Source organism: Pseudomonas sp. NPDC089734, from assembly GCF_044748865.1.
In the GTDB taxonomy this organism is placed as follows: Bacteria; Pseudomonadota; Gammaproteobacteria; order Pseudomonadales; family Pseudomonadaceae; genus Aquipseudomonas.
In genome coordinates this window covers 1-194,345 of the sequence record NZ_JBIVGV010000009.1, presented here as the reverse complement: position 1 = coordinate 194,345, position 194,345 = coordinate 1, and the positions used below count along the sequence as shown (strand labels likewise).

The window sequence follows — 194,345 nt, the reverse complement described above, 5'->3', positions numbered from 1 at the left end:
AGTGCCGAGACCAGAGGCTGTCTGGCAATCGCAAAGTGGTAAGTGCCTGCAGGTCGTGCCCCCGGGCCCCACGAAACCTGCAGGAAGTGCGTGATCAAGGTTTCGATGTGCTGCAGGGTGCGCTCTTTCGGCGGCGGCGTGGTCAGCGGGTGATCCGCCTTGTACGGGCCTTCCGGCATGTTGCGCATGCACTGGTCGATGATCCTGATGCTCTGACGCATTTCTTCGACGCGGACCATGCAGCGGTCGTAGGCATCGCCATTGGACGCCAGCGGGACCTCGAACTCGAAGTTCTCGTAGCCGGAGTAAGGGCGGGCCTTGCGCAGGTCGAAATCACAGCCGGTGGAACGCAGGCCTGCACCGGTGACACCCCATTCCAGGGCCTCTTTGGTGTTATAGGCGGCAACACCGATGGTACGGCCCTTGAGAATGCTGTTCTGCAGGGCGGCCTTGGTGTACTCGTCCAGACGCTTGGGCAGCCAGTCGACGAATTCCTTGACCAGTTTTTCCCAGCCGCGTGGCAGGTCGTGAGCGACACCGCCGATGCGATACCAGGCCGGGTGCAGGCGGAAACCGGTGATGGCTTCGATGACCTTGTAGGCGCGCTGACGGTCGGTGAAGGTGAAGAACACCGGAGTCATGGCGCCCACGTCCTGGATGTAGGTTCCCAGGAACAGCAGGTGACTGGTGATCCGGAAGAACTCGGCCATCATGATGCGGATGGTGTCGACCTTTTCCGGCACCTTGATGCCTGCCAGCTTCTCGACCGAGAGCACGTAGGGCAGGTTGTTCATCACACCGCCCAGGTAATCGATACGGTCGGTGTACGGAATGAAGCTGTGCCAGGACTGACGCTCGGCCATCTTCTCTGCACCACGGTGGTGGTAGCCGATGTCCGGAACGCAGTCGACGATCTCTTCGCCGTCCAGTTGCAGAATGATGCGGAACGCACCGTGAGCGGAAGGGTGGTTCGGGCCGAGGTTGAGGAACATGTAGTCCTCGTTCGGGCCGGAACGCTTCATGCCCCAGTCTTCCGGACGGAAGCGTGCGGCTTCCTCTTCCAGTTGCTGCTTGGCCAGGTTCAGGCTGTACGGGTCGAACTCGGTGGCACGGGCAGGGAAGTCCTTGCGCAGCGGGTGACCTTCCCAGGTCGGCGGCATCATGATGCGGCTCAGGTGCGGGTGGCCCGGGAAATCGATCCCGAACATGTCCCAGACTTCGCGCTCGTACCAGCTGGCGTTAGGCCAGATGCCGGTGACGCTTGGCAGGCTCAAGTCGCTTTCGGACAGGGCGACCTTGATCATCACGTCGCTGTTACGTTCTACCGACAGCAGGTGGTAGAACACGGTGAAGTCAGCGTCGGGCAGGCCGCGACGGTGAGTGCGCAGGCGCTCGTCGACACCGTGCAGGTCGTACAGCATCGAGTAGGGCCTGGCTACCTGGCGCAGAAACTTCAGCACCTCGACCAGGTGGGCGCGGGCGACCCACAGCACCGGCATGCCGGTACGGGTCGGCTGGGCCGTGAAGGCTTCGGCGCCAAAGCGGTTGTTCAATTCAACGACGACGTCTTGGTCGTCAGCCTTGTAAGGCGGGATGTACAGAGCGGTGTCTGCAGTCATAGGTCTCAATCACTTCGGTCAACGTACAGAATCAACCCGGGTCTTGTCTTTTTTATAAGAAGAGCGGGATGGATCAGACTTCGTCGGGGCTGCGCAGGTTGGTGACCTGAATACGCTGTTCGCGGCGCTGTTCCTTTTGCGACGGCATTTCGGCGCGGTATACGCCTTGATCGCCGACGACCCAGGAAAGAGGGCGACGCTCCTGGCCAATGGATTCCTGCAACAGCATCAAGCCTTGCAGAAAAGCCTCGGGACGGGGCGGGCAGCCAGGCACATACACATCCACAGGAAGGAACTTGTCCACGCCCTGAACCACTGAATAGATGTCGTACATGCCACCGGAGTTGGCGCACGAGCCCATGGAGATGACCCATTTAGGCTCAAGCATTTGCTCGTAGAGACGCTGGATGATCGGTGCCATCTTGACGAAGCAAGTACCGGCAACAACCATGAAGTCTGCCTGACGCGGTGATGCCCGGATGACTTCGGCACCGAAACGGGCGATATCGTGGGGCGCCGTGAAGGCAGTGGTCATTTCCACATAGCAGCACGAAAGGCCGAAGTTATACGGCCACAGGGAGTTTTTACGTCCCCAGTTGACCGCATTGCTCAGCACGTCTTCGAGCTTGCCCATGTAGATGTTTTTGTGGACCTGATCCTCTAGAGGATCGGAAACGGTCTCCCGTTTGCCGATTGGATACTGCTCGTTAGGAGCATCCGGGTCGATCCTGGTGAGATTGTATTGCATTGCCAAAGCCTCATTGTTTTAGCTTCGCCTGCCGGTTACGACGACCTTCAGGAGCCCAATCCAGCGCTCCAACCCGCCATAGGTAGACAAGACCTGCCAACAGAATTGCTATGAAAACGAGAGCTTCGACGAATCCGGTCCAGCCGCTTTCGCGGACGGACACAGACCAGGCAAAGAGAAAGAGGGCTTCAATGTCAAAGATCACGAAGAGCATCGCGACCAGATAGAATTTTGCAGAGAGTCGCAGGCGGGCGCTGCCTGTAGGCAACATGCCGGACTCGAAAGGTTCGTTCTTGCTGCGGCCCCAGGCCTTGCTTCCGAGAAGGCTGGAAACGCCGAGCATGAAGGCGCAAAGACCGACAACACCCAGAAGGAAAATGGCGAAGCCCCAGTTGTGGGCAATCAAACCTGTCGATTCGGGCATGCTGGCAGTCCTTAATAGAGAGCAAAGGTCTCTGTGCTTGATAAAGAGTGAGTCCGTGACGATATGTCGCAGCTGGAGCATCGGGGTGATTTTATGTGCAAATACTTGGCAAGTAAATTTTCTACATCAAAATTATTTAATGAATTAATCGCTTCGAGTGTCTGGATACGGCTACGAGGCTTGCAGCGTGGGCCTTGCCGAGTTTTTTATTAATTATTTTCTAAATAGGGAAAAGCAATAAAAGGTAATTTGAATGATAATTAATATCATTTGAATGAGCGGTCGGTAGTTGATCGGGCCATGAGGTGTTCCTGTTCTGCTTACTTAAGACATTACAGTTGTATCACCTGGAACCGTATCAAAGGTTGTCCCGGATCAATGCGCGGGGCACGAACATGAAAAAACAAGCCGCCCGTTGGGGCGGCTTGTTCGTTGGAGCGACCTCATGGAGGATCAGTGGAACTGTTCTTCTTCCGTGGAACCGGTCAATGCGGTTACCGATGACACTCCGCCCTGGATCACGGTGGTCATGTCGTCGAAATACCCGGTGCCCACTTCCTGCTGATGAGCCACGAAGGTGTAGCCCTTGGCTGCATCGGCGAACTCCTGTTCCTGAAGCTTCACGTAGGCGGTCATGTCGTTGCGGGCGTAGTCGTGGGCCAGGTTGAACATGCCGTGCCACATGTTGTGAATGCCGGCCAGGGTAATGAACTGATGTTTGTAGCCCATCGCCGATAGCTCGCGCTGGAATTTGGCGATGGTGGCGTCGTCCAGGTTCTTCTTCCAGTTGAAGGAAGGCGAGCAGTTGTACGACAGCAACTGGTCCGGGTATTCCTTCTTGATGGCTTCGGCGAAACGACGGGCTTCGTCCAGATCCGGTTTTGCCGTTTCACACCAGATCAGGTCTGCATAAGGGGCGTAGGCCAGCCCTCGGGAAATGGCCTGGTCCAGACCTGCGCGTACCTTGTAGAAGCCTTCGGGGGTACGGGTGCCTGTTACGAAGGGTTTGTCGTAAGGGTCGCAATCCGAGGTCAGCAGATCGGCGGCGTTGGCGTCGGTACGCGCCAGGATGATGGTCGGCACGCCCGCGACATCCGCTGCCAGACGAGCCGCTACCAGTTTCTGGACCGCTTCCTGAGTCGGAACCAGAACCTTGCCGCCCATATGGCCGCATTTCTTCACGGACGCCAGCTGATCCTCGAAGTGGACCCCCGCAGCGCCGGCCTCGATCATGTTTTTCATCAGCTCATAGGCGTTGAGGACGCCCCCGAAACCTGCCTCGGCATCGGCCACGATCGGTGCGAAATAGTCGATATAGCCTTCATCGCCCGGGTTCTTGCCGGCTTTCCACTGGATCTGGTCGGCGCGACGGAATGAATTGTTGATGCGTTTGACCACGGTCGGCACAGAGTCCACCGGGTACAGCGACTGATCGGGGTACATGGATTCGGCGGAGTTATTGTCGGCGGCCACCTGCCAGCCCGAGAGGTAGATCGCCTGAATGCCAGCCTTCACCTGTTGGACTGCCTGGCCGCCGGTCAGCGCGCCCATGCAGTTGACGAAGTCCTTGTCCGGTCGGAAAGACGGCCTGGCACCTTGCGTGACCAGATTCCACAGCTTTTCGGCGCCCATTCTTGCGAAAGTGTGTTCGGGTTGAACCGAGCCACGCAGGCGGACGACATCAGCAGCAGAATAGGTTCGGGTCACGTTTTTCCAGCGCGGATTTTCAGCCCAGTCTTTCTCGAGAGCCGCTATTTGTTGTTCGCGTGTCAGTGCCATGGAGATAAACCTCATTGTCAGGTTTTGGTTGGAAGATCCTGCTCCGCCAAAACGCCCCGTTTATCGAAGGCACGGTAGATGGCTGCTCGCTGTTCAGAGGTTGAAGGTCTGGCGTGTTGCGACGGGTGAGCGAGGTGCTCGAGAGGGGAAGGCGAGGTTGTGCGGCTCGAGTGAGCAATCCGGCTCGTGGATGCCTTCTTGCCTTGCCCGAAAAGCCTTGCCGATCAACCGCTAACGCTTCCGTCCCTCGGGACAACTTCGTTCCAGTCGTAACCTCGTCAAAATGCCTTGTGGGCAATGTCGACAGGAATCGGCTCAGGCTCAGAGCAGCGATCCTGAGGCTTTTTCAAGGCCTCTGATTAGCGGGAGCGAAGCAATCATGCCTCGCTCGTTTTTACCCGTCAAACGTTTTGTAGTGCTTTTTTGTGTTCACTACATCTTTGGTCTAATGCGACTGCATGGTCACTAAAAGGCCCGTGGGTGCTGGCCCGGACACTGCTGCCGGTTACTCGAGGCTGTCGACCTTGACACGTAGAACCATGTCGTCACGACCCTGGGTGGAATAGCGTTGCGCTATACCACGCTGATCTGCCACGGATTGATCGCTGGAGCCGGCCAGTGTGATCCATTCGCCCAGGCGTCCGCTGACCTGGCTGTCGGTGCTCTGGACCTTGATGGCGTCGGGACGTTCCTGACTGGTTCTGTCGCGATTGGTGCTGATGTTCAGGTGGACGGTGTCGCCGGTGACGCTGGCCGTGACATAGAAGCCCTGTGTGACGTTCCGGTATTCGGTATTGCTTTGTGGGTAGCCGTACGCGTCTGTGCGGGTGGTGGTCAGGGGAATGCTCTGTCCTACCTGAATGAGTGCTGGCGTGCCTTCGCTGGTCTGAACCTGTTGAACGCCGCCGTCACGGCTGGAGGTACCGTAACTGATGATTCGTGCCCCATTGCCGCCATTGACGGACCTAGAAGCGTTGTCGCTGGTATCGACGCTGATGAGCAATCGCTTGGGAGCGGTGTCGAGTTGAGAGATCAGGGCGCGAAGTTCTTCGATCTTGCGCGACTCTGCATTGACGATCAGTTGATTGCCGTAGGCGCTGACGGTGCCGTCCGTCCCCAGGAAGGATTTGGCGACGGGCAGGAGATCTGCGCTGGTGCGGTGGTTGAGCGGGACGATTTCGGTCGCGGCCAGCGTGCAGGTGCTGAATGCGATAAGCAGTGAGGCAAGCAAAGGGCGTAAAAACATGTCCGGTCTCCGCGATGGGCGCGTAAAACGTGAGTGTGCCACTTTGTCGGTCATCTGTAAGGCAAGTTGAGCTGACAGATAGCAAAACGCCCCGACATTCTCCGTTCCAGCATAGACAGCCTGGAAGGGAATGCGGGGCGTCATGTTATGTAGTGCGTGTGTAACACATCCTACATCTCAGGCTGTATCAGGCTTGTCGTACCATGTCGACATGCGGCAGGCCGGCCTCCAGAAACTCATCGCTGACCACGGTAAAGCCAAAGCGTTGATAGAACTCGACGGCCTGTACCTGTGCACTGAGCTTCTGCTGCTTGAGGTTCTGTGCTTCGGCTTCTGCAATCACGGCCGTCAGCAGCATTTCCCCGGCTTTCAGGCCGCGCCAGTCCTTGAGGACTGACAGACGGCCGATTTCACCGTCTGCCAGCAGGCGGGCTGTGCCCACTGCATAGTCGCCTTCCCGTGCCAGAAAATGCACGGCATCGGCATCTTCGGAATCCCATTCCAGTTCGGGGGGAACCGATTGCTCGGCAATGAACACGGCTTCGCGAACGCGTCGGATGTCGGCGTTGTCTTTCTGCCAGTCCGCGACAGATACAGTGATTTTATTCATCGGCAAATCCCAGGCTTCCTTGTTTTACGAGTTCGCAAATCAGATTGCGTCCCTCTTCATCGGCCAACCATTGGCCGAGGTTGTCGCTGTGTAACGAATCGGCTGCGCAAACCAGCTTGAGCAGTTCGCGCAGATGCCCTGGCAAGAGGCGGCTCTGGCCGCTGGCAAACAGTAGCAGATCGTCATCCACTTCGGACCAGGCCAGGCGGGCACTTGGGTTGCGGATGAGAATCGCACCTTGCTCCAGGCTGTCGAGCAGGTCTTCTTCTTCCAGCTCGGGGCCGACGACCAGTTCCGGGTAACGAGGCTCGGTCATGAACTGGCCAAACCAGGTCAGCAACAGGCGCTCGTCACCCATGTGCTCTGCCAGAAGGGCCTTGAGGCGATCAAGGGCATCTTTCTGGATCTGGTGCGGATCGCTGGCCGGCTGTACGTCGGCGTCGGTGTAGCGCTCTTCATCGGGAATGAACTGGCCGAGGAAGTCGGTGAAGTGGGTCAGCACTTCGGCGGCGCTAGGGGCGCGGAAACCGACCGAGTAGGTCAGGCAGTCATCCACCGCCACGCCGCAGTGAGCGAGGCGGGGAGGCAGGTACAGCATGTCGCCCGGTTCCAGGGTCCATTCTTCGGTCATCTGGAAGTCCGAAAGAATGCGCAGGTCTGCATGTGGGAGCAGCGGGCTTTCCGAGTCGCACATCTGGCCGATCTGCCAGTGGCGCTTGCCGTGTCCTTGCAGCAGGAAGACATCGTAGTTGTCGTAGTGTGGCCCGACGCTACCGCCGGGGGCTGCGTAGCTGATCATGACGTCGTCGATGCGCCAGCTTGGCAGAAAACGGAAGTTTTCCAGCAGTTCGCCGACTTCCGGGACAAACTGATCCACAGCCTGAACCAGCAGGGTCCACTCACGCTCTGGCAGTGTGCTGAATTCATCCTCGGCAAACGGACCGCGGCGCAGTTCCCATGGGCGTTCGCCTTTTTCGATGATCAGCCGGGATTCGACTTCTTCTTCCAGGGCCAGGCCTGCCAGTTCGTCCGGATCGATCGGGCTTTCAAAGCCCGGCATTGCCTGACGGATCAGCAGGGGCTTTTTCTGCCAGTAATCGCGCAGGAAAACACGTGCGCTCATGCCGCCCAGAAGTTGAAGAGGAATATCAGGATTCATGTGTAAGCCCTTGAAATGAAAACGCCCGGCACAGCCGGGCGTGTGCAAAGTTTTTGACGGATCAGATGCGCTTGGCTTGTGCCACGGCATTACCGATGTAATTGGCAGGCGTGAGCTTTTTCAGCTCGGCCTTGGCCTCGGCCGGCATCTCCAGACCGTCGATGAAAGTTTGCAGTGCTTCAGGGCTGATGCCCTTGCCGCGCGTCAGCTCTTTCAGTTTTTCGTACGGATTCTCGATGTTGTAGCGGCGCATTACGGTCTGGATCGGCTCGGCCAGGACTTCCCAGCACGCGTCCAGATCGGCAGCGATGCGCTGTTCGTTCAGCTCGAGCTTGCCGATGCCCTTGAGGCTGGCTTCATAGGCGATGACGCTGTGTGCAAAACCTACGCCCAGGTTGCGCAATACGGTGGAGTCGGTCAGGTCGCGCTGCCAGCGGGAAATCGGCAGTTTGCTTGCCAGATGCTGGAACAGGGCGTTGGCGATACCCAGGTTGCCTTCGGAGTTCTCGAAGTCGATCGGGTTGACCTTGTGCGGCATGGTCGACGAGCCGATTTCGCCCGCGATGGTGCGCTGCTTGAAGTAGCCCAGGGAGATGTAGCCCCAGATATCGCGATCGAAGTCGATCAGGATGGTGTTGAAGCGGGCGATGGCGTCGAACAGCTCGGCGATGTAGTCGTGCGGTTCGATCTGGGTGGTGTACGGGTTGAAGCCCAGACCCAGTTCGTCTTCGATGAAGGCGCGTGCGTTGGCTTCCCAGTCGATGTCTGCGTAGGCCGACAGGTGAGCATTGTAGTTGCCTACGGCACCGTTGATCTTGCCCAGCAGAGGGACGGCCGCGACCTGGGCGATCTGACGCTCCAGGCGGTAGACGACGTTGGCCAGTTCCTTGCCCAGCGTGGTCGGGGAGGCTGGCTGGCCGTGTGTGCGCGACAGCATCGGCACATCGGCGAAGCGCTGGGCCAGTTCACGGATGGCGTCGGCGATCTGGCGCATCAGCGGCAGCACTACGTTGTCACGGCCTTCGCGCAGCATCAGGGCGTGGGACAGGTTGTTGATGTCTTCGCTGGTGCAGGCAAAGTGGATGAACTCACTGACCTTTTCCAGCTCGGGCAGCTTGGCAGCCTGTTCCTTGAGCAGGTATTCCACGGCCTTGACGTCGTGGTTGGTGGTGCGTTCGATTTCTTTGACGCGCTCGGCGTGTTCCACGGAGAAATCTTCAGCCAGTGCATTGAGGATGGCATTGGCCTGCGCGGAAAACGGCGGGACTTCGGTGACTTGCGGATGAGCTGCCAGGCGCTGGAGCCAGCGGACTTCAACCATCACGCGAAAGCGGATCAGGCCGTACTCGCTGAAAATAGGGCGCAGGGCCTGGGTTTTGCCGGCGTAGCGGCCATCAACAGGGGAAACCGCAGTGAGCGAAGAGAGCTGCATGGGGTGGTCTCGAACAGTCGGGCAACGAAAAGGGGCGCATATCATACATGAAATTTCAGTTCGACTGGGTCCGACTGACCAGTGTCGATAGCGCCTTGCCAAGTGGTTAAAGGGGCTGATGCGTGACGGATCAGCCGTGCATCAACGGATAGAGTTCTTTCAATAACTTGCGACGGCTGAAGACCAGTTGCCAGCGATGGCCGCCAACTTGTCGCCACAGGCGTGCCGAGCGAATGCCGGCCAGCAGCAGGGCGCGAATCTTCGAGGCGTTGTTGGGTTGTTGCAGGTTACGCATGTCGCCATGCACCTGGATGCGCTGGCGCAGGGTGCTCAGGGTGTCCTGATACAGCGCGCCGGTGGCGGCGATCACGTTTTCGTGAGCGATACCAAAATGTTCCACCTGGGACTGGATCTGCGGCAGTCGCTTGCCGATCACTTCCAGCATGTCTTCGCGTTTGGCCAGTTGCCTCTCGAGGCCGAGCATCGACAGGGCGTAGCGCAGTGGCTCGCGCTGCAGGGTCGCAGGATCGCGCTCCAGAGCGCTGGCCATGGCACGATAGCCTTCGCGCAGGTTCAGGTCGTCACCCCCGAACACGTCCAGCGTGTCCTTGGGGTCCAGTACCAGCAGGCTGCCGAGCATGCAGCTCAATCCGGCTTCGCTGATCTGTCCGGTCTTGGCGATCCTGTCGACCAGTACGGCGGCCTGGAATACGCCGCCCAGCGCGATCAGTTGCTCCTGAGTGGGGGTCATCAACGCTTGTCCTTGCTTTTCCAGGGCTCGGCAACTTCGATCACGCCGCCTCCCAGGCAGATTTCGCCGTCATAGAACACCACGGACTGACCGGGTGTCACGGCACGTTGTGGTTCGTCGAACAGGGCGCGATAGCCCTCTGCGGTCTTTTCCAGCGTGCACTGCTGGTCGCCCTGGCGATAGCGCACCTTGGCCGTCAGTTTTTTCGGGCTGCTCAGGTCTATCGGATTGACCCAGTAGATCTGCGAAGTGATCAGTGCCTGGGAGAACAGCCAGGGATGATCGTTGCCCTGGCCGACGATCAGTTCGTTGTGTTCCAGGTCCTTGACCAGGACATACCACGGGTCGTCGCTCGCATCTTTCAGGCCGCCGATGCCCAGGCCCTGTCGCTGGCCGATGGTGTGGTACATCAGGCCGTTGTGGCGGCCGATGACTTCGCCTTCGGTGGTCTTGATCTCGCCGGGCTGGGCAGGCAGGTATTGGCGCAGGAAATCCGTGAAGCGACGCTCACCGATAAAGCAGATGCCGGTGGAGTCTTTCTTCTTGGCGGTCGCGAGGCCGTGTTTTTCCGCGATGGCGCGTACTTCGGGCTTTTCCAGCTCGCCAACCGGAAACAGCGTCCGGGCGATCTGCTCGCCGCCGACGGCGTGCAGGAAATAGCTCTGGTCCTTGTTCGGGTCCAGGCCCTTGAGCAGTTCGGTGCGACCGTCGATGTCGCGACGGCGCACATAATGGCCGGTGGCGATCAGGTCGGCACCCAGCATCAACGCGTAGTCTAGGAAGGCCTTGAACTTGATTTCCCGGTTGCACAGGATGTCCGGGTTGGGCGTACGGCCGGCCTTGTATTCTTCCAGGAAGTGTTCAAAGACGTTGTCCCAGTACTCGGCGGCGAAGTTGGCGGTGTGCAGCTTGATGCCGATCTTGTCGCACACGGCCTGGGCGTCTGCCAGGTCTTCGCGGGCGGTGCAGTATTCCGTTCCGTCGTCTTCTTCCCAGTTCTTCATGAACAAGCCTTCCACCTGATAGCCCTGCTCCAGGAGCAGGACAGCGGAAACGGAAGAGTCCACGCCGCCGGACATGCCGACTATGACGCGCTTGTTTTCTGGGTTGCAGTGGGCTGGATCACGCATGGGAATTCAATGGGTGGCCTTGAAAAGGACGCGATTCTAACAGGCTGAAGGCGTCGAGTCTCACGCCTTGTCGCGTAGCAGGGCGAGACTGAAGTGTTCGGCATTCAGATAATCGTCGACACAGCGCAGAACCAGCTCGCTGCGCCAGCGGTTCTGTTGGGTCATGAGTTCGTCGCGGGTCAGCCAGACCGGACCGACGATGCCGTCATCCAGTTGATAATCCGGGTGATGGCGAAGCGCTTTGGCGGCAAAGCAGATGCGCTGGTAGGTCACGCCGTTGCTGGGCGCGGTGTACAGATAAATGCCGATCACGCTGGTCAGTTCGACGTCCCAGCCGGTTTCTTCCAGGGTTTCGCGCACGGCGGCGCGTTGCAGGCTTTCGTTCGGGTCCAGGTGGCCGGCAGGCTGGTTGAGAACCGCTTGCCCGCCCTTGAGTTCTTCGACGAACAGGAAGCGGCCCTGATCTTCGACGATCGTGGCGACGGTAACGTGAGCGTGCCATTCCATAGGTTTGAGACTCGGTTGGTTGAGAAGACAAGAGTATTACAGGGGGTTACGGCTTTCTGTATGCCCTGAATGCACAAGCCCCGGTGCGTGGCCGGGGCTTGTGCAGGGTCGACGCAGTCAGACGTCTCGCCGGTGCCTCTTACAACGCAGCGATGGCTGCGTTCAAGGTTGCGCTTGGGCGCATGGCCTTGCTGGTCAGTTCAGGGTTGGCGAAGTAGTAACCGCCGATTTCCACTGGCTTGCCTTGAACGGCATTGAGCTCGGCAACGATCTTTTCTTCGTTGTCGGTCAGTGTCTTGGCCAGTGGGCTGAACTGCGCCTTGAGGGCGGCATCGTCGTTCTGGGCAGCCAGAGCCTGTGCCCAGAACAGGGTCAGGTAGAAGTGGCTGCCACGGTTGTCGATGCTGCCGACCTTGCGCGAAGGCGACTTGTTGCGATCCAGGAACTCACCGGTAGCCTGGTCCAGAGTCTTGGACAGAACCAGCGCTTTCGGGTTGTTGTAGGCGTTGCCCAGGTGTTCCAGAGAAGCGGCCAGGGCCAGGAACTCGCCCAGGGAATCCCAGCGCAGGAAGTTCTCTTCGACGAACTGCTGAACGTGCTTCGGAGCCGAGCCGCCAGCACCGGTTTCAAACAAACCACCGCCATTCATCAGCGGAACGATGGACAGCATCTTGGCGCTGGTGCCCAGTTCCATGATCGGGAACAGGTCGGTCAGGTAATCGCGCAGTACGTTACCGGTCACCGAAATGGTGTCCTTGCCGGCGCGGGTGCGTTGCAGGGTCAGCTTCATGGCTTCGACCGGCGACAGGATCTGGATGTCCAGGCCCGAGGTGTCGTGGTCGCGCAGGTACTTCTGGACTTTCTCGATCATGACGCTGTCGTGGGCGCGGGCCGGGTCCAGCCAGAAAATGGCAGGGGTGTTGCTGGCGCGCGAACGATTGACGGCCAGTTTGACCCAGTCCTGGATCGGTGCGTCCTTGGCCTGGCACATGCGCCAGATATCGCCGGCTTCGACGTTCTGTTCCATCAGCAGCTTGCCCTGGCTGTCGGTCACACGGACCACGCCATCGGCCTTGATGTGGAACGTCTTGTCGTGAGAACCGTACTCTTCGGCTTTCTGTGCCATCAGGCCGACGTTCGGAACGCTGCCCATGGTAGTCGGGTCGAAGGCGCCGTTCTTCTTGCAGTCTTCGATGACAGCCTGATAGATGGTGGCGTAGCAGCGATCCGGGATCACGGCCTTGGCGTCGTGCAGTTGACCGTCGGTGCCCCACATCTTGCCGGAGTCACGGATCATGGCAGGCATCGAGGCGTCGACGATGACGTCGCTCGGTACGTGCAGGTTGGTGATGCCCTTGTCGGAGTTGACCATCGCCAGTTGTGGGCGAGTAGCGTAGACCGCTTGAATGTCGGCCTTGATCTCGGCCTGTTTGTCAGCGGGCAGGGAGCCGATGCGGTCGTACAGGTCGCCGATGCCGTTGTTCAGGCTGAAGCCGATTTCCTTGAGGACGTCTGCGTGCTTGGTCAGTGCATCCTTGTAGAACTCGTCGACGATCTGACCGAACATGATCGGGTCGGAGATCTTCATCATGGTGGCTTTCAGGTGCACCGAAAACAGAACGCCTTGTTTCTTGGCGTCTTCGATTTCGGCGGAGATGAAGCTGCGCAGGGCCTTTTTGCTCATGACCGAGCAATCGATGATTTCACCGGCCTTGACGCTGGTCTTTTCCTTGAGAACGGTTGCGGTACCGTCCTTGGCGATCAGTTCGATCTTGACGCTGTTGTCGGCTTCGACCAGTGCAGCCTTTTCGCTACCGTAGAAGTCGCCGCCGCTCATGTGAGCAACGTGAGCCTTGGAGTCAGCGGTCCAGGCACCCATTTTATGCGGATGCTTGCGAGCGTAGTTCTTGACCGACAGAGGGGCGCGGCGGTCGGAGTTGCCTTCACGCAGAACCGGGTTCACGGCACTGCCTTTGACCTTGTCGTAGCGTGCACGGGTTTCTTTTTCGGCGTCGGTGGACGGTGCTTCCGGGTAGTCGGGGATCTTGAAGCCCTGATCCTGCAGCTCTTTGATGGTCGCCTTCAGTTGAGGGACGGAAGCGCTGATGTTCGGCAGCTTGATGATGTTGGCTTCTGGCGTGGTGGCCAGTTTGCCCAGCTCGGCGAGATGATCCGGTACTTGCTGATCTGCACCAAGCGATTCCGGGAAGCTGGACAGAACACGCCCCGCCAGGGAGATATCACGCGTTTCGACGTCAATATCGGAGGAGGCTGTGAAAGCTTCGATGATTGGCAGGAGCGAGTAGGTGGCGAGGGCCGGAGCTTCGTCGGTGAAGGTGTAGATGATCTTCGAGCGGTTGGACATTGGTATTAACTCTCTGTTTTGCTGAGCATGCACAAAATCTCGATGCGCGCAGGGTATGCACTCTTGGCCACATTCAGTGCTGTCATGGGCCGGGGTCGAGGTTCATTCGCGGTGATGGTAGGTGCATCAGTCGAGCGTCAAGCTGTCGGGGGCGTAGCTTCCCAACGCATATATAAGGGCTGAAAGTCTCATTCCAGACAGGTCGGCCTTAATGACTCTGCGGTCACGTCGCGAGTATATCAAACCATTGGCGCCAAGCATTAATGCTATGCGTGCTATCGAATCATGAATATTCGCCCTTGGTCGAACGCAAAGGCTCAAGGTCGAGCCTTTCGCGGTGTTGAGCGCTGATGGGGCGGGGCGTGAATTTGATCGGTGCGCACGCTGAGCCATTAAAGGAGGGGGGAGGCGACCAGAGTGGTGGCCTATTGCTTCAAATTATTGAGGAGGGTGCACACTGCATTCATCGCCGAATAAAGGCAATGTCTTGATCGTGTGTCTGCCAGGCCAGTCGCCAGCTCAGTTGCCTGAGCTGACTGTTGTTACGGCTTTTATGGCTGGCGTTTGTGGTGGTCTGCCTCAGGCTGGCACATTAGTGGACTTTTGTGTTGCACTTGAAGTGTCCGTGGCGGCTGGGGTCGCCGTCGAGATATTCACCGCATGCAGTCCCTTGGGGCCTTGAATGATCTCGAAGTGAACCGGTTGGCCTGCCTTGAGCGTTTTGTAGCCGTCCATCTGTATGGCCGAATAATGGGCGAACAGGTCTTCATCCCGGCCATCGGCAAGGATAAATCCATAGCCTTTTGCATTATTGAACCACTTGACTTTACCACTGAGCATAGCCATATCCCTCTGCAAAGGACTCCGTCTGGAGTATCATCCACCTCAATCCGCCTGACCTGAAAAAATTTTGGTTGACTGCGCGGACCCTTTTTACCCAATGTGGGTTCTATTGTTTGTAACACCGTTTAGCTGATAGTCAAGGTCATGCGGCGGTCTATGTGAAAACCGATCCGGCCACGGCCGGGTTCGTTCAATTCGCCCTTTACACGAACGTTTCTTTCCATGCATGCAATCAGCAAGATTCGACTAACATTCAATCAGGATGGTCCACAGTCACACGAGGACGACTCGGCTGGCATTGCGTTGCAGGACGCCAAGCCAGCCCTGCAGGCGCCACCCATGTACAAGGTGGTTTTGTTTAACGATGATTACACCCCAATGGATTTTGTCGTTGAAGTTCTTGAGGTGTTTTTCAACCTGAATCGTGAGCTGGCCACCAAGGTCATGCTGGCCGTCCATACAGAGGGGCGGGCAGTATGTGGATTGTTTACCCGCGATATCGCCGAGACCAAGGCAATGCAGGTCAATCAATACGCCCGGGAGAGTCAGCATCCACTACTCTGTGAGATCGAGAAGGACGGTTAAACGCCGGCCACTTGGGTATGAGGTGAAGCTATGTTAAACCGTGAGCTCGAAGTCACCCTCAATCTTGCCTTCAAGGAAGCGCGTTCAAAGCGTCATGAGTTCATGACGGTCGAACACCTCCTGCTGGCTCTATTGGATAATGAGGCTGCAGCCACTGTCTTGCGTGCCTGCGGCGCAAACCTCGATAAACTCAAGCATGATCTGCAGGAGTTCATCGACTCCACAACTCCATTGATCCCCGTCCATGACGAGGATCGCGAAACCCAGCCGACGCTCGGGTTCCAGCGCGTGTTGCAACGTGCAGTCTTCCATGTACAGAGCTCCGGCAAACGTGAAGTGACCGGTGCCAATGTGCTGGTTGCGATTTTCAGTGAGCAGGAAAGCCAGGCCGTCTTCCTGCTCAAGCAGCAGAGCGTGGCCCGGATTGATGTCGTCAATTACATTGCCCATGGTATTTCCAAGGTCCAGGGGCACGGCGAACACTCTTCTGAAGGTGAGCAGGATATGCAGGACGACGAGGGTGGTGAGGCTTCTTCCTCAGGCAATCCTCTGGATGCCTATGCCAGTAACCTGAATGAACTGGCACGTCAGGGGCGTATCGATCCGCTGGTCGGTCGAGAGCTGGAAGTGGAGCGTGTCGCACAGATTCTTGCCCGTCGTCGCAAGAACAACCCTCTGCTGGTCGGTGAGGCGGGTGTCGGCAAGACGGCAATTGCCGAAGGCCTGGCCAAACGTATCGTCGATAACCAGGTGCCGGACCTGCTGGCCAGCAGCGTCGTCTACTCCCTCGACCTGGGCGCCTTGCTGGCCGGTACCAAATACCGGGGTGATTTCGAGAAGCGCTTCAAGGCGCTGCTCAATGAATTGCGCAAACGCCCTCATGCGATCCTGTTCATCGATGAAATTCATACCATCATCGGTGCAGGGGCTGCTTCCGGTGGGGTGATGGACGCCTCCAACCTGCTCAAGCCACTGTTGTCTTCCGGTGATATTCGTTGCATCGGTTCCACGACCTTCCAGGAGTTTCGCGGAATTTTCGAGAAGGATCGCGCTCTGGCGCGTCGCTTCCAGAAAGTCGACGTCTCCGAGCCGTCGGTCGAAGACACGATCGGTATTCTCAGAGGTCTCAAGGGGCGCTTCGAGCTGCATCACAGCATCGAGTACAGTGATGAGGCCTTGCGTGCCGCTGCCGAACTGGCATCGCGCTATATCAATGATCGGCATATGCCGGACAAGGCGATTGATGTCATCGACGAGGCCGGAGCTTTCCAACGCCTGCAGCCGGTAGAGCAGCGCGTCAAGCGTATCGATGTGCCTCAGGTCGAGGATATCGTCGCGAAAATTGCGCGTATTCCGCCAAAACATGTCAACAGCTCCGATAAAGAGCTGCTGCGTAATCTGGAGCGCGATCTCAAACTCACGGTTTTCGGTCAGGATGCGGCCATCGACTCGTTGTCCACGGCCATCAAGCTGTCCCGTGCAGGCTTGAAGTCGCCTGACAAGCCTGTCGGTTCGTTCCTGTTTGCAGGCCCGACCGGGGTCGGCAAGACGGAGGCGGCTCGTCAATTGGCCAAGGCTCTGGGTGTCGAATTGATTCGCTTCGACATGTCTGAGTACATGGAGCGTCACACCGTTTCGCGTCTGATCGGTGCGCCTCCGGGCTATGTCGGTTTCGACCAGGGTGGCCTTCTGACTGAAGCCATTACCCGTCAGCCACATTGCGTATTGCTGCTCGATGAGATCGAGAAGGCGCATCCGGAAGTCTTCAACCTGCTTCTGCAGGTCATGGACCACGGTACGCTCACCGACAACAACGGGCGCAAGGCTGACTTCCGTAATGTCATCGTCATCATGACGACGAACGCGGGTGCCGAGTCGGCGGCCAGGGCTTCGATCGGGTTCACGCTTCAGGATCATTCGTCCGATGCGATGGAAGTGATCAAGAAGAGCTTCACGCCGGAGTTCCGCAACCGCCTGGACACCATCATCCAGTTCGGTCGCCTCAGCCACGAAGTCATCAAGAGCGTGGTGGACAAGTTCCTTATCGAGCTTCAGGCGCAGCTGGAAGACAAGCGTGTACTGCTTGAGGTGTCCGACGCGGCCAGAAGCTGGCTGGCGCAGGGTGGTTATGATGCGGCAATGGGGGCGCGTCCGATGGCTCGACTCATTCAGGACAAGATCAAGCGTCCGTTGGCGGAAGAGATCCTGTTCGGTGAGTTGTCCGAGCATGGTGGCGTGGTGCATGTCGATATCAAGGATGGTGAGATCACCTTTGATTTCGAGACCACGGCCGAAATGGCTTGAGGGTAATGTTGCCCGGCACTCGGTAACGGGTGTCGGGCAGATAAACAAAAACGCCCGGCATCTGCCGGGCGTTTTTGTCAGTACTCGCTTAACGGGCGCGGTAGGTGATGCGCCCTTTGCTCAGGTCATAAGGCGTCAGTTCGACGCGGACCTTGTCACCGGTAAGAATACGGATGTAGTTCTTGCGCATCTTGCCGGAGATATGCGCGGTTACGACGTGCCCGTTTTCCAACTCCACACGAAACATGGTGTTGGGCAGGGTGTCGACGACAGTGCCTTCCATTTCGAAGCTGTCTTCTTTCGACATGCAGTAAAGCCCTCGGTATACAAATGAGTGGCCCGGTGCAAGTGGCGCCAGGCAAAAGCGGCGTGCATTGTGCCCGAAAACACCCGTTCAAGCCAAGGACTTCAGTACAGAGTGACCCATCTTTGATTGGTCAGCAGCTCGATGGGTCGATATTGGGTCTTGTAATTCATCTTTTTGCAGTTCTTGATCCAGTATCCGAGGTAGACGGCATGAAGCTGGAGGCGGGCGGCTTCTGCAATCTGCCACAAGATGGCATAGCGCCCCAGGCTGCGTCGTTCCTCGTCGGGTTCATAGAAGGTGTACACGGCGGAAAGTCCGTTGGGCAGCAGATCGGTAACGGCAACCGCCAGCAGTCGCTGGTTTTCCCGGAACTCATAAAATCGCGCAAAAGGCAGGTCACGGACCAGAAAAGTGGAGAACTGGTCGCGACTGGGTGGAAACATGTCACCGTCGGCATGTCGCTGCTCGATGTAGCGCTGATAGAGGTCGAAATACTCTTCGGTGAAGACCGGTTTCGTGCTGCGGACCTGGATATCGGCGTTGCGTTTGAGGATGCGCTTTTGCTGTCTGTCCGGTATGAACAGGTTGACCGGGATGCGTGCCGGTACGCAGGCGCTGCAATTCTGGCAGTGAGGGCGATAAAGATGGTCGCCGCTGCGTCGAAAGCCCATGTCGGACAGGTCTGCATACACCTGAACATCCATGGGTTGGCTGGGGTCCAGAAACAGAGTGGTGGCCTGCTCTTCGGGCAGGTAGCTGCAGGTGTGGGGTTGAGTGGCATAAAACTTAAGCCGCGCCAGCTCTGTCATGATCGCCCCCGTTATCGGAATCTTTAGATAAGAGTGTATGCCAGCCTGTCAAACTCGCCTAGGCAACCAGTCGGCGTTATTTGGCTGGTCCAGATGCCGTTGCAAGTAGTCGGCAAAGCTCTGGCGCGGGATTGAGCGGGCACCGAAGCTATGGAGGTGTCGGGTAGGCATCTGGCAATCGATCAATACAAAGCCCCAGGCATTCAAGCGCTCTACCAGCGTGGCGAAGCCGACTTTCGAGGCGTTGTCGGCACGGCTGAACATGGACTCGCCAAAGAACAGCTGACCCATGGCCAGGCCATAGAGCCCGCCCACCAGCGTGTCCTGTTCCCACACTTCGACACTGTGTGCGTGTCCGCGCCGATGCAGTTCCCTGTAGGCGTCCTGCATCGAACGAGTGATCCAGGTTTCGTTGGCGTAACTGCGGGGTTCGGCGCAGGCCTGGATGACCGCTGCGAAATCCTGGTCGAAGGTTACGCGGTAGCGGCCCTGGCGCATGAGCTTGCTCAGGCTGCGTGAGATATGAATCTCGTTGGGCGCCAGTACCGTCCGAGGGTCGGGCGACCACCAGAGGATAGGCTGACCGTCCTGAAACCACGGAAAGCAGCCATGCCGATAGGCCTGGATCAGTCTGTCGGCGGACAGGTCTCCACCGGCAGCCAGCAGCCCGTTGGGTTCGCGCAGGGCTTTGTCCAGTGGCGGGAAAACAAGGCTGTTGCGTTGTAACCAGGTCAGCATGGCGTCAGGGCTTCGTGAGAGGGGAGGGGAGTGTGGGGCTCGGCGTGCAACTCTATAGCGTGAATGCGGTCACAAACGATCGCCATTATGGTGTGTAGTACTGGGTTTCGATAGTACAGCCCATAGGTGGCAGTCCGAGTGCCTTCAATGTTCTGTCCGATCGATAGAATCACGTCATAAGTCTTTGTCACAAAAGAGAATGCATGCTCAAATTGAACAACGGTGGCAAGGTTGGCGTTCATATCCGGTCTGAAGGCCCCGAGCGACAGCTTAAAGCGTCTGCTAAAAGCAGGTCTGGTAAGGTTTTCCTACAGACCTTGGGAGCGACAAAGCCGTACAATGCCGATTTTGCACGTTATTATTCAAGTCATATGTCCAGCGGGTGTTTCAAGGCCCGTTTGTGTCCGGAACAGGCCGATATCATTAGAGCAGCCGTTCATAGTCAATCAACGAGATGTTCGCGCTTGAGCGCAGGAAATAAAGCGTTTTGAAAAAGTCCACCCCAGCACCCAGCGCTGTTCCGCTCTGGCGGCAGCAACTGCATTATCGGCTCAAGGAAGGTGCTCTGATCGCCTTTGGTGCCTTGTGCCTGTATCTGATGATGGCATTGTTGACCTACGATCAGAACGATCCGGGCTGGAGTCATACCAGCAGTTCCGCACAGGTCCAGAATGCTGCAGGCCGTGCCGGTGCCTTCTGCGCCGATATCCTGTTCATGGTCCTGGGCTACTTTGCCTACATCTTTCCGCTGTTGCTGGCCATCAAGGCCTGGCAGGTCTTCAGCCAGCGTCATGACCCATGGCAATGGAGTGGCTGGCTGTTCTCCTGGCGGCTGATCGGTCTTGTATTCCTGGTGCTGGCTGGCGCTGCCCTGGCGCACATTCATTTCCATTTCTCTGCCGGCTTTCCGGGGTCGGCGGGAGGGGTGTTGGGCGAGGTGCTGGGCGATCTGGCCAAGAGAGCGCTCAATATCCAGGGCAGCACACTGCTCTTCATTGCCCTGTTCCTGTTTGGCCTGACGGTGTTTACCGACCTGTCGTGGTTCAAGGTCATGGATGTGACGGGCAAGATCACCCTTGATCTGTTCGAGCTTATCCAGAGCGCCCTCAATCGCTGGTGGATCGCGCGCACCGAGCGCAAGCAGATGGTTGCGCAGTTGCGCGAAGTCGACATGCGCGTCGATGAAGTGGTGGCCCCTGTCGTGAGCGAACGTCGCGAACAGGTCAAGGCCAGGGAGCGCATTATCGAGCGCGAGGAGTCCCTGACCAGACACATGGCCGAGCGCGAAAAACATGTGCCTGCGGTCATTGCGCCCGCTCCGGCCAAGGCGCCCGAGACGAGCAAGCGTGTGCAGAAAGAGAAGCAGGTGCCGCTGTTTGTCGACAGTGCGATTGAAGGCACCTTGCCCCCGATTTCGATTCTCGATCCTGCGGAAAAGAAACAGCTCAACTATTCGCCTGAATCCCTGGCGGCCGTGGGCCATTTGCTGGAAATCAAGCTCAAGGAGTTCGGTGTCGAGGTTTCGGTTGATTCGATTCATCCGGGGCCGGTCATTACCCGCTATGAAATCCAGCCTGCTGCCGGTGTGAAGGTCAGTCGCATTGCCAACCTCGCCAAGGACCTTGCCCGCTCCCTGGCCGTGACCAGCGTCCGGGTGGTCGAGGTGATTCCCGGCAAGACGACCGTGGGTATCGAGATTCCCAACGAAGACCGGCAGATCGTGCGGTTTTCCGAGGTCCTGTCTTCGCCCGAATACGATAACGCCAAGTCGCCGGTCACGCTGGCGCTGGGGCATGACATCGGCGGGCGTCCGGTCATTACCGACCTGGCGAAAATGCCTCACCTGCTGGTTGCCGGTACCACCGGTTCCGGTAAGTCCGTGGGCGTGAACGCCATGATCCTGTCGATCCTGTTCAAGTCGGGCCCGGAAGACGCCAAACTGATCATGATCGACCCGAAAATGCTTGAGCTGTCGATCTACGAAGGCATTCCGCACCTGCTTTGCCCGGTCGTGACCGACATGAAGGATGCCGCCAACGCCCTGCGCTGGAGCGTTGCCGAGATGGAGCGTCGCTACAAGCTGATGGCGGCCATGGGGGTTCGTAACCTTGCCGGTTTCAACCGCAAGATCAAGGACGCGGAAGAAGAGGGCAACCCGATCTCCGACCCGATGTATCGTCGTGAAAGCATTCATGACGAAGCGCCGTTGCTGACCACGCTGCCGACCATCGTTGTGGTCGTCGACGAGTTCGCCGACATGATGATGATCGTCGGCAAGAAGGTGGAAGAGCTCATTGCCCGTATCGCCCAGAAGGCGCGGGCAGCCGGCATTCACCTGATTCTGGCGACCCAGCGCCCTTCGGTGGACGTCATCACGGGGCTTATCAAGGCCAACATTCCGACCCGCATGGCGTTCCAGGTCTCGAGCAAGATCGACTCGCGGACCATCATCGATCAGGGCGGTGCCGAACAGTTGCTGGGGCATGGTGACATGCTGTACATGCCGCCCGGCACCAGCCTGCCGATTCGGGTGCACGGTGCGTTCGTTTCCGACGAGGAAGTCCACCGTGTCGTGGAAGCCTGGAAAATGCGTGGCACGCCGAACTACAACGACGATATTCTGGCGGGCGTTGAAGAGGCCGGCAGCGGTTTCGATGGCGGTGGTGGCGAAGGCGGTGAAGACAGTGAAAGCGATGCCTTGTACGACGAAGCCGTCAAGTTCGTTCTCGAAAGCCGTCGTGCATCGATTTCAGCGGTACAGCGCAAGCTCAAGATCGGCTACAACCGTGCAGCCCGAATGATCGAAGCGATGGAAATGGCGGGCGTGGTCACGGCCATGAACACCAATGGTTCGCGTGAAGTCATTGCGCCAGGCCCGATGCGCGACTGATGTACAACCCCAACAGTGCCCGTGGCGTGTGATGCACGCTATCGGCGCTTCATGAATTCAATGAGGAATCCCATGCGTCTTATCCGCATGTTGTTGGCAACTGCACTGACGTTCTCTGTGATCCCGGCCCATGCTGACAGCAAGGACGTGGCACGACTGACCCAGTTGCTGGAAAAATCCCAGACCATGACTGCCCGTTTCTCTCAGCTGACGCTGGACGGCAGTGGTACGCAATTGCAGGAAACCTCTGGTGAGATGGCCTTGCAGCGTCCGGGGCTGTTCAACTGGCACACGGATGCACCGCAAGAGCAGTTGATGGTCTCCGATGGCAAGAAGGTTTCGCTCTGGGACCCGGATCTGCAACAGGTCACGATCAAGACCCTGGACCAGCGCCTGACCCAGACTCCGGCCTTGCTGCTGTCCGGCGATGTCTCGAAGATCAGTGAAAGCTTTGATATCACCGCCAAGGAGGCCGGTGGCGTGATCGACTTCGTGCTCAAGCCCAAGACCAGGGATACCTTGTTCGACAACCTGCGCCTGTCCTTCCGTAACGGCATCATCAACGACATGCAGTTGATCGACAGCGTGGGGCAGCGCACCAATATCCTGTTTACCGGCGTCAAGGCGAACGAGCCGATTGCGGCCAGCAAGTTCAAGTTCGAGATTCCGAAAGGCGCCGATGTCATTCAAGAGTAAAAAGGCTTAACCCCGGACCATGGATCTGTTTAGTCGCGAACCGATAGCTCAGCCACTGGCTGCACGTTTGCGTGCGACCAATCTGGACGAGTACGTCGGTCAGGAGCACCTGCTCGCTCACGGCAAGCCCCTGCGTGAGGCGCTGGAGCAGGGGGCTCTGCATTCCATGATCTTCTGGGGGCCGCCCGGAGTGGGCAAGACCACCCTGGCCAGATTGCTGGCCAAGGTGTCGGACGCGCACTTTGAAACGGTTTCGGCCGTTCTGGCCGGGGTCAAGGAGATTCGTCAGGCCGTCGAAGTGGCGAAGCAGCAGGCTGGCCAGTACGGACGCCGCACGATCCTGTTTGTCGACGAGGTCCATCGCTTCAACAAGTCGCAGCAGGATGCCTTTCTGCCTTATGTCGAAGACGGCACGCTGATCTTCATTGGCGCCACGACGGAAAACCCTTCGTTCGAGTTGAACAACGCCTTGCTTTCTCGGGCGCGGGTCTATGTGCTCAAGAGCCTCGATGAAGCGGCGTTGCGCAGGCTGGTGCAGCGGGCGCTGACTGAAGAGCGCGGCCTGGGAACGCGTCACCTGAGCCTGAGCGATGAAAGCTTTGGCATTCTGATGGCTGCTGCCGATGGTGACGGTCGCCGCATGCTCAACCTGCTGGAGAACGCCTCCGATCTTGCTGAGGATGGCTCGCAGATCAGTGTCGATCTGTTGCAAAGCCTGCTGGGCGACAGCCGCCGTCGCTTCGACAAGGGGGGCGAGGCGTTCTACGACCAGATATCCGCCTTGCACAAGTCCATTCGCGGCTCCAATCCGGATGCGGCACTCTACTGGTTCGCCCGCATGATCGACGGTGGCTGCGATCCGCTGTATCTGGCACGTCGCGTGGTCCGCATGGCCAGCGAGGACATCGGCAATGCCGATCCGCGCGCCTTGCCGCTGTGCATGTCCGCCTGGGATGTGCAGGAGCGTCTGGGCAGTCCGGAAGGCGAGCTGGCGGTGGCACAGGCCATCGTCTATCTGGCCTGTGCACCCAAGAGCAATGCGGTGTACATGGGGTTCAAGGCTGCCATGCGCGAAGCCGCCGAGCACGGTTCGCTCGAAGTCCCGCTGCATTTGCGCAATGCGCCGACCAAACTGATGAAGCAACTGGGTTATGGCGAGGAGTACCGCTATGCCCACGATGAACCCGATGCCTATGCAGCGGGCGAAGACTACTTTCCTGAAGAGCTGGAACCGCGTCAGTATTACCAGCCAGTGCCGCGTGGCCTGGAGCTTAAAATCGGTGAAAAGCTCAAACATCTGGCGGCGCTCGATGCCGCAAGCCCTCTTCAACGGAGAAAGTAGTGATTCAAACGATTCTTGCGGTGTCCGTTGCCGGTATCGCTGGTACATTATTGCGCTTTGCGGCTGGAACCTGGGTAAGCGCTAACTGGCCGAAGCATTTTTATACGGCAACACTGGCGGTCAACCTTGTCGGGTGCCTGATCATTGGTGTGCTTTATGGCCTGTTTCTGATTCGCCCGGAAGTGCCCATCGAAGTTCGTGCCGGCTTGATTGTCGGCTTTGTAGGCGGTCTGACGACCTTTTCATCCTTTTCACTGGATACGCTGCGCTTGCTGGAAAGCGGGCAGGTACCGCTGGCCCTGGGCTATGCCGGTATCAGCGTGTTCGGCGGGCTGCTCGCAACCTGGGTTGGCCTGTCCCTGACCAGACTTTGATAGACGAGAGAACGATATGCTCGATTCCAAACTGTTACGTACTCAACTTCAGGACGTAGCGGATCGCCTGGCTTCCCGTGGTTTCACACTGGATGTCGCGCGCATCGAATCGCTGGAAAACCAGCGCAAGACGGTCCAGACCCGCACCGAACAGTTGCAGGCCGAGCGTAATGCCCGTTCCAAATCCATTGGTCAGGCCAAGCAGCGTGGCGAAGACATCGCGCCGTTGATGGCGGATATCGACCGCATGGCCGAAGAACTCAGCAACGGCAAGAAAGAACTGGACGGTATCCAGTCCGAACTGGACGCCATGCTGCTGAGCATGCCGAACCTGCCGGATGCATCGGTGCCGGTCGGTGCCGACGAAGAAGAAAACGTCGAAGTCCGTACCTGGGGTACACCTGCTGCCTTCGATTTCGCCGTTCAGGACCACGTTGCCCTGGGCGAGAAATTCGGCTGGCTGGACTTCGAGACGGCTGCCAAGCTGTCCGGTGCCCGCTTTGCCTTGCTGCGCGGTCCTATCGCCCGTCTGCATCGTGCTCTGGCGCAGTTCATGATCAACCTGCACATCAACGAGCACGGCTATGAAGAGGCCTACACGCCTTATCTGGTCCAGGCTCCGGCCTTGCAGGGCACTGGCCAGTTGCCGAAGTTCGAGGAAGACCTGTTCAAGATCGCCCGTGAAGGCGAAGCCGATCTGTACCTGATCCCGACGGCTGAAGTGTCGCTGACCAATATCGTTTCCGGCGAGATTCTCGACCCGAAACAACTGCCTTTGAAGTTCGTTGCCCATACGCCATGCTTCCGCAGCGAAGCCGGTGCATCGGGGCGTGACACCCGCGGCATGATTCGTCAGCACCAGTTCGACAAGGTCGAGATGGTGCAGATCGTGGCACCCGATCAGTCCATGGAAGCCCTCGAAGGCCTGACCGCCAACGCCGAACGTGTTCTGCAGTTGCTGGAGCTGCCTTATCGCGTGCTGGCACTGTGTACAGGCGACATGGGCTTCAGTGCGGTCAAGACCTACGATCTGGAAGTCTGGATTCCGAGCCAGGGCAAGTACCGCGAGATTTCCTCGTGCTCCAACTGCGGTGATTTCCAGGCGCGTCGCATGCAGGCCCGCTGGCGCAACCCGGAAACCGGCAAGCCGGAACTGGTCCATACCCTCAACGGTTCGGGCCTGGCGGTTGGCCGGACGCTGGTGGCGGTGCTCGAGAACTATCAGCAGGCTGACGGTTCGATCCGCGTGCCTGAAGTCCTCAAGCCTTACATGGGCGGTATCGAGGTCATCGGCTAAATGGAATTCCTGCCGCTGTTCCACAATCTGCGTGGCAGCCGGGTACTGGTCGTCGGTGGCGGCGAGATTGCCTTGCGCAAATCCCGCCTGCTGGCCGAAGCCGGTGCGCTGCTGCGGGTGGTTGCGCCCGACATCGAAGTACAGTTGCGCGAGTTGGTCGAGCGCAGCGGTGGCGAACTGATTCTGCGTGGTTACAGCGAAGGCGATCTGGACGGCTGCGTGCTGATCATTGCCGCCACTGACGATGAGCCGCTCAATGCCAGGGTTTCCCGTGATGCGCGGCAACGCTGCGTTCCCGTCAATGTGGTGGATGCGCCGGCCTTGTGCAGTGTCATCTTTCCGGCCATCGTTGACCGTTCGCCTCTGGTGATTGCGGTTTCCAGTGGCGGGGACGCGCCAGTGCTGGCGCGTCTGATCCGGGCGAAGCTGGAAACCTGGATACCTTCCACCTACGGTCAGCTGGCCGGGCTGGCGGCGCGCTTTCGCAATCAGGTCAAGTCGCTGTTTCCTGATGTGCAGCAGCGCCGGGCGTTCTGGGAAGATGTTTTCCAGGGGCCGATTGCCGATCGACAACTGGCCGGGCAGGGTGGTGAGGCCGAGCGCCTGCTGCTTGCCAAGATTGCAGGCGAAGCGCCTCCGGCGACGGGCGAGGTGTATCTGGTGGGTGCGGGGCCGGGAGATCCGGATCTGCTGACCTTCCGGGCCTTGCGTCTGATGCAGCAGGCGGATGTCGTGCTCTACGACCGTCTTGTCGCGCCGGCCATTCTCGATCTTTGCCGTCGTGATGCCGAGCGGGTCTATGTCGGCAAGCGTCGGGCCGATCACGCATTGCCTCAGGAGCAGATCAACCAGCAACTGGTTGATCTGGCCAGGCAGGGCAAGCGCGTCGTGCGTCTGAAGGGAGGGGATCCTTTCATTTTCGGTCGGGGTGGCGAGGAGATCGAAGAGCTGGCTGCCCATGGCATCCCGTTTCAGGTCGTGCCTGGCATTACCGCTGCCAGTGGTTGTGCGGCTTATGCCGGGATTCCGTTGACCCATCGCGACTACGCCCAATCGGTGCGCTTCATCACCGGGCACTTGAAGGACGGTACAACCAACCTGCCATGGCATGATCTGGTCGCGCCTGCACAGACGCTGGTGTTTTACATGGGGCTGGTCGGTCTTCCGGTCATCTGTGAAGAGTTGATCAGGCATGGCCGGTCGGCGGACACGCCTGCGGCCTTGATCCAGCAAGGGACGACGTCGAGTCAGCGTGTATTCACGGGGACTCTGGCAGACCTGCCGCAACTGGTGGCCGAGCATGAGGTGCATGCTCCGACACTGGTCATCGTCGGTGAGGTGGTCCAGTTGCGTGAGAAGCTGGCCTGGTTCGAAGGTGCTCAGTCCGGCGTTTGAGTCTGTTCGGGATAGCCCGCGTGCGGGCTATCCACTCCCTCTGCTTCAAACTCCCTGATTGCGCCATATTCCCTTGCCAGGCAAGCGTTCCCGATCATGGCTGGCCTCGAAGTTCAGGGCCGGGCCTTTCGGGATGATGCCTGTCGGGTTGATGGTGCGATGACTGGCGTAGTAATGGCCTTTGATATGTTCCAGGCTCACCGTTTCGGCAATCCCCGGCCATTGGTACAGTTCCTGTAGCCAGTTGCTCAGGTTCGGGTAGTCGGCGATGCGCCGCAGGTTGCACTTGAAGTGGCTGTAATAGACCGCATCGAAACGCACGAGGGTGGTGAAAAGCCGGATATCCGCTTCCGTCAGGTATTCGCCCGCCAGATAGCGATGTTCCCCCAGCAGTTGTTCCAACACATCCAGCTCGGCAAACAAGGCATCGAATGCTTCCTCGTACGCGCCTTGAGAGGTGGCAAAGCCTGCGCGGTAGACACCGTTGTTGACGGTGGGATAAACCTGTTCGTTGAGTTGATCGATCCTTGATTGCAGAGCGTCTGGGTACAGGTTCAGGCGATTGTCTGTCAGCCCGTCGAATGCCGAATTGAACATGCGGATGATTTCCGCCGATTCGTTGCTGACAATACGCTGCTGCTGTTTGTCCCAGAGCACCGGGACTGTCACGCGCCCGGTGTAGGACGCGTCATCGGCGGTGTAGCGTTGATGGAGAAATTGCAGATTATCGAGGCGGTCACCGGTCGAGCCTTTCTGTGGATCGAAGGTCCAGCCGTTTTCCAGCATCAGCCAGCTGACCACTGATACGTCGATCAGGCTTTCCAGGCCTTTAAGCTTGCGCAGGATCAGCGTTCGGTGAGCCCAGGGGCAGGCCAGCGAGACGTACAGATGGTAACGGCCTGCCTGGGCTGCAAAGCCGCCTTCGCCGGACGGGCCAGAGCTGCCATCGGCTGTCACCCAATGGCGTCTCTGGGCGTTTTCGCGCTGGAAGGCGCCATCCTTGCTGCTTTCGTACCACTGGTCATGCCAGCGTCCTTCGATGAGAAGGCCCATGTCTGACTCCAATCTGTAAATGATTTGGAGTCAGTCTAATCGAGTCAATTTGACAGAAAAGCGCAAATAATGGCCTTCCATGATCGATAAAATCGATTGATCAAAGAGCCTTGTCCCTGCGATCCCAGAATTGTCGGGCTTGCTCGAAAGCTTCTTCACGCGGAATACCCAGGCCGCGCAGTGCCAGGGCTATGGTCGATAGCAGGGCCAGTTGCGGATAGCTGTCTTCCACGTCGCCACGCCACAGGGCCACCAGCTGTTGCGGGTCCAGCGTGGCAGGTTTGACATGGCGTCTGGGTGAAAGGGCGGGCCATTCCTCATCCCAGGCCTGTCCGTTGCAGGTGCCATACAAGTGGCTGATGGTATCCGGGTTGATCTCGATCTCACCGCCGTCGCCTTTGATGACAATCGCATTGTCCCCCAGCAGGGTACTGGCCTCGCGGTGCACGCTCTGGTAGCCGGGATGGAAGATGCTCTGCAGGCCGCAGCGGGCATTCAAGGGGTTCAGGACCCGGGCCAGAGAGTGAATCGGTGAGCGCAGGCCGAGGGTGTTACGCAGGTCGATCATGCGTTGCAACTGGGGTGCCCAGTCGCTCAACGGGATGAATGCCAGATGCTGTTGCTCGAGAGCGCTTTCGACCGCCTGCCAGTTGCGGCAGAGCGGAATATTCAGCAGTTCGAGCAATTGTTCAGTGTAGAGCCGCCCGGCGGTATGTGCGCCACCGCCATGCAGCAGAACCTTGATGCCATTTTGTGCCAGGCACTTGGCAGCCAGCAGATACCAGGGCAGATGGCGCTTCTTGCCCGCGTATGTCGGCCAGTCGATATCGACCGCTATCGGTGGCGCTGTCAGGCGTTCGCGTACGGCTTCAGTGAAGCCCGCCAGCTCTTCCGGGCTTTCTTCCTTGTGGCGCAGCAGCATCAGGAACGCGCCGAGTTGTGTGTCTTCCACCTTTTCATCGAGGAGCATGCCCATGGCCACGCGGGCTTCTTCGCGAGTCAGGTTGCGGGCGCCTCGTTTGCCCTTGCCCAGAATGCGGACGAATTCGGCAAAGGGGTGTTCGGCGGGTGTTTCCGTGACGAGAGGGGCGTAATCGTTCATATGCAGTTGGTCGGCTTTGGCAGGCCCGCCAGCTTGGCGGCGAGTTTGGCGGGAGTGCCATTGAACAGGCGATTGAGGTACATGCTGTTGCCTTTCTCCGGCCCCAACTTGAGTGCGGTGTACTTGATCAGCGGGCGAGTGGCGGGCGAGAGCTGGAACTGGGCATAAAAATCGCGCAGCAGTTCCAGGATCTCCACGTGTTCGGGGCTCAGCACAATACCTTCTTCGCCAGACAACGCATGGGCGACTTCCAGCGACCAGTCGTTCAGGTCCTGGAGAAAGCCATCCTTGTCCAGCGCAATGGTGCGTTCGGCAACGTTCAACTCTTTCATAGCCAGGTATTGACCCTGTCGAAACGGAGCGACAACTCCACGAAGCCGGCATAGTCGACGCACGCGACTCCATGCGGAACCTGCAGGTTGCGGGCTTTTATATCCTCATCCAGAGCGAACACCTGTTTTTCGAGGATCCTGGTGGCGGGCGGAATCAAGGCGTAGGTGGCATCGCCGCAGAGCAGGACACCATCGGATGGCCCCATCAGGCTCAGGCAGCTATCCAGGCGTGTGTCGGCGAAAGGAGAGTGGGACAGAACATGCAAGGTAGCCATCAGATCGTTATAACCTGGTCGTAACGGTCCATGAGTGCCGACAGTTCGGACTTCTCGGACAGGTGATTGATGTCGGCATCCAGTGCGTCCTGCGACATGCCGCGTTCCTTCAGGCTTTGCCCGCAGACATGCAGGTCTTCGACGCCGAATATCGACAGGGCTTTCAGGTTGGCGGTGAGGTCTTTCTGTTGCAGGGCCGAGGCATTTTGCTGTGGCAGCAATTGAAACACGCCATCGTCCATGAACAGCAGGCCCACCGGCAGATCGTACGCACCACCGGCCAGCACGATATCCAGTGCTTCACGGGCACCGGGGCCTGACCAGGGGGCCTGGCGGCTGACGATCAAGAGTGACCTGGCCATATCAAGGCCCTCCAAAGCAGATCACCCGATCTGCTGTTTGTACGGCTTCGTGCAGTTGCCCCAGGCCGGACAGTTCCCACGGCTCAAGGATATTGGCGGCCGGACGCTGATAGCGCTCGGCTTCTTCTGCATTCAGCACGCCACGGCGCAGGGCGGCGGCTATGCATATCACGCCGTCAAGCTGATGTTCTGTGATGAAGTCTCGCCATTGTTGCGGCAAGTCCTGTTCATCCTGTGGGGTCACGACATTGGCTGAAGCACTGTGAACGCCATCCTGATAGAAAAACAGGCGCACGATCTCATGACCGCCAGCCAGCACGGCCTGAGCAAAAAGCAGGGCGCGTCGGGAAGAGGGCGCATGGGGCGCGGAAAAAAGGGATATGGCGAATTTCATTGTCGGCTCTGTCAGCGGATCATGCGCAATGATAAAGAATTCATGGACGCTGGACAGCAAAAAGCCCGCGATGGCGGGCTTTTTGTTGAGTCTGCAGTGCGATCAGTCGTCGCGGCTCATGATGCCGAAGATCTGCAACAGGCTGACGAACAGGTTGTAGATCGATACATACAGGCTGACCGTTGCCATGATGTAGTTGCGTTCGCCGCCGTGGATGATGGCGCTGGTCTGGAACAGGATGCAGACCGACGAGAACAGCACGAAGCCAGCGCTGATCGCCAGTTGCAGACCGCTGATCTCGAAGAACAGGCTGGCCAGCACGGCACCCATCAGGACGAAGAAGCCGGCGGTGATGAAACCACCCAGGAAGCTCATGTCCTTGCGGGTCATCAGTACATAGGCCGACAGACCACCGAATACCAGAGCGGTCATCGCGAATGCGGAACTGACGACTTCAGCGCCGCCCGACATGCCCAGGTAGCGGTTCAGGATCGGGCCCAGCAGAAAACCCATGAAGCCGGTGAGGGCGAATGTCGAAACCAGACCCCAGACCGAGTCACGCAGCTTGTTGGTGAGGAAGAACAGCCCGTAGAAGCCGATCAGCACCACGAAAATGTTGGGGTAGCCGACCCGCATCTGCTGGGCGATGAATGCCATGACGCCACTGAAAGCGAGGGTCAGGGCGAGAAGACCATAGGTGTTGCGCAGGACACGACTAACCTCTAGCTGGTCGGCCTGCATGCCGGTTTTAAGGGCGTAATCCTGTTCGCGCATGGCGAAACTCCTTCCTGTTGAAACGTTGAGTTGCAAAGATCATAACAGAGGCGCTGCTACGGGCCACCCAGAGAGTTTGACAGCGTGTTTCATTCCGGTATTATGGCGCCCGCAACGCAAGTGGAGGTATGGCCGAGTGGTTTAAGGCAGCAGTCTTGAAAACTGCCGACTGTAACAGGTCCTAGAGTTCGAATCTCTATGCCTCCGCCATATTCAAGACGCTAAAGCCCTGACTTGTCAGGGCTTTTTCGTTTCTGCGATCCAGTGATTGCACCGCTGTGTAGGAGCGAATTCATTCGCGAAAGGCCCTGACAGAGCCCCTCTTGTTCAGCCACTGACCGTCCGGTTCAGCCCTTCAAGGCAAATACCGCTTCACCTTTGCGTTCAGTAACGCAATCAGCGCCGGCTCCATATACTCGAAATCATCGGGAATGCCGAGGCAGACAATGCGCTTGTCCGCCAGGACGGAGCTGAACCGTGATGTGAGCTTTTTGCGGTGTGCAGGCTCCATGACAAGCACCAGGTCAGCCCAGTCGAGCATTTCCATATCCACGGGAAGATCGGCATCGTGGCCAACGCCAGCGGATGCTGTATTCACACCAGGCCAGTCGGCAAACAGTTGTTCTGCAGTCGGGCTGCGCAGTCGGTTCTTGCCGCAGATAAAAAGTAGATTCATGGATGAAAGGCTCTTGTGCCTGTCCTTCAGCGTTTCGCAATGACGTTCAATTGCGCATGAGTATTTTCTGGGAATCCTGACAATAACGGAACGGTTTTATCCAGGATAAGTTGTTTATACAAGTGCTGACATTTATGTAGCCATTGCCTGTTTCTCCCCCCGTTCATCGGCATGAAAGTGTTTTGCAAGGCTTCTTTTCCAAGGCCTGTGATAAACCTTTCCTGATGATCGTTCTGACATTATTTATCTATATAAATAGAGGACTGAAGGATTTTCTTTAGAGGGGGCGTGGTGGCTGTTTCATACCATTGTACTGAATCTTTTCAACGAAAACGCCGACAGATCCACATCACTTTTCCCATGTACGCAGCGCTGGGCGAGTGCCAGTCCAAGCCCGGCTGAATGTTTGAAACCGTGCCCGGAGCAGGCGGACACCACCGTGACGTTTTTCAGCCGTGGGTGATCGTCGATGATGAAGTGATAATCCGGTGTCACGGTATAAGCGCACACTGAGGACTTGACGACTCTGGGCGTCAGGCCGGCGATCTTGCCGTTGACCTGGGTCTGGAACATGTCCTGTTCTTCCTCGGTGCTGATCGTCCGGTTCAATGTCTCGGGCCGCGAGGCTTCGATGTACTGCTCCGTGGCGATCTTCATGCTGCCTTCTCCGGCCAGCGGAGGAAAACCGTAATTGATGTCCACGTCCCCCGGTCCGTGAGTCAGGATGAAGCTGGGTGACAGGGGCGCAAAGCTTGCGTTGTCTTGCAGCCCGAACCAGAACAGTTTTTGTCGACAGACCCTCAGAAGGCCCTCGAAAGGTGCTCCGAGCAGTTCGGACGACCACATGCCCGCGCTGACAATGACCTTGTCGGCAATGATCGAGCCTTTATCGGTCGTGATGTGCACACCCTGGCCACGGGGCTGCAATCGAGTGACGGTTTCGTCTGTCAGAATGCCTGCGCCATGTTCTCTGGCCAGCCTGAGCTGTACGTCAATGCAGCGTTCCGGACGGACATAGCCGCCGTCCGGCTCGAAATAGCCGATGGCCGTGTCCAGGACTGGCGAGAACTGCGGGAATCGCTGGCGTATGGCGTGAGCCGACAAGACTTCATGGTCTATGCCATAGGCACGGGCCAGTTCAATGGTCTTGTGCGTGAAGTCTTCGGGATCCAGTGGGTCATAGTCGGGGTGAGAGCTCATCACCAGCACGCCGCATTGTTCAAACAGCGACTCGCCAGACAAGGCTTCGAGTTCTCGCCATATCCTGTGTGAGTTGCGCACCAGTGGCAGGTATTGCGGACCTTCACCGACGGAAAGGCGGGTGATGCGTGTGTCACCGTGACTGGAGCCTTGGGTATGGGGCGGGTGATGGCGATCTACACCGATGACGTCGACCCCGGCTTTGGCCAATTGATACAGGGTGGCTGAACCCATTGCTCCCAGACCGAGAACCGCTACTTCACATCGTTGTTCCATCGACAGATCGCCTCGAAAAAGCGCTTATTTCAGGGGGCGGCTGGAGGAGACGCAACAGCCGGGAAGGCATAAGCATATAGCCATGAGTCATGACGGGCTCGAAGGCCTGCGCGTTGTCGGGAATATCAAGGAGCGGGTTCGCCCCAAGGTTAATTTTTGACTTGCGTTCGAGAGGGTTTTTCAGTTCCAAAAATGACGAAAAGTTTTCCACGGAAATCGTGGGTATGTCTGTGGGTAACTTTCTGAAAGCCACGTCCTGCGTGGCTTTTGCTTGTGTGGTTAATTTATGAGCAGTGGCTGATTGGCGTCTGTCCGCAGACCTTGCGGGCCCTGAAAAGTCATCCTGAATGGGTGATCGCGAGCACAAAATCCGCTTTTTATTTCAGGTTTTCACCGTGCTTCTTGAGCGGGTGAGCCGACTGGCCAGAAGATCGAGGGCCGAGCAGATGATGAAATACACCAGCGCAACGAAGAGGAATATTTCGGAGGGATAGACCATGACCCGGTTACTGACTTGCGTGGCCACGAACGAAAGCTCTCCTACACCGATCACGTAGGCCAGCGACGTATCCTTTATCAGGGAGATCCATTGATTGAGGAACGAAGGCAGCATGATCGGCAGGGCCTGGGGCAGAATGATCAGGCGCAGTACCTGCCATGGGCCCATGCCCAATGCCTTGGCCGCTGCCCATTGGCCCGGAGACAGGCTGATGATGCCCGAGTGGACGGATTGTGCCAGATAGGCCCCACCAATCAGCGAGAGTGCGCAGACCACGGTGAACAGGGCCGGTACATCGACATGGAACAGGATAGGCAGCAGGAAATAGGTCCAGAAGATCAACATCACCACGGGAATGGCGCGAAAGAAGCCCAGCACACCCAGCAGTACCCAGCGCGTCCGGCCTCGTACCAGAACCAGAGCCACCCCCAGTATCAGGCCCAGTACGGCGGCCAGAACACCGGACAACAGGCTGAGGATCAAGGTCAGGGCGGCGCCGCCCAGTGGTCCGTCGGGGTAGGCACCGATCATCAGGTAAGTGAAATTGTCGCTGATGACTGAAAAGTCCATGGTCAGGCCGCTCCCTGGCGATAGCGCTTGCTGTGCTGGATCATCTGGCCGATGGTTTCGATCAGCACGATGCTGACGATGTACAGCAGGGTGGCGATGCCAAAGGCCTGGAACGCCTTGAAGGTTTCGGTTTCGACCTGACGCGAGGCGTAGGACAGTTCGGCAAGCCCGATGGCCATGGTCAGCGATGAGTTTTTCAGCACATTCATGTATTGCCCCAGCAGGGGGCCCAGTGCAGTGCGCACGGCCTGAGGCAGCACGACATGACACCAGACCTGAGCCGGACGCAATCCCAGTGCCTGACCTGCAATGCGTTGTTGTGTCCGCACCGAGGCGACGCCGGCACGAAACTCTTCGGCGATGAATGCACTGCTATAGAGCGTCAGTCCCCAGAAACCGGCAACGAACTCGAACGACGGCCACTCGATGGAGAGGCCTGCCAGGCTCGTTTCGTGCGGCATGTTCAGCCAGACGACCCAATCTTCCGGCAGCAGGGCACTGACCCCGAAGTACCAGAAGAACAGCTGCACCAGCAAAGGCGTATTGCGAAACAGGGCCAGATAACCGCGTGCGGGCCATGAACAGAAGGGGGAAGAGGAGAGGCGGGCCAGACATATCAGAAAGCCCAGCCCCGTCGCGATCAGGCACACCAGAATCGACAGGTGCAGCGTGAGCAGGAATCCATCGAACAGCCAATGCAGGTATTGCGGGCCCAGCAGTTCACCGAACATCAAGTGCAGCATCCATTCTGAAGTGAAAATGCCCGCCGGGTTGTCCGCAGCGGGCCATTGAAAACGGGATCACCGGGCGAGCATCAGCTCTTGTCGCCGATCTTGAACAGACGGGCCAGAGGGGTGGGCGTGGAGGGACCAAACCAGGCGTCATAGATCTTCTGGGCCTGGCCTTTGGATTCAAGCTCGATCAGCGTCTGGTTGACGAACTCGGTCAATGCGGTTTCCCCTTTCGGAATACCGACACCGATCAGGTCGTTGGAGATGGTGAAGGGCGGCACCTCGTACTTGTCCTTGTCCGGCACGTTGGCCAGCAGGCCGATCAGTTTCGGGCCGTCCTGAGTGATGGCCTGCACGTTACCGTTGCGCAGTGCGGTAAAGGCAAAGGGGGTATCATCGTAGGCAATGACTTTTGCGCCAGGGAATTTTTCACGCAACACGCCTTCGTTGACCGTGCCCTTGTCGACACCGACCCGCCATTTGTTCAGGTCATCCGGACTCTTGAGCGTGCCTTTCTTGACAATGAACTGCTGGCCCGAGGAAAAATAGGGAGTGCTGAAGTTCACCTGCCCGGCTCGTTCCGGGGTGATGGTGAAGTTCGCCAGGACCAGATCGACCTTGTTGGCCACCAGCAAAGGCACCCGGTTTGCCGGATTGGTGGGCTGCAATTGCAGCTTCACGCCAAGCTTGTCTGCGATGGCCTTGGCATAATCGACATCCAGCCCTTCGATTTGCTTGCTTTTTGCATCTACAAAACCGAAGGGTGGGTTGCTGTCGAAGGCCGCCACTCTTAATACACCTGATTTCTTGATGTCTTCCAGACGGTCTGCCTGAGCCAGTCCTGAAAGAACGGCGAGGGTCAATGCGGTAATGGCAGTCAATTTTTTCATGATTTCTCAACACTTTATGGATGATTCTGGAGTGAGTCTTGCAGCTTGCAGAGAAGGATGAAAAGAATATAAAGTAATTCTTTAATTCTTTTTTGGTATAAGTGGGCTTAAAGTTACGACTTTATGACCGAACCGGCACATAAAAATGCTTTTCGGCAGTTGTTAGCGCGGCCCAAGACAGGTTATGAAATACGGTGACTAAGTGATGGGAAATAATACGGTCGTTTAATCCCGTGTTCGGAAAACCGAATAAGAGTGCACTGTTTCCTTCATAAAAGGCTGGTTTCTTACAGGCATGGAAAAGTTCAGGAGGTGGCATCGAGGCAATGATGCTTTCGTCTTGCTTTACATGTTGCTTGTCATGTCGCCGTCGCGACAGAGAAATTAATGGATGTAATAGAAAATCAAAACGGGATAATTGTTCGGCGTTAATTTAAAGTACACCGTTTCACGGTGTCGTCGGGCGCCGACAGCGTGCGGATAGCCGTATCCGAGGTATTCCTGATATTCAGCGGAAGTGTTTATCATCGCAAGGGGATTGGATGAATGAGGGCTCTATGAATAATGACTCTTCACAGATGGAGCATGAGGTCCTCGATATCTTTGGCACATTGCAGTCTTTTATCCGCAAGGCAGCTCCGCTCAGCGTCGATATGGTGCTGGAGGGTGAGACAGGTACTGGCAAGGACACACTAGCCCGACGAATTCACCAATTGTCCGGGCGTGAAGGGCCTCTGGTTGCACTCAACTGTGCTGCCGTGCCGGAGCAACTGGCCGAAAGTGAGCTTTTCGGCGTGATGGCGGGCGCTTATACCGGCGCATCCAAGTCGCGAGCCGGCTATATCGAGGCCTCTCACAACGGGACGCTGTACCTGGATGAGATCGACAGCATGCCGCTGCTGCTGCAGGCCAAGTTGCTGCGCGTTCTGGAAATGCGTGGAATAGAGCGCCTGGGGTCGACGCGTTTCGTCGCCTTGAACCTGCGTGTCATCGTGGCGACACAGACGCCTCTGGAAAAGCTGGTCGAAGAGGGCAAGTTTCGCCGGGACCTGTTCTTTCGCCTCAATGTCATCAAGATTCAGCTGCCGACCCTGCGTTCGCGCCTTGACCATCTCCCCCTGCTTTTCGAGCGTTTCGTCATGGAGACGGCCCGCAAGCATCACCAGCCCGTTCCATCCAGGGATCCCCAGATTCTCAACCGTCTGCTCAGTCACCGCTGGCCCGGCAATATCCGGGAGCTCAAGTGTGCGGCCGAGCGCTTTGTCCTGGGCATGTCGCCCCTGGGCTGTGACGACGATCCGCATACGGAGCGCAGCGCTCATCTCAAGAGCTACCTGCGCCAGTTCGAGAAGGCGCTCATCCAGGACTGCCTGTCACGTCACCCCAAATGCATCGAGTCAGTGATCAGCGAACTGGGCATTCCCCGACGTACTCTTTACCACCGCATGAAAAGTCTCAGTATCAACTCTCCGGAGCCGTAAACTTATTTCTCACCTCTTTCATGACTCGTCATGGAACCGCTTCTGAGAATCGACCACTCAATGATCGAACACTACTTCAGTGTTCAAACATTCTCGATGATCAGGAGTAATAACTATGGCTGGTACTGCTTCCCTCGGCGCTTCGATGTCTGCAATGACCATGATGGACCAAACCGCTGCTGCGACCACAATGATGAACGCCGAAGCCCAATCGAACAAGATGCAAACAGATACCATTAACGGTATCGCCAGCGCCTACCAGGATTCTGCCACCAAGGCGCAGAACGCTGCTCAGCAAACCGGTAAGGCGATCAACTACTAAGTGGTTGTCGTGCCCTCCTGGTTCACCCAGGAGGGCTTCAACCTGTTCGGTTTTCAAGGAGTGGATTTATGTTTTCTTCTTCGATAAGCGTTCCGCAGAGCAGCACTTTCCAGAGTACTTTCGCCAGTACTCAGATGACGAGCATGCAGTCCGATTCCAACGGTACTGCCGGCAAGATCGCTTCGTTGCTCGGCGACACCATGTTTGAAAAATCCGGAAGCGGCGCCAACATTCGCGACACGGATAATCCTTTGCTCGGCATGGTTGCCGACTATATGGATCGCAACCCTGACCAGTTCGGGAAACCGGACGATGCCAATGGCAAGGTCAATGGCTGGCGTGATGAGTTGTCGGAAGACAAATACCTGAACAGCGATGAGAAAGAGGCTTTCACCAAAGGCCTGGAAGGTCTCATCAATGAATTCCTGAGCGGTGGCTCCAAGGGGCAGAACGTAACGGGGAACTCAGGTTTCGGTACCGGCAACACCGGTTTCGGCACAGGCAACAACACCGGCACCCGCTCTTCCTCGGGCTGTGGCGGTTCCAACGCTGCCAGCAACAGCTCTTCCGGTGGTGGTCTGCAAGAGCTGCTGGCCGCCTTGCTCGGCAGCCTGGGGGAGGAAAAGCTCGACAACCTGCTGACCCCCAACACCAGCCCGAACGCCAAGAGCGGTCAGATGAGCTTCAACTTCGAGGATAAAGACGTTCTCAAGGAGATCTCACGCTTCATGGACATGCATCCGGAAGAGTTCGGAAAACCGGACGGCAAGTCGAAGGACTGGATGGGCGAGCTGTCCGAGGGCGATAACGTCATGTCCAAGGCCGAAAGCGAGCAGTTCCAGAAAGCCATCAACATGATCAAGGGCGAAATCAAGGACAGTGCTCAAGGCAACTCGCTGGGCGGTCTGTTTCCCAATGCGGAGCAGAATTTCCAGAACGGCGGCGCTGGCAACACCTTGAAGACCGACGCCAGCATTGCGGCAGGCAATGTGCTGTCCGTTCTCGTGCAGCAAAGCGTCACCGACTACCGCGGTTGATCTGTAAACCTTCGTCTTGGCAGGAGAGAGCAAACATGGCTGTTACACGCGTATCAACTCATCACGCTGGTCTATTCGATACAGAGGTAACGTCGCCAGGGCCGACTCCTGTCGAGGCGGACATTGCCTGGTTCAATGCCGCCATGCGCTCGGCAGATCCCAAGCCTGCCAGTGACTCGCAGATGCTGGTATCGCCCATCTCCAAGGCATCGACGGCTTATCAGAAAGAGTCTGAAAAGGTCGATCGCGAATTGCAGCGTGCCGCCAGGTCGACCGACCCGAAAATGGCCCTGGATGCCAACCGTTCACTGTCATCGTTCTACCTGGAAAGCCTGTTGAGTGCCAAGCTGGTGAGCAAGGCCGCCCAGAGCGTGGAAAAACTGACCAGTCTGCAATAAGGCCCTGACTATGCACCCCAAGGCAATCAGGCTGGCCATCCTTATGCTTGTGGCGTTATTGATGGCCGGTTGCGGCGACCGCATGGAGCTGCATCGCGATCTGACCGAGCAGGACGCCAACGAAGTGTTGGCTGAGCTGGCGGGTAAAAACATTGATGCGCAAAAGCGCCTGGACAAGGGGGGCGTTGCAGTCCTGGTGTCTACCCAGGATATTTCCCGTGCCGTCAAGGTGCTGGAGGCCGTGGGCCTGCCGCGTCGTTCACGCTCCACGCTGGGGGAAGTCTTCCGCAAGGAAGGGGTCATTTCCTCTCCGCTCGAAGAGCGTGCGCGTTACATCTATGCGTTATCGCAGGAGCTGGAACAGACCCTGTCGCAGATCGATGGCGTGGTGGTTGCCCGGGTGCATGTGGTGCTGCCTGAACGGATTGCGCCGGGAGAGCCGGTGCAGCCGGCTTCGGCGGCGGTGTTCATCAAATACCGTAACGATCTGGAGCCCGACAGTGTGCTGCCCCGCATACGCCGGATGGTTGCCAGCAGCATTCCCGGCATGGCCAATGCGGACGAGAAAAAACTGGCGGTGGTGTTTGTTCCTGCGCAGGACTACCAGGAGTCTGTGCCGCTGGTCAGTTTCGGGCCTTTCACGATGACGCGCGAACGCCTGGAGTTCTTGCAGTGGATAGCGGTGCTTTGCACCTTCGGCATCGTTCTGCTGCTGGCCGGGCTCTGGGTGCTGAATCCGCAATGGCGACAACGCTTCAAACCTCGGCCGACAACGGCTGTGGCGGAGCCGCCGAAATGAACGTGAGTGAACAGCAGGCGCTGGTCTGGGTGTGTTGGTGGACACAGGGCTGGCGTCAGGCCCACGACAGCTGGCGGTTGCCCGATTCGACCGGTATCAGCGAGTCGACCCTGAACCTGTTGGGGCAGGTCGATGATGCGCTGGTCGATCGCTGCCTTGGCATGACCTCGACACTTCCTCCGGCTCCCGATGCACTGTTGTTGCCCTTGCTGGAGTTGAGCCAGGAGCAATGGGCACTGGCGCTCGAACTGTGCGTAAGTATCTGTGCCGGTAGCCGGCGACCACGGCCCGATACCTTGAACGAGTCAGCCTGGCTCTGGTGTCGACGGTTGGGCAGGGCCTTGCAGCCCGGGTCCTGGCTGCCGGTTGACTGGGATGCCCGACAGCCTCGGGTTGCCGGGTTGAGCCTGTTGAAAGCATGGGTCGGTGACCGGCTCTGGCAACGACTGCGGGTCAAGTTCGCTCGCGATGCAGTGGATCAGGCCGAAAACCTGTCATGCGATGACATACCCCAGGCCAGATTGTGTGCCCTGTGGCAGGCCGTGGGCGGGTACGTTTTGAACACTAGCATTGAAGGAAGCCCATATGCTGACGAGTCGCAGCCTGACCCTGACCAATAACAGGCCCACGGTCAACGAGCCGCTTTTACGACGCGAAGTGCTGGAGCACTGCCGGCTTGCCGATGAGCTGCTGGACGATGCCCGGGCCCGTGCCGATGAAATCCTGGCCAGCGCCCATGCCGAGGCTCAGGCCTTGCGCGAAAGCTGTGAGCAAGAGACCCGTGCCCAGGTCTGGGAGCAAGCTCAGTCACTGCTCGATGATCTGCGTCAGCAACGGGAACAGTCATTGGCAAGTATCGTCGAGGTTGCGCAGGAACTGGTGGGTCAGGCCCTGCAGGTGGTGCTGGATGAGTTGCCGGACGAGCAGCGAATCGGCGCGGTCCTGCGGCAGTTGACGTCGGCCAGTCCCAACCAGGAAACGGCGTCGATCTATTGCCACCCCGATCAGATCCCCACGCTTGCCCAGAGCCTCGAGGCGCACGGGCAACAGGGATGGGCAGTGCGAGGCGATCCGAACATGGACCCTGATGCAATCAGCCTGCGCACCGAACATGGAGATTTCAGTTTGAGCTGGAGTGCCTTGCAGCAGCATATCTGGCCTTGAACTGATGGTTCTGGAACCAAAACCCTGGGCTTTCCACTCAGTCATGAATTCCCGAACCAGGAGTGTCACCATGCTTTCTTCCGATGCACTAAGACGCCGTCTCGACAACAACTTTGAAAACGCTCAAAAGGATCTGGATTCGGCGGCATTGAGTCTGGACGCCTTTTCCCCTGATGACTGGCATGCCTTCAACTCGGCCATCCGGCAGTCTTCGACCGCCAGTTGGGCCGTGAACCAGGAGGTGGTGGTCAAGCACAACCTGGCCAAGGCAATCATCAATGAAATCCGTTGATCTGATTGCTGCTGTCGAGCGTTGGCTCGACAGCAGCGATGCCGTCTTGCTACTGCAGGTCGATCAGCAGCCGTTGAGCATCAAGCGCAGTGCCGGAGGGTTGACCTATATCGCCCCTCTGAGCATGGCGTGGCGGGGCGGCGATGCGGGTCTGGAAGCGGCATTGCGCCTTTCCGGGCCCAGCATCAGGCGCTTTCGCGCCGCGCTGGCACTCGACCCCGATACGAATCACCTTTGCCTTGTGCAGCATCAGCCGTTTCAAAGCACGGCCGTCGTCATCCATGCCATCGAAGCGCTGGTCAACCAGCGCGATGTCTGGGAGTCGATGCTTGAACCCGTGGCTGTATCGCCTCCAAGGCATTTCGTTCGTCCTTTAGCACTGGGAGGCTCTTATGTTTAAGCAATGCCTGAAACGACTGTGCTGTTTTGCGCTGCTGTGCCTGCAGGCAGAGGTGGCCATGGCTGCAGTCCCTGAAGAGTGGCGCCAGTCTGCCTATGCCTACGAGGCGGCTCAGACGCCCTTGACGACTGTGCTGAAGGATTTTGCCAGCTCCTATGGCGTAGGGCTGGAGATGAATGGCGTCGGTGGTGTGGTCGATGCAAAGATTCGGGCCGGCAATGCCCAGGAATTCCTGGATCGCATGGCCCTGGAACATCAATTTCAGTGGTTCCTGTACAACGGCAAGTTGTACGTGAGCCCGCAGTCGGGGCAGGTATCGCAACGGCTGGAAGTCTCGTCCGATGCCGCTCCCGACCTGAAGCAGGCGCTGACGGATATCGGCCTGCTGGACAAGCGTTTTGGCTGGGGTGAACTGCCCGATGAAGGCGTGGTGCTGGTCAGTGGTCCTGCTCGTTATGTTGAGCTGATTCGCGGGTTCAGCAAGGAAAAGGCCAAGCCCGAAGAAAAGCAGCAGGTCATGATGTTCTCGTTGCGTTATGCCGCGGTGGCCGATCGCGAGATCCACTATCGCGAACAAAGCATCACCATTCCCGGTGTCGCGACACTGCTCGATGGCCTGCTCGAAAGCAAGCAGCACCTGCCGCCGTCCCCCCAGGACCCGATGGCCAATATTCAAGCCATGCAGGGTATGGCCGATATCGGTCGTAACAAGATCATCAACCTGGCCACTGACCGGACAGCTTCGCGTGACAAGGCAAAGCCCACTAAAACGTCGAGCAATCGCCGGGTGGTTGCCGATGTGCGCAATAACGCTGTGCTGATCTACGACAACCCGGACAAACGCGAGATTTATCAGCAACTGGTTCAGCAGCTGGATCAACCGAGCAATCTGGTGGAAATCGACGCAATCATTCTGGACATCGATCGCAATCAATTGAGCAACCTGGAATCTCGCTGGTCGGCTCGGGCCGGTTCGGTGAACTTTGGCAGTTCGTTGCTGACCGGCGGCTCGGCCACTCTGTCCATCAATGATTTCGACCGCTTCTTCGCTGACATTCAGGCGCTGGAAGGGCAGGGTGTGGCGTCGGTGATTGCCAGACCTTCGGTGCTGACCCTGGAAAACCAGCCCGCTGTCATCGACTTCAGCCGTACGGCCTATATCACGGCCACCGGTGAGCGAGTCGCCAACGTTCAATCGGTCACGGCAGGTACCAGCCTGCAGGTGATCCCCAGAACCATCTCCGGTGCACAACCCAGCCGTTTTCAGTTGATCGTCGATATCGAGGACGGCCAGCTCGACCGCTCTCGCGACAGCGATACGCCCGATGTGAAGCGTGGTACGGTCAGCACGCAGGCCGTGATCAGTGAAAACCGCTCGCTGGTCATCGGCGGGTTCCATGTGGACGAGACAGGCCAGCGCCAGGATAAGGTGCCCGTGCTGGGGGACATACCGCTGCTGGGGTCGCTCTTTACATCCCGGCGTCAGGAGGTGTCGCGACGCGAGCGCCTGTTCATCCTGACGCCACGGCTGATTGGCGACCAGATCGATCCTGCACGCTACATCGCGACCGAAAACCGTCCGCAACTGGACAAGGCGCTTGCCCAGAGTGGATCTCCCAATAGTCGGGAACGCAAGAAAATGGCCATCTCCAAAGCCTTTGCCGACCTGGTCAAGGGGCGCATTCCGGTTGATGTCAAAGAGTCATCATCTGGTGCGTCTCTGAAGGACCTGTGTAGAGTGGACAGCACTTTCTCGATCGATCCTTCCCGGGGTCAATGGTTTGGCGGGGACGGGTTCGATATTTCGGTGGGCGTCGTCCGTAACAACAGTTCCAGGGTCCAGGATTTCCCACTGGCATCCTGCTCGGGAGGTCGTACACTTGCTGTAACAATGTTGCCCATTGCGCGTCTGCAACCGGGTCAGTCAACTGAAGTCTTTGTGGCAACAAGGCCGGTTGCGACTACAGCGACACCGGCCAGCCCTGCCAGAGTATCAATACTGCCCCCTTGAAACAGATGTTGCAGAAAAGGGTTGCAGGTCGGCGATGCCTGTTTGTTAAACCCATTACCACCGTACTTTCAGGGCCGAATTCAGTACAGTCCATTTGTAGGGAGAATCCGAAATGAAGTTGGTACATGCCTGTGCCTTGTTTATGGTTACTCTATTGTTGAGTGCTTGTGCGACAATGCAAACATCTTGTTTTGCCAGTGATTGTCAGCAAGTTGACGCCAATAGTTCAAACCTTAAAGTTTGGTGGACACCTGAATTGCGTAACGACGCAACTGAATACACTACGGTACATTTGAATGACTGAAACGATTCTGCGTAGTACCGACCAGCGAGACTTTTTCGTCAGTATCGGCGAGCAGCGGCCGAGTACGTGGCAGTGGGCTCCAGGGATCGATTTCGTGTATCGCAGGGATAGCGTGGGCTGGGGGCTGGCGCTGATGATCGAGCGCAAGGCCCAGCGGCCCAATCTGTTTTCCGATACCCTCAAGCGGCGTTTCGAGAATGTCGAGTCATATGATGGTTATTATATTTGCCTCGACAATCAGCAACGCTTCGTCGTCTGGCATGAACTGGATCTTGATTACCGGCGGGAAGACACGTTGCAGGGCCTGCTCAGTGAGTTCCTGACACTGGCCGGGTTTAAACACTAATTTCAGAATATTTATTCCAGCGGGAACCGCTCGCCATTAATTTTCCACTCACTTGTCGCTGCGGCTCCATTTGCACAACGACAAACTTGAGGAAAATTTAATGGCGAACTCTCATCGTGACGTGCAACGTTTTATTGCGCGTTTAAGTGAAACACTCGGTACATCTCTAACCCTCCAAAATGGCGTCTGCGCGTTGTATGACAGCCAGAATCGTCAGGCTGCCGTTATCGAAGTGGCCAGGCACAGTGAAAACGTGGTTATTCATTGCCGTCTGGGACAAGTGCGCAAGAGTTCGGAAAACTTGCAGCGCTTGCTCAACATCAACTTCGACGTTGCCAGCCTTCGTGGCTGCTGGCTGGCCCTGGACCAGCAAGAGCTGCGCCTCTGCACCCAGCATGAACTGGCTCATCTCGATGAGGGGCGTTTCTGCGACCTGGTCAATGGTTTCATGACCCAGGTGCAGCAGACCCGTACCACCGTTCAACCCTTGCTCAATTGATTCGTTGCCTGGGAACCGCTTGTCGGTTGTTGCCACACAACGATGAGTGCCATCACGAGAGAGAACTTGTTGGTGGCACCACCGGCCACGACGGTGCTGCTTGTCGTACTCCGGACACACTCAATGATGGAGCGAGGTAGAAAATGTCTGATATCGCGGGTATTTCGGGTTTTTCCCAAAACGGTCTTTCCGGCCTGTCAGGGCTTTCCGGGCAATCGAGCCTGGGGCTTGGCGCCTCTGCTACTGGTGCCGGGCAAGGCGGTCAGTCCAGCCTTGAACAGCTGGCAAGCATGCTGGCCGATATGTTGCTCAGCTCGGGTTCCGGCTCCGGTTCCGGTGCTGGACAGGCGGCGGGGGGTGGTGCTGGCAAGTCGGGTGACGCGGGGCAAAGCAGCATCGACGAGCTGTTGCAATCCCTCAAAGGCAATGGCCAGAAGGACGGAAGTGGCACCAAGGACGCCGGAGCGACCGGCGAGGACTCCTCCAAGGAACTGCTGACCCAGGTCCTGATGGCCCTGTTTGAAAAAATTCTGGGTGGTTCGGACTCCTCGTCGGGCACTGGCGAAGGCGGCGGTACCGGCACTGGCTCGGGTTCGGGTTCGGGAGGCGGTTCTCCTGTCAGCGGCGCAGGCAATGGCGGTGGCGGTACCGGTGGTACTCAAGGCGCCGGTGGCGGCACGGGTCTCGATTCGTTGGGTGGCGGCCAGGGCCTGGGCGGTACTCAGGGTGCTGGTGGCACCGGTAGTGGCTCCAGCGTCGAAGACCTGGTCAATACCCTGATGAAAAGCCTGGGCGGCGGTTCGCTGGATAACTCCATCCAGCCGACCTCCGATGGCGGTGGCCAGGTTTCCCAGGACGAAAAGCTCAAGGAACTGCTGGAATTGATTGCCCAGTTCATGGACAGCCATCCGGACACCTTCAATCAACCGTCTGACACGTCCAGCAAAGGCGGAAGCGGTGGTGGCAGCGGCGGCGGTGGCGGTGGCACTCCATCGATTGGTGGCGGTGGTGGTGGCGGTACTCCGTCCATTGGTGGTGAGGGTGGTGGCGGCGGTGGGGGTACTCCATCTATCGGCGGTGGTACCCCATCGATCGGTGGCGGCGGTGGTGGCGGTACCCCATCGATTGGTGGCGGCGGTGGTGGCGGTACTCCATCGATCGGTGGTGAAGGTGGCGGTACTACTCCATCCATTGGTGGTACTACTCCGACCACGACACCTGGAACCGGCAGCCCGGTGAGCACCGGTGCCGCACCATCCGCTTTCCCGGTCGCTTCGAGCAACCCAACGGTAGTCAATGAAACCATCAAGGTGGGTCCGGGCGAAGTGTTTGATGGCGAAAACCAGACCTTTACTGCTGGCCCTAGCCTGGGCGATGGCGGACAGGGTGAAGGCCAGAAGCCAATCTTCGAGCTGGCTGAAGGCGCAACCCTGAAGAACGTAGTCTTCGGTGACAACGCGGCCGATGGCGTGCACGTGCGTGCTGGCAACAGTGACGCTGTCAACGTCGATAACGTGCACTGGACCAACGTCGGTGAAGACGCGCTGACCGTGAAGGGTGAGGGTGGTGCCGATGTCACCAACCTGAACATCACCAACAGCTCGGCCCAGGGTGCCAATGACAAGATCTTCCAGCTCAATGCCGACGCCAACGTGAAGGTTGACGGCTTCAAGGCCAATGACTTCGGCACCTTCATGCGCACCAACGGTGGGCAGCAAGGTAACTGGAACCTGGACCTGAAGAACATCGACGCTGAAAACGGCAAGTTCTCCTTCGTCAAGAGCGACAGCGAAAACCTGAACCTGACCACCGGCGGCATCAACCTGAAGAACGTAGAGCACCCTTACGACAAGCTGACCTCTACGACCAAGCACACGGAGGTCTGATATGACCGTTACGCAACAACAGGAAACACCGGAGGAGACCTCCTGGGCTTCTCTGGTGCGCAAGGGCGGGTACCTGACGCCTGCTCAGCGTCAGGCGTTTGAAAATGCGATCGCTCTGGTCAACGAGCGTTTGCAGGCGACTCTCGATAAGCCGGGCAACCGGGTCAATGGGCAGTTCAGTCTGAACAACTACATTGACAGTCTGGAGTCGGAGTTCAAGCGTGATGCCGGTTCCGACGAGCTGCGCGGCGATGCTTCGCTGACGGCTTTCTGGATCGTGCGGTTGCTGGCGGATCGTCTGCTTGAAGCAGCGGGTGCCAGGCCTGTCCTGCATTGATCGTGCAGATGGCGGGAAACAAAACGGGCTCTTGAAGAGCCCGTTTTTTATTGGGCGGCGTTTAAACGGCAGGGCCGGATTTACCTGTAGGACCGGATTTATCCGGGAAAGCGGTGTATCAGGCCACATCCCGGCCAAGGCCTTTCGCGAGTGAGCGGAGCGCCGCTCGATTCTCGTTCATCAAGCAAAACGCAACATCATGATTTACATCCCTTCTGTGGAAGCGAATTCATTCGTGAGAGGCCTGCGAAGTTGAAGAACATCTATCGCCTTCAATGACGTCTCGCGAATAAATTCGCTCCTGCCTTATTGGTTTATTTCCCCACCCGACAGCCATAAAAAATCCCACAGCCGTTACACGCGCCGTGGGATGAGGTGCCGCTGTGGTGGTGATCAATGCTTCATGAACTTCTCTTTCTCGAACTCCATGTAGACGATGGTGCGTGGAACCGGAGTGGCGTTGACGGCAAAGTGGTCCAGCGAACCGTCGAAGATCGCGCCTGTGCCGGGTTTCTGGTGGTAGAACTCGCCTGCCACGTTCAGGTAGGAGTAGTTGGCTTCATTGGCCGCGCTGAGGGTGATGTGCATCTGTAGCAGCCCTTCGCCTGTCAGTTCGGGGTGACGATGCAGGCTCAGGAAGCTATGAGGTGCCATGCGGGCCAGGGCCACGACTTTGATGCCTTTGAGCGGTTTGAACAGCTCAAGGGTACGGGGCATCGTTGCCTGGGCAGGGCCGATGGGGGTGTCCTTGAACAGCAATGCATATTGCGTCCAGTTCCGGTTGCCACCTTCGGCACCCCATCCCTTGAGCCAGCCGTAGTCGCCGCCCTGTTGCAGGTATTCGGTCAGTTCGTCATGGACTTGTTGATGCTGTTTGTTGGTACGGTCGATATCGAGCAGTGGCGCATCCAGAGCGGCGACCTCCTGCTGGATCACCGAGCAGTTGGTGACCAGGTTGGCCAGTTCCGGAAAATCTTCGAGTGCGTAAAAGGCGGTAGCCATCTTCAAGGTTCCTTTGAGTCAGTACGTCATAGAGCAAGTGAAGGCTCGCGGTGTAACCCTTCCTGCGCCGCGAGCCTGTTTTACATCAGTGAACAACGGGTGAAGCGTGCTTAGCTCTTGAGCTCCAGCCCGCTCTTTTTCAGGTCCTGCGCTATGGTCTTGTGTGCGTCCGACGGTCTGGAAATCTCACCGTTGACGAAGTAGGCCTTGGGTTTGTCCTGATCCTCGCCATAAGAGAAGTTCACCTTGGCCAGCGTCTTGTTCACGGCCATGGAGGCTGAACTGCTACCGCTGACCAGCGGAGTAGGGGTCGTGAAACCGTCACTCTGCGAGGCGCTCTTGAAGATCGAAATGGCCAGGACCCGCATGTTGTCGCGGTTACTGAGCAGCTCGAACATCTCTTTCTGGGTGAGGGTGCCATCACGGCTACCGGCATCGACCCTGTCGAAGACATGATCCTTGGGTTCCAGACGAACCCGTGCCAGGGTGCCGTCCGTAGCCTGGAACTGTTTGAGCAGTGACTTGAGAGCCGGGTCCTGATCGATCAGCTTGGCGATGTTTTCTGCGTTGCTGGTCTGATGGTCGCCGTAGATCACACTCATGATCTTGGAGGTGAGGTTCTGCGAGTCCAGACGTGCCAGGTTGGTGTAGTTGCTTTCAAAGCGACCGTTGTCCAGCACGCTGTGCTTGTTGACCGAAGCCTCCTGCTGGGCAGTGGAGCGTTTCAGCGATCGCAGCGCAGCGTATTGGTCGTCGTTCTCCGGCGTCTTGCTGGCGAAGAAATCATTGAGCCCTTTGAGGTGAATCTGGATCTTCTCCTTGGCGCTGGCATCCTTGTATTCGGGCTGGGTATGATCCGCCAGTCGGGTCAGTTCTGCCTTCGTGGCCTTGTCCTTGAAGGCATCGCCCAGCGAAGTGGCAAGCTTGGTCACGTTGGCCGTGGTCAGCGGTGCCGCTTCCTTGAACTGGAACTTGATCCGCTTGGTGGTCTTGTCATCGAGAGACACGGTTCCCGTGATCCCGTTGGTACTGGTAATCGCCTGGGAACCAGGTGCCGAACTCGGCGTCGGGTTGGTGTGACCGCCGACAATCTGGGCGCGGGCGAAAGCACCGACGTTGACGTTGTTGAGGCCACGAACCCGGTTCTGGGATTGTTCATCCATGCGGCTGGTGTCGTTTTCCTGACTCAGCTTCTGCCATGTGAAGTTGGCCAGGTTGACGTTGGCCGTGAAGCCTGCGCCGAATCGTGCGGCGGCTGTCAGTGGCTTGCTGTCACGGTCTGACATGCCCAGCTGGACACGAAACTCGGTGTTGAACCCCGCCGTCAGATCCACATTGACCCGCTTCATCTCATGGGCCTTGTGGTTCGCACCTTCCTTGAGAACATCCAGTGCGGTCATCTTGCCTGTGAACAGGTTGTCGACGAACTTGTCGATCTTTTCATCCGGCACGGTAAACGCTACCCCGGTACGTTCGGTATAGGTACCGGCGGCCGTTGCATCGCCACCAATCCGGAAGGCCAGAGCGCCACGTTTTTCATTGCCCAGATCGAGCGTGGTGAGTTTCGAGAAGGTGCCCGCGTCCGTGATATCCGGCAGGACATCCTTGCCGGCCCCCACGCTCCCGCTGAGCAGGTTGGCGTGCTCACGAAGCAGGTAGACCTCAACACCCTTGTCGCCACGTTCGGCAGCGAAAGCATAATTGCGTGTGTTGTTGTACTGCGCACTAGGCCATGGGCCCGGTACTTTGTTGGCAAGACTGATGAACGGTGTGCTGAGCGTCATGCCGTAGCTGCGCGAAAGGCTGATTTCGTCGTCCGGGAACTCCAGTTGCTTCAGGGCGTTCTTGAACTTGTCAGCCAGTTCTGCCTGGTCCTTGCTGTTGGTGGCCGCGCGCATGTTGACGCTGGTGGCGTGACCTGGCTTGTGGAAGCCATTGAGGAAGGCCTTGATCCCGTCGTAGGACTTTTCCAGTTGGTAATGTTCGGTAAAACCCATGTCCGAAACCTGTTTGATCGGGTTCTCGCCATAGGTCTTGTCACGCAGCTGGGTCAACTCGTTCTTGATGGCCTTTATCTGGGCGTCTTTACCGGGGCCGGCAGGGAGCTTTTCTGCCTTGTCCAGCAGTTTCCCGACATCATTCATGGTCCCGATATCCAGTGCCAGGCGTGCCTTGGTCAAGGCATGCTCGTCTGCACCGTGTCGGCGTGTATCCGCAGGTGTATCCGAATCCAGATGCCTCAGTTTCAGGCCCATGCCCTGCAGGGACTTGAGCAATGCACCGGTCGGGTTATCGGGGGAAGGGGATACCTTGTCCAGTGCGCCCTGTGTCAGAGCCATCAGGTCGTGCTTGGCTTCCTTGCGGTTGGCAGGCGGCAAAGACTCTGACTTGCTGGCTTTCTCTTTTGCCTTGGCCGTAGGTTCGCCATGAAGGTTCAGCAGGCCGGATTTTTCACCCAGGGTCATGACGGCCTTGCGGCTGTGGTTTTCCAGCTCTTCACGGAACGATTCCAGGCTTTCCGTCAGCTCCTTGCCTTCGTCCCCAAGATCCAGCTTGGCGATGCGGCTTTTCAGGTCGTTGCCGGGTGCCGGTGCCTTGCCGGGTGATTCACGGATTTCCTTCAGATCATGGAACAGCGGAGCCTGTGCCTTGTAGACGTCTGCAAGGCCATCCCGACCATTGATCTTGTGATCGAAGTAGTTCACCAGGTTCTTGGCTGGTCGCACTTCCAGGCCAGGCTGGAAAACGTGAGCCCCGATGAACTCCGATGTGCTGGATTTATGGCTCTGTTCCATACCGCTGCGGCCCAGCATGTTGGAGGTGACACGCAAGGTGCCGACTCCGGGAATGCTCTGGGTGATCATGCCGCCGTCGAGCCGCTCGAACATTTTGTTCAATTCGTTGTGGTCGGCAGGGCGATGGTCGATGGTTTGCCACTTCTTGTCTTTCAACTGGTAAGTGCCGTGACCATTCGGGTCGTTTTTCAGGGTCACGGCAAGCGTGTTATCCACCTCTGTATGCAGACTGGCTATCTCGCCCATGCGGAAGGGGATTTTCTGCCATTTGGGCTCGCCGTCGGTCTTGGGCTCAGAGGCTGTGGAGCTTGAAGGTTTGCCCTCTGTGGCAGCAGATGTCGATGGCTTGTTCTCTGCGGTTGCGGAGGTCGAAGGTTTGTTCTCTGCTGCAGTGGACGTCGACGGTTTGCTTTCTGCGGTCGTCGAGGTCGAAGGCTGGGCCTGTGCAGGTTCGGAGTCCGTGGGCTTGCTCTGCCAGTCTTCCTTGAGCATGAAGAACAGCTCGCCATTGCTGGTCGCGGCATGCACACCGTTGGCATCCAGGGTCAGATGGGCAACAGTGCCCTCCAGACCATGGCGGGTCATCTCGGTCGGGTCACCTTCCTTGTGGTGAGCGGTCATGCGGCCCGTGTCGTCAACGGCAACGAACTGCTTGTCGTTGAACATGGCGAAGTCTTTGATCACGCGACCTTCCAGGCCCCCGATGGCATCGCCCAGCTCGACCTTGGTGGAGCGTGGCGTGTCTTTCAGGTTGTGGGTGTCATTGAACGCATTCTTGCCGTAGTCGGGGGTCACTTTCAGTTCGTGAACCTGGCCGTCCTTGAGCACATACGCATTGCCATCGATGCCGCGCTTCAGGGCGTCGATGCCTTTGATGCCACTGTCTTTCCAGTCCTGGGTGGTTGAGTTCCAGGTCTGGATACTGCCATCCACGAGCCCGACACGACCGTTGCGATGCAGGTCGAGAGTGTTTTCCGGGGTAGGTGCGCTCTTGACGGGCAGGCCCTTGGTGTTTTCGAGAACCTTCACATCCGTGAGGTTCCAGCCGCTCTGGAGTTTCGAGGTCTTCTCGTCCAGTCCATGGGAGTGAACGTGTCCGGCACTGTCCTTGATCAAAGCATGCAGTTTCCCGTCATCGCCACTCATGAAGCCAGTAACCTGCTGGCGTCCACCCAGCTTGCCTTCTTCTGGCTGGTAGTTCTTTTCCGGCGAGAGTTTCAGAACGCCTGTTGCGGTCTTCAGGTCATCGCGCGAGGCGCTGTACAGCTTGCCTTCGGTATCGGAGACGAACAGGCGATCCTTGGTCAGGCCGATGCTCTTGGCTTCGGATTTGCCATCGTTGAGGTCGAGGGTGATATGCAACTCCGGTACTTCACCCATCTTGCCCAACTGGAGGGTCTGTGTGTCCTTGCCGGCGAGCATGGCCACGGTCCCGTCGGATGCGACCGAATGAGACGACAGATCCTTGAGCGTCATTTCGGTCTTTTTCTCGCTGGACAGGTTGATCAGCGAGTCGCCACTGCGGGCATAGAGCTTGCCGTCACCTTCCGTCGAGAGGCTGCTGAACTTCTTGTCGCCCGTATCGGGAAGGGGGGCCCACTTGAGCGTGGCAGGGTGGAACTGATAAAGCTTTTCATCATGCAGGCGCAGGTTCTGGCCATCGGTGTCCTGATGGGCTCCGCTCAAGTGCGCGATATGCGCCTTGTCCGGTAATGCCTGAGTGACGGTGGACAACATACCCGCGACGTTCATCGAGTTGCCCTGACGCTGCAGTTCGAGCTTGCCGGGCTTGCTGTCCGATGGCACATCCAGCGATTTACTGCTGCGCAGCAAGACGAAGGCGGTGTCGGTCTGCTTCATCTTCAGCAGGTGGCCCTTGGGTTCAAGCAAGACCTGCTCGTTACCCTTGCCGGTGCTTTGATGAGCCAGGTAGGTCTTGTCCGATTTCCCCACGGTGTTCTGGAGCAGGCTGTTCAAGGCCGGTGGGTTGAAGTTCTCGAAACTGGCCTTGCCCTTTTTGTCCAGGCTGACGGTGTTGGGTGTCGTGTTGGGTCTGACGACACGTTCAATGTTGCCGTCCAGGCCGACAAAGCGACCCCCCGGCAAATTCTTGGCCTCTCCCAGTTTAGGGGCTTCGGGCTTGGCCTGGTCCATGATGGACGGCCCCTTGCCATCGATGCCGGTGAATCTGTCGTTCGGTTTTCGGCTGCTTCTCGCGGCGTTTTTCAGTGCATCCGCATCATCCTTGGAAATCTTCGGCGAGTCGGCCTGCTTGATCTCATGACGGGATGAAGGACCGGCTTCGCTCTGGATCTCCGGGCTCTTGGTGCGTTCACTGGACTGGCTGCGCGAACCTTCCGCCTTTCTGGATTTCGAGGACTCGCCCTGAGTTTCACCCATCAGGGAACGTTCCAGCTTGCTGGTGCGCAAAGGCCAGCCCAGGCCTTCTGCTTTCGGAGCAACCGGATCATTCTGGGCGCGGGGAGTGGCCTCGGACCTGGTGTCTTCGGATTTCTTTGCTTTCGAGGATTCTGCCTTGGTGTCTCCCGTCAGGGATCGACCCATTCTATCTGCGCCTCGCGCACGCGAGCCTGCGCCCCGGACATGTTGTGCCGCAGCCTTGGCAGCCAGATCGTCGGGATCCTGAGCAGTTATTTCAGATGTTCCGCTACTCTGCACACCGATTTTGGGGGTGGCTTGCAGGTCCTGCGTCACCGGGCCGATTTTGGTCGGTGATTGCTGGCCAGTCTTGCTCAACGATGTGGCAGGGCGTTGGGTGGGTTGTTCCGGGCGCTGCTCAAGGCCTTGCGGGTTGTGGCCTGAGGAACTCGCCCCATGGATCTGGCTTGCACCAGGGTTGTTACTGATCGGAAGCATGGACATTCTCCGTGTCATGGGGTGGCCAGGACAGCCTCATGATGGATGTCCTGGCCGTAAAGGAAGGATTCCTTTGCCCTGAGTGGAAATGCGCCATGGATTGGTTCCAGTCCAGATGTCCGGAAACCTAATAATGCGGCATCTCGATCACCTCGCCCTTGGCCTGCTCATCCAGCTCACGCAACAGGCGATAGACCTGAGCCACGGCCTGCAAGGTGGCACGGGGAATGAACTGGCCGACGTTTTCGCGGTACAGGGTCCGGGCCAGCCAGACGAAACGCACCACCGGTACACCGGCGTTTCTGGCGCGTTCGATCAGCTCCCGGGCTTCAGCGTCATGCCCCTTGCAGACGATACGCGGCAAAGGGGTCTGGTCGGGGCGATAGAACAGTGCCACGGCAAAGTGTGTCGGGTTGACCAGCAGCATATCGGCATCTTCTACGGGGGCCTTGGCAGGGGCCGCAGAACCCGGTTGCTGGGAGATCTCCCGGGCCAGCGACTTGCGATGGGATTTCATGTGCGGATCGCCTTCGGACTCCTTGTATTCCTTGCGTATGTCTTCATGGCTCATGCGCTGGCCCTTGATGAAGAAGTACTTTTGCAGGGCAAAGTCGATGGCCGCCAGCACCAGCAGAAGCCCGAGACAGATGCGCGAGAGGCGCTTGAACAACTCGACCAGCGCCTGCCAGTAACTGTCCAGGTCCGTCTGGGCAAGGCCGATCAGATCGCCCAGTGCCGGAGGCAGGACCCAGTACAGCACGAGGGTGATCATCACGGCCTTGCACAGGCTGTTGAACAGGTTGAACAGCTGGCGCGAGGAAAACATCTGCTTGAACTGGTTGATCGGGTTCAGGCGCTCGAAGTCCAGTTTGAGGGCTTCTGTGGCGAACAGCGGGCCGAACTGCACCCAGCCGCCGACCAGACGCATGGCCGCAGCGATGCCCAGCACCGGAAGCATGAACAGCAGCAACTCCAGACCCGCCTTGGTCATGACTTCGCCCAGAGCGGCAGAAAAGGGGCGGTCCAGCTCCATCATGGGCAGTGCGATCAACTCCTTGAGACGTTCCATGCCGGAATCGACCAGCCCCAGAATCAACTCGATCAGGGCCGCGAAAATGAACAGCTTGGGAACGTCCTGGCTTTGCCCGACCTGACCTTTCTTGCGCGCTTCGTCGAGCTTTTTCTGCGTGGGTTCTTCTGTTTTTTCGCTCATGGTCCGGTTTCCGGCAAAGGGCGGTCAGGGGATCTGCAACATCAGCGGCAGCAGGTGTTTCAAATCTTTCAGCTCGGCCAGGCGCCCTTCGCCGAGCCAGGACAGCATCGGCATGTACAGCACCAGAAAGCCCAGGCCCACCAGGCTCTTGGCGGGCATCGCCAGGGTCGACACCTGAAGTTGCGGGCTGTACAGGCTGAGAATCGCCATGCCGAACTCGATCAACAGCAACAGCCCGACCAGCGGCGCGGCATACAGCACCATGAAGCGGAACGTACTGGCGACCAGCTTGAGGTAGACCTCGAACCCTTCGGGGCCGGTGACCGGAACCCACTGGGTGGCGGGCCAGACCAGATAGCTGTCCCACATGATCTGGGTCAGGCTGGCGTAGCCGCCGCTCAGGATCATCAGCAGGATCAGTACCTGCTTGAGCATGTGCCCAAGCTCCGAAGTGTTGTCTCCCAGTGCCGGGTTGATCTGGCCACCCACCAGCGCACCGCGCTGGTTATCGAACAGGCAGCCGATGGACTCGAACAGCCAGAAGGGCATGGCCAGGAGCAACCCCAGCAGCAGGCCGATCAGGCTTTCCTTGAGCATCAGGGCCACCAGGTTCAGCCAGTCGATGGTCTGGCCGGTAATGGCTGCACGAATGCTGGGCATGGGAAACAGGGCCAGGGACAGGACAATGGCGTGACGCAGCATCCCTTTGAGTTCGGTGAACGCAAAAGCCGGAATCAGGAACAGGCACGGGTACAGACGTGCCATGCCCACGGTCAAGGCAATGATCGACTCGCTGATGTCCTTGAACGTGAGCTCGAACATTTCACGCCCTCGTCTGGCCGATCATGCTGAAGGCCAGATAGGCCAGCTGCATGAGTTCGATACCGATCCAGCGCCCGGTCAGTGCCAGGGCAAGGCCCACGGCGACCAGCTTGATGGCAAATGGCAGGGTCTGATCCTGCAATTGCATCACGGCCTGCAGCAGCGAAGTGATGACGCCGACGATCACGGCCACGATCAGCGCCGGCGCGGACAGCACTACCACCAGCAGCATGGCCTGTTTGAAGAGCGTCAGGGTTTCCATAAAGCCTCGGCAGATCACATGTAGCTGTAGAAGAGACCATCGAGCAGGCGGGTCCAGCCATCGACCAGCACGAACAGGAGGATTTTCAGCGGCAGCGAAATGGTCATCGGTGCCACCATCTGCATGCCCAGGGCCAGCAGGATGTTCGAGACGATCAGGTCGATGACGATGAACGGGATGTAGATCAGAAAGCCGATCTGGAAACCGGCCTGCAGCTCGGACAGCACGAAGGCCGGCACGACCAGCAGCAGGTCATCGCGATTGGCCTTGGACGACATTTCCTTTGGCCACATGCGCTGGGTGTTTTCCAGCAGGTGGGTCTGGATGTCCGGGTCGAGGTTACGGGTCATGAACTGGCGTAGCGGCTCGATCACATGCTGCCCGGCACTTTCCATGGCGGCAAAGTTCTCCAGATGCTCGGGCAGTTTCTTGACCCGCTGGCCCATTTCATTGAACACCGGGGCCATGATGAACAGCGTGGCCGCCAGGGCTATGCCATACAGCGCCATGTTCGGCGGCGCCTGCTGGACGCCGATGGCGTTGCGGGTGATCAGCAGTACCATGGCGATCTTCAGGAAGGCCGTACAGATGATCATCAGCAACGGCACCAGCGACAGGGCCCCCAGAAACAGGGCCAGCGTCAGCGGGTTGGCATCCTGAAGATTCACCGCAGCGCTTCCATGCGGGTGATTTGCAGGCCCAGGCGGCCTTCCACATCGACCAGTTCGCCATGCGCCAGGGTGCGTTCGCCATGGAACAGCATGGCATGGCCGGGCGTGCAGCCGTTGAAGGTCAGGACGGAACCGACCGCCAGTGAACGCAACTGACCCAGGCTCAGGGACAGATTGCCCGCACGCAGCGTCAGGGCCAGGGACAGATCGTTGAACCGTTCCAGATCGTCGCTTCTGGAGGCCTGGCTGTCGGAGAGTTCGTCATGCTCCTGGATATCCTCGAGCATGAGGGGGTTATCGCTGTCGGACGCCGAAAAATGATCGATAGTGGCATTCATGGTGTCTTGCTCCAGTTCGGTAAGGGTGAAGCACAAGGCATGGGCAGACTCTTGAGCCAGGCTCAGGCGGCAAGAGCCCAGTTGCAGAATTCCGCGGCCATCCGGGGTAAACAGGGGGTGATCGGGCAGCAGCACATCGCCGGGGCGCAGACCTGACAATTGCCGGTAGGTCAGGGTCAGATGACCCAGCAGCAGCGGGATGTTGATCGGCCAGCGAACGTCATGGGCAACAGGCTCCCGCTGCCATGGGCCCCGGTCCAGAAGGTCGAGCAGGGTGGCGGAGGGCGCGCGCAGTCGCGAGCAGACCCGCAGGCCGTTGATGCGGGCTTCCAGCAGGCAGTCCAGCCCCGGTTCCTGAGGGCCTTCCAATGGATGAAGGGTGCCGAACAGGTGTTGCAGCTCAGGGCTCAGGTAATGGTTGTAAAGCTGCCAGTACCAGTGATGGTCTTCGCTGCCATCCGCTGGCTGCAACAGGGCCGGGCAACTGGACAACAAGCCCAGCAAGGCTTCGGTATTGGTCAGTTGCAAGGGCCCCGACGCACATTCCAGATGACTTTCATCGACGCTCTGCCCGGCAGTAGGCGCCAGGCGCAGATCGAGTTGCCCTTGCTGACGATTCAGTTGAAAGGGCAGGCGCAGGCCGGTGCCGATCCGTTGCCGGATCGATGCTTCGGTGGTTTTGATAGGCCTGAGGGCAAGTGCCTGTGCATTCATGTCAATGACCTGCCTGATCGAGGGTGAGGCGAATACGACGTCCCAGCCGCTGGCTGAGCCATTCACGGCTGGCTTCGCGGTTTTCCCGGCAACGCTGCAACGCGGCATCGCGGGCAAAACGCAGGGCGATATCCAGACCGTCGTTGCGAGGGATGACCTGTACCGTCACCTTGCCCAGTTCCGGCAGCTCGAAGATGGCCTCCATCGGTTCCTGATCGTTGCTGGCCAGGTGCTCTTCGATGGGGTTGAGCAACGAGTCCCAGAGGGTTGCGACCTGTGCCGGAGGCTGATAAACGTGACCGCCCTGTTTTTCGCCGTCGCGCCAGCTGTCGGCAAGCCCTTGGGGTTGCTCGGCACCGATCCAGAAGACGTTGTCGTTCGAGGTCGTCATCATCTGCTCGAAGAGTTCGCCTTCCTCCAGGGTTTCATGAGGGACGTGCTCGCCACGTTCATGCTTTACGGGCAGGGTGGTGACCTCGCTGTTCGTGTTGCGAGGCTTTGGCGTTTCCTGCGGCCGAGGCGGCGCAGGTTTGTGCAAGGCCGGTCTGGTGTTCATGAGGCCTCCCGGGCGAGATCGATCAGGTAGTCGAGTTTTTCAACTTCACGCTGACGTCTGCGCAGTTCCTTGTGGCTGTCTTCCGTCCACATCTTCTGCTGGCGATGCTCATGCTGCAGGTCGCTCAGGTGTTTTTCGCTGCGCTCGATATGCCGGATCGCCTGACGCTCCTGAGCCAGCCAGTCGTTCATTTCGCTCAAGGGCAGGGGACGGTTGGCGTGCCGTTCGCGTTGCTCGATGCGTGACTGCCGATAGGCCTTGTGCAAGGAGTCGAGGTCCTCGGTCATTTTGTGCAGACGGGTCTGCAAGTCGTTGAGCACCTGGTTCTGACGGCGCCATGCCTGTTCGGCCAGGGTCAGACGGTGACGGCGGATCGGGGCCAGAATGTCGAGGGTCTGGCCAAGGCTGTTCATTTGCGGATCGTTGGCTGAATCCTGCAGGTCAATATCATCGTGGGACATCAGCAGTTACCTGTATGAGGTGGTCCAGGGTGTCGTCCAGCGACACCGGGTCTCGTAGCGATTGCTGCAGAAAATCCATGACCTGATCGCGCGATTGCACAGCGAAATCGGTCAACGGATCGTTCCCCTGTTGGTACTCGCCCAGCTTGATCAACATTTCCACTTGCTGGTACGCGGACAACAGTCTGCGTATCTGTGTGGCACCCTTGACCTGTTCGGTTCCCACCACATTGGTCATCGTGCGGCTCAGGCTGGTGAGAATGTCCACGGCCGGGTAGTGGCCGCGCTCGGCCAGGCGGCGCGACAGCACGATGTGCCCGTCCAGCAGCGAGCGAACTTCGTCGGCCACCGGGTCGTTCATCGAGTCCTGTTCGATCAGTACCGAATACAGCGCCGTGATGGCTCCTGTGTGAGTGCGACCGGCACGCTCGACCAGGCGTGGCAGCAGGCTGTAGACCGAAGGCGGCAAGCCGCCGCGACCGGCCGGCTCGCCACTGGCCAGGCCGATTTCCCGCTGGGCACGGGCAAAACGGGTCAGCGAGTCGATGATCAAGAGCGTCGATTTGCCCTGTTGTCGAAAGCCCTCGGCGATGGTGGTGGCAGTGAAGGCCGCACGGGCGCGCTCCATGCTGCTGCGGTCCGAGGTGGAGCAGACCAGCACAGTGCGGGCACGCAGTTCTTCGTCCAGTTCGTGGTCGAGGAACTCACGCAGTTCGCGTCCGCGTTCACCGATCAGGCCGAACACAATGGCCTCGCAGGGCGTGTTTCGTGCCATTTCTGCGAGCAGGGTTGTCTTGCCGCAACCGGCACCGGCGAACAGGCCGACCCGCTGGCCTTCGCCCAGGGTCAACAGCCCGTCGATGGCCCGCAACCCGGTGGACAGCGGGGCCTCGATCCGGGGACGTTCGGTGGCCGGCGGGGCATCGCGGATGACCGGCTGGGCACCGACCGCGCCGGACAGCGCAAAGGCCGACGCGCCGTCCCCGCTCAGCGAGCGGCCGAACCCGTCGAGCACCGAGCCCAGCAGGTAATCGCCCACCACCAGGCTATGGGGCTGGAACAGAGGCCTGACCGGTGCGCCGATGGCGATACCGTCCAGCGGCCCCAGCGCCGCCAGCAAGGTGTGCTGGCGATCGAAGCCCACGATTTCGGCCATGACTTCACTGCCATCGGCCCGACGGATTTCGCACAGGTCACCGATACGGGCCTTGGGCATATGGCTGTGCAGAAGGATGCCGCTGACACCGGCGATACGCCCCATGACTTCCACCGGCGCGCAGCGTGACAGTCGCTCGCTGTGGTCCCGACGCCAGGTGTCCAGACGAGCCATGGCCGATTCGATCACCAGCTCACCTCCACGCGGCGTTCACCCTCGAACACCACTTTGTGTTCGTTGATGTCCACGAAGCGGACGCCATCGACTTCATCGCCCAGGAACAGGCGTCGGCCATCGCTGGTCAGGACACTGGCCAGGCGCGTATTGCTGATCTGGATGATGGTGAACGGCAGCTCGGCCGTGGCGGCAGGCAAGGCATTGAGCACCTGCAACGGGCTCTTGTACTGACGCTCGAAGTGCAGAAGCATGCGTGAAGTGGATTGCAACAGATCGTCTTCGTCGAACGGGCCGTGCAGGTAGATCTTGCCGTCTTCCTCGGCCAGGGTGATGCGTTTTTGCAGCTCGCGCTCCTCAAGCATCTTGCCCAGCACTTTCTTCACTTCGGTCGCATCCTTGAGCACGATGCGGGAGGGCTTTATCGGTGCGGGTGGCGCAGGTTCCTCTCGATTGACCAGCCAGAACAGGGCGCCCAGAAACACCACCAGCGAACCGGCCAGCAGGAGTGGCCCGAGCAGGGAGCGTGGAGCCGGCTTGAGTGTCGCCACCGGTATTTCACGCTCGGCGACCAGCGCCGCGGGCTCCGATTCCGCCATCGCCTCAGGATCAGGCTCGGCCGTGGCCTGGGGGTGTTCCTCGTCTTCTTCCGGGGGCCATTCGGTGTTGGCACTGATCACCGAAAGCCAGACACCGTTGAGGGCGAAAGGCGTTCCCGGCTCAAGCTGGGTGATGCCTTCGATCTTATGGCCTTCACTGTCGGTGACCGGGCCTTCGCTGCTGGCCAGTGACCAGGTGCTGTCCACCAGGCGCAACATGCAGTGGCTGTCCTTGATGCCGGGGTCGTACAGCGCAAGGTCTGCACCGCTGGATGAGCCAATGCTCCACTGATCGCCGTTCAAGGGCAGTGCCGCACCCCGATGCAGGCCGGTCAGTACCCGTAATTCGTAGTTTTTCTTGGTTTCCATGGGAACTCCATCAGGCCATCAGGGCTTGTGCTTCATCCAGATCGATACGACCCAGCACCTTCACTTGCACCGTGGATAACAGCTCGGCGAAAGACAGTACGGGGACATGGTTGAATTCATCTGCCAGCAGACTGTGTAGCGGGCTGCGCAAATCCTGAGCAACCAGCAGCACGGCCTTGGGACTCGAGGGCGGGTTCGATTGCAGGGCGAAGGCTTCACGCAACTGTTCCAGCAATGCACTGCCCAGTTCGGGCTCAAGGGCAAAGTAGGATTCGTTCTGGGTCTGACGCAGAGAGTCGCGCAGCAATACTTCGGTTTCCGGCGTCACCAGCCAGGTGTTCAGCGTGTTTTCTTCGCTGTGCTGATGGCATATCTGCGCCTTGAGGGCGATGCGTACATAGTCGGTCAGCGCATTGAGGTCACGTTCGTGCTGACCTTGTTCGATCAGGGTTTCGGCAATCGGCCTGACCGAACGCAGCGATACCAGTTCGGCGGAAAGACGTTGCAGCACGGCGGCAAAGCGCGCCAGCGGCAGGGTGCGTTGCAGCTCCTGAGCCAGTTCCGGTTGATCGGATTCCAGCCAGCTGAGGATTGCCTTGCTTTCCTGAAGACCGATGAATTGCGGGCCGGTGGCCTGGAAGGCGCGACTCATGCGCTCCAGGATCAGGTCATAAGGCGTCACACCGACAATGTCCTCGTCCTGAAACAGCGGATCGTTCGCATCGACCCAGATCCACCGGGCTTCGTCACGCTCGGCCCGTCCGCGCTCGCCCGGCTGATCTTCCTCGACGTCACGTATATCGACGGCCACGTGAGTCAGGGAAATGGTGGCGCGAATGAGCGGCACTTCATAAACGCAGAAGCGCATTTCGTCGATGTCGCAATGCTCCACGAACTCGATATCGAAAGAGGGAAGCGTGAGGCCGAAGTTGTGGACCAGAGTGTTGCGGCGCTGGCGAATACCCTGAATCAGATGGTCGAGTTCACGCACGCCCTGATGGCTGGGATGAAACTGCAGCAGATAGGCTCGAGCCGGGTTGAAGCGCCGGATATCTTCCCGGCCATTGAGTTCAGGTGCGCCATTGCGGGCGGCACCGATCTGGTCCTGATAAAGCTGTTTCTGGCGGATGCGCCACAGCTGGATCAGGCCACTGAACAGGCAGAGCAGGCTAATGCACACGAACACTATGGTCGGCATGCCCGGAATCAGGCCGAACCCCAGCATGCCGATGGAGGAGAACACCCAGGCTTTTGGCTGGCTGGTGAGCTGTTCGGCGATTTCGTGACCGATGTTGGCGTCGGCGGTCTGGCTGTCCGGCGCTACGCGGGTGATGATCATGCCCGCGGTCAGCGAGATCAGCAGGGCAGGGATCTGAGCGATCAGGCCGTCACCGATGGTCAGGACCGAATACAGGTGCATGGCATCACCGGCTTCCATGCCGTTCTGCAACACGCCGATGGAGAAACCGCCGATCAGGTTGATGAACACGATCACCAGGCCCGCGATGGCATCCCCCTTCACGAACTTCATCGCACCGTCCATCGCACCGAACAACTGGCTTTCCTTGGACAACTGCTCGCGGCGATGACGGGCTTCGCGAACGTTGATCAGGTTGGCTCGCAGGTCGCTGTCGATGGACATCTGCTTGCCGGGCATCGCATCCAGGGTAAAACGTGCGGCCACTTCCGCGACCCGCTCCGACCCTTTGGTGATGACCAGAAAGTTGACGATGGTCAGGATCAGGAAGATCACCAGACCCACCGCCAGGTTGCCGCCCACCACGAAACTGCCGAAGGCTTCGACGATATGCCCCGCGTCCTGTTGCAACAGAATCAGGCGGGTGGTGGCAATCGACAGGGCCAGACGAAACATGGTGGTCAGCAGCAGGACTGCCGGGAAGGTCGAGAATGCCAGTGGCCGGGGCAAGTACATCGCCAGCACGATCAGCAGGGAAGAAATACAGATGTTCAGGGCGATCAGCACGTCCACCAGAGCGGTGGGCAAGGGCAGGATCATCATGAACACGATCGCCATGACCATGATCGCGCCGACGATTTCCGTACGCCCCATGACGGCCAGCGCCAGGCGATTGAGTGCATGGATGATGCGGATCATTGGAGGGCTCTCCCCACATCGTCCAGACCCATGGCCTTGCGTTCCTGACGGGACAGTTCATCCATCAGGCCCTGCAAGAGGCGCAGGCCGTTCTGGCGGGTTTTCAGGTCCTTCCACAACGGCAGGGGCAGGCCTTGCAACAGCGGGTACAGGCCGTTGAAGAACAGCGGTTGCAGGTTGGGCGTTCGACCGATGGTTTCCTCGGCCAGCAGGGTCAGGTCACGGGCGAAGAAGCCGTTGCCGCAGAAACGCAGTATCCGTTTGCTCATGCCCAGTGCCGTCATGCTGCTGCCAGGGGATTTCTTGGCCAGGCGTTCCAGCAGGGCCAGGCAGGTCTTGAGCAGGTTGTTCAACTGGCCGCTGGCTCCCAGGCCGCGCAACATGGAGCGCAGCACGCCGCCCGGCAATGAGGGGGCGAGGGCGGCGATGTCATCGGCCAGTGCCCGTTGCAGGGTTCTCAGGCCCCGGGCGAACTGGTCTTCGTTGAAGCGTTCAAGCAAGGCTTCCAGCAGGCTGGCCAAAGGCTGCTGGCCGACGATGGCCTTGTAGTAGAGCTGACGCATCAGGCTGCGTTGCTGAGGGTCGCTGCTGAACAGGGCAATGGCGCTGGCGGTATTGAGGCCGGCGCGAATCTTGTCGCCATGGGTCAGACGCAGCTCATCCAGCAGCGTCTGGGCCTGATCGTGGCTGGTTTCACTGCCCTCGGCGGCCGACATCCGGACAACCTGCTGCAACAGGATATCCGCGCGGGCCGGGTCGTTGTCCGCCATGGTCAGAACGTCAGGCAGCGAGCCTTGCTGCATCAGCTTGATCTGCATGCGCCGGGCCTGTTGCTCGAGGCTCGGCTGTTCGCTGTTGTCGAGCAGCTTGTACAGCTCTGCAAGCTTCTCGATACGTTCGATACGTTGCGAGCTGCCGGACTCGCGAACATGCCGTTCATCCAGGCCTTTGCTATGGCGCTCCACGCTTTCGCTGAACTTCATGGCCACTTCTTCCATGGAGTCCAGCAACGGATCCTTGGGAGCGAATGACTTTGTTTCCGCGACAGGGGGACGAGGAAGCGGCTCCAGGTCGGCAGGCCGCATATCTGGGAAAGAGTTGATTTTCATGGGCTGCGCTATCGCCTCGGATCATGTGTGTCCTGAGTGGCGTTTGAGTGCAAGCGGTTCCTGCAAGCCAGTGCCTTTAACGCTGTGCCAGTTCTTGCATGAGGTTTGTGTCTGGAATGCAACAAATGGCACAAAACACCCTTTTTTGATGATTAAACTCCTTAAAAAACAACAAGTTAGATTTATTAAATAGTTGGTACATTCGCTGCTCTCCCTATCTGGCCACTACCGGCAAAAGTTCTGATGGATTGGGAGATACAACCGTGGAAGTCAAAGGTATGCAGCGCGAAGGGAAAGTGATCGGTGTTATCGCACTGGATCTGGGTGGCTTGGCTAAAAGCAGCGAGAAGAAACTGCGTGGCTTCATCGGTAAACGGGTTTTCAATCAGGCCGACGTCGACGACCTGGTACAGATGACGTATCTGGAAGCCTGGCGTAATCAGCATAAATACCTGGGCACCTCCAGGCCGGAAACCTGGTTGTTCGGCATCGCGGCCAACCTGGTGAGAAACCACTTCAAGACGTTCTACAGCCAGCCTCAGTGCATGGAACTGACCGACTCCGAACTGGAAAACCTGGAGCACGGCCATGATCCGAGCCTGGTCAGCGATTACCAGCGAACGCTGGGCCGGACCCTCGAAGCCATCGAAGAGCTTTCAGTCGACATGCGCACAGTCATCCAGTTGGTGGTCGATTCGGACGTCAGCTATCAGGACGCCGCACGCCATCTGGCAATCCCCATCGGCACCATCCGCTCACGCCTGGCCCGGGCGCGTGGGCAGCTCAAATCCAGCGTTTATTCCAAGGAGGTTCACTGATGAACAGTTTTGTCGCCAAACCCGATCTGCCACGCCTGCCCAAAGGTATCCGTGAGTTCACCGAGAACGATCTGGAAGCCATGATGAAAATCTTCAACGAGACGGCTGCCACGGGAGCCAACTCACCGGTGACCCGGCCAATGACGTATGAGGAGGTGAAGTTCTACGTCAATCTCTATAAACGCGACGGCCTGCCTGTTTACGTCTACGAGCGACGTGGCGAAATCCTCGGCTGGCTCTCGATCAACCGTTTCAGCTGGGGAACCCAGGCCTGTTACAAGACGGGAGAAACGGCCATCTACGTGCGCGGTGATCATTACGGTAGTGGTATCGGCGTGGTGCTGGGGCGGGCCACGGTCATGCTGGGGCAGCAAGCGGGGCTGGAGAACCTGGTGGCCTGGATCATGGCGGCGAATACCCCCAGCCAGAAGATCGTGACGGCCATCGGTGCGCAACTGTGGGCGCGTTTGCCCAACATCGCCCGATTCGGCGATCAACAGTCTGATGTCCTGCTGTTCGGGTTGCCTCTGGGGCCTGTGCAGAACGTGCCGGTGCCGATCAATGTCCTGGAGGCGGTCTGAGTAGCCAGTCCTGTCCATCCTGAAACGGTATGCACGAGGTCTGGTGCATACCGAACTGACACCGCACGACCGTTTCTGCGGTCGATGCGGTGCCGATCTGTGCCCAGGAGCGATGCCGCTCCTGACCCTGTTCCTTGAGGATATTCATTGTGTTGAACCTGTTTCTTTCACCCATAAAAAACGGCGCGGCCCTTTTAGGCCGCGCCGCTCTTGTCTACGGATGGCGATCAAGCGATAGCCTGGTCGCTCCACTCACCATTGACCAGACGTTTCAGGCCTAGTGGGTTGGCGTTCTGCAGTGCAGGTGGCAGCAGGTTGTCAGGCTGGTTCTGGTAGCAGACCGGACGCAGGAAGCGATCGATGGCCAGGCTGCCCACCGACGTGCCGCGGGCATCGGAAGTGGCCGGGTAAGGGCCGCCATGGACCATGGCATCGCAGACTTCGACACCGGTCGGGTAGCCGTTGACCAGAATACGGCCGACCTTTTCTTCCAGCAGCGGCAGCAGCCAGTTGTACTGGCTCAGGTCCGCAGGTTCGCCGATCAGGGTCGCGGTGAGCTGACCACGCAGGGCCAGCAGCGCCTTTTTCAGTTCGGCATCGTCAGCGACTTCGATCACCAGCGTGGTCGGGCCGAAGACTTCTTCCTGCAACAGTTCGTCACCGTTGAGCAGCAGGCTGACATCGGCCTTGAACAGCTGCGCCTGTGCCTGCTTGCCTTCCTGCGGCTTGCCGGCCAGGTGAGTGACACCCGGATGTTCCTGCAGGTGCTGGACACCTTTGCTGTAGCTGCGCAGACCGCCCGCGTTGAGCATGGTCTGAGGCGCCTGGCCGCCCATCTGCTCGGTCAGTTGCTCCAGGAATGCCGAGAAGGCCGGGGAGCGCAGGCCGATCACCACGCCAGGGTTGGTGCAGAACTGGCCTGCGCCCATCACCACGGAAGCGGCCAGGTCTTTGGCGACGGTTTCGCCGCGTGCCGCCAGTGCCTGTGGCAACAGGACCACCGGGTTGATGCTCGACATTTCCGCGAAGACAGGGATCGGTTGCGGGCGTTCGGCGGCCATTTTGCACAGCGCATTGCCGCCGCCCAGGGAACCGGTGAAGCCTACGGCCTGGATGGCCGGATGCTTGACCAGACCTTCACCGACACCGTTGCCGAAGATCATGTTGAACACGCCTTTTGGCATTTTGGTGCGTTCGGCTGCGCGAACAATGGCACAGCCGACCAGATCGGCAGTCGCCATGTGGCCGCTGTGGGCCTTGAAGACGACCGGGCAGCCCGCTGCCAGTGCTGCGGCGGTATCGCCACCGGCTGTGGAGAAGGCCAGCGGGAAGTTGCTGGCACCGAAGACGGCGACCGGGCCTACGCCGATGCGGTATTGGCGCAGGTCGACGCGAGGCAGAGGCTTGCGGTCCGGCAGTGGCAGGTCGATGCGGGCACCCAGGTAATCGCCACGGCGCAGGACTTTGGCGAACAGGCGCATCTGGCCACTGGTGCGACCACGCTCACCCTGGATACGCGCTTGAGGCAGAGCGGTTTCCTGGCAGACGATCGCGACAAAGTCATCGCCCAGCTGGTCGATTTCGTCAGCGATGGCTTCAAGGAACTCCGCACGGCGGGCCGGGCTCAGCTGGCGGTATTCGGGGAAGGCTTCACGGGCGGCCTGGACGGCGGCATCGATCTCACCGTCGGTGGCCTGGGAGAAACTGTAAGGCAGCTCTTCACCGGTGGTGGCGTCGAGGCTTTTCTGCTGAATCTGACCAAGGGCGCTGCGGCCGCCAGCGATGAAGTTATGGCCGAGAATGTTAGGCATCGGTATCTCCTGTTGTTTTGACGTTGGAGGCTGGTCCGGGTGAAGGTTGGACCTGCGCTCCTTATGGGTTGCCGAGTCGCTTTACGGGTGGGGGTCTTGCCGGTTTCCGACCATTGGCCGGAACAGTATTCTTTAAAAGTCAGCAGTCATCGTACAACTGGATCCGTCGCCGATGCAACTGCCAGACGGCGATTAGTGCCGGTGCGGACAGGGTGGTCATCGGCTCATTTGCGAGGGACGCTGTACAACGCATCCAGCACTTCGCGCAGGGCCTTGCTGACGGGTTTGTCCTGCCGCAGGACGATGCCCAGCGTGCGGCTCAGGCCCGGAGTCAGTGTATGAACCTGCAAGCCGCGCCGGTGATGGGCTGAGGCTACCGACATACGTGGCACGATGCTGTAGCCCAGCCCGGCGGCGACCATTTCCTTGATGGCTTCGATGTTGCCCAGTTCCATGACCGGCTTGATGCGGATACCGGCCTGTAGATACCACTCATTGATGAGGCGCCGGGTGCTGCTGCCCGCCTCGAAGACGACCAGCGGGTAATCGCTCAGTGCCTGGGGTGTCAACGCATCCGGCAGAGAGTCTTGCTGGCTGGCGAAGATCGCCACGAACTCATCCTCCAGCAAGGGCGTGACGGCCAGGCTGCGACCTGAAGCGGGCAGGGTGACCAGGGCCAGGTCCAGGCGGTTTTCCTCCACGGCCTTGAGAATGCCATCGGTGTTGCCGGTGCTGACACGTACGTCCAGTTCCGGAAAGCGCCGGCGCAGGTCTTGCAGCATGGGCGGCAGCAGGTGAATGCAGGCCGTGGCCCCGGTGCCGATTGCGATCTGGCCGGTGATGCCATGGGCATGGCCGGACAGTTCCAGCAATGCCTCTTCGACCACGGCATCGATGCGGGAGGCATGTTCGAGCAGGGTACTGCCCGCCGATGTGGGTTTGAGCCGTTTACCGACACGTTCGATGAGCCGCAGGTTCAGATGTTCTTCCAGCTGCCTGACTTGCAGGCTGACAGCCGGCTGGGTCAGGTTCAGGCGCTCGGCCGCCGCCGAGAAACTGCCATGGGCAATGACCAGCGAGAAGGTGTGCAAGTGGTTGAGGTTCAATCGGCGCATGACAAAGTTTTACTTATGCTCTGGATGAAGAATCATAGCTTTGTTTATGGTTTGTCGGGCGGCATCATCGCATCCATTCGATAGTCATCCCCAAGAGCCTTCACATGAACGACACCCTGATCCTCCGCGACGCCCGTGATGATGATATGCCTGCGGTACAGGCCATCTATGCCGAGCATGTGCTGGGCGGCATTTCCAGTTTTGAGCTGGAGCCGCCGGGTCTGGACGAAATGCTGCGCCGCCGTGTCGACGTGCTCGCCAGGGGATTGCCGTATCGGGTGGCCGAGCGTCAGGGCGAAGTGGTGGGCTATGGGTATGTCACGCCTTACCGACCGCGTCCGGGATATCGCTTTACCGTGGAAGATTCGGTGTATGTGCGCAATGGCATGGGCGGGCTGGGCATTGGCCAGGCGCTGCTGGGGGAGTTGATCGAACACTGCGTGAATGGTGGCTGGCGGCAGATGATCGCCATCATCGGTAACAGCGAAAACATCGCCTCGCTTCGTTTGCACGAGCGTCTGGGATTTCGTCGGGTCGGGGTCTTCGAGTCGGTGGGTTTCAAGCACGGACGCTGGGTGGATACCGTTCTGATGCAGCGGACCCTGGGCGACGGTTCGCTCAGCGCTCCCGAACCTGTCGTCTGATGCCGAATGAACGGCATGGACGTGTCTCGACTGGGTGTGCTGCGCCTGGGGGTTGCACAGCTGATCAATTGGGGGGTGACGTTTTATCTGCCCGGAGCCTTTGGCCAGGCCATTGCCGATGATCTGGGCTGGAGTGGTCAGCGGGTATTCGCCGGGCTTTCGGTGGCGATGCTGGTCATGGGGCTGGTTTCTCCGTTCGTGGCCCGCCTGATCCGGCGGCTGGGCGCACGTCAGGTGTTGCAACTGGGGGCGTTGCTCAACGCACTCGGCTGTTGTGGTCTGGCGTCATGCCAGAGTCCGGTGCCGTACTTCATGGCCTGGGCCGTTCTGGGGGGCGGGATGCGCCTGTCGCTTTACGATGCGCTGTTTGCCGTCCTGGCCGGCTTGCTGGCTGCGAAGGCTCGTCCGCTGATGATCCAGATCACTTTGCTGGGCGGTCTGGCTTCCGCGGTGTTCTGGCCGTTGGGGCATGCCTTGAATGAAGTGCTTGGCTGGCGAAGCGGGCTCGGGGTGTATGCCGCTCTGGCTCTGTTCAGCGGGCTTTTACTGAGCGGGCTGCCGGGTATACGTGTAGACGTCGTGCACAGGGCGACCGAGACCGATGGCGTTACACCCTGGCAGCGTCAGGCCGGTTATGCCATGGGCATGATGCTGATCGGTTTCATGTCGGCCGGTCTGTCCGGGCACTTGCCGACCATTCTGGCGGGATTCGGCGTTCCCGTGGGGCTGGTGGCCTTGTGGGGGATCGGGCAGACCACGGCTCGACTGATTCAGGCGCTACTGGCGCAATCGGTGCCGGCGCTGCGCCTGAACGTTTGGGTGGGGGCTGGCCTGACGCTGTGTTTCGTCATGGCGCTCCTGAGCCAGCAATGGGCCTGGCTGGCGTGCCTGTTCATCTTCGGTTATGGCGCCATGAATGGCCTTGGAACCCTGTTGCGCGCCAGCCTGCCGTTCGAGTTGTTTGCCCATGATCGCTACACGTTGTTACAGGGCCGCTTGCTGGCGCCGGGGTTTCTGGTCTCGGCGGGCGCGCCGTGGTTCTACGCCATGGTGCGCGAGTCTGCGGGGGATCGCGGGCTTTTGTTGCTCTCTCTGGGGATCAGCCTGGTCTTGTGGGGAGTGGCGATGACCCTTCGATGGCATTGCCGAGGTACGTCTTTTTGATAGATTGTTTGCATATTTATTTATAATTTAAATGAATTTATAGAATGTTTAGTCCGGTGATATGGTTTTAACCAATGGCCGGAACCTTGAGAAAAGTTATTAAAACTTTTCGGTGAAGGCATTCACCGTCCCTACTTCTCAAGGAAACATCTGCATGGCCGCTTTCGATTCCTTAACCCGTCGCCGTTTGCTGGGGTGGGCCAGTGCCGCGCTGGCCAGCCCTTTATTGCTGTCGTTGCCGCGTTCCGGCTGGGCGGTGGATGAACATGCCGGGCATTTGAGCCATCCCGATCTTGAGCCGGCCGGGACCGGCGATTTCATTCGGCTGGCCGAGCCGCGTGCGCTCAAGCTGGCGGTCAATCTCAATGCCGTTTGCCTTGCGCCGGTGGTGATTGCCCATGGCCAGGGCTTTTTCAAGAAGCACAATCTGGACGTAGAGCTGGTCAACTTCGGCAATTCCACCGAAGTGCTGCTTGAAGCCATTGCCACCGGCAAGGCCGATGCGGGAGTGGGCATGGCGCTGCGCTGGCTCAAGGCGCTGGAGCAAGGGTTCGATGTCAAACTGACGGCAGGGACGCATGGCGGTTGCCTGCGTCTGCTCAGTGCCGCCAATGGTTCGGTCAACAAGCTGGAAGATCTCAAGGGCAAGGCCGTCGGCGTCACCGACATGGCCAGCCCCGACCGCAATTTCTTCTCGGTGCTGCTCAAGAAGCACGGTGTCGATCCGGTGCGTGATGTGGAGTGGCGTCTGTACCCGGCCGACTTGCTGGGCACGGCGCTGGAGCGGGGAGAGGTGCAGGCAGTCAGCGGCAGTGATCCGTTCATGTATCGCCTGATCAATGCGGGCAAGGCACGGGAGTTGTCCACCAATCTGGTGGAGGAATACGCCAGCCTGAGTTGTTGCGTGGTGGGCGTCACCGGCAAGCTGGTGCGTGAAGACAAGCGTGTGGTGGCGGCCCTGACCCAGGCGATTCTGGAAGCTCACGATTACGCCGTGAAAAATCCCGAAGTGGTCGCCAAAGGTTTCCAGGCCCATGCCCTGAACACCTCTGTGGAGGAAGTGCAGGCCATTCTTCATGACCATACCCATGGGCATCACGCCGTCGGCGCGGCTTTGACCCGAGAAATCCAGACGTATGTCACGGACCTGAAAACCGTCGAAGTGATTCGTCAGAGCACCGACGCCGCCGAATTCTCCAGGGAGATCACTGCCGATGTCTTCAGTTGAAGTGTCCACACTGGCGACGGTGGTGCCTCGTCAGGCTTCCGGTCTCTGGAAGTCGGGCGTGGTGGCGGTGCTCGCCTGGGTCTCTGTTGCGGCCTTGACCCTTTATTTGCCCAATGCCACACGCAAATGGCCGATGACCGAGGGGCTGGCCAACCTGTGTCTGGCCATTGCGCTGGTGATCGTACTGGCCGGTATTGCCGGGCGCTGGTCGGAAGCACTGGCACGGCGAACCCGGTCGGCTGGTCCCTGGCTGATTGCTCTGCCCATTCTGCTGGGGATCTGGGAAGTGCTCACGGCCAAGTCGGGGCTGCTGCCTGTGCCATTTTTTGCACCGCCGCAGGCCTTGCTGGATGTGTATGTCGAAGACTGGCCGCGTCTGCTGGAAAGCCTGATGCATTCGGCCCTGTTGCTGGGGACTGGCGTGGCGCTGGGTGCGATCACCGGGTTTATCGCCGGGGTTGCCATCGGCTGGTCCGGTAGCATCGGTTACTGGCTGCATCCGGTTCTGCGGATTCTCGGCCCGGTGCCTTCCACGGCCTTGTTGCCGCTGTGCTTCTTTCTGTTTCCCACGAGCTGGAGCGCCAGCGTGTTTTTGATTGCACTGGCCACCTGGTTTCCCGTGACGGTGCTGACCTGGTCGGGGGTGTCCAGTGTCGACAAGGCTTACTACGACGTGGCCCGAACACTGGGGGCGAAACCCGGTTTCCTGATTTTCCGCGTCGCGATTCCTGCCGCCTTGCCCCATGTGTTCGTCGGTCTTTTCATGGGCCTGGGAGCGTCGTTCTCGACGCTGGTGGTGGCCGAGATGATGGGCGTCAAATCCGGGATCGGCTGGTACTTGCAGTGGGCGCAAGGCTGGGCAGCCTACGCCAATATGTATGCCGCGCTGTTGATCATGGCGCTGGCCTGTTCGGGGTTGATCACGGCACTGTTTCTGGTTCGTGATCGTTTGCTGGCCTGGCAACAGGGAACGATGAAATGGTAGCGACCGCTCGGGATTCAAAAGCCTCATCGCACGCCGGTCTGGCGTTGCGCATCGATAACCTCAGCCATGGGTTCGCCCTGGACGGGCAGCGTCTGCCGGTGCTGGACAGGGTGTCACTGGATATTGCCCCCGGCGAGTTCGTGGCGCTGCTCGGGCCGTCCGGGTGCGGCAAGTCGACCTTGCTGCGTCTGGTGGCCGGGCTTGAGCCCGCCGACAGCGGTGCCTTGCTGGCCGATGGCGTTCCGGTCAGCGGCCCGGACCCGACCCGGGTCGTGGTGTTTCAGGACCCGACGCTCTATCCCTGGCGTCGGGTGTGGGACAACGTGGCGCTGGGGTTGCAGGCTCAAGGTGTGCTGAAGGCCCAGTCGGCCAGGGTCGATGCGGCCCTGGCGAAAGTCGGGCTCAGTCAGTTCGGGCGCGCTTACCCCAGGCAACTGTCCGGAGGCATGGCGCAGCGGGTGGCACTGGCGCGGGCGCTGGTCAACGAGCCTCGGCTGTTGATACTCGATGAGCCGCTGGGCAAGCTCGATTCGCTGACCCGCATCGCCATGCAGCAGGAATTGATCGACCTGTGGCAGCGTCAGGGCTACACCGCGCTGCTGGTGACCCACGATGTCGAAGAGGCGCTGCTGTTGGCCAACCGGGTGATCGTATTCAGTGACCGACCGGCCAGTATCAAGGCACAACTGACCATCGAGCGCCCTTATCCGCGTCACCGCGACGATCCTTACCTTGTGGACCTGCGGCGGCAGATTCTCGGACTGCTGGGGTTGGGAGAACGCTGGTAGACACATCTTGCGATAATCGGTCGCACCAGAGCATTGCGAGCGACTACCCGAGTGAGTAGGGTACGCGCCTGTTCAAGAAGGAGCCTGCCATGACTCGGCACCACTCTCAGGGCGAAAGCTCGACAGTCCCTCGGCAACGGCGCGCGCCCAAGGGTGAGAAGCGCCGCGAAGAACTGCTCGATGCCGCCTTGCAGGTGTTTTCCCTGGAGGGGTACACCGGCGCATCGGTGGCCAAGGTCGCGAGCATCGTCGGGATTTCCGTTGCCGGTCTGCTGCATCACTTCCCGACCAAGGTGTCCCTGTTGATGGGCGTTCTGGAGCGACGTGACGAAGTCAGCCGCAAGATTGCCGATGAAGTGCGTGCGGAAAACAACCTGACGGGACTGCTGGGCAGCCTGCGGGCCATCAACCGTTCCAATGCCACGGCACCGGGCGTGGTGCGTGCCTTCTCGATTCTCAATGCCGAAAGCCTGCTGGAAAACCAGCCTGCCTGGGCCTGGTTTCAGGCGCGCTATCAGCGGATCTACGAGCGGATGCTGGGGCAGTTTTCGGATCTGGTCGAGCGGGGAGAGGTGCGGGCCGACGTGGACTTGCCCACGCTGATCAAACAGATCCTGGCGATGATGGACGGCTTACAGATCCAGTGGCTGCGTTTTCCGGATCAGGTCGATCTGGTGGACAGTTTCGACACCTACATTGCGCAGGTCGACAGGGATATAAGAGCTCATCCTTGAGCCTTGATCTGTCCTTGTGGGCGACCGGTTACCGCGTCTGTGTTACTCGTCGGTGGTCTGGTCGAAAATCCCGCCGGTCTTCACGGGCGGCTTGCTGACATTCACCGAGTTCAGCGCCGAGCGTGGCAGCGGGTTGCTGGTGGTGGTCGACAGTTCCTGACGGAACGGGTTGACCAGCCTGGCATTCAGGCGAATGTCCTGCGACGAAGCACCCAGCGACAGGTTGAAGGTGTCGGCATCGACCACCCACTGTTTGGATTTGACGTCGTAGTAAGCCAGCGAGCGATCGTTGAGTTCGATGGTCACACGCTTGCTTTCGCCCGGTTTGAGGAACACTTTCTTGTAGCCCTTGAGCTCCTTGAGCGCGCGCTCGACTTTCGGGTTCTGCTGGCCGACGTACAACTGAGCCACTTCAGAACCACCCACCTTGCCGGTGTTGGTCAGGTCGAACGACACCTTGATCGGCGTGTTGCCGACCGCGACACCCGGCGTGACGCTGATGTTGCTGTAGCCGAAGGAGGTGTAGGACAGGCCATAGCCGAACGGGTAGAGGGGCTTGATGCCTTTCTTCTCGTAGCCGCGATAACCCAGCAACAGGTCATCCTTGTAGTTCATCTCCTTCAGCGTGCCTTCGTTGTCGAATTTCGGGAAGGACGCATAGGCCGGGTTGTCTTCGATATTGCGCTCGATACTGATCGGCAGCTTGCCCGACGGGTTGACCTTGCCGAACAGAATCTCGGCCAGCGCCTGACCACCGTTCTGGCCCGGGTAGAAGGCGTGCAGGGCTGCCGGAACCTGATCGATCCAGTCGCTCATTTTCAGGCCGGTACCGCCGAACATGGTCACCACGGTATTAGGGTTGACCTTCGCGATGTTCTGGATCAGCTCGTTCTGGTATTCAGGCAGGTCGAAGCTGTGGTCGAAACCTTCGCCTTCGTATTCATTGCTGTTACCGACGGCGACCACCACGGCGTCATAGCCCGACAGATCCTGCGGCGCGTTCAGCGCTGCCCAGCTCATCTGCACGCCCACCAGACCACCCATGGTCGAGAGATAACCGGCGCGACGGGAGTATTCAAGCTTCACGTCATAGCTCTGACCCGCCTTGAGGCTGATCTTGGCGTATTCCGGAATGGTCGGTGGAATGGTGTTGTCCGGCAGAGGATTGCCATCGCCGTTGTCGATGATTTTCTTGCCGTTGACGTACAGGCGCACGGCACCGTCGGCACGAACCTTGAACACCTGTTCGCCGCTCTGGGTCGGTGTGATCTTGCCGGTGTAACGAATCGACGTGGAAGAGGTGTCGCCATTGAGCGAGCCTGAAGTCGAACCCTTGCTGGTGTAAGGGTCGGAGGTCGAGGTATCGCTGTCGAACGGCAGGTCGGTGTCGTTGGCCCAGTCCAGATTGACATGGGTTTCCGTGCGGGTAACCGCTGCATCGCCAGACCAGTTGGCATTGCTGAAGTATTCGACCTTCATGCCTTTGGTTTCATCGCCAGCGGTATTGGTGCTGGTCCAGACGGAGGCGGCGGGGTCCAGTGACAGGCCGTCGATGAACTCGACCCTGGCATTCGGGGCGATCTGTTGCAGACCGCTCAGCTCGCTGACGTAGCGTGTGGCTTCGACGTTGGCGCTGCCGAAACCGGTAGGCGGCGCGTATTTGGCCAGGTTGCCGACAACGGCGATTTTCTTGACCTTCTGCTTGTCCAGCGGCAGCAGGTTGTCCTGGTTCTTGAGCAGCACGATACCTTCGCGGGCGGCGTTCAGGGCGACCTTATTGCTGGTGGCGCTGTTCATGTTGTGCAGGGTCGAAGGCGTCTTGCTGTCGAACTTGTACAGGTAGATCTGCTTGAGGATGCGACGGACCTTGTCGTCGATGGTCGCAGCGCTCAGCTCGCCGCTGTTGAGATAAGGCTTCAGGATGGTGCTGTTCATCTGATAGCCCATCATGTCCAGGTCGGTGCCTGCCTGGGCGGCATTCAGGCCATTGACGACGGCGTTGTAGTCGCTTTGGACGAAGCCCTTGTAACCCCATTCCTTCTTGAGAATCTGGGTGATCAAGTGTTTGTTTTCGCAGGCGAACTCACCGTTTATCTTCTGGAAGGCGCACATCATCATGGCGACGTTGCCGTTCTTGGCTGCCGACTCGAACGCTGGCAGCGACATCTCGCGCAATACACGTTCATCCATGATCTGGTTCAGATTGAAGCGGTTGCTTTCCTGGTCGTTGGCTGCGAAGTGTTTGGCGTTGGCCCAGACACCGCGAGCCTGGATGCCGTTGATGACGCCGGGTGCCAGGCTGGCACCCAGGAACGGATCTTCACCGGAGAGATACTCGAACGCACGACCGCCGTATGGCATGCGGTACAGGTTCACGCCAGGGCCGGTAATGAACTGATAGCCACCGGTTGCGGTGTCATAGCCCAGGGCACGACCCAGGTCGATGGCGCGGCGCGGGTTCCAGGTCGCCGCCAGGTTCGGGCCGGACGGATAGACCACGCCCTGATCGTTGCCCTCGCTGGTGTAGCGCACACCGACGCCGCCATCGGCACCGTGAATCTGCGGGATGCCATATTGGGTGAGGGGTTTGACATCCCATCCACCGGTGCCACCGATGTAGGTCAGTTTTTCTTCCTGGGTCATCTTGGCCAGGATCTTGTCTGCCGCCTTTTCGGCGCGGGCCTCACGAGCTTCCTGCTGAGTGGTATCGGCGGCATGCACCTGGGCCACAGCCAATGCCAGCAAGGCCAGAGCCGACTGCGCGCCGATCATTTTCCGTTTGTTCATGCATCTCTCCAACAACTGGGTCAGTAAAGGGTCATGCAGGGAGAAGCGGCGATAACGGTCGCTTACTTCATGACTTTTCTGTGGGCAACAGTTTCCCGTCACCGCGATTTCAAGTAGTTAAACTTCAAACGAGTGTTGCTGTTTTACGACGTTTTCATAATTAAAATATTATGCTTACTTTGTGCTTGTTTGATACTAAAGAGCCATTACTTGATGGCACTTTGAACTAACAAAACGAAATAATTAAGGCGAAAATTGCGCGGGAAAGTCAAATAAAAGTGTCGTTTTGTAGGAAATTGAATTTTTTCTTTACAATTCTGGAACTCTTGTTAAACCTACTGGTCGATTGGTTTAAGAATTTTCATGGCACTGGGCAATGCTCCGTGCATTGTCGGGGTCTGGATGGTTTAGTTGGCTGACCAGAATGGATTTTTTTGACCTGTTGATCTAATCCCTTAAATTTAGTTGTGTGGAGTTCGTTCTATGAAGTTGTCGATTTTCGGTGCGGGTATTGTTCTGGGGCTGGCCATGAGCGGGGCGGTAGTTGCGGCTGAAGCCACGGATGCAGATGCGACTTCCGGGGTGAGCGATTCCACGGTGATGACTCAGGCCCAGGATACGAAGGCGACGAAAAAGCAGAAGACCGAAACCACTAAAGGTGGGCGTCCTCAAAGCGCTACAACTCAGAAACAGGCCGATTAATCGTACGAAGATTCTGAGTATGGCCTCCCTCACTATGGGGGAGTGCTGTAACCTGTGTCCCTCCGATGTGTACAGATTCCCTTTCAAATGCAGTCAGCCCCCGTCGATGCTACTCAGCTATTGATTCCCGATGCCGGTCAGGTCTGTGCCTGGCTGATGGCAAATGCCGGTCTGAAAACCCAGGATCTCGAACGTGCCCAGCGCTTGCAGCAAGAGTCCGAAGGGACCGAGCTGCTGGCGCTGTTGACGCGTCTGGGGCTGGTTTCCGAATTCGAGCTGGCGCGTGCCTGGGCTGCCTTGTTGCAGGCCCCCTTGCTGATGGCCGAAGCCGCGCCGCCCATGCTGGACCCTTTGCCTGTGCTGACCGAGCGCTTCATGCGCCACTATCAGGTCGTGCCGGTGGGCTGGAGCGACAGCGGTTTGCAGGTGCTGGCGGCCAACCCCGCCGTGCTGTATCCCTTTCAGGCCATCGCTTATGCCTGCGAAGTCCCGGTCGGGCTGTCCATCGGGCCGCGCAATGAAGTGGAGATGCTGATCGAGCGTTATTACGGTCAGGGACGCTCGGCCATGGGTACGTTGATTGAAAACCTCGATGAAGACGGCGGATCCCTGGAAGACATCGAGCACCTGAAGGACCTGGCCTCCGAGGCACCGGTCATTCGCCTGGTCAACCTGATCCTGCAACGTGCCGTCGAGCAGCGGGCCTCGGATATCCATATCGAGCCATTCGAGAGCCAGCTCAAGGTGCGTTACCGCATCGACGGTGTATTGCATGAAGCCGAAGCCCCGCCGTCCAGCTCATCGGCAGCGGTGATTTCCCGCATCAAGATCATGGCCCGGCTGGATATTGCCGAGCGTCGTCTGCCTCAGGACGGGCGGATCATGCTGCGTATCCAGGGCAAGGAGCTGGACCTGCGGGTGTCCACGGTGCCGACCAGTTTTGGCGAATCGGTGGTCATGCGTCTGCTGGATCGCCAGACCATCGACTTCGATTTTCCCAGCCTGGGTTTCGATGGCGAGCGCCTTGAGGACTTCCTGGAAGTGCTGGAGCGACCCCACGGCATCCTGCTGGTGACCGGTCCGACCGGTTCGGGCAAGACCACGACGCTGTATACCGCCTTGTCACGCCTCAATACGGCCGAGCGCAAGATCATCACTGTCGAAGACCCGGTGGAGTATCAGCTCGAAGGCATCAACCAGATTCAGGTCAAGCCTGCCATCGGCCTGGATTTTGCCGGAGCCTTGCGCTCGATCGTGCGCCAGGACCCGGACGTCATCATGATCGGTGAGATGCGGGACCTGGAAACCTGCCGTATCGCGATTCAGTCCTCGCTCACCGGCCACCTTGTCCTTTCGACCCTGCACACCAACAGCGCGGCGGCGAGTATCACCCGTCTGCTGGACATGGGCGTGGAAAGCTATCTGATTGCCTCGACCGTCAATGGCATCCTGGCCCAGCGTCTGGTGCGTCGCCTGGACCCGGCCACCCGCGAAGCCTTCGATGCGCCACCGGAATTGATTGCCGAACACGGGCTGGAGCGTTTTACCGACGAGCGTCCGATCCGCCTCTACAGACCGCGTGCCGATGCACCGGGCGGCGGCTATCGCGGGCGCAGTGCAATCACCGAATTGCTGGTCATGAACGAAGAGTTGCGCAGCCTGCTGATGCGCCATGCCGATGCCGCCACGCTGGAAGAAGCCGCGCGTCGTGGAGGCTTGCGTACCCTGCACGAAGAAGGATTGCGTCAGGCCGTGGCAGGGGTGACGTCTCTGGAAGAGGTATTGCGCGTGACACGGAGTGAAGGCTGATGAGTCTGTTCAAGTTCCGGGCTCTGGATGCCTCGGGTGTCGTGCAGAGCGGTGCGCTGGAAGCCAGGGATCAGGAGGCGGCCGTTGCCGCGCTGCAAAAGCGTGGCCTGATGGTTCTGAATATAGAAAGCGCCGGGCTGGGCGGTTTGCGCCGGGCATTGGGACGCGGGATGCTGAACGGCGCGGCGCTGGTCAGCTTCACCCAGCAACTGGCGACCTTGCTGGGCGCCGGTCAGCCTCTGGAACGATCCCTGGGGATTCTGCTCAAACAACCCGGCCAGCCGCAGACCCGGGCGTTGATCGAGCGGATTCGCGAGCAGGTCAAGGCGGGTAAACCCTTGTCGGTCGCCCTGGAAGAAGAGGGCAGTCAGTTCTCGCCGCTGTATATCAGCATGGTGCGTGCCGGTGAGGCCGGTGGCGCGCTGGAAAATACCCTGCGCCAGTTGAGTGATTACCTGGAACGTAGCCAGATGCTGCGTGGCGAGGTCATCAACGCCCTGATCTACCCGGCGTTTCTGGTGGTGGGCGTGCTGGGTTCCCTGGCCTTGTTGCTGGCTTATGTGGTGCCACAGTTCGTGCCGATCTTCATGGACCTGGGTGTCCCTATTCCCTTGATTACCGAAGTCATTCTCGACCTCGGGCAGTTTCTGGGGGATTACGGCCTGCTGGTGTTTGCCGGCCTGATTGTCCTGATCTGGATAACGGTTCTGGGCCTGCGCGATCCGCAACGTCGCGAGCGCAATGATCGCCGCCTGCTGGGCATTCGGGTCATCGGTCCTTTATTGCAACGTGTGGAGGCCGCACGCCTGACCCGCACCCTCGGTACCTTGCTCAGCAATGGCGTGGCGCTGTTGCAGGCGTTGGTCATTGCCCGTCAGGTCTGCACCAACCGGGCCTTGCAGGTGCAAGTGGAGCAGGCGGCCGAGTCGGTCAAGGGCGGCGGCACACTGGCCAGCGCCTTTGGTGCGCAGCCGCTGTTGCCCGATCTGGCGTTGCAAATGATTGAGGTCGGCGAACAGGCCGGTGAACTGGACAGCATGCTGCTCAAGGTAGCCGATGTATTCGACGTGGAGGCAAAGCGTGGCATCGACCGTCTGCTCGCTGCGCTGGTGCCTGCGCTGACGGTGGTCATGGCGGGAATGGTGGCGGTGATCATGCTGGCCATCATGCTGCCGCTGATGAGCCTGACCAGCAATATCTGAATTCATGAACGAGGAATCACCCTGATGAGTGTCAACCGTACGCGCTTCAAACCCGGCCGCCGACAGGGCGGTTTTACCTTGCTGGAGATGCTGGCCGTGATCGTCCTGCTGGGCATCGTGGCAACCATTGTCGTGCGTCAGGTGGGCGGTAACGTGGACAAGGGCAAGTACGGCGCCGGCAAGGCGCAACTGGCCAGCCTGGGCATGAAGATCGAGAGCTATGCACTGGACGTGGGTTCGCCGCCCAAGACCTTGCAGCAACTGGTGGAAAAGCCGGGCAGCGCTTCGGGCTGGAACGGTCCTTACGCCAAGCCTTCAGATCTGAAAGACCCGTTCGGCCATGCCTTCGGCTATCGTTTTCCGGGCCAGCACGGCAGCTTTGACCTGATTTTCTACGGTCAGGATGGCGAGCCGGGTGGTGAAGGCTACAGCGCCGACCTTGGCAACTGGGAATAAGGGCGTGCCATGAATGCTCCTGTCGCGAACCGGGGTTTCACCCTGATGGAAATGCTGGTGGTGCTGGTGTTGCTCAGCATTGCCGCAGGCCTTGTGGGCTTTGGTTTGCAGCAGGGGTTGAGCGCGGCCAGCGAGCGTCGTGCCGTGGGGGATATGGTCGAAGCGCTGCGCGCCACGCGAGTCCGGGCCATTGTCACAGGGCAGCCGGCCCGGACAGAGTTCGACCTGCACCGCCAGACCTTCAAGGCACCCGGCAAGCGTGTCCAGCACTGGCCCGAGCGCCTGCAAGTGACGATGCAAACGGCTGCCGATCTGGGGGCCGCGGTGGAGTTCTATCCCGATGGCGGTTCCAGTGGCGGCAACCTCACGCTGGTCAATGGCGAGCGTCGCTGGCGTATCGACATCGGCTGGCTGACCGGCAGTGTTCAGGTGCGCACGCTTTGATGAAAAACGCGCAGTCGGGTTTCACACTGCTGGAAATGCTGGCGGCCCTGACGGTCATGGCGCTGTGCAGCAGTGTGCTGCTGGTGGCTTTCGGGCAGAGTGCCCGTTCGCTGCAGCAGGTTTCGCGCAGTGACCGCTTGAGTCATGCGGCCCGGACGATCCTGGATCAGGAAAGCGTCGGCCCGTTGGAGAACGGGAGCCGCCAGGGTGTATTGGCCGGTATCGACTGGACCCTGAACATCCGCCAGGTGCCGGGACGTACGGCCCAGGCGCGACTGTTTCGTCTTGACCTGACGCTTCAGGAAAATCGGCGCAGCGTGCAGTTCAGTACCTTGAGATTGCGCGGTGCTTCGTCCGGAGCCGGATCGTGAGACCCGGTCAGCGTGGTTTCACGCTGTTGGAAATTCTGCTGGTGCTCAGCCTGCTGGGTGTTTTGCTGGTCCTGGTCGGTGGCGCACTGCTGGGGGCCAACCGTGCGGTGCTCAAGGCCGAGCGCTATACGGTCAGCCTGGATGAAGTACGAGCGACCCAGGCATTCTTGCGCAGCTCCATCGGTCAGGCTCTGCCGCTGGATACGTCCGATGACGACAGCGTCAGCAATGGTTTTTTCGAGGGCTCTGCGCACCAGTTGCAGTTCGTTGCGACCTTGCCCGGCGAACTGGGGGGCGGTATTCAGCGTCACACGCTGCAATTGAGCGGGGAGCAAGGGCAGCGTGATCTGCAGGTGACGTTCGAGCAGATCAAGTCCAGTGTGGGCGGTACGGTCGTGCAGCCCTGGGGTGAGCCACAGATTCTGCTGCATGACGTGCAGGCCCTGACGTTCAGTTATCGCGGTCTCTCGCCCAAGGGCAAACCGACCGGCTGGCTGAACGAGTGGCCGTGGCCAAGCCGTCTGCCCGGTGCAGTACGTATCGATATGCAACTGAACGGGCCTGTGGGCTGGGTCAGTGAAGTGGTTGCCCTGCGGCTGGATCTGTCCGGCGGAGTGGGTGGCCAATGAGGCGTTTTCACAGCGCTCAACAAGGCGTGGCGTTATTGGTGGTGCTCTGGGTGCTGGCCTTGCTCAGCCTGTTGCTGGGCGGGCTGGCCGGCTGGGTGCAGCTTGAAAGCCGGCAGGCGCTCTGGCTGCGCGAGAATACCCAGGCCATCATGGCGGCCGAAGCCGGCATGAACATGGCGATACAGGGTGTGCTGGACTCGCAGCAGCGCAAGTATTGGGTGGCCGACGGGCGTTTGATCGCCTTGAAGTTCGATGACACGCAACTGGCTGTCAGCGTGCGCAGTGAGCTGGGCAAGCTGGATCTGAACAGCGCCCCGGTTGCGGACATCGCCAGAGTCTTGCAGGCTTGCGGGGCGACCCGGCAACAGGCGAGCGACGTCGCACAGTTTCTGGAAGCACAACGCAATGCGGGGCAGCCCCCGCTGAGGGTGATCGAAGAGGTCAGACAGTTACCGGGCATGACTCAGGCGTTGTACGCTCGCCTGTTACCGGAAATGACATTGTGGAGCGGCCTGGAACGGCCCGATCCGGCCTTTGCGACGGCCTTGATACGTCGCAGTCTGAATCTGCCGAGCCAGAGTGCGGTCGGGGCCGACCCCGGCCAGGTACTGGTCATCGACAGTCAGGCACAACGACCGGGTGGCGTCGTCGCCCGGTTACAAACCACCGTTCTATTGAGTCCGTCGGAGGGAAGCGCACAGCCTTACCGGGTGCTGCGTTGGCAAGAATGAATTCATTATCAGCACGTCTGGCACCGGTCTTCGCATTACGCGACCGGATCGCCCAGCAGTGGCGTGGCAGTCTGGTCGAGCGTGGCTGGCAAGCATGGCTGACGGAGCTACAGGCTTGCCTGCCGGTTCGTGTGCGCCAATGGCTGGTCCGGGAAACCGTCGAGCAGGTTTACTCCTGGCCACTGCCATCGCCCCTGCCTGCCCAGGTGGCCGAAGCACGCCGAATCCTGTTGCTGTCGCCTGCGGATGTGCTGGTGCAGACCCTTCAATTGCCCGCGGCGGCGGCCCGCAATCTGTCCACCGTGGTGGGCTACGAACTGGACCGCTTCACGCCGTTCGAGGCCGGGCAGTTGTACTTTGTCGCCCGGCAGGAGAGTCGCAGCGCCAGTTTCATTCAGGTGACGCTGGTCGCCATTGTGCGTGAGCGTCTGGATCGCATTCTCGAGGCGTGCGCCGGGCAGGGGTTGAAACCCGATGCCGTGGATGTGGGAACAGCCGGGCAGCGCATGGGCATCGATCTGTTGCCGATGCCGTTGCGCTCGCATCAGGTTCGCACCGGCCATCGTTTGCAGCGCTGGTTGCTGTGGATCTGTGGTGCCTTGTTGTTTGGCCTCATGCTGCTATGGCTCAACGACCGGCAAAGATTGCTGGAAGAAATGCAGGCCAGTGTGCAGGCGCAGAAGGCTCAGGTCGCCGAAATCCAGGCGCTGCGCCAGCAACTGACCAATACCCGTGGCGCAGCCAACTACCTGCTGCGTCGCAAGGCGGTTCAGACACCGCTGTCGGCACTGCTCAGCGAGTTGACCACCTGCCTGCCTTCGGACACCTGGATCGATCATCTGGAAATCAGTGACAGCGCCGAGGTGGCTTTCTCGGGGCAAAGCGCCAAGGCCAGCGCCCTGATTGCCCGCGCCAAGAACTGTCACAGCCTGGACAACGCGCAGTTTCAGGGCGTGATCCAGCCCGACGCCAGAACCGGCAAGGATCAGTATTCCCTGCGTGCCCACTTGCATCAGGAGAACGCCGATGCGTCGTCCGCTGACAAGCCGTGAACGTCGGGGCGCGGCCCTGATCGTTCTGGCACTGGTGCTTTACCTGGCCTACTGGCTGTTGATCGACAGCTGGTTCGCCGGCCCTCTGCGCGAAATAAACGAGCAGACCGAACAACTGCGGGAGCAGCAACAGCGCTATGCGGGGCTGTTGCTTCAGGGCGATTCGCTGCGCCAGCAATTGACCCAGGCGCGCAACGACCCGGCCAGCAGCACCAGCCTGTTGCCGGGCGAGGACCCCAGCGCCGTGGCTGCCGACCTGATGCAGCGGATTGCCGACCTGATCAACAGCCATGCCACGACCGGCGGTGGCTGCACCTTGACCCAGCGTATGCCGATCACGCCCGAACAGGACAGCGCCGAGCCTTATCGTCAGGTCAAGGTCAGCCTGACCCTCAACTGCGCCATCGAGCCGCTTACGGCCATCCTGCATGCTCTGGAATACCAGCGTCCGTTTTTGTTCGTCGATGAAATGAGCATGCGCCGCGATGCCAATGCACCGGCAACCGGCGGGGCAGGCAAGCTGGTGGTGCACCTGCTGGTGCGTGGCTATCTGCAACCGGCGAGTGCCGGGGAGGGCACACAATGATTCATGCATTGCGCCCGCTGGAGTGGGCATTGCTGGGGTTGGCCGCGATGCTGGCGGCATTGATTGCCCTGGTGCTCAGTGGCGCCGCCCATTCGCCTGACTGGCTGCCCGAGCAGGCTCCTCGTACACCCGTCAACCATTCGGCACAGGCCCATCGTGCGCCCGAAGCAACCCTGGAGAGTCTGTCCAATACCTGGCAAACCCCATTGTTCAGCACCGATCGCAGTCCTGACCGCGCCGTGCAACAGGCCAGTGTTCAGGCTGCGAGCCTGGTCGGCATGACCCTGAGCGGCGTCATCATCGATGGCTCCCTGCGCGTGGCCTTGCTCAGGCAGAGCGACGGGCCGGCCTTGAAAATCAAGCAGGGCCAACGCCTGGCCAATGGCTGGACACTGGACCGTGTCGAGCCGATGCAAGCCGTCTTCAGTCTCGATGGCCGTACGCAAGCGTTGCGCTTGCCCGCGCCCCGGCTACCGCCGCCGTCGAACACCCCACCGATTACCTTAACCAACGATTCAGCCCCGTGATGGGTACCTTTTCAGGAGTTTCTACCATCGCCACCTTGCGCACTCCCTTGCTTTGTCTGGCCACCGCCGTCGCCCTTGGCGGCTGTGCGTCCGCGCCTGACACCCTCGACCCCGACAACGGCATGCTGCAGGAAGCCTTGCAAGGCACCGGCCCGCAACGTCCGCCGGTAGATCCGCGCAGCGAGCAGGCGTCTGTCGACACCCAGCCACAACCTTCGGCCATTTCACCGCAACGGCAGATCATCAAAGGCAATCAGCGTTTTGTCCGTACGCCAGCGGCGGTGCCTGCTGCGCAGGCCGAGACCGGCGATATCGTGTTCAACTTCACCAATCAGCCGATCCAGGCGGTGATCAACAGCATCATGGGCGACCTGCTGCATGAGAACTACAGCATTGCCCAGGGTGTGAAGGGCGATGTCAGCTTCTCCACCTCCAAGCCGGTGAACAAGCAGCAGGCACTGTCGATTCTGGAAACGCTGTTGTCCTGGACCGACAACGCCATGATCCGGCAGGGCGACCGCTACGTCATCCTGCCTTCCAGCCAGGCGGTGGCGGGCAAGCTGGTACCGGAAATGCCGGTGGCACAACCTTCGGCGGGCATGTCGGCACGGCTCTTCCCGCTGCGTTACATCTCGGCCACGGAAATGCAGAAGCTGCTCAAGCCCTTTGCCCGGGAAAACGCTTTCCTGCTGGTCGATCCGGCCCGCAATGTCCTGAGCATGGCGGGCACGCCCGATGAACTGGCGAACTATCAGGACACCATCGACACCTTCGATGTCGACTGGCTCAAGGGCATGTCGGTTGGCGTCTTTGGCCTGCAACGCGCTTCGGTCAGTGAACTGATGCCCGAGCTGCAAAAGATCTTCGGCCCCAAGAGCGGCATGCCGCTGGCGGGGATGGTGCGCTTTCTGCCGATCGAGCGGACCAACTCGGTGGTGGCGATTTCATCCCAGCCTGAGTACCTGAACGAAGTCGGGCAGTGGATTCACACCATCGACGAAGGCGGCGGCAACGAACCGCAGATGTATGTCTATGACGTGCGCAACATGAAGGCCACGGATCTGGCTAAATATCTGCGCCAGATCTACGGCACGGCAGCCATCAAGGATGACTCCCCGGCCAAGGTCGCGCCGGGGCTGCGTACCACTACATTGTCTTCGCTCAACTCCAGTGGCGGCGTGAGCTCCGGCATGGGCAGCAGCTCCGGCGGTCTAGGAAGCAATGGCGGGTTCGGCAACAGTCGCAGCCTGAACAATCAGGCCACCGACAACAGCGACACTCAGGACGACGAATCAGGCAGCAGTGATGCTTCCGACAGCGCCCAAGGCTCGAACACCGGCAAGGGGCTGGACGCCAGCACCCGGATCACCGCGCAGAAGAGCAGCAACCAGTTATTGGTGCGTACGCGCCCGGCGCAGTGGAAGGAAATCGAGTCGGCCATCAAGCGTCTCGACAATCCGCCCCTGCAAGTACAGATCGAAACCCGGATTCTGGAAGTCTCTCTGACCGGCGAACTGGACATGGGTGTTCAGTGGTATCTGGGACGGCTGGCAGGCAATTCCACCAGCACCACGGTCGCCAACACCTCAGGCAGTCAGGGCGCGCTGGGCGGTGGCGGAGCCGGGCTGGGGGCCAACGATTCGCTGTTCTATTCCTTTGTCAGCAGCAATTTGCAGGTGGCCCTGCACGCCCTTGAAACCAATGGCCGTACCCAGGTGCTGTCCGCGCCGTCGCTGGTGGTGATGAACAACCAGCAGGCGCAGATTCAGGTGGGCGACAACATCCCCATCAGCCAGACCACGGTCAACACCAGCACCTCCGACACGACATTGAGCAGTGTCGAATACGTGCAGACCGGTGTGATTCTGGACGTCGTGCCACGTATCAATCCGGGTGGTCTGGTGTACATGGACATTCAGCAGCAGGTCAGCGATGCGGACACTTCGGGCATTACCGATGACAACGGCAACCCGCGCATCTCCACCCGCTCGGTCGCGACGCAAGTGGCGGCGCAGAGCGGTCAGACGGTATTGTTGGGCGGCCTGATCAAGCAGGACAACGCCGAGTCCGTCAGCGCCGTGCCTTACCTGGGACGCATTCCCGGCCTTAAGTGGCTGTTCGGCAATACCAGCCGCTCCAGGGACCGCACTGAACTGATCGTGCTGATTACCCCGCGTGTCATCACCAGCAGCACCCAGGCACGTCAGGTGACCGATGACTATCGTCAGCAGATGCAATTGCTCAAGCCGGAAGTCTCGCGCACCAGCATGCAGAACTGAGTCGTTCACTCATACGGCACTGTCTGAATGCCAGGCAGTGCCCTCACAGAGGTCATGACCCCATGCTGAAATTCCTTGCCGTTTTGTTGTTCGCATTCTCGGGGCTGGTTCAGGCCCAGAACTCTCTGCACACCGACCTGCCGTTGAAATACCTGGCCCAGGCCAGTGCTGAGGTGCCGAACAAACCGTTGGTGATTTTCATCCACGGCTCGGGTGCGAATGAAGCGGACCTGTTTGTCCTCAAGGATCTGCTGTCCCCTGACTACAACTACCTGTCCGTGCAGGCACCCATCGAGGTCAGGCCGGGGGGCTATAAGTGGTTCAACCGCCGGATCGTGGAAGGGAATTACGACGGTGAGACCGCAGACCTTAAAAACAGTGGTGAGTTGATCACGGCCTTCATCAGGCAGGCCACACAGAAGTACCGCACTCAACCGGAAAAGGTCGTGCTGGTGGGTTTCAGCCAGGGAGCCGTCATGAGCTACGAAGTGGCGTTGCGCGATCCCGATCTGGTCACAGGCATCGCGGCCTTGAGTGGCCCGGTGTTGTCGGTCTTGCAGGCCAGCCTCAAGCCCGAGGAGCGCTTCAAGACGTTCAAGGTCTTCATCGCTCACGGCACCGCCGACCCGGTCCTGCCGTTCAGCGGAGCCACCCGTACCAACGTGACCTTGAAAGGATTAGGCATCAAGCCGGAGTTTCATGCTTACGAGGGCATGGGCCATGCCATCAATCGTGAAGAAATTGCCGATCTGAAGCAGTGGCTGGAACAGACGTTATAGGGGATAAACCCGCTCTCAAACTGTAGGAGCGAATCGGGCGGCGATCCGCTCATTCGCGAGACGTCATTCAAGACGATAGATCCTCTCTAGCTTTATGAGCCTCTCGCGAATAAATTCGCTCCCACAGACGGGGCTGCAAGTCATGACGTTGAATGACCTACCGTTGCGAATCCTTGAAAAAGGCCAGCAGCGCCAACAGCGGCAGAACAGTGCCCACGACAATGATCCACACCCAGCCGCCATGGTCGAACAGCACACTGGCCACCGACGACCCGATGGCCCCGCCGATAAAGATGCTGGTCATGTACAAGGCATTGAGGCGGCTGCGACTGGCGGCGTCCAGGGCATAGACGGCGCGTTGTCCCACCACCAGATTCATCTGCACGCAGAAGTCCAGCACCACGCCGGTGACCGCAAGGCCGATCAGGTTGAAAGGTGCCGGGATCAGGCCGGGCAGGAAACTCAGGGCACCGAACAGCAAGGCGCCCAGCGTGGCGATACGGCTATGGCCCGCATCGGCAAGACGCCCACTGATGGGCGCAGCAATTGCACCAATGGCACCGATCAGGGCGAACAGAGCAATCTGGGTTTGCGACAAGCCATGATTGCGCGCCAGCTCCAGCGGCACCGCTGTCCAGAACAGGCTGAACGTGGCAAACATGCAGGCCTGATAAAACGCTCGCTGGCGCAACACCGGCTGCTGACGCAGCAATGCCCACAGGGAAAACAGTAACTGGCCATATGATGCGCGATGATCCGGCTCGCGCTTGGGGATGGTGGTCGCCAGCACAATACTGATCCCCGCCATCAATACAGCCGCTGCACCAAATACCGCACGCCAGCCAAAGTGGTCTGCCACCACACTCGAAATCGGCCGGGCCAGCAGAATCCCCAGCAACAACCCACCCATGATCGAGCCGACCACCCGGCCGCGGGACTCCTCGGGTGCCAGATGCGCAGCCAGTGGAATCAGCATCTGTACCGAAACCGAACTGAAGCCCACCAGCAACGACACCACCAGAAACAGGTTGGGCTGCTCGGCCAGTGCCGCGCCCAGCAGGCTGAGAATCGCCACCCCGGTGGTCAGCAGCATCAACCGGCGGTTTTCCAGCAGATCCCCCAGCGGCACCAGAAAGAACAGGCCCAGCGCATAACCCACCTGCGTCAACGACACGATCAGGCTGGCCATGGTGCTCGAAAGACCAATGTCCGGCGCAATCAATTCAATGATCGGTTGGGCGTAATAGATGTTGGCAACGATAGCGCCGCAGCAGAACGCAAACAGCATCACCAGTCCCCGGGTCATGGTGATGGCGCCGTGCCGGGCGTGGGTCGTGGTACTCATGAAAAGTCTCGCTTGGGCATGGACCTGGCAGCTGTATGAACACAACTGAAAGGTTGATAGGGATTGAATGCTGAGCAGGCTAACGGTTTTGCCGGAGATTAAGTAGGTACGGCGGATTGATACAAGATATTTCTGAGAGTGATAGTCGGGGGAGCAACGGCGGTTGAGGCTGGGAGGGGAATACGCTTCGTTTAGACGGCTGTTTCAATCTATTTTCTTGTTTTTACTGATTTTTTTTGAAAAAAGGCGTTGCTCGTACGTCTGTTCTCGGGTGTGTTGATTTTGTATCAATTTCGGTACAGATTGCCGCCGGTTACGTAGACCATCGCTCAAGAGGAGTGATGGGTATGTAAGTTTTTATTCAGTGCTTTTTAATTAAGGATAGAGAGATGGCAGGCGGCACGGTGACTTTACCGAGTATTCCAGTAACAGCCCCGGCAATAAACCCTCCGGGGGGCGGCGGTGGTGGCGGTGGTGGAAGTGGGTTGTTATACGATGTAACGATCGATGGTTGCACGCTTCGTTGCCGTGATGATGCTTATATTCTGGATCAGTTTGAAGACGCTGAGATTTACCTGCCGTATTCCTGCCGTGCGGGTTCCTGTTCGTCGTGCGTTGGAAAGATTATCAGTGGAACGGTCGATCAGTCCGATGGTTCTTTTCTGGATGATAATCAGATAGACGCTGGCTTTGTGTTGCTGTGTTGTGCTTATCCGACCAGCGAGCTCTATATCGAAGGGAATGCGGAAGCGGAATTGCAAGCATGATTAAAGATAAGCCATCGGCGTACTCCAGACGTCATGTATTGAAAGGTGTTGTGCTGGCGAGCACCTGCTTGCCTTTGAAAATAGTGGCTCATGATGAAAAGCCCTTGCCTGATATATACAGGTTGAATAAAGGCGATGATGTTCTGGCCAAGAGAGTCAGCCATTTTTTTGATCGCTGGGTTCCCCAGGGGGTGGTCACGGGAGGGTATGGATTACCCGGTGTCAATTTCAAGGTAAACGTTGTTGATTCAACATTGACCCCCGTGAAAGGGGCCGACCTTCTCGTGCTTCAGACCGACTCCTATTTAAGAGAAAGATCCCAGCCTCTGGTCTCCAGTCGAGCCAAGACAGGTTCCGATGGCTCTGTGGATATGGCGTTGTCCTTTCCTATTCTGTCGGATCACATTGCTGCCGCCACGGCGGCCCGGTTTTCTTCCGGCTTTGATGTGTTTGTACTCCGTGATGGCCATGTTTTTGGAACACGGCTGATCGCCAGTCATGAATGTTGTGATATTGCACACCGTGTAATAGCCGATAAGGCCCCCCGATTACGGACAGTCACCTTGGTCGACAAATACTTCTCCGGTTTTCAGCACGGCGACCTAGCGGTGAGACCTGTGAATCTGGAATGGATCAATGGAACTGCCAACGCAACTTTTACAGTCGTATTGCAAGGTTAAACATGGACGAAATTCTAAGAAAACCTGCGCCTGGTTTAAAGGGCGTGTGGGCCTGTGTATTGGCAGCTTTTATATTGACCGCTTCCCCGGTGACCGCTTGGGGGGCGGTGTGCGATATCGTGCTCCCCCTGGACGATGAGATCGGGGATGGGGACGACGATGGTGATGTCATAAATGATGATATGCCTCAGCCTTGTGGCATGGTCGGTAACCCTATCAATCTCATTTCAGGAAACAAGTTTCAGGAAGAAGTCGACTATACCGGTAAAGGTGTATCGGCCATAAACCTGAAGCGTGTTTATAACAGCTATGACGGGATATGGCGTCATAACTATTCGGATAACCTCTCCATCGGTCAGTTCGTGATTACTTATGTTCGGGCTGACGGGACCCGTCATGTGTTTCTGAAAAAGAATTTCAGCCCCTTGTACGGCGCCACCGGCAAGTTGTCGTCCAGTGGGAGCGGGTATTTGCACACCGCTACAGACGGCAGCCAGATGACATTCGATTCGGCCGGAAAGCTGACTTCAATCAAGGATGCGGAAGGGCGTATACAAACGCTGACTTACTCGGCCAATAACACAGTCACTGTGCGGAATGTGTTTGGACATACTCTGGTCATGACGCTGGGCATGCTGTCGCAGCTCACGAGCGCCAAAGTGGGAGGGATCAGCATTACTTATAATTACGCTGCCAACGCGACCCGTATGACCTCTTTGAGCAAGGTTGTGGATGGCAAGACGTTGACGCGTCAATACCATTATGAAGTTCCCAATGCCGATCGGCTGTTGACCGGTATCACGGATGAACGAGGCGTTCGTTTTGCAACATGGAAATATGACAACGGGGAACGTGCCATATCCAGCGAGCATGCGGGAGGCGTGGAGTCCAGCACGCTGAACTATAACGATGGCATGTCAACAACAGTGACCAATGAGTTGGGCAGGCAGACGACTTATAAATTCAAGACGATTTACTACAGTCGGCGAATAGTGGAAATTATCGGTGAACCCACGCCGTCCTGCCCTTACTCGAACTCGAAGTTTGAATATGACAAAAAAGGTCGCCTGTCGGCCAAGATCGACAGCATGGGGGCCCGGTCTGAATATTATTACAACGATCGGGATCTGTTGGTGCGCACCGTTGTTGCAGTGGGTACGGCCGTGTCGAAAGAAACATTGACCGAGTGGCATGCCACTTTTCCAAAACCTGTCAAGGTCACTACACCGACCAGCATAACCACTTACAGCTATGACGCTCAGGGGCGATTGATCAATACCTCTGTTGTCAGCCGGGTATGAGTTCATGGAGTTGAAAGTGTCTGTTATGGAGTCTGATTCGTGAGTGCAATCAAATATTTTAATCTGTCGTTTCTGGCGGCGTTGACGGTTGCCAATATGCCCAATATGGCGCTGGCGGCCTCGACAACCTACACTTATACATCGCTGGGCCAACTGGAAACCGCCAACGGGCCTCGTACCGACCTGAACGATATCACCCGTTATGCCTACGATGCTCAGGGTAATCTGGTTTCGGTAACCAATGCGCTGGGTCATGTAACGACGCTGGCCAATTATGATGTGCAAGGTAATCCACAGAGAATCACTGATCCCAATGGTGCGATTACAACACTGTCCTATACAGCCAGTGGTCTGTTGGCAAGCACGACGCTCGGCGGCAGTTCTACCCGATATGAATACAACGCCGTAGGCGATGTCGTTAAAGTGACCGGTGGCAATGGTAACTGGGTTGAATACAGTTACGACAATGCCCGACGCTTGACGGGCATCCGTAATATTCTCGGTGAGAGTATTACTTATACATTGAATACAAAAGGCAACCGGACAGCTGAAGTTGTCAAGAACAGCAGCGGAACCGTTGTTCGTCAACAACGCCGTGCCTTCGATGAGTTGGGTCGTTTGATCCAGGTTATAGGCGCAGCCAATCAGACCCGACGTTACAGCTATGACCTGAACGACAACCTCTCCACTGACACCACACCGCGCAGCAACAAGACCCAACAGTCTTTCGATGCGCTGAACCGGGTCATCAAGATTGTCGATCCCTTGCAAGGTGCGACCTCGCTGGCCTACAACGCCGATGACCTGGTCACTCAGGTTGTCGATCCGCGCGGGGTCACCACCCAGTATGGCTATGACGGCCAGGGCAACCTGCTCAAGACCGCCAGCCCGGACACCGGAACCAGTGCCTTTGCCTATGACGAGGCCAACAATCTTGTCCGCAGCACGGATGCTCGCGGCGTTGTAGCCCAATATACCTACGATGCCCTCAACCGGCTGACTGCCAAGAGCTATCCTGCAACCCCCGCACTAAACATCAAGTTCCTGTATGACCAGACCACAGGCGGTAATTACGGTATTGAGCGCCGCACTGGTATTCAGGACAGCTCTGGAACCTTGAGTTACACCTACGACGCAGCAGGTAATGTGATCGGGCAACAGCGTTCTGTAGGCGTCAACAGCGGCAGTTCCTCCGAAACCCTGAGTTACGGCTACGACACGGCCAATAATCTGGTCAAGATCGGCTACCCGTCCGGTATCGGAATGACCTACACCCGCAACAACGCCGGGCAGGTCTCGGGTATACAGCTGGTCGTGGCCGGCAAGACCACCACACTGGCCAGCAATATTGCCTACCAGCCCTTCGGCCCTGTCCGATCCCTGACCTGGGGGAACGGCATTCTGATGTCGAGAACCTTCGATCAGGATTATCAACTGATCCAGCAGCAGGTCGGTAAATGGCAATCCACCTATCGTTATGACGCCGATAGCAATATCAGTGCGACGACCCATAGCCTGTGGGGGACCGTGCAGTACGAGTACGATGCCTTGAGCCGCCTGAGTCAGGAGCAGAACAGTACCGTCAGAAAGGCTTATGTCCTTGACGCGACTGGTAATCGTACCCGCCGCACCACCAGCAACCTGGCCACGAATGCCACCACTGAAACCCAGACGCTTGCCTATGCCAGCAACAGCAACCGGCTGACCAGCCTCAATGGTGCTGCAGTGCCAGTGGATGCCTCGGGTAACCACACGCAAGTCAACGGTTTGCGCCTGACCTATGACAATGAGGGACGTCTGAGCCAGGTCCATCAGGCCAGCATCTACCAGATCGCCGAGTACAAGTACAACGCTCTGGGGCAGCGGGTCGCTAAACGGGTCTACGAGATGGGCAGCCAGGCACTGGTCGGTACGACTACGTACCTGTATGACCTTGGCGGCAGACTCATCGGTCAGACCTTCCATGATGCAAATGGCCTGAAAACCAGTGGCCAATACTGGTTCTGGCTGGACAACATGCCACTTGCTCAATTGACGGCCAGCTTCTCGTCGGCGGGAGACGTGAGCAGCAGCAAGCTGGTCTACCTGCACACTGACCACTTGAACGCACCACGCCTGGCAACTGACAGCACACAAGCCTTGCTGTGGCGCTGGAACAGCGACGCTTACGGTGTGGGTGCGCCTGAGGAGGATGTTGACGGTGACGGTATTGCAACCAGCGTGGCGCTGCGCTTTCCGGGGCAGATCTACGATGCGCAGACGCAGCTGAACTACAACTACTTCAGGGATTACAATCCGGCGACCGGGCGGTATGTGCAGAGCGATCCGATCGGGTTGGAGGGTGGGATGAATACTTACAGTTATGTCGATGGAAATCCGATTCTCAAAGTTGATCCTACCGGTGAGATTGCTTTTGTTCCTGTATTGATTGGAATGGGGGCGGGCCTGGTTTTTGACTATGCAGTGAGCGAATGGAAAGCAGAGCATTGCAAGTGTGAGGATGCAGGCACGCCGGCAGGGGCTGCCGGAAATGCGGCGGTTGGAGCGGCAAATGGTACCTTTGGGCCATATGCAACTAAGCCGCGTACGGGTATTGCTGGAGGTGGTGCGGCTGGGTCAAGGACTTCCGTTTACAGTCAAACAGTCAGTGAGGCGTATCAGAGTGGCGCAATCAGCATCGGCACAAGGCGCGTGCTTCGAGATACAGGTAGGTTCATATCCGAACGATTGCCATATGTATCAACAGCTCTCGCAGCCTATGAGGTTTATGATGCCTATAACTGCAACTGATATGGCTCACATCAAGCCTGTCGGGGAATTGACCACTATGTACTTGAAAAAGTGCGGCTATTCCGTTGAAAAAATTGACTCTTGGACAAGCGAAACAAGGCTTTTGCATGATCTTGGTTTATGTGGGGATGACATCCTGGATGAGTTTAAGATCCTGCAGGACGAGTTTGGCGTAGATCTTTCCGATTTTGAGTTCAAGGAATACTTTCCGAGTGAGCTATCTAAAGATGCCTGTGTAATCAGTGTGCATCGGTTGTTGCACATGGTCGGATTGCATAAAATTGCAGATTGTGCATATAAGAAAGTTGTAGGGCGCACGTGTAGCAAGTATGCGGAGGTTTCGTTTGGAATGATTGAATCGACGCTTAGGCAGAAAAGATGGATTCCTGATCGAAGTCAATAGCGTGCATTTTTACTAGCGTTCACGACGCTCACCCATATGGTGGGCGTCGTCGTTGCCGTTAAATCACATTCAGCATGACGACCCGTGGTGAGTGAGGAGTGTGTGGCCTGAGTATATGGCCAGTATTGTTTGTGGCTTTCTGGTCTTCGGGGTAAGAGTGCTATGGCTGGTTTTAAATATGAGGTTTTTTAGGTGTTTGATTGATTTTTTATTATGTCAGGCAAGGCAGGTGTTCTAGGTAGAAGACAGGGTTTTAATTAATGCGGATTAAATATTTGGTTATAAAGTGTGCCGCTGGACGTCGCAAAGGTTTTGCGGATGCTATAGGAGGGGGATTGGTGCGTGGAGTGAGCACTGTCATAAAAGTGAGCTTTTGGGGAATCTGTATTCTGTGCCTCATATACCTTTCCTTTCGCGGTTTCGCCAGCTGGAAGCAGGGATATTCCTGGCGTGAAATGGACTGGTCTCAGAAAGGCAATACGACGATTTCCGATTTTCTTGCAGCGAGTGACATTGGTAAACGCCATGTATCAGGAGCGGGAGGTAAGTGTGTCGAATATTTTTTCTATAAGGATGGCATAACGATTAAGACGCTATGTCATGAGTGAGATGCTTGGAGCGGGAGCAGGCCCGGCGCTTCGTTTTCTGTTATGCCAAATGCTTGTTGTAAGCCCGACGTAACCACACGTCTGCGGCTTTTGAAAATGAGTTCATCAAGAAGTGGATTCGTATGGCCATGCCAGGTCGACGAACACGGTCTTTCGCTAAAAACTTCGAAAGCCGCAGCCCAGAGCGCCTGCACATCTACAGATACTGGCAATTTGACCACTGGTCCTTGACGCCCATTTGTAACCGGAGAATACTGTCGCGGAATTCATATATATGACTGGATAACTACAACAATGAACAAGCTTTCAAGTGATGAGCGCCTGCCGCTGTATCAACGTCTGCGGGATCGTCTGGCTGAGCAGATCGCCAACAACCGCTGGCGTCCGGGGGAGGCGATTCCCACCGAGGCGGCGCTTTCTGCCGAGTACTGTCTGTCCACCGGCACGGTGCGCAAGGCCATCGACATGCTGGTCAATGACAACATCCTTGAGCGTCAACAGGGGCGCGGTACGTTCATCCGGCGTGCGCAGTTCCAGTCTTCGCTGTTCCGATTCTTCCGTTTCCAGACCGAGTCCGGTGTGCGTCAGGTTCCGCAGAGCCGGATTCTGTCGGTCGAGCCCGTCACTGCGCCTTCGGCGGTCAGCCATGCCCTGGGGCTGGTGCCCGATGCGCCGGTCATTCGCATGATCCGCTTGCGTCTGCTGGATGCCCAGCCGGTGCTGACCGAGGAGATCTGGCTGCCACGTGTCCAGTTCCAGGCCTTGCTTGAGGTGGATCTCAATACCCAGGGGCCTTTGCTCTATCCGATTTATGAAGACTTGTGCGGTCAGGTGGTCGCGTATGCCGAAGAAACCCTGACGGCCGAGTCGGTCAGCGACATTTACGCCCGCATGTTACAGGTTCCGGTCGGCAGCCCGGTGGTGGTCATCGAGCGTCTGGCCCGCAATTACGCCGGTGAGCCTCTGGAATGGCGTCGTTCGCGCGGGCATGCCAGCCATTTTCGTTACAGCGTAGAAATCCGTTAAGCCTCCATTCACTTCGTTCTTTGCACGCTTCATAAGGATATAGCGCATGTTCAATTGGTATCGCGAAATCACTTCACGTGAGCGCAAGACATTCTGGGCCTGCTTCGGCGGATGGTCGCTGGATGCACTGGAAGTACAAATGTTCGGTCTGGCCATTCCGGCCTTGATCGCAGCCTTTGCCCTGACCAAGGGCGACGCCGGCATGATCAGCGCCGTGACCCTGGTCACTTCGGCACTGGGCGGCTGGGTGGGCGGCACCTTGTCCGACCGTTATGGCCGGGTCCGTACGCTGCAATTGATGATTCTGTGGTTCTCGTTCTTCACCTTCCTGTCGGCATTCGTGACCGGGTTCAACCAGTTGCTGATCGTCAAGGCGCTGCAAGGCTTCGGTATCGGCGGTGAGTGGGCAGCGGGTGCGGTGCTGATGGCCGAGACCATCCAGTCCAGATACCGCGGCAAAGTGATGGGCACCGTTCAGAGTGCCTGGGCCGTGGGTTGGGGCCTGGCAGTATTGCTGTTTACCCTTATCTATTCGTTCGTGCCTCAGGATATTGCCTGGCGAGTGATGTTCTTCGTCGGTCTGCTGCCAGCCTTGCTGATCATCTGGGTGCGACGCAACGTTGAAGAGCCTGACAGCTTCCAGCGCATGCAGAAGGAAAAGACCCCGCCGGGCAACTTCTTCAAATCCATGGCCGGGATCTTCCGTCCGGAGCTGTTGCGCGTAACCTTGCTGGGCGGCCTGTTGGGCCTGGGTGCCCACGGTGGCTATCACGCGGTCATGACCTGGTTGCCGACGTTCCTCAAGACCGAGCGCAATCTGTCGGTGCTGAGTTCCGGTGGCTATCTGGCGGTGATCATTTTCGCGTTCTGGTGCGGCTGCGTGACCAGCGGCATGCTGATTGACCGCATCGGTCGCCGCAAGAACATCGTGCTGTTCGCCCTGTGCTGCGTCATCACCGTGCAGTGCTATCTGATGTTGCCGTTGACCAATACGCAGATGCTGTTCCTGGGCTTCCCGCTCGGCTTCTTCGCAGCAGGCATTCCGGCCAGTCTCGGTTCGTTCTTCAACGAACTGTATCCGGCGGATGTTCGTGGGGCAGGGGTCGGGTTCTGCTACAACTTCGGTCGCGTGCTGTCGGCGGTCTTCCCGTTCCTGGTCGGTCACATGAGCGAATCCATGTCGCTGGGTGCCGCCATCGGTATCGATGCCGGGATCGCCTACGGTGTGGCCATGGTGGCCGCGCTCTGCCTGCCTGAAACCCGTGGCCGCAGTCTGGAAGCCGCACCTGTCGCGACCGATGCCGGCGACAAGGGTGCTCCCCAGCAAGCCTGATCTGTCCATTATCGACCCGCGCGGTGCCACGGCACCGCGCTCACTTCCGTAGATGAGTTCCATGACTGACGCCTGTATTTCGCCGATTCTCGGTATCGATGCCCACGCCCATGTCTTCAGCAGCGGTCTGAGCCTGACTTCAGGTCGACGTTATACCCCCGATTACGACGCCAACCTGCAAGACTATCTGGCGCATCTGCGTGGGAATGGCTTGAGTCATGGCGTGCTGGTACAACCCAGCTTTCTCGGGACCGACAACCAGTACCTGCTCGATGCCTTGGCCTATGCGCCGGGACGGCTGCGGGGTGTGGCAGTGGTCGATAACACTGTCAGCCGTTCGGCATTACAGCGGATGGCCGATCAGGGCATTGTCGGGATTCGCTTGAATCTGATCGGTAAGCCCTTGCCCGACTTCAGCGAGCCGGGCTGGCAGGAACTGTTCAAGAATGTCTGGATGCTGGGATGGCATGTCGAGTTGCATCGGCATGTCGCTGACCTGCCGGGCCTGATCCGTGATCTGTTGCCGTTCGGTTGCAAGATCGTGGTCGATCACTTTGGCCGTCCCGATTCGCGCCTGGGTGTCGATGATCCGGCCTTTCAGGCTCTGCTGGAGCTGGGCCTGAGCGGGCAGATCTGGATGAAGGTCTCGGCCATTTACCGCCTGGGCGGCACCGATGAGCAGAATCTGGACTTCGCCAATGCGGCATTGCCCCTGCTGCTGCAGTCTTTCGGTGCGCGTCGTCTGGTGTGGGGCAGTGACTGGCCGCACACCCAGCACGAGCAGCACGTCAACTATGCCTCTGTGGTCGAGCAGTTCAAGAACCTCGATTGCCCGGCCCCGATCAAGCAAACCATGCTGGTCGAGGCCGCTCAATCGTTGTTCGACTTTGCCACGATCGAACTCTGATCCGGCTGTTCCCGGTCAGCTTTCGGGTTCTTGAATCCGATAGCTGACCAGGTACAGGGCAGGCAGAAAGAACAGCGTCAACACGGTGGCTATCGCAATACCGCCAATCATGGCGTAAGCCATCGGTCCCCAGAAGACTTCACGCGCGATGGGGATCATCCCCAGGCTGGCCGCTGCTGCCGTCAGCAGAATCGGCCGACAACGGTGTTCGGTGGCCTGGATCACCGCCGCCCATGCGCTTTCGCCTGCGGCCATGAACTCATCGATCTGCGTCACCAGAATCACCGAGTTGCGGATGATGATGCCGATCAGCGCCAATATGCCGAGAATGGCCACAAACCCCAGTGGATAGCCTGTCATCAGCAGGGCCGCGACCACGCCGATCAAGCCAAGGGGCACGACGCTGACCACCAGCAGCAGTTTCTTCACGCTGTGCAGCTGGATCATCAGAAAGCTGGCGACCAGTAACAGCATCAACGGCACCACTTTCAGGATCGGCCCTTGCGAACGGGCGCTGGCTTCGACTGCGCCGCCGATGGCCACGGAGTAGCGCACCGGCAATTCATCCGTGAAGGCCTTGACCTGGGGTTGCAGCTGCTTGACCAGCGCTGCCGGTTGCAGATGACCGAGCACATTGGCTTTCAGGGTGATGGTGGGTAGACGGTCGCGACGCCAGACCAGTGGCTGCTCCTGTTCATAGCTCAAGGTGGCAAAGGCCATCAGTGGAACCGTAGAACCATTGGGCGTCGGAATCTGCAGGCTGCTCAGGGTTTGCAATGAGCTGCGTTCCTGGTCTTCGGCACGCCCGATCAGGTCGATCAGGTAAGTGTCATCCCGGACCTGAGTGATGCTGGTGCCGGTTACCAGGCTATTGAGGATCTGTGCCACATCTTCGGACGACAGGCCGAACTGGCGCACCTTGTCCTGAGCGATATCGATCTTGAGCACCTTGCCCGGCTCGTTCCAGTCATAGATCACCTGACCGATATTGGGGTTGGCATCCAGAATGGCGGCCAGGGCCATGGCATGACTGCGCACCTGCTCGATGTCCGGGCCGCTGACCCGATATTGCACCGGCCAGCCCACCGGCGGCCCCATGTTCAGGAGCTGGACGTAACCGCCGACTCCGACGAAATCATCGCGAAAGCGCTGGCGCAGGCGTTCGATCAGGCGGTCACGACCTTCGCCGCCACGGCTGACGATCACCAGTTGCCCGTAGAAGGGGTTATTCAACTGCTGGTCCAGTGGCAGATAGAAACGCACGGCCCCTTTGCCGACATAGGAACTCCAGCGCAGGATGTCCGGATCGTCCTTGAGCGTGGCCTCGAAACGGTCCATGGTCTGTTTCGTGCCTTCGATCGAGCCGTTCTGGGGCATGTAGATGTCCACCAGGATTTCCGGGCGATCGGAGTCCGGGAAGAACTGGTTCTGCAACAGCTTGCCGGCGAACAGCGAACCGACAAAGACCGCCGTCGTGATGCCGATCACCCACCAGCGATGCCTGAGTGCCTGCAACAGCACGCGCTGGAATGCACGCATCCAGGTGCCGGTATGGGCGTGATGGCTCTGGGGCTTTTTCAGGATGTAAATGCCGATCAAGGGCGCGAACAGCACGGCCACCAGCCATGACAGCAGCAGCGCGACAGCGATCACGGCAAACATGGTGAAGACGTATTCCCCCGCCGAGCTGGAGTTCAGGCCAATGGGCACGAAACCGGCCACGGTCACCAGTGTGCCGGTGAGCATCGGAAAGGCGGTCGAGGTGTAGGCAAAGGTCGCGGCCTGTTGCAGGGAGTCGCCACCTTCAAGCCGGGTGACCATCATCTCCACGGTGATCATGGCGTCATCCACCAGCAGACCCAGGGCAATGATCAGGGCGCCGAGGGAGATGCGCTGCATGGTGATGCCGCTGTACTCCATGAAGACAAACACCAGTGCCAGCACCAGTGGAATCGAACAGGCCACCACAAGGCCGGCGCGGATGCCCAGGCTGATGAAGCTCACCACCAGCACGATCAGTATGGCCTCGAACAGGGCGTGGGTGAAACCGCCGATGGCCTTATCCACCACATCGGCCTGGCTGGACACCAGGTGCACATCGATACCCAGCGGCAGTTCGCCGGTCAGTTCATCGATACGCTGCTGCAACCGGGAGCCGAACTCTTGAATGTTGCCGCCTTGCTTCATGGCCACGGCAAGGCCGATGGCAGGCTGGCCGTTGAAGCGAAACAGGGAGGAGGGCGGATCGGCATAACGCCGCTCCACGGTGGCCAGATCGCTCAGGCGAAAGAAACGGTCGCCAAAGCGCAGGTTCACCGCCAGCAGATCCTGTTCGTTGGTGAACTGGCCGCTGGTACGCACGGCGATGCGTTCCGGGCCGGCTTCCATGACGCCCGCCGGTGTGACGGCGTTCTGTGCCTGCAGGCTTTGCAGCACCTGACGCTGGTCGATACCCAGGGCCGCCAGCTTGCGGATGGAGAAGTTCAGGTAGATGACTTCGCGCTGGGCGCCGAGCAGTTCGATCTTGCCCAGGTTCGGCACGCTGCGGATATCCGCCCGGACCTGCTCCACATAATCGCGCAACTGGCGGAACGACAGACCATCGGCGGTAAAGGCATAGATGCTGCCGAATACATCACCGAACTCGTCATTGAACGCAGGCCCTTGAATACCGCTGGGCAGTTCGCCACGAACGTCCATGATCTTCTTGCGGACCTGATACCACGCAGCCGGAATGTCGGCGCTGCGGGTTTCACTCTTGAGGAACACGAAAATCGTCGATTCACCGGCCAGCGTGTAGCTTTTCACGTAGTCCAGGGCATCGATTTCTTCGAGCTTCTTCTCCAGCCGGTCGGTCACTTGTTGCAAGGTGTCGGGCAGGGTCGCCCCCGGCCAGCGAGCCTGGATGACCATGGTCTTGATGGCGAAAGACGGGTCTTCCTCGCGCCCCAGGTTCAGGAACGACCAGCTTCCCATCAGCAGTGAAACGAACATCATGTACCAGACCAGCGTGCGATGCTTGAGCCCCCAGGCAGACAGATTGAAGCGCTCTCTCACAAACTGACCTCTCGTTCGACGCGGATTTTCTGACCGGGCCTCAGGCTGTTCACACCTGCGGTCACCACCTTGTCGCCATCATTCAGCTCGCCGCTGACGCGCACGGACGAGCCATGCCGGGCCAGCACGTGTACGGTGCGAGGGTTCAAGGTTGCGGTGAGCGGGTCGATGACCCAGACCTGAGCCTGCCCGTCCTGTTCCTGCAAGGCGGTATCGGGCAGTTCGCGGAAAGTCGGCACAGTGCTGCTGATTTCAACGCTGACGGTCGAGCCGAGACGAAAGCTGTCCGGGATCTGTTGCAAGGCCAGGCGCACACGCTGCGTGCGGGTGGTGGCATCGATCTGTGGCGACAGCAGGCGGACCTGAGCGGGCACGGACACCTGCTCGTTCAGCTGGGACACCACCTTGATCTGCATCCCCTGATTCAGAGCGGCAGCCAGTTCGACCGGCAGATCCACCACAGCCTCGCGGCTTTCCGGGCGGGCCAGGCTGACAACGGCATGGCCGGTGACCATCACCTGGCCGACTTCGGCATGCCAGTCAGTGACCACACCGTCGAATTCGGCCAGCAGGCGCGTGTAGGACAGGTGATCGCTGGCCTGCTCGGCGGCCAGGCGGGCTTGATGCAGAATGGCTTCCTGACTGCGCAGGTCGCTGCTCAGCCTGTCCAGATGAGCACGTGAGCCGACGCCTCGCTCGAACAACTGCTGGTAACGCAGTTGTTCATCGCGCAGTTGTTGCCATGAAGCCTGAGCTTTGCCTTGTTCGGCCTGTCGGGCGCGCAACCGATTCTGCTGGTCGCTGGGCTCGAGGGTGGCCAGAAGATCGCCCTTGTGTACCAGTTGCCCGATCTCGGCGTGCCGGGTTGCGATGCGTCCGGCGATGCGAAACCCCATGGCCACTTCATATTGCGGCTGGATACTGCCGGCAAAACGGCCATGCACATCACGACGTTGATCGACGATTTCGGTGAACAGCACCGGCCGTTCGACGGCTTCGCGAACCGGCTTGTCGCGACACCCCGAGAGAAACATGAGAACTACGCAAAACAGCCACAGTTGTATGCAGGTTTTTACCGTCAGGCTCATAGTGTTTTTTCCGATGACAAGGCGGAAGCCGATGCGCTGTCAGTGCGTTCAGCGACATCGACCTTTTGCCCCGGATAGAGGAACTGAGCACCTTTGGAAACCACTCTGTCGCCATCCGACAGGCCGGATGCAATGACCACTTGCCCCTGTTCGTAGCGCAGCACTTGTACCCTGGCCAGCCTGACCTGTGACTTGTCGTCCAGCAGCCAGACGGCAGGCTGCCCGTGGGTACGGCTCAAGGCGGACCAGGGGAGGGTGAATGCCCGTTGCGAATGGGTCATGAGTCGTGCACTGACGACGGTTCCCAGTGCCAGCGTGGTGGCGGTATCCGGCAGCGAGACGCGCACCCGCAACGTGCCGCTGGACGCGGACACGATGGGGGTGATTTCGCGGATCGTGCCGGGAATTTCCATGTCGGGCAGGCCTAGCGTCCTGACCAGCACAGTGCCACCGGGCTGATCGGAGCTCAGCAAGGATTCATACGCGGCGAATACCGCTTCGCGCTCGCCGTCGTGAGCCAGGCTGAAAACAGGCGTGGCAGCCTGTACCACCTGGCCTTCTTCGGCGTGGCGGGCCGTGATGACCCCGTCGGCCACCGCAACCAGTTCGGTATAACCGACCTGGTCACGGGCGTTGGCCTGTTGGGCCTTCAGTGAGGCCAGATCCCCGCGGGCACTCTCCAGAGCGGAGCGCGCCTGCTGGTATTCACTGAGGTTGGTGTAGCCTTTGGGCAGTAATGTCTGCTGACGCTGATAGTTGTTTTGTGCAAGGCGTAACCGTGATTCCCGGGCTGCCACTTCGGCATTGGCCGACTCGAGGTCGGTCTTTTGTTCTCTGGGGTCCAGTCTGGCAAGTACCTGATTGGCCCGTACCCGATCCCCCACATCCACGAACCGCTCCACCAGCTTGCCCGACACGCGAAAGGCCTGATCGGTCACTTTGCGTGCCTGGATATCGCCTGTCAGGACCACGCTGGTCGTGACATCGCTGGAGGCCACTTGCTGGACTGCCACGCGGACCCGTGCCTTTTCCGCCGGGTTTCCGGCCGAGCACGCACTGATCGAAAGCGCCAGAACGCAATGCAGCCCCAAGGCCAGCCAGGGCTGGCTTAGAGGTGACCCGGGATGTGAGGGTCGGTCTTTTCCGGTAACACGGCAAAACGAACGCAAGAGAGTTGCAGAAGAAATAGTCATCAACAAAACAGCCACTGCTCGATGGAATAAGCCAACACCCGTGAATCACGGCGTCATGCTGAAAGCCTTGCGGTCATTCAGGCATCGATTCGAGAGTGTCAGGCCATCGCCGTCGCGTCGGGCCATACCGGCTGGCTTTGGGTTTCCTCGGTGCCGAAGAACTCCAGCACATTCTTTTGCGACGTCAGCCAGGCGGCCTTGCTTTCCAGGTCCAGGAAGTGCCCGGCATCGGGAACTACCTTGAAGCTGCTTTGAGCAATGTAGTTGGAGAAACTACGGGCATCTTCGACCGTCGTGTATTCATCTTTCTCGCCATTGATGAAGAGCACCGGAATCTTGATCGAGGCAAAACGCTCGACATAGTTACTGGCGCTTAGTTTGCGGATCTGACTGATGTGAAAGTCGATCTGGGCATATTCATGTTCGGCAAGACTGATCAGGTGCTTGTAGTTATAGAGCTTGAACAGCCGGGGCAGATACTTGCCGACGGTGTCGTTGAGCAGAGAGCCGATTTTCCGTTTTTCGCGGGCGGCCAGGTAGACCTGCGCCTTGTCGATGTAGTCGAGCATCGGTTCGTTGAGGACGGGAGAGAAGGAGGAAATGATCGCCTTTTCTACCGACGGCGGCGTCTCTGACAGGGCCAGAAGTGCCGATACACCGCCCCACGAGACCGAGATCAGGTAATTGACCTGGAAGCGGTCGATCAGTTGCAGCAGGATTTTGACCTCGTCTTCCTTGGTCACGATCATGTCGTCGGGGTTGTGATCCCGGGACTGTCCGGCAAAGGGAAGATCAAATAACACGAGGTTGTAGTGCGGTTGTAGATATTTGACCGTTTGCCCGAAAGAGCCAGTAGTGGACAGTGCACCATTGATCAGCAAAATGGTTTTTGCTGCACTGCTTTTCCAATAGGTTTCGGTGTAAAGCTTGAACTCTCCAACGCTGATAATCTTTGATTGTGCGCCCATAACAGCCTCCCAGGCTAAGTCGATCCTACTAAGTCAATACGGTTTCTCTGCTTTAGCGGCCATGCCAAAGCCTCGCCTGGTTAGTGGCGAAATCCATTGAGTTTTTATTGTTATAAGGTGCAACAAGAACGTGAATCACGGTGACTAGTGATAACGCAGAGTGGCCCGGACCGACAAGTAGCTGACGCCATAAAAATGCCGAAACGGGCCGTGCCTCCCTTCAGAGGTGAAAACCCGGAAATGATGGCAAAGAGATGTTATTCGGTGAAAAGCAGCGTATCGAGCGTGAAAATTCCGTTAAAGGAGGGAACTCGTGCTTGCTGAAACGGTCCATCACTCTCTATTTTTGAAATATATTGTTACAAATTAGCGCTTGTAATCATGCGCCAGATTTATAGCGAAGTGCTATCAAATACGGGTTAGCCGTTTTATCTCCGTCAAAATGCAGGCAATAAACCCTGTTGCGAGAATGGTTTATACCAGCGTATTCACGTGTTGGCATTCCAGCACAAGGCTCGCGCCTCCATAGGTGCTGGTGCCGATGTGCAGGCTGAAGCCATGCAGATTGACGATAGCGGCAACCACCGACAGGCCAAGGCCGAAACCGCTTTGCTGGTTGCCGTCTTCGCAGCGATAGAAGCGCTGGAACACCGCTTCGCGTTCGGAGGGCGGAATGCCGGGTCCAGAGTCCTGAACCGCGATACATGGGCTGTTGCCATCGACATAGGCGCTGATCAGCACCGTGCCGCCCGGCGGCGTGAATTTGATTGCATTGCTCAACAGGTTGGCCAGTGCCTCGAACAGCAGGGCGCGATCCCCGATCAGTGTCGGCAAGGGGTCGTCGAGTTGCAGCATCAGAAGCACTTGATCTTCTTCTGCAAGTGGCAGGTAAAAGTCGTGAAGTTCCTGCAGAAGCGGGCGCAGGTCCAGCTCAACGAATGCCGAGCGTCTCTGATGATCCTCTATCTCTGAAATGCGCAGAAGTCCGCGAAAACGTGCCATCAGCGTATCGGCCTCGGCAATGACCTGGGCCATCTGTGTCGAGTGTGCCGAATCGTCCGATTGTTGCTGGATACGGTAGAGCTGGGCGCGCAGGCGCGTCAGCGGGGTGCGCAGGTCGTGGGCGATGTTGTCGCAGACACCCTTGACCTCGTTCATCAGTTTCTCGATACGGTCGAGCATGGCGTTGACGATGACTGCCAGCATGTCCAGCTCATCGCGTCGGCTGGACACCGGCAGACGCCCCGACATGTCACCGGCAATGATCGATTCGGCACTGGCCTGTATGGCGCGGATACGACGCAGCGGGCGACGGCGCAACAAGTGCCAGCCCGCCACGCCGGGAATGATGGTCAGGGAGATTCCCCACAGCAAGGCCTTGAGAATCAAGGTCGAGACCGCGAACAGGGAACCGTTGTCGCGCACCAGTACCAGCCAGCGGCCATCGGTGGTTCTGGTTGCGATGGCATCGCAGCTGTCGCTGGGCAGTTCCGGGTCGTTGGAGTCGATGCAATTGTTCAACTGATGGATGCGCCCGTCGAGGGGCAGGCTGGACGGTATGCGATTGATCGGTCCGGCCAGTGGCGACAGGTTTTCGTCGAACAGGCCGTAGGCATCCACGGAGCGCATGTCGAATGTCATGCTGGTGGCCAGTGCGTCGACCAGCTCATGCCCCTCGAAGCGTGAAAACAGTTGCTGGCGCTGCATCAGCGAGTGGCGGGCGAGGTTGCCCAGATAGGACGTGACCTCCCAATACAGTACCCCCAGCAGAATGCCGCTCCAGGCCACGAACAGGAAACTGTACAGCGCCAGCAGGCGACTGCTTGACGAACGCCAGCCTTTAGACGGGTTCGGTAATGACATAACCCGAGCCCCGAACGGTCTGGATCAGCGGCGCGTTGCCGGGCGGGTCGATCTTTTTGCGCAGGCGGCCGATATGCACGTCGATCAGGTTGGTGCCGGGATCGAAGTGATAACCCCAGACTTCCTGGAAAATCATCATCCGGGTAATGATCTGCCCGCTGTTGCGCATGAGAAATTCCAGCAGCTTGTACTCGGTGGGCAGCAGGGTCAGCGGTTTGCCGCCCCGGCAGGCTTCGCGGCTGATCAGGTTCAGCTCCAGGTCGGCAACCTGCAACACGGTTTTTGCGGCTGTCACGGGGTTGCTGCGGCGCAACAACACCTCGACCCGCGCCGCCATTTCATCGGAGGCAAAGGGTTTGGGCAGGTAGTCATCGCCCCCGGCACGCAGGCCGCGCACGCGTTCGTCTACGTCGGACAAGGCACTGATCATCAGGATGGGCGTTGAAATACCCTGTGCCCGAAGGTGGGTGACAATGCTCAAGCCATCCATCTCCGGCAGCATGCGGTCCAGGGTGATGAGGTCGTAATCACCGCTGGCAGCCCGTGCAAGTCCGTCGCGACCGTTATCGACCCAGTCCACTTCAAGGCCGTGGCTGCTGAGTTCCGCAACTATTTCCTTTGCGGTGATGGCGTCGTCTTCGATTGCCAGGATTCGGGTCATGGTCTTTGCCTGAACAGGTACGGAAAAGCCGTATTTTGCCTATTAATACCAGCGTGTTTTCTGAATAAAAGTTTAAGAAGCCTTTTGTGCGGCCCGGACCCTGGCCTCTTTTTCCTTTCGGTCCCGTTCCAGTCTGGCAGTCATGTCTCTTTCGCTGCGGATCTGCGCATGGCTGATCAGCGCGAAGATGAAACTGCCGCCGATGATATTACCCGCCAGGGTGGGGCCTGCGAATATCAGCCAGAAATCTTTCCAGGCCAGCTCACTGGCGAACACCAGATAGGACACCTCGGCGGAGCCGACGACGATATGGGTGAAATCACCCAGCGCCATCAGGTAAGTGATCATCACAATGATCGCTATCCTGGCGCTTTCCATGGACGCGATCATCCAGACCATGGTCGCAATCATCCAGCCGGACACGATGCCCTTGGAAAACATCTGGTTGACGTCGTTCTCCATGATCTTGCGGCCGATTTCCAGAAACGCCTGATCGGTCTTGCCATCGAAGATCGGCAGATGAAGCATCACATAGGTCACCAGCAGGGTGCCCGCCAGATTGCCCAGCAGCACAATGCTCCACAGACGAAGGAGCCGTGCGATGTTGCCCAGGGTCAGTTTGCTCATGACCGGCAATACGGCTGTGAGGGTGTTTTCGGTAAAGAGTTGCTGGCGAGCCAGAATCACTGCCAGAAACCCTGCCGAGTAACCGAGGCTGGCGATGACATGGCTGGCTTCGACATCCGCCAGCCGGGACTTGAAAAGCCCCATGGCCATCAGCGACAGGCCCATGGTCAGGCCGGCCGCCAGCGCCGACCACCACAGTGCGGCGGCGCTACGTTCCAGTTCGTGATCGCCCTGGATGCGGATGGTTTCATGGAGGACCGCCGCGCGGGGCGGCTGGTTCTCATCGATTTCTCGTTCTTCTTCGGCCGACAGGCCTGGGGTCTTGCCGTCTGGGGTCTGATCCATGGAACTGAACTTCCTGAGCAGGGGGCTGCTGGTTCAGACACGGGCCGACGGGCGTCGTTCGCTGCGTTCTGCACAAGGGCTCAGGGAACGATCAGGTCCTCGCTCTGCATCCGGCCGACCCCGCAGGCGAGCATGGTTTTCCAGGCGTTTTCCAGGGAACCGTTCATGTCGATGGCGCGGCAGGCATCTTCGATGACATACGTCGTGAAGCCGGCCTTGCGGGCGTCCTGGGCCGTCCATGACACGCAGAAGTCCAGCGCCAGGCCGGCCACGAACACGGTGTCGATACCGCGCTCTTTCAAGTACCCGGTCAGCCCCGTTGCGGTTGTGCGATCGGCTTCCAGAAAGGCGGAGTAGCTATCGATATGCGCGTTGCACCCTTTGCGCAGGATCAGTTGCGCGTGGGGCAAGTCCAGGTCCTCATGCAGCCGGGCACCGTGACTGCCCTGGATGCAATGATCCGGCCACAGTGTCTGAGGGCCATAGGGCAGGGTGATGCTCTCGAAGGGTTTGTAACCGGGATGGCTGCTGGCAAAGGAGATATGGCCGGCCGGGTGCCAGTCCTGAGTGACGATGACCTGAGTGAAGTGCGTGCCCAGGCGGTTTATCAAGGGTGGCAAGGTGTCGCCATCGGCGACTGCCAGTGCACCACCGGGCATGAAGTCATATTGCATGTCGATGACCAGCAGGGCGCAATTGGGGGCGGAAAGAGGCATTGAAGTTCCTGAATCAGATGATCATGCAGGTTGCCATTTTGCCCGGTTATCGAGGCCTTTGCGAAAGACTTGAGTCGTCCGTTTTTATTTGTTGTGAATTTGTATCAACTCCTAATGAGAATCTGTACTATTCGCGCAAAAAAAACCTGCCAGGTCCCATGAAGGCTTGGTATCTCGCCAAGGAAATACACGTTGATGCGTCGTACTTTAGTTTCTCTTTGCGTTATTCAGGCAATCAGCCAGGCTGCCTGGGCTGATTCCGTCACTGCCGATAAACCGTCGATAGAGCTGCAGAATATCGACATCCAGGGGACTGCCGACACCGAGCAGGCGACAGGCCCCGTCCAGGGCTACCGTGCGACCCGTTCGGCCAGTGCAACCCGCACCGACACGTCTTTGCATGAAACGCCGCAGTCGGTCAGCGTTGTTACCCGCGAAGCGGTGGAAGACATCGGCGCGACACGTCTGCAGGAGGCGCTGGACTACGCTGGCGGCGTGGGTCGTGCCAACAACTTCGGTGCCCAGGGCCTGACGACCTTCACCGTGCGTGGTTTCACCACCGGCGAGTTCTACCGCAATGGCTTCCCGATCAACCGCGGCTATCCAAGCATGCCCGATGCCAACACCATCGAGCGTCTTGAAGTCCTGCGTGGCCCGGCGACCACTCTGTATGGTCGTGGCGATCCCGGTGGTACCTTCAACGTGGTTTCCAAACAGCCTCTGGCTGAAAGAACCGTCACCCTGGGCAGCCAGATCAACGATCAGGGCATGAAGCGCGGCACCCTGGATGCTTCCGGCCCGCTGGATGATGAAGGCCGTTTTGCCTATCGCCTGAATGTCGTGGGCGAGGGTGGCGATACCTTCCGTGATCACGTCGAAACCGAGCGCTACGGTGTGGCCCCGGTTCTGAGCTGGCAGGTCAACGATGCCACCCGCATCATTTTCGAGGGCGATTTCATGCGTAACAACGCGCCCCTCGACCGTGGCCTGACACGCTATACCAACCAAACGCGCACGGCGTCCCGGGATTCGTTCTTTGGCGAGAAGGATGCGGGCAAGCTGCATACCGATACCAGCATGGCGCAGTTGCGTTTCGAGCATGATCTCAACGACAACTGGAAACTGGGCGGTGGCTTCCAGCTGCTCGACGGCACCATGCAGGGTGATGCGGTCGAGGCCAACGGCATGAACGCCGATGGCCGCACGCTGGCGCGTAACTATAACTACCGCAAGCTGGAGTGGACCGACCGCGACTGGCAGTTCAACGTGACGGGCAACTTCACGGCTGGCGGCTTCGAGCACACCTTGCTGGCAGGCGTGGAATATGAGGATTACGACTATAAATCCATCATTCAGCGTTCTGCCGCAGGCCTGAGCGCCTACACCATCGACATCTACGATCCCGTCTATGGCCAGGCTCGTCCGGCGCTGACCCGCACCACGACCCATGACAAGGAAAACCTCAAGACCTACGCGGCGTTCCTGCAGGATCAGGTGGCTCTGACCGAGCGTCTGAAATTGCTGGCCGGTGCCCGTTTCGAGCGTTTCGAGCACGACTACGATTCTTACCTTTCCACCACCGAAGACTTCACCCAAAGCGACAACGCCGTCACTCCGCGTCTGGGTCTGACCTACGACCTGACCGACACGGTTGCGGTCTATGCCAACACAGCGCGCTCCTTCAAGCCAAACAGTGGCGCGAGCCGTCAGGGCGGTGGTTTCAAGGCCGAGGAAGGCAAGTCCTATGAAGTTGGTGCAAAGTGGGAAGCGCTTGAGCGCAAGTTGAGCGTCGATGCTGCTGTCTATCAAATCGACAAGAAAAACGTCCTGACGACCGATCCGGTCGACGACGCATTCAGCGTGGCGGCGGGTGAGGTGCGCAGCCGTGGTTTCGACCTGAACGTGGTGGGCAACCTGACGCCCGAATGGCGTCTGATGGGTAACTATGCCTATGTGGATGCCGAAGTCACCAAGGACAACTCGTTGCGCAAGGGGACTCGTCTGGCGAACATTCCGGAGCAGAGCTTCAGCCTGTTGAACGTCTATGAGTTCCAGGATGGAGCCCTGAGAGGTCTGGGTATTGGCGCGGGTGGCCGTTATGTGGCGCAGCGTGAAGGACGCAATGCCAATCCGTCGTTCGACATGGACAGCTACACGGTTTACGACCTGCTGTCCTACTACAAGGTCAACGAGCACCTGAAGCTCAATCTGGATGTGAAAAACCTCTTCGACAAGGAGTTTGAAGAAGGGGCGTGGGGCAATGCCTTTGCCTACCCTGGTGCGCCTCGCACTGTTCAGGTCGGCTTCTCCTATACCTTATAAGGTGTGAGGTCTTCGCGAGCTTGCTCGCGAAGACCGCTCTCCTGTCAGGCAAGCACTCGAATTGGCGAGCCCGCATGCCAGGCCTGAATATCTTCGATCATCTGACTGAAGAAGGTCCGGTAGTTGTTTTCGGTGACATAACCGATATGCGGAGTCGCCAGGACGTTATCCAGCTGGCGGAATGGATGTTCGGTCGGCAGCGGTTCGACATCGAAGACGTCCAGTGCCGCGCCGGCAATCCTGCGTTGTTGCAAGGCATCGATCAGTGCGGCTTCATCAATGATGGGCCCGCGTGACGAGTTGACGAGATAAGCCCCCGGTTTCATCCAGCCCAGAGCCTCGGCATCCACCAGCCCGCGGCTGCGGTCACTGAGCACCAGATGGATCGACAGCACATCGGCCTGCTCGAACAGTTCCTGTTTGCTGACATAGGTAACGCCTGCTTCGGCGGCGGCCTCGGCTGTCAGGTTCTGGCTCCAGGCAATCACCTTCATGCCGAACGCCTGACCATAACGGGCAATCCACTTGCCGATACTCCCCAGTCCCAGAATGCCCAGTGTCTTGCCATGCAGGTCACTGCCCAGGCCGACCTGCCACTTGCCTGCGCGCAATGAGTTGGCTTCCGCGACCAGGTTGCGGGTGATGCCCATGATCAGTGCCCAGGTCAGTTCCGGTGCTGCGTGTTTGTAGCTTTCGGTGCCGCATACTTCGATGCCCAGCCGTTTTGCGGCCTTGATGTCGATGGCCGCGTTGCGCATGCCGCCGGTTACCAGCAGCTTGAGGCGTGGCAACTGGCTGAGCAGTGCCTCATCGAACAGGGTGCGTTCGCGCATCACGCAAATGACCTCGAAGCCTTGCAGGCGCTGGACCATGGTCGCGGTGTCGGCCGGAAAGTCGTGCAGAAAGCTGACGTGGCCGACCGGGGCCAGCACTGACCAGTCCACGACATCGCGAGCAACGTTCTGCCAGTCATCGAGCACTGCAATCTGTGTCTGTGTCATGAAGCAGGTGTCCTTCAAGGGAGGTGGTTTCAGTCGAACAGGCTGGCGGCAATATTGATGCAGAAGCCCAGAATGGCCGTATTGAAGACAAAGCAGATCAGGCACTGGGCCAATACAATCTTGCGCATGTCCCGGGTCATCACCCCCACGTCCGAAGTCTGCACGGCCACGCTGAGGGTGAACGAAAAGTACAGGAAATCCCAGTAGTCAGGTGCTCTCTCGCCATCGGCAAATTGCAGGGCGGTGTGTTTGCCTTTCCATGTATAGAACAGGCGGGCGTAATGCAGGCTGAACACCACTCCGATCATCAGCCAGGAGCCTGCGATGGTCAGGCCGGTAAAGGCGTAGTGCAGCAGCCGCGCTTCGCTCGTCATGCCCCGGGTGCCGGCCAGTTCCAGAACAATGGCCGCCAGACTCGCCAGAGCGGCAATGCAGACGGTCAGCAAGACCAGACCGGCATTTTCGTCCTCGATCACGGCGATTCTCTTGACATCATCGGCGTGGCTGCGAAGGGTGCGGGTGAAGATCAGGATCAGGTAAAACCACACGCCAAGGTTCCAGCCGATCAGGCATTGGCTGGTCAGGGTGGTGTCTGGATATAAGAAGGCAGAAGCGGTGCCGCCAGCCAGGCCCAGTAACGTGGCCAGACTCAGGCGTGGGTGAGTGCGAGCGATATGGAGCATGGCGGCCCGTCGCGACAAGTGGTGCACACACCTTAGCACGTCATTGACGGGGCTAAAAAAACGGCGCGTAAGGGGGTTACGCGCCGGTTGCCAGGGGGAGGTGGCAAGTTCGTTGAGCGGGAGGGCAGGAGGTCAACGCACCAGACAAGGCTGCTTGTTGTTGAACTCCCAGTTCGGGATCAGGAACTGCATGGCGACCGCATCGTTGCGTGCGCCCAGGCCCATGCCTTTGTACAGTTCGTGGGCCTTGTTGAGCTGGTCCATGTCCAGTTCGATGCCCAGCCCCGGCTTTTTCGGAACCTGGACGTGCCCGCCGATGATCTGCAGCGGTGCCTTGGTCAGACGCTGGCCGTCCTGCCAGATCCAGTGGGTATCGATGGCGGTGATATCGCCCGGTGCCGCAGCGGCGACATGGGTAAACATCGCCAGAGAGATATCGAAGTGGTTATTGGAGTGCGAGCCCCAGGTCAGGCCCCACTCGTTGCACATCTGGGCGACACGTACCGAACCCTGCATGGTCCAGAAGTGCGGGTCGGCCAGCGGGATGTCCACCGATTGCAACTGGATGGCATGGCCCATTTCGCGCCAGTCGGTGGCGATCATGTTGGTGGCGGTCTTCAGGCCGGTGGCGCGACGGAACTCGGCCATGACTTCGCGACCGGAGAAGCCGTTTTCGGCACCGCACGGGTCTTCGGCATAGGCCAGCACATGATGCTGGTCGCGGCACAGGCGAATGGCTTCCTTGAGTGACCAGGCACCGTTCGGGTCCAGGGTAATGCGCGCATCGGGGAAACGCTCGGCCAGAGCGGTCACGGCTTCGATTTCCTCATCGCCGCGCAGCACGCCGCCCTTGAGTTTGAAATCCTGGAAGCCGTAACGGCTGTGAGCCGCTTCGGCCAGGCGCACCACGGCTTCGGGAGTCAGGGCCTTCTCGTGGCGAACCCGGAACCAGTCGTTATCGGCGTCCGGTTCGCGGCGGTAAGGCAGATCGGTCTTGTGCTGATCGCCGACATAAAACAGGTAGCCCAGCATTTCCACCTGATCGCGCTGCTGGCCTTCACCCAGCAAGGCTGCCACCGGCACTTCCAGATGCTGGCCGAGCAGGTCGAGCAGGGCGGCTTCCAGCGCCGTTACGGCATGGATGGTGATGCGCAGGTCGAAGGTCTGCTGGCCGCGGCCCCCGGCGTCGCGCTCGGCAAAGGTCTGGCGCACATTGTTGAGGATCTTCTGGTAGGTGCCGATGCTGCTGCCGACCACGAGGGAGCGGGCGTCTTCCAGGGTCTGGCGAATGCGCTCGCCGCCGGGGACTTCGCCCACGCCGGTGTTACCGGCGTTGTCCTTGAGAATCACGATGTTACGGGTGAAGTACGGGCCGTGGGCGCCGCTGAGGTTGAGCAGCATGTCATCGTGGCCGGCGACCGGTACGACTTGCAGGCTGGTGATGATTGGCGTCTTGTTCTGAGCGTTCATGAAATGATCCTTTGGCAATGCGTGTCTGGGCGACTGATTAATGGGTGGCCGAGGTCTGTACGGCGGCAACCGGTGTGGCGCCAGGCTTGGGCTTGTTGCGGGCGGCGAAGACGATGATGGCGGCAATGATCGAAGTCGCGGTCAGGCCGTAGAGACCGCCCTGGATCGAGCCGGTGTTCTGTTCAAGGATGCCGAAGGTGGCCGGGGCCACGAAGCCGCCCAGGTTGCCCACCGAGTTGATCAGGGCGATGACGGCGGCGGCAATCCGGGCATCCAGGTAAGCCTGAGGGATTGGCCAGAACAGCGACGATGCCGACTTGAAGCCAAGTGCTGCAAAGCAGATGGCGACAAAGGCAAAGATCGGGCTGCCGGTGGTGGACAGGAACATCCCGGCGGCAGCGATCAGCAGGGCTGTGGCGACCCAGGCCTGCTGGTTTTTCCATTTGGCCGACAGCGAAGCGAAGGCGTACATGCCGATGATCGACAGCAGCCAGGGGATCGAGTTGAACAGACCAACCTGGATGTCGTTCAGATCGCCCATTTTCTTGATGATGCTGGGCAGCCAGAACGTTGCGGCATAAATGGTCAGTTGGATAAAGAAGTAGATCAGGCAGAACAGAATGATCTGGCTGTCCTTGAGCAGCTTGCCCAGCGACGGCTTGATGGGGGTTGCGGCTTCACGGGCCAATTGTTCGTCGTCGATGGCCTTGACCAGTGCGTCCTGTTCTTCGCGGGTCAGCCATTTCGCATCGTGAGGCTTGGAGTCCAGCCAGAACCAGACAAAGCCACACAGCGCTACCGAGAACATGCCTTCAATGAAGTACATCCACTGCCAGCCATGCATGCCCAGGCCATTGATCTGTAGAAGCAGGCCGGACAGCGGGCCAGCAATCAGCGAAGCAATGGCAGAACCGCTGAGGAAGATGGCAATTGCCTTGCCACGCTCTACGCCCGGCAGCCAGCGGGTGAAGTAGTAGATCACGCCAGGGAAGAAGCCGGCTTCAGCCACGCCCAGCAGGAAACGCAGGATATAGAAGTGGGTTTCGTTCTGAATGAACGCCATGCAGGAGGCGACGATGCCCCAGGTGAACATGATGCGTGTCAGCCAGATACGGGCGCCGACCTTTTGCAGCAGGATGTTTGAAGGCACTTCAAACAGCGCATAGCCGATGAAAAACAGGCCGGCACCCAGGCCATAGGCCGCAGCACCGATGCCCAGGTCGTGCTCCATGTGCGAACGCACGAAGCCGATGTTCACCCGGTCGATGTAGTTGACGATAAACATGATGACGAAAAGCGGCAGGACGTGGCGTTTGACTTTGGATATGGCCGAACTCAGGGTCGGATCGATGCCGCCCACCACCCCGGAATTGGATGTGTTCACAGTTGAATCTCCCACTCGTTGTTTTTATGCGGGTTTTTTGCAAGGTGTGTCCCTTGCATTGACAGTCATCATACAAGTAAAAAAGCGTTGTGCAAGTCCCTCACAGGCTCCTGGTGAGGCATTTTTTATTCTGTACGGGTGAGGGTGTGTGTGATGGAGAGGCGATTCAGTCAGGCTTTAAACTCTATAAATACCTTTATTTACTGGGTTTTCAGGTGGTTTTTACAGATTTTGGTCCTGAGGAAGAAGTTTTTCTGGGCAGCGTCGAATCCATGAACTCACGAAAAGATCGTGCAGATCAGAGGTAAAGATATTTTAGGGGATACTGATAACTTGTCGTACAAGTTGGACAAGTGATCATTCCACGCAGAATGGCCTGTGAGAGGCGTATCCGGTGGTATGATTCGGGCCATTACAGGCCTCCCATGCGCTGTTTTCAGACAAGTGAAAAGGCCAGAACCCCGGTGTTTCAGGACATGATCGTCATGCAAGAACCCACCACCGCTTCCTCGAAGCGCCGTCAACACAGCCTGGCCACTGATCTGGTCACCGAACTCAGCCAGCGGATTCTGCTGGGCAAGATTGCGCCCGGCCAGAAACTGCCCTCCGAAAACGAGATCGTGCGTGAGCATGGCGTCAGCCGGACCGTGGTGCGTGAAGCGATTTCCAAGCTGCAGGCTTCAGGGCTGGTCGTGACCCATCACGGTGTGGGCACTTTCGTGCTGGAGCGCAGCGACCAGACAGGGTTGCGTCTCAAGGTCGAAACCGTCTCCCGTGTCAGGGACATTCTTGAATTGCGCATCGGTCTGGAAACCCAGGCGGTTGCGCTGGCGGCGTTGCGGCGTACCGACGAGCAACTGGCGGCGATGCGTCAGGCGCTGGATGACTATCAGGATTTGCTGGCCAATGAAGACAGTTGTGTGGAGGCCGACAAGCGTTTCCATATGTTGATCGCGGAAGCGACAGGCAACCCTTATTTCATTGAGATCATGCAGCATCTGGGCAGCGCGATCATTCCCCGGACCCGGATTGCTTCCAGTGAGCGTGCCGGTGCCAATCTGGCGCATCACGGTTATCTGGCCAATCTTGAGCATGAGGCCTTGCTCAGTGCCATTCGCCGTAAGGACCCTGATGCGGCCCGTGCGGCGATGTGGACTCATTTGAGCAACAGTCGTGAGCGGTTGGTGCCGTTGGAGTAGGGGGATGGAGCATATCCGGATTGGACGGAGCTTTTTCGCGGATAAATCCGCTCCTACGGGTTCCGCCTTTACGGCGGCCCCCTTTTGTTTCGGCAAAAGGGGGGAAAACCATGGGCTCCGGTTCGGCCCCGCCTGACGGCGGGGTTCCCTCGCTTCGGCGTTGTTCCATGGGGCCGCGCCGATGGGCCATCCATGGCCTGGCGGCGCTTGCTCGGCTCCTGCCTCGCACCCCACTCCACAACACCTCCACTCGGCCTTCACCCACGTCGCAATCGGTGGTGTCTGGACTTTTTGTGTTTGAAAAGCAAAAGCAAAGAAAAGCTAAAAGGCTCTTTGCCGCGATGGCGTGAACAACGCCAAACGCGACGTTGGTGACGGCTGAGTGGAGGCGGTGATCCGGTGGGAATTCTGCAGGGATGCAGAATTAGCCGCACTGGGCCATGGATGGCCCATTGTGGCGACCGCCGGATCAGCGCCGGAGCGAAGGAACCCTGCCGTCAGGCGGGGCCGAACCCGGAGCAATGGCTTTGCCTACTTTGTCCGAAAACAAAGTAGGGCGCCGTAAAGGCGCAAGGCGGCATCAAGTCGAACGATCTACCCAGTAACAAATACGTTCCTCGTCAGGGAACATATCCGGATTTTGCTGTGTGGCGAGTATCGGTTCCGCCTTTACGGCGGGCCCCTTTGTTTCGGCAAAGGGGCGAAACCATTCGCTCCGGTTCGGCCCCGCCTGATGGCGGGGTTCCCTTGCTCCGGCGTTGTTCCATGGGGCCGCGCCGATGGGCCATCCATGGCCTGGCGGCGCTTGCTCGGCTCCTGCCTCGCACCCCACTCCACAACACCTCCACTCGGCCTTCACCAGCGTCGCAATCGGTGGTGTCTGGACTTTTTGTGTTTGAAAAGCAAAAGCAAAGAAAAGCTAAAAAGCTCTTTGCCTCGATGGCGTGAACACCGCAGAACGCGACGTTGGTGACGGCTGAGTGGAGGCGGTGATCCGGTGGGAATTCTGCAGGGATGCAGAATTAGCCGCACTGGGCCATGGATGGCCCATTGTGGCGACCGCCGGATCAGTGCCGGAGCGAAGGGACCCTGCCGTCAGGCAGGGCCGAACCTGGAGCAATGGTTTTGCCTACTTTGTCCAAAAACAAAGTAGGGCGCCGTAAAGGCGCAAGGCGGCATAAAGCCGAACGATTCATTCAGTAACAAACAAGCTTCTCGTCAAGGAGCATATCCGTATTGGATGGAGCTTTTTCGCGGATAAATCCGCTCCTACGGGTTCCGCCTTTACTGCGGGGCCTTTTGTTTCGGCAAAGGGTGTGTCGTCCCTGCTCATCGATCCACACCTTCGCAACGCTCGGGATGCAGACAAGCCCGTCACTTGCAGGCACACTTCAGGCCTCAATAAATCCAAGATCCTATCCGCATGCCCACTCCCTTCACGCCTTTTCTGCAGCAGGTTTCCTTCCATGTTCGCCCTTGACCGGGCGCTGGCTCAGGACATCGTCGACCGGGCCATGGCGATTCTTCCCTACAACGTCAATGTCATGGATTACCTGGGCATCATCATCGGCAGCGGTGACCCCGAGCGTTTGTGTACCCGCCATGAAGGGGCGCAACTGGTCCTGGCCAACAGCCGGGTGGTCGAGATCGACTCCCAGGCTGCCTTGCAGTTGGGTGGGGTCAAGCCAGGTGTGAACCTGCCGTTGATGCTGGATCATAAGCTGATCGGTGTTCTCGGGATCACCGGGGAGCCCGATGAAGTCCGGGTCTATGGCGAGCTGGTGCGGATGACCGCCGAAATGCTGATGGAGCATCGTCGTCAGCAGGCCGATCGCCAGTGGCGTCAACAGCGCAGTGAAGACCTGTTGGCTCGTCTGCTGTTGCAGGACTGCCCGGAAAGCCTGGTGGATGAGGCGCGACAGTTGGGGCTGCAACCCCAGCTTCCTCGTCAAGCGGTATTGATCCTGCTGGCAGAGCAGTCTTCGGCGGCCAGTCAGGTCGCGGCCTGGTTGAGTGGGCGTTATGCCGACAGTTGGTGCGTGATGCGCGACCCCACATTGCTGTACTGGTGTCGTGCGACAGGCAAGGATCGGGACGATGCCATGCTGCTCAAGCAGTTCGACGAGCATGGCTGGCCGGTGCTGCGCATGGCCACGGCAGAGCCGTCGGCGGATCTGGTTGCCTTGCGTCAAGCCTGCGCAGCCGCCCAGGACCTGTTGGACTACGCCAGCCAGGTTCGCCCTGAACAGCGTCTGCTGCGCCTGGATGCCTGGCGTCTGCCGGTGCTGTTCTGGCGTCACCGTCATGACTGGCTGGCTCAGGACATCGCCGAGCCGATTGGCCGTTTGCACAATCATGGTCCCTTGCTGGAAACCCTGCGCAGCTGGTTCGAGTTCAGCGGTGAGAGCCAGGCTTGTGCCGAAGCCTTGGGCATTCATCGCAACAGCCTGCGTTACCGGCTGGAAAAGATTGCCGAGCTTACAGGCTGCGACCCTTACAAGACCGATGACTTGTTGCGTCTGTATCTGGGTGTGCATATGACGTCACACTCCGGTTGACGGATCTTTTTGTTCAAATGACCGATAACCTTCATCAATCGTTGTGCGAAGGTCAGGCGGAAAATCCATGACAGGGTGAGAACATCCCGGCATCGGATATGGAGAACAACAATGAAAATCGTCATCGCCCCCGACTCTTTCAAGGACAGCCTCAGTGCCCAGGCGGTTGGCAGTGCCATTGCCAGCGGTCTTGCCGAGGTCTGGCCCACTGCCGAACTGATCGAATGCCCCATGGCCGATGGTGGCGAGGGCACGATCGAGGCCGTGCTGGCCGCCTGTAACGGGCAACTGATGAGTGCAGAGGTCTGCGGGCCTCTGGAAAATACCGTTCGGGCCCACTGGGGCTGGCTGCAGGAAAGCCGTACCGCAATCATTGAAATGGCCATGGCCAGCGGCTTGCAGTTGTTGAGTCTTGAGCAGCGCAATGCCTGCATCACGACGACCTATGGCACAGGCCAGCTGATTGCCGCAGCACTGGATGCCGGTGCGCAACGGGTGATTCTGGCCATTGGTGGCAGTGCGACCAACGATGCAGGCACCGGCATGCTCTCTGCTCTTGGGGCCCGTTTCCTGGACAGTAACGACCAGCCGCTGGCTTCGGGTGGGCTTGCTCTGGCGCGGCTGGCCCGCATCGATCTGAGTGGATTCGATCCGCGTTTGGCCGATGTGCGCTTTGAAATTGCCGCCGATGTCGATAACCCCTTGTGCGGTGTGAACGGCGCTTCGCATATCTTTGGTCCGCAAAAAGGCGCATCGCCCGAGCAGGTGCTGGCACTGGACGCGGCGCTCGGGCATTTCGCCGACTATTCCGTGCAGGCGGTCGGTCAGGACTTGCGCGACAGCCCCGGCAGCGGTGCCGCCGGGGGCATGGGGTTCGCTGCCAAGGCTTATCTCAAGGCCTCGTTTCGTGCGGGCGTGGAAGTGGTGGCTGACCTGACAGGGCTTGAACAGGCGCTGGCGGGTGCGGATCTGATCATCACGGGGGAGGGGCGTTTCGATGCCCAGACCCTGCGTGGCAAGACACCGTTCGGCGTTGCCAGGGTCGCTGCTCGTCATCAGGTCCCGGTCATCGTACTGGCCGGCACCCTGGGTGAAGGTTATGAGCGTTTGTACGAACACGGCATCAGTGCCGCGTTTGCCCTGGCCAGCGGACCGATGAGCCTGGACGATGCCTGCCGCAATGCGGCAGCGCTCCTGCATGACCGGGCCAGGGATCTGGCGCGGGTCTGGCGTCTGGCGCAGCGTTGATGTGTAACGGCTGCTGTTTGAGGGATTGGTTCACATTGGATGACGTTGTCTATGGGCTACGTTTCGTTCGTTGACCGCACAAGTAACCGCACAAGTAAAACGCGAGTCCTGCACTTGCTCAAGCCGTGAGGTTGGGTGGCTCACCGCCCCCTGAAACCCGGCGCAGCCGTGCTGTCCCGCAACGTCAATTCGTAAGGCAATACGATATGGCGCTGTTCGAGAGGCTTCTTCTCGATCAGGGCCACCAGCATCTCGACGGCTTTCTGGCCGAAAACTTCGGCAGGCTGCGCGATGGTGGTCAGGGGCGGGTCGCAGTAGGCGGCCAGGGGAATGTCGTCGAAGCCCACCAGTGAGAGGTCTTCCGGTACGCGAAGGCCTTGTTGCTTGATTCGCTTCAGCGCGCCAATGGCCATTTCGTCGTTTTCGCAGAACAGTGCGGTGGGGCGTTCGGGCAATTCGAGCATGGCGGCGGCACCGTCATACCCGGCTTTCAGGCTGAAATCGCCGTGGCAGATGAGGGTGGGATCGAAGGCGATACCGGCCTGTTTCAGTGCCTCGATGTAGCCGTCGACACGGTCGCGGGTCAGGGGACTGCTTCTGGGGCCTTTGATCAGGCCGATGCGTCGGTGACCCAGCTCAATCAGGTGTTCGGTCATGGCCCTGGCGGCGGCATGGTTGTCGAGGCTGATGGTGGGGTAGCGCCCATCCTTGATCACTTCACAGGCATTGACGATGGGAGGTGAATCCTCACCTTCGCCGAGCGCTTCATAAGGGTCATACGCCCGCAGTTGAATCACTCCGTCTGCCTGGTGGGCATGAACCAGTTCGGCGAATGCCCGCTCGGTTTCCTCATGCCCCTGGGTGTCGCACAACAGCAGTCGATAGCCGGCGGCCTGAGCGGCCTGTTGAGCGCCGCTGATCACCCGCGCAAAGAAGATATTGGCGATTTTCGGCACCAGGATCACCAGGTTGGCCGTCTTGCGGGAGCGGAACTGTACCGCCATGAGGTTGGGCCTGTAGCCGGCCTGTTCCACGGCGGCATTGACCTTGTTGCGGGTCTCGGGGAGTACGCGCTCGGGGGACTTGAGCGTCCGGGACACGGTTGCAACCGAGACGCCTGCCAGCCGGGCTACTTCGCGGATATTGGACAAGACCACCTCGTTTCGGATTGTGCGGCCTGCGAGCTTACCGCAGGTTGGTGTCATGCAGAAATGTCGGAAAATCCTGGCGATGGGGTTTGACACCCGGAACGCACGGGGCTAATTTCTCGCCATGATGTAACCGGTTACATTGTGTCTGATTATAGGATGCAACGCTCTTTCTGCCTCATACAGAGACGATTTGCGATGACTACAGCGGTGCCAAAAATAAGAATGGGTTTTGTCGGCGGAGGAGAGGGGGCTTTTATTGCTCAGGCTCACCGCCAGGCTGCCGGGCTCGATGGACGTTATGAACTGGTGTGCGGTGCCTTCAGCCGGGATGCGCAGAACAATCGCAGGACCGGAGAGGTATTGGGGCTTCCTGCTTCGCGCTGCCATGACGACTGGCGCCATATGCTTGAGGCCGAGCAGGCATTGCCCGCTGACCAGCGCATGGAACTGTTGGTCATCGTCACCCCCAATCACCTTCATGCCCCTGTGGCCACTCAGGCGCTGAATGCAGGTTTTCACGTGTTCAGCGAAAAACCCGCTGCGCTGAATCTGGCCGAACTGTTGGCCTTGAAAGAGGTGGTCGATCGCAGTCAGCGCCTTTATGGTCTGGCCCACACCTATCTGGGCTACCCGATGGTCTGGCAGGCCAGGGACATGGTGCGCAGCGGTGTGATCGGCGAGTTGCGCAAGGTGATTGTCGAGTATCCGCAAGGCTGGCTCAGCCAGGACACGGTGAACAAGCAGGCCGACTGGCGAGGGCAGCCCGGACAGTCCGGAATAGGGGGATGTATCGGTGATATCGGTACACATGCCTTTTCTCTGGCCGAGTTCGTGGCCGATCAACCGATCAGGCAATTGAGTGCGATGCTCGGGGTGCATGTCGAAGGTCGCCAGCTGGACGATGATGCTTCGATGCTGTTCCGAATGGACGGAGGGGCCAGTGGCGTCCTGATTGCCAGCCAGGTCTGCGCCGGAGAGGAAAACCCGCTCAAGATCCGGGTCTACGGCAGCAAGGGCGGGCTTGAGTGGCGGCAGGAAGAACCGGCGAGCCTGATCCATCGCAGCCTCGATCAGCCGATGCGCGTATTGCGCTCCGGTGTCGGTCAGCCCTGGCTGTGTGAGGCGGCCACTCAACGCATGCGTTTGCCTGCGGGGCATCCCGAAGGCTATCTCGAAGCCATGGCCAACCTGTATGGCGATTTCGCCACGGCCATTCGTGCCCGTGCTTCCGGCAATGTGGCTGACGGCGTGCCCGGAATCGATGTCGGGTTGCGCGGCATGGCTTTCATCGAAACCGTGATTGCCAGCCATCGCGGCGATACCAAGTGGACCGAACTGGTCTGCACTCGGAGGGCGCAGCCATGAAGCAGGCCAATCAGACACCGACAGGCATGCGAGGGCCTGGGATCTTCCTGGCGCAGTTCATCTCTCCCGAAGCACCGTTCGACAATCTGGCCAACATTGCCCGCTGGGCAGCGTCCCAAGGCTACAAGGCGATCCAGTTGCCGACGCTCGGCACGCAATACATCGATCTGGCTCGCGCCGCCGAGAGCCAGTCTTATTGCGATGAGCTGAAAGCCGTCTGTGCGCAGGCCGGTGTCGAGATCAGCGAGTTGTCGACACACCTGCAAGGCCAACTGGTGGCCGTGCATCCGGCGTTCGACACACTGTTCGACGACTTCGCGCCTGCTCATCTGCGGGGCAAACCGCAGGCGCGTACCGAATGGGCCATCGATCAGTTGAAACTGGCCGCACGGGCCAGCCAGCGTCTGGGGCTGACCGCACATGCCACGTTTTCCGGGGCATTGCTGTGGCCTTATGTCTATCCCTGGCCACAGCGTCCAGCCGGGCTGGTCGAGCAAGGGTTTGCCGAGCTGGCGAGTCGCTGGCGACCCATTCTGGACTGCTTCGACGAAGCGGGCGTCGACCTGTGCTACGAAATCCATCCCGGTGAAGACTTGCATGACGGGGCTTCGTTCGAGCGTTTTTTCGAAGCCGTTGATCATCACCCGCGTGCCGCCATTCTCTATGACCCCAGCCACTTGCTGCTTCAGCAGATGGATTATCTGGGGTTCATCGACCGCTACCACGACCGGATCCGCATGTTTCACGTCAAGGACGCCGAGTTCCGCCCCGACGCACGATCCGGGGTCTATGGCGGTTATCAGGGCTGGGTCGAGCGGCCTGGGCGTTTTCGCTCCCTGGGCGATGGTCAGATCGATTTCAAATCGATCTTCAGCAAGCTGACCCAATACGGTTTTTCCGGCTGGGCCGTGCTGGAGTGGGAGTGTTGCCTCAAGGACGCCGGGCAGGGCGCAGCCGAAGGGGCTGCGTTCATCCGGCAGCACATGATTACCCGAACACAGAAGGCATTCGACGATTTCGTCAGTGTGGCCTCCGACGAGCGATCCAATCGCCGTCTACTGGGGCTGCCCGACGCCTGAACTCAAACGCTGTTTACCCCAATAACAATAAAAGGTGACTGTTATGACCAGGATGACTGCGCGTCTGAGCGTAATGATGTTCCTGCAGTTCTTTATCTGGGGCGGCTGGTTCGTCACCCTGGGTACTTTCCTTTCCACCAGCCTGAGCGCCAGCGGTGGCCAGGTCGGGATGGCCTTTTCGACACAATCATGGGGCGCAATCATTGCGCCCTTTGTCATCGGGCTCATCGCTGACCGCTACTTCAATGCCGAGCGCATTCTGGCCGTGTTGCATTTGATAGGCGCCGTGTTGTTGTTCCAGCTATACCGCGCTGCGGATTTCAGCCTGTTCTATCCGTACCTGCTGGCCTACATGATCATCTACATGCCGACCCTGGCGCTGGTGAACTCGGTGGCGTTCCGGCAGATGAAAGACCCGGCACTCGAATTTGCCCGCATCCGTGTCTGGGGCACCATCGGCTGGATCGTGGCGGGCGTGGTGATCAGCCTGGTGTTTGCCTGGGATTCGCAGGTGGCCATTGCTTCCGGCGGCCTGCGCAACACCTTTCTGATGGCGTCTCTCGCGTCCCTGGTGCTGGGGCTTTACAGCTTCACCTTGCCGGCTACGCCCTCGCAGAAATCAGAAGCGGAGGGCGACGGTTTCAGGCAGTTGCTCGGGCTGGATGCCCTGGGGCTGTTGAAGGATCGCAGTTATCTGGTGTTCTTCATTGCGTCGATCCTGATCTGCATACCGCTGGCGTTCTATTACCAGAATGCCAATTCGTTCCTGGCAGAGATTGGTGTGGCCAACCCCACGGCGAAAATGGCGGTGGGGCAGGTCTCCGAAGTGCTGTTCATGCTGTTGTTGCCGCTGTTCATCCACCGCTTCGGCATCAAGGTCGCCCTGTTGATCGGGATGCTGGCGTGGGCCTTGCGCTACGTGCTGTTTGCTTACGGCAACAATGGTGATCTGGCGTTCATGCTGCTCACCGGCATTGCCCTGCATGGCGTCTGCTACGACTTCTTTTTCGTTTCGGGCCAGATCTATACCGATGCCAAGGCCAGCGAGCGTTTCAGAAGCGCCGCCCAAGGGCTTATCACCCTGGCCACCTACGGTCTGGGCATGTTGATCGGCTTCTGGGTCGCAGGTCATGTCTCCGATCATTACGCCAGTCCGCAAGGGCATCTCTGGCGCAACATCTGGCTGTTCCCGGCCTTCTTTTCACTTGGTGTCGTACTGGTTTTCCTCATGGCGTTTCGCGACACGCGAGCGACCGATGCATCCCTCTCCAGAACTTGAATTCATAAACAAAACAGGAAGTTCCCATGCGATTTATCAAGTCGGTTGTGCTGTCTGCGGTGTTCGTCGGGTTTGGGGTGGGAGGGGCCTCGGCAGTCGCGGCTCCGCCCGTGACCTCGATCAGCAACCCCATTGCGCTTCAAATGTATACGTTGCGAAACGTCGGTACGCTTGAGCAGCAACTGGCCATGGCGAAAAGTGCAGGGTTTCGCAAGGTCGAAGTGGTGGGCAATCAAGGCGTGACGGCTAACGAACTCAAGTTCCTGCTGGACAAGTATGAGCTGAGCGTCAGCTCTTCCCATGAACAGTTGAGTACCTTGCGCAATGACCTGCCGGCCACCATTGCCTTCAATCAGGCCATTGGCAACCGTGTGCTGGTGCTCCCCTGGCTTGAGATCGCCGACCGGCCGACCGATGCGGCGGGCTGGCGCAAGCTGGGGGCGGAGCTGGATCGATTGGGTGCCAGGCTGCGTGAGTACGGCATGAAGCTGGCTTACCACAATCATGATTTTGAAATGAAGAAATACCAGGACAAGACCGCTTACGAATGGCTCGTGAGCGCCACGAAGCCCGAGAACCTGCTGCTTGAGGTCGATGTGGCCTGGGTTTTCCGCGGTGGGCAAGACCCGGCCCGTTTCATCCGGAAATATGCCGGGCGACTGTTTGCGATTCATGCCAAAGACAATTCCGGCATCGGTATTCGTGACGATGAAATGAATTTTGCGCCGCTGGGGGAGGGGTTGCTGGACTGGGATGAAATCATTCCGACCTATGAACGAACCGACCGACCGCTTTATATCGTCGAACACGACCTGCCCAAGGACCCGCTCTCGATCATCACCACCGCCAGACAGAACCTGATTGCCGAACTGAGGGCCGCACGAGTCGCCAGTAAATAGGCCTGGAGGTTCAAGATTCGTTCTCTTTTGTACGGAGCCTGGGCAACCCGGGCTTCGCTGCAACGCAGTAACGGGGAGGGCGCAAGGTCGGGACAGGTGATCGCAAGGGTCAGATGGCCGCTGAAAAAATGATGGCATTCAGCTCTCAAGAAGCGTTCTGCCAAGTCGATATGCTAAGTGGTTGTCTGACAACACTGTTTTGAAACTGCCTCCCAAATATAAAAGAGTCGTAGCCATGAACTTACGCACACTAACTATTGCTCGCCGTGCGGGCCTGGGTTTTACCCTGATTTCCCTGCTTGTTGCGTTGTTGGGCTGGTTCGCGCTGGCGCAGATGTCTACGATTCGCCAGAGCGAGATCGCGGTTGAGACCAACTGGCTGCCGAGCATGCGTGTGGTCAACGACATTCGTGAAACCATGCTGCGCATCCGTACCATTTCCCTGCGCATGGCCCTGGACCCGGACCCCAAGAATATTCCCACCTATCGCGGCCAGATGGATGTACGTAACAAGGTCCTGGCCGAAAAGCTCGCCATCCTCGACAAGTTCGTCGATACCCCGGAAGAAAAAGTCCTCGCCGACCAGTTCCGTGTCAGCCTGGCCGAATACCAGAAGGCTCTGGATCGCTCCTTCGTTCTGGCTGATCAGAATGACAGTGCAGGCCTGAACAAGCTGTTGCTGGTCGACATGAAAACCATCGTCGACGGTTCAGGCAAACAACTGAACGACATGGCCGAGTTCTACAATCAAAAGGTCGATTCCGAAGGCAAGGCGGCGGAGGTCCAGTATGACCAGTCGCGCAATATCGTGATTGTGTTCGTGATTCTGGCAGCCCTGGGTACGATCGCTCTGGCTCTGTTGCTCACTCGCAGTATCGTCCGTCCACTGGAACGCGCCGTTGTGGCGGCGGAGTATGTGGCCAAGGGCGACCTGACCCGCGACATCGTGGTCGACGGTCAGGACGAAGTCACTCGCCTGTTGCGTGCCCTGGAGCAGATGCAGGCTAACCTGTGTGCGGCCATGCGCAATATCAGCCACTCCGCAACCCAGCTGTCATCGGCCGCTACCGGGCTGAACACCGTGACGGAAGACAGCTATCGCGGCCTGCATCAGCAGAACGCCGAGATCGACCAGGCGGCCACCGCCATCAACGAAATGACCTCGGCGGTCGAGGAAGTGGCCCGTAACGCGGTGTCCACCTCCGATGCTTCCAATCACTCCAGTGTTTCGGCCAAGGCCGGTCAGGCACGTGTGATCGAGACTGTGCAGTCGATCCAGACGCTTACCGACAACGTGCAGGCCACTTCGGCCCTGGTACAGAATCTGGCCGATCAGTCCCAGGACATCGGCAAGGTGCTGGACGTGATCCGTTCCATTGCCGAGCAGACCAACCTGCTGGCCCTCAACGCGGCCATCGAAGCGGCACGTGCCGGTGAGTCGGGCCGTGGTTTTGCGGTGGTGGCCGACGAAGTACGCGCGCTGGCTCATCGCACCCAGCAGTCGACCCTGGAAATCGACAACATGGTCAGTGCCATGCGCAACGGTTCGGCTCAGGCGCTGGAATCGATGATGACCAGCCGTGACCGTGCTGACTCGACGCTGTTGATGGCTCAAGGGGCGGGTGAGTCCCTGAGTGAAATCACTTCGTCGATCAACCAGATCTCCGAGCGTAACCTGGTCATTGCCAGTGCGGCCGAAGAGCAGGCGCAGGTGGCGCGTGAAGTTGACCGCAACATCGTCAATATCCGCGACCTGTCCATGCAGTCGACTCAAGGGGCGAACCAGATCAGTGCTTCGAGCAACGAACTGTCCCGCCTGGCGGCCGACCTGAATCAGGTTGTGGCCAACTTCAAGGTCTGATCGATCCGCTTCAGCTCCGCTTGCTGCTGACCGACCGTGGCGCGCATCATGCGCCACGGTTGGACAGATCTCTTCTCGATGGAGGCAGCAACGCGTCATGGACAATAACAATTACAACTTCAGCAGCTGGCTGCATTCGCAAGCCCATCATCAATGGCTGGCACAGGAAGGCATCCGTCTACTGACCTTCGCCAAGGCTGCAAGGCTGGAAAACGGTTTCGGCAGCCTCGATGACTATGGTCGCCTCATGGTCGGTGCCACGGCCCAGACCATGAACACCGCCCGCATGACCCACAGTTTCGCCATGGCCCATGTGCAAGGCATTCCCGGTTGTGCAGCGCTGGTGGACCACGGTATCGCAGCCCTCAGCGGCCCCCTTCGTGACGCCGAACACGGTGGCTGGTTCAGTGCTGCGCTGGACGAGGGCGGCAAGACCGATAAACAAGCCTATCTGCATGCCTTTGTCGCCCTGGCGGCGAGTTCTGCGGTCGTGGCCGGGCGAGAAGGCGCACAGGCGTTGCTGTCCGATGCCATACAGGTCATCAATACCCGTTTCTGGAGTGATGAAGAAGGCGCTCTGCGTGAATCCTTCGCCCGTGACTGGACCGCAGAGGAGGCCTATCGCGGTGCCAACAGCAACATGCACGGCACCGAAGCCTTTCTGGCTCTGGCGGATGTCACCGGTGATGTCCAGTGGCTGGACCGGGCACTGAGGATCGTCGAGCGGATCATCCATCGGCACGCAGCAGCCAACGACTTCAAGGTCGTCGAGCACTTCAGCCAGTTCTGGCTGCCCCTTGCCGACTACAACCGCGACAATCCCGCTGACGGTTTCCGGCCTTTTGGCACCACGCCAGGGCATGCCTTCGAGTGGGCGCGTCTGGTGCTGCATCTGGAGGCGGCGCTCAAGCGGGCAGGCCGAACGCCCCCGGACTGGCTACTGGAAGATGCCCGCCAGTTGTTTGCCAATGCCTGTCGCTATGGCTGGGACGTGGATGGCGCTCCGGGCATCGTCTACACCCTCGACTGGGAGAACCGCCCGGTCGTGCGTCATCGTCTGCACTGGACTCATTGTGAGGCGGCGGCCGCTGCTGCCGCCTTGCTGCAACGCACGGGCGAGAAACCGTACGAGAACTGGTATCGCTGCTTCTGGGAGTTCAACGAGACCCTGTTCATCGATGGCGAGCACGGCAGCTGGCGTCATGAACTCAACGAGCAAAACGTACCCAGTGCGGATATCTGGCCGGGCAAGCCGGACCTGTATCACGCCTATCAGGCCACGCTGTTACCGGTATTGCCGTTGGCACCCAGTCTGGCCAGTGCATTGTCCGGCCAGAACTGACGAGGTCAGTGGGCCGGCACTTGTTTGTCTGTGAGGCGGATGATCTGCCGGGCCAGGAAACTGCCGGTCAGGATCACGCCGAACAGCCGTAGCGTCTGCATCGCCAGCACGAAACCGACGTCGGCGTGGGTGTCGATGGCAATGATCGCCATCGCATCCAGGCCGCCGGGGCTGGTGGCCAGATAGACCGAGAGGTAATCCTTGCCCAGCATCACGGCAATCAGCCAGGCCGAAAGGGCACACAGAACGATCAACAGCATTGAAGCGAAGATCATCATGGGCAGGCGTCGCCAGACGTATTCGATGGTCTGTCTGTCGAAGCGCAGGCCGATGTAGCACCCGATTGCACCATAGCCCAGGGCCAGCAGCCCGGTGGGAATGGTGATCTGCAACAGGCCGCTCAGTTGAAGCGCGCCACCGAGTACCAGAGGGACCAGCAGGGCACCCGCCGGCATCCGTGACCCCAGCAGTACACCGATGACGATCACGCCCAGGCTCAGGGCCAGATCCAGCAGGTTCATGCCTTGCATGACCACGTCGCTGCTGTGCAGCTCGGCCCCGCTGCCGGGGGCGCCAATGAAGCGGCTGACCAGCGAGCCGACCACTACCACACACACGACCCGTACATATTGCATGGTGGCGACCACACGTGAGTCGGCACCGTAATCCTCGGACATGGCCACCATCGCCGAGGCGGCACCCGGCGAAGTGCCCCAGGCGGCCGTATTGCTGGGGATGCCGGCAAAGCGCACCAGCACCAGCCCGACCACGGCACTGAGCAACACCGTGAGGACCGTGGCGAACAGCATTACATGCCAGGACTGAATGGCGGTCAGCAGCACACCCATGGTCATGGCGTGGGCGATCAGAACGCCCACGGTTCCCTGGCCGAGCTGGAAGAGTTTTTTGTTCATGCGGATGGTCGCACCGGAGACACCGAAGCCGATGGCGACCAGCATCGGGCCAAGAAACAGCGCCGCTGGAACATTCATGAGTTTGAGGAGTTGCCCGAAGGTGCCTGCGATCAGGATCAGGCTTGCCCATTGGGCCAGAGGAGGCAGCGAGGATAACGACAGGCGTGGAGCGCGTGACAAGGAGGTTCTCCCGGGTGTTGACGGGCCGGTCTGCAGGTGACCGGACGGAGAAAGTATCGACACTCCAATCGATCAAGTCTATTTTCTAATAATCATGAATCGATAACTTTGGTTGATAGATATGGACCTGCGGGACCTCACCTACTTTGAAACCATTGCCGAGCTGGGCCATTTGGGCCGTGCAGCCGAAAAGCTCAATCGCAGCCAGCCTGCGCTGACCAAAAGCATCCAGCGGCTGGAGGAATCCTTCGGGACGCGTTTGTTCCAGCGCGACGGGAGGCGGATCAAGCTGACCCCTGTCGGCGAGCTGCTTCAGGCCAGAGGCCGGGAGTTGCAGCAGAGCATTGCCCAGACCCAGCGTGAGGTCCGGGATTTTGCCAGTGGTATGGTCGGTAACATTCGTGTGGGCTGTGCCGCTACCATGGCCGAGTACCTGATGCCCAAGCTGACATCGGCCTTGCTGCAACGGACCCCGGACGTCACCTTCAAGCTGGTGATCGGTCAGGACGATCTGCTGAGCGAAGCGCTGCGCTCCGGGCAACTGGACATGGTCATCTGCTCGCTGATTCCTGACGATGAGCAAGTGACCAGTTTCTCGATTCTTGAAGACGAGGCAGTGGTCATTGCCAGTAAACATCACCCGGTTTTCAAGGCTCCGCTGCAGATGAGCGACCTGAATGCCTACCGCTGGGTATTGCCGCCCGTAGGCGTGTCCTCGCGTAAATGGCTGGATGCGACCTTTGCCGCTCATGGCCTGCCGCCACCGACAGTACAGATCGAAGCCAACTCCATTTCCCTGCTGCCGGGCTTGATTGCCCAGAGCAACCTGTTGAGTTTCATTGCCCGGGAATCACTGGAGTTCGGCAAGAACATGCAACACCTGCGCGAAGTACCGCTGGAGCAGACCACGATGAAACGCACCATCGGCGTGACGCTGCGCAGAGGAGGGTATCTGTCGCCGGCGGCCCAGAGCATGGTGCAGATGCTGCGCGACAAGGGCGGGGAGTTTCTGAGCTGGCGCTGAGGTTTTGCGCTTTTGCTCGCGGCTGCGCTAGCCTGCGGTTATGCAGATGCGTAGGACGCGTCTGATTCCACGATAAAAACAGGAGCACGTCATTGATGCATATTTCTTCATCTGTCCCCGGTGCGAGTGCCAGACTGCATTTTGGTGGAGACCAATCGCCTTTGAACGATTCCGATGCCGATGAAGACAATGATCCCGAGGGCTATCTGGATCTGGAGATTCTGGGGCTGGACGACTTTATCGACTCGGACAAGATCGACCCGGGCATCACCGGGGATATCGGCGCTTCCAACCTGAATTGAGCGTGCAAAAGCAGGAGCGAATTCATTCGCGAAAATCGGGCACATTCGCAACCGGTGTATTGCCTGGAATATGTCATTCGCGAATGAATTCGCTCCTGCGGATGGTTACGCCTACCGGCCCGTCAGGGCCAGATACCGGGCGAGTGCTTCGATTCCCCGTTCCACATTCGGGCTGCTGCCTGCCCAGGTGCAGGCCATCATCAGGTTGCGGGGCAGGCCGAAGTCTTCCACGACAAACCCCTGGCTGTCGAAACCGTTTTCATCGTGAGGCACCAGTTCCCGCAATGACGCCACGGGCTCGAAATAGGCCCAGACCGGTTTGTTCAGCGCCACGGCCATCCCGACCTCGAATGCGGTCCCGGAGTCAGGCTCAAGGCCACGAAACACATTGAGGTTGGCCAGCACGGCCGTGCTGCGCCGGATCATGTCGATGTTCATCGTGCAGATCAGGTGCGCGGTGTCGTGAGGGGAGAGGCCGGGTGTCACGTCATTGTCGAACGGGTACATGCCTTCAAGGCCATGAGCCGCACAATAGGCTTTCAGATAGTTTCCGTGCTCTATGGCGTCTTGCCTGAACACATCGAAACCCGCGAGATAGATCCTTGGCGCGTGCATACCGGCTCCTGTGACGAAAGGCGTGGGTGATTCTATGACCGACAGGCCGGTTCAGGAAATGCACCATTTATCGGACGCTTGCCAGACAGGCGACGCCATGACTGGAATCTGTACGGATAACCAGTATCCTTGGGCCTCTGTTCTCATGGCTGTGTGCGACCGTATTCTTGAACACTTCACCTCTCGACAACCCGTTCTATTACCTGGAGAACTTCCGCCAGGTGCTCGCCTGGATCGTCCAGCGCTACGACGACCTGCTCGACGAGCAGGAGCGGCAGTTCATCAGCGGGTTTGCTGCGTTGCCGATTTCAGCCCAGGGCCTGCTGGTGCGTATGGTCATGCGCAAGGGCACGCTGTTTCGGGCCAGCAAGCTGAATTACGCCGAAATTGGCGACACGCGCGAAGCGGCGGAGCCGTTGCTCGCGCTGGGCTGGCTCGATGCGCGTCCCGAGCTGGACCTCGAAGCGCTGTTTCAATTGCTGCGCAAGGACGAATTGAGCCAGTGTTTCAAGGCTCATGCCGTCAAAGGCCCTGAGCGCAAGAACGAGTGGTTGGCACGCCTTGGGGCATTGTATGAAGAGGCCCGGCCACTGGATCAGTGGCATCCCGATCTGGACGATCAGGTGTTCGGTCTGACGGTGATGCCGCTGTGCGATCGCTTGCGGCTGCTGTATTTCGGCAACCTGCATCAGGAGTGGTCGGAGTTCGTGCTGGCGGACCTGGGAATCTACCGCTATGAAACGGTCGAATTCTCCCCGGACTCTCGGGCCATTGGCGAACGGGGGGATATCGACGTCTGTCTCCGGCTGCATGCCTGCCGGGAGGCGCTGGAATCGGACACCGAGCTGGCAACGCTGGCCGGGCAGGCGCTGGCCATCGAGACCGGCAATCCCTGGTTGCAAAGACGTCGTGCCAGGTTGCTGTTCCAGATTGGCCAGCAGGCCGAGCGTCTGAAGGACTGGCCGCTGGCGCTTGAGGTCTATCGCCAGTGTGCCTATCCGGGGGCGCGTTCACGTCAGATCCGGGTCCTGGAGCTGGGTGCCGAATACGTCCAGGCCATGGCACTGCTTGAACAGGTCAGAAATGCTCCGCAGAACGATGCCGAAACCCAGCATCTGCAACGGATTCTTCCGCGTCTGCAGCGCAGGCTGGGGTTGCCGGTCGAACGCCGTCAGGCCGCGCGAGCGGTCTCGCGTATTGATCTGAGCGTGGTGCCGATTGAAGGGCTGAGTGTCGAGACCTTGATCCGCGAGCATCTGGAGGAAGAGGGCAGCGAAGTGCATTACGTCGAGAATGCACTGATCAATTCACTGTTCGGCCTGCTGTGCTGGCCCGCGATTTTCGCGCCGCTGCCGGGGGCATTCTTTCACCCTTTCCAGAGTGCGCCCAGCGACCTGCTCAGCCCGGATTTCTACCTGCGTCGTGCGCCGTTGTTCGAGGCCTGTCTGGCCCAACTGGAGTCCGATGCCTATCGGGCCACGATCCGTGAGCATTTCCAGAGCAAGTACGGCCTGCAGTCGCCCTTTGTGTTCTGGGGCGTGCTGACCCCCGAACTGCTGGAACAGGCATTGCACTGTCTGCCGGCCGAGCATCTGGGGCACTGGTTTCGTCGGCTGTTGCAGGACATCAAGGCCAATCGCACCGGCATGCCGGACCTGATCCAGTTCTTTCCGCAACAACGCAGCTACCGGATGATCGAGGTCAAGGGGCCTGGCGACCGCCTGCAGGACAACCAGCTACGCTGGCTGGACTTCTGTGGCGAGCATGGCATGCCGGTGGACGTGTGTTACGTCCAGTGGGACGTGCAGTAAGGGGCTGAAAGGCATCGGCCTGCTTCCTGCGCAGGCCGGGCCCAGGCTATCGGCATCAATGACCACGAGGTTTTTCGTCGTTGGGCGTGCTGCTGTCATTGTCACTGTTGTTGGCGTCATGCGGATCGTCATGCCCATTGCGCATGCCGTTGGTCTGGGCGGGATCGGGAACCATGCCTCTTGTTTCGGGGCTGGTGCCGTCGTTGTTCCTTTCCTGACTTCTGTTCATGTCCACGGCCGGAACTTCCGGGCCGTTGCCTTCGGGGTTGGTGGGGCCGGTCGAGCCGGCCCATGCTCCTGCGCTGGCGCAGGCCAGCAGCGCTGCAATACCCCAGGTTGCCACTCTATTGCCATTCATGATGCAAACCTCCGATGTCTGATCGATACCTTCCATTGGGCTGAACCATGAAAGGATTGGTGCGATGATTCCGACCGGTGGAGAAGGAGAAGGGCTGTGAGGGGGAGAGTCCCCTTGGTCATGAAAGGAAGGCTTTCTTACACTTTTAAAACATAAATGGCATTTGGCTATCGGTCTTTTGCTGGCGGAATGGCATCTGTTCCTGTCAGGCCCGAAACCCCTGAAAACAGGGGAGATGGCGGCTTTTGATCACGGGCTGGTGTAGGAGATTGACTACAAAAAAACCTTCGTTTCTGACATGCGTCGACAGACTGTCATTAAACAGCAACATTTCAGGTTTTAAATCCGCCTCGGGCCTCCTTAAGTGGACCACCACATTTTCTCCTGGACTGAGGTATTACCGTGATACTGCTGACTAAAAAACGCTTGTCGCTTCTGATCGCTTCGCTGTGCCTGAGCGGTGCTGCCCACGCGACTGACGTCACTGGCGCTGGTTCGAGTTTCGTCTTCCCGGTTATTTCAAAGTGGTCCCAGGACTACAGCAAGAACTCGCCAAACCGCATCAACTACCAGTCGATCGGTTCGGGTGGCGGCATTGCTCAGATCAAGGCAGCAACCGTTGACTTCGGCGCATCCGATGCTCCGATGTCTGCAGAAGACCTGCAGGCCGCCGGTCTGGGTCAGTTCCCTAGCGTGATCGGTGGCATCGTGCCAATCGTCAACGTTGAAGGTATCGAGAGCGGCAAGCTGAAGCTGGACGGCGAGACGCTGGCCAAGATCTTCATGGGCACCATCAAGACCTGGGACGATGAGTCCATCAAGGCGCTGAACCCTGGCGTGACCTTGCCTAAAACCAACATCACTGTTGTTCACCGTTCGGACAGCTCGGGCACTTCCTACAACTTCACCAACTACCTGAGCAAGGTCAGCCCAGAGTGGAACGAGAAGTTGAAGTTCGGTTCCACCGTTCAGTGGCCGGCCGGTGTAGGCGGTAAAGGTAACGAAGGTGTTTCTGCCTACGTCAAGCAGATCAAGGGTTCGATCGGTTACGTCGAATACTCCTACGCTGCTACCAACAAACTGTCTTACACCCAGCTGAAAAACGCTGCTGGCAAGTTTGTGACTCCGACTTCCAAGACCTTCGCCGCAGCGGCAGATACTGCTGACTGGGCAAGCGCCAAGGACTTCGGCCTGATCATGACCAACGCCCCGGGTGACGAGGCATGGCCGATCACTGCAACCACATGGATCATCATGTACAAGAAGGCCAAGAACGAAGAGAAAAGTGCAGCCACTTTCGACTTCTTCAAGTGGTCTCTTGAAAACGGTCAGAAACAGGCAGAAGGGCTGGACTACGTAGCTCTGCCGAAATCGCTGGTTGACCGTGTAGAAAGCTACTGGAAATCCGAATTCACCAAATAAGTGATTCAAGCCTGTAGCTCACCCCTGTCATTGGCCGCGATATCGGTTCGATGACAGGGGCTTTTTCTTGCGAGTGGACTCAACATGACTGAAAACACCCAATACCTGTCCGCTACCGTCTCTGAAAACGAGTCAGACGGTGAGAAGCGCGCCAAGCGGGATCATCGCCATGACGTGTGGTTCAGGCGTGCGTTGCAAGGCTCGGCCATGCTGGTGCTTGCACTGCTGGGCTGTATTGCCCTGTCGACCTTGTGGGGCGGAAGTCTGGCATTCGAGACTTTTGGTCTTGGTTTTCTGACCAGCACCGAGTGGGACGTGAACAGCGGCAAGTTTGGCGCGCTGGTTCCGATCTACGGTACGCTGGTGACCTCTTTTCTGGCCTTGCTGATCGCCGTTCCGGTGAGTTTCGGCATCGCTATCTTTCTGACGGAAGTCGCACCGCCATGGTTGCGGATGCCCATTGCCTCGGCCATCGAGCTGCTGGCCGGTATTCCTTCGATCATCTATGGCATGTGGGGGCTATTCGTCTTCGGCCCGTTCATGGCTGAAAACCTGTCGCCCTGGATCAACGAGCATCTGGGCGGGTTGCCATTGATCGGTGCACTGTTCCAGGGGCCGCCGCTGGGTATCGGCATGCTGACCGCCGGTATCGTACTGGCCATCATGATCACCCCGTTCATCACTTCCGTGATGCAGGAAGTCTTCCGTACCGTGCCCACGACACTCAAAGAGTCTGCCTATGCCCTGGGCGGCACGACCTGGGAAGTGGTCTGGGATATCGTGTTGCCTTACACCCGTTCTGCGGTGGTGGGTGGTGTCTTCCTGGGTCTGGGCCGCGCACTGGGTGAAACCATGGCGGTGACCTTCGTACTGGGTAACGCTCACCAGTTCTCGGCTTCGCTGATGATGCCAAGCAGTTCCATCGCTTCGGTCATTGCCAACGAGTTCAACGAGTCCTACACCGACCTGCACCGTTCGGCGCTCATTGCGCTGGGCTTCCTGCTGTTTGTCGTTACGTTCATCGTGCTTGCCCTTGCACGTCTGATGTTGTCGCGTCTGTCGCGTAAGGAGGGGTTATGAGTAAGGACGTAACGGGTAACGAGAGCCTCTACCGGGTTCGCGATATCAAGAACAAGGTCGCCATGGTGCTCAGCTGTGGCGCCACGGCATTCGGCCTGTTGTGGCTGGTCTGGATCCTGCTGACCACCATCATCAAGGGTGTCGACGCCCTGAATCTGCAACTGTTTTCCGGCATGACACCTCCACCGGGTGTCGAAGGCGGCCTGGCCAACGCGTTCTACGGCAGCATCCTGATGTCGGGTATCGGCCTGTTGATCGGTACGCCGATCGGCCTGATGGCCGGTATCTGGCTGGCCGAGTTCGCACGCTACTCGAAGCTGGGTAACGCTGTACGCTTCATCAACGACATCCTGCTGTCTGCACCGTCGATTGTTCTGGGCCTGTTCGTGTATACGGTCGTGGTCTTGCCATTGAACGCGATCAGTGGCCATCAAGTGGGCTTCTCGGCAATTGCCGGTGCTCTGGCCCTGGCGCTGCTGGTGATTCCGGTGGTGGTGCGTACCACCGACGAAATGATGCAACTGCAACCCTCGACCATGCGCGAAGCCGCACTGGCCCTGGGTGTACCACAATGGAAGCTGACCCTGCAGATCGTCCTGCGCGCCGCCAAGGCGGGCGTGGTCACGGGCATTCTGCTGGCGCTGGCTCGTATCACGGGCGAAACCGCTCCACTGCTGTTCACCGCTTTCGGCAACCAGTTCTGGAGCAGCGACCTGCTAAAACCGATCGCCAGCGTTCCGGTGGTGGTCTTCCAGTACGCCATGAGCCCGTTCGAAGACTGGCATTCCCTGGCCTGGGCCGGTGCACTGGTCATGACGCTTTTCGTACTGATACTGAGTCTGCTTTCTCGCTTAATTCTTCTGCGCAATAGGGCGTCCTGATGAACAACCTTTCCCTTGCCAACGAAAAAACCAAGATTCAAGTGCGCGGTCTGGAGTTTTTCTACAACAACCAGAAGTCACTGAAATCCATCGACATGGTGATCCCCGAGAAGCGCATCACCTCGATCATCGGCCCGTCCGGCTGCGGTAAGTCGACTCTGCTGCGTGTGTTCAACCGTATCTACTCGATGTACCCGAAACAGGAAGCGCGCGGCGAAGTGCTGCTCAATGGCGAAAACATCCTGGCACCGGGCTACTCGATGAACCGTCTGCGCAGCCACGTGGGCATGGTGTTCCAGAAGCCTGTGCCATTCCCGATGTCGATCTTCGAGAACATTGCCTACGCGATCCGTCACCACGAGAAGCTTTCGCGCCGTGAAATGGAAGACCGTGTCGAGCAGGCCCTGCGCGGTGCCGCGCTGTGGGATGAAGTGAAAGACAAGCTCAAGAACAGTGCGACCAGCCTGTCCGGCGGTCAGCAGCAGCGTCTGTGTATCGCTCGCACCATCGCGTTGCGTCCTCAGGTTCTGCTGCTCGACGAGCCGACCTCTGCACTCGACCCGATTTCCACCGGTCGTATCGAGCAGTTGATCACTGAGCTGAAAGAGCAGTTCACCGTGATCATCGTGACTCACAACATGCAGCAGGCGGCCCGTTGCTCGGACTACACCGCGTTCATGTTCATGGGCGAACTGATCGAACACGGCGACACCGATACCATCTTCACCAAGCCGTCCAAGACCCAGACCGAAGACTACATCACCGGTCGCTTTGGCTGATCCCCGCCAGGGTGGGCATCGCCCGATGCTCACCCATGAATTCCTCGATCCGGCTGCGCAACCAGCGTTCTGCCGGGTCGTTGTCCATCACGCTCAACCACACCATCGACAGATCCAGCCCCGGCGTACTGAACGGCAAGGGTTCGTCATGCAATAACCCCAGCGCACTCATGGCACTGGCCGTGTAGTCGGACAGCCCTGCGATCAGGTCGGTCCCGGCCATCAAGGCGGGCAGGGTAGTGAAACGTGGCACGGACAGGACCACCTTGCGCTTGCGCCCCAGAGCCGTCAGCCATTCATCCGCAAAACTGCTGACGTTCGCCACATGCGATACCACCACATGCGGGCGTGAGCAGTATTCGTCCAGGGTCATCGGCGTGCTCGACTTGTCAGCCCTCACCACTCGCGGTTGCACATTGCGTAACAACTTGCGCTTGGCATTGGCCGGTAAATCGCGGGTCAGGCAGATGCCCACGCTGATATCACCGGACATCAGCACTTCAGAGATATTCAGGTAGTCGACGTGCCTGACCACCAGGACAATCCCCGGAGCTTCCTTGCGAATGGCCTGCAACATGGCGGGCAGCAACCCGAACTCGACGTCATCCGACATGCCGATGCGGAAGGTCATGTTGCTGGCCGATGGATCGAATTCGCGCGTCAGGCTCAATGCCGTGGACATGGCATCCAGGGCCGGTGTCAGGTGTTTCAGGATTTCATGGGCCCGGGCGGTCGGTTCCATGCGATGCCCGACCCGGATGAACAAGGGGTCGTTGAGCAGATTGCGCAGCCTGTTCAGGGCCGCACTGATGGTGGGCTGGCCGAGAAACAGTTTTTCGGCGGCACGGGTGACATTGCGCTCTTGCATCAATGTCTCGAAAACCACCATCAGGTTGATGTCTGCCTTGCGCAGTTCATTGCGATTCATTGTTATTCCTTTGCACCAGGCCGGGTCGTACTTTGAAAGGACGGCGACAGTCTATATGAGTCGGCGTCCGGCATTCTTTAACACAATGAAATGCCTGTGTGGGTGACAGATGCGAATCAGTAGGCCAGCATGTGGCCTTTGCAAATCTTCTCGTTCCATTCCTACAGGAGGTTACTGATGCAGGCTGCAAAGATCGCGGGTGTGTTCATGGCGCTCGCACTGCCGGCCATGGCGATGGCTGAAACCCCCAGCTACGGCCCGCAACTCGAAGGCTTCACCTATCCCCATCCCTTGAAAAAATTCGGCTTCCAGTCCCAGGGCCAGACGCTGGAAATGGGGTACATGGATGTCGCGCCCACGGGTAAGGCCAATGGCCGTACAGCGGTGCTGATGCACGGCAAGAACTTCTGTGCCGCCACCTGGGAAGACAGCATCAAGGCCTTGAGTGCCGCCGGATATCGTGTGGTAGCGCCCGATCAGATCGGTTTCTGTACGTCCACCAAACCGACGCACTATCAGTACAGCTTTCAGCAACTGGCAATCAATACGCAGGCCTTGCTGACCAGCCTGGGCATCGACAAGGCGTCGGTGATCGGTCATTCCACGGGCGGCATGCTGGCCACGCGCTTTGCGCTGATGTATCCGCAGCAGACCGAGAAGCTGGTGATGGTCAACCCGATTGGCCTGGAGGACTGGAAGGCTCTGGGCGTGCCTTATCGCAGCGTCGATCAGTGGTATGAGCGCGAATTGAAAGTGACCGCCGAAGGGATTCGCAAGTACGAGCAGAAGACCTATTACGACGGGCGCTGGAAGCCCGAATACGACAAGTGGGTCGACATGCTCGCCGGTTTGAACAAGGGGGCTGGCCATGAAGTGGTTGCCTGGAACTCGGCGCTGATCTACGACATGATCTTCACCCAGCCAGTGTTCTACGAGTTCCCGAAACTCAAGGTGCCGACCGTGCTGATGATCGGCGATGCCGACACCACAGCGATTGGCAGCGATATCGCACCGCCTGAGGTCAAGGCCCGGATCGGCAATTACAAGGTCTTGGGCAAGCAGGTCACCGGCATGATTCCGGGGGCCAGGCTGGTTGAATTCAAAGGCATGGGGCATGCACCGCAGATGGAAGACCCGGCCGGCTTCAACAAGGCGCTGGTTTCAGGGCTGAACCCATAGAATCCGCCCGTAGGAGCGAATTCATTCGCGAAGAGGCCTGTACATTCGAGAGAGCCTGGATGACAGGAATATTGTCTTCGCGGATAAATCCGCTCCTACCGCATCGGCAGGAGCGAAAGCCTCAAGTCAGCAGTTGTGAAAACGCCTTGTCCGCTTCCAGCACCGCCGGTAGCCCCTTGAACAAGGCGTCCAGATCGACCTCTTCCGTCAGTGGTCCGCTGGCGGCCTTCTGGGCTTCAGGGGTGGCGCCGTCATGTGCTTCAAGAGCGTCGGAAATCACCACGGCCTGCGCCAGAATCCGGGGCAACGGGGCATTTTCGGGGGCCTGCATCGGGCGCGCCTGATAGGCGATGGCCTGCTGAATCACCTTCGGCAACTGCCAGCGTCGGGCCAGTTCTTCGCCCACTTCCGGATAACCAAAACCCAGTTGCAGCGTCTCGTTGGCCACCCGCCCGGGTGTACCGGACTTGGCGGCATTGTTAAGACGTTCGGCCACTTGCGGTGCGCCGGTCTGGATCAGCAATTCGCCAATGTTATGCATGACTCCGCAGGTAAAGGCGATCTCGGGGTCTGCGCCTGTCTGCTTGGCCAGCATCCGGCAGATTCCTGCCACCTGAAAGCTCTTCAGCCAGAAAGCCTTGAGGTCAAAGTTGGGGCTGGCCTTGAAGGCGCCCGTGACCGCCGAAGCCATGACCAGGGTGCGCAAGGTATTGAAACCCAGGCGCATGGCGGCATCCTCGATGCTGGATGACTCTCGCGAGCCACGAAAGCGCGCCGAGTTGGCCAGGCGCAGGACTTTGGCGGCAATGACCGGGTCCTTTTCGATATTGCGAGCGATGCTTTCCAGGTTGGAGGAAGGATTGTCGAACTGCAGCATCAGATCCTGAGCCACTTTGGGAATGCTGGGCAGGCTGTGCAAGTCGTCAAACAGCTTTTCAAGGGGCATTGTTGACATCCTCATGTGACGGATGATTCAACGATAGTCAGTTTTTTCCTCTCTGCACGTTTCACAAGCCATTGTGGGATGCGTATCTCAGCTTGAGTGCGGGGGAGGAAATCCTGTACACGACGCGGTGCCTTGAGAGTGTCGCGAATAGTTGCGATGAGTTGTATGACGAGCCGTATATCAGAAAGTAATTAATACCCATTTAAAAAGCGGGGGAAATTCAAGGTGAGGCGGCATTAAAACCGGATTGTTCGACACTTTATTGACGTCATATACAACACGTTTAAACAAGAAAGATTGTCATGTATCGGTTTTTAAATAAAACCGTCAAATTGTCATGAAAAAGGCTTGTGTGTATGATATTAACTTGCCGTGTTTTCGGGCGGGTCGTTGCTGAAAGCTTACAAGATCGCACCTGTCGGTTGACTGACAACGCTTCTTGTCAATCCTCCGGTTTGTAAAGACGACACAGTATTCACGTTTGTCTGGCGATCGCTACATCGTCGTATTGGTTTATCCACGGAAGTATCCCTCATGATGAAAAGTTTAGGTTTCAGCAAGAAAATCCTGCTGGCTGCCGCCTTGATTGTGGTTGTCGCGTTTAGTGCGTTTATTGTCATCAACGACTATCGGCAGCGCCAAACTTTAAAGTCCAACGTCCTGTCCGAATTACAACAGTTGGGCAGCCTGACGACGCAGAACATTCAGACCTGGCTGGAAAGCCGTTCGCATCTGTTGCAATCGATGGCTCAACAGATCGCCGCCGACGGCAAGGCACTGCCTCAGTTGCAGAGGGCCATCGGGTTACCTGCGTATGGCGAGAACTTCCAGCTCAGCTATTTCGGCAGCACCGAAGGCGTGATGTTTTCGGTCCCGGCCGGCAACCGTCCCGCCGATTATGACCCGCGTGCCCGTGGCTGGTACAAGGCCGCACAGAATGCGCCTGGCATCATCGTTACCGAACCTTATATCGCTGCGTCCTCGGGCAAACTGGTGGTGACACTGGCCACACCGGTCAAGATCCAGAACCAGTTTGCCGGTGTCGCGGGGGCCGACATTTCCCTGGACAGCATCAGCAAGACCATCAACTCCCTGAATTTCGGGGGCCATGGTTATGCATTCATCGTCAGCGCCGAAGGCAAGATCCTGATCCACCCGGACAGCAAGCTGGTCCTCAAGAACATCAGTGAGGCCTATCCGACCAACACGCCGAAGATCGTGGCCGGTGCCAGCGAGATCGAGTCCGGTGGCAAGTCTGAAATCATTTCTCTGACGCCGGTTCAGGGCATTTCAACGGCGAACTGGTATGTCGCCCTGGTGCTGGATCAGGATGCTGCCTATGCGATGCTCAGCGAATTCCGCACCTCGGCAATGACCGCGATGGGTGTGGTCGTTCTGGTGATCATCCTGCTGCTGGGCCTGCTGATCCGTGTGCTGATGCAGCCGCTGCACCAGATGGGCCGCGCCATGCGTGATATCGCGGACGGTGAGGGCGACCTGACCAAGCGGCTCTCGATTACATCCCAGGATGAGTTCGGTGAGCTGGCGCGATCCTTCAACCACTTTGTCGAACGGATTCACGCATCGATCCGCGAAGTGGCTTCCACGGCCGGGCAGTTGGGTGAAGTCGCGACGCGGGTGGTCAAGGCGTCCAACTCGTCGATTACCAACTCCGACCAGCAGGCCAACCGTACCGAAAGCGTTGCCGCCGCCATCAATCAGCTGGGGGCCGCTGCACACGAGATTGCCCAGAACGCCGCGCGCACTTCGCAGCAGTCCAGCGATGCCAGCGAACTGGCCGGCGAAGGCCAGAGCGTCGTACAACAGACCATCGCCGCGATGAACGAGCTCTCGGGCAAGATCAGCGAGTCGTGCGTGAACATTGAAGCCCTCAATGGCAAGACGGCCAACATCGGCCAGATTCTCGAGGTCATCACCAGCATTTCCCAGCAGACCAACCTGCTGGCCCTCAACGCCGCCATCGAGGCAGCCCGTGCCGGTGAAGCCGGACGTGGTTTTGCCGTTGTGGCCGATGAGGTCCGCAATCTGGCACACCGGACCCAGGATTCTGCCCAGCAAGTGCAGACCATGATCGAGGAATTGCAGGTCGGTGCCCGCGAGGCCGTGTCGAACATGACCGAAAGCCAGCGTCAGAGCGAGGACAGTGTGACCATCGCCAACCGGGCGGGCGAACGTCTGGGCAGCGTCACGCGCCGTATCGACGAGATCAACGGCATGAACCAGTCCGTTGCCACGGCAACCGAAGAGCAGACGGCTGTGGTCGAGTCGATCAACGTCGATATCACGCACATCAATACCCTCAACCAACAGGGTGTCGATAACCTCCGGTTGACCCTGGATGCCTGCAACCTGCTTGAAGAACAGGCCGTTCGTTTGCAACAACTGGTAGGAAGTTTCCGTATCTGATCGCTGAAAGAGACTATTGGATATCCCCCTGAACGATTATCATCCGGCCAGTCTTTTACTGGCCGTGTTGCGAATCGTTCAGATTCATGCGCATCACGACCTCCGGTGACCCGGAACGTCTGGCGAGGGTATTTCTGATGGTGGGCAGGTTGATTTATCTCATCGGGCCGTCCGGCTCAGGCAAGGACAGCCTGCTGGACGCCGCACGAGACACATTGACCCGCAGCGGTTGCCACATCGTACGCCGTGTCATCACCCGTTCTGCCGAAGCCGTGGGCGAGGCCGCTCAGGCTGTCAGCGTCGAACAGTTCGAGACCCTGCGCGAGCAGGGGGCGTTTGCCTTGAGCTGGCAGGCCAACGGTCTGCATTACGGTATCCCCAAAGAGATCGACCAGTGGCTGCTCGAAGGGCATCACGTGCTCGTCAATGGTTCGAGAGCCCATCTTTCACAGGCGCAACTGCGTTATCCGAACTTGCTGGCGGTGCTGTTGACCGTTGACCAGCAGGTTCTGCGCCAGCGTCTGGTGGCCAGAGGACGCGAATCGATCCCCGAAATCGAGGCCCGGCTGGAGCGCAATGCTTCCTTTGCCGTGGAGGTGCTGGCAGGCAACCCTTCCGTCTTTCTGCTGGATAACTCCGGCGACCTGCAACAGACCGTCCAGACCCTCATTCAACACATCGAGCACCCGCCCGTACCCGCCTGACGAAAACCTGACCGTTGGTCCTGCCAGCGCACACCGGTACAGGGCTGCGTTTTCATTCTGGTCCAGACTCGATCCTCACGCTTCGAGGCGGCGACTGCATGTGACGTCGCTCGAAAGTCGTCCTTGCTTCTGTCACCGCGGCATAACATGAGGACCGATGTTTATGAGCCTGTTGAAAGTCAAAGATGGCACCGAGATCTACTACAAGGATTGGGGCACCGGACAGCCCGTGGTGTTTTGCCACGGATGGCCACTGAGTGCAGACGCCTGGGACAGTCAGATGAATTTCCTGGGACGCCTCGGCTATCGCGTCATCGCCCATGACCGGCGGGGGCACGGGCGTTCAGGGCAGCCCTGGGACGGTAATGAGATGGACACCTACGCCGACGACCTGGCCGGGTTGTTCGAGGCCCTGGACCTGAAAGACGCAATTCTTGTCGGGCACTCCACAGGCGGTGGTGAGGTGGCCCGCTATATAGGTCGTCACGGTACGGCACGGGTTGCCAAGGCTGTGTTGATTGGCGCAGTGCCACCGATCATGCTTCAGACACCGGCCAACCCCGAAGGGCTGCCCATCGAGGTGTTCGATGGTATCCGCGAGGGAGTCACGGCCAATCGCTCCCAGTTCTTCAAGGACCTGGCCATACCGTTCTACGGTTTCAATCGCGAAGGTGTCGAGGTCTCTCAAGGCACGATCGACGCGTTCTGGGCCATTGGCATGGCGGGTTCGATCAAGAGCGAACTGGATTGCATCAAGGCGTTTTCCGAAACCGACTTCACCGAAGACTTGAAGGCGTTCAATGTGCCCACCTTGATCCTGCATGGCGACGATGACCAGATCGTTCCCATTGCCGCTTCCGCCTTCAAGAGCGCAGAGCGGGTGCCGGGTGCCGTTCTGAAAATCATCCCTGGCGCTTCGCATGGCATGTGCACGACCCTGGCCGATGAGATCAATGGCTATCTGCTGGACTTTATCAGGCAATAGGGTGTGTCAGGTTCGGGCTGGACCTGCTTTTGCATGGAGTCTCTCAACTCCAACCGTGAAGCGATTCCATGACCGATAAAAACATGCCACCGGCGTTGCGTTTCATGCTGGCAGCACGCCGCAGCGAACTGGAGGGCCTGGAAGGCCTCGCGTCCACCTGTCAGATGGTGACGCAGGTCGGCCAGCTGGTGCATGCCCTCCAGCGTGAACGTGGTTACTCCAACATGTATCTGGGCAGCGGCAAGGCCCATCATCTGGCCCAGCTCGATGTGCTTGTGGCCGAGACCAAAGCCATCGAAGCAAGGGCCATGGTCTGTTTCGAGCGTATCGATCTGGATGCGGCCAGTGCATCCGATCGCGCCCGGCTGTTCAACCGTATTGCCTACGTCATGCATGGCCTGGACGAGCTGCCGGGGTTGCGTCGACGGATTCGCGAGCAGCGGTTGACGCCGCAGGACGCCACCCTGGTCCTGAGTCGTCTGATCGGTGGCCTGTTGGCGGTGGTGTTCGAGGCGGCCGACACGGCCATCGATCCGGTGATTACCCGTGTCCTGGTGGCCATGTTCAATTTCATGCAGGGCAAGGAACTGGCGGGGCAGGAGCGAGCCTGCGGAGTGGCAGGGTTTCTGGTCGGCTATTTCGATGCGGCCTCACGCGAACGGCTCGAGCATCTGGTGCAGAGTCAGGAGCGCTGTTTCCAGACGTTCATCCAGTTTGCCGACGATGATGCTCGTCGATTGTGGCGCAATCAGGAGGCCAGCGATTGTGTGGCGCAGCTCGGGCGCCTGCGCGGCGTGGCCTTGAAGACCTCGGCGTCCGAACAGGTCGATGCCATGCTGTCGGAGCTGTGGTTTGACCTCAACACCCTGCGCATCGATGCCATGCGCGACATCGAAATCTATCTGGCCGACGGGCTTCTGGTCCGATGCCGGGAGAGCATCAAACAGGCACGTGCCGACCTGGATAACCACCGGCAGTTGCTTGCCCGGCTGGTGAGTCTGGAGGTCGAGGGCAGTGTCGATCAGGCGCGCCTGTTCAGCGTTCAGGCCAGCGATCTGGACAGCCCGCCCGCCGATGGACTAGGCCCGCATCTCGGGCGTTCGGTGCTGGACCTGCTGCAATCCCAGACCCAGCGGTTGCTGAGTGCCAATGACGAACTTGAAGAGGCCCGTCAGGCCCTCAATGAACGCAAGCTGATCGAGCGGGCCAAGCGTCTGTTGATGGACGAGCACCAACTGAGCGAGGGTCAGGCTTACGAGCGGTTGCGTCAGTCTGCGATGGAGCGAGGGCAGCGCATGGTTGATGTGGCGCAGACTCTGCTGGCCTTTGCCGCCGCCCGCCCGGCACCCCGCAAGCGTCATTGATTTCCGTGCACTTGCGTCGGGCAACCGACGCAGGGCGCGCCCCAGTAATGTGCGAAACCCTCTTGGCTGTCAGGCTCCCCTGAACACGGCATGTTCGCTGCAGGCCACGTCGCTCAAGGCCATTGCAAGGCTGGCATGCAAACTGCTTTGCAGGTCATGCAGGCCCGGTACTTCCAGACGAAGACCGCGGCACATAAGCGAATTCCGGACAACGGCGTCCACACGTTCATCGGCAAAGGCCTGGAGCGTGTGTACGCCGTTTTTTTATGCGTGTTTTTGGGGGAACGATATGGACGAGAAGCCAGATAGCCTTGAGCAAGACAACCCGCACAATGCGCCTCGGCGGTCTTTCCTCAAACAGTCGCTGGGCTTGCTGGGCGGCGGTGCGGCGTTGAGCATCCTGCCTCCGGGCTTGCAATCCGTGGTCTGGGCCGCAGGTACCGATGGCCTGGAGACCACCAGTGCCAAGCTGGGGTTCATTGCCCTGACCGATGCCGCGCCCCTGTTCGTGGCCGACGAAAAAGGCCTGTTTGCCAAATACGGCATGACCGGCGTCGAAGTGCTCAAGCAATCGTCCTGGGGCACCACACGCGATAACCTGGTCCTGGGTTCGGCCAGCAACGGTATCGATGGCGCGCACATTCTGACGCCCATGCCTTACCTGATCGCCGCAGGCAAGATCACCCCCAACAACCGACCCGTTCCGATGTACATCCTGGCGCGCCTGAACGTGGGCGGTCAGTGCATTTCCGTGGGCAACGAATACGCCGATCTGAAACTGGGCATCGATTCGACACCTTTCAAGGCCGCCCTGGCGACCAAGAAGGCGGCCGGTAAAAGCATCAACGCGGCGATGACATTCCCCGGCGGTACGCATGACCTGTGGATGCGCTACTGGCTGGCGGCGGGCGGCATTGATCCGAACAAGGACCTGTCGACCATCGTCGTGCCACCGCCGCAGATGGTCGCCAACATGAAGGTCGGCAGCATGGACAGCTTCTGCGTGGGCGAGCCGTGGAACGGGCAACTGGTCAACCAGAAGATCGGTTACACCGCCAACACCACCGGCGAGATCTGGAACAACCACCCGGAAAAGGCCCTGGCGTTGCGTGCCGATTATGTCGACGCCAACCCTAATGCGGCCAAGGCGCTGCTCAAGGCGGTGATGGAAGCGCAGATGTTCTGCGACAAGCCGGAAAACAAGGAAGAGGTCGCGCAGATCTGTGCCAAAAGGCGCTGGATCAACGCACCTTACGACGACATCGTGCAACGCATGAAGGGCAACTTCGACTACGGCATGGGCAAGGTCGTGGAAAACAGCCCGTTCCTGATGCGTTACTGGAACGAATTCGCGTCCTATCCGTTCAAGAGCCATGACCTGTGGTTCCTGACCGAGAACAAGCGCTGGGGGTACCTGCCTCTGGATTTCGACAGCCAGGCGCTGATCGAGAAGGTCAACCGCGAGGACATCTGGCGCAAGGCAGCGGCTGAACTGAACGTCCCGGCGGCTCAGATTCCGGCTTCTACCTCACGTGGCATCGAGAAGTTCTTCGATGGCAAGACCTTTGATCCGCAAAACCCGCAAGCCTACCTGGACAGCCAGACCATCAAGGCACTGGCCTGATGCCAGCCACTCGCTTGGGAGATATCGATGAACGCTGAAAGCAAAAGCTTCAAGGCTGCCGGAGCACCGATGACGGTCACCGGCAAGCCCGTCAGTCGCTGGCCGGCCAGGCTCAAGAACCTGCGTCAGTCTGCATTGCAGGGCGTCTTGCCGCCGCTGGTAGTGGGCGTGCTGTTTCTGTTGCTGTGGCAGATGCTGTGCAGTGGCAAGGGCGCAGCATTGCCGCCGCCGACCCAAGTCATCCATGAAACCTGGGAGCTGATTATCCATCCGTTCTATGACAACGGCGGCAATGACAAGGGCATGGCCTGGCAGTTGCTCGCCAGCCTTCAGCGCGTCGCCTACGGCTATACGCTGGCGGTTGTCGTCGGGATCAGTTTCGGGGTGTTGATCGGCCAGTCGGCCTGGGCGATGCGGGCTCTGGATCCGCTGTTCCAGATCCTGCGCACCGTGCCGCCACTGGCCTGGCTGCCGCTGTCGCTGGCCGGTTTCAAGGACAGTCATCCGTCGGCGATCTTCGTGATTTTCATCACGGCGATCTGGCCGATCATCATCAATACCTCGGTGGGAGTGCGCAATATTCCCGAGGACTACCGCAACGTGGCCAGGGTCCTGCGCCTCAATGGTGTGGAGTATTTCTGCAAGATCATGCTGCCCGCTGCCGCGCCTTACATTTTCTCCGGATTGCGCATCGGTGTCGGTCTTTCCTGGCTGGCGATCATTGCGGCAGAAATGCTGATCGGCGGCGTCGGAATCGGTTTCTTCATCTGGGATGCGTGGAACGCCTCGCGTATCAGCGACATCATCCTGGCGTTGATCTACGTCGGCGTCGTGGGCTTTCTACTCGACCGGCTGGTGGCCTTTGTCGGTCATCTTGTCACCCGCGGCACATCGGCCGGTTAAGGAGCATGCACATGAATGCGCAAGACAAGTATTTGAGCATCGAGCAGGTCAGCAAGACCTTCGAGCGTGACGGGGTTTCCAGCCAGGTCCTGACCGGCGTCAACCTGGACGTGGCGCGGGGCGAGTACATCTCGATCATCGGCCACTCGGGCTGCGGCAAGTCGACGGTCCTGAATATCGTGGCCGGGCTGACCGAGTCGACCTCCGGTGCCGTGATTCTGGACGGCAAGGAGGTTCGCGCACCCGGGCCGGATCGCAGCCTGGTGTTCCAGAACCATTCGCTGTTGCCTTGGCTGACGGTCTACGAGAATGTGGCGCTGGCGGTGGACAAGGTGTTCAAGCACAGCAAGAGCAAGGCCGAGCGTCATGAGTGGGTGCTGTATAACCTGGACATGGTGAGCATGAGCCATGCCTTGCACAAGCGCCCGAGCGAAGTGTCCGGCGGCATGAAACAACGGGTCGGTATTGCCCGTGCGCTGGCCATGCAACCCAAGGTCCTGCTGCTGGACGAACCCTTCGGTGCGCTGGATGCATTGACCCGTGCGCATTTGCAGGACGAGGTCATGCGCATCCAGAGCGAGTTGCAGAATACGGTGCTGATGATCACCCACGATGTGGACGAAGCCGTGCTGTTGTCCGACCGTATCGTGATGATGACCAACGGCCCCTCGGCGACCATCGGCGAGGTGCTCAAGATCGACCTGCCTCGCCCGCGCAACCGCATCGCCATGGCGGATGACCCGCTGTACAACCAGTATCGCCATGCAGTGCTGAGCTTTCTCTATGAGAAGCACCGCAAGGTCGAGGCGGTCGCGGTGTAGGCTCGCGGCTTCAGGGGAGGGGCGCTCCCTGAGGGTTCTGTCACGAGAGGTCGTTAGCGGTTTTCGCTTTCATACCGATCCAGCGTATCTCTGGCGATCTCCCGCCCCAGAGCGATCAACTCCGGAGCCTTGTAGAACTCGAAGAACCGGCAGACCCGCTTGGGAACGTTGACCAGAATATCCGGTGGGTAGCCTGCGATCTTGTACTGTGCCAGAGACGTCTGCATGACCTCGAAGCTCTGGTTGATCAGGTCCAGCAGGGACGCCGGCCCTACGTTGTCGATGATCACCGAGCCGCTGGCGGATTTGGGTGCCCCCGGTGCTTCGGGGGCTGCGGCCGGTTGCTGATTCAGCGGATTGGCGGAGTCTTCGCCCAGCCAGGGGTTGTCGATGGGGGCCGCCACGGGTTTCAGGCTGTCCGGGTCCATGGCCGCACGGCCGACCGTATCGAGCTTGCGACGAAACGGAAGGCGCGAGCCCAGTGAGCTGATCAGTGAATCAACGCGTTTTTTCACGGCCGCAGGGCGTTCGATTGTGGGCAATTGATACTGCTGCTGATGGGTGGCATTGAGGTTGACCGCCACGATCAGGTCGCAATGACTCGAGACCACCGGCACGATGGGCAAGGGGTTGAGCAGGCCGCCATCGACCAGCATCCGGCTTCCCTGCATCACGGGAGTGAACAGGCTGGGAATGGCCGCCGAGGCTCTCATGGCCTGATGCAGACAGCCTTCCTGAAACCATATTTCCTGTTGATTGGTCAGGTCGGTGGCCACTGCCGTATAGGGAATGCGCAAGTCTTCGATGTTGATGTCGCCGACGATATCGCGGATCTGGCCAAAGACCTTCTCGCCACGAATCGCGCCCAGCCGGAAGCTCACGTCTACCAGGCGCAGCACATCCAGGTAATCGAGACTCTCGATCCACTGGCGATACTGTTCAAGCTTGCCGGCAGCGTAGATGCCGCCGACCACGGCTCCCATCGAGCAGCCTGCAATGCAGGCAATTTCATAGTCGCGGCGTTCCAGCTCTTCGATCACGCCGATATGCGCATAACCACGAGCGCCGCCGGAACCCAGCACCAGTGCTATTCGTTTTTTCATCAGCCCCCTCCAGATTGGTATCGATCTGCAGCTTTTGTCATGCAGAATGGCGTATGACGAAAACAGTTACGTTTGGCGCCATGCCTCGTGGCACTTTTAACGGGATGCATCGTCAAACCCGCACATTCCATTTTTACTGTTGAGGTAACACCCCATGAAAGCCTGGATCTGTCTGCCATTGTTCATCGTGGTTCTTGCAGGTTGCGCTGGCAAGACCGGGTATCGGGAGAGCTGCGGCAGCCAGCTCGACAGCGCATGGCAGGAGCTGGACCTGGCCAAGGCCGAAGGTTTTGCCGGTACGGTCAGCTACTCCAAGGCCTTGTCGCTGTTGACCGGTGCCAAGACCCAACAGCAATTCGAGGCGTTTGAAGGGTGTACCCAAAAAGCAGAAAAAGCACGTTTCTATATCCGTGAGTCGCGCGCCGGGCGCTAGGCTCGCAACAGCATTCCCCTGAATGAGTTCGCTTCCTCGCCGTAGGAGCGAATTCATTCGCGACAGCAATATCGCAATCTTCCTCCCTTTCAATCATTTCTCTCCTGCCGGTTCTGGCGAAAAGGCCTACGCTAACCCTAAAGTGCGTATGTTTGGCATCGTTTGCAGTCCCAATAGCTTTTGAGCAGTCGCCTGGAGAGGCTTTTACATGGGCAGAAAACTCGATGCATGTCTGAGTGCCATAAATGAAGTAGTGCTGGGCAAGGAGGCGCAGGTACGTCTGGCGATGACCTGCCTGCTGGGAGGAGGGCACTTGCTGATCGAGGACTTGCCGGGCATGGGCAAGACAACCCTCAGCCATGCTCTGGCCAGGATACTGGGCCTGAGCTATCAGCGAATCCAGTTCACCTCGGACCTGCTGCCGGGCGATATCCTCGGCACGTCGGTGTTCGATCGTGACACCGGACAATTCACCTTTCATCCCGGCCCGATCTTTGCCGAACTGATACTGGCCGATGAAATCAACCGGGCAACGCCCAAGAGCCAGAGTGCCTTGCTGGAAGCGATGGAAGAAGGGCAGGTGTCCATTGAAGGCGCCACACGACTATTGCCCGATCCGTTCTTTGTGATTGCCACCCAGAACCCGTTCAGTTCCGGCGGAACCTTTGCCTTGCCCGAATCGCAACTGGACCGTTTCCTGATGCGCATCTCCATGGGCTATCCCGCCAGGGCCGCGGAAAAGGCGCTGTTGCTGGGGCAATCCAGGCGTGAGCTGGTGCCGCGTCTGCAGCCGATACTCAACCATGCCGAACTGGGCCTGTTACAGGCTCAGGCCCGTCAGGTTCGGGTCAGTGATGCGCTGGTCGATTATGTCTTGCGACTGGTGGACGCCACTCGCAGCCAGCCACAGTTCGCCTACGGGCTGTCGCCGCGGGCCAGCCTGGCGATTCTGGCCGCAGCGCGTGCCTGGGCCTTGTTACTGGGGCGTGACTACGTGATTCCCGAGGATGTGCAGGCGGTGCTGCCATCGGTGGTCGGTCATCGTCTGCGTGAGCGCAGCGATCCGACGGGGCATGGCGGCGGAGCACTGGTGCAGTGGCTGTTGCGTGAGGTGGCGGTACTTTGATCCAACAGTTCAAACCGATCTGGGAGCGCTGGCTGAATCGACGGATTCCCCCGGCGGCACGTATCAGGCTGGATCACCGGCGCATCTTCATCATGCCTACGCGCACCGGGGCGACCTTCGCGCTGGTGGTGTTCCTGATGCTGCTGGTTGCCATCAACTACCAGAACAGCCTGGCCTACGGCCTGACCTTTCTGCTTCTGTCGGTCGGGATTCTGGCGATTCTGCACACGTATCGAAACCTTGGCGGGCTGGTGCTCAGTGCGGGGTCGGCGCGTTCGGTATTCGTCGGCGAAGCGGTGCCGCTGCGTCTGCGCCTGGAAAGTACCGACCAGGCCCATCAGGCGCTGGCGCTGGGCTGGAGCGCAGCCGATCTGCAAGTGAGCGATGTCAGTGCCCAGGGGCTGACAGAGGTCGAACTGGTCCTTCCGGCAGAAGTGCGCGGCTGGCTGCGTGCCCCCCGATTAAGGGTCGAGAGCGTATTTCCGTTGGGTATCTTCCGGGCCTGGAGCTGGCTTGACCTGGAGCAGAGTGCATTGATTTACCCCCGGCCGATCCCCGGCGCGATGCCGGTGCTTCAGGGTGTGCAACCCCATGCCCGCGACGATGGGCAGGCGACCCGTGGGGCGGGCGTGGATGACTATCAGGGGCTGCGCAGCTATCAGTCGGGGGACAGCCGTCGACGCCTGCACTGGAAGGCGTATTCCCGAGGTCAGGGGCTGTTGGTCAAGGAGTTCACGGACTTGAGCGGTCATGAGCTGTGTCTGGACTTCATGGCCCTGGGCGGCGATATCGAGGAGCGCCTGTCGCGCCTGTGTTACTGGGTGCTGGAGTTGTCCCAGCGCCAGCAACCCTTTGCGTTGCGACTGCCGGGTTTTCTGTCCGGTGTGGACAGCGGCGATGCCCACCGTGAAGCCTGTCTGCGGGCACTGGCGCTGTTTGGCAATCGCACATGAACGACACCGGCCTGGGGCAACCCGTCACCCGCATCGCCCTGACCTGGCTGTTGTCGGCCCAGGCTCTGGTAATCGTGCCTTTTCTCACGCATTTGCCGGTGTCCATCATCCTGCTGTGGCTGGGGTGCATGGCATGGCGTGTCCAGGTTCTGCGTATGCGTGCCCGCATGCCTGGCACCTGGGTCAAGTCGGGCCTGCTGGTCGGTACGGCCGGGGGCGTGTATCTGGCCCGTGGCAGTCTGGTGGGGCTCGATGCGGGGGCTGCTCTGCTGATTGCGGCATTCGTGCTCAAGATGCTGGAAATGCAGACCCGCCGCGATGCGCTGGTCCTGATTTTCCTGGGCTTCTTTTGTGTGGTGGTCGGCTATGTGTTCGAGGACAACCTCTTGTGGGCCCTGTTCAGCCTGTTGCCCATCGCCGCGTTGCTGGCGGCCCTGATCGGCCTGCAACCTTCGGGGTTTGCCGACCGTCCGGCCAGCAGCCTGGCCCTGAGCGTCAAGCTGATCCTGCAAGCCGTTCCCCTGATGTTGCTGCTGTTTCTGTTCTTTCCGCGCCTTGATCCCTTATGGTCGTTGCCGCAGCCCGGCAACAAGGCCATTACCGGGCTGTCCGACAGCATGGCCCCAGGGGATCTGGCCGAGTTGAGCAAGTCACCGGCCCTGGTGTTCCGGGCCAGTTTCGAGGGGGCTGTACCGGCACGCAATCAGTTGTACTGGCGCAGCCTGACCCTTGAACAGTTCGACGGTCGTCGCTGGTCGCAATCCTTGCGGGCCCAGACGATTCAGATTCCCCAGTGGCAGAAGCAAGGGGACACGCTGACCTACAGCATTGTCATGGAACCCAGCGGGCGTCCATGGCTGCCAAGCCTCGACGTAGGCGAGACATCCCTGGCCGAAGTGCGTCAGATGAGCGATTTCCGCTTGCAGCGCAGACGCCCGGTGGATCAATCCCTGATGTTTGCGGTTACGTCCTGGCCGTCGGCGGTCCGCGATCCGCAACTGAATGAGAATATTCAGCGCCAGGACCTGCAACTGCCCGCCAAAGGCAATGCCCGGACGCGGGAATGGGCGATGGATCTGGCACGGCGTTACCCAAAGCCGGATGCCCTGGTCGACGCCATGCAGCGGTTCTTTCGCGAGGAGCCTTTTCATTACACGCTCAAGCCTGCGACGCTGGGGATCGACAGCATCGATGATTTCCTGTTTGTCAGCCGACGCGGTTTCTGTGCGCACTATGCCGGGGCCATGACCTTTACACTGCGTGCGGCGGGAATCCCTGCGCGGGTCGTGGCCGGTTATCAGGGAGGGGAGTTGAACCCTGATGGCCAGTACCTGACAGTCCGCCAGTTCGACGCGCATGCCTGGGTCGAATACTGGCAGCCTGGAATTGGCTGGCGCAGCGTCGACCCAACGGCTGCCGTGGCCCCGCAGCGAATCGAGCAGGGGCTGGAGCAGGCCTTGGCCGCCGATGAAGCCTTCCTGCAGGACTCCCCCATGTCGGTACTGCGTTATCGAGGCGTGCCATGGATCAATTCCCTGCGCTTGAGCTGGGACAGCCTCAATTACGGCTGGCAGCGCTGGGTGCTGGGTTATCAGGGGCAGCAGCAATTACAGGTGCTGGGTCGCTGGTTCTCGGGCTTTCAGATGCCGGTTTTTGTCGGGGGTGTCTTGTGTGTTCTGGGGCTGATAGCCTTGTGGCTGTTCAAACCCTGGCAGCGGGAAAGCGATCCGCAGCTGCGATTGTTCAAGGCCTTCGAGCGGTTGTTGGCGCGTCACGGGTTACAGCGTTTGCCGAGTGAGGGGGCTCAGGCATTCTGTCGTCGGGCCGTGTTGTTCTTTCCCCGGCACGCCGATGTCATCGAGGCCTTTGTCCAGGCCTTCCAGGATCAGCGCTATGGGGCAAGCGGAGCATCGGTGACCGAGTTGCGGCGTCATCTGAAGCAATTGCGTCGCCGTTTGCCGTGGCGGCTGGCACCGGTAAAAGGCAATCATTCATGAAGCGGTTTTTCAACAGGGGGTGAGCATGTCGTCGATGGTGGATCATCTGATCGCCGAAATCGTTGCGCTGGAGGTCAGGCTGCTCGCGTGTCAGGCGCGTGTCGCGGTATCCACCGACAGTGAAGCGCTGCATGACCTGCGCACTACGGTACGTCGCCTGCGCAGTGTCCTGCGCCCCTTGCGCGAGCTGCCGGGCGTCGAGCCTCTGGAAGAGGCCGCCAAGGGGGTTGGCCAGTTGACGACGCCTTTGCGTGACATGCAGGTGCTGGCTGCGTTTCTCGCCGAAAAAGGGCTGCATGACGCCGCTGGCAGGCGTCACTACTACCTGGACGAAGCCTGTCCGAAGGTGGCGCGTTCCGAAGCCTTGATCCGCCTGTTCGCCAGACTCGATCAATTCCCGGCCATGCTGCGCATGCTGGAGCGGCAAGGGTTGTTGCGTGACCTGCACAAGATCATCGAGAAGCGCATGGACAAGCAATGGCGCAAACTACGCTCGGCCATGGCTGAGCCGGGTCACGACCGCCATGATCTGCGCCTGCTGATCAAGCGTGTACGTTATGCGGCCGAGGCGTATCCGCATATCGATCAGCAACCGAAGAGCGTGTTGAAGTTGCTCAAGACTGCCCAGAGCGAACTGGGCAACTGGCACGACCACTTGCAATGGCTGGCGCAGGCCGGTCAACAGGTTGATCTGGCCCCCTGTATTGCGGGTTGGCAGATCGGCATCGTGCGGGCCGAGCGCAAGGCTGAAAAGGCTCTTGAACGACTGGGCAAGGGGTGTTTCTGAGTTTGTCGGGGTTTAGGGGCATTCAGGCCGCAACTATGCCGAAACGTCATGCGCTAGCGGATCGCCAGCTCGTTAAGATCGCGGTCAGCCAGCTTGCTTTGATGCCGGGGTGCCCATGAATTTTTCTGACCTGATCAATGCCGTTCACACAAAGCCACAGTCTGTCGTCATCCCGTCTCAATGGTCCCAGGGGCGTGCCTGTTTTGGCGGCCTGATGGCGGCCTTGCAATACGAAGCCATGCGCATTCGTGTGCCCCAGGACAGGCCGGTTCGTTCCCTGGCGATCACCTTTGTCGGACCGGCCGAACCGGAGGTTCCGATTTCCTTTGAGGTCGAGATCCTGCGGGAGGGCAAGGCAGTCAGCCAGGTGTTGGGGCGAGCGATGCAGAACGGTCAGGTGACGACCCTGATGCAGGGCAGTTTCGGTGCACCACGCGAGTCGGTGATTTCGGTCGAGGCCGAGCGCGCTCCTGAATTCAAACCGGTGGACGATTGTCAGGAGTTGCCTTTTGTCAGCGGCGCGATGCCTGAGTACCTGCGCTTCATGGCGCTCCGCTGGGCCCTGGGAGGACTGCCATTCAGCCATACGCCGTCTCCGGCCATCGGCGGTTATGTCCGTTTTCGCAGTCTGGGAGAGGCCCGCCCCGTGACGGAGGCGCATATTCTGGGCATGGTCGATACCTGGCCGCCAGCGCTGTTGCCGCACCTGAGCAAGCCTGCGCCCGGCAGCTCGTTGACCTGGACCATCGAGTTCGTCCAGCCTCAGCCGGCCTTGAATACCCACGACTGGTGCAGCTATCGGGCGGTTATCGAGCATGCCCGCGACGGCTACGGTCATACCGCCGCGATGTTATGGGGGCCTGACGGGCAACTGGTGGCGATCAGTCGGCAGACGGTGACGGTTTTTGGCTGAGCTAGCGGGGGCGGGTTCTGGCTAACGGTGATGCTTCTGTTTCCACGCCTGTTTCCAGGCACGCCACCAGGCTCCGCTCAGGACAAAGCGCGGGAAGGTCACGAATTGCTCGGTCAGCAGGCGCTTTACCGCATCGTTCCTGTCGCTGAAGGGCTCAGGGGCCTGAGCTTCCAGAGAATGACCATGGCGCTGAAAACCCAGCGCCGCGATCAGGCCGATGATCCCGATGGCGATCGAGGAAAAGCTCAGGGAAAAAAGCCCGTCGAGCAGCAGCAGAACGGCCACGATAAACAACGGAACGGCAATCAGGTGCAGGACAAGATTGGTCGGGTGCTGATGGTTGTCGGCATAGCCGCGCCATTGCCAGGCCGGAAGGTTGGGGAGTCGCTTGCCCATACTGCAGTCCTCTTCAAAACATATTTCAATGCCTGAAGAATAGGCCTGGCCGCAGTTGCCTGCGAGCCAAGCCTGACTATCGGTGCGATAGCGCTTTACAGCTTGAGTTGGCCGATGGCCTTGCTCAGTTCGCCCGCCAGGGTGGCGAGATCGTCACTGGTGGAGGCCGAGTCCACGGTCTGGGTGACGGTGCGTTCGGTCACATCACGGATGCTGACGACCGCACGGTTCATTTCTTCGGCGACCTGACTCTGTTGCTGGGCGGCGACGGCGATCTGCGTATTGCTTTCACGCATCTGGGCCACGGCACCGGCAATGGCCGCCAGGGCTTCACCGGCTTCCTGGGCCTGCTGCACGCACTCGTCGGCCTTGTAGGAGCTGTCCTGCATGAAGTCCACGGCATCGCGTGTTCCGGCCTGCAACGCGGACACCATGGTGGTGATTTCGTCGGTGGAGGTCTGTACCCGTTTGGCCAGGTTGCGGACTTCATCGGCAACCACAGCGAAGCCGCGTCCCATTTCACCGGCACGGGCTGCTTCGATGGCGGCGTTGAGGGCCAGCAGGTTGGTCTGTTCGGCAATGCTGTGGATCACGTTGACCACGCCGTTGATCTTCTGGCTGTCCTCGGCGAGGCGCTGGATCATCTGGGCCGTCTGTTGCACGCCGCTGGACAGGCCGGCAATCGATACCTGGACGCGATCGACCACGGCCTTGCCGCCACCGGCGAGTGTATCGGCGGTCTGGGACTGATCCCGCGTGGTGCTGGCGTGTTGGGCAATGTGATAGACCGTGGCCGACATTTCGTTGATCGCCGTGGCGACCTGATCGGTTTCGCTTTGCTGGCCGAGCATGCCGTGGCGTACATCCTTCATGCCGGCAGCCAGATGCGCGGCCCCTTCATCCAGGCGTGTAGCGGTCTGCGAAACGGTGTTGACCACGCGCTGATAACCGGCCTGCATGGCATTGAAGGCCTTGGCCATCTGGCCGACTTCATCGTCGCTGCCGTTAGGCACACGCGCCGACAGGTCACCGCTCTGTTCCACATGCAGCATCACGTCCTTGAGGGTATTGAGCTGGGTGAGGATGAAGCGGATCAGCAGCTGCGAAGCGCACAGCATTGCGATCATCAGCACGAATACGGTGATGGCGTAATTGGTAAAGCGATCCTTGAGCACTGTCAGGGTGTCGGGGGCGAAGGCCAGCACGGCGACACGCTGGCCGTCGGCGCGGCTGACAACCTGTGCGCCGACCAGGCGTTGTTCGTCGGCTTGCTTGTCCAGTGCAACCCAGTCCCTGGCGCTGGCCAGCTCGGGCAGCGGCAGGTTTTTCAGGCTGGGTGTCTGACCCTGGGCGTAAGTCAGCAGATTGGCCGTGGCGGGCAAGGCCTGGGCGGCGGGCCAGGCGCTGACCAGACGAGCCTGGGCCTGGGCGGCTTCTACGGCGCTTTCCTGTCTGGCCTGTTGCTCCAGTTGTACGGCGTGCAAGACCAACAGCAGGGTGGTGATGAAGGCGACCGCGTTGACGGCCCAAAACTTGTACTTCAGAGAGAGGTTGCTAAGCAGTGAGCCCATAAGTGGTCTTCTTTTGGTTGATCTTTAGAATGCGTGCAGCAAGGTGCCATCACGATGCCTTAGTCAATAAAGAATCTATTGATGCGAGTCAAGGTAACATCAGATTTCATCCAATGACGCCTCCAATACTGGCAAACCGAAAAAAACACGTGCACAGGCGGTGGTGTGGCGAGCGAGGTCTTCCTGGCTCTCCTGCCGATGCAAGGCCACTTCACGCAAGACTTCAGGAAGATACGCCGGTTCGTTGCGGCCGTTTTTCGGCTTGGGCCGCAGGCTGCGCGGCAGCAGGTAAGGGGCGTCGCTTTCCAGCATCAGTCGGCCACGGGGAATATTGTGGACCAGCGGATGCAGATGGGTGCCACGGCGTTCATCGCAGATCCAGCCGGTAATGCCAATGTGCAGGTCCATATCCAGATAACTGAACAGTGCCCGTTGTTCACCGGTAAAGCAGTGAACCACTGCCGCCGGCAGGCGATCACGGTAGTCACGCAGAATCTCCAGCAGACGCTGGCTGGCGTCGCGCTCATGCAGGAACACCGGCAATTGCAGCTCGACCGCCAGGGCCAGATGGGCTTCGAGCACCTGTTCCTGTTGAGGGCGGGGCGAAAAATCCCGGTTGAAATCCAGCCCGCATTCGCCGACGGCGCGGACGCGACTTTCCTTGAGCAGTGCCTGCAACTTTTTCTCGGTGTCCGATGTCCAAGCGCTCGCCGAATGAGGGTGAATGCCTGCCGTGCAGAAGAGCCGCAGGGCGCTTTCGTCCAGTTCATGGCACAGCTCCAGAGCCTGTTCGCTGCCCTCGACGCTGGTGCCGGTGACGACCAGTTGCGAGACGCCGGCGGCATAGGCGCGCTCGAGTACCGCCTGTCGCTGGGAGTCAAAGCTGGCGTTGGTAAGATTGACGCCGATGTCGATGAGTTGCATGGTGTTACCTCTGGCCGAAGGCTACCGAGGATAGCAAAGCTTCGGTGATAACAAGAAAGTCTAATGTATTCAGCAGGTTGAGCATGAAGGCTCAACGGTTTTGTCTGTAGCTCACTCTGGAACACCTTTTTCTGTCTTTTCTGGCATCTCCCCGGAGGCGTGAATGACCGTCCGAGTCCTGCTTTTGCCCATCGTCTGCCTGCTGGCCCTGTCGCCTCTGTCGGTGGCTGCCCGTCAGGTGGGGCCGGAAGCCGCGCAACATAAGACACAGGTGCGCGATCTGGCCGCGATTCGCAGCAGCAAGGTGTTGCGCGTATTGGTCAATCAGAGCCGTAACAGCTCGGGAGATGTCAAAGGCCAGGAAATCGGCATTGAATATCAGCGGCTGCAGGCGTTCGAGCACTACCTCAACGGCCACACCCGCAATGGCCAGAAAGTGAAGTTCAAAATCATCCCCAAGGCCAAGAACCAGTTGTTGGCGGCCTTGCAGCGAGGAGAGGGTGATCTGGTTGCGCCCGGCGAGCTGCTCGATACCGGCAGCGGCAAGGGGGTCGAGGCCAGCGAGCCGATTGTCCACGATGTGCCGCTGGTGCTGGTGGGTGTCAGGGGCGGGCGCAGTCTCAGGAATGTGGAGCAGCTTTCGGGGCGTACGCTGAGCCTGCCGGCAGGCAGCATGGCCGATGAAGCGCTGCATCAGGTGAATCAGCAACTGGCCTTGCGCAAGTTGCCGCCGGCACGGATCGAGTGGGTCGATCCCAGCCTGGCCGTGGAAGACGTGCTGGAAATGGTTCAGGCCGGTATCTACCCCTTGACCCTGGTGGAGCAGCCGATTGCCGAGCGCTGGGCCAGGGTCATGCCCAGGCTGCGTCTGGATCGCAACCTGACATTGCGCACCCATGGCGACATCAGCTGGTTCGTGCGCCAGGAGGCCACGGTGCTGCGGGCCAGCATCAATGACTTCCTCAAGACCTACACGCCTTCCGCCAATCAGGACCTGGCCTTCGAGAAGGCCTACAAGAACATGTACCGGGTCAATAATCCGCTGGTCCGCAACAATCTCCAGCGTCTGGAAAAGCTGCGGCCCATGCTGCAACGCCATGCCGATGCGCAGGATATGGACTGGCTGGACCTGGCTGCGCTGGCGTTCAAGGAGTCGAAACTGGACCCGGCGGCCAAGGGCAGCGGCGGGGCGACGGGGCTGTTGCAGATCACGCCGTCCGCGGCAAGGCGGGTCGGTGTTTCCGATATCCAGACGGCGGACCGGAACGTTCAGGCCGGCGCTCGCTACATGGCGTTGATCCGCAGCAAGTACTTTGCCAGCCCCCGGGTCAATGAGCGCGAGCGCATGGCTTTCGTCCTGGCCGCCTATAACCTGGGACCGGAGCGGGTCCAGAGCATGCGCGACGAAGCCCGTCGTCGTGGACTCAACCCCAATCAATGGTTTTTCCAGACCGAGCGCATTGCCATGGAGCAGGGCAGTGCCGGGGTGGTCAGCTTCGTGAACAGCGTGAACAAGTATTACCTGGCGTTCGATCGCGAGAGAGGAACCTTGGAGAAGGAGGCTTCCGAGAAATACGTTTCTCGCAAATAGATCGAAATATTCGATTTTTATGCTGCGTTTTTTGCGATTTTCATATTTGTTAAATTGATTATGATGGCGCCACTCCCACTTAATCAGTTACGGAATACATCACCATGAACGCAACGATCAACTCTGTACTCTCCACTCGCGCTGGCTATGGTCTGACTGTCCTGCGCATCATCGTCGGTATCATCTTCATTGCCCACGGCAGCCAGAAGCTGTTCGGCGCATTCGGTGGCTACGGTCTGGAAGGAACCGCCCAGTTCATGGAAAGCCAGGGCCTGACTCCCGGTTATCTGATGGCCCTGCTGTCGGGCAGTGCCGAGTTCTTCGGTGGCCTGGCAGTGCTGATCGGCCTGCTGGCTCGCCCTGCGGCTCTGGCTCTGGCTGTGTTGCTGCTGGTCGCCATTTTCTCGGTTCACATCGGCAACGGCCTGTTCATGGCCAACAACGGGTATGAGTTCGCCCTGGCCTTGCTCGGCGGTGCCATCGCGATTCTGATCGAAGGTGCGGGCAAACTGTCGGTGGATCGCGCGCTGTCCAACTGAGTGACGGCAGCATGAAAGGAAGGCTCGCCTCATATCAGGCGAGCCTTTCTCGTTGATGGCATTTGACAATTAACCGGCGGCTTCTCTACGATGCTGCCTAGGTGCCGATTTAACAACTACTTGCGGGGCGCCAGACAAGGCATCGATCTTGTCGAAATACCGCTAAAACGTTGGTTCGGTGTTGCCTCCCACCGCTGCCCAGCGGACCCTTCGAGGCTGAGACAAGACACCATGAGCAACCTGCGCCCCCTCGTTCGCCTGTCCCCGATCAGCACTGTGCTGTCACGCAAGAACCCGAAAATCCTGTTGGGTGGTTCGCATCAACCGACATTGCTGCGTTATCTGGACGGCTGGCCGCGTCGCCGTGGTGGCTCCTGTGCCTTTCTCATTCAATTTGCCGATACGACTCAATCGCTGTCCCGCTATGCCGACGACCAGTTCGATCTGGCCGTGATTCAGGCGCCTGACGCGGCCGATGCGGTGCAAGTGATCCGTGATCTGACGCGCATTGCACGTCAGGGCCTGATTACCCTGGGCTGACAGTTATCCGGCAACGTTTCACATTTTGTTCTCCTGACGACACCTGACGCCCGAAGCGTTTGCCATCGGGCGATGGCGGGTCGTGCACAGGAAATCCCCTATAGCGCTCAAAGCATTTGACGTCGCGCGTGACTCCGACCGTTCATCGCCTGTCTCTGGCTTGTCTGATTGCATCTCACCGACTTTTCGTACAAAGCCTGACGCACCGATTCTTCGATCAATAACCTCTATAAACGAGAACGTGTTCGTCTCAAGAAGGCCCTGGACGGCTGTCGCTAATAATAGTTAGTGAACGAGAATCTAGATGAACATATTGAGTCCTGCCATTTACGTTACAAATCGCGTCCGTTTCCCTGTCAAGTTTTTCATCCTTGGAATCATTGTCCTGATACCGCTGCTGTTTCTCGGCATTCGGGTGATGCAATCGCTCAACACCAGCATGGACACCCTGCGTCACGAACAGGTGGGCCAGCAGTACCTCCTGGATGTGACGCCCGTGCTGCGCCTGTCCATGATGCAGCGTTCGTTGACCCACAGCATGCTCAGCGGAAACGAAAGTGCCAAGGCCGAAGTCGCTCGCAATGCCGAGAAACTCGAACAGGCCTTCAATGACCTCGCGACCCTGGACGGCAAGCTCGGCAAGCAACTGGAAACGGCCGACCGGGTCCAGAAACTGCGTGCCGACACCCGCGAATTGATCGCACGGGGCAAGACCGGTGCGGACCCGTTGACGATCTTCAGCGCCTGGAACGACCAGCTGACCAGCGTGCTGGGCTTCGTCTATTACATTTCGGCCAGCTCCGGGATGATTCTGGACGAAGATTATGGCTCGTTGTTCCTGATCGATCTGAGCACATTGCGACTGCCCCGACAGATCAATGTGGTCGGCCAGATTCGCGGCCTGGCCAACGGCTTCAGCGCCGATCGCCCGGTCGACGAGACGACCCGCACCTTTGCCATGACCCTGATGAAGCAGGAGGCCCAGATTCGTCAGGAGCTGGAGCAGAGCCTGCGCCTGTTACGTCGTGACGAGCCTGCGCTTGCCGACGTGGTGGAACAACCCATCGCCGTGGCCTTTGCCGATCTGGAGAGTCTGCGCCGCGACCTGCAGAGCTATCTGGACCCGGACAAGCGCATGAATGTGAACGCCAACACCCTGGGGGAGCGTGGCAATGCGGTGGTCGGGCAGTTCTATAAGGCCCAGGAACAGATGCAGGCTTCGCTGAAGGACAAGCTTGCCACGCGCCTTCATGACCGTAGCAATGAGCGTCTGTTCTTCATTGGCCTGTTCGTCGTCATTGGCATTTTGCTGCTGTATGCCTTTGCTGGCATCTACAGCGCCCTGCGCAGTGCCGTGGATGAGCTGCTGAGCGTGACCGCACGTATCGCGCAAGGCGACCTCAGGGCTCGGGCTCTGGTAGACAGCCATGATGAGATCGGTGATGTCGCGGCGGGCCTGAACAGTATGGTCGAAGCCTTTTCCCGCTCCCTGAGCCAGGTGGAACGCAGCTCGCATTCCGTTTCCGATTCCGCGCAGCGACTGGAAAGCTCGATCAGCCAGGCCAAATCATCCATGGATGCCCAGCAGGCCGAAACTGCACAAGTGGCCACGGCCATTAACGAGATGACCGCCAGTGTGGCCGATGTGGCGCAGAACACCGAAGGGGCTGCCCGTGCCGCCGAAGCAGCCAGCAGTGCCTCCGCGAGGGGGTTGCAAGTCATGGGCGAAACCCGGGCAACCATCGAAGCATTGGCCAATGAAGTGCAACTCAGTGCGCACAAGGTCGAAGCCCTGGCCACTCACAGCCAGGAAATCGGCGGTGTGATCGAGGTGATCCGTACCATCGCCGACCAGACCAACCTGCTGGCCCTCAATGCGGCCATCGAAGCGGCGCGGGCCGGGGAGCAGGGCCGGGGCTTTGCGGTGGTGGCGGACGAAGTCCGTACCCTGGCGTCACGCACACAGAACTCCACCGAAGAGATTCGCCGCATCATCCAGCAACTGCAGGATGCAACCGACGAAGCCGTGCAACAGATGAAGGCCGGTCAGGACCGCGCCCATGAATGCCTCGATGCCTCCGAGCAGGCTTCGGGTACCCTGAAGCAGATCAACGAAGCGGTGGACGGCATCCTGGGCATGAACACTCAGATCGCCAGCGCTGCGGTGCAGCAGCATTCAGTGTCGGAAGACATCAACCGCAATGTCATGAGCATCAGTAACAGCAGTCAGGTGGTCATGGAAGGCGTCGAGGACAACGCCGCGACGGCGGACGAGTTGTCATCGCTGGCCAGCGAATTGCGCGCCGTGGTCGGCCGTTTTCAATTGGTGAAGTGAGTCATCCCTTGCGCTGCATCGTTCGATGCGGCGCTCTTCAGGCCTTTCGGTAACCCGAAGGCCTGTTCTCCTTGTCTGGCACCCTGAGCGATGACATCTTTTGTCACTGCAACGTTGGCGTGCGCCACGAAACATAGTATTTCTTCCTCTTTTTGCCCGATCTGGCTGTGAGACCCTCTTTTGAGTACGAACATCATTACAACGGAAGGTCATGAAGCTCTGAAAAAGGAGCTGGATTACCTGTGGCGGGAAAAGCGTCCCGACACGACCCGCAAGGTCACCTGGGCGGCGTCGCTGGGGGATCGTAGTGAAAATGCCGACTACCAGTACAACAAGAAACTGCTGCGCGAGATCGATCGCCGGGTCCGTTATCTGCGCAAGCGGCTTGAGGATGTGCGGGTCGTTGCCTATTCGCCCGAGCAGGAAGGCAAGGTCTTTTTCGGGGCCTGGGTCGAAATTGAAAACGAGGCGGGTGACATCAAGAAATTCAGGGTCGTGGGGTATGACGAGATCTACGGTCGCAACGACTATATCTCCATCGACTCACCCATGGCCCGTGCACTGCTGAAGAAGGAAGTGGGCGATGAGGCGATCGTGCAGACACCGAGCGGGGAAGTGCTGTGGTGGATCAATGAGATCACGTATGGCCTTCGCGGATAAATCCGCTCTTGTCACACAAAACTCAACATCATGATTTACAAGCCTTTCTGTGGGAGCGAATTCATTCGCGAACAAGCCCGTGAGGCGGAAGAAAATCTATCGTCTTCAATGACGTTTCGCGGATAAATCCGCTCCTGCAGCGGTAGGAGCGAATTCATTCGCGAAAACCGTTATCAACCCTCCCGCAAGACCGTCAGCGGGCTGGCATTCAAGGCGCGTCGGGTGCCAAACACACCGGCACCGCCCACCAGCAACGCGCCAATCAGTGGCAGCAGCAACAGCCATGGATGCGGCTGCCAGGCCAGGTCGAAGGCATAACGGTACAGCACCAGGCTGACCAGCTCACAACCCAGTGCCGCCAACAGGCCACTGGCGGCACCCAGCAACCCGAATTCGATACGGCGGGACTTGATCAGAAGGGTGCGTTCGGCGCCCAGGGCTCGCAGCAGGGCACCCTGACGAATACGCTCGTCCAGTGTGGCCTGCAGGCCCGAGAACAGCACGGCAATACCGGCCGCGAGCACGAACAGCAACACGAACTGCACCGCCAGAGTCACCTGATCCAGAATGCTGCGTACCTGCGCAAGCAGCGCTTCCACACCCAGGATGCTGATGGCCGGGTAAGTGCGGGACAGCTCGACGATCTGTTTGTCCTGCCCGGGAGGCAGGTAGAAGCTGGTCAGGTAGGTGGTCGGCAGGTCCGTGAGTGTGCCGGGCTGGAAGATCATGAAGAAGTTGGGCTGGAAGGTATCCCAGTTCACATCCCGCAGGCTGGTCACCACCGCTTCGCGATTCAGGCCGCCCACGATGAAGCCCAGGCGGTCGCCCAGCTTGATGCCCAGACTGTCTGCCAGTTTGGCCTCCACCGAAACGCCCGGTGTGGCATCGGCGGCTGCAGGTGTCCACCAGTTACCGGCGGTCAGCCTGTTGCCTTCGGGCAGGTCGGCGGCCCAGGTCAGGCTCAGGTCGCGACGGGTCGCATTCTCGCCGCGCGAGTCCTTGGTCACGAAGTTGCCGACCGGTTCGCCATTGATATTGACCAGACGACCCGGTACCACGGGGTAAAGCGGGGCCGAGTGAGTCGAGAGCCGACTCATGGACTGGGCAAAGTTTTCCTTTTCGGAAGGCAGGACATTCAGCACGAAGTAGTTCGGTGCATCCTTGGGCAACTGGTTCTGCCAGGTGTCGAGCAATTCACCGCGCAGCAGTGCGATCAAGCCCATGGACAGCAGGATCAGACCGAACGCCAGTGACTGGCCGGCGGCGGCCAGCGGGTAGCGCAACAGTTGACCCAACCCCAGACGCCAGGGCAGGGAAGCGCCCGACAGCAGGCGACGCAGGCTCTTGAGCCCCAGCAACAACAGGCTGCCCAATACCAGCGCGGCGACGATGCCGCCACCGAGCAGGGCGAAGGTCAGGACCAGATCCAGACTCAGACGCCACATGATCAAGCCCAGGGCCAGCAAGGCGGCTCCATAGACCAGCCAGGAGCTGGCCGGAATCGGCAGCATGTCCCGACGCAATACACGTAGTGGCGGTACACGTCCCAGTGCAGCCAGAGGGGGCAGGGCGAAACCGGCCAGTGCAACCAGACCGGTGCCGATACCGGCGAAGGCAGGCAGCAGGCCGCCCGGTGGCACGGTGGTCGGCAGAAGATTTTGCAGCAGGGCAAACAGCCCCAGTTGTGCCAGCCAGCCCAGCAGCGCACCACTCACACTGGCCAGCAGGCCGATGATTGCCAGTTGCAGGCTGAACAGTGTCATGGCTTCGGCGCGGGACAGGCCCAGACAACGCAGCAGGGCGCTGGCGTCGAAGCGGCGGGCGGCGAAACGGGAGGCCGACAGTGCAACGGCGACACCGGCGAGCAGCACGGCCACCAGACTGGCCATGTTCAGATAGCGTTCAGCCTTGCCCAGCGCACCGCCGATCTGCTGGCTGCCATCACGGGCGTCCTTGATTTCCTGATGGGGTTCCAGACCCGGCTCGATGGCCTTGCGGTAAGCCGCGAGGACTTCAGGTGGCCCGCTCCACATTTCCCGGTATTCAACCCGGCTGCCTGGCTGTACCACACCGGTGGCGGCGAGGTCTTGCAGGTTGATCATGACGCGGGGTGTCAGGCTGTAGAAGTTACCGGCCCGATCGGGCTCGTAGGTCAGGATGCGTGTCAGCTTCAAGGTCTTGGAGCCGACATCGATGGCGTCCCCGACCTTCAGGTCCACGGCCGGAAGCAAGCGTGCTTCTGCCCAGGCCTCGCCCGGCTCCGGGCCGTTGCCGATCTGATCGGGCTGGTAGAGATCGGGTGCGCTTTTCAGATCACCCCGTAACGGGTAGACGTCATCCACAGCCTTGATGCTGGACAGCTGGATGCCGCTGTCGGTCGCGATCACGCTGGAAAAGACCACGATGCTCGCATGGTCGAGCTTGAGCTTTTCGCCGGCTTCTATCTGTTCGGGGCGGGCCGGGCTGGAGCCTTCGAGAATCAGATCTGCCCCGAGAAATTCGGTGGCCCGCAGCATCATGGCGCCATTGAGGCGGGCCCCGAAGTAGCCGATGGCGGTACTGGCGGCCACCGCGACCAGCAGGGCGAAGAACAGGACCCGCAACTCACCGGCGCGGGCGTCGCGCAACAGTTGGCGGGCGGCAAGGCTGAGCAGACGAAGAAAGGGCAGGCGTGCCATCAAGGCTCCAGAGGGGCGATCAGACGCCCACCTTCAAGACGGATCAGGCGTCGGCAGCGGTGGGCCAGGCGCTCATCGTGGGTGACCAGCACCAGCGTCGTATTGCGTTCCTTGTTCAGCTCGAACAGCAGGTCGCTGATACGCTCGCCGGTGTGGCTGTCCAGGTTGCCGGTCGGTTCGTCGGCAAACAGCACGTCCGGGTCGGCCGCGAAGGCGCGGGCAATCGCGACCCGCTGCTGTTCGCCACCGGAGAGCTGGCGTGGCGTGTGAGTCAGGCGTTTGCCCAGCCCGACGCGCTCCAGCAGGCTGCGGGCCTTTTCGCGTGCGTCCTTGCGGCCTTCCAGCTCCATGGGCAGCATGACGTTTTCTAGGGCATTGAGGCTGTCGAGCAACTGGAACGACTGGAAGACGAACCCGACGTGTTCGGCGCGAACCCTGGCGCGTTGATCTTCATCGAGCTGGCTCAGGTTGCGTCCCGACAAGGTGACGGCCCCGGCGCTGGGAAGGTCAAGCCCGGCCAGCAGGCCAAGCAGGGTCGATTTGCCCGATCCGGAGGATCCGACGATGGCCAGCGTATCTCCCTTGTTCAGTTCCAGAGAGAGTTCGTGCAGGATAGTCAGGTCACCTTCGGTGCTGGAGACCACTTTGCTGAGGCTTTGGGCACTGAGAATACTTTCACTCATGGAGAGTCCGATGCGTGCGTGGTTTTTAAGTGCGGGCCTGGGTTTACTGCTGCTGTCACAAGGGGCAGTGGCGGGCACGGTATTGATCGTTGGGGATAGTATCAGCGCGGCTTTCGGCCTGGATACCCGTGTGGGGTGGGTCAGTCTGCTCGAGCAGCGCCTGCAGAAGGAGGGATATCCCGATAAGGTCGTCAATGCATCGATCAGTGGCGACACCAGTGCCGGAGGCCAGGCGCGGCTGCCTGCGCTGCTTGCAGAGCATAAGCCGGAGCTGGTCATTCTCGAATTGGGCGGCAATGACGGGCTGCGTGGGCAACTGCCAGCCCAATTGCAACAAAATCTTGCATCAATGATCGATCGCTCTCGCGAAGCGGGCGCCAAGGTGCTTTTATTGGGTATGCGGATTCCACCCAACTATGGGCCTCGTTACACCAAGGCGTTCGAGGAGGTCTACGGCAAGCTTGCCGAGGAGAAAAAAGTGCCGCTGGTGCCGTTTTTCCTGGAGGGTGTGGGCGGGATTCCCGAGTTGATGCAGGCCGATGGCCTGCACCCGGCGGCTAATGCCCAGGGCAAGTTGCTGGAAAATGTCTGGCCGAGCCTGAAACCGCTGCTTTGAGGCTTTTCTAGGCGGGGGCTTTCGGCTAATGTGGCGCCCCCTTATCTGGAGCCCCCCATGCCGCGTCCCGCCTGGTCCCTATATGCCTATCAAATGATCGAGCCCGATGAACAGCTCGATCTGTTCGCGTGCCAGGAGAGCCGGGTGCATCTGATTGCGCGACAGCTGGAACTGGGCGGCTCCATCGATCGTACCCTGTGCGGCACCCTGATCCCGGCCCAGCCCCGCTGGACGGGGGTCGAACAGCGTGTGCTGAGCGACGAACGCCTGTGTCCGTTGTGCAAGGCCATTCTCGACGCGCAGCGCAGGGGCATGCAGCCGATCTGGCCTGAACTCTAGCTGTCTCCATACAGAGCCTGTCTCCCGGTTCTGTAAGCACCGGTGTACACTTCATTACTTTCCCAATTTGCCGTTTGGCCGAAGGATTTTCCCGGATGTTTTCGCGCATTCCAGCCGTTACCCGCTGTCTGTCGCTTGCTGCTCTGTGCGTGGCGAGTTCTGTCAATGCACTGGAGTTCCCATTGCCTGCGCCCGGAGAGGACATCATCGGGCAGGTTCAGGTGATCAAGGCCAAGTATGAAGATACCTTTGCCGATCTGGGCACCAAGTATGATCTGGGGTATCTGGAGATGATCGCGGCCAACCCCGGTGTCGATCCATGGTTGCCGGGGGCGGGCACGGATATCGTGCTGCCGACCCGTTTCATCCTGCCGCCCGGTCCGCGTGAAGGTATCGTCATCAACCTGGCCGAATACCGCATGTACTACTACCCCAAGGGCAAGAACGTGGTGCATACCTATCCCCTGGGCGTGGGCCGTGAGGGATGGGGGTCGCCTATCGGGGTGACCAAGGTGATCGCAAAAACGCCGAACCCGACCTGGACGCCGCCGGCATCGATCCGCGCCGAGCACGCGGCCGATGGCGATATCCTGCCGAGCGTGGTGCCGGCCGGTCCCGATAACCCCCTGGGGCCGTTCAAGTTCGGACTGGGCATGTCCGGCTACCTGATTCATGGCTCGAACAAGAAGTTCGGTATCGGCATGCGTACCAGCCATGGCTGCTTCCGCATGTACAACAACAACGTGCTGGAACTGGCCGACATGGCGCCGGTCGGTACGACCGTGCGGATCATCAGCGAGCCCTACAAGTTCGGGATCAGTGGCGGCAAGGTGTTCCTGGAGGCGCATACGCCCGTGGATGACCAGGGCAATCCCTCTGTGGTCGACAAGCACACGGCGGTCATCAACGCCTTGCTCAAGCGTGACGATCTGGCCAACAACCTGCGCATGAACTGGGATCTGGTTCGCGATGTGGTGGCGGCCGAAGATGGCCTGCCGGTTGAAATCGCTGTGCCGGGTACGTCGGCAGTGGCGGCCGAAGCTCCGGTGATCTTTCAGTAAAGCCCTGAGGCCCGGCCAGCCTGACAGGGCTGGTTGTGGCCTGCATGAAGGGCAGGCAATAAAAAAGCCGACCCGTGTGAACGGATCGGCTTTTCAACAATCCCGAGGGATTATTACTTGCGGCTAGCTTTGTCCAGCATGCGCAGGGCGCGCTCGTTGGCTTCGTCAGCAGTTTGCTGAGCTTTTTGAGCAGCAGCCAGAGCTTCGTCAGCCTTACGGTAGGCTTCGTCGGCACGTGCTTGCGAACGAGCTGCTGCGTCTTCGGTAGCAGTCAGACGAGCTTCAGTTTCTTTGGAGACGCTGCTGCAACCGGTAGCCAGAACTGCGGCCAGGGCCAGAGCAGAGAATTTCAGAACGTTGTTCATCGTGTTCCCCTTCAAGGACTTTTTTCAAATTAGTCATCTCTCGAAAGTGAGAAAATGACCGGCGTACATAGTACCCATTGTTTGTAGTAAGTAAACTGACGAAGCGCAAGAAGCGAATAAAATTCTTGGCTTTGAAAGTCTTCCGCGTTACTTCTCATCCATTCTGTATAAAAACTATCCACTTTGCCGCGATGCGTTGTGACAGCGGCTCTGCGCGCGCGACGCTCTGGCAGAGCGAAGCGCGGGAACGCCTTGTAATCCGTGCCGCGGGTGGCTTCATATCGGCCATCGTCTGTCCGGTAACGCCGCTTTATCTTGAATACCGCAATGCCTCTCTAAAAGGGTGGCAGTGACTTTCAATGGACCGGAACGTCTCAATCGACAACATTCGGCAAGGCCGGGTTCAATACCCCGGCAATCAGATGTCCGGTCATGCCTTTTTGTGACCGACACGCTTGAGCATATTCTGCAAGGACGCCTACTATTTGAAGGTGCTCTTTGTTGGAGATCTGCAAGGCTCTTCTCGGTGTCCAGACAGGCACGGGTGGCGTAGATGTTCCTTCGCCGGAAAAACATCGGTAAGGTAGGGGTCAAAATCCAAGACCCGCGAGGAGTAGTGATGAGCGAGGCGTTGTCCATCCACCATGATCAAGTTGGCCATCAATTTGAAATCAATATTGAAGGTCATCGTGCCTACCTGACCTATATGGACCTGGGTAAACAGACCCTGGATTTCTACCGTACCTTTGTTCCGGACGAACTTCGCGGCAGGGGCATTGCCGCAGCCTTGACCGAGCAGGCGCTCAATTATGCCGACAGCATGGGCTACACCGTCATTGCCTCCTGTTCTTATGTAGAGCGCTATATGGAGCGCCATCATCGTCAGGCCGCCAAGATCTGAAACCTGCACAACACCATGAAAAACGCCGAGCAATTGCTCGGCGTTTTCGTTTCGGTGTGAAGATCAGCTGCGTTGACGCTTGGGCAACACGTCCTTGAGCTTGGCATGCATGCTGCGCAAGGTTTTTTCGGTGCTGTCCCAGTCGATGCAGGCATCGGTGATGGACACGCCGTATTGCAGTTCCGACAGGTCTTTCGGAATGGCCTGGCAACCCCAGTTCAGATGGCTTTCCACCATCAGACCGATGATCGACTCGTTGCCTTCCAGGATCTGGTTGGCGACGTTTTCCATGACCAGCGGTTGCAGGGCCGGGTCCTTGTTGGAGTTGGCGTGGCTGCAGTCGACCATGATGTTCGGACGAATCTTCGCCTTGTTCAGGGCCTGTTCGCACAGGGCGACGCTGACCGAGTCATAGTTCGGCTTGCCGTTGCCGCCGCGCAGGACCACGTGACCGTAGGCATTGCCCTTGGTGGTCACGATGGAAACGCCACCTTCCTGGTTGATGCCCAGGAAGCGGTGCGGGCTGGAAACCGATTGCAGGGCGTTGATCGCAACCGTCAGGCCGCCATCCGTGCCGTTCTTGAAGCCCACGGCCGACGACAGGCCGGAAGCCATTTCACGGTGGGTCTGGGATTCGGTGGTACGTGCGCCGATGGCCGACCAGCTGATCAGGTCCTGCAGGTATTGCGGGGAGATCGGGTCCAGCGCTTCGGTAGCGGTTGGCAGGCCCATTTCGGCAAGGTCCAGCAGCAACTGGCGGCCGATGTGCAGGCCATCCTGAATCTTGAAGGAGTCGTCCAGGTACGGGTCGTTGATCAGGCCTTTCCAGCCGACCGTGGTGCGTGGTTTTTCAAAGTACACGCGCATGACCAGGTACAGGGTGTCCGACAGCTCGGCAGCCAGGGCCTTGAGGCGTTCGGCGTATTCTTTTGCTGCTTTCAGGTCGTGGATCGAGCACGGCCCGATCACGATGAACAGGCGATGATCCTTGCCGTCGAGAATGTTGCGGATCACTTCGCGGCCCTGGCTTACCGTGTGTAGGGCTGTCTCGGTAAGAGGAATTTCGCGCTTGAGTTGATCCGGCGTGATCAGAGTCTCGTTGGAAGCAACGTTGAGGTCGTCAATCGGTAAATCAGCCATCGTGTTACTCATCAGGTCACGGATGTTGGCCGCCAATGGTGTGTCTTGCGGCGGTGCTCAGCAGGGTTGAGCGTATGGGGAGCCGAACCTTAGCGCGTTATCCTGCCGCTCGACAATGGGTAAACGTGGCTTTGGGGCGAGCGGGCACTAATAAAAGCGGTGTCTGAGGCAAGGATAGCCGACGGGGTTCATCGCGAATTTGCAACCGGTCTGCAAGCGTCGGATAGTGTGTGGCCTGTCAGGGTTTGAAGCAGACGCTATCGAGAGGGAGCATTTATGAGCAGTGGGACACAGCGGCCACGGATCGGCATCATCGGTACTGGCGCTATCGGCGGTTTTTACGGCCTCATGCTGGCGCGTGCCGGTTTCGATGTCCATTTTCTGCTGCGCAGCGAATTCGATGCGGTGATTCGCAACGGGCTGCAGGTAAACAGCGCCGTGCATGGCGCTCTGGCGCTTGAGCGGGTGCAGGCGTATTGCTCGGTGGCCGATATGCCGCCGTGCGACTGGTTGCTGGTGGGCACCAAGAGCACCAGCAATGACGGACTGGCACCGATCATCGCCCAGGCATCGGCGCCGGGTGCGAAAGTCCTGCTTCTGCAGAATGGCCTGGCTGTCGAAGAGCAACTGCGGCCCTTGTTGCCGGAGCATCTGCACCTGTTGGGTGGCTTGTGTTTCATCTGCGTCCATCGGGTCGAGCCGGGAGTGGTGGCTCATCAGGCCTTCGGGGCCGTGAGTATCGGTTATCACAGTGGCCCGGCCATTGACCGGGAAGGGCGGCAAGCGATCGTCGAGCAGATCACGGGCATGTTCCAGTCGGCGGGAGTCGAATCCCATGCGATGGCTGACCTGCAACAGGCGCGCTGGCAAAAGCTGGTCTGGAATGTGCCCTATAACGGTTTGTCTGCCTTGCTGAAGACCAGCACGGCACCACTGATGGCCGACCCCGACAGCCGTGACCTGATCCAGGCGCTGATGGAGGAGGTGAGGCAAGGGGCCGAGGCTTGTGGCTATGCATTGCCGCCCGACTACCCTCGCCAATTGTTCGAGACCACCGAAAAAATGCCGGACTATAAGCCCAGCATGCACCATGACTTCGTCAATGGGCGGCCGCTCGAGCTTGAGGCCATTTATGCCCGGCCACTGGCTGCGGCGCTGGCCGCCGGGTGCGACATGCCACGGGTTCGGGCGCTTTATCAGGCGCTGGCATTCATCGGGCGCCACAAGGGTTGATTCGATCGGTAAGCAGGGTGAGGTGATCATGGCGGCAGGTGACGATAACAAACTGGTACTGGCGATCTCGTCGCGGGCCTTGTTCGATCTGCGCGACAGTCATGCGATCTACATGGCCGACGGCGTTGAAGCCTATCGCCAGTACCAGATCGAGCATGAAGACGAGGTGCTGGAGCCGGGCGATGCCTATCTATTGGTGGAAAAGCTGCTGAGCCTGAACGCCAGCCTCAGCAAGGCACGGGTCGAGGTCATACTGGTGTCGCGCAACAGTGCCGATACCGGGCTGCGGGTCTTCAACTCGATCCAGCATTACGGGCTGGACATTACCCGCGCCGCTTTTGTCGGTGGGCGCAGTCCTTACCCTTATCTGGCGGCCTTCGGTTGCCATCTGTTTCTGTCGACCCACGCCGAAGACGTACGCAGTGCGCTGGATGCCGGATTTGCCGCCGCGACCATCCTGTCCGGCGGGGCACGGCGTGCCGCCAGTGCCGAGCTGCGGATTGCCTTCGATGGCGATGCGGTGCTGTTTTCCGACGAATCCGAGCGTGTCTACCAGAGCGGCGGGCTGGCGGCGTTCCAGGCCAGTGAGCGCGAGGCGGCCCGCGAACCCTTGCGCGGCGGGCCTTTCAAACCTTTCCTGGCGGCACTCAACCTGCTGCAGCGCGAGTTTCCCGAGGACAGTTGCCCGATTCGCACGGCCCTGGTCACGGCCCGCTCGGCACCGGCGCATGAGCGGGTGATCCGTACGTTGCGCGAATGGGACATCCGTCTGGACGAGTCGCTGTTCCTGGGCGGCTTGCAGAAATCGGCATTTCTTGAGGCCTTCGCGGCGGACGTGTTTTTCGATGATCAGCCCGGTCATTGCGAGAAAGCACGGGATGTCGTGGCGACCGGCCACGTGCCTCACGGTATCAGCAACGAGATAACGCCTTGAGATTGCTGCTCTCCTAGTCTTTGGCGCACTGCTAAGCTGAATCAATCTCCGCCATTATGGCTGTGTGGGAGGTCATATGATTCGTTCGATGCTCTGTGCCACGGACCTTGGTCTGTACGCGCCTTATGTCGTGCAACACGCGCTGTCGCTGGCTCGAACCTTCAATGCCGGGCTTTACGTCATCCATGTCGTCGAACCCATGGGCCTGTTTGCCGAATCGGTCTTGCAGAGCTACCTGGGCGCGGATGAGTTGAAGGAGCTCCACGGTAAGGGCGTGAGTACATTCATGGACGGAATAGAGCAACGGATGCTCGACGGGTTTCGTGAGGAACTGGGTGAGGGCCATCAGGACCTGTCTTTCATCCGCGCAGTCAGGGTTGTGCAAGGCGATCCATGTGATGTCATTCTTGAGCAGTCGCGCGAACTGGCAGTGGATTTACTGGTAGTAGGCAGTCATAGCCACAGGGCGAAAGAAGGCGCGCCGATAGGTCGTACGGCCGCCAGGGTTTTACAGCTTTCCGACGTACCGGTTTACATGGTGCCCATGATGCAGAACAGAGGGCGAGGGTAGGGCGAAGGTATTAAATGATGGTTCAAGTGAAAAACGAGCGTGCGATTGCCTCTCAAAGGTGATAAAAAGTTCTAGCATTCTTCACCCTACCATTAATCCAGTTATATACCGTCGCTGATGCCCATAGGGTTTATCTGCTTTGAGGGATACATATGAAGCTCCAACAATTGCGCTACATTTGGGAAGTGGCGCACCACGACCTCAACGTTTCCGCGACGGCACAGAGCCTTTACACCTCACAGCCCGGCATCAGCAAGCAGATCCGCTTGCTTGAAGACGAGCTGGGGGTCGAGGTGTTCGCTCGCAGCGGTAAGCACCTCACGCGGGTTACGCCTGCGGGTGAGCGCATCATCACCACGGCCGGCGAGATCCTGCGCAAGGTCGAAAGCATCAAGCAAATCGCTCAGGAATTTTCCAACGAGAAGAAGGGCACCCTGTCGATTGCGACTACCCATACCCAGGCGCGCTATGCCTTGCCGCCTGTCATCAGTAATTTCATCAGGCAGTATCCGGACGTTGCCTTGCACATGCACCAGGGCTCACCCATGCAGATCGCCGAGATGGCGGCTGACGGGACCGTGGACTTCGCCATCGCCACCGAGGCGCTGGAGCAGTTCGGTGATCTGGTCATGATGCCGTGCTATCGCTGGAACCGTTGTGTGGTCGTGCCTCAGGGGCATCCACTGACCAAGGTGCCCAAACTGACCCTGGAACTGCTGGCCGAATACCCGATCGTCACGTATGTCTTCGGGTTCACCGGGCGTTCCAAGCTGGACGAGGCCTTCAGCCACCGCGGGCTGGTGCCCAAGGTCGTGTTCACTGCGGCGGACGCCGACGTGATCAAGACCTATGTGCGTTTGAACCTGGGTGTCGGCATCGTTGCCAAAATGGCTGTGGATGAAGAACTGGACAGTGATCTGGTCATGCTCGATGCCAGTGACCTGTTCGAGTCCAGCATTACCAAGATTGCTTTCCGTCGCGGGACTTTCCTGCGTGGTTTCATGTGCGATTTCATCGAGAAGTTCGCGCCGCACCTGACCCGTGAAGTCATGGCCAAGGCGATTCATTGCCATAACAAACAGGAGCTTGAAGAACTGTTCGAGGGTGTTGAACTGCCTGTGCATTGATGGGGGAATCCGCATGGTGTGCTCTTTTCAGAGGGCACATCCGGATTCTTCTGTGTGACGAGTACAGGTTCCGCCCTTACGGCGGGCCCCTTTGTTACGGCAAAGGGGCGAAACCATGGGCTCCGGTTCGGCCCCGCCTTGAGGCGGGATTCCCTCGCTCCGGCGTTGTTCCATGGGGCAGCGCCGATGGGCCATCCCTGGCCTGGCGGCGCTTGCTCGGCTCCTGCCTCGGACCCCACTCCACAACACCTCCACTCGGCCTTCACCAGCGTCGCAGTCGGTGGTGTCTGAGCTTTTTGTACTCAAAGAGCAAAAGCAAAAGCGAAAAAGGCTCTATGCCGCGATGGCGTGAACACCGCAAAACGCGACGTTGGTGAAGGCTGAGTGGAGGTGGTGATCCGGTGGGAATTCTGCAGGGATGCAGAATTAGCCGCACTGGGCCATGGATGGCCCATTGTGGCGACCGCCGGATCAGCGCCGGAGCGAAGGAACCCCGCCGTCAGGCGGGGCCGAACCCGGAGCAATGGCTTTGCCTACTTTGTCCGAAAACAAAGTAGGGCGCCGTAAAGGCGCAAGGCGGCATAAAGCCGAACGAACCATCAAAGAACAGGTACGTTTCTCTACTGTGGGCATATCCGGATTTTGTTGTGTGGCGAGTATCGGTTCCGCCTTTACGGCGGGCCCCTTTGTTTCGGCAAAGGGGCGAAACCATGGGCTCCGGTTCGGCCCCGCCTGACGGCAGGGTTCCCTTGCTCCGGCGTTGTTCCATGGGGCCGCGCCGATGGGCCATCCCTGGCCTGACGGCGCTTGCTCGGCTCCTGCCTCGCACCCCACTCCACAACACCTCCACTCGGCCTTCACCAGCGTCGCAATCGGCGGTGTCTGGGCTTTTTGTGCTCAAAGAGCAAAGCAAAAGCAAAAGCGAAAGCGAAAGCGAAAAAGGCTCTGTGCCGCGATGGCGTGAACACCGCAAACGCGACGTTGGTGACGGCTGAGTGGAGGCGGTGATCCGGTGGGAATTCTGCAGGGATGCAGAATTAGCCGCACTGGGCCATGGATGGCCCATTGTGGCGACCGCCGGATCAGCGCCGGAACGAAGGAACCCTGGGCCGAACCCGGAGCAATGGTTTTGCCTACTTTGTCCGAAAACAAAGTAGGGCGCCGTCAAGGCGCAAGGCGGCCTCAAGTTAAACGACCCACCCAGTAACAAACACGCTCCTCGTCAGGGAATATATCCAGAGGGTGCTGTTCCTCAACCTTTGGTAATCAAGTTCCCCGCATGCAACCCACACTCCTTCTGCGTCGCTTCTTCCCACCACCAGCGACCTTCGCGTTCGTGCTGGTTCGGTAATACCGGACGGGTGCAGGGTTCGCAGCCAATACTGATGAAGCCACGCTCGTGCAGGCTGTTGTAAGGCAGCTCAAGCATGCGGATATAGCCCCAGATTTCCTCGCTGCTCATCTGTGCCAGCGGGTTGAACTTGTACAGCGTGCGCTCGGGTGTCGAGAAGGCGCTGTCTACTTCCAGTACGGCGACCGCGCTGCGGGTGCCGGGGCTCTGGTCGCGTCGCTGGCCGGTGGCCCAGGCCTTTACATCGCTCAGCTTGCGGCGCAGGGGTTCGATCTTGCGCACGCCACAGCACTCGCCATGACCGTCCTTGTAGAAGCTGAACAGGCCCTTTTCCTTGACGAAAGGCTCAAGCTTGCGCTGATCCGGGGAGACCACTTCGATATCGATCTTGTAGTGCTCGCGGACCTGCTCGATGAATCGGTAGGTTTCCGGGTGCAGGCGACCGGTGTCGAGGCTGAAGACCTTGACGTTCTTGTTCAGCTTCCAGGCCATGTCCACCAGCACCACATCTTCGGCACCGCTGAAGGAGATCCATAGCTCGTCGCCGAAGTGTGCGAAAGCCAGTTTGAGAATGTCCTGGGCAGACTTGTTGGCATACGTCGTGGCGAGTTCCGCGACGTCGAAAGGATGACTCATCAGGCGGCTTCCTAAGTACAAGAGTGGCGCTTAAGCGCTCGTGATGGTGGCAATGGTAACAAAATCCATCGCACAGTGGCCTGTTTGGGGATGGCTCTGTCATGCGGCTTGCGCTCAAACGGCAACAGCCCCTAGAGTGCCGGTTCTTTTGAACGTGAAGTCCCTATCGAGGAGTGTCCCGTGGAAATTGCCTGTCTCGACCTGGAAGGTGTACTGGTTCCGGAAATCTGGATTGCCTTTGCCGAAAAAACCGGCATCGAATCGTTGCGTGCGACGACTCGGGATATTCCCGACTATGACGTGCTGATGAAGCAGCGGCTGCGCATTCTCGACGAGCACGGGCTGAAGCTCTCGGATATCCAGGAAGTGATCGGGACGCTCAAGCCGCTGGACGGGGCGGTCGAGTTCGTCAACTGGCTGCGCGAGCGGTTTCAGGTGGTGATCCTGTCGGACACCTTCTATGAGTTTTCCCAGCCCTTGATGCGCCAGCTGGGCTTCCCGACCCTCTTGTGCCATCGGCTGATCACCGATGAGACGGACCGTGTCGTCAGCTACCAACTGCGCCAGAAAGACCCGAAGCGCCAGTCGGTTCTGGCCTTCAAGAGCCTGTACTACCGGGTGATTGCTGCCGGGGATTCGTACAACGACACCACCATGTTGGGCGAGGCCGATGCGGGTATCCTGTTCCATGCGCCGGAAAACGTCATTCGCGAGTTCCCGCAGTTCCCGGCCGTGCATACCTTTGAAGACCTGAAGAAGGCATTCATCAAGGCGTCGAATCGGGATCTTTCTCTGTAGAAATGCTCTTCGCGACTGAAGTCGCTCCTACCGTAGGAGCGAATTCATTCGCGAACAATCCCTTCCAGGGTCTCCAGCAACACCCGCACCTTGGTGAACGACTCCTGATATTCCGACTCGCAGTCGGAATCAGCGACGATGCCGCCACCGCCCCAGCAGGCAATCTTCCCGTCCTTGACCAGCAGGCTGCGGATGGCGATGGAACTGTCCATTTCTCCGCGCACGTCCAGGTACATCAGCGAGCCGCAGTAAAGGGCGCGGCGGGTGGGTTCCAGTTCGTCGATGATCTGCATGGCACGGATTTTCGGGGCTCCGGTGATCGAGCCGCCGGGGAAGCTGCCTGCAATCAGGTCCAGGGCATCCTTGCCTGCCGCCAGCTCGCCGGTCACGCTGCTGACCAGATGATGCACATTCGGGTAGCTTTCCAGGCTGAACAGCTCGGGGACTTTCACCGAGCCGATCATGCAGCTGCGGCCCAGATCGTTGCGCAACAGATCGACGATCATGAGGTTTTCGGCGCGGTCCTTGAGGCTTGAAAGCAGTTCCTGCGCATAAGCGGCATCTTCTGTTGCGTCACGGCCCCGTGGCCGGGTGCCCTTGATAGGGCGGGTTTCGACTTCTCGATGGCTGACTTTGACGAAGCGTTCCGGTGACAGGCTCAGGATCGCATCGCCGCCGGGCAATGACTGATAACCGGAGAACGGAGTCGGGCAAGCCTTGCGCAGAGCGCAGTATGCCGCCCATGGATCGCCTTCGCAGCGAGCCTGGAAGCGTTGGGCAAAGTTGACCTGATAGCAATCACCCGCCTGGATGTAATGCTGAATGCGTGCGAATGCCGAGCGGTAATCCTGTGGGGTCAGATCGGCCTGGAACGGGCCTGTCAGCCGGAACTCTTCAGGAGCGGACCCGCCCGGCTGACCGAACAGGTCCAGCAAGCGCAGGCGTTCGGTTTCCGGCAAGGCCGGGTGACACATCAGGTGTGTGGTGCCGGCCTGATGATCGCTGATCACTGCCCACGCATACAGACCGAAACGGGCATCGGGCAATTGCAGGTCGTCGATGGAGCAGGTCGGCAAGGGTTCAAGGCGACGGCCGAAGTCATAGCTCAGGTAGCCGATCAATCCGCCTGCAAACGGTAGCTCGCTTTCATCAGGCAATTGCGCCAGGCCCAGGCGCGCCAGGCTGTCGCGCAGCCTCTGCAGAAAAGCAGTGCCCGACTCACCCGGCTCGACGACCAGTTGCTCCAGCGGTTCTGCGCTGAACAGGTCGAATCGCCCCCGATCCGCTTCAGGGCGGCCACTGTCCAGCAATACCGCACCTGACATGTGTCGAACCCGTTTGAAGTATTCGGCGGGGTCAGATGAATAGTGCAAGGGGTAGAGGGAGCAGGTCGGCATTTGCAGAAATCGGTCGCGGTATGAAGTCGGCGATTGTAAGGCTCAGGCATCGGTCTCTTCTACTACTGTGTTTCAGAAATAAAGCAGTTTCTCCCTGTCACGATGTTCATTCCCGGGGTGAGCGGTGTGTTGTATCCGGGGTGGGCTTTCATATTTTTACCGAGCGTCATAGAACGATTTGTAAGGATTCGGGAGCGGCTGATTAATAAAATGAAGCCATTATTCTGAATAAGGATAAGTTGATATTTCTTAGTGTTAATTGATTGGTGTTTCATCGTTTATGAACTTTATACATGTAGGAATGGGGCTACATTACTCCGGGAAAGGTCCTACATGAATATGGGTTTTGTATTGTTATTCTCTTTGGCGCCGTTGATGACGTAAACGCTGTTGTCATCGCATTATAAATCCAAGGGGTATGTCATGTTTATTTACAGTCTTGCGCAGCGGGTGCCTATAAACAGGACGCTGCGAGTGCTATCGGTTACACCGTTATTATGTATGGGGCATTATACTTTTGCAGCGCAGGAGTCTGTTGTTGGCGAAACAAAGAATATAGACAGTTCTTATGTCACTATCGACTGGAGTGTAAGAGGTGGCGGAACACTTAATGCCGAGGGTGCGCGCACCGGTGCTGTAGAGGCACGGGATAGTACCCTGAACTTCAACGGGACCCAGGTCAATGGGTCCAACCTGTCAGGGGTGAGCGTCAGTCTTCTGGACAGCACGGGAAACTTCACGGGCAGCAGTATCAGCGGTGGAGAGACAGGTCTGCGGGTGACCCGGTCCAACGCCACGTTGACCGGCAGCAGCGTCAGTGGAAGTGGCATCGGCATCGACATACTGGTAGGCAGTGTCGTGACGCTCTCCGGAAGTCAGGTGAGTGGTACGGGCGCCAATGGTGTGGGTGTCCATATGTTCAACGGTGCATTGAATGCCACGGGCGGCACGGTGATTTCCGGCACAGTGAACGGTATTTCCGTTACACAGAGTCCAGGTTCTTCCGGGCCGGGCAATCCGACCATTGAAATCGACAACAGCCAGGTCATCGGACAGACCGGGGCCGCCATCGTGGTAGGCCCGCCCATTGGCGATGTCGACTCGACGGAGATCTTCATCCGTAACGGCTCAAGCCTGGTCGGCGGTAACGGAAACATTCTGGAGGTCAATGGCTCCACGGCCAGCGTAGGCGTACAAGGCAGTGCGCTCACGGGCAATGTTCAGGTGACCGACGGTGGCAAGATGAACCTGAGCCTGGACCAGAGTTCATTGACCGGCGACGTGATCGCGGAAGACGGCAGCACGGCCGACGTTTCCCTGTCCAATGGCTCCGTTCTGACGGGGCGTCTCGAAAACCTGAACAGCCTGGCGATCAATAGCGCGTCAAGGTGGGTCATGGTCGAGGACTCGACGGTCAGTAACCTGGCCATGGATGGCGGTTTTATCCTGATGGGTGAGCCGGAAGCGTTCTACACGTTGTCGGTGGAGAATCTCTCCGGTAATGGCACCTTCGTCATGGATGCCGATTTCTCGCAGGGCAAGGTCGACTTTCTCGATGTGACGGGCACCGCGACCGGCAATCACTCGCTGCTGGTCGGGGCGACCGGTGCCGATCCGCTGGCGGACTCTTCCCTGCATGTGGTGCACACCGGCAGCGGCGACGCGCAGTTTTCGTTGCTCAACGGCCCGGTGGATATGGGGACCTACACCTACGAGCTTGTCCAGCAGGATCCCAACAACTGGTACCTGGCCAGCACTGGCAAGGTCAGCTCTGGCACCAGCGCTGTACTGGCGTTGTTCAATACGGCACCGACGGTCTGGCACGGCGAGCTGTCCACCTTGCGCAGCCGCATGGGAGAACTGCGCTTCAAGGGCGGACAACCCGGTGGCTGGCTGCGCACCTATGGCAACAAGTTCGAGGCCAGCGCGGCCTCCGGTGTCGGCTATCAACAGACGCAACAAGGGCTTTCCTTCGGTGCCGATGCGCCAATGCCATGGGGTGACGGGCAGTGGCTGATCGGGCTGTTGGGCGGCTACAGCCAGTCGGACCTGAGTCTTGCACGTGGCACGAGCGGCAAGGTGAACAGTTACTATGTCGGGGCCTACACGACCTGGCTCGATCAGGACAGCGGCTATTACTTCGATGGTGTTCTCAAGTTCAACCGCTTTCGCAATGAGGCGGATGTCCGCCTGAGCGACGGTTCCGAAACACAGGGCGATTACAGCAATGCCGGTGTGGGGGCTTCCGTCGAGTTCGGTAAACATATCAGGCTCGATGACGGTTATTTCATCGAACCCTATACGCAGTGGGCTGGCTTGATGGTCAAGGGCAAGGACTATGATCTGGACAATGGCATGCGGGCCGAAGGTGATGTGACCCGTTCGCTGGTCGGCAAGCTGGGCGCCACGGCAGGGCGCAATTTCGATCTGGGCGATGGTCAGGTTATCCAGCCTTACCTCCGTGCCGCTTATGTGCATGAGTTCTCCAGGGACAATGCCGTCCGGGTCAATGACAACGTCTTCAACAATGATCTTTCCGGGTCCCGTGGTGAACTGGGGGCGGGGCTTGCCGTTTCGATATCGGATCGTCTGCAAGTACATGCCGATTTCGACTACAGCAACGGCGATAAACTGGAACAACCCTGGGGGGCCAATGTAGGCGTTCGATATAACTGGTAGTTATTGTTTGTATCAGGGGGAGGCGAAATTGCCTCCCTTTTTTATTGAATAAATGAAAGGGGGCACTTTAGGCGCGGCAGACACTGACACTTCTGACAGTATCCCGTTTGGCAGGGTGAGCGTTTAATGTGGTTCGAGTATCGGAGACGGTAAAGATGCAGCGCCTGATGGCGTTTGAACGGAAGACTCCTGCTCACCCTATTAATGCAAGGCAATTGAGTCAGTCTCAAGGAGAGGGCCATGTCGAATTCCGCCAGAATCACGGAAGGTATACAAAAGCGGCGCGAGTATTTACGTTCAAAACGCCAGATAGCAAAAGTCAATCCTTCAGAAGCAGATGAACTTGTTCCTCCAGTGGTCGATGCCATTCTTCCCGGTTCGCCGGATGGGCTATTGCCTGTCGCGGCACTTCAGGCAGACCTCGATATTAAAATTCCATATTGGGGCGTCCCGCTGGTGGGCACTCAGTATGCCGATGTCACCTTGAGCTTGATCGACAGTCAGGATCAGATCGTCTACAGCAACATCAAGCGGTTCAATGCCCCTCTAACCGGCGCGGATTTTCCACTGCAGCATGATTTGCCACAGGGCAATATTCCCCACGAAGGTACGTTCACGCTCGAATATCTTGTCGCTCTCAGTGTGGGGAACGAAAACAATTCCGATCCCCGTACGATTGTCATCGACAGAACGCCGCCTTATTACAACCCCAATCCCGAACTTGCCCTTCCGGCGGCCCTGGTGGCCCCCTCGACCGTGATTACCGACGCTACGTTTTCTGGAGGCGTGACCGAGTTCGTCTGCACGCTGCCCGAGTATGCCGATATCAACCCTGAAGACCGGGTCGTGGTGTTCTGGGGGCCCGGCCTGCCTGATACACCCGATACGCCAAACCCCGTCTTCGGTCCGGTCACGATACCGGCGGACCGGAAAATTCCGATTCCCAAGGCCTATATCGAAACCCTGCCCAATGGCACCACCTACGCGGTGTACTGGCTGGTCGACAAGGCCGGAAACTGGAGTTCCATTTCCAAGCCGCTCCAGGTGGACGTGCAACTGGGGGCTTTGCCTGCCGACCTGAAAGACCCGCAGGTTCCATTGGGGCCGCTGGTGGACCTGGCCGATGCTCACATGACCGTGGAGGTCCTTATCCCCGCTTTCAGCAATCCCGCGGACTCTTTCATCGCGGTGAAGTGGGGGGCCACACCGTTGGGAGAGGTTGCGCCGGGCTCCACGTCCCGCGACACCTATATACCCGTCCCCTGGAGTGTCCTGAAAGCAGAATACACCGGCGGTCCCGGCGAGGAAGATGTCCGGGTCTCTTATCAGGTCAGGCGAGGGACGTTGCTGTTTCCCCAGGCAGCGTTATACGTGGACATCGAGGTCGATTTTTCCACCATAGGCCCCGGAAACCCCAATGAACCCGACCCGGTCAACCCGAATCTGGACCAGATACACCTGACCGGTGCCGCAGGCGGGCAGGATGTGCTCACTCCCCAGGATGCCGGCAAGGACATCGTTGCAACCGTGGCCCTTTACGATCCCGTTCTACCCACTGAAGTATTGGAGTTGTACTGGGGTACCCAGGAAACGCCTGTGGATGATTTCACGGTGGTCAATGAGCGGCCCGGCGATCTGATTGACTTCACCATTCCCTGGACGGCCATTGAACCCCAGGCCAACAACCCGGCCTTGCCGATGTATTACACCATCAACAGTGCCGACGGTAATAACCCCCAGCAATCTCCCGACACGCCCGTCGAGGTGAATGTTCTGGTGCTGGGGTTCGACCCTGTCAGCTTTCCCGACGTCTATGAGGATGATCTCGGTAACAGGACGCTTTCATGCGAGTCCCTGTACTCCGAAGACTATGACAATCCAACTGCAAAGTTTGGTTTCAGGGTAGCGGTTCCCGGAGACAGGGACTTGAAGGTGGGGGATGTGGTGACCGCGGTATGGCAGGGGTATGAGCTGGATGAGACCACGACCATTCCCGGAACCCGTTTTACCCATACCCATCCGGCATTGACGCAGGAGGAGGTCACTAATGGTTTTACCTTTCTTGTCGAACCCTATGCGGATCATATTCTGCCGATCGAGACTGGGTATGCGGAGGTTTCCTATACCGTGACACCGGTGGGCGGAGGTACGCCTGTCCCGTCCGATCCCATGCCCGAGAAACAAGCTGTCTCGGTTGTTCGTCCGGGAGGGTTTTTTTGTGTAGTGCCGCCGCCGAAGCCTTGATCCCCATGGCCAGGCTGATTGTGTGCCTTTGTGCAAGGCGATCGGCCTTCCCGATATGCCCGGCCGGGTCTACAGGAGAAACTCGACATGGATGCGCGTGACCTGATGGCACCGTTAGCCCCTCCAGGGGTGCCAAGGGCTTTACCGGACATTCCGGGAGGGGAAACCAATCTGTTGCCACTGGATGCGTTGCACAGCGATCTGAAAGTGACGTTTCCCTTGTGGGTGGGCAGCGAGCCCATCCCGGGGCGGTCTGAAAAGGTGGCCCTGAACTGGGATGGCGAGGAGGTGACCGTCAAGGCATTCATGACCCCCATCACAGACCCGGATATCCTGTTCGCGGATATCCCTCTGGCCGAACTGAGCGAGGGCGTTCATGTACTGTTCTACAAGGTCACGCTTTCAACTGGCAATCACAACAGCTCCGATCCGGTCACCGTGAGCATCGACAAGACGCCGCCCACGCTGGCCGGCAACAAGGACCCTCTGATTTTCCCCCCCGACCTGATCGGCAACAGGGTCACGGCCCGTTATCTGGAGGATCACGGCAATAAACTGCCGGCCACCGTGCCCGAGTATTTCGTCCGCAAACCCGGCGACACCGTCAGTTGGTATTGGGAGCAGGCGCCGGTCGGTTCCCTGCTGGCGGGCCAGAAAACCCTGAGCCAGGGCGACATGAGCCTGGACATTGAAATTGACGGCGATGTCATTATCAACGGTGGCGATGGCCAGCGGTATGCGACCTATGAGGTTCAGGACCGGGCTGGCAACCTGAGCGTGCTGTCCCGTGCCGCGGCGCTGACCGTGGATGCACAGCCGATCCCTCTGTTGGCACCTTCGGTCAAGCGGTCTTTGCCGTCAGGTGGAGGCAAGGGGACGCTGGACCCGCTGCTGGTCACGGATGGTGCCGTGGTGGTGGTTCCGGCGGAGATTGATCTGCAGCCCGGCGACCTGGTCACGGTCTACTGGACCGGAGTCGTGCCAGGGGCCAGCCATGTCACCACCACGCCCATCCAGGCCGGTGGCTTCGAGTATGCAATACCGGCCAGTGCAATACCCGGCAACATAGGCGCGGGCAGGGAGGTCGAGGTGTATTACACCGTGACGCCGACGAGTGGCCGGGTCAAGACGTCCGAGACCTATCGATTGAACATACTGCCGATTCCCGATACCCGATTCCCCAAATTGCAGTGCTTGCAGGCCAGTGGTACGCCCGAGACGCTGCGCCTTTCGGCCGTGCCCGGTGGTGCCGATTTCTTCATCATACCGTGGGTGTTCATGGCGGCCGGGCAAAAGGTACACATGTGGGCTGAAGGCGTGGACAAGAACACGGGGGGCGATCTGTACCTCGATCTGTTCACGGACCGGGAGGTCACACCGACGGAAGTCACGACGCAGTTCAATGCCTTGCTGGCCCGCTCGTTTCTGGAACGGTTGAAACTCGATATCGAGTTCTGGACGTATATCGAGGTGAGTTTCGATGGCGGGTTGTCATATTTGAAGTTCAGGCGGCTGGAGTTGACGTTGGTGAGTTGAGTATTGAAAGCCGCCTTGACCTGTGGGGTAGGGCGGCTTTTTGATGAATGTATCAAAATTTAAGGAAATCCTCGTTATGGAAGAGAGTCCCTTCTAATATGAGCCATTGTCTCCCTTAAATTTCCCGCTTTATGAGTTTTGTTGAGGGTTGATACTTGGCCTCCCGTCCTATTGATCCACTCAACGAATTCGCGTGGGACTGGAGAGGCTTCAGGTAGTGAGGCAGTAGCCGCTGTTGTTGGCGCTTGAGATGGCACAGAAGCAGCTCTAACGGTTGGTGGCGCTTGAGTTTGCACAGAAGCAGTTTCAACGGTTGTTGACGTTTGAGTTTGCACAGAAGCAGTTCTAACGGTTGTTGGCGGTGGTGGTGATGGCGGTCTCGGATAAGACATACTCCAGTTACTATCTAATTCAAGGGTTGGGTCGAAGTTTTTACGACGTTCAAAAATAATTTTCAAGAGTGCAGCTTCATCAACCTCCCCTGAGGAGGCTGCCACAGATGAGCGGGAAGCCTGGGAAATAGATGAACGGGGAATAGATGGAGAAGCTAATATAGACGGTGCAGTGTCTACATCTGACACTGTACTCAATGAGTTGATCGAAGTTTTTCTCGATAATGTATCAATGTTTCCAATGCTTTTGCCAAACCACTTTGATGTCCCCGTCGCAACTGATGCAAGCCCGAACAACAGCGATACCACACCCAGTATCGCGCTCGTTATACCTAACACTTTCTTGGCCTGTCGGTCCGGCGTAAAGGTGCCGACTGCGCCTGTTACCACTGCCCCCACCCCTGCTGCCTGGGCAACCGCGAACAGGGCGAATTGCAAGGACAAGGCCGGTGCCACCACGCCGCCGGTTGCCACGGTGCCAATCATGCCCAGCACCATGCCGGCAATATTGAGCGCCTGAAACAACCCCTTCGAGATATGGCCAGTAGGGTCGATAAAACCGATGGGGTCGCCAAGGCAGTAGACATAGGGGTTGAGGCCTCCTGCACCGAACGGGCTGAGGCTGTCGGGGCTGTGGAAGCGCATCAGTGTCGGGTTATAGGCGCGGTAACCACGGCCCAGCAGGTACCAGCCGCTGACTTCGTCGCGAACTTCGCCATTGAAGCCCAGCAGGCTGCTCAGGCCGTCGTCGCTGCTGCGTTCCCCATAGGCGCTGTAGACGGCCGTGCGCAGGTCGGTCTGCTGGCTTTCACCGAGCAGGCTTTGCTTGGCGTCGGTCATGAACAACAGGGTTCTGGATTCATCGCCCTGGGTCTGTTGTCCCAGCGGTTGATTGCCGCCATACAGATAGCTGGTCGTTTCATTGCCCTGAATGCAGGTGCTCAACCGTTCATCCTGATAGAAACGCAGGGCTTCATCCTGGTTGCCGTGCCGGACACCCACCAGATGATGGTGCGAGTCATAGCGGTATTGCACGGTTTCCGAGCCATCGGTTGCGATCACACCCAGCAGCCGACTTTGGGTATCGTAAATCAGTTGTTGAGCGTTTTCGTCGTGTAACAGATTGCCATCGGCGTCGTAATCCAGCAAAAGGCTGGCAGGATAGTCTGGATGGGTATGGGTGATGCTCACCAACTGCGTAGGGTCATCGGGGGCAAAGCCGAACAGGGCCTGGTCGGTACTGCCATCGCTGAAAGTGCTGTTCAGGACCGTGATATTGTCCAGTGCATCAAAATCGAATCGTTGCTCGGCGATACCGTGACCGTAGCGATCCTTCGGCAGTGTCTCGCCGGAGCAGGCATGCAGAATGAGGCGACCACGCTCGTCGTAATCGAAGCTTTCATCGAGCAATGAACGGGTGGGGGTTTGCAGGTGACGGGAAATCAATCGGCCGTCCTTGCGCCATGCCTGGGTCAGGGTGCGGGTGTCGTGCCCGGTCAGTTCGAGGGTTCGCTCGGTTTCCTGCCCCTGATCGTTGTAGTGCAGACGGGTTTCCAGCCTGTTGCCACTGCCGGTATCGGTCGTGAAGATACTCTGCAATTGGCCCAGGCTGGACCAGTGGAGTTCGGCCTGAAGCAGCCCTTGCCTGATGGACTCGATGCGGCCCAGGGCATCGTATTCATAGACCGACGTCAGCCCGCCGGGCTCCTGACGACTCAACGCCCGCCCGCCAAAGGAACTTACATGGTGTGTTTCTCGGGTTACACCGTCTTCCACACGGCGTTCCACGTTCAATTGCCCGTTGCGGTTGTACTCGAACTCGCTACGACTACGACTGTTCTGCGACGTCATCAGGGCCGCAGTCTTGAAGTCATAGGTGAAGTCAGCCTGTTCATCCTCGGCCAGGGTGCGTACGGGCTGAGCGGTCAAACCTGGCTCGTACTGGAAGTGAATGCTGTGGTTGCCGGGAGTGATGCATTCATCGACCTGTGACTGCGTTCCCTTGTAGAGAAAGCGGGTGATTCGTGGGCCGACCCTGACCTGGGTTGCCCGGTCCAGTCCGTCAAAGTGTTGCTCGCCCAGCAGGATCGCATCAGGGGCCTGATCGGCCTTGACCCGCAGGTGGGTCGACAAGGCATCGTTGCTGTGGGGGGCATAGTCCCTTTCCACTACCGTCAGGTCGGGCAGGGTGGTGCCTGTGAGCCGGGACCAGGCATCGTAATGCAGGCTTGTGCTGTGGCTGAGTGCATCGAGTTCCTGAATACAGCGCCCCAGGCCGTCATAGACATAATCGTTCTGGCTCAGGATATTACCGCTGGCATCCAGTGCCCTGTTCCAGTCGGGTTTGCCGAAGAGGTTGCTTCGGGTTTCGCTCATGCTGCCGATTTGCGGTGGAGTATCGCTGCTCTGTATCCAGCGTCGCACGGTCTGTCGTATAGGATCGTTTTCGACAACCTGTGAAACTCCGTCGGGGCTGGTGACGCGGCATTGTTCGCCCCAGTCGTCGTATTGATAGGTGCTGGTCAGGGCCAGCTCGCGCAACCGCGGGGCGGGCTCATCATCGTTGCCTGTCGGCAGCCAGTCCGTCTCTGTGTCCTGAACCATAAGCCCGCGATGGTCATAAACGGCACTGTAGATCCGGAAGTAATCCGCAGGGTTGTTTTCGTCGGCTCCCTGACCGAATGCCTCCACCACCCGATTGAGTCCGTCGAGCAGGGTGCGGGTCTTCACGCCCTTGACGTCGGTCACCTCCTGTTCGGCCTGCTGACCGTCCACCGCGCTGAGCACATAGCGGTAATGTCGGGTGGCTTCATA

The 194,345-nt window shown here is 58.9% G+C and carries 174 protein-coding genes, 1 tRNA gene and 3 pseudogenes; 103 read left to right on the top strand and 75 right to left on the bottom strand.

Annotated elements, in window-relative coordinates; genetic code table 11:
• The 13 genes from nuoC to cspD form a co-directional block, all read right to left on the bottom strand.
• Positions 1 to 1,619 (bottom strand): NADH-quinone oxidoreductase subunit C/D (gene nuoC / locus ACIPY9_RS14225; protein ID WP_400702086.1); only part of this gene is annotated, 1,619 nt, incomplete at its 3' end.
• A 73-nt stretch (positions 1,620 to 1,692) separates the two neighbouring features.
• Positions 1,693 to 2,367 (bottom strand): NuoB/complex I 20 kDa subunit family protein, encoded by a 675-nt coding sequence (locus tag ACIPY9_RS14220; RefSeq protein WP_400702083.1) that lies wholly within the window; start codon positions 2,365 to 2,367, stop codon positions 1,693 to 1,695.
• A gap of 10 nt (positions 2,368 to 2,377) precedes the next feature.
• A complete protein-coding gene (locus ACIPY9_RS14215) occupies positions 2,378 to 2,791 on the bottom strand; it encodes an NADH-quinone oxidoreductase subunit A (RefSeq protein ID WP_032627857.1) in 414 nt (137 codons plus the stop codon).
• Between the two features lie 453 nt (positions 2,792 to 3,244).
• Positions 3,245 to 4,570 carry an isocitrate lyase gene (gene aceA / locus ACIPY9_RS14210; protein ID WP_400702080.1) on the bottom strand — a complete coding sequence of 442 codons (1,326 nt, stop codon included), beginning with the start codon at positions 4,568 to 4,570 and terminating at the stop codon, positions 3,245 to 3,247.
• Between the two features lie 505 nt (positions 4,571 to 5,075).
• Positions 5,076 to 5,816, bottom strand: a complete 741-nt coding sequence (locus tag ACIPY9_RS14205) for a secretin N-terminal domain-containing protein (protein ID WP_400702077.1) — start codon at positions 5,814 to 5,816, stop codon at positions 5,076 to 5,078.
• Positions 5,817 to 6,003: 187 nt separating this feature from the next.
• Positions 6,004 to 6,426 (bottom strand): GNAT family N-acetyltransferase, encoded by a 423-nt coding sequence (locus tag ACIPY9_RS14200; RefSeq protein WP_400702074.1) that lies wholly within the window; start codon positions 6,424 to 6,426, stop codon positions 6,004 to 6,006.
• The gene (locus ACIPY9_RS14195) at positions 6,419 to 7,585 is read right to left on the bottom strand and encodes a JmjC domain-containing protein (RefSeq protein ID WP_400702071.1); all 1,167 of its coding nucleotides are present in this window, start codon (positions 7,583 to 7,585) and stop codon (positions 6,419 to 6,421) included. The genes ACIPY9_RS14200 and ACIPY9_RS14195 overlap by 8 nt, the downstream gene beginning before the upstream one ends.
• A 61-nt stretch (positions 7,586 to 7,646) precedes the next feature.
• The gene (gene purB, locus ACIPY9_RS14190; protein ID WP_400702068.1) at positions 7,647 to 9,017 is read right to left on the bottom strand and encodes an adenylosuccinate lyase; all 1,371 of its coding nucleotides are present in this window, start codon (positions 9,015 to 9,017) and stop codon (positions 7,647 to 7,649) included.
• Between the two features lie 130 nt (positions 9,018 to 9,147).
• On the bottom strand, positions 9,148 to 9,768 hold the full coding sequence (hflD, locus tag ACIPY9_RS14185) for a high frequency lysogenization protein HflD (protein ID WP_400702065.1): 621 nt from the start codon (positions 9,766 to 9,768) through the stop codon (positions 9,148 to 9,150).
• A complete protein-coding gene (mnmA, locus tag ACIPY9_RS14180; protein ID WP_400702062.1) occupies positions 9,768 to 10,898 on the bottom strand; it encodes a tRNA 2-thiouridine(34) synthase MnmA in 1,131 nt (376 codons plus the stop codon). The genes hflD and mnmA overlap by 1 nt, the downstream gene beginning before the upstream one ends.
• A gap of 60 nt (positions 10,899 to 10,958) precedes the next feature.
• Positions 10,959 to 11,405 (bottom strand): NUDIX hydrolase, encoded by a 447-nt coding sequence (locus tag ACIPY9_RS14175; RefSeq protein ID WP_400702059.1) that lies wholly within the window; start codon positions 11,403 to 11,405, stop codon positions 10,959 to 10,961.
• Between the two features lie 139 nt (positions 11,406 to 11,544).
• Positions 11,545 to 13,770, bottom strand: a complete 2,226-nt coding sequence (locus tag ACIPY9_RS14170; protein ID WP_400702056.1) for an NADP-dependent isocitrate dehydrogenase — start codon at positions 13,768 to 13,770, stop codon at positions 11,545 to 11,547.
• Positions 13,771 to 14,349: 579 nt separating this feature from the next.
• On the bottom strand, positions 14,350 to 14,610 hold the full coding sequence (cspD, locus tag ACIPY9_RS14165; protein ID WP_400702053.1) for a cold shock domain-containing protein CspD: 261 nt from the start codon (positions 14,608 to 14,610) through the stop codon (positions 14,350 to 14,352).
• A 225-nt stretch (positions 14,611 to 14,835) separates the two neighbouring features.
• Here cspD and clpS point away from each other — a divergent pair, with 225 nt between their 5' ends.
• Complete coding sequence (gene clpS / locus ACIPY9_RS14160; protein ID WP_400702050.1) at positions 14,836 to 15,198, top strand: ATP-dependent Clp protease adapter ClpS; 363 nt, start codon at positions 14,836 to 14,838, stop codon at positions 15,196 to 15,198.
• A gap of 30 nt (positions 15,199 to 15,228) precedes the next feature.
• Positions 15,229 to 17,502: an ATP-dependent Clp protease ATP-binding subunit ClpA gene (gene clpA, locus ACIPY9_RS14155; RefSeq protein WP_400702047.1), complete on the top strand. Its 2,274-nt coding sequence runs from the start codon at positions 15,229 to 15,231 to the stop codon at positions 17,500 to 17,502.
• 88 nt (positions 17,503 to 17,590) lie between these two features.
• Here the strand turns inward: clpA and infA are convergent, their stop codons facing one another.
• The 3 genes from infA to aat form a co-directional block, all read right to left on the bottom strand.
• Positions 17,591 to 17,809 (bottom strand): translation initiation factor IF-1, encoded by a 219-nt coding sequence (infA, locus tag ACIPY9_RS14150; protein ID WP_002553999.1) that lies wholly within the window; start codon positions 17,807 to 17,809, stop codon positions 17,591 to 17,593.
• A 101-nt stretch (positions 17,810 to 17,910) separates the two neighbouring features.
• Complete coding sequence (locus tag ACIPY9_RS14145) at positions 17,911 to 18,618, bottom strand: arginyltransferase (protein ID WP_400702044.1); 708 nt, start codon at positions 18,616 to 18,618, stop codon at positions 17,911 to 17,913.
• Positions 18,619 to 18,666: 48 nt separating this feature from the next.
• The gene (gene aat / locus ACIPY9_RS14140) at positions 18,667 to 19,356 is read right to left on the bottom strand and encodes a leucyl/phenylalanyl-tRNA--protein transferase (protein WP_400702041.1); all 690 of its coding nucleotides are present in this window, start codon (positions 19,354 to 19,356) and stop codon (positions 18,667 to 18,669) included.
• Positions 19,357 to 19,843: 487 nt separating this feature from the next.
• Here aat and ftsK point away from each other — a divergent pair, with 487 nt between their 5' ends.
• From ftsK to cysG, 6 genes are all read left to right on the top strand, one after another.
• Positions 19,844 to 22,246: a DNA translocase FtsK gene (gene ftsK / locus ACIPY9_RS14135; RefSeq protein ID WP_400702038.1), complete on the top strand. Its 2,403-nt coding sequence runs from the start codon at positions 19,844 to 19,846 to the stop codon at positions 22,244 to 22,246.
• A gap of 72 nt (positions 22,247 to 22,318) precedes the next feature.
• Positions 22,319 to 22,942 (top strand): outer membrane lipoprotein chaperone LolA, encoded by a 624-nt coding sequence (gene lolA, locus ACIPY9_RS14130; RefSeq protein WP_400702035.1) that lies wholly within the window; start codon positions 22,319 to 22,321, stop codon positions 22,940 to 22,942.
• Between the two features lie 19 nt (positions 22,943 to 22,961).
• Positions 22,962 to 24,284, top strand: coding sequence for a replication-associated recombination protein A (locus ACIPY9_RS14125; protein ID WP_400702032.1), 1,323 nt, complete (start codon positions 22,962 to 22,964; stop codon positions 24,282 to 24,284).
• Positions 24,284 to 24,658: a fluoride efflux transporter CrcB gene (gene crcB / locus ACIPY9_RS14120; protein ID WP_400702029.1), complete on the top strand. Its 375-nt coding sequence runs from the start codon at positions 24,284 to 24,286 to the stop codon at positions 24,656 to 24,658. The genes ACIPY9_RS14125 and crcB overlap by 1 nt, the downstream gene beginning before the upstream one ends.
• A 16-nt stretch (positions 24,659 to 24,674) precedes the next feature.
• Positions 24,675 to 25,955 (top strand): serine--tRNA ligase, encoded by a 1,281-nt coding sequence (serS, locus tag ACIPY9_RS14115; protein ID WP_400702026.1) that lies wholly within the window; start codon positions 24,675 to 24,677, stop codon positions 25,953 to 25,955.
• A complete protein-coding gene (cysG, locus tag ACIPY9_RS14110) occupies positions 25,956 to 27,350 on the top strand; it encodes a siroheme synthase CysG (RefSeq protein ID WP_400702023.1) in 1,395 nt (464 codons plus the stop codon).
• A gap of 45 nt (positions 27,351 to 27,395) precedes the next feature.
• On the opposite strand, the gene ACIPY9_RS14105 is transcribed toward cysG, so the two are convergent.
• From ACIPY9_RS14105 to ACIPY9_RS14075, 7 genes are all read right to left on the bottom strand, one after another.
• Positions 27,396 to 28,403, bottom strand: a complete 1,008-nt coding sequence (locus ACIPY9_RS14105) for a glutathione S-transferase family protein (protein ID WP_400702020.1) — start codon at positions 28,401 to 28,403, stop codon at positions 27,396 to 27,398.
• 100 nt (positions 28,404 to 28,503) lie between these two features.
• On the bottom strand, positions 28,504 to 29,505 hold the full coding sequence (locus ACIPY9_RS14100; RefSeq protein WP_400702017.1) for a glycosyl transferase family protein: 1,002 nt from the start codon (positions 29,503 to 29,505) through the stop codon (positions 28,504 to 28,506).
• On the bottom strand, positions 29,502 to 29,837 hold the full coding sequence (locus tag ACIPY9_RS14095) for a TusE/DsrC/DsvC family sulfur relay protein (protein WP_400702014.1): 336 nt from the start codon (positions 29,835 to 29,837) through the stop codon (positions 29,502 to 29,504). Before ACIPY9_RS14095 ends, ACIPY9_RS14100 begins: the two co-directional genes overlap by 4 nt.
• Positions 29,834 to 30,112, bottom strand: a complete 279-nt coding sequence (gene tusB, locus ACIPY9_RS14090; protein WP_400702011.1) for a sulfurtransferase complex subunit TusB — start codon at positions 30,110 to 30,112, stop codon at positions 29,834 to 29,836. The genes ACIPY9_RS14095 and tusB overlap by 4 nt, the downstream gene beginning before the upstream one ends.
• Positions 30,112 to 30,474, bottom strand: a complete 363-nt coding sequence (gene tusC, locus ACIPY9_RS14085; protein ID WP_400702008.1) for a sulfurtransferase complex subunit TusC — start codon at positions 30,472 to 30,474, stop codon at positions 30,112 to 30,114. Before tusC ends, tusB begins: the two co-directional genes overlap by 1 nt.
• A 1-nt stretch (position 30,475) precedes the next feature.
• The gene (gene tusD, locus ACIPY9_RS14080) at positions 30,476 to 30,868 is read right to left on the bottom strand and encodes a sulfurtransferase complex subunit TusD (RefSeq protein ID WP_400702005.1); all 393 of its coding nucleotides are present in this window, start codon (positions 30,866 to 30,868) and stop codon (positions 30,476 to 30,478) included.
• Positions 30,869 to 30,970: 102 nt separating this feature from the next.
• A complete protein-coding gene (locus ACIPY9_RS14075) occupies positions 30,971 to 31,642 on the bottom strand; it encodes a Bax inhibitor-1/YccA family protein (protein ID WP_400702002.1) in 672 nt (223 codons plus the stop codon).
• A 122-nt stretch (positions 31,643 to 31,764) separates the two neighbouring features.
• Here ACIPY9_RS14075 and ACIPY9_RS14070 point away from each other — a divergent pair.
• Positions 31,765 to 31,852: transfer RNA gene (locus ACIPY9_RS14070), tRNA-Ser, on the top strand.
• Between the two features lie 145 nt (positions 31,853 to 31,997).
• Here ACIPY9_RS14070 and ACIPY9_RS14065 read toward each other — a convergent pair.
• The 5 genes from ACIPY9_RS14065 to ACIPY9_RS14045 form a co-directional block, all read right to left on the bottom strand.
• A complete protein-coding gene (locus ACIPY9_RS14065; RefSeq protein WP_400701999.1) occupies positions 31,998 to 32,318 on the bottom strand; it encodes a low molecular weight protein tyrosine phosphatase family protein in 321 nt (106 codons plus the stop codon).
• A 300-nt stretch (positions 32,319 to 32,618) separates the two neighbouring features.
• The gene (solA, locus tag ACIPY9_RS14060) at positions 32,619 to 33,794 is read right to left on the bottom strand and encodes an N-methyl-L-tryptophan oxidase (RefSeq protein ID WP_400701996.1); all 1,176 of its coding nucleotides are present in this window, start codon (positions 33,792 to 33,794) and stop codon (positions 32,619 to 32,621) included.
• Positions 33,795 to 34,176: 382 nt separating this feature from the next.
• Complete coding sequence (locus tag ACIPY9_RS14055; RefSeq protein WP_400701993.1) at positions 34,177 to 34,863, bottom strand: amino acid ABC transporter permease; 687 nt, start codon at positions 34,861 to 34,863, stop codon at positions 34,177 to 34,179.
• 2 nt (positions 34,864 to 34,865) lie between these two features.
• Positions 34,866 to 35,594, bottom strand: coding sequence for an amino acid ABC transporter permease (locus tag ACIPY9_RS14050; RefSeq protein ID WP_400701990.1), 729 nt, complete (start codon positions 35,592 to 35,594; stop codon positions 34,866 to 34,868).
• 83 nt (positions 35,595 to 35,677) lie between these two features.
• Positions 35,678 to 36,484 carry an ABC transporter substrate-binding protein gene (locus ACIPY9_RS14045; RefSeq protein ID WP_400701987.1) on the bottom strand — a complete coding sequence of 269 codons (807 nt, stop codon included), beginning with the start codon at positions 36,482 to 36,484 and terminating at the stop codon, positions 35,678 to 35,680.
• Between the two features lie 557 nt (positions 36,485 to 37,041).
• Here ACIPY9_RS14045 and ACIPY9_RS14040 point away from each other — a divergent pair.
• The 14 genes from ACIPY9_RS14040 to ACIPY9_RS13975 all read left to right on the top strand — a co-directional run bounded on the left by ACIPY9_RS14040 (position 37,042) and on the right by ACIPY9_RS13975 (position 47,760).
• Complete coding sequence (locus tag ACIPY9_RS14040; protein ID WP_400701984.1) at positions 37,042 to 37,965, top strand: sigma 54-interacting transcriptional regulator; 924 nt, start codon at positions 37,042 to 37,044, stop codon at positions 37,963 to 37,965.
• 115 nt (positions 37,966 to 38,080) lie between these two features.
• Positions 38,081 to 38,287, top strand: coding sequence for an ATP-dependent helicase HrpA (locus tag ACIPY9_RS14035; protein WP_400701981.1), 207 nt, complete (start codon positions 38,081 to 38,083; stop codon positions 38,285 to 38,287).
• A gap of 68 nt (positions 38,288 to 38,355) precedes the next feature.
• On the top strand, positions 38,356 to 39,324 hold the full coding sequence (locus ACIPY9_RS14030) for a DNA-binding protein (protein ID WP_400701978.1): 969 nt from the start codon (positions 38,356 to 38,358) through the stop codon (positions 39,322 to 39,324).
• Between the two features lie 35 nt (positions 39,325 to 39,359).
• Positions 39,360 to 39,722 carry a type III secretion system inner rod subunit SctI gene (gene sctI, locus ACIPY9_RS14025; RefSeq protein WP_400701975.1) on the top strand — a complete coding sequence of 121 codons (363 nt, stop codon included), beginning with the start codon at positions 39,360 to 39,362 and terminating at the stop codon, positions 39,720 to 39,722.
• A 10-nt stretch (positions 39,723 to 39,732) separates the two neighbouring features.
• Complete coding sequence (gene sctJ / locus ACIPY9_RS14020; protein WP_400701972.1) at positions 39,733 to 40,521, top strand: type III secretion system inner membrane ring lipoprotein SctJ; 789 nt, start codon at positions 39,733 to 39,735, stop codon at positions 40,519 to 40,521.
• Complete coding sequence (locus tag ACIPY9_RS14015) at positions 40,518 to 41,141, top strand: hypothetical protein (protein ID WP_400701969.1); 624 nt, start codon at positions 40,518 to 40,520, stop codon at positions 41,139 to 41,141. The genes sctJ and ACIPY9_RS14015 overlap by 4 nt, the downstream gene beginning before the upstream one ends.
• Positions 41,107 to 41,685, top strand: coding sequence for a type III secretion system stator protein SctL (gene sctL / locus ACIPY9_RS14010; protein ID WP_400701966.1), 579 nt, complete (start codon positions 41,107 to 41,109; stop codon positions 41,683 to 41,685). Before ACIPY9_RS14015 ends, sctL begins: the two co-directional genes overlap by 35 nt.
• A 70-nt stretch (positions 41,686 to 41,755) precedes the next feature.
• On the top strand, positions 41,756 to 41,977 hold the full coding sequence (locus ACIPY9_RS14005; RefSeq protein WP_400701963.1) for a serine kinase: 222 nt from the start codon (positions 41,756 to 41,758) through the stop codon (positions 41,975 to 41,977).
• Positions 41,964 to 42,377, top strand: a complete 414-nt coding sequence (locus ACIPY9_RS14000; protein ID WP_400701960.1) for a type III secretion system chaperone — start codon at positions 41,964 to 41,966, stop codon at positions 42,375 to 42,377. Before ACIPY9_RS14005 ends, ACIPY9_RS14000 begins: the two co-directional genes overlap by 14 nt.
• Positions 42,378 to 42,435: 58 nt before the next feature.
• Complete coding sequence (sctC, locus tag ACIPY9_RS13995) at positions 42,436 to 44,388, top strand: type III secretion system outer membrane ring subunit SctC (RefSeq protein WP_400701957.1); 1,953 nt, start codon at positions 42,436 to 42,438, stop codon at positions 44,386 to 44,388.
• 296 nt (positions 44,389 to 44,684) lie between these two features.
• Positions 44,685 to 45,038 carry a negative regulator of hrp expression HrpV gene (locus ACIPY9_RS13990; protein ID WP_400701954.1) on the top strand — a complete coding sequence of 118 codons (354 nt, stop codon included), beginning with the start codon at positions 44,685 to 44,687 and terminating at the stop codon, positions 45,036 to 45,038.
• A gap of 100 nt (positions 45,039 to 45,138) precedes the next feature.
• Positions 45,139 to 45,537, top strand: a complete 399-nt coding sequence (locus ACIPY9_RS13985) for a type III secretion system chaperone (protein WP_400701951.1) — start codon at positions 45,139 to 45,141, stop codon at positions 45,535 to 45,537.
• A gap of 143 nt (positions 45,538 to 45,680) precedes the next feature.
• A complete protein-coding gene (locus tag ACIPY9_RS13980; RefSeq protein WP_400701948.1) occupies positions 45,681 to 47,423 on the top strand; it encodes a pectate lyase in 1,743 nt (580 codons plus the stop codon).
• A gap of 1 nt (position 47,424) precedes the next feature.
• On the top strand, positions 47,425 to 47,760 hold the full coding sequence (locus ACIPY9_RS13975) for an HrpW-specific chaperone (RefSeq protein WP_400701945.1): 336 nt from the start codon (positions 47,425 to 47,427) through the stop codon (positions 47,758 to 47,760).
• Between the two features lie 393 nt (positions 47,761 to 48,153).
• Here the strand turns inward: ACIPY9_RS13975 and ACIPY9_RS13970 are convergent, their stop codons facing one another.
• The 13 genes from ACIPY9_RS13970 to sctW all read right to left on the bottom strand — a co-directional run bounded on the left by ACIPY9_RS13970 (position 48,154) and on the right by sctW (position 64,994).
• Positions 48,154 to 48,762 (bottom strand): aspartyl/asparaginyl beta-hydroxylase domain-containing protein, encoded by a 609-nt coding sequence (locus ACIPY9_RS13970; protein WP_400701942.1) that lies wholly within the window; start codon positions 48,760 to 48,762, stop codon positions 48,154 to 48,156.
• 110 nt (positions 48,763 to 48,872) lie between these two features.
• Positions 48,873 to 54,434, bottom strand: a complete 5,562-nt coding sequence (locus tag ACIPY9_RS13965) for an AvrE-family type 3 secretion system effector (protein WP_400701939.1) — start codon at positions 54,432 to 54,434, stop codon at positions 48,873 to 48,875.
• A 127-nt stretch (positions 54,435 to 54,561) separates the two neighbouring features.
• Positions 54,562 to 55,647, bottom strand: a complete 1,086-nt coding sequence (gene sctU / locus ACIPY9_RS13960) for a type III secretion system export apparatus subunit SctU (RefSeq protein ID WP_400701936.1) — start codon at positions 55,645 to 55,647, stop codon at positions 54,562 to 54,564.
• Positions 55,648 to 55,671: 24 nt separating this feature from the next.
• Positions 55,672 to 56,469 carry a type III secretion system export apparatus subunit SctT gene (gene sctT / locus ACIPY9_RS13955; protein ID WP_400701933.1) on the bottom strand — a complete coding sequence of 266 codons (798 nt, stop codon included), beginning with the start codon at positions 56,467 to 56,469 and terminating at the stop codon, positions 55,672 to 55,674.
• A gap of 1 nt (position 56,470) precedes the next feature.
• Positions 56,471 to 56,731: a type III secretion system export apparatus subunit SctS gene (gene sctS / locus ACIPY9_RS13950; RefSeq protein WP_400701930.1), complete on the bottom strand. Its 261-nt coding sequence runs from the start codon at positions 56,729 to 56,731 to the stop codon at positions 56,471 to 56,473.
• Positions 56,732 to 56,745: 14 nt separating this feature from the next.
• Entirely contained in the window at positions 56,746 to 57,399 is a 654-nt protein-coding gene (gene sctR, locus ACIPY9_RS13945; protein ID WP_400701927.1) for a type III secretion system export apparatus subunit SctR, read from the bottom strand.
• Positions 57,396 to 58,454 (bottom strand): type III secretion system cytoplasmic ring protein SctQ, encoded by a 1,059-nt coding sequence (gene sctQ / locus ACIPY9_RS13940; protein ID WP_400701924.1) that lies wholly within the window; start codon positions 58,452 to 58,454, stop codon positions 57,396 to 57,398. The genes sctR and sctQ overlap by 4 nt, the downstream gene beginning before the upstream one ends.
• A 1-nt stretch (position 58,455) precedes the next feature.
• Positions 58,456 to 59,010 (bottom strand): type III secretion system HrpP C-terminal domain-containing protein, encoded by a 555-nt coding sequence (locus ACIPY9_RS13935; RefSeq protein WP_400701922.1) that lies wholly within the window; start codon positions 59,008 to 59,010, stop codon positions 58,456 to 58,458.
• Positions 59,007 to 59,471 (bottom strand): type III secretion protein, encoded by a 465-nt coding sequence (locus ACIPY9_RS13930; protein WP_400701919.1) that lies wholly within the window; start codon positions 59,469 to 59,471, stop codon positions 59,007 to 59,009. Before ACIPY9_RS13930 ends, ACIPY9_RS13935 begins: the two co-directional genes overlap by 4 nt.
• Entirely contained in the window at positions 59,458 to 60,801 is a 1,344-nt protein-coding gene (locus ACIPY9_RS13925; RefSeq protein ID WP_400702113.1) for a FliI/YscN family ATPase, read from the bottom strand. Before ACIPY9_RS13925 ends, ACIPY9_RS13930 begins: the two co-directional genes overlap by 14 nt.
• Positions 60,802 to 60,812: 11 nt before the next feature.
• Positions 60,813 to 61,769: an FHA domain-containing protein gene (locus ACIPY9_RS13920; protein WP_400701916.1), complete on the bottom strand. Its 957-nt coding sequence runs from the start codon at positions 61,767 to 61,769 to the stop codon at positions 60,813 to 60,815.
• 10 nt (positions 61,770 to 61,779) lie between these two features.
• Complete coding sequence (sctV, locus tag ACIPY9_RS13915; RefSeq protein ID WP_400701913.1) at positions 61,780 to 63,885, bottom strand: type III secretion system export apparatus subunit SctV; 2,106 nt, start codon at positions 63,883 to 63,885, stop codon at positions 61,780 to 61,782.
• On the bottom strand, positions 63,882 to 64,994 hold the full coding sequence (sctW, locus tag ACIPY9_RS13910) for a type III secretion system gatekeeper subunit SctW (RefSeq protein WP_400701910.1): 1,113 nt from the start codon (positions 64,992 to 64,994) through the stop codon (positions 63,882 to 63,884). The genes sctV and sctW overlap by 4 nt, the downstream gene beginning before the upstream one ends.
• Before the next feature lie 263 nt (positions 64,995 to 65,257).
• On the opposite strand from sctW, the gene ACIPY9_RS13905 reads away from it, so the two are divergent.
• Together ACIPY9_RS13905 and ACIPY9_RS13900 are read left to right on the top strand one after the other, a co-directional pair.
• On the top strand, positions 65,258 to 65,812 hold the full coding sequence (locus ACIPY9_RS13905; RefSeq protein ID WP_400701908.1) for an RNA polymerase sigma factor: 555 nt from the start codon (positions 65,258 to 65,260) through the stop codon (positions 65,810 to 65,812).
• Complete coding sequence (locus ACIPY9_RS13900) at positions 65,812 to 66,393, top strand: GNAT family N-acetyltransferase (RefSeq protein ID WP_400701905.1); 582 nt, start codon at positions 65,812 to 65,814, stop codon at positions 66,391 to 66,393. The genes ACIPY9_RS13905 and ACIPY9_RS13900 overlap by 1 nt, the downstream gene beginning before the upstream one ends.
• Before the next feature lie 227 nt (positions 66,394 to 66,620).
• Here ACIPY9_RS13900 and ACIPY9_RS13895 read toward each other — a convergent pair whose 3' ends face one another.
• A complete protein-coding gene (locus tag ACIPY9_RS13895; RefSeq protein ID WP_400701902.1) occupies positions 66,621 to 68,204 on the bottom strand; it encodes an aldehyde dehydrogenase (NADP(+)) in 1,584 nt (527 codons plus the stop codon).
• Between the two features lie 224 nt (positions 68,205 to 68,428).
• Positions 68,429 to 69,319: a LysR family transcriptional regulator gene (locus ACIPY9_RS13890; RefSeq protein WP_400701899.1), complete on the bottom strand. Its 891-nt coding sequence runs from the start codon at positions 69,317 to 69,319 to the stop codon at positions 68,429 to 68,431.
• A 104-nt stretch (positions 69,320 to 69,423) separates the two neighbouring features.
• Between ACIPY9_RS13890 and ACIPY9_RS13885 the strand changes: the two genes are divergently transcribed.
• The 6 genes from ACIPY9_RS13885 to ACIPY9_RS13860 all read left to right on the top strand — a co-directional run bounded on the left by ACIPY9_RS13885 (position 69,424) and on the right by ACIPY9_RS13860 (position 74,862).
• Positions 69,424 to 69,963, top strand: coding sequence for a GNAT family N-acetyltransferase (locus tag ACIPY9_RS13885; RefSeq protein WP_400701896.1), 540 nt, complete (start codon positions 69,424 to 69,426; stop codon positions 69,961 to 69,963).
• A 6-nt stretch (positions 69,964 to 69,969) separates the two neighbouring features.
• The gene (locus ACIPY9_RS13880) at positions 69,970 to 71,127 is read left to right on the top strand and encodes an MFS transporter (protein ID WP_400701893.1); all 1,158 of its coding nucleotides are present in this window, start codon (positions 69,970 to 69,972) and stop codon (positions 71,125 to 71,127) included.
• A gap of 154 nt (positions 71,128 to 71,281) precedes the next feature.
• Complete coding sequence (locus tag ACIPY9_RS13875; protein ID WP_400701890.1) at positions 71,282 to 72,355, top strand: ABC transporter substrate-binding protein; 1,074 nt, start codon at positions 71,282 to 71,284, stop codon at positions 72,353 to 72,355.
• A complete protein-coding gene (locus ACIPY9_RS13870) occupies positions 72,342 to 73,340 on the top strand; it encodes an ABC transporter permease (RefSeq protein WP_400701887.1) in 999 nt (332 codons plus the stop codon). Before ACIPY9_RS13875 ends, ACIPY9_RS13870 begins: the two co-directional genes overlap by 14 nt.
• Positions 73,334 to 74,128, top strand: coding sequence for an ABC transporter ATP-binding protein (locus tag ACIPY9_RS13865; protein ID WP_400701884.1), 795 nt, complete (start codon positions 73,334 to 73,336; stop codon positions 74,126 to 74,128). Before ACIPY9_RS13870 ends, ACIPY9_RS13865 begins: the two co-directional genes overlap by 7 nt.
• An 89-nt stretch (positions 74,129 to 74,217) precedes the next feature.
• Positions 74,218 to 74,862, top strand: a complete 645-nt coding sequence (locus ACIPY9_RS13860) for a TetR/AcrR family transcriptional regulator (protein WP_400701881.1) — start codon at positions 74,218 to 74,220, stop codon at positions 74,860 to 74,862.
• 42 nt (positions 74,863 to 74,904) lie between these two features.
• Here ACIPY9_RS13860 and ACIPY9_RS13855 read toward each other — a convergent pair whose 3' ends face one another.
• Positions 74,905 to 77,649, bottom strand: coding sequence for a glycoside hydrolase family 3 C-terminal domain-containing protein (locus ACIPY9_RS13855; RefSeq protein ID WP_400701878.1), 2,745 nt, complete (start codon positions 77,647 to 77,649; stop codon positions 74,905 to 74,907).
• 483 nt (positions 77,650 to 78,132) lie between these two features.
• Between ACIPY9_RS13855 and ACIPY9_RS13850 the strand changes: the two genes are divergently transcribed.
• The 13 genes from ACIPY9_RS13850 to ACIPY9_RS13790 all read left to right on the top strand — a co-directional run bounded on the left by ACIPY9_RS13850 (position 78,133) and on the right by ACIPY9_RS13790 (position 89,216).
• Entirely contained in the window at positions 78,133 to 78,351 is a 219-nt protein-coding gene (locus ACIPY9_RS13850; protein ID WP_400701875.1) for a hypothetical protein, read from the top strand.
• Between the two features lie 87 nt (positions 78,352 to 78,438).
• Positions 78,439 to 80,160 carry a type II secretion system ATPase GspE gene (gene gspE / locus ACIPY9_RS13845; protein WP_400701872.1) on the top strand — a complete coding sequence of 574 codons (1,722 nt, stop codon included), beginning with the start codon at positions 78,439 to 78,441 and terminating at the stop codon, positions 80,158 to 80,160.
• Positions 80,160 to 81,362 carry a type II secretion system inner membrane protein GspF gene (gspF, locus tag ACIPY9_RS13840; protein WP_400701869.1) on the top strand — a complete coding sequence of 401 codons (1,203 nt, stop codon included), beginning with the start codon at positions 80,160 to 80,162 and terminating at the stop codon, positions 81,360 to 81,362. Before gspE ends, gspF begins: the two co-directional genes overlap by 1 nt.
• Positions 81,363 to 81,386: 24 nt before the next feature.
• Positions 81,387 to 81,818, top strand: a complete 432-nt coding sequence (gspG, locus tag ACIPY9_RS13835) for a type II secretion system major pseudopilin GspG (RefSeq protein WP_400701866.1) — start codon at positions 81,387 to 81,389, stop codon at positions 81,816 to 81,818.
• Between the two features lie 9 nt (positions 81,819 to 81,827).
• Positions 81,828 to 82,262 carry a Tfp pilus assembly protein FimT/FimU gene (locus ACIPY9_RS13830; RefSeq protein WP_400701864.1) on the top strand — a complete coding sequence of 145 codons (435 nt, stop codon included), beginning with the start codon at positions 81,828 to 81,830 and terminating at the stop codon, positions 82,260 to 82,262.
• Positions 82,262 to 82,633, top strand: coding sequence for a type II secretion system protein (locus ACIPY9_RS13825; RefSeq protein WP_400701861.1), 372 nt, complete (start codon positions 82,262 to 82,264; stop codon positions 82,631 to 82,633). The genes ACIPY9_RS13830 and ACIPY9_RS13825 overlap by 1 nt, the downstream gene beginning before the upstream one ends.
• Positions 82,630 to 83,262, top strand: a complete 633-nt coding sequence (locus ACIPY9_RS13820) for a prepilin-type N-terminal cleavage/methylation domain-containing protein (protein WP_400701858.1) — start codon at positions 82,630 to 82,632, stop codon at positions 83,260 to 83,262. The genes ACIPY9_RS13825 and ACIPY9_RS13820 overlap by 4 nt, the downstream gene beginning before the upstream one ends.
• Positions 83,259 to 83,993 (top strand): type II secretion system minor pseudopilin GspK, encoded by a 735-nt coding sequence (locus ACIPY9_RS13815; protein WP_400701855.1) that lies wholly within the window; start codon positions 83,259 to 83,261, stop codon positions 83,991 to 83,993. Before ACIPY9_RS13820 ends, ACIPY9_RS13815 begins: the two co-directional genes overlap by 4 nt.
• Complete coding sequence (locus ACIPY9_RS13810; RefSeq protein WP_400701852.1) at positions 83,990 to 85,045, top strand: type II secretion system protein GspL; 1,056 nt, start codon at positions 83,990 to 83,992, stop codon at positions 85,043 to 85,045. The genes ACIPY9_RS13815 and ACIPY9_RS13810 overlap by 4 nt, the downstream gene beginning before the upstream one ends.
• Entirely contained in the window at positions 85,020 to 85,631 is a 612-nt protein-coding gene (gene gspM, locus ACIPY9_RS13805) for a type II secretion system protein GspM (RefSeq protein WP_400701849.1), read from the top strand. Before ACIPY9_RS13810 ends, gspM begins: the two co-directional genes overlap by 26 nt.
• Positions 85,628 to 86,158, top strand: coding sequence for a hypothetical protein (locus tag ACIPY9_RS13800; protein WP_400701846.1), 531 nt, complete (start codon positions 85,628 to 85,630; stop codon positions 86,156 to 86,158). Before gspM ends, ACIPY9_RS13800 begins: the two co-directional genes overlap by 4 nt.
• On the top strand, positions 86,158 to 88,437 hold the full coding sequence (gspD, locus tag ACIPY9_RS13795; RefSeq protein ID WP_400701843.1) for a type II secretion system secretin GspD: 2,280 nt from the start codon (positions 86,158 to 86,160) through the stop codon (positions 88,435 to 88,437). Before ACIPY9_RS13800 ends, gspD begins: the two co-directional genes overlap by 1 nt.
• A 62-nt stretch (positions 88,438 to 88,499) precedes the next feature.
• Positions 88,500 to 89,216 carry an alpha/beta hydrolase gene (locus ACIPY9_RS13790; protein ID WP_400701840.1) on the top strand — a complete coding sequence of 239 codons (717 nt, stop codon included), beginning with the start codon at positions 88,500 to 88,502 and terminating at the stop codon, positions 89,214 to 89,216.
• Between the two features lie 157 nt (positions 89,217 to 89,373).
• On the opposite strand, the gene ACIPY9_RS13785 is transcribed toward ACIPY9_RS13790, so the two are convergent.
• Complete coding sequence (locus ACIPY9_RS13785) at positions 89,374 to 90,522, bottom strand: MFS transporter (protein ID WP_400702110.1); 1,149 nt, start codon at positions 90,520 to 90,522, stop codon at positions 89,374 to 89,376.
• Between the two features lie 428 nt (positions 90,523 to 90,950).
• Here ACIPY9_RS13785 and ACIPY9_RS13780 point away from each other — a divergent pair, with 428 nt between their 5' ends.
• The 8 genes from ACIPY9_RS13780 to ACIPY9_RS13745 all read left to right on the top strand — a co-directional run bounded on the left by ACIPY9_RS13780 (position 90,951) and on the right by ACIPY9_RS13745 (position 100,376).
• Positions 90,951 to 91,328 (top strand): 2Fe-2S iron-sulfur cluster-binding protein, encoded by a 378-nt coding sequence (locus ACIPY9_RS13780; RefSeq protein WP_400701837.1) that lies wholly within the window; start codon positions 90,951 to 90,953, stop codon positions 91,326 to 91,328.
• Positions 91,325 to 92,008 (top strand): hypothetical protein, encoded by a 684-nt coding sequence (locus ACIPY9_RS13775; RefSeq protein ID WP_400701834.1) that lies wholly within the window; start codon positions 91,325 to 91,327, stop codon positions 92,006 to 92,008. The genes ACIPY9_RS13780 and ACIPY9_RS13775 overlap by 4 nt, the downstream gene beginning before the upstream one ends.
• A gap of 2 nt (positions 92,009 to 92,010) precedes the next feature.
• Complete coding sequence (locus tag ACIPY9_RS13770; RefSeq protein WP_400701831.1) at positions 92,011 to 93,309, top strand: DUF6531 domain-containing protein; 1,299 nt, start codon at positions 92,011 to 92,013, stop codon at positions 93,307 to 93,309.
• Between the two features lie 96 nt (positions 93,310 to 93,405).
• The gene (locus tag ACIPY9_RS13765) at positions 93,406 to 96,099 is read left to right on the top strand and encodes an RHS repeat-associated core domain-containing protein (RefSeq protein ID WP_400702107.1); all 2,694 of its coding nucleotides are present in this window, start codon (positions 93,406 to 93,408) and stop codon (positions 96,097 to 96,099) included.
• Complete coding sequence (locus ACIPY9_RS13760) at positions 96,080 to 96,502, top strand: hypothetical protein (protein ID WP_400701828.1); 423 nt, start codon at positions 96,080 to 96,082, stop codon at positions 96,500 to 96,502. The genes ACIPY9_RS13765 and ACIPY9_RS13760 overlap by 20 nt, the downstream gene beginning before the upstream one ends.
• A gap of 902 nt (positions 96,503 to 97,404) precedes the next feature.
• On the top strand, positions 97,405 to 98,136 hold the full coding sequence (locus tag ACIPY9_RS13755) for a GntR family transcriptional regulator (protein WP_400701825.1): 732 nt from the start codon (positions 97,405 to 97,407) through the stop codon (positions 98,134 to 98,136).
• 46 nt (positions 98,137 to 98,182) lie between these two features.
• Positions 98,183 to 99,469, top strand: coding sequence for an MFS transporter (locus ACIPY9_RS13750; protein ID WP_400701822.1), 1,287 nt, complete (start codon positions 98,183 to 98,185; stop codon positions 99,467 to 99,469).
• Positions 99,470 to 99,530: 61 nt separating this feature from the next.
• Entirely contained in the window at positions 99,531 to 100,376 is an 846-nt protein-coding gene (locus ACIPY9_RS13745) for an amidohydrolase family protein (RefSeq protein ID WP_400701819.1), read from the top strand.
• Positions 100,377 to 100,391: 15 nt separating this feature from the next.
• Here the strand turns inward: ACIPY9_RS13745 and ACIPY9_RS13740 are convergent, their stop codons facing one another.
• From ACIPY9_RS13740 to pncA, 8 genes are all read right to left on the bottom strand, one after another.
• The gene (locus ACIPY9_RS13740; RefSeq protein ID WP_400701816.1) at positions 100,392 to 103,433 is read right to left on the bottom strand and encodes an efflux RND transporter permease subunit; all 3,042 of its coding nucleotides are present in this window, start codon (positions 103,431 to 103,433) and stop codon (positions 100,392 to 100,394) included.
• Positions 103,430 to 104,521 carry an efflux RND transporter periplasmic adaptor subunit gene (locus tag ACIPY9_RS13735; RefSeq protein ID WP_400701813.1) on the bottom strand — a complete coding sequence of 364 codons (1,092 nt, stop codon included), beginning with the start codon at positions 104,519 to 104,521 and terminating at the stop codon, positions 103,430 to 103,432. The genes ACIPY9_RS13740 and ACIPY9_RS13735 overlap by 4 nt, the downstream gene beginning before the upstream one ends.
• Positions 104,518 to 105,714 (bottom strand): efflux RND transporter periplasmic adaptor subunit, encoded by a 1,197-nt coding sequence (locus ACIPY9_RS13730; RefSeq protein ID WP_400701810.1) that lies wholly within the window; start codon positions 105,712 to 105,714, stop codon positions 104,518 to 104,520. The genes ACIPY9_RS13735 and ACIPY9_RS13730 overlap by 4 nt, the downstream gene beginning before the upstream one ends.
• Before the next feature lie 98 nt (positions 105,715 to 105,812).
• Positions 105,813 to 106,682 carry an alpha/beta fold hydrolase gene (locus ACIPY9_RS13725; RefSeq protein WP_400701807.1) on the bottom strand — a complete coding sequence of 290 codons (870 nt, stop codon included), beginning with the start codon at positions 106,680 to 106,682 and terminating at the stop codon, positions 105,813 to 105,815.
• Between the two features lie 474 nt (positions 106,683 to 107,156).
• Positions 107,157 to 108,545 carry a sensor histidine kinase gene (locus ACIPY9_RS13720; protein ID WP_400701804.1) on the bottom strand — a complete coding sequence of 463 codons (1,389 nt, stop codon included), beginning with the start codon at positions 108,543 to 108,545 and terminating at the stop codon, positions 107,157 to 107,159.
• Positions 108,523 to 109,206 (bottom strand): response regulator transcription factor, encoded by a 684-nt coding sequence (locus tag ACIPY9_RS13715; RefSeq protein ID WP_400701801.1) that lies wholly within the window; start codon positions 109,204 to 109,206, stop codon positions 108,523 to 108,525. Before ACIPY9_RS13715 ends, ACIPY9_RS13720 begins: the two co-directional genes overlap by 23 nt.
• Before the next feature lie 72 nt (positions 109,207 to 109,278).
• Positions 109,279 to 110,178 (bottom strand): formate/nitrite transporter family protein, encoded by a 900-nt coding sequence (locus ACIPY9_RS13710; RefSeq protein ID WP_400701798.1) that lies wholly within the window; start codon positions 110,176 to 110,178, stop codon positions 109,279 to 109,281.
• An 80-nt stretch (positions 110,179 to 110,258) separates the two neighbouring features.
• Positions 110,259 to 110,894, bottom strand: coding sequence for a bifunctional nicotinamidase/pyrazinamidase (gene pncA, locus ACIPY9_RS13705; RefSeq protein ID WP_400701795.1), 636 nt, complete (start codon positions 110,892 to 110,894; stop codon positions 110,259 to 110,261).
• A 195-nt stretch (positions 110,895 to 111,089) separates the two neighbouring features.
• Between pncA and ACIPY9_RS13700 the strand changes: the two genes are divergently transcribed.
• A complete protein-coding gene (locus ACIPY9_RS13700) occupies positions 111,090 to 113,216 on the top strand; it encodes a TonB-dependent siderophore receptor (protein WP_400701792.1) in 2,127 nt (708 codons plus the stop codon).
• A 44-nt stretch (positions 113,217 to 113,260) separates the two neighbouring features.
• On the opposite strand, the gene ACIPY9_RS13695 is transcribed toward ACIPY9_RS13700, so the two are convergent.
• The 4 genes from ACIPY9_RS13695 to ACIPY9_RS13680 form a co-directional block, all read right to left on the bottom strand.
• Positions 113,261 to 114,217: a D-2-hydroxyacid dehydrogenase family protein gene (locus tag ACIPY9_RS13695; protein ID WP_400701789.1), complete on the bottom strand. Its 957-nt coding sequence runs from the start codon at positions 114,215 to 114,217 to the stop codon at positions 113,261 to 113,263.
• 29 nt (positions 114,218 to 114,246) lie between these two features.
• Positions 114,247 to 114,900, bottom strand: a complete 654-nt coding sequence (locus tag ACIPY9_RS13690) for a DUF1345 domain-containing protein (protein ID WP_400701786.1) — start codon at positions 114,898 to 114,900, stop codon at positions 114,247 to 114,249.
• 132 nt (positions 114,901 to 115,032) lie between these two features.
• Positions 115,033 to 116,370, bottom strand: coding sequence for a glucarate dehydratase (gene gudD / locus ACIPY9_RS13685; RefSeq protein WP_400701783.1), 1,338 nt, complete (start codon positions 116,368 to 116,370; stop codon positions 115,033 to 115,035).
• 37 nt (positions 116,371 to 116,407) lie between these two features.
• The gene (locus ACIPY9_RS13680) at positions 116,408 to 117,754 is read right to left on the bottom strand and encodes an MFS transporter (protein ID WP_400701780.1); all 1,347 of its coding nucleotides are present in this window, start codon (positions 117,752 to 117,754) and stop codon (positions 116,408 to 116,410) included.
• Positions 117,755 to 118,239: 485 nt separating this feature from the next.
• Between ACIPY9_RS13680 and ACIPY9_RS13675 the strand changes: the two genes are divergently transcribed.
• The 3 genes from ACIPY9_RS13675 to ACIPY9_RS13665 all read left to right on the top strand — a co-directional run bounded on the left by ACIPY9_RS13675 (position 118,240) and on the right by ACIPY9_RS13665 (position 122,759).
• Positions 118,240 to 118,953 (top strand): FadR/GntR family transcriptional regulator, encoded by a 714-nt coding sequence (locus tag ACIPY9_RS13675; protein ID WP_400701777.1) that lies wholly within the window; start codon positions 118,240 to 118,242, stop codon positions 118,951 to 118,953.
• A gap of 1,466 nt (positions 118,954 to 120,419) precedes the next feature.
• On the top strand, positions 120,420 to 121,511 hold the full coding sequence (locus ACIPY9_RS13670) for a CdaR family transcriptional regulator (RefSeq protein WP_400701774.1): 1,092 nt from the start codon (positions 120,420 to 120,422) through the stop codon (positions 121,509 to 121,511).
• Positions 121,512 to 121,622: 111 nt separating this feature from the next.
• The gene (locus tag ACIPY9_RS13665) at positions 121,623 to 122,759 is read left to right on the top strand and encodes a glycerate kinase (protein ID WP_400701771.1); all 1,137 of its coding nucleotides are present in this window, start codon (positions 121,623 to 121,625) and stop codon (positions 122,757 to 122,759) included.
• Between the two features lie 140 nt (positions 122,760 to 122,899).
• Here ACIPY9_RS13665 and ACIPY9_RS13660 read toward each other — a convergent pair whose 3' ends face one another.
• Positions 122,900 to 123,910, bottom strand: coding sequence for a LacI family DNA-binding transcriptional regulator (locus ACIPY9_RS13660; protein WP_400701768.1), 1,011 nt, complete (start codon positions 123,908 to 123,910; stop codon positions 122,900 to 122,902).
• A gap of 195 nt (positions 123,911 to 124,105) precedes the next feature.
• Here ACIPY9_RS13660 and ACIPY9_RS13655 point away from each other — a divergent pair, with 195 nt between their 5' ends.
• The 7 genes and pseudogenes from ACIPY9_RS13655 (at position 124,106) to ACIPY9_RS13625 (ending at position 131,735) form a co-directional block, all read left to right on the top strand.
• Positions 124,106 to 125,275 (top strand): Gfo/Idh/MocA family protein, encoded by a 1,170-nt coding sequence (locus ACIPY9_RS13655; RefSeq protein WP_400701765.1) that lies wholly within the window; start codon positions 124,106 to 124,108, stop codon positions 125,273 to 125,275.
• Positions 125,276 to 125,301: 26 nt separating this feature from the next.
• The gene (locus ACIPY9_RS13650) at positions 125,302 to 126,354 is read left to right on the top strand and encodes a sugar phosphate isomerase/epimerase family protein (protein WP_400702104.1); all 1,053 of its coding nucleotides are present in this window, start codon (positions 125,302 to 125,304) and stop codon (positions 126,352 to 126,354) included.
• A 43-nt stretch (positions 126,355 to 126,397) separates the two neighbouring features.
• Complete coding sequence (locus ACIPY9_RS13645; protein ID WP_400701762.1) at positions 126,398 to 127,633, top strand: MFS transporter; 1,236 nt, start codon at positions 126,398 to 126,400, stop codon at positions 127,631 to 127,633.
• A gap of 26 nt (positions 127,634 to 127,659) precedes the next feature.
• On the top strand, positions 127,660 to 128,532 hold the full coding sequence (locus ACIPY9_RS13640) for a sugar phosphate isomerase/epimerase family protein (protein ID WP_400701759.1): 873 nt from the start codon (positions 127,660 to 127,662) through the stop codon (positions 128,530 to 128,532).
• 235 nt (positions 128,533 to 128,767) lie between these two features.
• Positions 128,768 to 129,532: pseudogene (locus tag ACIPY9_RS13635) on the top strand (MCP four helix bundle domain-containing protein); the annotation flags it as partial.
• Complete coding sequence (locus ACIPY9_RS13630; RefSeq protein WP_400702101.1) at positions 129,530 to 130,393, top strand: methyl-accepting chemotaxis protein; 864 nt, start codon at positions 129,530 to 129,532, stop codon at positions 130,391 to 130,393. The pseudogene ACIPY9_RS13635 and the gene ACIPY9_RS13630, both read left to right, overlap by 3 nt.
• Positions 130,394 to 130,490: 97 nt before the next feature.
• Complete coding sequence (locus ACIPY9_RS13625; protein ID WP_400701756.1) at positions 130,491 to 131,735, top strand: AGE family epimerase/isomerase; 1,245 nt, start codon at positions 130,491 to 130,493, stop codon at positions 131,733 to 131,735.
• Positions 131,736 to 131,740: 5 nt separating this feature from the next.
• On the opposite strand, the gene ACIPY9_RS13620 is transcribed toward ACIPY9_RS13625, so the two are convergent.
• Positions 131,741 to 132,829, bottom strand: coding sequence for an AbrB family transcriptional regulator (locus tag ACIPY9_RS13620; RefSeq protein ID WP_400701753.1), 1,089 nt, complete (start codon positions 132,827 to 132,829; stop codon positions 131,741 to 131,743).
• A 121-nt stretch (positions 132,830 to 132,950) separates the two neighbouring features.
• Here ACIPY9_RS13620 and ACIPY9_RS13615 point away from each other — a divergent pair, with 121 nt between their 5' ends.
• Complete coding sequence (locus ACIPY9_RS13615) at positions 132,951 to 133,853, top strand: LysR family transcriptional regulator (RefSeq protein ID WP_400701750.1); 903 nt, start codon at positions 132,951 to 132,953, stop codon at positions 133,851 to 133,853.
• Positions 133,854 to 134,014: 161 nt separating this feature from the next.
• Positions 134,015 to 134,155, top strand: coding sequence for a hypothetical protein (locus ACIPY9_RS13610; protein WP_400701747.1), 141 nt, complete (start codon positions 134,015 to 134,017; stop codon positions 134,153 to 134,155).
• Positions 134,156 to 134,266: 111 nt separating this feature from the next.
• Here the strand turns inward: ACIPY9_RS13610 and ACIPY9_RS13605 are convergent, their stop codons facing one another.
• Positions 134,267 to 134,770, bottom strand: a complete 504-nt coding sequence (locus ACIPY9_RS13605; RefSeq protein ID WP_400701744.1) for a nucleoside 2-deoxyribosyltransferase — start codon at positions 134,768 to 134,770, stop codon at positions 134,267 to 134,269.
• Between the two features lie 167 nt (positions 134,771 to 134,937).
• On the opposite strand from ACIPY9_RS13605, the gene ACIPY9_RS13600 reads away from it, so the two are divergent.
• The gene (locus ACIPY9_RS13600; RefSeq protein WP_400701741.1) at positions 134,938 to 136,581 is read left to right on the top strand and encodes a VRR-NUC domain-containing protein; all 1,644 of its coding nucleotides are present in this window, start codon (positions 134,938 to 134,940) and stop codon (positions 136,579 to 136,581) included.
• Between the two features lie 55 nt (positions 136,582 to 136,636).
• On the opposite strand, the gene ACIPY9_RS13595 is transcribed toward ACIPY9_RS13600, so the two are convergent.
• The gene (locus ACIPY9_RS13595; protein WP_400701739.1) at positions 136,637 to 136,939 is read right to left on the bottom strand and encodes a hypothetical protein; all 303 of its coding nucleotides are present in this window, start codon (positions 136,937 to 136,939) and stop codon (positions 136,637 to 136,639) included.
• A gap of 402 nt (positions 136,940 to 137,341) precedes the next feature.
• Here ACIPY9_RS13595 and pstS point away from each other — a divergent pair, with 402 nt between their 5' ends.
• From pstS to pstB, 4 genes are all read left to right on the top strand, one after another.
• On the top strand, positions 137,342 to 138,361 hold the full coding sequence (gene pstS / locus ACIPY9_RS13590; protein WP_400701737.1) for a phosphate ABC transporter substrate-binding protein PstS: 1,020 nt from the start codon (positions 137,342 to 137,344) through the stop codon (positions 138,359 to 138,361).
• 84 nt (positions 138,362 to 138,445) lie between these two features.
• The gene (pstC, locus tag ACIPY9_RS13585; protein ID WP_400701735.1) at positions 138,446 to 139,441 is read left to right on the top strand and encodes a phosphate ABC transporter permease subunit PstC; all 996 of its coding nucleotides are present in this window, start codon (positions 138,446 to 138,448) and stop codon (positions 139,439 to 139,441) included.
• Positions 139,438 to 140,322 (top strand): phosphate ABC transporter permease PstA, encoded by an 885-nt coding sequence (gene pstA, locus ACIPY9_RS13580; RefSeq protein WP_400701733.1) that lies wholly within the window; start codon positions 139,438 to 139,440, stop codon positions 140,320 to 140,322. The genes pstC and pstA overlap by 4 nt, the downstream gene beginning before the upstream one ends.
• Positions 140,322 to 141,101 (top strand): phosphate ABC transporter ATP-binding protein PstB, encoded by a 780-nt coding sequence (pstB, locus tag ACIPY9_RS13575; protein ID WP_400701731.1) that lies wholly within the window; start codon positions 140,322 to 140,324, stop codon positions 141,099 to 141,101. Before pstA ends, pstB begins: the two co-directional genes overlap by 1 nt.
• Here pstB and ACIPY9_RS13570 read toward each other — a convergent pair.
• The gene (locus ACIPY9_RS13570; RefSeq protein ID WP_400701729.1) at positions 141,082 to 142,029 is read right to left on the bottom strand and encodes a LysR family transcriptional regulator; all 948 of its coding nucleotides are present in this window, start codon (positions 142,027 to 142,029) and stop codon (positions 141,082 to 141,084) included. The two genes, pstB and ACIPY9_RS13570, sit on opposite strands and share 20 nt — an antisense overlap.
• Before the next feature lie 177 nt (positions 142,030 to 142,206).
• Here ACIPY9_RS13570 and ACIPY9_RS13565 point away from each other — a divergent pair, with 177 nt between their 5' ends.
• Positions 142,207 to 143,208 carry an alpha/beta fold hydrolase gene (locus ACIPY9_RS13565; protein ID WP_400701727.1) on the top strand — a complete coding sequence of 334 codons (1,002 nt, stop codon included), beginning with the start codon at positions 142,207 to 142,209 and terminating at the stop codon, positions 143,206 to 143,208.
• Positions 143,209 to 143,329: 121 nt separating this feature from the next.
• On the opposite strand, the gene ACIPY9_RS13560 is transcribed toward ACIPY9_RS13565, so the two are convergent.
• Positions 143,330 to 144,154, bottom strand: a complete 825-nt coding sequence (locus tag ACIPY9_RS13560; RefSeq protein WP_400701725.1) for an HDOD domain-containing protein — start codon at positions 144,152 to 144,154, stop codon at positions 143,330 to 143,332.
• 534 nt (positions 144,155 to 144,688) lie between these two features.
• On the opposite strand from ACIPY9_RS13560, the pseudogene ACIPY9_RS13555 reads away from it, so the two are divergent.
• The 5 genes and pseudogenes from ACIPY9_RS13555 to ACIPY9_RS13535 form a co-directional block, all read left to right on the top strand.
• A pseudogene (locus ACIPY9_RS13555) lies at positions 144,689 to 145,726 on the top strand (cache domain-containing protein); the annotation flags it as partial.
• 24 nt (positions 145,727 to 145,750) lie between these two features.
• Positions 145,751 to 146,581 (top strand): methyl-accepting chemotaxis protein, encoded by an 831-nt coding sequence (locus ACIPY9_RS13550; RefSeq protein ID WP_400702098.1) that lies wholly within the window; start codon positions 145,751 to 145,753, stop codon positions 146,579 to 146,581.
• Between the two features lie 137 nt (positions 146,582 to 146,718).
• The gene (gene phnN, locus ACIPY9_RS13545; RefSeq protein WP_400702095.1) at positions 146,719 to 147,285 is read left to right on the top strand and encodes a phosphonate metabolism protein/1,5-bisphosphokinase (PRPP-forming) PhnN; all 567 of its coding nucleotides are present in this window, start codon (positions 146,719 to 146,721) and stop codon (positions 147,283 to 147,285) included.
• A gap of 163 nt (positions 147,286 to 147,448) precedes the next feature.
• Complete coding sequence (locus tag ACIPY9_RS13540) at positions 147,449 to 148,270, top strand: alpha/beta fold hydrolase (protein WP_400701722.1); 822 nt, start codon at positions 147,449 to 147,451, stop codon at positions 148,268 to 148,270.
• A gap of 68 nt (positions 148,271 to 148,338) precedes the next feature.
• Positions 148,339 to 149,634: a nitrate- and nitrite sensing domain-containing protein gene (locus tag ACIPY9_RS13535; protein ID WP_400701719.1), complete on the top strand. Its 1,296-nt coding sequence runs from the start codon at positions 148,339 to 148,341 to the stop codon at positions 149,632 to 149,634.
• A 69-nt stretch (positions 149,635 to 149,703) separates the two neighbouring features.
• Here ACIPY9_RS13535 and ACIPY9_RS13530 read toward each other — a convergent pair whose 3' ends face one another.
• On the bottom strand, positions 149,704 to 149,829 hold the full coding sequence (locus ACIPY9_RS13530) for a hypothetical protein (RefSeq protein WP_400701716.1): 126 nt from the start codon (positions 149,827 to 149,829) through the stop codon (positions 149,704 to 149,706).
• A 94-nt stretch (positions 149,830 to 149,923) separates the two neighbouring features.
• Between ACIPY9_RS13530 and ACIPY9_RS13525 the strand changes: the two genes are divergently transcribed.
• Genes ACIPY9_RS13525 through ACIPY9_RS13515 form a run of 3 tightly spaced genes read left to right on the top strand, consistent with a single transcriptional unit; the run spans position 149,924 to position 152,982 of the window.
• Complete coding sequence (locus tag ACIPY9_RS13525) at positions 149,924 to 151,258, top strand: CmpA/NrtA family ABC transporter substrate-binding protein (RefSeq protein WP_400701713.1); 1,335 nt, start codon at positions 149,924 to 149,926, stop codon at positions 151,256 to 151,258.
• Positions 151,259 to 151,285: 27 nt separating this feature from the next.
• The gene (gene ntrB, locus ACIPY9_RS13520) at positions 151,286 to 152,161 is read left to right on the top strand and encodes a nitrate ABC transporter permease (protein ID WP_400701710.1); all 876 of its coding nucleotides are present in this window, start codon (positions 151,286 to 151,288) and stop codon (positions 152,159 to 152,161) included.
• An 11-nt stretch (positions 152,162 to 152,172) separates the two neighbouring features.
• Positions 152,173 to 152,982 carry an ABC transporter ATP-binding protein gene (locus ACIPY9_RS13515; protein ID WP_400701707.1) on the top strand — a complete coding sequence of 270 codons (810 nt, stop codon included), beginning with the start codon at positions 152,173 to 152,175 and terminating at the stop codon, positions 152,980 to 152,982.
• A gap of 53 nt (positions 152,983 to 153,035) precedes the next feature.
• Here ACIPY9_RS13515 and ACIPY9_RS13510 read toward each other — a convergent pair whose 3' ends face one another.
• Complete coding sequence (locus ACIPY9_RS13510; RefSeq protein ID WP_400701704.1) at positions 153,036 to 154,085, bottom strand: patatin-like phospholipase family protein; 1,050 nt, start codon at positions 154,083 to 154,085, stop codon at positions 153,036 to 153,038.
• 154 nt (positions 154,086 to 154,239) lie between these two features.
• Here ACIPY9_RS13510 and ACIPY9_RS13505 point away from each other — a divergent pair, with 154 nt between their 5' ends.
• From ACIPY9_RS13505 to ACIPY9_RS13480, 6 genes are all read left to right on the top strand, one after another.
• The gene (locus ACIPY9_RS13505) at positions 154,240 to 154,518 is read left to right on the top strand and encodes a hypothetical protein (RefSeq protein WP_400701701.1); all 279 of its coding nucleotides are present in this window, start codon (positions 154,240 to 154,242) and stop codon (positions 154,516 to 154,518) included.
• A gap of 208 nt (positions 154,519 to 154,726) precedes the next feature.
• On the top strand, positions 154,727 to 155,644 hold the full coding sequence (locus tag ACIPY9_RS13500; RefSeq protein ID WP_400701698.1) for an AAA family ATPase: 918 nt from the start codon (positions 154,727 to 154,729) through the stop codon (positions 155,642 to 155,644).
• Positions 155,641 to 156,597, top strand: a complete 957-nt coding sequence (locus tag ACIPY9_RS13495) for a DUF58 domain-containing protein (protein WP_400701695.1) — start codon at positions 155,641 to 155,643, stop codon at positions 156,595 to 156,597. The genes ACIPY9_RS13500 and ACIPY9_RS13495 overlap by 4 nt, the downstream gene beginning before the upstream one ends.
• On the top strand, positions 156,594 to 158,594 hold the full coding sequence (locus tag ACIPY9_RS13490; RefSeq protein WP_400701692.1) for a DUF3488 and DUF4129 domain-containing transglutaminase family protein: 2,001 nt from the start codon (positions 156,594 to 156,596) through the stop codon (positions 158,592 to 158,594). The genes ACIPY9_RS13495 and ACIPY9_RS13490 overlap by 4 nt, the downstream gene beginning before the upstream one ends.
• Positions 158,595 to 158,628: 34 nt before the next feature.
• A complete protein-coding gene (locus tag ACIPY9_RS13485; RefSeq protein WP_400702092.1) occupies positions 158,629 to 159,381 on the top strand; it encodes a CHAD domain-containing protein in 753 nt (250 codons plus the stop codon).
• Between the two features lie 115 nt (positions 159,382 to 159,496).
• Positions 159,497 to 160,294 carry an acyl-CoA thioesterase gene (locus ACIPY9_RS13480; RefSeq protein ID WP_400701689.1) on the top strand — a complete coding sequence of 266 codons (798 nt, stop codon included), beginning with the start codon at positions 159,497 to 159,499 and terminating at the stop codon, positions 160,292 to 160,294.
• A gap of 21 nt (positions 160,295 to 160,315) precedes the next feature.
• Here ACIPY9_RS13480 and ACIPY9_RS13475 read toward each other — a convergent pair whose 3' ends face one another.
• The 3 genes from ACIPY9_RS13475 to ACIPY9_RS13465 form a co-directional block, all read right to left on the bottom strand.
• Positions 160,316 to 160,690 (bottom strand): Mpo1-like protein, encoded by a 375-nt coding sequence (locus ACIPY9_RS13475; RefSeq protein ID WP_400701686.1) that lies wholly within the window; start codon positions 160,688 to 160,690, stop codon positions 160,316 to 160,318.
• 95 nt (positions 160,691 to 160,785) lie between these two features.
• Positions 160,786 to 162,261, bottom strand: a complete 1,476-nt coding sequence (locus tag ACIPY9_RS13470) for a methyl-accepting chemotaxis protein (protein WP_400701683.1) — start codon at positions 162,259 to 162,261, stop codon at positions 160,786 to 160,788.
• Positions 162,262 to 162,360: 99 nt separating this feature from the next.
• Entirely contained in the window at positions 162,361 to 163,185 is an 825-nt protein-coding gene (locus ACIPY9_RS13465; RefSeq protein ID WP_400701681.1) for a TatD family hydrolase, read from the bottom strand.
• Between the two features lie 163 nt (positions 163,186 to 163,348).
• Between ACIPY9_RS13465 and ACIPY9_RS13460 the strand changes: the two genes are divergently transcribed.
• The 6 genes and pseudogenes from ACIPY9_RS13460 (at position 163,349) to greB (ending at position 168,850) form a co-directional block, all read left to right on the top strand.
• Entirely contained in the window at positions 163,349 to 164,776 is a 1,428-nt protein-coding gene (locus ACIPY9_RS13460) for a transglycosylase SLT domain-containing protein (protein ID WP_400701679.1), read from the top strand.
• A 104-nt stretch (positions 164,777 to 164,880) separates the two neighbouring features.
• Positions 164,881 to 165,315 carry a DoxX family protein gene (locus ACIPY9_RS13455; protein WP_400701676.1) on the top strand — a complete coding sequence of 145 codons (435 nt, stop codon included), beginning with the start codon at positions 164,881 to 164,883 and terminating at the stop codon, positions 165,313 to 165,315.
• Between the two features lie 231 nt (positions 165,316 to 165,546).
• Positions 165,547 to 165,855 carry a class I SAM-dependent methyltransferase gene (locus ACIPY9_RS13450; protein WP_400701673.1) on the top strand — a complete coding sequence of 103 codons (309 nt, stop codon included), beginning with the start codon at positions 165,547 to 165,549 and terminating at the stop codon, positions 165,853 to 165,855.
• A gap of 304 nt (positions 165,856 to 166,159) precedes the next feature.
• A pseudogene (locus ACIPY9_RS13445) lies at positions 166,160 to 167,320 on the top strand (HAMP domain-containing protein); the annotation flags it as partial.
• A complete protein-coding gene (locus tag ACIPY9_RS13440) occupies positions 167,321 to 168,190 on the top strand; it encodes a methyl-accepting chemotaxis protein (RefSeq protein WP_400702089.1) in 870 nt (289 codons plus the stop codon).
• Between the two features lie 180 nt (positions 168,191 to 168,370).
• Complete coding sequence (gene greB, locus ACIPY9_RS13435; protein ID WP_400701670.1) at positions 168,371 to 168,850, top strand: transcription elongation factor GreB; 480 nt, start codon at positions 168,371 to 168,373, stop codon at positions 168,848 to 168,850.
• A 173-nt stretch (positions 168,851 to 169,023) separates the two neighbouring features.
• On the opposite strand, the gene ACIPY9_RS13430 is transcribed toward greB, so the two are convergent.
• A complete protein-coding gene (locus ACIPY9_RS13430; RefSeq protein WP_400701667.1) occupies positions 169,024 to 171,528 on the bottom strand; it encodes an ABC transporter permease in 2,505 nt (834 codons plus the stop codon).
• The gene (locus ACIPY9_RS13425; RefSeq protein ID WP_400701664.1) at positions 171,528 to 172,211 is read right to left on the bottom strand and encodes an ABC transporter ATP-binding protein; all 684 of its coding nucleotides are present in this window, start codon (positions 172,209 to 172,211) and stop codon (positions 171,528 to 171,530) included. The genes ACIPY9_RS13430 and ACIPY9_RS13425 overlap by 1 nt, the downstream gene beginning before the upstream one ends.
• 10 nt (positions 172,212 to 172,221) lie before the next feature.
• On the opposite strand from ACIPY9_RS13425, the gene ACIPY9_RS13420 reads away from it, so the two are divergent.
• From ACIPY9_RS13420 to ACIPY9_RS13410, 3 genes are all read left to right on the top strand, one after another.
• A complete protein-coding gene (locus ACIPY9_RS13420) occupies positions 172,222 to 172,827 on the top strand; it encodes an arylesterase (RefSeq protein WP_400701661.1) in 606 nt (201 codons plus the stop codon).
• Between the two features lie 57 nt (positions 172,828 to 172,884).
• On the top strand, positions 172,885 to 173,166 hold the full coding sequence (locus ACIPY9_RS13415) for a hypothetical protein (protein ID WP_400701658.1): 282 nt from the start codon (positions 172,885 to 172,887) through the stop codon (positions 173,164 to 173,166).
• A 95-nt stretch (positions 173,167 to 173,261) separates the two neighbouring features.
• Complete coding sequence (locus ACIPY9_RS13410; protein ID WP_400701655.1) at positions 173,262 to 174,227, top strand: L,D-transpeptidase family protein; 966 nt, start codon at positions 173,262 to 173,264, stop codon at positions 174,225 to 174,227.
• A gap of 113 nt (positions 174,228 to 174,340) precedes the next feature.
• Here ACIPY9_RS13410 and oprI read toward each other — a convergent pair whose 3' ends face one another.
• Positions 174,341 to 174,592, bottom strand: coding sequence for an outer membrane lipoprotei OprI (gene oprI, locus ACIPY9_RS13405; protein WP_002553018.1), 252 nt, complete (start codon positions 174,590 to 174,592; stop codon positions 174,341 to 174,343).
• A 619-nt stretch (positions 174,593 to 175,211) separates the two neighbouring features.
• Between oprI and ACIPY9_RS13400 the strand changes: the two genes are divergently transcribed.
• The gene (locus ACIPY9_RS13400; RefSeq protein ID WP_400701646.1) at positions 175,212 to 175,493 is read left to right on the top strand and encodes a GNAT family N-acetyltransferase; all 282 of its coding nucleotides are present in this window, start codon (positions 175,212 to 175,214) and stop codon (positions 175,491 to 175,493) included.
• A 63-nt stretch (positions 175,494 to 175,556) separates the two neighbouring features.
• Here ACIPY9_RS13400 and ACIPY9_RS13395 read toward each other — a convergent pair whose 3' ends face one another.
• Positions 175,557 to 176,633 carry a 3-deoxy-7-phosphoheptulonate synthase gene (locus tag ACIPY9_RS13395; RefSeq protein WP_400701643.1) on the bottom strand — a complete coding sequence of 359 codons (1,077 nt, stop codon included), beginning with the start codon at positions 176,631 to 176,633 and terminating at the stop codon, positions 175,557 to 175,559.
• 276 nt (positions 176,634 to 176,909) lie between these two features.
• On the opposite strand from ACIPY9_RS13395, the gene ACIPY9_RS13390 reads away from it, so the two are divergent.
• The 4 genes from ACIPY9_RS13390 (at position 176,910) to cysB (ending at position 180,498) form a co-directional block, all read left to right on the top strand.
• A complete protein-coding gene (locus ACIPY9_RS13390; RefSeq protein WP_400701640.1) occupies positions 176,910 to 177,866 on the top strand; it encodes a putative 2-dehydropantoate 2-reductase in 957 nt (318 codons plus the stop codon).
• 28 nt (positions 177,867 to 177,894) lie between these two features.
• A complete protein-coding gene (locus ACIPY9_RS13385; protein ID WP_400701637.1) occupies positions 177,895 to 178,800 on the top strand; it encodes a 5'-nucleotidase in 906 nt (301 codons plus the stop codon).
• 76 nt (positions 178,801 to 178,876) lie between these two features.
• The gene (locus ACIPY9_RS13380; RefSeq protein ID WP_400701634.1) at positions 178,877 to 179,371 is read left to right on the top strand and encodes a universal stress protein; all 495 of its coding nucleotides are present in this window, start codon (positions 178,877 to 178,879) and stop codon (positions 179,369 to 179,371) included.
• A gap of 152 nt (positions 179,372 to 179,523) precedes the next feature.
• Positions 179,524 to 180,498 carry an HTH-type transcriptional regulator CysB gene (gene cysB, locus ACIPY9_RS13375; RefSeq protein WP_400701631.1) on the top strand — a complete coding sequence of 325 codons (975 nt, stop codon included), beginning with the start codon at positions 179,524 to 179,526 and terminating at the stop codon, positions 180,496 to 180,498.
• Positions 180,499 to 181,750: 1,252 nt separating this feature from the next.
• Here cysB and ACIPY9_RS13370 read toward each other — a convergent pair.
• Entirely contained in the window at positions 181,751 to 182,485 is a 735-nt protein-coding gene (locus tag ACIPY9_RS13370) for a phosphoadenylyl-sulfate reductase (RefSeq protein WP_400701628.1), read from the bottom strand.
• A gap of 180 nt (positions 182,486 to 182,665) precedes the next feature.
• Here ACIPY9_RS13370 and thrH point away from each other — a divergent pair, with 180 nt between their 5' ends.
• Complete coding sequence (thrH, locus tag ACIPY9_RS13365; protein ID WP_400701625.1) at positions 182,666 to 183,283, top strand: bifunctional phosphoserine phosphatase/homoserine phosphotransferase ThrH; 618 nt, start codon at positions 182,666 to 182,668, stop codon at positions 183,281 to 183,283.
• Positions 183,284 to 183,327: 44 nt separating this feature from the next.
• Here the strand turns inward: thrH and pabB are convergent, their stop codons facing one another.
• Positions 183,328 to 184,680, bottom strand: a complete 1,353-nt coding sequence (pabB, locus tag ACIPY9_RS13360) for an aminodeoxychorismate synthase component I (protein ID WP_400701622.1) — start codon at positions 184,678 to 184,680, stop codon at positions 183,328 to 183,330.
• 423 nt (positions 184,681 to 185,103) lie between these two features.
• On the opposite strand from pabB, the gene ACIPY9_RS13355 reads away from it, so the two are divergent.
• The 3 genes from ACIPY9_RS13355 to ACIPY9_RS13345 all read left to right on the top strand — a co-directional run bounded on the left by ACIPY9_RS13355 (position 185,104) and on the right by ACIPY9_RS13345 (position 191,139).
• Entirely contained in the window at positions 185,104 to 187,359 is a 2,256-nt protein-coding gene (locus ACIPY9_RS13355) for an autotransporter outer membrane beta-barrel domain-containing protein (protein ID WP_400701620.1), read from the top strand.
• 240 nt (positions 187,360 to 187,599) lie between these two features.
• Complete coding sequence (locus ACIPY9_RS13350; protein WP_400701617.1) at positions 187,600 to 189,603, top strand: hypothetical protein; 2,004 nt, start codon at positions 187,600 to 187,602, stop codon at positions 189,601 to 189,603.
• Positions 189,604 to 189,690: 87 nt separating this feature from the next.
• Positions 189,691 to 191,139, top strand: coding sequence for a hypothetical protein (locus tag ACIPY9_RS13345; RefSeq protein ID WP_400701614.1), 1,449 nt, complete (start codon positions 189,691 to 189,693; stop codon positions 191,137 to 191,139).
• Between the two features lie 74 nt (positions 191,140 to 191,213).
• Here ACIPY9_RS13345 and ACIPY9_RS13340 read toward each other — a convergent pair.
• Positions 191,214 to 194,345: RHS repeat-associated core domain-containing protein (locus ACIPY9_RS13340; protein ID WP_400701611.1), on the bottom strand; the 3,132-nt coding region annotated here is incomplete at its 5' end.

Coding starts and splice junctions, on each gene's coding strand:
- ACIPY9_RS14220 (WP_400702083.1), bottom strand. CDS start 2,367: ATGCAATACAATCTCACCAGGATCGACCCGGATGCTCCTAACGAGCAG.
- ACIPY9_RS14215 (WP_032627857.1), bottom strand. CDS start 2,791: ATGCCCGAATCGACAGGTTTGATTGCCCACAACTGGGGCTTCGCCATT.
- aceA (WP_400702080.1), bottom strand. CDS start 4,570: ATGGCACTGACACGCGAACAACAAATAGCGGCTCTCGAGAAAGACTGG.
- ACIPY9_RS14205 (WP_400702077.1), bottom strand. CDS start 5,816: ATGTTTTTACGCCCTTTGCTTGCCTCACTGCTTATCGCATTCAGCACC.
- ACIPY9_RS14200 (WP_400702074.1), bottom strand. CDS start 6,426: ATGAATAAAATCACTGTATCTGTCGCGGACTGGCAGAAAGACAACGCC.
- ACIPY9_RS14195 (WP_400702071.1), bottom strand. CDS start 7,585: ATGAATCCTGATATTCCTCTTCAACTTCTGGGCGGCATGAGCGCACGT.
- purB (WP_400702068.1), bottom strand. CDS start 9,017: ATGCAGCTCTCTTCGCTCACTGCGGTTTCCCCTGTTGATGGCCGCTAC.
- hflD (WP_400702065.1), bottom strand. CDS start 9,768: ATGACCCCCACTCAGGAGCAACTGATCGCGCTGGGCGGCGTATTCCAG.
- mnmA (WP_400702062.1), bottom strand. CDS start 10,898: ATGCGTGATCCAGCCCACTGCAACCCAGAAAACAAGCGCGTCATAGTC.
- ACIPY9_RS14175 (WP_400702059.1), bottom strand. CDS start 11,405: ATGGAATGGCACGCTCACGTTACCGTCGCCACGATCGTCGAAGATCAG.
- ACIPY9_RS14170 (WP_400702056.1), bottom strand. CDS start 13,770: ATGTCCAACCGCTCGAAGATCATCTACACCTTCACCGACGAAGCTCCG.
- cspD (WP_400702053.1), bottom strand. CDS start 14,610: ATGCTCAGTGGTAAAGTCAAGTGGTTCAATAATGCAAAAGGCTATGGA.
- clpS (WP_400702050.1), top strand. CDS start 14,836: ATGCATGCAATCAGCAAGATTCGACTAACATTCAATCAGGATGGTCCA.
- clpA (WP_400702047.1), top strand. CDS start 15,229: ATGTTAAACCGTGAGCTCGAAGTCACCCTCAATCTTGCCTTCAAGGAA.
- infA (WP_002553999.1), bottom strand. CDS start 17,809: ATGTCGAAAGAAGACAGCTTCGAAATGGAAGGCACTGTCGTCGACACC.
- ACIPY9_RS14145 (WP_400702044.1), bottom strand. CDS start 18,618: ATGACAGAGCTGGCGCGGCTTAAGTTTTATGCCACTCAACCCCACACC.
- aat (WP_400702041.1), bottom strand. CDS start 19,356: ATGCTGACCTGGTTACAACGCAACAGCCTTGTTTTCCCGCCACTGGAC.
- lolA (WP_400702035.1), top strand. CDS start 22,319: ATGCGTCTTATCCGCATGTTGTTGGCAACTGCACTGACGTTCTCTGTG.
- ACIPY9_RS14125 (WP_400702032.1), top strand. CDS start 22,962: ATGGATCTGTTTAGTCGCGAACCGATAGCTCAGCCACTGGCTGCACGT.
- serS (WP_400702026.1), top strand. CDS start 24,675: ATGCTCGATTCCAAACTGTTACGTACTCAACTTCAGGACGTAGCGGAT.
- cysG (WP_400702023.1), top strand. CDS start 25,956: ATGGAATTCCTGCCGCTGTTCCACAATCTGCGTGGCAGCCGGGTACTG.
- ACIPY9_RS14105 (WP_400702020.1), bottom strand. CDS start 28,403: ATGGGCCTTCTCATCGAAGGACGCTGGCATGACCAGTGGTACGAAAGC.
- ACIPY9_RS14100 (WP_400702017.1), bottom strand. CDS start 29,505: ATGAACGATTACGCCCCTCTCGTCACGGAAACACCCGCCGAACACCCC.
- ACIPY9_RS14095 (WP_400702014.1), bottom strand. CDS start 29,837: ATGAAAGAGTTGAACGTTGCCGAACGCACCATTGCGCTGGACAAGGAT.
- tusB (WP_400702011.1), bottom strand. CDS start 30,112: ATGGCTACCTTGCATGTTCTGTCCCACTCTCCTTTCGCCGACACACGC.
- tusC (WP_400702008.1), bottom strand. CDS start 30,474: ATGGCCAGGTCACTCTTGATCGTCAGCCGCCAGGCCCCCTGGTCAGGC.
- tusD (WP_400702005.1), bottom strand. CDS start 30,868: ATGAAATTCGCCATATCCCTTTTTTCCGCGCCCCATGCGCCCTCTTCC.
- ACIPY9_RS14075 (WP_400702002.1), bottom strand. CDS start 31,642: ATGCGCGAACAGGATTACGCCCTTAAAACCGGCATGCAGGCCGACCAG.
- ACIPY9_RS14065 (WP_400701999.1), bottom strand. CDS start 32,318: ATGAATCTACTTTTTATCTGCGGCAAGAACCGACTGCGCAGCCCGACT.
- solA (WP_400701996.1), bottom strand. CDS start 33,794: ATGGAACAACGATGTGAAGTAGCGGTTCTCGGTCTGGGAGCAATGGGT.
- ACIPY9_RS14055 (WP_400701993.1), bottom strand. CDS start 34,863: ATGGACTTTTCAGTCATCAGCGACAATTTCACTTACCTGATGATCGGT.
- ACIPY9_RS14050 (WP_400701990.1), bottom strand. CDS start 35,594: ATGTTCGGTGAACTGCTGGGCCCGCAATACCTGCATTGGCTGTTCGAT.
- ACIPY9_RS14045 (WP_400701987.1), bottom strand. CDS start 36,484: ATGAAAAAATTGACTGCCATTACCGCATTGACCCTCGCCGTTCTTTCA.
- ACIPY9_RS14040 (WP_400701984.1), top strand. CDS start 37,042: ATGAATAATGACTCTTCACAGATGGAGCATGAGGTCCTCGATATCTTT.
- ACIPY9_RS14035 (WP_400701981.1), top strand. CDS start 38,081: ATGGCTGGTACTGCTTCCCTCGGCGCTTCGATGTCTGCAATGACCATG.
- ACIPY9_RS14030 (WP_400701978.1), top strand. CDS start 38,356: ATGTTTTCTTCTTCGATAAGCGTTCCGCAGAGCAGCACTTTCCAGAGT.
- sctI (WP_400701975.1), top strand. CDS start 39,360: ATGGCTGTTACACGCGTATCAACTCATCACGCTGGTCTATTCGATACA.
- sctJ (WP_400701972.1), top strand. CDS start 39,733: ATGCACCCCAAGGCAATCAGGCTGGCCATCCTTATGCTTGTGGCGTTA.
- ACIPY9_RS14015 (WP_400701969.1), top strand. CDS start 40,518: ATGAACGTGAGTGAACAGCAGGCGCTGGTCTGGGTGTGTTGGTGGACA.
- sctL (WP_400701966.1), top strand. CDS start 41,107: ATGCTGACGAGTCGCAGCCTGACCCTGACCAATAACAGGCCCACGGTC.
- ACIPY9_RS14005 (WP_400701963.1), top strand. CDS start 41,756: ATGCTTTCTTCCGATGCACTAAGACGCCGTCTCGACAACAACTTTGAA.
- ACIPY9_RS14000 (WP_400701960.1), top strand. CDS start 41,964: ATGAAATCCGTTGATCTGATTGCTGCTGTCGAGCGTTGGCTCGACAGC.
- sctC (WP_400701957.1), top strand. CDS start 42,436: ATGGCTGCAGTCCCTGAAGAGTGGCGCCAGTCTGCCTATGCCTACGAG.
- ACIPY9_RS13990 (WP_400701954.1), top strand. CDS start 44,685: ATGACTGAAACGATTCTGCGTAGTACCGACCAGCGAGACTTTTTCGTC.
- ACIPY9_RS13985 (WP_400701951.1), top strand. CDS start 45,139: ATGGCGAACTCTCATCGTGACGTGCAACGTTTTATTGCGCGTTTAAGT.
- ACIPY9_RS13980 (WP_400701948.1), top strand. CDS start 45,681: ATGTCTGATATCGCGGGTATTTCGGGTTTTTCCCAAAACGGTCTTTCC.
- ACIPY9_RS13975 (WP_400701945.1), top strand. CDS start 47,425: ATGACCGTTACGCAACAACAGGAAACACCGGAGGAGACCTCCTGGGCT.
- ACIPY9_RS13970 (WP_400701942.1), bottom strand. CDS start 48,762: ATGGCTACCGCCTTTTACGCACTCGAAGATTTTCCGGAACTGGCCAAC.
- ACIPY9_RS13965 (WP_400701939.1), bottom strand. CDS start 54,434: ATGCTTCCGATCAGTAACAACCCTGGTGCAAGCCAGATCCATGGGGCG.
- sctU (WP_400701936.1), bottom strand. CDS start 55,647: ATGAGCGAAAAAACAGAAGAACCCACGCAGAAAAAGCTCGACGAAGCG.
- sctT (WP_400701933.1), bottom strand. CDS start 56,469: ATGTTCGAGCTCACGTTCAAGGACATCAGCGAGTCGATCATTGCCTTG.
- sctS (WP_400701930.1), bottom strand. CDS start 56,731: ATGGAAACCCTGACGCTCTTCAAACAGGCCATGCTGCTGGTGGTAGTG.
- sctQ (WP_400701924.1), bottom strand. CDS start 58,454: ATGAATGCACAGGCACTTGCCCTCAGGCCTATCAAAACCACCGAAGCA.
- ACIPY9_RS13935 (WP_400701922.1), bottom strand. CDS start 59,010: ATGAACACCAGACCGGCCTTGCACAAACCTGCGCCGCCTCGGCCGCAG.
- ACIPY9_RS13930 (WP_400701919.1), bottom strand. CDS start 59,471: ATGTCCCACGATGATATTGACCTGCAGGATTCAGCCAACGATCCGCAA.
- ACIPY9_RS13925 (WP_400702113.1), bottom strand. CDS start 60,801: ATGGCTCGTCTGGACACCTGGCGTCGGGACCACAGCGAGCGACTGTCA.
- ACIPY9_RS13920 (WP_400701916.1), bottom strand. CDS start 61,769: ATGGAAACCAAGAAAAACTACGAATTACGGGTACTGACCGGCCTGCAT.
- sctV (WP_400701913.1), bottom strand. CDS start 63,885: ATGATCCGCATCATCCATGCACTCAATCGCCTGGCGCTGGCCGTCATG.
- sctW (WP_400701910.1), bottom strand. CDS start 64,994: ATGAAAATCAACTCTTTCCCAGATATGCGGCCTGCCGACCTGGAGCCG.
- ACIPY9_RS13900 (WP_400701905.1), top strand. CDS start 65,812: ATGAACAGTTTTGTCGCCAAACCCGATCTGCCACGCCTGCCCAAAGGT.
- ACIPY9_RS13895 (WP_400701902.1), bottom strand. CDS start 68,204: ATGCCTAACATTCTCGGCCATAACTTCATCGCTGGCGGCCGCAGCGCC.
- ACIPY9_RS13890 (WP_400701899.1), bottom strand. CDS start 69,319: ATGCGCCGATTGAACCTCAACCACTTGCACACCTTCTCGCTGGTCATT.
- ACIPY9_RS13885 (WP_400701896.1), top strand. CDS start 69,424: ATGAACGACACCCTGATCCTCCGCGACGCCCGTGATGATGATATGCCT.
- ACIPY9_RS13880 (WP_400701893.1), top strand. CDS start 69,970: ATGAACGGCATGGACGTGTCTCGACTGGGTGTGCTGCGCCTGGGGGTT.
- ACIPY9_RS13875 (WP_400701890.1), top strand. CDS start 71,282: ATGGCCGCTTTCGATTCCTTAACCCGTCGCCGTTTGCTGGGGTGGGCC.
- ACIPY9_RS13870 (WP_400701887.1), top strand. CDS start 72,342: ATGTCTTCAGTTGAAGTGTCCACACTGGCGACGGTGGTGCCTCGTCAG.
- ACIPY9_RS13865 (WP_400701884.1), top strand. CDS start 73,334: ATGGTAGCGACCGCTCGGGATTCAAAAGCCTCATCGCACGCCGGTCTG.
- ACIPY9_RS13860 (WP_400701881.1), top strand. CDS start 74,218: ATGACTCGGCACCACTCTCAGGGCGAAAGCTCGACAGTCCCTCGGCAA.
- ACIPY9_RS13855 (WP_400701878.1), bottom strand. CDS start 77,649: ATGAACAAACGGAAAATGATCGGCGCGCAGTCGGCTCTGGCCTTGCTG.
- ACIPY9_RS13850 (WP_400701875.1), top strand. CDS start 78,133: ATGAAGTTGTCGATTTTCGGTGCGGGTATTGTTCTGGGGCTGGCCATG.
- gspE (WP_400701872.1), top strand. CDS start 78,439: ATGCAGTCAGCCCCCGTCGATGCTACTCAGCTATTGATTCCCGATGCC.
- gspF (WP_400701869.1), top strand. CDS start 80,160: ATGAGTCTGTTCAAGTTCCGGGCTCTGGATGCCTCGGGTGTCGTGCAG.
- gspG (WP_400701866.1), top strand. CDS start 81,387: ATGAGTGTCAACCGTACGCGCTTCAAACCCGGCCGCCGACAGGGCGGT.
- ACIPY9_RS13830 (WP_400701864.1), top strand. CDS start 81,828: ATGAATGCTCCTGTCGCGAACCGGGGTTTCACCCTGATGGAAATGCTG.
- ACIPY9_RS13825 (WP_400701861.1), top strand. CDS start 82,262: ATGAAAAACGCGCAGTCGGGTTTCACACTGCTGGAAATGCTGGCGGCC.
- ACIPY9_RS13815 (WP_400701855.1), top strand. CDS start 83,259: ATGAGGCGTTTTCACAGCGCTCAACAAGGCGTGGCGTTATTGGTGGTG.
- ACIPY9_RS13810 (WP_400701852.1), top strand. CDS start 83,990: ATGAATTCATTATCAGCACGTCTGGCACCGGTCTTCGCATTACGCGAC.
- gspM (WP_400701849.1), top strand. CDS start 85,020: ATGCGTCGTCCGCTGACAAGCCGTGAACGTCGGGGCGCGGCCCTGATC.
- ACIPY9_RS13800 (WP_400701846.1), top strand. CDS start 85,628: ATGATTCATGCATTGCGCCCGCTGGAGTGGGCATTGCTGGGGTTGGCC.
- gspD (WP_400701843.1), top strand. CDS start 86,158: ATGGGTACCTTTTCAGGAGTTTCTACCATCGCCACCTTGCGCACTCCC.
- ACIPY9_RS13790 (WP_400701840.1), top strand. CDS start 88,500: ATGCTGAAATTCCTTGCCGTTTTGTTGTTCGCATTCTCGGGGCTGGTT.
- ACIPY9_RS13785 (WP_400702110.1), bottom strand. CDS start 90,522: ATGACCCGGGGACTGGTGATGCTGTTTGCGTTCTGCTGCGGCGCTATC.
- ACIPY9_RS13780 (WP_400701837.1), top strand. CDS start 90,951: ATGGCAGGCGGCACGGTGACTTTACCGAGTATTCCAGTAACAGCCCCG.
- ACIPY9_RS13775 (WP_400701834.1), top strand. CDS start 91,325: ATGATTAAAGATAAGCCATCGGCGTACTCCAGACGTCATGTATTGAAA.
- ACIPY9_RS13770 (WP_400701831.1), top strand. CDS start 92,011: ATGGACGAAATTCTAAGAAAACCTGCGCCTGGTTTAAAGGGCGTGTGG.
- ACIPY9_RS13765 (WP_400702107.1), top strand. CDS start 93,406: ATGCCCAATATGGCGCTGGCGGCCTCGACAACCTACACTTATACATCG.
- ACIPY9_RS13760 (WP_400701828.1), top strand. CDS start 96,080: ATGCCTATAACTGCAACTGATATGGCTCACATCAAGCCTGTCGGGGAA.
- ACIPY9_RS13755 (WP_400701825.1), top strand. CDS start 97,405: ATGAACAAGCTTTCAAGTGATGAGCGCCTGCCGCTGTATCAACGTCTG.
- ACIPY9_RS13750 (WP_400701822.1), top strand. CDS start 98,183: ATGTTCAATTGGTATCGCGAAATCACTTCACGTGAGCGCAAGACATTC.
- ACIPY9_RS13745 (WP_400701819.1), top strand. CDS start 99,531: ATGACTGACGCCTGTATTTCGCCGATTCTCGGTATCGATGCCCACGCC.
- ACIPY9_RS13735 (WP_400701813.1), bottom strand. CDS start 104,521: ATGAGCCTGACGGTAAAAACCTGCATACAACTGTGGCTGTTTTGCGTA.
- ACIPY9_RS13730 (WP_400701810.1), bottom strand. CDS start 105,714: ATGACTATTTCTTCTGCAACTCTCTTGCGTTCGTTTTGCCGTGTTACC.
- ACIPY9_RS13725 (WP_400701807.1), bottom strand. CDS start 106,682: ATGGGCGCACAATCAAAGATTATCAGCGTTGGAGAGTTCAAGCTTTAC.
- ACIPY9_RS13720 (WP_400701804.1), bottom strand. CDS start 108,545: ATGTCATTACCGAACCCGTCTAAAGGCTGGCGTTCGTCAAGCAGTCGC.
- ACIPY9_RS13715 (WP_400701801.1), bottom strand. CDS start 109,206: ATGACCCGAATCCTGGCAATCGAAGACGACGCCATCACCGCAAAGGAA.
- ACIPY9_RS13710 (WP_400701798.1), bottom strand. CDS start 110,178: ATGGATCAGACCCCAGACGGCAAGACCCCAGGCCTGTCGGCCGAAGAA.
- pncA (WP_400701795.1), bottom strand. CDS start 110,894: ATGCCTCTTTCCGCCCCCAATTGCGCCCTGCTGGTCATCGACATGCAA.
- ACIPY9_RS13700 (WP_400701792.1), top strand. CDS start 111,090: ATGCGTCGTACTTTAGTTTCTCTTTGCGTTATTCAGGCAATCAGCCAG.
- ACIPY9_RS13695 (WP_400701789.1), bottom strand. CDS start 114,217: ATGACACAGACACAGATTGCAGTGCTCGATGACTGGCAGAACGTTGCT.
- ACIPY9_RS13690 (WP_400701786.1), bottom strand. CDS start 114,900: ATGCTCCATATCGCTCGCACTCACCCACGCCTGAGTCTGGCCACGTTA.
- gudD (WP_400701783.1), bottom strand. CDS start 116,370: ATGAACGCTCAGAACAAGACGCCAATCATCACCAGCCTGCAAGTCGTA.
- ACIPY9_RS13675 (WP_400701777.1), top strand. CDS start 118,240: ATGCAAGAACCCACCACCGCTTCCTCGAAGCGCCGTCAACACAGCCTG.
- ACIPY9_RS13670 (WP_400701774.1), top strand. CDS start 120,420: ATGTTCGCCCTTGACCGGGCGCTGGCTCAGGACATCGTCGACCGGGCC.
- ACIPY9_RS13665 (WP_400701771.1), top strand. CDS start 121,623: ATGAAAATCGTCATCGCCCCCGACTCTTTCAAGGACAGCCTCAGTGCC.
- ACIPY9_RS13655 (WP_400701765.1), top strand. CDS start 124,106: ATGACTACAGCGGTGCCAAAAATAAGAATGGGTTTTGTCGGCGGAGGA.
- ACIPY9_RS13650 (WP_400702104.1), top strand. CDS start 125,302: ATGCGAGGGCCTGGGATCTTCCTGGCGCAGTTCATCTCTCCCGAAGCA.
- ACIPY9_RS13645 (WP_400701762.1), top strand. CDS start 126,398: ATGACCAGGATGACTGCGCGTCTGAGCGTAATGATGTTCCTGCAGTTC.
- ACIPY9_RS13640 (WP_400701759.1), top strand. CDS start 127,660: ATGCGATTTATCAAGTCGGTTGTGCTGTCTGCGGTGTTCGTCGGGTTT.
- ACIPY9_RS13630 (WP_400702101.1), top strand. CDS start 129,530: ATGCAGGCTAACCTGTGTGCGGCCATGCGCAATATCAGCCACTCCGCA.
- ACIPY9_RS13625 (WP_400701756.1), top strand. CDS start 130,491: ATGGACAATAACAATTACAACTTCAGCAGCTGGCTGCATTCGCAAGCC.
- ACIPY9_RS13615 (WP_400701750.1), top strand. CDS start 132,951: ATGGACCTGCGGGACCTCACCTACTTTGAAACCATTGCCGAGCTGGGC.
- ACIPY9_RS13605 (WP_400701744.1), bottom strand. CDS start 134,770: ATGCACGCGCCAAGGATCTATCTCGCGGGTTTCGATGTGTTCAGGCAA.
- ACIPY9_RS13595 (WP_400701739.1), bottom strand. CDS start 136,939: ATGAATGGCAATAGAGTGGCAACCTGGGGTATTGCAGCGCTGCTGGCC.
- pstC (WP_400701735.1), top strand. CDS start 138,446: ATGACTGAAAACACCCAATACCTGTCCGCTACCGTCTCTGAAAACGAG.
- pstA (WP_400701733.1), top strand. CDS start 139,438: ATGAGTAAGGACGTAACGGGTAACGAGAGCCTCTACCGGGTTCGCGAT.
- pstB (WP_400701731.1), top strand. CDS start 140,322: ATGAACAACCTTTCCCTTGCCAACGAAAAAACCAAGATTCAAGTGCGC.
- ACIPY9_RS13570 (WP_400701729.1), bottom strand. CDS start 142,029: ATGAATCGCAATGAACTGCGCAAGGCAGACATCAACCTGATGGTGGTT.
- ACIPY9_RS13565 (WP_400701727.1), top strand. CDS start 142,207: ATGCAGGCTGCAAAGATCGCGGGTGTGTTCATGGCGCTCGCACTGCCG.
- ACIPY9_RS13560 (WP_400701725.1), bottom strand. CDS start 144,154: ATGCCCCTTGAAAAGCTGTTTGACGACTTGCACAGCCTGCCCAGCATT.
- phnN (WP_400702095.1), top strand. CDS start 146,719: ATGGTGGGCAGGTTGATTTATCTCATCGGGCCGTCCGGCTCAGGCAAG.
- ACIPY9_RS13540 (WP_400701722.1), top strand. CDS start 147,449: ATGAGCCTGTTGAAAGTCAAAGATGGCACCGAGATCTACTACAAGGAT.
- ACIPY9_RS13535 (WP_400701719.1), top strand. CDS start 148,339: ATGACCGATAAAAACATGCCACCGGCGTTGCGTTTCATGCTGGCAGCA.
- ACIPY9_RS13530 (WP_400701716.1), bottom strand. CDS start 149,829: ATGTGCCGCGGTCTTCGTCTGGAAGTACCGGGCCTGCATGACCTGCAA.
- ACIPY9_RS13525 (WP_400701713.1), top strand. CDS start 149,924: ATGGACGAGAAGCCAGATAGCCTTGAGCAAGACAACCCGCACAATGCG.
- ntrB (WP_400701710.1), top strand. CDS start 151,286: ATGAACGCTGAAAGCAAAAGCTTCAAGGCTGCCGGAGCACCGATGACG.
- ACIPY9_RS13515 (WP_400701707.1), top strand. CDS start 152,173: ATGAATGCGCAAGACAAGTATTTGAGCATCGAGCAGGTCAGCAAGACC.
- ACIPY9_RS13510 (WP_400701704.1), bottom strand. CDS start 154,085: ATGAAAAAACGAATAGCACTGGTGCTGGGTTCCGGCGGCGCTCGTGGT.
- ACIPY9_RS13505 (WP_400701701.1), top strand. CDS start 154,240: ATGAAAGCCTGGATCTGTCTGCCATTGTTCATCGTGGTTCTTGCAGGT.
- ACIPY9_RS13500 (WP_400701698.1), top strand. CDS start 154,727: ATGGGCAGAAAACTCGATGCATGTCTGAGTGCCATAAATGAAGTAGTG.
- ACIPY9_RS13490 (WP_400701692.1), top strand. CDS start 156,594: ATGAACGACACCGGCCTGGGGCAACCCGTCACCCGCATCGCCCTGACC.
- ACIPY9_RS13485 (WP_400702092.1), top strand. CDS start 158,629: ATGGTGGATCATCTGATCGCCGAAATCGTTGCGCTGGAGGTCAGGCTG.
- ACIPY9_RS13480 (WP_400701689.1), top strand. CDS start 159,497: ATGAATTTTTCTGACCTGATCAATGCCGTTCACACAAAGCCACAGTCT.
- ACIPY9_RS13475 (WP_400701686.1), bottom strand. CDS start 160,690: ATGGGCAAGCGACTCCCCAACCTTCCGGCCTGGCAATGGCGCGGCTAT.
- ACIPY9_RS13470 (WP_400701683.1), bottom strand. CDS start 162,261: ATGGGCTCACTGCTTAGCAACCTCTCTCTGAAGTACAAGTTTTGGGCC.
- ACIPY9_RS13465 (WP_400701681.1), bottom strand. CDS start 163,185: ATGCAACTCATCGACATCGGCGTCAATCTTACCAACGCCAGCTTTGAC.
- ACIPY9_RS13460 (WP_400701679.1), top strand. CDS start 163,349: ATGACCGTCCGAGTCCTGCTTTTGCCCATCGTCTGCCTGCTGGCCCTG.
- ACIPY9_RS13455 (WP_400701676.1), top strand. CDS start 164,881: ATGAACGCAACGATCAACTCTGTACTCTCCACTCGCGCTGGCTATGGT.
- ACIPY9_RS13450 (WP_400701673.1), top strand. CDS start 165,547: ATGAGCAACCTGCGCCCCCTCGTTCGCCTGTCCCCGATCAGCACTGTG.
- ACIPY9_RS13440 (WP_400702089.1), top strand. CDS start 167,321: ATGGTCGAAGCCTTTTCCCGCTCCCTGAGCCAGGTGGAACGCAGCTCG.
- ACIPY9_RS13430 (WP_400701667.1), bottom strand. CDS start 171,528: ATGGCACGCCTGCCCTTTCTTCGTCTGCTCAGCCTTGCCGCCCGCCAA.
- ACIPY9_RS13425 (WP_400701664.1), bottom strand. CDS start 172,211: ATGAGTGAAAGTATTCTCAGTGCCCAAAGCCTCAGCAAAGTGGTCTCC.
- ACIPY9_RS13420 (WP_400701661.1), top strand. CDS start 172,222: ATGCGTGCGTGGTTTTTAAGTGCGGGCCTGGGTTTACTGCTGCTGTCA.
- ACIPY9_RS13415 (WP_400701658.1), top strand. CDS start 172,885: ATGCCGCGTCCCGCCTGGTCCCTATATGCCTATCAAATGATCGAGCCC.
- ACIPY9_RS13410 (WP_400701655.1), top strand. CDS start 173,262: ATGTTTTCGCGCATTCCAGCCGTTACCCGCTGTCTGTCGCTTGCTGCT.
- oprI (WP_002553018.1), bottom strand. CDS start 174,592: ATGAACAACGTTCTGAAATTCTCTGCTCTGGCCCTGGCCGCAGTTCTG.
- ACIPY9_RS13400 (WP_400701646.1), top strand. CDS start 175,212: ATGAGCGAGGCGTTGTCCATCCACCATGATCAAGTTGGCCATCAATTT.
- ACIPY9_RS13395 (WP_400701643.1), bottom strand. CDS start 176,633: ATGGCTGATTTACCGATTGACGACCTCAACGTTGCTTCCAACGAGACT.
- ACIPY9_RS13390 (WP_400701640.1), top strand. CDS start 176,910: ATGAGCAGTGGGACACAGCGGCCACGGATCGGCATCATCGGTACTGGC.
- ACIPY9_RS13385 (WP_400701637.1), top strand. CDS start 177,895: ATGGCGGCAGGTGACGATAACAAACTGGTACTGGCGATCTCGTCGCGG.
- ACIPY9_RS13380 (WP_400701634.1), top strand. CDS start 178,877: ATGATTCGTTCGATGCTCTGTGCCACGGACCTTGGTCTGTACGCGCCT.
- cysB (WP_400701631.1), top strand. CDS start 179,524: ATGAAGCTCCAACAATTGCGCTACATTTGGGAAGTGGCGCACCACGAC.
- ACIPY9_RS13370 (WP_400701628.1), bottom strand. CDS start 182,485: ATGAGTCATCCTTTCGACGTCGCGGAACTCGCCACGACGTATGCCAAC.
- pabB (WP_400701622.1), bottom strand. CDS start 184,680: ATGCCGACCTGCTCCCTCTACCCCTTGCACTATTCATCTGACCCCGCC.
- ACIPY9_RS13355 (WP_400701620.1), top strand. CDS start 185,104: ATGTTTATTTACAGTCTTGCGCAGCGGGTGCCTATAAACAGGACGCTG.
- ACIPY9_RS13350 (WP_400701617.1), top strand. CDS start 187,600: ATGTCGAATTCCGCCAGAATCACGGAAGGTATACAAAAGCGGCGCGAG.
- ACIPY9_RS13345 (WP_400701614.1), top strand. CDS start 189,691: ATGGATGCGCGTGACCTGATGGCACCGTTAGCCCCTCCAGGGGTGCCA.